Genomic DNA, 227,906 nt, shown 5'->3' on the forward strand with positions numbered 1-227,906 from the left:
CGCAGAATGCTTTAGTCCGGTTTCTTTTTTGAGCGTGCAGAAGCTTTGGTTTTTGCTGTCGCCTTTTTCGGCTTTGTACGGCGTTTGGGCACTGCTTTGGATGCAGCCTCGCTCAGTTTAAGCGCCTGAACTACCCACTCTTCTCGAGTTACGCGGCCTGCAAAGCCAATATTACGCTCAATCCAGCCAGCTTCCTCAACGTTCCATTGTGCAATCTGCGAATAATGAAAAACACCCAGCGCCTGAAGCTTCCCTTCAATCGCCTTACCAATACCGTTGATTGCGGTGAGATCGTCCTGCTTACCGCGCAAAGGTGCCTCTAATAATTGAGGCCGATCAGCTTCAACTTCGACAATAGCTACTTCATCAATTGCGATTTCTTCAACCGAATTTGACTCAGCTGGAAGTTCTGCGTTCACATCCTCAGGCAAATTAGCCTGCTCGACTTGCTCTTCTCTGGCCTCCACTGGCTTGGCTTTTGTTTCAACAAGCAGTTCGGTCTTAGCCGGCGCCACGGTCTCAGGCTTCTCGTCAATTGCAGGCATTGAAAGTGCTGCCGTGACGAGCGTGTCTTCTCTGACTTTGTCAGTCGCTCTTTTGCCTTTTGCAAGACGCCCCAAAATGCAGCCAATTACAAAAGCAACGGCAACCAGAATCGCCAGTTGTATGATTAAAATCGGCATTAAGGTTTCCTCTTACTCTACGCATCTTCCCGTAGCATGAGCCATAACCGCTCATAAAACACCATGAAATCGAACTGCGATGGCTTATTTCGAAGCGGTTAACCACCCGACTGCCAGACCAATCACGCCTGCCAAAAGCAGCACTGGCCAAAACATTTCCGCTAGATAAAGCATTTAAAATCCGCCTGCCAAACGATGCGAAGCACCTTGTGAATATTAACAGGAAAGGCACCCAAGCCACCGCTGTCAATCAGAGAACGCGAAGAAACGGGGGATGACAGTTTTTTAAACGCAAATCACCATCAGGACTTTGTAATCTCTTCATGTGCCAAAGCTATGCCAAACGGTAATGGCGCCCGAAGTTTGGCATTCAAAGCTTCAAGTGCCTGGTCATCTTTTGCCTTTCCTCTCACCGAAAGTGAGGCTTCAGAAATCTCAATTTCTGCGTCGGTTAGCCCCCTCGCAAGATCAATTGCAAAAAGAACCCGCTGTTCAAATTCTGGTTGCGCACCACGGGCAAGCGCCATTTGGTCATCGACCAAGATACCTGTACCCAGTGCTTCCGCTGAACTCATAATCGGTTCACGCATGGCGTTATCTGGAATAAAGCCCGACAATACGACCCCTTCCCCGGTTAGACTCAGCTTGAAAACATAGGGAGTGACTGCTGCAAGCACTGTGGTCAGATCAGAAAAATCACCGACACCACGAAGCTGCCCTACGGCCTGAACTGCTGCCTTTTGGGCTTCAGGATCAGGCGCCACGCCTTTGAGAACCACGTCACGGCCATCGACATCGAAACCTGCCCAGACATAAGGCGACAGCGCCAGCGCTGTTCGTTCGCTGATATCGGCCTCAACCCGATCCACACCGAACCACAGCGCAAGCGAAGTGAGCGCTGCAGTCCATGTCAAAGCCGGCCAAAACCATTTCAGCATAAATTCATATCTCCGATGCTGCGTGGCGTATACGAAAGCCCGCAAAAACTGATCTTCGCAAAACTACAAGAGCGACGCCGGATTTTCAAACCGCAGACGACAAAAAACCCGGCAGCAAGGCTGCCGGGTTTTTCTCAAACCAATCCGTAAGGATTAGAACGAACGCTGGAAGCGGACCATACCCTGCCAAGCGTCGTCACCCTTGAGCGGCGAATACTTGTTGTCCCACTTGGTGTAGGAAACTTCTGGAGTGATGGTGAAGCCTGGAACCAGTTCGTAAGCTACGTTTGCAGTTGCTGCGAACGTCTTAGCATCTTCGTAAGCGAGCTGAAGATTGAAGGTAGCCTTGTCGGTTGCCTTGAACTTCGCGCCGCCCCAAACAGCCCAATCGCCGCCCCAGGTGCCGTAGAAGCTGTCGATTACGCGAATGCCAACGAAGCTACCGTCTGCACGGTATCCACCGACATAAGTGTCGTCGTTCGACTTATAGCCGCCCATTACCCATACGGAGAACTGATCAGTTACGTTTACGTCGAGGCGAACCTTACCAGCCCACTCTTCGTTAACTGCATCGTAAGCTGCAACACCAACGATCGAACCCCAGCCCTGAGCGTACTTCAGGCCACCAACAACATGTGGTGTATAATCGTCGATAACTACGTCAACGTCTGAGTCGCCATTGCCACCCTGTTCAAGAGCGATGATAGCCGAGAAACCATTGCCGCCTGTGAAGGTGTAGCTGATTGCGTTGGTGCGGTAGCCACCAGCAAGAATTACGTCGTCGTTGATGACGTCGCCGAGGTAACCAGGGAAGGTTACGAATGCGGATTCATCAAGACCAACGCGGAGACCGCCGAGCTGAATGTAGCCATAACGAAGAGTGCCGGTTGAGCTTGAATCTTCGCCGTTTGTATACTGGAAACGTGTTTCAGCATAAGTCTTCAGTGTACCGAGTTCGGTTTCCGAAGCGGTTGAGAAGCGAAGCGAGAAACGTGTCAGATAGTCGTATGTGTCACGATTCTGATTCTTGATACCAAAAGCGGTCCCATCTTCATTGAAACCAACGCCACCGCGAGCATAAACATTGTCGCCGCCCTTGATGTCTGCACGAACGTAGCCGTGGATACGCAGGCAGGTTTCGGTGCCTGGAATGTAGAAGTAGCCAGCGCCGTAAGCATCGCAAACGCGGACGTATTCAACTGCTTCTGGCTCTGGAGCGACGATTGCGTCTGCTGCCTGAGCGCCGGAAGCTGCAACGAGAGCTGCAGCGGAGCCGAGGAGAAGGCTCTTGATGTTCATTTCTGACCTCCAGTCAAAGTTAAAAATGGGTCTGGGCATTCTGATTTGGCTGAAGGACAACCTGTCCCCATCCCCTGATGAAAAAGTCGCCCCGAAGCGCTCCTTCTTCTGGATGTGAAGATACTCGCCAACTTTTTCGATTCAACACCGAATGTGCGCAACCGGCATTTATGGGGACTCTATGAGCGACCTCTGTTGCAGAAAAGACACGAAATCGCCCAGCTTCGTTTAAGAAATTAATGTTTTATTTATATAAGTGAATATGCATTAACCGGTGTTAACGATTGAAATCACATATTTTTTCGCCCGCATAAAAGATCTCTAGCGAATCTTTCCCGTTTTGAACTCATAGCGCCGGCTGAAGGTTCTACGCTCCGAATCTATCGATTTGCCTATCGTTACGAACCCTCAACTCATCGTAACACTATTTACAAATCTAATGCGCGAGCGGCGAGAAAATGGCTGTATTTATGGAATGATATACGGTTTGTGCAAAATTTTGCTGTAAAAACGACTATTCCTCATTCAATTCGCTTGAAATCATGAGACGTTCCAGCTATCTCGCCTCTACCGGAGAGGTGGCCGAGAGGTCGAAGGCGCTCCCCTGCTAAGGGAGTAGACCCGCAAGGGTCTCGTGGGTTCGAATCCCATCCTCTCCTCCATTACAAATCACCCCAGAAAAACGTGTGCCTGGCCGCTTCCGAGGCTCCGATCCGCTTTTTACAGCGTCATTTCGTTTTTTTATTTTGAGGGATTTTTTAGGCCTCCAAATCGTTCGATCTATTAACGCATTGGAATAACTCGAGATTTCGACCTTCCTTCGATTCTTGACTGGAGGTCAGAAATGAACATCAAGAGCCTTCTCCTCGGCTCCGCTGCAGCTCTCGTTGCAGCTTCCGGCGCTCAGGCAGCAGACGCAATCGTCGCTCCAGAGCCAGAAGCAGTTGAATACGTCCGCGTTTGCGATGCTTACGGCGCTGGCTACTTCTACATTCCAGGCACCGAAACCTGCCTGCGCATCCACGGCTATGTTCGTGCGGACATCAAGGGCGGCGATGACGTGTATTATCGTGGCGCCGGCGTATCCGCAGTTGAAGGCGGCGGCTTCAAGTTTACAGACAAGGGTAAAGATCGCGATACCTACAGCTTCCTATCGCGCTTCACACTGCGTACGTCGACCGCTTCGGAAACCGAACTCGGTACACTGAAAACCTACACAGAAACCCGCTTTAACTATCAAAATGGTGGGGATTCCGGCACTTCGCTTAACTTCGCCTACATTCAGCTTGGCGGTTTCCGCGTTGGCCTCGATGAGTCTGCATTCCTCACCTTCCCAGGTTATCTCGGCGACGTCATCAACGACGACGTGATTTCTGCTGGTGGTTACCGCACCAATGCAATCAGCTACACCTTCACAGGCGGCAATGGCTTTTCGGCTATCATCGCTCTTGAACAGGGTAACAGGGATGATGCCTTCCTCGACTACGGTATCATTGATGATTACACGCCAAATGTCGTTGGTGGCCTGAAATATGCTCAGGGCTGGGGTTCGATCGCCGGTGTTGCAGCTTATGACGCACGTAACGAAGAATGGGCTGGTAAAGTTCGCCTCGACGTAAACGTAACGGACCAGTTCTCCGTATGGGTACAGGGCGGCTACAAGTCGAACAATGACATCTACGCTCACTACGATGCTAACGGCGACATTGTGATTGATGGCGGCAGCTCGACCTATCGTGGCGTTCGTCTCACCAACAGCTTCTACGGCACATGGGGCGGCGATTGGGCTGTCTGGGGTGGTGCGAAGTTCCAGGCAACCGACAAGGCTACCTTCAACGTTCAGCTTGCTTACGAAGATGCTAAGACGTTCGCAGCAACTGCAAACGTAGCTTACCAGCTGGTACCAGGCTTCACGATTACCCCGGAAGTTTCCTATACCAAGTGGGACGACAAGAAGTCGGTTCTTAAGGGTCAGGACGCTTGGCAGGGCATGGTCCGCTTCCAGCGTTCATTCTAATAACGATGTGACTTACTACCTGACGCCGATGGGGAACCGCGGCGTCAGTTCCATTCTAACTGCTCAAGAACGTAACCGACAAGCTTATGTGAAATGGGGATTTCGCATAGGTGTTACTGAGTAGAGACGAGAACAACAATTGAGGGGGCAAAGCGGTCTTTCAGAGGATCATAATATGTCTCCACATAAAATTAGCTCACTTATCTTGTGTTTGTGTAATTATTTAATTATGTCTGTTTCCCATAAAAAATATGGGGGCATACTATGATCGTCGTTGGGGGAGCGAAGGTCGATAGTGGTGATGTTTACGCGCCAATAATCGATTATAATCTCGAATATACATCCAGCAGAAGCCAGAAACATCGAATTGTCGAAAGATTCACACTGGCCGAATTGGCGGGTAAGTATATTAATATACTCTGGGATGATGGTTCGCACAAGTATAATGTGAAGTCTTTTCTCGGTGAGATCGATGAAATCTTGAAAGGCATACGTTTTTCTGGATTTGATCAGGAAATGCTCGACTCTGTCATTGGTACGCTTCGCGAGCGCGGTAACAGCAATGCAACCATCAATCGTAAGATGGCTGCATTAAGCAAGCTGCTGCGAAAGGCGCACAAAATGGGGGACATATACAATCTGCCGGAATTTATCCGACAGAAAGAACGAGCAGGACGCATTCGCTTCCTAGAATACGAAGAAGAGAAACGCCTATTCGCTGCAATTAAAACACGCTGTGTGGATAGCTATCGCCTTTCAGTGTTCCTAGTCGACACGGGTTGTCGTCTTGGAGAAGCTATCGGCTTGACTTGGAATGACATTCAAGAACATCGGACGACCTTTTGGTTAACCAAATCAAATAGAAGCCGTACAGTCCCTCTTACAAAACGAGCGAAAAAGGCGACCGACATAGCGCATGAGCGGCTGAAGGGCCCCTTTTCTATGCTCAATCAGGTTCGCTTCCGCCAGATTTGGAATGAAGCCAAACTTGAAGTGGGGCTTGGCACGGATGACCAGGTTGTCCCGCATATTCTGCGTCATACATGTGCGTCGCGTCTGGTGCGCGGCGGAATCGATATAAGACGCGTTCAAATGTGGCTGGGTCACCAAACTTTGCAGATGACTATGCGTTACGCTCATCTTGCGACACATGATCTAGATTCCTGCGTGAAGGTGCTCGAAATTCGCTGATGGAAAGCGCCTCAATGCGACTGTCGCGCCTTGCATTATGCGCTATGCGCACATCCTAAGGTTGAATTCAACTTTCGCGATCTCAGTCGTATCATAACAACAGAACACAGCCGGGTTCTTGCTATCCGCAACCGGCCAAAGTGCGAGTGAAATCGTAGTAGATATTTGAATGTAATGGCTTTCACTGCATTCAAATATGTCTGGCGTATAAATAGTAATATGCGACGTATTATTGGCCAGTGGCCCGTCGAAACTAGCGCAAATCGCTATGTCTACACTATTTTTTATCCGATTTGGACGCACAGCTTGCCGGTTGATCGCTTAAATGGCACAACATTGCCACTTCACCCTATCAGATCTAGTTGACCGGAAGCATAATGACATCGCCTCGTTTCACACCACTCGTGGAAACCCTGCCCTCCACTGTCCCATTTGTCGGCCCTGAAACACTTGAACTTCAGCGCGGAAGATCTTTCAGTGCGCGTATTGGTGCAAACGAGAGCAGTTTCGGGCCGGCACCTTCTGTCATTGAAGCGATGAAACAGGAAGCCTCCGAGGTCTGGAAATATGGTGATCCAGAAAACTATGCTTTGCGCCATGCAATTGCAGCACATCACGGTGTAACACCCGAAAACATTATGCCAGGAGCAGGCGTGGACGCTCTCTTAGGCTTAGTCGTTCGTCAGTATGTGCAGCAGGGTGACAAGGTAATCAATTCACTCGGCGGATACCCGACATTCAACTATCACGTTGCCGGTTTTGGCGGCACTCTGATTACGGTTCCTTACAATCAAGATAGACCAGATCTCGATGCCCTGATTGAAAAGGCGCGACAAGAAAAACCAGCGTTGCTCTATATCGCCAACCCAGACAACCCAATGGGTACGTGGCATGAAGGCTCGGATATTCAATCCTTCATTGAACGGATACCGGAAACCACGATGCTAATTCTCGATGAGGCCTATTGTGAAACAGGCCCTGTTTCTGCGTTTCCACCGTTTGAACTGGATCGACCAAACATTCTTCGTATGCGCACCTTCTCAAAGGCCTACGGACTTGCTGGCATTCGCGTGGGGTACGTTGTGGGCAACAAGAATGCTATCAGCGCCTTCAATAAAGTCCGTGATCATTTTGCGGTTAACCGAATTGCACAAGCAGCCGCTATCGCCGCTCTAAAGGATCAGGATTATCTACACGACGTTGTTGGTAAAATTCATGCTGGTCGTGAGCGCATTGCAAAGATCGCTGTTAAACACGGACTGAAGCCTATTCCTTCAGCCACTAACTTCGTGACTATTGATTGTGGCAATGACGGTTCATTTGCAACCGCTATTCTCAATGGCCTCATTGAGCGAGACATCTTCGTCCGTAAGCCCGGCGCACCTGTTCTAGATCGCTGTATACGGGTAAGCGTTGGCACTAGTGAGCAATTAGATTTGTTCGAAGAAGCATTTCCTGCTGCACTCTTCGATGCGCAAAAAGGCTTTTAATTAACTATCTAAATACGCATTTTGCATAATTGCGGAGAAAAATATGCCAAGCCAACTGATTACCAAGACACGCAATCCGGTATTTGGAACACTTGCTGGAGTTTGCGGAGCGTTGGCGATTGCCGCCTATGCGGGAGCAGCGCATGGTGGTGAAAATCACCTCAGTGCCATTGCACCACTCTTGCTTGGTCATGCCCCCGCTCTACTGGTCCTGTCATTGATTGTTCCGAATAGTCGCCTCGCAATGATTGGGGGGAGCATTCTCATTGCCGGGCTCGCACTCTTTTGCGGCGACCTTTTCATGCGTGACATGACAGGCAACAGGCTGTTCCCAATGGCAGCCCCAACAGGCGGAAGTCTCATGATTTTGGGCTGGCTTGTGGTGGGTATCAGCAGCTGGTTCAAACGAAGCTGATATCGATTACGTATCTGACAATCAAAAAAAGGCCTTGCACGTTGCAAGGCCTTTTTCTCTAAAACGGTGTAAGTTCAAACCGACTTATGAGCCGTCCCAGATTTAAATTTATGAATTGCCCTTCAAGCGAGCGTTGCAGAGGCTGTAATAACCGCCGCCCTTCTGCACCCACTTGAGCCCCCCAAGAGCATTCGCATCTTTCGCAGCGTGGTACTGTTCAAGGCAGGTGTGCATACGAGCCTTACCTGGCGACTCACTGGAGAATTTGGCAGATACAGCGGATGGAAATTTCACTCCCTTCGGCGCGGCCGTGGTTGGGGCGGCAGGCTCCGAATTACCGTCGGTACTCAGCGCAACTGCATCGGCGCCCGGTCCACATTCAGCTTTACGGAAATCATTCCATTTTGCGCCACCATCGGTACCCGCATCTTTGGCGGCCTGATATTTCGCACTGCACTGCTTCATCGTCAAACCCTTGGCGCTATCATCATTCGATGCAGCGGCCTTCTTTGCTGGCGCAGCAGCTTTCGTTGCGGGAGCGGCAACCGGGGCAGCGGCAGCATCATCGCCACACTGAGTCTTGCGGAAGTCGTTCCACTTGACATCGCCAAGTGTCCCTGCGTCTTTTGCCGCTTGATACTTTGTGCTGCATTCCTTCATCGTCAGCGCATTTGCCGGTGATGAAAAGGCAAAAGCAGATGCACCCAAGATAATGGCAGTGCCTGCCATGGCTGTGATGGTACGAATAGACATCTCGTCGCTCCCTGTCGGATACGGGCGTTAATCTGAGTTAGTTCAAATCGCATTGCCAGCTTCTTGGTGTATGGCTTTGCGATCAATTCTGAGCAACTTTTATGCTCAAGCCTTCATAACCCTTCGAGCTTCATGGCTCATTCAAAATTACTGTCAGCAAGTTGACTATCAATTAGTTGCTTAATATTACCTCTGCCTACAATACAAAAATTCTAACCGTCATTCTTTAGTCGTTACATAAATTTGCATGACATGAAGTAAATATACAGTATCTCCATGGTCTTGTCTCAGAATTATTGCAACACAGTTAAAATCCGGAGCTTGCCCAGATGGTAAAAAGGATCATGATCATTGGGGGCGCAGGTTCAGGAAAGTCCACCCTCGCCCGTTCGCTTGGCGCAATCACCGCATTACCTGTTGTTCATATCGACACCATTTATTGGCTACCCAATTGGACAATGCGCTCGCGCGACGAAATCGGCCTTCTGAGCAATGAGATTGCGGATCGCGATGAATGGATATTTGAAGGAAATCACAGCGAAACAATGGCGTATCGCGCATCGCGCGCCGAAATGCTTATTTTTCTGGATATCTCTACCCCGCGACGCCTTTGGCGAATCTTAAGCAGAACACTTCGGCATTATGGCAAATCCCGTCCTGATATGGCGGAGGGGTGTACCGAGCGTTTTGATTGGGAATTCCTGAAATTTGCGGCAAATTATCGGAAAAATGGACGTATTAGAGCAAAATCCTTTCTGGAAAATGCTCCTTCGCACCTGAAAAAGCATCATCTACGCAGTCCGAAAGATGTGGAACGATTTCTTGCCGAGACTCGCAACGAAATAATCCGAAAAGATAAACGGTCAAAGTTGAGCTAAAATAAAAATGCGCCGCTCAAAATAACAATATTGCTAGCAGTGCCGTAGGGCCTTTGCGATGCTATATTTGTGAAGTCTCCCAAGACTTGGCGCTGGCGCGTGGCAAACTATCCATCGATCAGCGAGAATATGCGCACACTGAAATGACGGAACTTTGCTCCGGCCTTTTGGGTAATCTTGTCCGGATTTCCGGTTTTCGCAGCTCTGGAGTTAAAAGTGGCCGATATCGCAGATAGCGCCTCCCAACTTGTCGACGTGCGCAGTACACTCGGTTTTGATCGTCATCGTCTTTATGAAGACGCAATCGCCATGCTGATTGGCACTTCATTAATTGCCTTGGGTATCACGCTTTATAGCCAAGCGACGCTTATGACGGGCAGTACGGCGGGCATCGCCCTTCTGATACACTATGCCACCGGCATTGGATTTGGCCTGCTTTATTTCGTAATCAACCTGCCATTCTACTTTTTTGCTGCAAAGCGGATGGGCTGGCCATTTACGATCAGAACATTCATTGCTGTCGCGCTTCTATCTCTCTTTGCCAAAATCATCCCTTTGTCTGTTGATTTCAGCTCAATCAACCCGCTCTTTGCAGCCCTCATGGGCGGTACACTTATGGGAATGGGCGTTCTAGCACTTTTCCGCCATCGCTCCGGGGTGGGCGGCGTCAATATTCTGGCGCTCTATTTGCAGGATGCCCATGGTATTCGGGCCGGTTGGTTCCAGCTTGCACTTGACAGTGCTATCATGTTGGGATCGCTATTTTTCATCCCGTGGGAAAACATGCTTCTCTCCCTGGTGGGCGCGATTGCGATGAATGTGATCATAGCAATCAATCACAAACCGGGGCGTTATCTCGGGATCAGCTAAACAAAAGCCGCCTCATTGGGCGGCTTTTTGATTTCTGCATTCGATAGGTCAGTGCGAAGTCATCCATTCGCGTGCGCCACGCAGTGCTGCTGCCAGCTCACTCTTGCTCATGGTGGCTGCAACCTGATTACGCATACGTTCGGCTTTCTCGTTGCCACGGATCGCCGCGATGTTGAGCCACTTATGCGCTTCCACGACATCAATTTCGCAATCGCGACCAATGGCGTATTTCAAACCCATCTCCAGCAGGATGCGATCCTGAGAAACTGCCTTATAATGGTGTGTACCGCTTTGAAACTGCGTCATTTTTCTTGTCCCTGTTAAATCCCGAGAACCGTCCGCTCTTTGTTTCCGTGACTGGCTTTCACCGTCCCGGAACCGTCGGATCTGTCGTTCCGTTCATGGTCTTCAAGATAAGCGACAGAGTTAAAATGCGCGTTAAACCAGATGCTTAACAACGCAACAACGAAATCCCAACAAGGAGTAAATTTGGGATTTCGTTAAACATCCAAGCTTCGTGAATTGCAGCGTTTTTCCGAAATGGCTGCTTTTTTATTCACTCCGTCTGGAAACCAGATGATAACCATGGCGTCGATTGGCTTTGTTGAGAGAGTGATTATCTACGAATTTTCCATCGCCAATTATCCCTCTTCCGCTTTGATGAAAACTCGATTACGTTTACGTTTGCGTAAGTTTTCTGCAGAGCTGCAAATTGTGAGCTTTGCGGCATTTTGGGAGGAATGCATGATCCGCACTTTTATTATGGGAATGACCGCTGCTGTGGCGCTGACGGCAGGTTTGGCCGCACCAGCGTTTGCTGAAGAAGCAATTGTCGGTTCCTGGAAACGTTCGAACGGTACGATTATCAGCTACGCGGCTTGCGGTGGCGGCAAATATTGCGGCACGGTGCAAACCGGCGAATATAAGGGTAAGTCGATTGGCACAATGTCTGGCAAGGATGGCAGCTACAAAGGTGAAGTCAACAAGCTAGACGAAGGCAAGACATACACAGGCAAGGCCAGTGTCAAGGGAAACACTCTTTCACTTTCGGGCTGCGTCATGGGTGGTCTGATCTGCAAGAGTGAAAGCCTTTCTCGGCAGTAAACAGATAAAATAAAAGGCGACTTCTCAGCCGCCTTTCTTTCAAGCATTTCTGGCCAAAACGATTTAACGCGCCTTTTGGCCAAACAGTATTTTCTGCGCTTCCTTGTCATTTGCTAGGTTAGACTTTTCGCGCTCTTCCTTGCCTACCCCAAGGCCACGCTGCACGGCAGGTCGTGCATTCATGGTTTCATACCAGCGCTTGAGGTTCGGGAAATCCTCCAGTTGCTGATCGAAATTCTTGTACGCATTGATCCAGCCGATGCTGGCCATATCAGCGATAGAATATTCGCCCGCGATATAGTCTTTACCTTCAAGCTGACGATTGAGAACACCATAAAGACGGTTGACCTCATTGGTGTAGCGGTCGATGCCATATTGCACCTTTTCCGGCGCATAATTGCGAAAGTGTCCGGCCTGACCCGACATGGGCCCAAGTCCGCCCATTTGCCACATCAGCCATTCGTCAACAATGACACGCTTGCGTTCATCGGTCGGATAAAACTTTCCGAACTTGCGCCCGAGATACTGAAGAATCGCGCCTGATTCAAAAACCGATATCGGCTCGCCACCTGGTCCTTCCGGATCAATGATAGCAGGCATACGGTTATTGGGTGCGATTTTAAGAAAGTCGGGCTGGAACTGATCACCCTTGCCAATGTTAACATATTTGACTTCGTAAGGAACACCCAGTTCCTCCAGCATGATGCTGATCTTGAAGCCATTAGGGGTAGGCCAATAGTAAAGCTCAATGGGTTTTGTCTGCTCAGCCATGGGTATCTGTCTCCCGCTTTCTTGGCTTTGTCCAAATTTCCGATGCGCGTTAAGATAATCGCCGTGCAGCTCGGTACAAGTGCGAACCGATCAAGTTAATGAAACATCAATATTTTTGAACCCCGGATGAATGCAGCTCTCAGGAGCGGTTCAGGTGACGTCGTTAAATTCAATCATCATAGAAATATTTTGAAGCTGGGGGAATTATGCTGGTTAGGCGCGTTACAATTGTTTGTCTGATGATTATGGGTCTCGCAATCATCGCCAGCCTTTTTGTTGATCGTAAATATTATGTTTATCGTGATCAACCGGTCGTCTCGCCCATCACAGTAATGCACCTCCAGCATGCGGACGGAGACCAGTGGCTATGATCTCGCGTTGCCGTATTTCAGCAGCAATTGCTCTTCGTGTGCTGCTTTTCACTGCCGTCTTCACTGGTCCCGCCGCGACCTTCGCTTACACCCAAATCGGACAGAAAGCGCATATGAGCGGCATCGGTCTGGTCCTGTATGTAGGCCTACAACGCGCTGCATAAACAAGGACATGCGTGTGTCGCAGAGTTTGGTATACTGAGCCATGACACAGCGAATCGATCAACCATTCCTATCAGAGATTAAAACGCCTCCTTTTATGGAGCCGGAAGTTTTCACCGATGCAAGCGCGGCAGTTGCCGCGCTACGCAAACTTTATGATCGCAATACCGCGTTTCTCCGCGCTGCGTTTGAGCAGCTCGCAAAAGGAGAGGTGCGCCCTCAGCGCTATCGTGCTTTTTACCCCGAAATTTGTCTGTCTACATCAAGCTTCGCTCATGTAGATACACGTCTGGCCTTTGGTCACGTGACCATGCCTGGAGACTACACGGCTACGATTACCAGACCGGATCTGTTCGATCATTACCTCAACGAGCAAATCCGCCTGCTGATGCGCAATCATGGCGTTGCCGTTACGGTTCGCGAATCAGCCACGCCGATACCGATTCACTTTGCTTTTATGGAAGGCACCTATGTCGAGGCATCGGTTGCCAATGCCTTCACACACCCGATGCGCGATCTGTTCGATGTGCCGGATTTGGCTGCAACCGACGACAAAATCGTCAACGCCGACTTCGATCCTATTCCCGGTGAACCAATGCCGCTGGCCCCATTCACTGCACAACGCGTTGACTATTCTCTACACAGGCTGGCACATTACACCGCAACCAGCCCCAAGCATTTTCAAAACTTTGTTCTGTTCACAAACTATCAGTTCTATATGGACGAATTCTGCGCTTATGCGCGTAAACTGATGGCAGACGGCGGTGGCGGCTACGATAGTTTCGTGGAGCCGGGCAACGCGATAACGCGTGCGGGCGAAACTGCGCCAAGTAGCGGTATACCGCTTCAGCGCATGCCACAGATGCCGGCTTATCACCTGCGACGCAGCGATCATTCGGGCATCACAATGGTCAATATCGGTGTTGGTCCATCCAATGCAAAAACTATTACTGACCATATCGCGGTGCTCCGCCCACATGCTTGGGTAATGCTGGGCCATTGTGCCGGCCTGCGTAACAGTCAAGAACTTGGCGATTACGTGCTTGCTCATGCTTATATGCGTGAAGACCACGTTCTTGATGACGATCTTCCTGTTTGGGTGCCCTTGCCTGCGCTTGCCGAAATTCAGGTGGCGCTTGAAGAAGCAGTCGAAGAAATCACCGGCCTTGAAGGCTATGACCTCAAGCGCATCATGCGAACAGGAACAGTCGCGACCATTGACAACCGCAATTGGGAACTCCGCGACCAGCGCGGCCCGGTTCAGCGGCTTTCGCAAGCGCGTGCCGTCGCACTCGACATGGAATCGGCCACGATTGCTGCCAATGGCTTCCGCTTCCGCGTGCCATACGGCACGTTGCTCTGTGTTTCGGATAAACCTCTTCATGGGGAACTTAAACTGCCTGGTATGGCTACAGAGTTCTACAAGCGGCAAGTGGCACAACATCTGCAAATCGGTATTCGTGCGATGGAAAAAATCGCAGCCATGCCTGATGAGCGACTGCATTCACGCAAGCTCCGCAGCTTCTTTGAGACGGCTTTCCAATAATTAAAAGCAGTAGAGCAATAGCTAGTCAGGGCAGTATGTGTTTTGAAAACATACTGCCCTTTTCGACCTCCCCTATTCCATCATCGCGCCGCAATCAGCGGCTAGGTGCGTATCATGTCAAAACGCCGCGAAAACCTTTCATTACTCCTATTGATAACCGCTGTTCTGGTGTCGGCGCCTCTTGTGCTTGGTTTTCTCGGATCAGCGCATCCAATGTTCGATTCATTCGCGCATTTTCGACCACATCTCGCGATTCTGATGGGTTTGCTGGCACTGCCGCTCTTGTTCACAACGATGCGGCGCGAAGGTGCCATGATCCTTTTGTTTGCGATCCTCGCTTTCAGCACGACGCTCGGTGCCGCACGTAATCTTCTCGACGGATCATCTTCTGCACAGGCCAATGTGCCGACAACCGGCGCACGTTATAGTCTGGTGCAGATCAATCTACGCTATAACAACCCTGAGCCAAAACGCGTTTTGCAGATGATTGCGCAGGAAAAGCCTGACGTTATCGCCTATCAGGAAGCGGGCGCCGATTGGGCAATGTGGATCGATATTCTGAAGGGCACTTATCCTTACCATTTTGAATGCCGCAAAGACGGAAGCAATATGGGCGTTGGTATTCTGTCCCGCCGTCCATTCAGTGAAGGTAGCGCGCAGCTGTGCCTTGGCGATGATCGCCTTGCCATGACTTCCATCGATTTTAGTGGCACAAGCGTCAATGTTGCAGCATATCATGCGATACTTCCATGGCCCTTTGGTCAAGCAGCAGTCATTGATGCATTGGTGCCGGAATTGCAGAAATTCAGCGGCCCTACGATCATCACTGGTGATTTCAACGCGACACCATGGAGCAATGCAGTCCATCGCATTGAGAAAGCCTCGGCCACCAAGGCAATGACTGGCATTGGCGGGACATGGATCTTGCAAAGTCTTCCGATAAAACTGGCGCCCTATATCGGCCTACCCATCGATCAGGTTCTCGTAAACCGCGAGATCGAAGCACCGGTTGCATCCACGCGCGAGGGCGTGGGCTCAGATCACTTGCCTATAAGGCTTGAATTCTCGGTTCCTATGCCGTTACGACCAGACACTAACGAGCCGGAAACTCAATCGGTAATGCTCTCATTTTAAAGTGTGAGAGCGACCTTTATGCGCCCAATGAGGCGCCCGTCGTTCCAATAAAAAAGGCGGTTTAAACCGCCTTTTTTATTATATATTCCTGTAAACATTACATGTTTACATAAACTGGTCCTTCGCCGCCTTGTGGCGGAACCCAGTTAATGTTCTGGTTCGGGTCCTTGATGTCGCAGGTCTTGCAATGCACGCAGTTCTGCGCGTTGATCACAAAGCGAACATCTTTGGCCTGTGGATCAGCCGCCGAATTGCCGTCAGTATCCACCCATTCGTAAACGCCTGCCGGGCAATAGCGCGTCGATGGTCCTGCAAACACATCATGTTCGGAAGTCTGCTGAAGCTTCATGTCAGCCACCTGCAGATGCACGGGCTCGTTCTCGTCATGGTTGGTGTTTGAAAGAAACACGGACGAAAGACGATCAAACGTCAGCACACCATCCGGCTTTGGATAATCGATCTTCTTGTGCTTTGCTGCCGGCTCCAGGCTTTGCGCATCGGTCTTGCCATGCTTCAGCGTACCAAAAAATGAGAAACCAAACAGCTGATTGGTCCACATATCAAGACCGCCGAGAGCAACACCAACAACCGTGCCGAACTTCGACCAGAGCGGCTTCACATTTCGGACCTTCTTGAGATCCTTGCCGATGGCGCTATTACGCCAGCTGTTTTCGATTTCAATCGGTTCATCGTTCGCACGTCCTGCAGCCAATGCTTCCGCAATCTTGTCGGCAGCAAGAATGCCCGACAGAACAGCGTTGTGACTGCCCTTAATGCGCGGGACGTTGACGAAGCCAGCCGAACAGCCGATCAGCGCACCACCCGGGAAGGACAGTTTTGGCACTGACTGGAAGCCTCCTTCGGTAATCGCACGCGCGCCATAAGAAAGACGCTTGCCGCCTTCGAATGTATCGCGGATCGCCGGATGCGTCTTGAACCGCTGGAACTCTTCAAACGGTGACAAGTACGGGTTCTTGTAGTTGAGATGCATTACGAACCCAACCGCAACCATATTGTCTTCAAGATGATACAGGAACGAGCCGCCGCCGGTCTTCATATCAAGCGGCCAGCCAAATGAATGCTGTACCAGGCCCGGTTTATGCTTGGACGGATCGACCTGCCATAGTTCCTTGAGGCCGATACCAAACTTGGCTGGTTCACGACCTTCATCAAGCTTGAACTTCGCGATGAGTTCCTTGGCAAGCGAACCGCGCGCACCTTCACCGATCAGCACATATTTGCCGAGCAGCGCCATGCCGCGCGTGTAGTTTGGACCATGCGAGCCATCGCGTTCGACGCCCATATCACCGGTAGCAACACCAATTACAGTGCCTTCATCATTATAAAGCACTTCTGTTGCAGCGAACCCCGGATAGATTTCAACGCCAAGTTCTTCAGCCTTAGTGCCAAGCCAACGGCAGACATTGCCGAGCGACACAATGTAATTTCCGTGATTGTTCATCAGCGGTGGCATTGCGAAATTTGGAAGACGCACTGAACCCGCAGGACCAAGCAGCAGGAAATGATCGGCGGTCACAGGGGTCTTGAACGGATGCCCCTCTTCCTCGCGCCAGCCCGGCAGAAGCTGATCGATACCGCTTGGATCAACAACGGCGCCCGACAGAATATGCGCGCCAACTTCCCCGCCCTTTTCAAGAACGACGACTGAAAGCTCCGGGTTTATTTGTTTGAATCGGATAGCCGCGGCAAGGCCAGCAGGGCCTGCGCCGACAATCACAACATCAAATTCCATGCTTTCGCGTTCGGGAAGCTCCTGGCTCGCGATTGCTGGGGCTTCAGACATTCTAGGCCTCCGTCTGGTGTAACTTCATCACTCCCTAATACAGCGGGCGTAATGCATCTAATTGTTTTTACTCATGATCCCATCGCGAACGACGATAAACCGCTTTAACGCAAATAGGCTTTCCCCATTGGTCTTACCCTCTCGCAGAGTTAAAGACTGTCGCATATGCGTCCAATTGTCCAAAATAGCTGCAATACAGGCCTTCATAATATTTACCTTAACGTAAACGTCAAATATTAAATAACTGTTTTGGCGATTATGGGATATTGTGACGCAACGTGGTTTCGCAGCTCCGAAGCAGGCCTCGCGTTCAAGAGAGATGCTTTAATCCACTCTATGAACCGGAAATATGCACAGTGCTCTTGCATTCAACTCCAAAATTCGCCACCTCAGTTTGTGAGGTATAAATATATGATCGATGACCGGGAAACGCTGGATATGGAAGGCCTGCTCCGCTTTTACGCGGAAGCGGGCGTTGACCTGCCGCTTTCCGATACGCCAATCGATCGGTTTGCAGAACCGCAGCGCCAGCCGCTACGTTCAGCTGCCGCAACGCAAGAAAACAGAGCCTCCGCGCAAGCGGAGAATCCGCGCACTCAGCAACAGCAGCCGCGTCAGGCCGCGACGCCTTCGCCGACCAGCCGTCCTGTTCAGGCGGCAGCTGACGTTCCGGACAATGCGCAAATTGCACTGGCGCGTGAAGCCGCTTTGCAAGCTTCAACGCTTGATGAGCTACATGAAAAGCTTGCAGCCTTTGATGGCTGTAATCTTAAATTCACGGCCAAAAATCTTTGTTTTGCAGATGGTGACCCGTCGTCAGACATCATGTTTGTGGGTGAAGCACCGGGGCGTGATGAGGACATTGAAGGCCTGCCATTCGTCGGCAAGTCCGGGCAGCTTCTCAATCGGATGATTGAGGCTATCGGTCTCAAGCGCGAAAGTGTCTATATCGCCAATACTATTCCTTGGCGCCCGCCGGGCAATCGTACGCCTACGCCGGTTGAAACAGAACTTTGCCGCCCATTTATCGAGCGGCAAATAGAACTCGCTGCCCCCAAAATTCTTGTCGCCCTCGGCGGCCCTGCAGGCAAAGCTTTGACAGGTGCGACGGAAGGCATTTTGCGGTTACGCGGCAATTGGAAAATACACCGTACGCCGTCAGGCATCGAAATACCGGTCATGCCAACCCTGCATCCGGCCTATCTCTTGCGTACGCCTGCCCAGAAGCGGTTTGCATGGCGTGATTTTCTTGCTGTCAAAATGAAGCTTGCGGAACTGACTGAATGATCCTCCCAGACTTGCAAGTATCAGACAGCGAATTGTCACTAACATGCCGCAAACATACATTATTCCGCCGCGTGCATTATATCTGAACTCACCAAACGTTTCTTAAACCTAGTGCATCGGGGAGATTTTCATGGCTGGCCAGCTTCTGCCTATAGCTGCCTTGCTTGCAAGCACATTTCTTATGCTGCTGGCTGGTGGTCTTGCGGGCATTCTCCTGCCAATACGAGGAGGAATTGAAGGCTGGTCAACGACCACAATTGGCTGGATGGGAACGACTTATGCGCTCGCTTTCACCATCGGCTGCATCGTTATTCCTCATCTGGTTCGACGGGTCGGGCATGTCCGCGTATTCTCGGCACTGCTCACACTTCTATCCATCGCGCTGCTGCTTCATTCGCTGATTGTGAACCCATATGCATGGATGATTTTTCGCGGTATTGCAGGCTTTTCACTCGCCGGCTCTTATATGATTATTGAAAGCTGGCTGAATGAACGCGTGACGAACGAAACACGTGGGCGGGTCTTTTCCATCTATATGATCATAACCATGCTCGGCCTGATGTGTGGCCAGTATATTTTGCCATTTGGCGATGCCACAACTCAGGCGCTATTCATCATTTGCGCTATAATTTACGCCAGCGCTTTGTTGCCAACCGCTCTCTCCAGTGCCCAATCCCCCAACCCGCTCACACAGGTTACCCTGGACCTGAAAGGTCTTTATCGCCGCTCACCAGCCGCTGCAGTAGGTTCACTCATTGCAGGTATCGTGGCCGGGACGTGGAGCTTCCTTGCTGCGATCTATGGCGGCATGAACGGGCTTTCGACGTTCGGTATTGCAACTATGCTCGCCTGCGCCATGATCGGTGGCGTGATTTTCCAATATCCTCTTGGACGAGCTTCGGACGTCGTTGATCGCCGCTACGTGATGGTTTTGGCTGGCGCTATCGGCTTTGCCATTTCACTGATCATGTTGATCGTTCACCCCTCCTCGCCTTATGCGCTTTACACGATGATGTTCCTCTTTGGCTCCGTCATCTATCCGATTTATAGTCTTAACGTAGCCCATGCGAATGATTATGCGGACGCAAGCGAATTCGTGAAGGTTTCAAGCGGCCTGCTTATCATTTATGGCGCAGGAAGCGTGATCGGCCCAGCTCTATCCGGTCCACTTATGGATATTATGGGCGCCTCCGGCTTCTTTGTTACGATGGCTGTCGCTTATGCAATCTATGGCCTGCATGCTTTCTGGCGTATTCGCCGTTTCGAGCGACCAGCCGTCAGCGATCAAAAAACAGAGTTCAAAATCTACACACCAGACGGTCAGCCAACGCCTGAAACCATGCAATTGGACCCTCGTTCGGAATGAGATACTTCTCAGACCCCACAATTCACTGCGCTTGTTGAGGTGTGTTCGCTTTATGAGGCGCAATAGCCAGTTTTTGTTCGCGATAGATAATATAGCTACCGGCCCCTATGACGATCACGCTACCTAACAACATCTCAAATGTCGGGACATCGCCAAAAAAGAAAAAGCCGATGCCAAGACCCAGTAGCATTGATGTATATTCAAAAGGCGCGATGGTACTCATAGGTGCATGACGATAGCATTCTGTCAGCAGAATTTGCGCGACCCCACCTGCAATACCTGCACCAACCAGCATTGCGAACTGTATCCCGGTTGGCATTACCCAACCAAACGGAATACTAAAAAGAGAAATGACAGTTGCAGAGATCGAGAAATAAATAACAACGGTCGATGTTTTTTCAGTCTGAACAAGACGACGCACCAACATCATTGCGAAAGCAGCAAGAATTGCCCCACCAAGTGCCGCGAGCGCACCCATCGCCTCATTATGGCCCACCTGGCCTTCTGCGAACAATGTCATGCGTGGCCATATGATGATCAACACGCCAATGAGACCAATTACTACAGCGCTCCAGCGATACATTCGTACAACTTCGTGCAAGATGACGGCACCCAGCACCACTGCAATCAACGGAGATGCATAGTTTATAGCGATTGCTTCGGGCAGTGGTAGCTTGGTCAACGCGTAAAAACTCAGCGTCATTGCTCCAACCCCCACCATCCCGCGCCAGAAATGGCTAAAACCGTGCCGCGTTTGAAGAATGCCTGCCAATTGTCCACGAATGGCAAAGTAAACGAGGATTGCGAGCACTGCAAAAAAGGAGCGAAAGAAGATCAATTGGCCAAGAGGAATACCATCTGACGCCTTGAGCAACGTCGACATGCAGACAAAAACTGCAACGGAAGCAACTTTGAGGCTGATTCCCAATATTGGATTATTCTGAAGCAGATCAGGTTCGGCTGTTTCGCTTGTCTGAGCGTTTGCCGAAGCTGCGTCCGGGAGGGGCTTCACAACGCAGTTCCTTAAAAACGGGGGATGTGGGGGGCAAGGCGAGCAATTATATATATTGCGCCATCCATAGGCTTGTTCGCGCTAAAGCGCCAGATGTGCAAAGAACGGCGCTTAAAAAATATTGAGCAACGTTGCTTTTCTTGTCGTTTGCTAAAAAGCCGGATACGACTCTTGCATCGAAGTGATCACAAAGAAGAATTTCGCAATGCGTACTGAAACCGGCCAGACATTCCGTCTAGAAAATTATCGCCCGACACCTTACGCGATTCCTGAAACGAAACTCGAATTCACACTTGAGCCCGAGAAAACCATCGTTCGCGCCGAGCTGACTATTGAGCGTCGCGCCGGAACGGCTGCCGGAACGCCGCTTGTTCTGGATGGTGACGAACTGAAATTCGTCAGTATCAGCGTGGATGGAAAGGCGCTGAATGATAACAGCTACTCCGTGACGCCGGATAAGCTCGAAATCACCGATCTTCCCGAGACTGAGCGTTTTACGCTTGAAATCGTCACCGAGGTTAACCCGACCACGAACCGGCAGCTTTCCGGGCTTTATCGTTCAAGTGATGTCTATTGCACGCAATGCGAGGCAGAAGGTTTTCGACGCATCACCTATTATTATGACCGTCCGGACGTTCTCTCAGTTTATACTGTGCGTATTGATGCCGAAAAAGCAGCCGCCCCGATATTACTGGCGAATGGCAACCCCGTAGACCACGGTGCTGTTGCGGGAAATAACGCCAGACATTTTGCCGTTTGGCACGACCCGCACCCCAAGCCCTCTTATTTGTTTGCCCTTGTAGCTGGTTCGCTTGATGTGCTGAAAGACCATTTCACGACACAATCAGGCCGCTCCGTTGATCTCGCCATTTATGTGGAGCAAGGCAAAAAAGATCGCGCTCTTTACGCTATGGACGCGTTGAAGCGTTCCATGCGTTGGGATGAGGAAAAGTTTGGCCGCGAATATGACCTTGATGTCTTCAATATCGTTGCCGTCTCGGACTTCAACATGGGGGCTATGGAAAACAAGGGCCTCAATGTCTTTAATGACAAATATGTGCTGGCCGACCCGGAAACAGCAACAGATGTTGATTACGCTGGCATAGAAGCCGTCATCGCGCATGAATACTTCCACAACTGGACCGGCAACCGCATAACTTGCCGCGACTGGTTCCAGCTATGTCTCAAGGAAGGCCTGACGGTTTACCGTGACCATGAATTTTCGGCCGACCAACGCTCACGCCCGGTAAAACGCATTGCAGAAGTGAAAATACTCAAAGCACAGCAGTTCCCGGAGGATAGCGGTCCTCTTTCACATCCGGTGCGACCGCGTGAATATAGCGAGATCAACAATTTCTATACGGCAACTGTTTATGAAAAAGGCTCTGAAGTCGTGCGCATGATCCGCACGATCATCGGCCCGGAGCTTTTCCGTAAAGGCATGGATCTCTATTTCGAACGCCATGATGGCGATGCCGCAACCATTGAAGACTTTATCAAAGTTTTTGCCGATGTCTCTGGCCAGGACTTCTCGCAATTTGCGCTATGGTATGATCAGTCGGGCACACCAAAGGTTGAAGCGAGCTTTGATTTTGATGCCGCAAAAGAAACTTACACCATCAGTCTCACACAATCACTCGCCCCTACTCCCGGTCAGCCGCTAAAAAAGCCGATGCATATCCCGATCGCCTTTGGTCTGTTGGGATCGGATGGCAAAGATATTCAACCATCCTCTGTCAACGGTGGCGATGTGCAGGACGGCGTTATTCATCTGCATCGTGCGTCAGAAACAATCACGTTTCATGGAATAAAGGAACGCCCGGTCCCATCGCTGCTGCGAGGTTTCTCCGCACCTATCAATTTGGTCTTGCCACTTAGCACGCAAGACCGAGCCTTCCTCGCTCTCAACGACAGCGATCCGGTTGCCCGCTGGCAGGCTCTGACCGGCATCTTCACGCAAACCTTGCTTGAAGGCGCCAAACGAGTACGTGGAGGCTACCAGCCAGAGACTGATACCAAAATTATCGAACTAGCCGGACGCATTGCCTCTGACGAGACGCTTGATGCCGCCTTCCGTGCGCTGTGTCTTACCCTGCCAAGTGAAAGCGACATCGCCCGTGAGATGGGCGAGAATGTTGACCCGGATGCAATCTTTGCAAGCCGCGACCACCTGGTCAATGCAATTGGCTCCACATATGCGAAAGACTTCGCATCACTTTACACGCGTCTGGAACAGCAGGAGCCATTCTCTCCTGATGCGCTCTCTGCGGGTAAGCGTGCGTTGCGGAATGTGCTGCTCGATTATCTTAGCCGTTACGAGAATAGCCCGGCGCGTGCTGCGCAGCAGTTCGCCGACGGTGACAACATGACCGAACGGGCAGCCGCCTTGAGCGTGCTGGTGCATCGCTTCGGCGATAGCGACGAAGCTCAAAGGGCGCTTGCATCGTTTGAAACACGCTTTGGTAATGATGGTTTGGTGATGGACAAATGGTTCATCGTGCAGGCAACCCGACCGGGAGATAAAACCCTTGAAGCGGTTCGCGCTCTGACGAAACACAAGCTGCATTCATTTGATAATCCGAACCGCGTACGCGCATTGATCGGTGCATTCTCGGCAAGCAATCCAACAGGCTTCAACCGGAAGGATGGTGCGGCTTACAGTTTCTTTGCCGATATCATTCTGGCAATAGACCCAGAAAATCCGCAACTCGCAGCGCGCCTTCTCACAGCATTGCGGTCGTGGCGTTCGCTGGAAGACACCCGTCGTGAACATGTTCGTGCAGCCCTCGCCCGCATTGCAGGAACGCAGAAGTTGTCAACTGATCTTCGGGACATCGTCGACAGAACGCTCGTTTGATTCGCGAATCAGCTCAATGATTCGCCTTTTCATCAAATCCTGCCTTAGTTCAGGCCGGATTTGATCGTTCCCTTAATATTCAGGCAAAGCAGCATAAAACCTGAAAAGGCTTATGGCTTTTATGAGTCTTTTCAGGATGTTAGATAAGCGCGCTCGTAAACCGATTCCGCTTAAGATATTGAGATTGAACAGAAAATCTGAACACTGGAATTGTGTTTTTTACATCTCGTTAACGAATTCGCTGGACAGCACGAATCACTTTTGATTCAGTAGCTTTATTCGGAGACGGCGTATTCCGAAAAATTTCGAGTAGAAATTTCAGTTCACACAGTTCCGGGCGGACAGCGCTTCTTGCGTATTCTAGAACTGTTTTGATACATCAGAGGGGCCTGTAGATGGCGAGCACCGACGCGTATAACGCGACGGCGGAGAATAATCGTGACTCCGGCGGCAAGAGAAAGAAAGGCAGGCTTTCAGGTCACGCCAAACTTCTCGCAGGCCCTGCATATGGAAAATTTATGGCCGTTGAACCTGCTCTGCGCCGTCTTGTTCCTGCTCTTATTATTATTTTTCTGATTATACTTGGTGTGGCGCGTGTTTTCTCAATGCTTTCCTGGCGTGAAGACATTGAGCTTCAGCACAAAGCAGCTCTCTCTGCCGCAACGGCCAATCTGGCGCAAATGATTGAACGTGCTGCCAATGGCATGCAGGCTGGCGTACAAATGTCGCCCAAAGATCTCGACGATACGATTGCCGAATTTCGTTCCCGCGGGCTTTCCTCCAGCGGAATGACCGTCGCTCTCGTTAATGACGACTCGGTCATAATCACCGCATCCGGGCCTTCGACAGACATTGTCGGAAAAAGAGCTGACGATGTTTTCAGTGACATTCAACCTCTCTTCATGTTTGCAGAGCGTGCAGGCGTTCTGACAATCGTGATGAATGGCGAAGTTGCTTTTGGAACGGTTTCAAAACCGATTACGGTTCCTTACGCGATCATTGCAGCTGAACCGGAAAAAACAATATTTGCAGAATGGAAACGTGCAGTATCGCTGAATGTAACACTCTTCGCCGGCACGACTGGCGTGATGTTTGCCATTCTCTATGCCTATTTTAGTCAGGCAGCGCGCGCTCGTGAAGCCGACGATCTCTCGGGCCAAATCCAGCGCCGTATTGATATGGCTCTGGCGCGTGGACGTGGCGGTCTTTGGGACTGGGATATGGCACGCGGGCGCATATACTGGTCGCGATCGATGTATGAAATGCTGGGCTACGAAGCGCAGGATGCTGTTCTCGCTTTTGGCGATGTATCGGCCATCATCAATCCAGAAGACGGTGATCTCTATTCCATTGCGGAGCAGGCTGCGGCCGGCGATATTTCGCATGTGGACCGTGTTTTCCGTATGCGTCACGCTGACGGCTCATGGGTATGGATGCGCGTTCGTGCCGAGATCGCCGCCGAAAACGAGCTACATCTTGTCGGCATAGCTTTTGACGTCAGCGAACAACATCGCTTTGCACAGCAGACGGCAGAGGCTGACATGCGCATACGCGAGGCTATTGAAAATATTTCCGAGGCCTTCGTACTCTGGGATGCCAATAATCGTCTGGTCATGGCGAACTCCAAGTTCAGTGAATATGCAGGTCTTCCAGTCTGGACATTGAAACCCGGCGTACCGCGCAATGAAGTTGATGCGCATACGCGGCCTTTCAGCTTCGAACGTCGCATGGCGAATGAGCATAATCGCGCAGGCGGTCAGACCTTTGAACGCCAGTTGAGCGATGGCCGCTGGCTTCAGGTCAACGAACGCCGCACCCAGGACGGTGGTCTCGTTTCCATTGCGACCGATATCACCCAGATCAAGCAGCATCAGGAACGTCTCGTCGATAGCGAACGGCGCCTGATGGCAACCATTCACGACCTTTCAATTGCGCGGAAAGGCGAACGCGACCGCGTGCGTGAGCTTTCAGAACTGGCGCGTAAATATGGTCAGGAAAAAGAGCGTGCAGAAGCTGCAAACCGCTCAAAATCCGAATTCCTCGCTAACATGTCCCACGAGTTGCGAACGCCGCTCAATGCAATCATCGGCTTCTCGGAAATGATTCAGGCTGGCACATTCGGCCCGCTCGGATCGGATCGTTATGAGGAGTATATCAACGATATCCATACGAGCGGTAACTTCCTGCTCAACGTTATCAATGACATTCTCGATATGTCGAAGATTGAAGCCGGTCATTTCTCACTAGATCGCGAGGAAATTGATCTCTGTCCGTTGATCAAAGAAACCGTACGCATGATTTCGTTACAAGCCGATGAGAAGAACATCACGGTTGAAACCCGGATAGAAGACAATATGCAACTCAACGCTGACCGTCGTGCGGTTAAGCAGGTGCTGATCAACCTTCTGTCCAATGCGGTGAAATTTACTTCTTATAATGGCCATATCACCGTGCGCGCACGCAAAACCGGATCAGCCCTGTTCATGACTATTCAGGATACAGGCGTCGGCATTCCAAAGTCTGCACTCAAGAAAATCGGCCAGCCCTTTGAGCAGGTGGAAAATCAGTTCACCAAAACGCATAGCGGTTCAGGCCTTGGCCTCGCGATCACACGCTCACTCGCTGAATTGCATGGCGGCTGGTTGCGCATCCGTTCTACGGAAGGCGTTGGAACCATTGTTGCAGTCTGCATTCCAGACCGCAAACAGTGGTCTGCGACTAATCCCGGCACAGCAATTCACGCAGCTTGATTATCCGATAAGCCGTTCGAAGCTTGCCCGAACATTTGCAGCCAGTTCGTCAACATGGTGTTCGACACGAGCGATGTCCGGTAGTTCGGCCGCGCGGCACAGAAGATCGACCATTCCCGGAATAAACTCTTCGCGTGCTGCGTCACTTCCCAGACATAGCCGAATGGTCTGGCTTAGATTGGTATAAAAGCGATGCGCTTGAACGAGATCATCGATCGTCTTCGGGTCAGCGAATGATGGATCAAGGCTCGCCAGCACGTCCTCTGTTGCCAAGGGGCGTGGGTGCTTTGTCACTTTTCCAATCAAAACAGCAAACTGTGCAATGAACTCCAGATCGACAATACCTCCGGGCTTCAGCTTGAAATCCCAATCGTCACGTGGTGGCTTTTGTTCGTAAATAAGATCGCGCATTTCACGAACATCTTTGGCAATTTTCTGTGTATCAGCCCTGCTCGACAAAACATCATCAATTTCATCCTTGATGAAATCAATGAAATCCGCGTCGCCATGAATTGGGCGCGCGCGTGTGAGTGCCATATGCTCCCATGTCCATGCCTCACTGCGCTGATATTTGCCAAAGGACTCAATATGGGTCGCAACCGGACCTTTATTGCCAGATGGACGCAATCGCATATCAACTTCATAAAGCACACCCTCAGCGGTTGGCGCAGACAAGGCTGCAATCAAACGCTGTGTCAGCCGAATATAATATTGCGAAGGAGCCAAAGGCTTTTCACCATCCGACTCGTCTGCATCCTTGTCATGGTCATAAAGCAGGATCAGATCGACGTCAGAACCGGCGGTCAGCTCTCGGCTGCCAAGTTTGCCCATGGCAAGCAATGCGACTTTAGCGCCCTTCACCTTTCCATGGCGGCGTTGCAGTTCAGATTCAACGGCTTCAAATGCCTTGCCGACCATCAGTTCGGCCAGATCAGAAAAGGCGCGTCCCGCCCGCACGCCATCAATGGCGCCGGTGAGCAAACGAACACCAATCAGGAAACGATGCTCGGCGGCGAAAATCCTCAGGCGATCGAGTACCTCCTCGTAATCACTTGCTGATCCGAGAAATACGCGCAGCCGTTCTTCGAGATAATTGCGCGTCGGCATTTCAGAAAAAATTGCCGGGTCGAGAAGCCCATCAAAGACATGCGGATTGCGTGTTATGACCTCAGCCAGCCGGGGGGCAGCACTCATAATCATCACAAGAAGATTGAGAAGACGAGGATTTGACTGCAACAGGCTGAAAAGCTGAATGCCCGACGGCAGCCCTTGCAGGAAGCTATCAAACCGCAAAAGCGATTCATCGGCGCGTTTTGTTGCCGCAAAAGCTTGTAAAAGGGCTGGCGTCAGTTCGGTAAGACGCTCACGCGCTTCAGCGGATTGCGTGGCCCGATAACGGCCAAAATGCCATGTACGGATAACACGACATATGTCACTGGGCCGTTCGTAGCCCATAGAAGCCAGCGTTTCCAATGTGTCCGGATCATCCACGTCACCGGTGAAAACCAGATTGCCGCTGGATGAGCCAAGTTCGGGTGCCTGCTCAAAAAGTGCAGCATAATGCTTTTCCACGACTTTGAGCGCCGATAAAAATACGTCAGAAAACTTTGCCGGATCGCTATAACCCATCATATGCGCGACACGGGCAAATCCTTCATCATCTTCGGGAAGAATATGAGTCTGCTCGTCGGCAATCATCTGGATACGATGTTCTACGTCACGCAGAAAATAATATTCCTTGGCGAGTGCATCACGCGCCTTTTCCGTAATCCAGCCTCGCTCGGCCAGTCTTCCCAACATCGGAACGGTCTGGTTGCCGCGCAGTTCAGGGAAGCGTCCCCCTGCAATCAATTGCTGCGTTTGCACAAAAAACTCGATCTCGCGAATACCTCCGCGGCCAAGTTTTACATTATGCCCACGTACGGCGATATCGCCGTGGCCTTTATGTGCGTGTATCTGGCGCTTGATCGAATGAACGTCAGCAATAGCTGCATAATCGAGATATTTGCGCCAGACATAAGGGGCCAGTTCTGCCAGAACCTGCAAGCCGGCTTCACGATCACCCGCCACCGGACGCGCCTTGATCATTGCAGCACGTTCCCAGTTCTGACCACGCCCTTCATAATAATGAAGGGCGGCTCCAACGGGTATTGCCAACGGCGTTGACCCCGGATCAGGGCGCAAACGCAGATCAACGCGAAAGACATATCCGTCAGCGGTGCGATCCTGCAAAATACGGACCAGGCGGCGTGTCAGCCGCGAAAACGTGTCAACACATTCATAAGGATCAATAATCGCCGGGCGCTCTGAATCAATGAAAACAATCAGATCAATATCGGAAGAATAGTTCAGCTCACGGGCACCAAACTTGCCCATGCCAAGCACGATCCAGCCACTTTCCTTTTCAGGATTGTCCCGGTCCACAAGTTTGAGCTTGCCAGCGCTATCTGCTTCGCGAAGAAGAAAGCGGATCGCAGCACCAGTGCACGCTTCCGCAAGATCAGTCAGCCAGCCAGTCGTTGCCTCTGTGTTGAAAATCTGTGCCAGATCGCAAAGCGCAATCAGCACATGCGCCGCACGCTTTCGCTCACGCAAACCGGTCATCAGAGTGGCTTCGCTAACGCCATCTTCTGTGCCGGAATTTGAAATTTCCGCAAGCACTTCTGCCAGCGCTTCTTCAGGCGCTTTGGACGCAAGCTTGTCAAGGATGCGCGGCTGCCGGATCAACGATTCACGGATAAATGGCGAAAGATCTAGAACTGCCGACAGAAACTTCTGCGCTTTATCGTTGCGCAAAAGCTCGACAACAGTTTTGGCTTCTTCGTCCTGCGCCCGTTCGTTAAGATCAGCCAGATAAGAACGTGCTCTCTCGGGATCAAGTGGCGTCAGACCACAAAGGTTTCGATCAAAGAAGAGTGCCTTTGCGTCGCCAGCTGCCATGATCCCCTCAGCATTCAATATTCAGAACTAACCGTCTTTCGGCAAGGGAAACTCTAATACGGCCCGTAAGCCCGGCCCATTGTCTTCCAGACGCAGAGCGCCACCGTGCAATTTCATGACAGCCTTGGCAAGACTTAAACCAAGCCCTGATCCCGGCTGTGTACGGCTTTCTTCAAGACGGACAAAACGCTCCGTTGCCTGATCGCGTTTATCTTCCGGAATACCCGGACCATTATCGGCAACAACAATGCGGACCCATTGCGGATCACGCTCCATTGTCAGCGTTACGACAGCGGAGTTTTCACCACTCAGCGCATATTTGATCGCATTGTCCACGAGGTTCGAAACCGTCTGCCCCACCAACTCACGATTAATGCGCAGAGGCACATCGTCCAGCATACCAAGCGTAAGCTGAACACCTGAATCTTCCGCAACGGGCTCGTACATTTCAGCCACATCGCGAACGATTGGAGCCACAGGCATATCATCAAGGTTCTCTGACGAATAACCTGCTTCGAGACGAGAAATCATCAGGATCGCACTGAATGTACGGATCAACTGATCGGATTCGCCAATAATATCCTCGAGCGCCGCACGATATTCCGGCCCAGCTTTCTTCCCAGACAGAGCTTCTTCAGCACGATTGCGCAGACGCGTAAGCGGTGTCTTGAGATCATGGGCAATATTATCGGAAACCTGTTTCAGGCCCTCGTTCAACTCGAGAATGCGCCCAAGCATAACATTCAGATTGCCAGACAAGCGGTCGAACTCGTCACCTGAACCATTGACAGGCAGTCGCCCGGTGAGATCACCGTCCATAATGCGCTGCGATGCACGCGACATGTCATCAATACGCTTGAGTGCCCGGCGGCCAACAAAAAACCAGATCAGAAGGGCACCAGCCCCCATAATACCAAGTGCCAGCATCAGCGAACTGCGAACAAGATCGCGGAAGCGTTCAGGTTCGCCAAGATCACGACCAACCAGCAGGCGCATACCATTGGGCAACGCAATCACCACAGCAATCGCGCGGTGCTCGGTTTCTGTTCCTTGTTCGCCATAGCGCCGGTACTTGAACGCCCGTTCAACGATCCCGTCAGTATCAAGCACGCCCGGTTCCACGCCCTCGACATTGCCTGACAAAATACGCCCGGAAGGATCGGCAACGAGATAAAGATATGCACCCGGCTGCCGCGAACGATAATCAATCGTCCGAACAAGCTGGGGGATACCACCACGCGCATAGGCTTTGCCAATGCTTGCAACTTCCTCGCCCAGCGCTTCCTGTGTCTGACTGTTGATCATTGAAGCCGAAAGATTGGTCATATAGAAGACCAGAGCCACTGCCCCAACAGCAAACAAAAGAAGGTAGAGCGCAGAAAGGCGCGCAGCCGTGGTGCGCATGAGCGCAGAAAAACGGCTCATCCTTCCACCTTGGCATCAACGGCAGAGGCTTTTGTACGCGCAGCTTTGAGCATATAACCAGCGCCGCGAACGGTATGCAGAAGCGGGCCGTCAAAGCCCTTTTCAATCTTTGAGCGCAATCTCGAAATATGCACGTCGATCACATTTGTCTGCGGATCAAAATGATAATCCCAAACGTTTTCGAGCAACATCGTGCGCGTGACAACCTGGCCCGCATGACGCATCAGATATTCGAGAAGACGAAATTCGCGCGGCTGTAGTGTTATGTCCACATTCTGTCTGCGTGCCGTGTGCGCCAGACGGTCCAGTTCCAGATCACCGACACGATAAATCGTGTCGGCTTCGCGTGGGCTTGAGCGACGTTGTAAAACTTCCACACGCGCCAGCAATTCAGAAAATGCATAGGGCTTGGTAAGATAATCATCGCCACCAGCGCGCAAGCCGGTCACACGATCATCCACTTCTCCAAGGGCAGAAAGGATAAGAACCGGAGTTTTCATGCCTTTGGCACGCAAGCCTGCGACCACTGAAAGTCCGTCACGCTTCGGTAACATGCGATCAACGACAAGAACATCATAATTGCCATTTTCCGCAAGTGCGTAACCAGTCTCACCGTCGCCCGCAATATCCGCAGAGTGGCCGGCCTCGCTAAAGGCCTTCTCAAGATAACGGGCCGCTTCGCGGTCATCTTCAATAACGAGAATTTTCATGGCTCTATCCCAAAACAGGCGACGACGGTTGCAAAAACAATAGGTTGTCAGGCAAAATGAAGCAATGGCAGACGGGTTATCCGCCTGCCATTATGTTTTGATAGGTTAATCAATCAAAAGCTCCAAGCTTATTCCTGATCGATTGGCAACGCTACAAAGCGGCTCTGATCATCGTTCTGAAGCTGCAACAACACAGCCTTACGACCAGCCTTGGAAGCTTCTGCTATCGCCTTATCGATGTCTTTTGCGCTGTTAACGACCTGATTGTTAACGCTCACGATGGTTTCGCCGGTACGGATACCACGATCAGCCGCATCGCTGTCAGGATCGACATTGGTGATGACAACGCCATCACCATCTTCTGACGGTGTGACAGTCAGGCCGTAAGAGTCGAGGGTTTCACCCTGCCCTGTATCACCAGAACCGGGCTTGCCGGTATCGGCCTTGCCCTGATCCTGTGGCATCGCACCGATCTTGATATCGATCTCTTCGGCCTTGCCCTTGCGCCATACAGTTAAAGCAGCCTTTTCGCCCGGCACAATATTGGCAATCTTTCGAGCCAGATCGCGGGGATCCTGTACAGTCTCACCATTCACGGCGGTGATCACATCACCAGCCTTGATGCCAGCCTTTACAGCAGGCCCATCAGCCTGCGGTGAAGAGACCAGTGCACCCTTTTCTTCAGCGAGACCCAGCGAAGCTGCTATATCCTTATTAACTGGCTGAATCTGAACACCAATCCAACCACGCTCGACCGAACCCTTCTTGATCAGCTGATCAACAACCTGCTTCGCTGTTGACGCAGGAATTGCGAAAGCGATACCAACACTGCCGCCGGAAGGCGAGAAGATTGCGGTATTGATGCCGATCACTTCACCCGCCTGGTCGAAAGTTGGACCACCGGAATTTCCTTTGTTAACGGCAGCATCGATCTGGATGAAGTCATCATATAGACTTGCGCCAATGTCACGACCGCGTGCCGAAACAATGCCGGAAGTTACAGTACCACCGAGACCAAAGGGGTTACCGACCGCAACAACCCAGTCGCCAACGCGGATCTTATTGTCATCGCCAAATTTCACATAGGTGAATTTCTTTTTCGGCTCATCAACCTTAAGGACAGCAAGGTCAGTGCGGGGATCCGTACCAATCAGCTTTGCGTCGATTTCTGTGCCGTCATCAAGAACAACACTATAAGCATCACCATCGGAAACGACGTGATTATTGGTTACAAGGTAGCCGTCTTCGGAGATGAAGAAGCCAGATCCCTGTGCAAATGGACGTTCATGGCCAGGGCGAGCCTTTGGACCTTTACCTGGACGACGGCCTTCAGGACGCGCATCACCGCGTGGCTCCATGCCAAAGTCACGGAAGAAACGCTTCAGAGGATGACCATCTGGCAACTGGTCAAAGCCCGGAGGGGTTTGCATCTGCTGACCACGGCTATCGGCTTCCTGTACATCTTTCTTGACGCGAACACTGACAACTGCCGGGCGCACTTTCTCAACGAGGTCTGCAAAGCCAGCCTGCTGAGGTGCATTCACGCTCACCGCATCGGCACGCGCATTTTCCATAACACCCATCGGGCCGGTTGCGACAAACGCACCAGCCAATGCTGCCGACAGCGCAATTGCTGCAACACCTTTGCGATACTTGGAAGTAATGATCTTCGACATCTGGCTCTCCTTACAAGAAGCAATCCGGGGTTGGCCCTCTTGGGTGGCACCTACCCTGTTAATCCGTTATGGTCGTAAGATAGTCAGCGCTACCTTACCGCTCAATTTCCGGAAAATGAAAGTTTTGTAAGGTTTGAAAGCCCGTCAAATTATTATTTATCGTCGAGAAGACGGGAAAGCTCGGCTTTTTCGCTATCAGACAGCGGCTTTTGCACGTCTGGAACCGCATTTCTCCTGCGGAAGGCAATCATCAAGGCAATGCCACCAAACAATAAAATGGCAACCGGGAAACCCCAGAGAATTGCCGTTTGCGCATTGAAACGTGGTTTCAGCAGGACAAACTCGCCATAGCGGTCGACCACGAAATCGACGACTTGCTTATCAGAATCGCCAGATGTCAGACGTTCGCGCACCAGAAGACGCAAATCACGTGCAAGTTCGGCATTGGAATCGTCGATCGATTCGTTCTGGCAAACCATACAACGCAGCTCAGCCGAGATTTGCCTAGCGCGCTTTTCCAGTTGCGGATCAGAAAGTATTTCGTCTGGATTAACCGCAAAAGCGGCTGACATGTGAAATGCCAGCAAAAGCGTCAGTAAAGCTGCAATTAATCTTTTTCCGATCTTCATATGGTCACCCCTGCCTCTTTCGAAGAGGGCTTACGCGCCTTCGATGGAGCACCAACACGCAAACGACGATCCGCAAGCGAAAAGATTGCGCCAATCATCATAACCAGTGCACCATACCAGATCAGTGTTACATGCGGCTTCCACCAAACGCGAACAACGATCGAGCCATCGCCCGGCTCGTCCCCCAAAGCCACATAAACCTGACTGAACCACAGTGTTTTGATGCCGGATTCCGTCGTTGGCATCTGCCGAGCGGGGAAAAACCGCTTCGACGGCTCAATCAATCCCATCTCGCGACCCGAAGAATCGATCAGTGTGAACGTTCCGCGATTTTCAGTGAAATTCGATCCGGTCAGTGGACGCAAACCATCAAATCGCAACGAATAATCCGCTGCCTTTGTGGTTTCACCGGGGCGCATGACCAGAACATTTTCTGTTCCAAAGGTGGTCACACTGACAATGCCAAGCAGCGTCAGACCAAGACCGATATGCGCCAGCGCAGTCCCGAAAACCGAACGCGGAAGGCCTTTGAAACGGGAGACCGCTTTGAACGCCGAAACCTTGCCAATGCCCGCCTTAAGCCACAGATCAGTGAGGCTTCCGACAATTAGCCACACGGCGAGGCCAACGCCCATAGCAGCGAGAACCGAATGAGAATTGCTCTGCCACAGAACGATACCCACTGTAATGAGAGCAAAAGCAAAAGCCACCATCAGCCTTTGTGCAACACCATAAAGATCACCCCGTTTCCATGCCAGCAATGGCCCGAACGGAACCGCGAAAAGCAGCGGAATCATCAGTGGCCCAAATGTCATGTTGAAGAATGGCGCACCAACAGAAATTTTCTCTCCGGTCAGAACTTCCAGCAACAGTGGATAAAGCGTGCCAATGAGAACGGTTGCAGCGGCTGTTGTAAGGAAGAGATTGTTGAAGACCAGTGCACCTTCACGCGAGATTGGCTGAAAGAGCCCACCCGATGAGAGGCTTTGCACGCGCAACGCAAACAGCGACAGCGACCCACCGATAAAGATTGCGAGAATGGCAAGAATAAACAGTCCACGGCCCGGGTCAGTCGCAAAACTGTGCACCGACGTCAGCACACCGGAACGCACAAGGAAAGTGCCGAGCAGCGACAACGAGAAGGTCAGAATCGCCAGTAGCACTGTCCAGATTTTAAGCGCTGAGCGCTTTTCCATGACAATAGCGGAATGAAGCAAGGCCGTACCAACCAGCCAGGGCATGAAGGACGCATTTTCAACCGGATCCCAGAACCACCAGCCGCCCCACCCGAGTTCGTAATAGGCCCAATAAGACCCCATGGCGATGCCACCAGTGAGAAACATCCATGCAACCAGCGCCCAAGGACGAACCCAACGCGCCCATGCGGCGTCGAGACGACCTTCGATCAAAGCGGCCACAGCGAACGAGAAACAGACTGAAAAGCCCACATAGCCGAGATAGAGCAGCGGCGGATGGATTGCGAGACCAATGTCCTGCAGGATGGGATTGAGATCACCGCCTTCAATCGGGGCGGGAACAATGCGCGTGAAGGGATTGGAGGTAAAAATGATAAAGGCAAGAAATGCAGTACCGATCCAGCCCTGAACGCCAAGTACGTTCGCCCGCAGGGTTTCCGGGAGATTTCCGGAAAAGGCTGCAACAAGGGCGCTGAAGAAACTCAGAATAAGCACCCAAAGTAGCATCGAGCCTTCGTGATTACCCCACACGCCGGTGATCTTATAGAGCATCGGCTTTTGCGAGTGTGAATTCTCGACAACATTCAGCACCGAAAAATCCGACACAATGTAAGCAAAGGTCAGGACTGCAAAAGAAAAAGCAATCAGGGCGAATACCGCAAGAGCTGTAGGAACAGCAACGCCCATCAGTTGCATGTCTCGGCGTTGAGCGCCCACAACAGGTACGACCGACTGAACCACCGACAAAGCAAGCGCCAGGACAAGCGCAAAATGACCAATCTCAATACTCATAGACGCTTCCAGTTCCCATTATTGACCTTCCCAAACGCCCTTCTTTTTCAGGCTGTCTGCCAGGTCTTTCGGAACGTAATTTTCGTCATGCTTGGCAAGAACACTGTCCGCGCGAAAAATACCATCCGGCTCAAAGCGGCCTTCCGCAACAACGCCCTGTCCTTCTCTGAAAAGATCAGGGACAATGCCTTCAAAAACGACTTTGACGGTCTTGATCGTGTCAGTGACTGTGAAACGCAGCTCACTGCCCTCTCGCACAACCGAGCCTTCTTCGACAAGACCACCAAGCCGGAAACGTGCGCCAGATGAGATTTCCTGTTCAGTCAGATCGGCTGGCGTTCGGAAAAAACGGATATCCTGACTGAAAGCCATGAGCATAAGGCCAACCGCAATCGCCAGCACCACCAGAGCACCGCCAATCAGCATCAGTCGCTTGCGCTTTCTGCGGCTAACTGTACGAGCCAAATTGCCCACTGGCTTGATGTTGCGTTCATTGCCTTGTGCAGTCGCACTCATTGTGTTGCGCTCCCTGCTTCCAACCCAAGTCCTGCGGCAAAGCTTTCAAGCTGAGCCCGCTTTTCGCCATCCATTGCCGCGGCACCGCGCTTCAGCGCGTCAAGAGCAGCATCGCGGCGATCAAGGATCATATATGAGCGGACGAGACGCTTCCAGCCGTCGAGATTATCGCCATTTTTGCGAAGCGTTTCATCAAGGCGCTGGACCATGCCTTCAACCATAGCTCTACGGTCTTCCGCACTCATTGAGGCCGCAGCATCGACGTCTTCCGAAGTCGGCCCCTTCACCGACGGCTGCGATTGAATACTTTCACCCTTAATGCGTGCAATCGTTTGCTCGACCTGTGCACGCCAGGGAGCATCTGCGGGCGCTTTATCCAGGAGGGTCTCAAGGCGATTTATGGCACCGGCTGAATTACCATCCTGCAATTCACCCTGCGCAAGATAATACTGGGGGCGAATGTCGTTGGGGTTGAGTGCGGTTGCCTTATTGAAGAGAACTTCAGCCTCCGCAGTGACCGGACCACCGGATACAGCAACCAGGGCTTCACCAAGGCCAAGAACGCGCTGAAAATTTTCACCTTCCAGCCGAATTGCTGAACGATAGGCATTAACCGCGTCATTGCCGCGTCCGAAGCGCAGATAAATCGGTGCCAGAACATCCCAGCCGCGGGCATCATTTGGATTTTGTGCCAGATGCGCTTCAGCGCGCGCGACCAGTTCATCAACTGAGCTATTTTGCGGGCTATCTGCCAACCTTGCAGCCAAAGGCATGGATGAAATATCAGGAGAACCCAAAATTGGATAAATACCCCAGGCAATCAAAGGCACCGCCAAAACCGAAGCGAAGGCCAATAGTCGTCCAGAGCGCACCTGTCTGGAAATAGTGTTTGCTTCAGAGTTACTTCTCTCGGCACTCAGAATGCGTCGGGAAATTTCAATGCGCGCCTGCTCTGCACTTGGCGCATCAATCATACCGCGCGCTGCGTCTGTCTCAACCTCGCGCAGTTGATCACGATAGACTTCAAGATCATTTTTTTCAGGGGGCAAAAATTCCTGCTTGTTCCGTGTCAGCGGCAACAAAACAATCATAGTAGCTGCAAAAGTCAGCAGTGCGGCAATCAACCAGAATTCCATGGCTGAGACTTAATCCCAGCAGGCATAAAAACCAACTCGAACGGCGTTGATTCCGGCTGACTAGGGCAATTCGCCGCAAAGCAGTAATCATCAAATACAAGTTTTCAAGTATGAGAATGCATATCGAGAACACCCGCAATGCACTGCATGCATAACTGCATATGACGACTCACATGCTTTCCAAACCTTTATGTCAACGGCGTCCAACTTCCATCCGCATTACGGCAAGCCGTCCCGCGAACACTATGGGGTGCCCCCCCGATAACGAAGCTGTGTGTATACTGACGGCAATTTTGCGAACCGACCTGATAAGGTTGTGCAGCGGTGACATCGCCCGATGAAGAGCCGCTTCCACTCCAGGAAACGGCCTTTCCGGCAGGCGAGTATTCGAGCGCGCGATATTCTGATTCCAATGCATTCTTGCGATCGGCAGCGCTCAGCTGATTTGCAGAACTGCCGAGCAAGCCGTTGCCCAAGGGGGCAAGCAAATTCGGCTGCGTCGGTTGCGATGAAGTGAGCCCGCCAATAGAAGCCAGTCGAGATCCCGTTCCTCCCCCGGACGTAGCACAAGCGGAAAGTGCAAACGCCAAACAAACGACAACCGCCGGAACAGAAAACCTTGATACCATCATAACAATCGGGCCTTCGTAAAAAATGAGCATACTAACTATCGTAGGAAGCAGCTATTATTCTAACCTTCTAGTTCACACTCTGGCAAACACAACCATCAATCTTCAGTCAACGGCAAGACAACACGCACCTGAAGACCACCCAGGTTGCTTTTACCCAGATCGAGTGCGCCGCCATATTCCCTTACCGTGTCCTGAACGATAGCCAATCCAAGACCTGTGCCTGGCTTGGTTTCGTCCACTCGGTTGCCGCGCTTCAATGCAGCTTCAATCTTGTCAGAGGCAAGGCCCGGACCATCATCCTCGATAATAATTTCAAACTGCCGCTGCGCGGTTGCTACCGGTCGCAAGCTGATTTTCACGCGCTTACGACCCCATTTGCCGGCATTTTCGACCAGATTGCCGACGATTTCTTCGAGGTCTTCCTTTTCACCGGCAAAAACAGCTTCGGGTAACAAATTATCGAATGTCACACTGAAAGAAGGATTGAGTTTGGCAGTCACACGCTGCATTCGTTCCAGTACAGGCGTAACCGGAGTTCGGAAGACCACGCTATCTCGTTGAGCTGCAATACGCGCGCGCTGCAAATAGTGCTGTATCTGCACCTGCATGGATTCACTCTGTTCCTGAACAATGCGCCCCTGATCGCCGCCAATTGCGCGCGCCTCGTTCGTTAGCACAGAAAGAGGCGTCTTGAGCGAATGTGCAAGATTGCCGACCTGTGTTCGCGAGCGTTCAACGATGCGGCGGTTATTTTCGATCAGAGCATTCAGTTCGATAGCGAGAGGCGCGATCTCTATCGGAAGCGCGGTGTCGAGCTTCGGCGAACGCCCCTCTCTAATGTCGGCAAGCGCACGGCGAACTTTATCCAGTGGACGCAAACCAAAAAGGATCACCGCGGCATTGATAAGCACACTTCCAATGCCGAATATTGCGAGATAAAGCGACAGCTTGCCACGGAAATCCGCAATCTCGCTCATGACTTCACTGAGATTGCCCATAACCCGAAAGCGCGCAACACGGTTTTCGTTGTCGAGAACGACTTCCGTTTCCACGATATAAAGCTCTTCGCCATTCAGTCCGGGCAAAGTGTAGCTTCGCATGAAGGAACTGTCGAAAGGTGCCTGCGATATCGGCATTTCCGGTACGACACGACCCACCGACGACAGCGACTGCAGCTTACCATTGATATTCGATGACACAGGGTCAACAGCCCAATACCAGCCAGACAGCGGACTGGAATAGCGCAACTCGCCCAGTTCAGGGCGTCCCTGCAGCGTGCCATCCGGCGATATACTGACAGCACCGACAAGGCTGAAAAGATGCGCGGTCAGAAGCCGTTCAAAATTATTGCGCGCAGCATCGCCATAAAGCGTACTGATTAATGTTGCGACAACAACAAGTGCCAAAATGACCCAGAGCGTCGAAAGGGTTACGACGCGAATCGCAAGGGAACGCAAAGGAGGGAAAATGCGAAGAAGCTTCAGTTCTCGCGCCCTTTCATTTCCGGCGGTTCTTCAGAGCGAATGCGATAACCCATGCCGCGCACGGTTTCGATCAGATCGACGCCCATCTTCTTGCGTAGACGACCGACAAAGACTTCAATCGTATTGGAATCTCGATCAAAATCCTGATCGTAAAGATGCTCGACCAGTTCGGTACGCGATATAACCTCATCCCTGTGATGCATAAGATAAGAAAGAAGTCGGTATTCATGGGATGTGAGTTTAAGCACCACACCGTCGATGCTGGCTTTTGAGGTTTTCGTGTCCAAATGAAGAGGTCCGCAAACCAGTTCAGAAGATGCGTGCCCTGCCGCACGTCGGATCAACGAACGCAAACGTGCAAGCACTTCCTCTATATGAAAAGGCTTGGCGACATAATCGTCAGCACCAGCATCAATGCCGGCGACCTTATCGCTCCAGCGATCGCGTGCAGTCAACATCAGGACAGGCATTGTGCGGCCGTCACGGCGCCAACGCTCGACAACACTGATGCCATCCATCTGCGGCAGGCCAATATCCAGGATCACAGCATCATAAGGTTCAGTATCGCCGAGATGATGACCTTCCTCGCCATCGAACGCACTATCTACGACATAGCCTGCGCTCGTCATAGCATCCGAAAGCTGCCGGTTGAGATCTTTATCGTCTTCAACGATCAGAATACGCAAACCATAACCCTCTGCTTTTATGTGTAGTAAATGGCTTACTGTGCAGGTACAGCCACTTCAACGCGGCGTGGGCGTTCACCATCACGCCCGGGAACCAGCACTACAACCACACACATGGCACGACCATTTTGCGTCGTCGGCGTCGATTTCGCCAATTGACCACCCTGCGAGGCAGCCACCTGTTCACCCACAGCCGCACAATCCGCAGCGGCAGCAAGCAGAAGATTAGACTTCTGTGGCGTCGCAATTGGCAGGGCACCGGCGTTCACCGGCAACAGACCAATGCTAACGGCCAGAAGCGCGAAGATTTTGAGAGCAGGGTTCTGTTTCATCATGCCCCTTATATAGCGCCTGTCAGCTGAACGATGCATGAACAATACACTCCGCCGAATGACGCAAAGGAAATTAAGCCCATAAAATAGCAAAAGTTCTGAAACCAGGTCCGTTACTATTTAAACCATTGTTTTTACGCATAATATTATCCGGACTATCCGTCAACAATCCGGTATCAGGCGCATTTTATAACTCTGCTATCACGGATTATAAAATTATGAAATGCGTGAAGTTGCCCGTATTCGCCCAAAAACGGCGATAAGCCCCGCAATTGCGGTAGCGAGTTGCAGTAACACATCAGTGAGCGCGCCTTGATCAATCGTTTCGCTCACCAGACCGAAAGCACCTGCCAACGAAAGAAACAACGCCACGAGCCCAGCCCAAACCGTGCGGGAAAGATACCAGACTTTATCTTCAGTCACGAGATTTCCTTTTATGTTAAAAATTGCTCTGGATTACGATTGAAGCAAAATCACCTGCGCCTATTCTCGCGCCAAGCATTGCAACCCGAATCTCGAAACTATTCGTTCCAGCCTCGGCAAGTCGCTCATCACTCGGGTATATCCACGATGTCGTCAGCACCTCAGCAGTTTTGAGCTTTGCCCCAGCTTGCCAAACTTCCACCAGATAGTTTTCACTGTCCTCGCCAAGCGGAATATCGCTACCCAACCAGCTATCGGCATCGATACGCCCGCGTCTGATCCAGCAAAGCGACAAATCGCCATTGGACAGCTTCTCAGCCCTTAGATGGACTGGGCTCAAAGGCCTCAATGCCTGAATTCCGCCTATTGCTTTGACAGTATCAAAGTACTCATCAGAGAACGATTTGCCCGCCGCGCCAATGCGCCAGTGGAGTTCCAAACCAATTTCAGATGTTTGCAAACCGATGCCTTGAACGCCACCATCCAGCAGGATAAAAGCTCTACCTGCCGGCTTTTCATTGGCGCTAGCGAATTCTGTGCCAAGCTGCCCACGCAAAAGTCGACGCAGCCGCCAGTGGTTCTGGCCGATTTCTTCAGCCTCGAGAAACTGCAGAACTTCCCAATCCCCGTCAGAGGACTGCACGAGTGCTGTATTGGCGCCATTGAGGATTTGTGGGAGCGGTTTGGATGCCAACTCGCCAGAATACAGCAGCAGTTCCAGCATTTGACCATCAATCAGTCGTCCGCTTGCTCCACCGGGCAACGGAGCTGTCAGTTCACCCATCACTGCGCGTTCCCCAATCAGGCTGCGCTCGACAAAGCCCTGATCGGATGGTGAAGCATAAGTCGCAACGCCACGCCACGGCTTCGCATGGCAGGCAATACGAAACTGACCAGCCGGATCTTCTGCACCTGGCCAAAGCGGCAGATCGATGAGCTGAAAAATCGGCTTCATATCGGAAACAGGTGTTCCCGGTGTGAGCTGCGGCGTTTCCCCTCTATCAGCAAAAACCACATTAGGTGCCAGAGCCACAGCCTTGACCACCCGCACCTCTCCGTCTTCCAGAGATGATACGACATAGTCGCGCCCACCACCAAGCATATCGAGCCGAACACGGTCACCGACATGAAGAGCGGCCTCAGACCAAGGCAGGGAAAAGCTTGCTGTCCGCCGTTCGGCATAACGGCGCGCCATCCAAGCTTCGGCGAGTGCCGTCGCCTGTCCTGCTTCCATCGACCCGGCAAGACTAAAGCTTTCCGTACCTTGGCCCGTATCACGGCGAACCGATGCTCCTATCACCTGAAAATCACGCAACGGATCGTTGCAATAGAACTCAGCTATAGAGGGTAAATCGCCGTGATCCTCGAGAATTGCGGTCATCGCTTCGCCATCGGTCGGCTCAACAAGCGTGGCCGCCACATCAAGCACAGGAGCCGCACGGTCAATACTTCGGAACTTGAATTGCCCCGCCTGTTCAAAACCATGCACGCCAAACACATTCATCAGTGGCTCCAGCACACCGCGAGCCGTGCTTGGTTCTGAAATCACAAAGCCTGCCAGATGCCCGTCCGCACCTGTACAATCCGCTTCCGGCAAACCAAAATCTGCGAGGATCGCTGCAATAAGCTCATCGAGTGCAACACCGCTCATGCGGCCATTGAGCCAATGTCCCAACCGCCAGTTTGGTGTGTCTCCCCATATATCGGCTTTCAGTGGAAATTCCGGAAACGGTCTTGTATCCCATGACCAGAGATAGACACGGTCCATGTCGAGCATCGCTCCGCCATAGATGGAGGAGACTGGGTTCTTATTCGGCCAGTAGTCATAATGCGCACGCAGAAAGCGATCCATCGCAATATCGGAACGCGCCCCATTCGAAAAATAGGGGGTCGCGTTTTCCGACGATTTCGGATCAGGAAACACATTCGGCTGATTTGGCCCTTTATCGACCGCCGGGCATCCCAGTTCGGTGAACCATATGGGCTTTGATTGTGGAGCCCATGCCGTTGGCGTGAGAGCCTCGGCGCCATTGATGCGATTATAGTGCGGATTGCTCCACCATGAGCGAATGTCTTTGTATCGATAGATCCATGGCTTGCCCGCAAGCCCATCGGTGATTGGCGTGCGCACGCGCTGTTCCCGGTCTTCACTATTAGCATAATACCAGTCGAAGCCTTCACCCGCTTCGATGCTATTGCTCAGACCATCGAGATCGTAGGCACCTTCAAAACCATCGGGATTGCCACCATCAAGGTCGCTGTCTCGCCAGTCAGCGAGCGGCATGTAATTGTCGATACCAACGGCATTGATGGCCGGATGCCCCCATAACGGGTCGAGATTGAAGAAGAGATCACCAGTACCATCCTGCGTCTGATAGCCGAAATATTCCGTCCAGTCCGCGCCATAACTGATGTGGCAGGTTGCCCCAAGCTTCGTGCGCATTTCGGCTGCAAGCGTGCAGAGATGGGTTACGAACGGAAAACTTTCTCGGCTTTCGCGGATGCTGGTGAGACCTCGCAATTCGGAACCTAGCAGAAAGGCATCGACCCCGCCCGCCTGCACCGCGAGGTTGGCACAATGATTCAGAAAGCGTCTGTAACCCCATGTTCCGTTGACAAAAGCCGTAACCTGATTGGCCGCTTCCAGCGTCTTGTCCGGCGTTCCGGAGATACCAATAGCAGGACTACACGTTATGCGTCCACGCCACGGATAAACGGATTGTCCCACACCACCGTAAGGCGACGGCAACGAGTTATCGGCGGGAACGTCCATCATGATGAAAGGATATAGTGTTACCTTCAGACCACGCGCCTTGGCATCGCGGATTGCATCGATCACACTCTTGTCGGATGGCGTACCCCCATAGGCAGCCCCCTCGCCGCTCCGCGAAATCAGGTGGGCTCCGTTACGCGTAACACTCTCAACTTTCCATGTCTGGCTTGATGACAAAGCGCTCTTATGTGTAACGCCCGGCCTTATCTGGCAATATCCTGCGCGCAAGTCGTCGCCGAACCACGGCAGGACGATCGCCACATGCTGCAATTGAGGGCAAAGCGCCTGCAGCTCATCCATGGCTACAGTCCAATCACTGCGACCGCGTTTTGCATTACGGTTAAGCGAGCGGCTTTCACCCGCTATCGGTCGATCCTTAACCGGAGTTGGCGAAAGACCAAACTCCGTTGAACCGGGGATGAGGGCAACAGCACGGACATCTCGCGCAAGCTTTCCGACGGGACGTATAACTTCGAACTGAAACTGCGGCAGGCGATTTCCGTAAGCATCGAGAGGAATACGTTCAAATACGATATAGGCCGTTCCGCGATAGGCGGGAGCATTACCTGTGCCCTGCTTTGCTTCAATAAGCGGGTCCGGTTGCTGCGTATCCGTCCCATGATAAACGCGCATTTCAATCTCGGTAAGATCAAGCTCCTGTCCGTCGGCCCAGACACGGCGAATGCCCGCAATTTCACCCTCGGCAACAGCATAGGCTGCATTGCCAAAATAGCTGTAAGAGGTCACTTTCGGACCACCCTTGCCACCTTGGCGTTCGGTGGTTTTCTTTTCCTCAAAGCGCGTGGCCCATATCAGCGTGCCGGAAAGTCTTGCTGTACCGTAGACGAAAGGCAAAGCCGCCCCTTCTTCGGCTGTGGCAACACGACCGCTGTTGAGCCTTGCCCCTTCCATATGGCGGGTGGAGTTGATGATAGCCGTATCGATGGCATAGCCACCCATTGCGCCAAGCCCGGCGCCGATGGCAGCACCGACAGGGCCAAAAATGCCACCGACGGCAGCACCCACAGCCTGCAGAACGACAGTCGCCATTGCCTAACCTTTTGTCTCCGGGAAAATGAAAATTCCTGCTATGCGTTTTCGCCATTGCGGCACCAGTGCGGAAGCCATCACCCGATGCCCCTCATAGGCATGGATGAAACGGTTCTCACGGGCCATTATGCCGAGGTGCTTCGCCGCTACATCGGATCGCCAGCGAAACACGATAAGGTCACCCGGCTGTGGATCAGTACCGTCGCGGCACTGCATGTGGCGCGATGCGGCTTCAAGCAGGGGATCGCCATGAGCGGCCTCCGCCCAGTCCGGCGCATAAACACCGGGACTTTCCGGCTCAGCACCATAGACCGTGCGCCAGATGCCGCGTACGAGACCCAGGCAATCGCAGCTGATATCGCGTGCAGAAGCGCCGTGACGATAAGGCGTTCCTATCCAGCTTTCGGCTTCTGCCAGAACTCTGTGTGCAACAATCATGGAACCAGCGCGCTCCCGTCATACTCATTGTCGGAGTTGACATAGGCAAAGGCGGCATCGTTGCCCGGCAGGTGCGGGAAGCCACGAAAATTTTTGCCATTGGCAAACTTTGCCTTGCAGGTGGCGAAGCTCTTGTCGCAGCCTGCCACCAGTCGAAAAACGTCCCCCAGTTTTGCATCCAGAACCGGCGGTTCTATAAGATAAAGACGATTGCCATGATGTGCGAGGACTCGCACCGCGCCATTCTGATTATTTCCGCTTGTCCATGTAAGGTGCCCGTGTGCAAACCAGCCACTGGCAAAATCATCGAGTCCCTTGACATTGAGAATTGCACCATCGGCGCTTACAACAGAACCAACGACGAAAAAACGCGGGTCGTCGATGTTCACACCGCAACGCATATCGCCCAGCACCGCATCGCATTGACGTAGAACACGCCGCCCACAGACGGCATCAAAAGCCGCAGCAGCACCTTTCAGTTCCATCACAAAACGGCCACCTGAGCGCGTGATTGCCCCGACTGTCCAGCGCCGCAGAAGCATGTGCTGGTCGGGCGCATTCCAATTGGCGAGATAGCTTTCGATCACGGCATTATCAAAGCGTCCTTGTTCGATGTCGGAGTCGCTGATGCGTGTCGAGGACAATACACCTTCGACATCGCCACCCGCGATGGAAAGACCAAGCGTTGTTGTCGCTTCACTGCTGTTGAGACCCGTCAATGGCTCGCAGGAAATACCTTCCAGAACCAGTGTCAGGTCGTGGTCCGTAAAACCCATGACGACCTGATCGCAGCGTTTAATAAGCCATGCAAAGCAATGGCTTGTCACCTCACCCTTCAAATGTGATTCAAGTTCCGGCGGGACAGGGATCATGCCTTGACCTCGATAATGGGAATGGATGGGATTTCGCCCGCCTGAAAGGAAGCAATGCTGGCTGTCAGACGATCTGTATCGAAGCGAACTGGCACATCGAACAGAAAACCAGCCGTTACCTGTGCGCCATAAGCGGGCACATAGTCCGGGGTAAAAGATACAATTCCCGTCGCATGGCCGATTGTGAAAGCCTCACCCTCATCGAGCTTCACGCCGTCAACACCAATCTGCACCGAATCCACAACGACACGCGTAATCGGGCGGCTATATGCTTCGTAGTGTTTGACAAGCTGGAATGTGGCTGTTGTGCCATCGCCTGTTCCGATCACCTGATCAGTAAAGGATGGTGCGAAACTGCCCGAAGCCGAAGAAAAGTCGAACGGATCGCGGAAGCGAAAACTATGAAGAGATCCGCGTCTTGCTTCGAAAAAAGCGAGCACGGATCTCAGATCATCCAGCGACCGCAGACCGGTTCCCGCATCGAAATGTCTGCGTGAATGCGCCCATCGGGCATTGCGCTTTTCCATGCCTGATGTGAGCGTGACGATTTCATTGCGCCATTCCGCCCCGCTCGTCGCACCGAATGAAACGCCAAGCGGAAAGCGTACATCGTGAAAGGCTTCCATCTCACATTCTCCGTGCGCCGCGGCGCACAGCACCCGCAAGCATGGTTGACAGCTGTGCTTCGGATTTGCGGAAGGAAGATACGTCGGGCGATGTCATGTTGAACACGACCTGCACGGGTTTGGAGCCACTGCCCCCGGTGGCGACGCCCAGCCTGCCATCAGCACCGCGCGCAAGCGGCAGGATCGCTTCCGCGCCCGCCTCACCCGTAAGGCCCAGTGAACCATTCCCCATACCAAAATAAGTGGGGCTTGAAACCACTCCGCCCTTGGCAAAAGGCATGATGCCGCGAATGCTGCCCATCACACCCGACATCAGCGATGAGCCGAGGCTTTGCAGTGGCTGAAGTCCCGCGGAAAGCGCAGAACCGGCCAGACTACTGGCAAGGCCGCGCAGCACATCATCAAGCCCCTTGCCGGAAACGATTGCACTTTTCAGCGCTGTCGTCAGACTTGAGCCGAAGCTTGACGAACGTTTTTCAAGGTCGGTCAGAGCGCGATCGAAGGCGCTCGTATCCGCCTCGACGGAAACGGTTACGTTTTCATCTGTCATGTTACATTACCTGTCGGGAAAGGCGTGCATCAGCGCGTCGAGTATCGCACGCGAAGGAGCATTCATGCTCTGCGAAACGGGTCCGAGAACGGCGCCAAGTTCGCGTGGGGTCATGGCCCAGAAGTCTTTTGAGGAAAGCCGCAGCAAACCAAAACCTGCACGCATCACCTCTTCCCAGGGAAAAGGCTGACGTGAAGGAACTGATTCAACTGCGGCACTCAAGGGTTTGAAGAAGAAACGCTTTCTTCCGTTCCGAAGGTCGCGGTCAGCAACGCGGAAACGATGCGGGCATAGCCGCTGGCACCACCGTCTGCGCGCATCTCCGCTACATCTTCAAGAGGCACGTCATGTCCGCCGCCATGCAGGCCGGCACAGATGATGCGCTGCATATCGAAGGCAGAAAGTTTCCCACCCGAAAATCGGGCAATCAAGTCAGAAAGATTATCTGCTGCAAAAGCAGATTCAAGTTGTGCCAGCGCACCCAGCGTCAGGCAAAGTGTCCAGTCGCGGCCATCGAGTTTCGCTGCAACCTCACCACGATGGCGATTGACCATCATATCGCGTCTCCAAAGGCGATCAGCCCTGCAGATTCAAGCGCAACTTCAAACGTCACTTCCGCATCGTGATTGCCACTATATTCAAGGGCCACAATTTGGAAGGGACCGGTGATGGTGCCGAAATCGGGCAGGACGATCTGCCAGTTGCGAATCTCGCCGGCAAAGAAGACACTACGGACGAGCGCATCCGATATTGCATCCTTGAATATCCCCGATCCACTGACCGAAGCACGTTGAACTCCGCTTCCGGCCAATAATTGCCGCCAACGACCGGCCGCATCCGCATCTGTCACATCGACGGTCTCGGCATTGAATGCAATGCGTTTGGTGCGCAGGCCTGCACAGGTTTCAAACTGGTCTGTGCCATGCGCAATTTTCAGCAAGATGTCCTTGCCGCGTTGAGCTGCCATAATGGATTCCTTATCTAGCTTACTGGTTCGGTCACAGCGCGATAGCGCATGGTGCCGAGGTAGCTGCCGAACCCGTCTGTGTTACGGGCCAAAACTTCAGTCAGCATGAGATTGACAACGCGGTGACCATTGAGATCGAGCGGTTCTTCATCAAGCTTCGTCGCGATGCGTCCGGCAATTTCAAGCACGCGTTTGCGACCCGCTTCACGCGCCCATATCTGGATATTTATAAAATGTTCGCCGCCTGGCTCACTAGCAGTGCTCCAGTCCTTTGTTAAAGTCTCGCCCAGAGTGATGTAAGGATATGGTGTTTTGAATGGAACATGATCATAAACATGTTCTCCACCAAGCGTTTCAATAAGTTCTTCATCATTCTTCAAGGCGTCATAAAGTGCTTTCTGCAATGCTGCCGCGCTGTTTTTCATTTGTATCCCCGCTTGATTCTTCAACGCTGCTCCGGGCGATCTGTCGCCCCGTTGCAATATCTTCCTTCAAAGCGATCTGCTTAAAACGCAGCGCGCGAATAAGGCCTTCAAAGGTTAATTTCATCGTGATATTCAACGCCCTACCTCAACTGCCAAACAAGTCAGGTAGCGTTTGCTTTCATCGGGATCGTAAACCGAACGCAGGGTGAAGATGCGTTCGCCTTTGCGAAAACGCTTATCGGACGTAATATCCTCGCGGTAACGCACATAAATGCGGTGCGTAAGCTCTGGAAAAGGACGAACTTGTCCACTCGGGGTACTTGATATCGGCTCTATTTTTCCCCATAGCGTTGCCACCTCGGACCAAATTTCTTTGTACCCACCCATGCCATCAGCAACAGACTGCATAGCATCCAAAGCCAACTCTGTTGAGAACTGGCTTGGGTCAATCAATAGAACTTTATTCACAGAGAAATATTCCTCCAGCTGCCGACCATCTGGCCGACCATTGCGGGCAATACCGCTTTAGCATCATCAAGTGCCGCACGGTTTTCATAGAGATGAGCGGTCAAACTAAGTATGGCCAGCTTGAGTGCGTCCGGTACTTCAACGCCGGTTTCCCCAAACCCTGCAATGAAGTCGACCTCGAGGCCACAGAACGTCTGCGCATCAGGATATTGCGCCATATAAACACGCTGCGGACGACGGCCATGCTGAAGCATGAACTCTTCCGGTTCCATGCTGATGGCATTACCATCAGGACGATATGCGATCACGGCGGTTACAGCTTTTACCGGATACTTGAAAAGGGCGAGACGACCGGATCGCGGCCAACGGTCGACACGCAAGCGCCAAGTCTGATCAATCAGTGCAAGCCCCGTCTCAGCTTCGACAAGCTCCCGCGCTGTCTTAATGATACGGCGCAGAATATCATCTTCACTATCGGTTGAAATTCTCAAAAATGCGCGTGCGTCAGCAATCGTCACCGGCTCCAGCGCCGGCGGCGTGACAAGAAACATTGTCATGTATTTTCCCCTTAAAATAACTCTCAAATCAGACAGTTACGCATGGCACCCCAGAAAGAGATTCAACGCGTTTGCAAATTGAAACTAGCTGCCAAAACCGGCAGGTAGATCAACACTGAATTATCAGGCTGCGAACTTCAGAAGCTTGATTGCATCGAAGTCCTGCACACCGCCGCCGACCCGCTTGGTGGTGTAGAAGAGTACATATGGCTTGGCGGAATATGGATCACGCAACACACGTACGCCGATGCGATCCACCACCAGATAGCCACGTTCGAAATCGCCAAAGGCTATCGGCGTTCCGTCAGCAGCAATATCCGGCATATGCTCGGCCTCGACCAGACCAAAGCCCATCAGCGACGCCTTTTCACCAACAGCCGCTGGCGGCTGCCAAAGATAATTGCCGTCCGCATCTTTGAGCTTGCGCAACACGCTCTGCGTCTTGCGGTTCATCACGAAATTTGCGTTCTGGCGATAACCGGCCTTCAGCGCATAGATAAGTTCAATCAGCTTGTCGGATGGATCGGATGCTGGCAGTGCACCGTCAACCCCAGTCGCTATGTGGCCGATCTTGCCCCACTCCCAGCTTGCATCATCAACGGTGCTGTAGCTCAGGAAGCCCATCGGCTTGTTGAGGCCATTGCCAGTGATGAAGGCAGCGCCTTCCTGTTCGGCAAAGGCTGCTTCCACTTCTTCGGCAATCCACTGTTCAACGTTGACAGCTGCATCGTCAAGCAATGACGAAGTGGCGGCTGGCATGGCATAGATTTCCATTGTCGGGAACTGCAACTCTGCCAGTTTTGCCGAAGCGGTCTGTGGACGTGCATCGGTTTCACCAACCCAGCCTGTTGCCGGACCACTCACCGAGAATGGCTTTTTCAGCACCGCACCAGACACCTGACGCACACTGGAAATGCCGCGGATAGGTGACAGCACAGCCAGACGACGACCGATTTCGCTTTCTAGCTCCGCAGGCACCAGATAACCACCATCCGGACCAGAGGCATAAGAATGTGCCTTCTGCTCAATGCCACGCATCGCCTGCTCGTCACCACGGCGCACATAACCATCAAAGGCCTGCTTATGCTCGGTATCAACAACCGCATTGCCCTTACCAAGCTGTGGGCGCGCATTTTTCAATACATACTGATCAAGTGCGTGTTTTTGTTCGTCGAGTGAGCGGTTGATACGGTCAACCTTTTCGCGCAGCAGCACATCAACATCGGCGCTCTTCTCAACCTTTTTCAGACGCTCATCATTGGCTTCACGAAACGCCGAGAAAGCCGTCATGAATTCGTCGAATGCTTCCGACACATCGCTATTATTCCCAAGCGCCTTCGTTTCCACGCTCTTTGTTTCGAGCGGGATTGCATGATTTTTTTCCATTTTTTATCCTGATTAATTAAGAGTCATCATCTTGCAAGCAGCGCGAATACGCTGCGCAAGTGCCTTGTCATCTGCCCGGAAAGCGTCCCGCCCGTCCCGGCCCTGTAACGCTGCAAGTGCAGAATAGCCTTTGGCTATAACCATACGTGCAGCAGAACGGCTCAGCCCCGCATCCCGCGTGAGCCAACGTTCAAATTCTCTGACTGTCGGCAAATCTACCTTCAGATTATCGATGCGTGCCTGCGGCAGCATGGGAAACGTGACCACCGAGATTTCCCAGAGATCCGCTTCGATTATGTGTCGTAAGCCGGTCCGTGCATCTTTGCGCGCTTTGACGGTGCGGAAGCCAATGGACAAGCCATCCAGCCCACCAGCGCGCATCAGTTCCAGCGCCTCGCGTGCCCGTGCCACACCTTTGGCCAGTCTTCCTTCGACATAAAGACCGCGTGCATCTTCGCGAATATCAGTCCAGACCCCAATTGGTTCGGCTGCATCATGCTGCCAGAGCATACGTACACCGGATGATTTGCGAGACAAAAGCGACTTCGCAAAAGCGCCTTTTTCGATCATGTCATTGCCGAGGTCAGCCAAACCAAACACGCTTGCATATCCGCAAAAGCTGCCGTCGATTTCAACATCATCAAGCGCAAGCGATGCGCGCTTGGTTTCAAGTTTTATCATTCCTGCTCCTTTGCGAATCTGGAAGACCGGGAAGCTGCGCATGTTTCATGCGCTCGGCAAATCGTTTGAGAATACCAAGCACTGACCAGGCAGCGAGGCTTGCACCAGTTGCCCCCATCAACATGAGTTCAGCTCGGCCAAGCAACGGTTCGAGGCTCAGCGTTTCAGCAATTTTCACACCTGCGGCGCCGCCAAAAATCATTCCGCAGATAATACCAACGGCAAAACGAATGGCTGCCTCCCGCTTGCCATTGGGCAGCATGTAAGCAAGTGAAACTGCAGACCCGGCGACAGCTCCCACAATCTTTGCGAACCAAACAAATGCTGTCTCAGACGACATAACGGTTTCGCTCAGATTGCTCATGAAACTGTCCTCTTCTGACGCGGCTGATAACCAACCGCATCGCGTTTTTCGTCATCGCTCAGGAACGAAGCCTCCGACACGCGACGCCAGAGCGACTCCCGCTCCAGCGACAGACCTTCGATGCGGTCAGTATCGTGCTCAAGTCTGAGATCATCGCCAAACAAAGGACCGAGCCAGCAGCCAAAAGCCTTGGCGGTGCGGTTGATGAGCGGCAGCACGGTCAGGCGGTAAAAGGCACGATTGGCCTCGGCATAATTGGCATAAGTGTTATCGCCCGGAATGCCGAGCAGCATCGGTGGCACACCAAATGCCAGAGCGATATCGCGCGCGGCCCCGTTTTTAGCTTCGATGAAGTCCATATCTTGTGGACTGTAACCCATAGCTTTCCAGTCCAGCCCGCCTTCAAGAAGCAGTGGCCGCCCAGCGCCAGAGGCGCCGGTGTACCCCTCCTCAAGCTCGGTTTTGAGGCGATCAAACTGCTCTTCAGTCAGGTTGCCACCGTCTTTCGGTGCATAGACCAACGCACCGGAAGGCCGTGCAGAATTATCAAGCAGAGCCTTATTCCATGCACCCGCTGCATTGTGCAGATCAAGCGCCATGAGAGCAGCCTCAAGCGGCGGAAAGCCATAATGGTCATCCAGCGGATGAAATAATTTGAGATGCAGTCCACAACACCCTGCCCCGGCAAGTGAAACCATGCGGCTCGTATTGGCTGAACGATAGACGAGCGATTGGGGCCAGCCATCGCTTGATGTTTCCAGCGTCACCCTTTCAGGGCGCAAAAGATGCAACTCACTTCGGCCGCTTGGCAGATCGACACGCTCCACATAAGCATTGCCCGAAATCAGCAAATGTCCATAAAGTCGTTCGAAGAAACTGCTACCATCAAGGCCGGATTGCGGTATCGCTATGAGGTCGAGCAGCGGATGCGTTTCATGTTCGGTTGTGCCTTCATAAAGCAGCCATGGCACATTGCTGGCTGCTTCGGCGATCAGACGGACACAGCGGTGCGCGACCGGATTGCGCATGAAGCCCTCACGGGCAAGCGACGTATAATCGCGCGCAATCCACGATGGCCCACGCTCCATATGCAAGGCCACAAAACCATGTGCGCTCTTTTTCTCTCGCCCCGCATCAGAATACGAGGGCGCATTCGCGGCAGCTTTGCGCCACGGCCAGTTCCACGCCATAGATCGGCTCTCCAACTATATTGAGTATTATCCGAAACGTCGGATACGCGGCTTTCGGTCAGCACCCAGCATCAGTTCGGTTAGCGCCCAGACCAGCGCGTCAAGGCGATCCGGTGAACGCCCGCTGGAAAGACCTTCCGGCGCAAAATCGCACATCTCGTCTTCCAATGCCGCAAAGCGTCCAGCATGGCGAACACGCCCCTGTTCATAAAGGGCTGCGACAGGCTCGGCACGTAACCACTTGCCGCGCGAAGCACGCCGCATCAGAACCGGTACAGTTGCATCTTCCGCCGCAAGTACGGCGGCAACCATTTCGCCCCCCTGATTAACCTCAGCCAGAACCGCATCCGCCTCGAAAGAATGATAAAGCGCAATTGCCCGCCGCGCCCATTGATGCGGCTTCGCCATGTTCACGCTTTCATCAGCCAACACATGCGCAAAGCCATTTTCATCCAGTCCCGCCACGACAATGCCGCAGGCATCCGACGACTTTCCCGAAGAAGCAGGCGGGTCGACAGCCACCAGAATGCGGATAAGTTCAGGTGCACCATCCTCAAAACACTGTTCTATCCGCTCACGTGACCACAAGGCGCCTGCGCGTTCTTCGATCAGTTCGCCTTCAAGTTCCTGTCGTCCCAGCCGCGTTCCGGCATAACGCTGGTTGATCGTCTCCATAAAACCATTCGCCAGATTTTCAGCATTCTCGGATGTGCGCATATGCGTCATCGAAACAGATGCATCGCTTATTAACGCTTTTAAGAGTGGCACCGCACGCGGTGTTGTCGTTACAACCTGACGCGGAAAATCACCCAGACGCAGGCCAAATTGCAGCATGTCCCATGTGGCTTGCGGATTTTTCCATTTCGCCAACTCGTCACACCATGCTGCATCAAATTGCGGACCGCGCAAGCCATCCGGATCTTCGGACGAATAAAGCGATGCCACCGCACCGTTATCCCAAAGAAGCCGCCTGCGCGTTGCCTCATAGCGCGGACGCGACAGTCGGGAGACCGACAATATGCCGGAAGGACCATCCACCATCACCTCACGCGCATCGGCAAAAGTTTCGCCAACCAGCGCGATATGCCCACAAGATCGCGCCGCCAAGGGCGGCAATCCCAGCGCCATGCCCGATACCCATTCGGCCCCGGCCCGCGTTTTCCCCGAACCACGCCCACCCAGAATAAGCCAGGTTCGCCAGCCGCCAGACGGTGGCAATTGTGCATCACGCGCCTTGAGCAGCCATTCGCTGTCCACGGCCATTATCTGACTGTGCGTCAAGTCCGCGCTCCAAGAATTCCTGCGCGCGCCTTTTTGCAAGTTCGTCGATTCTCCTGTCTATGCGTATCAGCGCCTGCCTGACTTCGGCGAGACTTGCGACAGAAGCCCCGATATCGGTCTCAGAGATTTCCGTTTCGCTTACAAGCTCGTTGACGGTTTTCACAGCCTTGGCCAGCGCCATCAAAGCTTCGGCTTTACCCTTGTCCGGCAATTCCTCGGCATCGATTAACTTGTTCAGCTCAGTCTGCAACCTTTGCAGAGCGGTGTCGGTAGCAGAGGGTTTGATAAGATTTTTCTCGTCAAGACCAACTCCCTTTAGCCAATGAAGATACTGTTTTTCCGTACATCCCATCACCTGTGCGATTTCCGCCACGGCCACGTCGTGTTTCATTTGCAGGCGAAAAGCCAGCCTGACCTGCGCCTCGCGGCGCTCGTCATTTTTTCGCGTTTTCAAGCGCATATCCGCTTAATTTACCCTTCTTCACGCAAAACCCCGAAAGCAAGAAGCTTCCGGGGTTTTGCAAAATTGATGAAAGGCGGGGGTTTTAAGCCTTCACCAGTGCCAGTCACACTTTTCTGACTCTATCTAATTACTAGCAAAGCACCGTTACACCGTCAAGGACTATTTTCCTATCACTGATTATTTTCCTGATATTTTTCTAGACGATGTTTACTAATTAACGTGAGTTATAGCTTATTAAGGTGATATAATTGACGGGTAAGTTTCGCTCGTCTCACAACTTTAACGGCTATAAAGTAGAGTTCATGCGTAAAAGAGCCGATGAAGATAATGACAAGAAAAAGCGTAAGCCCTTTCGGGTTTCGCGGCTCATCGGTCTTGACGCCTGGATTGACTCCGGCCTTTATAATCTGCGTTTTCATGTACGCGAATGGTGGGAAAACATCACCATCTTCTCCCGCCGTTTCCGCGTGCGCGGGTTCCGTCGCCTCGTCGTCGAGATTCTCGATGAAGGCTTTACGCTCGGCGTAATCGGTTCTGTTGTCATGCTAGCGCTTGCGCTTCCGGCGTTTGAGGAAACCAAAAAGGACTGGCGTGCGCAGGATAATTATGCCGTCACATTCCTCGACCGTTACGGTAACGAAATCGGTCAGCGCGGTATCCTTCACCGGCAGGCTGTGCCGATTGATGAACTGCCCGATCACGTCCTCAAGGCGGTGCTTGGCACCGAAGACCGCCGCTTTTTCGATCATTACGGCATCGATTTCTGGGGGCTCAGCCGTGCGCTGAGCCAGAACTTGCGCGCCAACGGCGTGGTGCAGGGCGGCTCCACGCTCACACAACAACTCGCCAAAAACCTGTTTCTTTCCAATGAACGTACGATCGAACGCAAGATCAAGGAAGCTTTCCTGGCTATCTGGCTTGAAAGCAATCTGAGCAAGAAAGAGATACTCCAGCTTTATCTCGACCGTGCCTATATGGGCGGCGGCACATTTGGCATCGCGGCAGCATCCGAGTTTTATTTTGGTAAAAACATCAAGGATGTGAGTCTCGCCGAAGCTGCCATGCTGGCAGGCCTGTTCAAGGCGCCGGCAAAGTTCGCACCCCACGTCAATCTTCCTGCCGCCCGCGCTCGCGCAAATGTCGTTCTTTCGAATATGGTCGAAAGCGGTTTCATGAGCGACGGACAGGTTGCCGTTGCACGCCGCAATCCTGCGAACATCATTGACCGCGCGAAGAGCGAAAGCCCCGACTATTTCCTCGACTGGGCCTTTGAAGAGGTGAAGAAGATCACGGGGAATGTGCCGCAACACACATTGACCGTCCGCACCACGCTCGACCGCAACATCCAGAAGGCCGCAGAAGAATCCCTCGAGTTTTATCTTCGCCAGAATGGAAAAGAGTATAACGTTTCCGAAGCGGCAACCGTTGTCATTGCCAATGATGGTTCCGTGCGTGCACTGGTGGGCGGTCGCGATTACGGCGAAAGCCAGTTTAACCGTGCAACGAAAGCACTTCGGCAAGCCGGATCATCTTTTAAACCTTATGTCTATGCAGCCGCTATGGAGAAAGGCCTGACGCCGAATACCATCGTGTCAGATGCCCCTATCAGCTGGGGCAACTGGTCACCACGCAATTATGGCCGCAGCTTTGCCGGTCGCGTGGACCTGACAACCGCTCTCGTGCGCTCGTTGAACTCCGTGCCGGTTCGGCTTGCGCGTGATCATCTGACGACCGCCCCAATCGTGGCTCTCACCAAGGCGATGGGTGTAGAATCACCCATTTCCTCCCATAAGACCATGGTGCTTGGCACATCTGAAATGACCGTGATGGATCAGGCGACAGGCTTCAACGTCTTCCCGAATGGTGGGATGGCTGGCAATCGTCATGCCTTCACGCAGATCATCTCTTCGGAAGGCAAAGTGATCTGGGATTTTTCCCGTGATGCGCCCAAACCACATCGGGCACTGTCTGAGAAAGCGGCCTTCGAGATGAATTCGATGCTGGTGCAGGTGCCTGAGCGCGGCACAGCACGACGCGCAGCATTGCCCATGACCCGCGTGGGAGGCAAGACCGGCACGACGCAGAATTATCGCGACGCCTGGTTTGTCGGATTTACCGGCAATTTCACCGCCGCCGTCTGGTTCGGCAATGATAATTTCACACCGATGAAAGATCTGACCGGTGGTGTGCTGCCTGCCATGGCCTGGCAGCGAATGATGAATTACGCCCATCAGAATATAGAGTTGAGGCCGATACCAGGCATAACGCCGGCTTTCCCAGCCCCGGCTAAGCCCGCCGAGCCAAAGCTCGCTGCGACCGGCAAGCCGGAAGAGACTATGTCAGCACCACCGCGCGTTCTCTCTCCTGTTGCAACGAAAACGCTCAAAGAGCTGAACGACGCTTTCCGCAAGGCGCCACCCGTTCCTGCGCTGCCAGCGCGCACTAAAGTATCGGTGCTTTGAGACCAGAATGCTGAAAACATTATTCAAAGTCGTTGTAGTACTCACAATCGCGCTGGGCGGCGGCATTTGGGCGACAAATTACGTTCTGGATCACTTTGAGGGTTTCGGCGAATTGCAATTAGGCGTCTGGAGCGCCTATCCCGCTGCCGGCACAATCGATGCCGACCCCTATTCAAAAGCGCGTGCAGCGCGCAAAGCCTATCTCTCGCTTGGCACAGCCGAGGGGCTTCCCTTCTATGCACGCAAAGACAGCAATGGCCACGAATTACGGCGGGGCTGCAGCTATAGCCTGAGCGGCTTCACGCCTTCTGCGCGGTTCTGGACCCTCTATCCGGCAAGTACAAATCTTCAACCAATAACGCCACGCGGTGGTTTGCAACCAGCAATCCACTCGCGCGAAATGCTTTACGCACATGATGGGAGTGTTAAAGTCACGATCAGCCAGAATGCAAGCCCAGATAACTGGCTTCCGGTTGAAGGTGCGGGCAATTTCGTACTCGTTTTGACGCTTTACGATACGCCCGCCGCAAGCTCTTCCGGTCTGGTTGATCTTGCAATGCCGCGCATTGTACCGCTCTCAAACACGGAGGCTTGCCGTGGCTAAAATCCTGCGCGTGCTTCTGCTTGGTATGATTGGGGCACTAATCGTGCATATTGCAGTTTTGCTGCTGGTCCCATTTTATTCGAGCAAAAATGCGTGGTCACATCTCGAATCACTTGGCGACGCCTATCGTTTCCATCTGCTAACAGAAGAATCGGGCCTTATCGGAGATCAAGATCCATTGATGCAGCAAGCAGCATGTCGGTTCGATCTTACCGACGGCCCTGTTCATATCAAGGCAGAGGGTAATCCGCCTTTCTGGTCGCTCTCTATCTACACACCCAATGGCGATAATCTCTATAGCCTGAATGACAATGCATCCGCCGATCGTCAACTTGACCTGATCATTGCTGATTCAATCGGCATCGCCGCACTTCGTGCGGAAGGCGTGCCGAATGATGGTCGTTCGATCATCATCGAACAGGATATGAGTGAAGGTGCAATTGTGCTGCGCAGCTTCATTCCTGATGCAAGCTGGCGACAACAGGTTCAAAACTTCTTAAATCAAGCAAGCTGTAAGACCTACGACGAGGGTTAACACACTGCAAAACGGTCTCTTTTCCACTCACGGTTAATGAGTTGCTAAGGCTTGGCAATTATTATCCGGTTTGCCGACATGCGGCAGGCCGCGTTGATAGTTTTAGCCTACCGGAGTACCTTGCGTGACAAATGATCAGTTCCGCGCCCTGGAAGAGATTTCAGGCAACCGGAACCAGTCAAAATCGAGAGCTGATGGCAGCAAAGCAGATGACCTTCTGGCCGCTGCAATAGCTGCGTTTGCCTCGCTGACACGCCCTGGAAGGCAAGATGCCCATCAGCTTGAAGACCTGGCATTTCCGCTTCTCGAGCGCGCAACCATGCGCGGCAAACGACAAGCAGCCAATGCAATTGCACAAATTGAAGATGCGCCGCGGCGTCTGGTCCTTGCTCTGGCAAATGAACCTGTCGAGATTTCTGCTCCAGTTCTGTTGCGTTCGGCCACTTTAAAGCCGCAAGACCTTCTCGATATTATCAGCAAAAATGGCCTCACACATGCCCGTGCTGTCGCACGCAGGCAGTCAGGTGATCCTTTGCTCAAAGGTGTCTTGCGAAGCTTTAACGATGCTGTGATCGATCGTCTGCTTGCTTTGCAAGAAAACCTTGCTGGCATTGAGACTGGTAAGGCAATGGCCCCATCCGAAGTATATGAAGATGGGAATTCGGCCGAAGATCATCTCCCGCAGCCATCCTTTTTCAGCCCGGGCATACTCGCTACACCGGAGCACCTGATTGATACAGCGCTTCTGATCGATGATCAGATTTTCCGTACGGCTCTCGCTGATTCGCTCGATGTCTCTTTTGATCGCGCTGATCAAATCATCGGAAAATGGCCCGGCTCACACCTGCCTATAGCCTTGCGTGCACTCGGAATGTCGGCATCAGAATGCTTCATGATTATGTCGGCAATTCTTGGCCCTGTCGCGGCTGATCGAGATGGGTTGCGCGAATTCATTCAGCTCTATCGGTCCATTGACCAGGAAAAAGCCACCATGCTGGTTCGTCGCTGGAAAGCGGAGGATATGTCGAAGGCATTGCGCAGCAAATTGCGCGAGATGGCAACGGCTACTGATGACAAGCCGCAATCCTCACGCTCCAGCCTATAAATCGTCGTTGGAAACGGAAAAAAGACCCGTCGCGTCAACAACGTCTTCCAGCTCAATCAGCCAGAGATCTGGGTCAAAGCGCGTTTCGCGCTCCATGCGCTCACGCACCTTGTCGTCATCGACACCATGCAGAACACGCAGGAATATGCGCTCGCCATCATTGTCTTCTTCATAGGACGTTTGAGGTGCTGGAGAGTAAAGATCACAAGTACCAAGCCGTGAGCTGATCTTGATGAAAATTGCGCCCGCTTCCTTTGAGCCACGCCGAGCGAGATATGCAAATCCGCCCTCGCCTTGCACTTTGCGGATCAGTGCAGAAACCCAGAAATCCGATGTCAGACGCATGGCTTACCCTGTATTAGCTGATCAGCCCAATTTCGCGCATTTTTGAAATCAGCGCGGCATCAACTTCGCCAGTCACGGGCAGTTTAAACAGTTTCTGAAACTCGCGAATGGCATCTTGGGTCGATTTTCCCGGAACCCCGTCAACACTCACCATCTCATTGCCAAACGCTTTGAGGCCAGCCTGCACACGGATGATATCCTGCGAAGAAATCTTGGCCTGAGACTGAACAGCGGCCAATTCAACGGGCTGCTTCTTCGGCTGAGGCGATTTGTTTTCCAAAGATGCGCGATCAGGCGCACGCTTTGCAGTCGATTCAACCTTCAAAACCGCCGGCTGAGGTCGTGGGGTCGGCACGGCCATATCGATAAATTTGGCGACATCATCTTCTTTGGGTGACTCGACTGCGCTTTGTGGAGCGGGCACTCCTACTTTTTTCTGTAATGCCTGCCAGCGCTCAATCGCCTCACGCGTCTGCGGACCTGTAAATCCGTCTACCGTACCCTGATAGATACCGAGCGTCAGCAAGCGTTGTTGCAGGCGGGCAATTTCAACATCGGCATTGGGAGCAAGCGCCGGCAGCATTTCATCAATCGAGCCGGTCACTTGCAAACGATCTGGCGATAGCTCGGCTGGTTCTGTCTGGGTCTGGGACAAAGCTTCAGCAGGCTTCGCGTTCGCAGTTTCTTCCTGTTTGGGTGCCGGAGCAGTTCCGGGCAGATATGCACGTGGCGTAGCCTTAAAGACAAAATCAGTGCGGGTTTTGAAGAAGACCGCATTATGCGCCTCTGGCTGATACCAGAGTGCATTGGCCGACACAAAGCCCATCACCACGGCAAAGGCAGTCCCGCCGCCAGTCAGCACAGGATTACGCACGATAAAGTTGCCGGCAAAAATCGCCAGCGCAGAAGCCGAACTGAAAAACACCTGAAGCAGGCGACGACCCAGACTAGGCCGTTTTGCGGGCTTGCGCGTCGATCCGCTTCTGGCTTTGTTCATGGGTTTCGTCTTGGTGCCACTCATTGTTCCGTTCTCCCTGGTGACGGTGCATGTCAATGACCGTGCCAAGTTTCTGTTGGTTTTCTTCTCCCAAAGAATCCTGATCAGACAGTTTTTGCGGGCCTGCAACCGGCAGATGAACAGTCACAACCGTTCCTTTGCCGACACAGCTTTTGATACTCATCGCTCCCTGATGGAGCTCTACCAATCCCCTGACCACCGAAAGGCCAAGGCCAGTTCCCTCTTGCGTGCGCGTATATTGATTGTCGGCCCGCACGAATGGCGATCCGATGCGCTGCATATCTTCAGGCTCGATGCCGATTCCAGTATCGGCAACAATGATTTCGAGCTGCGGTCGCCCATCAATGACAACACGCGATGCATCAATCGTGACGCAGCCACCGCGTTCGGTGAATTTTACCGCATTCGCCGCCAGATTAAGCAAAATCTGCTGAACCGCGCGGCGATCCGCAACCACATCACCGGTGTTTGCATTCACACGATGACAGAAAGCGAGACCCTTCTTTTCAGCCTGTGGGAGCATGACAGAAGCGCACAAATCAGCTGCGTCGCGGAAAGCAAAACTTTGCGGCTCAATGCGATAGGTTCCTGTCTCAAGCCTAGAATTATCGAGTACAGAGTTCACAAGCTCCAGCAGATAGTTCCCAGACTTATGAATAAGACCCGCATATTCACGTTGCTTTTCATTCTGCAACGGGCAACCCATCTCGTGTGAGAGCATATCTGAGAAGCCGATAATCGAATTGAGCGGTGTGCGCAGTTCATGGCTGACGGTGGCCAACAAGCGACCCTTGCCAATACGCTCTGCTTCAAGTTGGGCTTTCAACGCATTGATTTCTTCAACAAGCCGATGTTCACCCTCAAGCGAACGGCCAACCAGCGTGATTATGCCATTCGCCGCTTCTCCTTGCATACGGAATGACAGGAATACAGGATTGCCATCTTCAAGCGTGCGAAGGCGTACATCGGCAGGATGCGCTTTGCGACCGGAGCGCAGATCAGCAAGCAATGAAACATATTGCACCCGGTCAGCGACGTGTACACGATCAATGAGTGCAACGCCTTCAAGCATATTAGGTTTAACGCCGAGACATGCCGCAGATGCCGTTCCGATTTCTGAAACGATGCCTTCAGTATCGAGCGTTATCAGCAAATCGCCGGCTGCAACAACTGGCTTTTGTATAGCTTGCGGCGTCGAAATCACCACCGTTCGCACAGACGAACTGCGTGCGATCAGGCTTGTGACATAGAGGAGTGAAAGTATCAGCGACACAGGCGATATAATCGCAACCGAAAAACCGGTAACAGCCATAATAACAGCCGCTGCAGCAGCTCCTGAGAGCACGGCAAGCGGCTTACGGCTTACGAACCAAGCTTCAAGTGGAAGGGCCGCTGCCATAATGACGAGCATAATGCTGCTGCTGGTAAGCGCGGCGATTGCTGCAAGCCCAGCGCCATAAACGACAAAATTAACAGTTCCAAGGATCGCAGCTTTTACGCCCATCAGGCTGAGTGCGCAAAATATCATAGCGACGCCGGCAAAACTTGCTGCAAGCACGCAGAGCGTAGAAAAATCATTTGCAGCGCCCGAGCCATAGACAGCCGCAAAAAGCAGGACAGGCAAAAGCATGAACGAGCCGACGATGCGAATCGCCGGTGCATCTGAACGATCAGTCCAGCGCTGGCAAAAACGTTCATAAAAACGCGCAAGCGCCTGCATCTTCGTGCCTGCGTTCTTCGCTGCGTTCAAAAGAATGGCGCTCAACTTGCCTTACTCACTCAACACTCACTCGGCACATCCATCAGGGATTGGCCTGTTGATGGCAGAATGCAGATGAGGCTTTAAAGAAACGATAAAACGAGGCCACCACGAGCAGATTGATGCAAAATCTGACAGTCTGAAGGCAGAGTTTTCCCACTATGGTAAACAGAAGGTGGATAAAGGTGTGACTCTGCCAGGTACTTGCCCGCCACAATGGTTTTTGGATCTTTGATTCTGACGGTTACGGAATCTTTTCAAATTTCGTGAAGAATATTTTTGCCAATCCCGGCCATAACTTTGAAGAGCAATGATCCGTTTTCTCATAAAATCCGCAATATGGTTGTCGTTGGCATTTATGATAATGCCGCACTTTTTTCCTGCGGATGAAGAAAATGCACACGCCCCAAAGCAGCTCGATTCCACGTCAAACGCGAATCCGAACTCGGTTGATGAAATGTTTTCCAATGGAAAAACGGCGCTGGAACTCGGCAAATTCTGCGTTAATAATCCATCTCTTTGCGAGAATGGCGCATCTTTTCTATCCAGCACTGCAAGCCGCGCGATGGAACGCAGCGGCAATGTGCTCGACTATCTGAGCGATCGTTTCGGCAAAAAGCCGCCAAACGCCGCACCAGCCACAGCACAGTCCACAGTAAAACAGGAAGCTGCCAGCCAACCAAACCATTCTTTTATCTCGAAAATTCCCACCCCCACTCCGCGTGCCGAAGGACTTCGCGCACGGGACGGTTTGGTGACAGGTGCAATTCCCACTCAAAACTGACGGTTTGGGGTGACGTTGGCGCGGTTTGTCCTTATATAAATAAAGATACGAACACCCAATTTGAGCAGATAACATGACCACGACAATCGATAACATCGTTTCCGACTTCGAATTTCTCGACGATTGGGAAGATCGCTATCGCTATGTAATTGATCTTGGGAAAGAATTGCCTGCTTACCCCGATGATGCGCGCGATGCCGCACACAAGGTGCAGGGCTGTGTCAGTCAGGTTTGGCTCAAGACCATTCCGCATGAGGGAGCTGATCCGGTTATTGATTTTTTGGGTGATTCTGATGCGCATATCGTGCGCGGTCTGGTTGCCATTGTTCTTGCTTTTTATTCGGGGCGCAAAGCTTCCGAAATTGTTGCATCCGACCCAGAAGCAGTTCTCAAGAAACTCGGACTGGACGAGCATCTCACGCCGCAGCGTTCTAATGGTCTGCGCTCTATGGTCGCTCGTATCCGCCGTGATGCAGAGGCGCTCAAAGTTTCAGCTTAAAAGCTTTTCCACGGCAAGTGCAGCGGCAAGCAATTTCCTGTCAGCCCCGTTACGCGCAGTAAGCATCAGGCCAACTGGCATTCCTGGGACAGGAACCGGCAGCGTAATACTGCAAAGATCGAATTGATTGGCAATTTGCGTATTGCGCAAGAGCAGCCCTTCGACCCGATCATACTCGTCCTCATCTTTGCTCACCGAAGCAATGGCCGGCGCAACAATTGGTGTGGTTGGTGTCATCAAGAAATCAACATCAGCAAGTCGTCGATCCATTTCGGCAATCAGACGCTGCCGCGCCTGCATAAGCCTCTGGTAATCACTTTCAGAAACACTCAGACGTTTTGCGAGGGTATGTTTTACACGATCATCAACATTCGCATCCGGATCTTTCAGCCAGCTATCCGCATGAATACGGCTTGCCTCAATACCCGCAATAGAACCAATGGAAGTGGCCTTCTGTAGTTCAAGAATGAGATCATTCAACTCAAACGAAACGATCCGCGCACCCGCATCTTCAAACAGAGCAAGGCTTCGTTTAAAAGCATCATGAACGTCTGGCTCTATATCGGCCAGCAGCATGCCCTCCGGTAGCCCGATCTTTAGTCCGTCCAAACCGACGGGTTCTGGCAAGACCGGCTCCTCCCCCGCCATGACCGCATCCGCCATAACACAATCCGCAACAGTTCTGGCTATTGGTCCTATCGAATCAAGCGACGGCGCCAATGGAACAGCTCCATCAAGAGGAATACGCTTCGCGGTGGGCTTAAAACCAACCAATCCGTTTAATGCGGCAGGAATACGAATCGAGCCGCCCGTGTCAGAACCGATAGCAATTTCACTCGTGCCTTCAGCGACCGACACCGCAGCACCTGAGGACGAACCGCCTGGCACGCATTGCGGATCGATTGCATTCGCAAGAACTGGATAATGCGGATTTAACCCAACTGCCGTAAAAGCAAATTCAGTCATATGTGTTTTGCCGATGATGACGGAACCTGCAGCCCGCAGTCGTTTAACTACTGTGGCGTCTTCACTCGCATCCGAAGTCGTGTTTAACACAACAGAACCTGCGAGCGTGGGCTCACCCTTGACGTCGAAAAGGTCCTTGATTGAAACAATCCGTCCATCAAGCGGGCCAATAGGCCGTTGATCATTGCGGCGCATATCAGAAGCATCGGCCTCAGCTCGCGCGATTTGCGCATAAACTTTCATAAACACAGTCTCATGTGCTGTGCGCTTATCCAGTTCAGCTAAAACGCGTTCGAGGTTCTGTCTGCTATTGTTCATCATCGCTACAATGTCTCAATGTGGTGCTATACAAACAACTCCGTGGATGAATAAGATCACCTTGTGCGGTGAACTCTAATTTGCACCATCAATTCCTTCCAGGGTGAGCAGCAGGGCGATAATCACCAGTTCCCCAATGAAGTACGGGTGAAACACCACTTTCACTCCTACGTGGTGGATTAAAATGCCGGTGCAGCATTGCTAGGGCAGTCTTTAATAACATCTTGCCTGAGCGTACAGGCCATTGTCGCTCTCGTTCAACCAGTTCAAGCCCTTTGAGAAAGCAGCACACATCAATAAGAACACCGCTGAGTTCGGGCCCGACTGCTTCAAGTGCGCGCTCAACCCTTATACGACTTGCCAGCGCAATATCAGTTAGTTCTGCCATGCCGCACGCTCCATAATGACCAGAATTGCCTGCAGGCACATCCCATCGCGCTGAAATAGAAGGCATCATTGAGCCTCGTGTAAAATCAGAACGCAATCTTTCACCAGCCCGAAATTCATCTTCTGTGATAAAGCTCTCTCCATCAGAATTACGCAGACGATAAAGCTTCGCCAAAGGAGATTCCGATGGGTTTATTTCAATCTTTTCACCGTGTGGTAGTTCTAAAGTCTCAGTTTTAGGATGCAAATTCTTTGATTGCGACAGCGTTCTTCGGCGCTTTTTCCCTTGATTTGCAAGTGCCAGGCTCTGATTTTCACAAACCAGAACTCCAATTCTCTGCATTTCATCAATTTCAGCACGCGTAACAGCGATACTGCCCTGCTCGCCAACGAGCAACACATGCGTATCGCGCACTGAATCCTGAACTTCACAACTGCCGTACTTCAAAAAGCGGATGATGCGTAATTCAGAAGTGGAGCGCCCTTCCCTCATGCTGCTATCCTCCAAGCCGGAAATCCCGAATTTACAAATTTTTCAAGTGTCGAAACGACCGCATCGTACTCTTCGTCTTCGCGACGGTCTTCCACCAGGTGGCAGGCATACATGACTGTTGTCCGCTCTCGGCAAAAGCCGACAGCCACCTCGCTCATCACCATGCTGAAAGAAGTATGCGCAAGATACATTCCTAACTGCCGAATGTGCGCCACCTCTTTCCTTCCCCTCAATGGCGAGCGTAGTTCTGCGCTGCTGACAGCAAAATATACCGACAGAAAATCAATCAACGCATCACATATTTCAACGCTTCTTTCCCGACGTTTTCGCTCCAACACAAGACTCGGATTATCGGGTTTTAAAGTTCGCCCGTGACGCGCCGCGATTATCTTCAAAGCCTCAAGGGCTTCTGCCCGGGTATGGATGATATCCGAAAATTTCAAAGACATTCATCTTTCCTCACCGTTATAGGAATATCTTCTTATACTGAGGAATATGCAAGTGGGGATAAGTTTATTAAATAAACAGAGATTCAAGATATCCACGGCTTTTTGTAAAAATAGGAATATTATCCCCATCAAGTAAAACCAAGCCATCTTGTCGGCAGGAAAATGATCAACCGACGAAAGGCGCCAAGGTGGAAACAGCACTTTCAAAAGCCCGCAAAGAGTTTTTAGCCTTTAAAGCAGACCAGCAGACGTGTTCAATGCAACGTGTAGCATTGCAGATCATCGCCGGTGTCGACATGAATCAACTGCTAAACGCATCTACGGAAGAAAAGAAAAGTGCGTGCGGGAGATTGAACCGGCTTATCGAACGAGAACGTTTACGCGGTGTCAATGGACACTGGAGCTATGACCTCAATAGGCATATAGCACTCAAACAAGCCCTCGACAGGCTCACCGCCAAAGTGGCTGGAACACAAGAAAAATCGCAATTCTTATGACAATAAAGTATCACAAAAATGGCCCGAACCAAAAGGTTCGGACCATTTTAAATTTTACCTCGACCAATAATTCCAGTCGAAATAATATCAGAAATTTATGCGTCCTTGGGCTTACGGCCCAGACCCATTTTCTTTGCTAAACGCGAGCGTGCCGCAGCGTAATTTGGAGCAACCATCGGGTAGTTAGGATCCAGATCCCACTTTTCACGATACTGTTCAGGAGTCATGCTGTAATGGGTCATAAGATGGCGCTTCAGCGACTTGAACTTCTTGCCGTCTTCGAGACAAATAATATAGTCGTCGTGTACCGACTTCTTTGGATTTACAGCAGGTTTTGGCTTTTCGACAACGACGGGTGCTTCTTCACGGGCAACATGGCTCTTAAACGCTGAATGCACTTCCGAAATAAGAAGAGGCAACTCGCTTGCACGGATAGAATTATTTCCAACGTACGCGGCAACAACGTCTGCAGTCAGACTAAGAAGAAGCTCTGCGTTATCGTCGTAAATTTCAGGGGTTTCCATTATTTTTCCTTTTTGATTTGCTCTTTAAGTCTTGCAAACGGCGCCTTTTAAAAAGTGGATACCGCCCACTCGAATTCGTTAGCCCTGCCCAATCTGTTTGGCGTCGCAAATAACAACGAATAGTGTCATTTGCAATAGAATTGTCAAAACATATTACATCAGAACGCCTCAACTCTTCTTGACGAAACAAATAGAATGTTTCCAAATCAATGTTCTGCGTATAAACAGGACTGACCGAGCACAAAGCGTTCGATCCCCATTTCAATAACGTATTCAAAAATTTAACAGAAAAAGTAGATTTTGCATAAGACTTCTTTAATACGCAAGCCACGATTAAGCAATATTTTTCTTCATCAAGTCTTTTCATTCAAGCTTAAATAAACACAATTTGCTGTCTGCAACTATGACCAGCGAGTCTGGCAGCAAAGTGGCGGACATCAAATATATTTCATCCAAATAATCTCGCATTTCATATTTTGTACAACTATATATAACCTAACATTCAAAGCAGATAGAGAAGCCAGTGCAGACAATATCGAGTGTTTATAGAACGACTTACACCCTCTAGCGCTATCTCACCGACTTCTGATTCATACTGCAAGGCTCCATAGGCAGGAGAGAAACATGTCCAACTCTACCAATCAAACCCGCAAGCTGAAGGTTGTTAAGACCGACGCTGAATGGCGCGAACAGCTTACGCCGATCCAGTATCAGATCACGCGCCAACACGGCACAGAACGTGCTTTTTCAAGCCCGAATTTCGACAGTTCCTTACACGGAACCTATCGTTGTGTTTGCTGTGACCGACCACTCTACAAATCGGAAGCGAAATATGAGTCCGGCACCGGCTGGCCGAGCTTTTACCAGCCAATCGAGCCAGATGCCGTATCAGCATTTGAAGATCATTCTTACGGCATGAACCGTACTGAAATCCGCTGTTCGGATTGTGACGCGCATCTGGGGCACGTCTTTCCAGACGGCCCTCCGCCAACCGGCCTGCGCTATTGCATGAACGGCAATGCCTTGATCTTCGATCAGGATTAATTCTTGCGTTTCACAGTCCGGACCGTCAACACGGTTCGGATTGATTTCATTTGCCTTTTACTGGATTTTACATGCCGCACGATACCTATTTTCCTCAGCCACCAAAAGCACCAAAGCACGCCCTGAGCGACACACGCCACGGAATCACCCGTACCGATGATTATGCCTGGCTTCGCGCTGACAACTGGCAGGAAGTCTTCAAAGACCCGTCTGTCCTGGCGTCCGAAATTCGCGAACATCTGGAGGCGGAAAATGCCTATCAGACCGCTTTGATGCAGGACACCGATGCGCTTCAGAAGCAGCTTTTTGCCGAGATGCGGGGTCGCATCAAGGAAGACGATTCATCGATTCCGTCTAAGGATGGCCCCTATGCTTACGGCATGTCCTTCCGTACCGGCGGCGAGCAGCCTTACTTCATTCGAACACCACGCGACGGCGGCGATGAAACCATTCTGCTCGACGGCGACAAGGAAGCCGAAGACAAAGCCTATTTCCGCCTCGCATCTGCCGATCATTCACCTGATCACAATCGCTTGATCTGGGGCTATGACGACAAGGGATCTGAGTTTTACAAGCTCAGGATACGTGACCTCGAAAGCATGTCGGATCTCGAAGATATTCTGACAGATACCAATGGCAGCGGAAGCTGGGATGCTGGCAGCAACGGCTTTTTCTATACTTTGCTGGATGAAAATCACCGGCCGTCCAAGGTTTTCTACCATGAGATCGGCACGGTGCAGGCGCAGGACAGGCTGATCTTTGAAGAAAAGGATGCCGGTTTCTTCCTTGGCGTTGGCGGCTCGGCACTCGATGACTTTATCTTCATCGATATTCATGATCACGAGACTTCTGAATGCTGGTTGTTGCCGGCCAATGATCCATCTGCAAAACCGCAGCTGATCATGGCTCGTAAAACAGGCGTCGAATACGATATCGCGCCTGGCGGCGATGAATTCTTCATTCTGACCAATGTTGATGGCGCCAAAGATTTCAAGATCATGCGCGCACCGGCATCGGCACCGCAGCCTGAAAACTGGGAAGAGCTGGTTCCTGAAGTACCGGGCCGCCTGATCCTGTCGCATTCCGCCTATAAGCGGCATCTGGTCTGGATGGAGCGTGACAATGGCCTGCCGCGCATCGTTATCCGTGATCGCGAAACCGGCGAGCAACACGCCATCGCATTCGACGAAGAAGCCTATTCGCTCGGCCTGCATGGCAGCGCGGAATATGATACGGATGTTATTCGTTTCTCCTATTCTTCCATGACCACCCCTGAGCAGCTGTTCGATTACAACATGCGCACGCGTGAACGCGCACTGCTCAAAACGCAGGAAGTCCCATCAGGCCATAATATTGCTGATTACGTTACACGGCGCGTTCTCGCTCCGGCTGCGGATGGTGAACTCGTGCCCGTTTCGCTGATCTATCATAAGGATACAAAGCTCGACGGCTCGGCCCCTTGCCTGCTTTATGGCTATGGTTCCTACGGCATCACCATTCCGGCAAGCTTCAGCACCTCGCGCCTGTCGCTCGTGGATCGCGGATTTGTCTATGCCATCGCCCATATTCGTGGCGGCAAGGACAAGGGCTTTGCCTGGTACGAGAACGGCAAACGTGAACAGAAGACCAACACGTTTACGGATTTCATCGCAGCAGCAAAACACCTCGTAACGCAAGGTTTCACCAACCATGATCGCATTGTTGCTCATGGCGGTTCGGCAGGCGGTATGCTGATGGGCGCTATCGCCAATATGGCGCCGGAAGCCTTTGGCGGCATAATCGCGGAAGTACCGTTTGTCGATGTTCTCAACACCATGCTCGATGATACGCTGCCGCTGACACCGCCTGAATGGCCGGAATGGGGCAATCCAATCACTTCAGAAGCGGATTATCGCAATATAGCGTCCTATTCGCCTTACGATAATGTCAGGGCACAAGCCTATCCGCGAATTCTGGCAGTGGCTGGTCTGACCGACCCGCGCGTTACCTATTGGGAGCCCGCCAAGTGGGTTGCAAAACTGCGTGAGCTTAAAACAGACAATCATCCGGTTCTTTTCCGCATTAATATGGATGCAGGACATGCCGGTGCCTCGGGTCGTTTCTCCCGACTGGAAGAAGTCGCCTACACCTATGCTTTTGCGCTAAAGGCAGTCGGTAAAGCTTAATGCTCAGCAGAAGCATATTGAAAAAACTCCCGGCAATTCATTTGCCGGGAGTTTTTATTGGGCTTATATTGTTCAGAGAAACAGACTTGGAGATCAGTTCATGCATCGCGCATTTTTGACTGCTCTTGTCGCTTTGCCTCTAGCAACAGCACCCATTTCAGCAAATATGACTTCGGCGCATGCGCAAGTCCGCAAAAACGTCAGCGAATTTGCGGGTCAACGTTGCAATACGCCGCCACGCGGTAGCGGAGTCATTGTCGGGCAGTTCAGCGGTGTGGACGATTCACCATTTGTCAGCGGTGGCGATGGGCTGGTGCCGATTGATCGCTTTCGCTGCTTCAAGACAATGGCTGAGTGTAAAGGTTGGCTCTACACGATGCAGAGCAAATACACCAATGCGGGTGCGGCAACAGTTGTTCGCTGCACGAAGCGCTAATTAGCGGCTGGACGGATAGCCGTTTGAATGCGCCGGAATAGCCTTCAGATAGGCAGCAATCGCGTCGCGATCGGCATCTGTCAGATGCGCCATATTGGCAACGACATCGGCCATTGATCCGCCGAGTGAGTCAAAATCCGGCGTGAAACCACTTTGCAGCGCATAGGCAATATCGTTCTCGCTCCAGCCACCAATACCGCCCTCACCAGCGGTAATATTGGGTACAACGCCCTTGCGACCATCGCTGCCCGTCTCGGGCGACAGAGCGCCCGCCATCCATTGCTTGTCATCAAGGCCGCCAATGATAGTGCGCGGCGTATGGCACTCGCCACAATGACCGAGCGCTTCCGTCAGATATTGGCCGCGCTTTACCTGATCGGATGTATTAGCCAGTTCAACGACCGGCTTATCGGAAAGATAAAGCTGCTTCCAAAGCCCCAATCCACGGCGGATGTTAAACGGGAAGCTGAGCTTATGGGGTGGCGCCACATTATCCGACGCAGGCAGGGTTTTCATATAGGCGAAAAGGTCTGCAACATCCTGAGGCTGCATTTTTGCATAGGACGTATAAGGGAAAGACGGGTAAAGGTGCTCCCCTGCCCGTCCCACACCTTTCAGCATTGCATTTGCAAAGTCGTACAGGGTCCAGTTACCGATACCTTGCACTGACGGAGAAATATTGGGCGCTACGAATATACCAAAATCCGAAACCAGTTCATGCCCTCCGGCCAACACCTTGCGCCCATCGCCAGACGTTCCGGGAGCCGCATGGCAGGAGGCGCAGCCTCCTGCCCAAAACACTTGCTCACCCTTTGCCGCATCACCCGGTTGCAAGGATGCAATCACCGACTGATCCACCGACTGAGGCGTTGTCAGCACCCAGAAACTGGCGGCTACAATGATGATCAAAGCGCCTGCGGCATATGCGAGTTTTCGGATCATGTATTGGATCAGTTTTTCTTTACGCGATAGGCCTGGTGGCAGGAACCGCAATTAGCTGCGACCTGCTGAAAGGCTGGCTTCAAAGCATCAAGATCAGCAGGCTTGGCTGCAAGCGCTGCTGCTGCGTCCGAGCGGAATTTTTCGACGTGCTTGACGAAGTCTTCCTTGTTTTCCCAAATCTTTGGCGAAGCTTCCGTGTCGCCTTGATCTGAACCCGCAGGGAACAAGGTATCAACGTCGAACTTTTTTGCGTCCGCATCAATCTTTTCAAGGGCTGCCAGAGCGGTTGCCGCATCGAAAGGCTTATCACCCTTCACCATTGGCGCAAGCTGGCCGACAGAACGCCCCATATCCTTCATAATTGCCTGACGATCTGCAATCGCATCGGCATGAGCCATACCGGAAGTCAAAAGAGCCACTGAACTCACGGCGAGAAAGAATGAACGCATGCGATCCTCCGCATCTGAAAATTTTGCAAAAAAGTTCCTAGCTAAAAATATCCAATACATTTTTAGCCTTTGCAACAAACGCACCAAATAAAATGGGGAAATAAAAAGTAAAACAGTCGACTTTATATCGATTATTACAGTTTATTCACGACAACGTGAAAAACTTGATCAAAATACTATTTTTTAAGTGAATACAGAATCAAAAAGCATGGGCACTTAAAATCGAATTACTTGATTTTTATATTCATCTTTTTATTCCATTGATGCACATTGGGCTTTCTACGCAAAGAAAAACCCCGCTTTCGCGGGGTTCTTGCAGATAACAATGAAACGGCAATTATGCCTTTTCGTAAAGCTCCAGAACGTAATCCCAGTTCACAAGGCTATCAACGAAAGCTTCAAGGTACTTCGGACGTGCGTTGCGGTAATCGATGTAGTAGGAATGTTCCCATACGTCGACGCCGAGGATAGGCGTTGCGCCGTGAACCAGCGGGCTTTCACCGTTTGCAGTCTTCGAGATTTCGAGCTTGCCGTCTTTAACCGACAGCCATGCCCAGCCCGAACCGAACTGACCAGCGCCAGCTGCGATGAAGTCTTCACGGAACTTGTCGTAGCCGCCAAGATCGGATTCAATTGCCTTTTCAAGAGCGCCCGGAAGCTTCTTGCCGCCGCCGTCTTTCTTCATCCAGTTCCAGAAATGGAGATGGTTGTAGTGCTGACCGGCATTGTTGAAGAGCGCCTGATTCTTTCCGAAGCTTTCCTTGACGATTTCTTCGAGGCTCTTGCCTTCAAGGCCTGAACCTTCGAGCAGCTTGTTACCATTGGTAACATAAGCCTGATGGTGTTTGTCATGGTGGAATTCGAGGGTTTCGCGCGACATGAACGGAGCAAGTGCGTCATAATCGTACGGAAGGGCGGGCAGTTCAAAGGCCATTGGAACTCTCCTCTTGTCTTTCAGCCTGCAATAGGCAGCTACTTGGGGGCAGTGCGAACACGTGCCCGGAAACTTGCGTGCGCAACCTACATAGGCCGCAACGCTGCATGCGGCAATGGCGCATTTTCTAAATTCACCGGCCAAATCAATGAATTTTTATTGAAATTGCACGAGGATAGGGTTCATTTTATTTTTTTGAGACCGATGTACGAACGGAGAAAATCGTTGCCACACAGTTCCTATGTTTTCGACGCGTATGGTACATTGTTCGATGTGCATTCCGCCGTGCGTAGGCATGAAGATAAAGCGGGGCCAGATGGTGCGGCTTTTTCGCTGCTCTGGCGTACCAAGCAGCTCGAATATTCGTGGACGCTTAGCCTGATGGGCGAATATCGCGACTTCTGGAAACTCACGGAAGAAGCGCTTGATTTTGCCTTTGCACGTTATCCATCCGTCGATCCGGCACTTCGCAACGATTTGCTTGACGCTTACTGGAAGCTGGACTGTTATCCGGAAGTGCCTGCGGCGCTCAAAAGCCTGAAAAGCCGAGGGGCGCGTTTAGCTATTCTTTCCAACGGTTCACCCGCCATGCTTGACGCCGCAGTCAAATCCTCTGCGCTTGATGTCCTGCTGGATGATGTCATCTCCGCCGATAGTGTCCAGCGTTACAAGACGTCCCCGTCAGTCTATGAACTCATCACGATGCAATGGCGGCTTTATCCGTCGGCGATTTCATTTCAATCTTCCAATCGCTGGGATGTGGCCGGAGCTGCGCGATTCGGAATGCGCGCGGTCTGGATCAACCGATCCAATCAACCGGATGAGTATAAGCAGTATCCTCCAGAGCTCATACTACCGAGTCTTCAGTTACTGGATTAAATATCACTAAAACGTGAATATGCGTTTGTGATCTGCAACCTCTTGGTATTGCTAAAATTGTGTCGCAGCGGCAACACGATACCTGCTGCAGCGCCGCAGCCATGTTTAGGCCATAATGTGAACGGCGGCTGGCCACATTTATAAGGCGTTTTGCCCGCAACGAAACGCGCTCAACACCGTTATAGCCGCACAATTTGCGTCTATCACAACAAGTTGGTCGCACTTCTTTAACCCTAACCGGTGTATCTAAAAATCCTCCCGCCACGAAAATGGTTTTCATATGCAAACGACCCTTACCCGCCGTTCCTTTTTGACGGCCATGACAGCAACAGCGGCGGCCGGCCTCGCCGGTTGTGCTCAGTTGGGGCAGAATGTTCCAATCGTCGATGTTGATGCCAATGGCAACCCAATCAACAGGACGCCGCAAGCCAGTGTTGATTCTTCCTATGGAAGCTGGGCATCCATGTATGCAGCCGTTGAAGACAATGGCTACCAGCTCCCTGCTATACCGATCCAGAAGATGGACAAGCGCTATCTGCGTCAGGTTGTTCAGGATCCGACAGGCGAAATGCCAGGGACGATCGTTGTCGATACGACCAATCGCTTCCTCTATCTCGTACTCGGCAACGGTCAGGCAATGCGCTATGGCGTCGGTATCGGTCGCGATGGCTTTGCATGGTCAGGTCGCGCAGTCATTCAGTACAAGCGCGAATGGCCGCGCTGGACGCCACCGGATGAAATGGTTGCGCGTCAGCCAGAACTCGAACCATACAGCTCGCGCAATGGCGGTATGGCTCCGGGTCTGAAGAACCCGCTCGGCGCCCGCGCTCTTTACATCTTCAAGGATGGCAAGGACACGATCTACCGTCTTCATGGCAATCCTGAATGGTGGTCAATCGGTAAGGCCGTTTCCTCTGGCTGCGTTCGTCTGCTCAATCAGGACATCATCGATCTTTATAATCGTGTTCCGCCAAAATCGCCTATTCTGGTCATGTAATCCCGAATTTGCGAGATACATTAAAAAAGCCCCGGTTTTCCGGGGCTTTTTTCGTTTCTGGCTCAAATTCTATCAACGTTTGAAGCTGCCCAGGATGCCGCGTACAAGCGCCCTTCCCAGTGACGTACTGACAGAACGAACCACCGATTTCATAGCCGTTTCTGCAACTGTCTGACGGCCTGATCGGCGACCCGTTCCAAGCGCAGTTCCCAAAAGATCGCCAAGAATACCGCCGCCCTGACCGGACACTTCTTCTTTCTCGCTCTGCTTTGCATCTGCAGAGGCCTGCGCTTTGCGCGCCAGCATTTCAAATGCAGAATCCCTGTCCACAGCCTGATCATACTGACCGGCAACCGGGCTTGCTGCAATAATTCTCGCACGCGCTTCCGGTGACAGAGGTCCAATCTGAGACGAAGGCGGACGGATCAATGTACGCTGCACCATCGAAGGCACGCCCTTAGCCTGCAGGGTAGAGACCAGCGCTTCACCCGTCGAAAGATTGGTGATCGCTTCAAATGTCTTGAAATCGGGGTTCGGACGAAATGTATCGGCAGCCGTCTTCACTGCGTTTGTTTCGCGTGGCGTATAAGCGCGAAGCGCATGCTGCACGCGATTACCGAGTTGAGCGAGCACTGTTTCAGGCACATCAAGCGGGTTCTGCGTCACAAAATAAACGCCCACGCCCTTGGAACGGATCAGACGAACCACCTGCTCGACGCGATCAACCAACGCCTTCGGTGCCTCGTCAAACAACAAATGCGCTTCATCAAAGAAGAAGACCAGACGTGGCTTATCCGGGTCGCCCACTTCGGGAAGCTCTTCAAACAGCTCTGACATCAGCCACAGCAGAAATGTCGAATAAAGACGCGGGCTCATCATCAGCTTGTCAGCGGCAAGCACGCTGATCACGCCCCGACCATCGGTCGTCGTGCGCATCAAATCGGCAATACGAAGCGCCGGCTCGCCAAAAAACTTGGTGCCACCCTGTTGATCGAGCACGAGCAGCGAACGCTGTATGGCGCCGACCGATGCTTTGTTGACGTTGCCATATTTTGCTGAAAGCTCGGCAGAACGTTCCGCCATTTCCGCGAGAATAGCCTGCAAGTCTTTCAGATCAAGCAGCAGCAGGCCTTCTTCATCGGCAAGACGGAAGGCAACATTGAGCACCCCTTCCTGCGCATCGGTCAGATTCATCAGACGCGAGAGCAGCAAGGGGCCCATTTCAGAGATGGTTGCACGGACCGGATGTCCCTTTTCACCGAAAATATCCCAGAAGATAACCGGAGAAGCACGCAGTTCATAAGGTGACAGTTCAACTTCTTCAGCGCGTTTCGTAAGGTTTTCGCTAGCCACACCGGGGGCGGCAATACCCGACAGATCGCCTTTGATGTCTGCACAAAAAACGGGAACACCGGCAGCAGAAAAGCTCTCGGCAAGAACCTGCAAGGTGACGGTTTTACCCGTACCCGTGGCACCTGTAACAAGGCCATGCCTGTTACCATATTTCAGGGCCAGGTATTCTGGCTGCTGATAGGAATCATCTGGTTTGCGGCTTGCACCAAGAAAAATGGCATCATCAGCAGTCATCAGGCAGGTCGCTCCATAAAAAATATGCTTGCACAAGACTATACAGGCACCGTTGTCCTGCAACAACGGTTAAGCCATATTTCTGGTTCGATGTTTAATTTCATACAGTGCCTGTCTCAAAACTTACCTGTTACGTGCACAGACCACTTGCAAAGTTCGAACCACAATGCATATTACGTAAACGTAAGTTTTTGGGAGACTCTCTATGGATGAACTGATTGCGCGCATCACCTCAAATGTCGGCATAGATGCCGCCACGGCTGAAAAGTCTGTCGGTCTGATTCTGGCTTTTCTGCAAAAGGAAGGCCCCGCAGATAAGGTGCAGCAGCTGATTGCAGCATTTCCGGGTGCAGAAGAGGCTATCTCACAGGTTAAGGGCGGTGGTTTTCTGTCAGGTCTGATGGGCGGCGTGATGGGCCTCGGCTCGCAATTGATGAGTGCAGGTCTTGGCATGGGCGAAATCTCGGGCGTTGCCAAGGAAACGATCCGCTTTGCCAAGGAAAAAGCTGGTGACGAACCAGTCGATGCTGTCATCGGCTCAATTCCCGGCCTTGGTCAGTTCGTCTAAACTTTAACAGCTCAGTAAAAAAGCCCCGATTTTCGGGGCTTTTTCTATTGTTCTTTAATCAGGGTCGCGCCAACATGCTGCGCGCGTCCTGCGCCCCAGCCATTGAAGGCTGCACCCGCCCCCAGAAGTGCAAAGAAAATGCCGCAGGCTGCGAAGCTGCCTGTCGCGCTATGGATCACGCCCACAATCAACGGCCCTATAGCTGCAAGCGTGTATCCGACACATTGCGCCATTCCCGAAAGATGCGCCGCCGTATGAGAATCGGGTGAACGCAGGACGATAACCATCATTGCAGCAGCAATCAGCCCGCCCTGCCCGATGCCCTGGATCGTTGCAAGAACCCAGAAACTCCATTGTGGCAGATAGAGAAAACCGATGAGTGGCAAGGCAGCACTCATGCAAAGGATGACATTCAAAAGGCTCTGGTTCTTTTGACGCGTAGCAATCGACGGAACCGCCAGACAGGTTATAACCTGCGCCATAATCGAGAAGGAAACGAGGCCACCGGCAGCCGTCGCAGTCAGCCCCCGTTCCCGCAAGATCGGTGCAAGCCATCCAAAAACGATATAAGCCGTTGATGATTGCAGTCCCATGAACAGCGTAACCTGCCACGCAAGCCTGTCTTTCCAGAGACCTTTTACCTTAAACCCGGAATGCGACACATTATGCTTTGCACGCAGTGCCTGTGGCAGCCAGAGCGCCAGAACGAGTGCCGCCGGTACTGCCCAGAAGGCCAGAGCCAAGCTCCATGAGCCGCCAAGGATGTGTTCAATCGGGATTGTGAAACCCGCCGCAGCAGCAGCGCCACCGCACAGGGCCATTGTGTAGAGCCCTGTCATAATGGCCGCAGTTTTGGGAAAGTCGCGTTTGACGACGCCCGGTAACAGCACATTACCCGTCGCAATGGCCGCTCCTGCCAGTGCCGCACCCAGATAAAGCGTTGCAGAACTGCCAATACCACGCAGAGCCGTGCCAATGGTGAGTACAATAAGCACAAACAATAAAACCCGCTCAGCACCAAACCGCTGCGCAAGACGTGGTGCAAAAGGTGCAAAGAGCCCAAGGCAAACAACAGGCAGGGTTGTGAGAATTCCTGCGCCCACACCGGACATTCCAGTCGCTTCAATAATTTCGGGAAGCAAAACCGAAACACTCGAGAAAACAGGACGGAGATTTGCGGCGATCAGAACAAGACTCAGTCCAAGAAGTATGCGAAGGGCGCCGCTTTGCTTTTCCGGCTCAGGCGGTGGCGGCACGCTATCAACTTCAGCATCGACCAGCGGGACGTCTGCCGCAGGAGTTGTGTGGCTCATAACGCCTGCACCTTTCATCTCGACCTTATTGTAGAAGAAGGGGTGTACTACATCGTACGGCTGGCGCAAGTGCTTAAACATTGTGATAAAAGGCGTTTAAAAGCCGTTTGCCGCATTCCGTTAACATTTTTGACGCAAGGTGGCTGATGAAATCTCAGACTTTGCAATCGGGTGCCGCATGATCAATCTTTACTGCCTTAACGGAGATCATCTCGAACGGGTCGAGGTAGAGCCGGGAACGCCATTACCCGATAACGTCATCTGGATTGACCTCCTCGCACCCGGCGTCAACGAGGATCACATCGTCGAAGCGTGGACAGGCATCTCGATCCCAACCCGCGAAGATATGACGGAAATTGAAGAATCGAGCCGTTTTTACATGGAAAACGGTGCGCAATACCTGACTGTCTCGATCCTTCACGCCGTCGATCTCGATCATCGGGAGCTGGCCCCTGTGACCTTCATTATTTATGGCCAACGCCTCGTGACAGTGCGTTATGCCAACCCCAAATCTGTGAGCATCTATATCACACGTGCGACGAAGCCCGGAAATGGCTTAATCCCCGTTAAGTGTTCGGGCCTCTCCATCATGCTCGGCATAATTGAGGCAACCACCAATCGTCTGGCAGATATTCTGGAAGGTGTTGCAGGCAAAATCGATGCAGCCTCGCACTCGATCTATCGCCGCCAGCCCAAGGCGCGTCCTATGACGACTGAGGACTTCCGGCATATTCTCACGCAGATCGGTGGACAGGGTACGTTTCTATCGCGAATGCGGGAAAGTCTGGCAGGCGTCAGCCGAATGCTGGTTTATCTCTCCGCAATCAACAGCCCGGTTGCGACCAAAAAAGACACGCGTTCATGGATCAAATCGTTGGAACGTGATGCGCAGTCACTGGTTGCCTATGTGGACTTTCTGTCCAACAAGGTCACATTCCTGCTTGATACGATTGTGGGACTGATTTCAGTCGAGCAAAACGCGATCATCAAGATTTTCTCGGTCGCAGCCGTGGGCTTCATGCCACCAACGCTCGTCGCCTCCATCTATGGCATGAACTTCTCATTCATGCCGGAGCTGAACTCGCCATGGGGCTATCCAATGGCGCTTGGCCTGATGGTGGCCTCTGCCCTGCTGCCGCTGTTCTATTTCCGCAGGAAAGGGTGGCTGTAAATTAAACCGACGCTGCCACAATCTCCCAGTCTTTGCCATTGATTTTCAGCACGTCGCCCACCGGCTTGCCGAAAAGCATGATCGCTACAGGCGAAACGTGGGAAATCTTGCCATTGGCAGGGTCCGCCTCGTCTTCGCCAACAATGGTCCAGACCCGCGTACCGCCATCATCAAGGTTTTCGAGTTCAACCGTCATGCCAAAACGAACAACCTCGCTCCCGGGTTCGGGCACGGATAGCTCTGCGGTTTCACGACGCGAAGTCCAGTAGCGCAAATCACGCGACAAACGGGCAATTGCCGAGCGCTCGCCTGCAACATTTGCTTCCGCCAGTTCGCGGTGAAGCCGTGCAAGCTCGTCGTCAATCATCTTCAAGCCGTTGGGCGTAACGAGATTGCGGTGCGGACTGATAGGACGCTCACCGAGATCGGTGGGAGCGTCATCCTGTTCTTTGGTGAAAGCTCTGCTCATTATCTGAATGTATGCAGAGCATTCAAACCCCGCAAGCCCACAATGTGGATACAAGTTTAACGGGACAAAATTCCACATTTCAGTGCCATTCGGGTTTTTATTGATTGATCAGTCAATCAAAGCTAAAATACACATCCAAAGCCCTCAACCCGGATGACGATTATGCCCAAGATCGGGATGGAACCCTTAAGGCGGCGCGAACTGATCGATGCTGCCATCCGCACTATCGGCCAGCGTGGTTCGTTGGACGTCACTGTCGCGCAGATCGCCCATGAAGCAGGCGTATCGCCCGCGCTTGCACATCATTATTTCGGCGGCAAGGACAAGCTGATCCTTGCCACCATGCGCCATTTACTGCGCGAGCTGGGCCGCGATTTAAACGCCGCCGTGAAGCTTGTAGAAACCCCGCATGAGCGCATTGCGGCTATCATCGCGGTCAACTTTTCCGCGTCGCAGTTTGCGCCGGAAACGATTGCAGCCTGGCTGACCTTCTATGTTCATGCGCAGCAGTCGGAAGACACCAAGCGGCTTTTGCGCATCTATGCGCGCCGTCTGCATTCAAACTTCGTGTACGCACTGGAACAACTGACCAGCCACGAGCGCGCTAACCGTATTGCAGAAGGCGCAGGTGCGCTGATCGATGGGCTTTATATCCGCCACGCCCTTGGTGCCGATGCGCCAAATGCGGCATCGGCGATTGCCCTTGTTGAAGACTACATCGCTGTTCAGCTTTCCGCGGAGAAATAACATGGAAGCGGATTTTGTCATTATCGGCTCCGGTTCTGCCGGTTCAGCTATGGCCTACCGGCTGTCGGAAGATGGCAGACATTCAGTTATCGTCATTGAATTTGGTGGCCCTGACATCGGCCCACTGATCCAGATGCCAGCTGCGCTTTCCTTCCCCATGAACATGGAAACTTATGACTGGGGCTTTTCCACGGAACCTGAACCGCATATTGGCGGGCGCAGTCTGGTTACACCGCGCGGCAAGGTCGTCGGCGGATCCTCCTCTATCAATGGGATGGTTTATGTGCGCGGGCACGCACGCGATTATGACCACTGGTCGGACAGCGGCGCGCGCGGCTGGTCCTATGCCGATGTATTGCCCTACTTCAAGCGGATGGAAAACTCCCACGGTGGACAGGAAGGCTGGCGCGGCACCAATGGTCCGCTTCATGTTCAGCGCGGTCGTCGCGACAACCCACTGTTCAAGGCCTTCGTCGATGCCGGACATCAGGCAGGCTTCGAGGTCACCGACGATTATAACGGCGAGAAGCAGGAAGGCTTTGGCCCGATGGAGCAGACGATCCATAATGGACGTCGCTGGTCTGCTGCCAATGCCTATCTGAAACCTGCCCTTAAGCGACCAAATGTAAAGCTTGTCAAAGGCTTAGCACGAAAAATCGTGATGGAAGGAAAGCGTGCGGTCGGAGTTGAAATCGAAGCGGGACGCAGCTTCTCGACCATCCGCGCACGCCGCGAAGTCATCATTGCCGCATCATCCATCAACTCACCAAAGCTGCTTATGCTTTCAGGCATTGGCCCCGCTGCGCAGCTTAAAGAGCATGGCATAGAAGTCGTGGCCGATCGCCCCGGCGTTGGGCAAAATCTGCAGGATCATCTGGAAGTCTACATCCAGCAGGAATGCACACAGCCGATCACACTCTATTCCAAACTCAACCTGTTTTCCAAAGCCAGAATCGGCGCGGAATGGCTGTTTTTCAAAACCGGCGACGGCGCGACAAATCATTTCGAATCCGCAGCCTTCGTGCGCTCGAAAGCGGGCGTGGAATATCCGGATATCCAGTACCACTTCCTACCGGTCGCAATCCGCTATGACGGCAAGGCCGCAGCGCAATCGCACGGATTTCAGGCGCATGTCGGACCGATGCGATCCAAGTCTCGCGGCAGTGTTACCCTGCGCTCCGCCAATCCACGTGAAAAGCCTGTCATAAAGTTCAATTACATGTCGCATGAGGATGACTGGGCCGATTTCCGCCATTGTGTGCGGCTGACACGCGAAATCTTTGGGCAGGAAGCATTTTCCCCTTACCGCGGCGCGGAAATCCAGCCGGGTGCACATATTCGGTCGGATGATGAAATCGACGATTTCCTTCGTGAACATGTGGAAAGTGCATTCCACCCTTGCGGAACTTGCAAAATGGGATCAGTTGACGATCTAATGGCAGTGGTTGATCCAGAATGCCGTGTTATCGGCGTTGAAGCATTGCGGGTCGCGGATTCGTCGATTTTCCCACGTATCACAAATGGCAATCTCAACGGCCCATCGATTATGACCGGCGAAAAGGCATCGGATCATATTCTGGGACGCACGCCGCTGGCCCGATCCAACCAGGAACCATGGATCAACCCACGCTGGGAAGTATCTGATCGCTAATGAAACTCGAGGAGAATATAATGAAAGCCCAACCCAAAGCCTCGCATTTCATCGGCGGTGCATTCGTTGAAGACAAAGCTGGCAAGCCCCTTCCCGTTATCTATCCCGCAACAGGTGAGGAAATCGCCAAGCTTTATTCGGCCACCCCAAATGTCATCGAGAATGCCTACGCTGCGGCATTGAAAGCGCAGGGTGAATGGGCAGCGCTCAAGCCGGTCGAACGCGGTCGCATTCTGCGCCGCACCGCCGAAATTCTGCGTGAAAAAAACAAGAAACTCTCCAAACTGGAGACGCTCGACACCGGCAAGGCCATTCAGGAAACCTTGGTGGCAGATGCTGCATCAGCAGCCGATGCGCTTGAGTTTTTCGGCGGTATCATCTCCGGGTTTAACGGTGAATTCGTGGAGCTCGGCGGGTCGTTTGCTTATACACGCCGCGAAGCACTCGGTATTTGCGTTGGTATTGGTGCATGGAACTATCCGATCCAGATAGCGGCGTGGAAATCCGCGCCTGCACTGGCTATGGGCAATGCTTTCATCTTCAAGCCCTCCGAAAACACCCCTCTTTCGGCGCTTGCACTGGCCGAGGCCTACAAAGAGGCTGGGCTTCCAGATGGGCTGTTCAACGTTGTGCAAGGGTTTGGCGATGTTGGTGCTGCACTCGTCAATCACCGCATGACAGCGAAGGTTTCGCTCACAGGGTCGGTGCCAACCGGCAAGCGCATCATGTCGCAGGCTGGCGAACATTTGAAACATGTCACGATGGAGCTTGGCGGCAAATCCCCGATCATCGTTTTTGATGATGCCGATATCGACAGTGCCATTGGCGGCGCCATGCTCGGCAACTTCTATTCGACCGGTCAGGTCTGCTCCAACGGCACGCGCGTCTTTGTTCACAAGGCTATTCGCGAAACATTTGTTGAGCGTCTGGTTGAGCGCACGAAAAAAATCCGCATAGGTGATCCGCTTGATGAGGCAACCCAGATGGGGCCGCTCGTCAACAATGCGCAACGCGAAAAGGTTCTGTCCTATATCGAAAAGGGCAAGAAGGAAGGCGCGAAGCTTGTGTACGGCGGCGGAATTCCGAAGCTGCGTGGTTTCGACAAAGGCAGTTTCATCGAGCCAACAGTCTTTACCGAGGTAACCGACAACATGACAATTGCCCGCGAAGAAATCTTCGGCCCGGTCATGAGTATTCTGGAGTTCTCGGACGAGGATGAAGTGATTGCCCGTGCCAACGATACCGAGTTCGGTCTGGCTGCAGGTGTTTTCACCGCCGACATCGCACGGGGCCATCGCGTTATCGGACAAATCAAGGCAGGAACCTGCTGGATCAATGCCTATAACCTGACCCCGGTTGAAGTACCCTTCGGCGGATATAAACAGTCTGGTATCGGTCGCGAAAACGGGATTGCAGCGCTGACGCATTACAGCCAGATCAAGACCGTCTATGTGGAAATGGGTAAGGTCGACTGCCCTTATTAAACAGCCTGCACCATAGCCAAACTTAACGATTCCAGCCCGGCAACATCAAATATGCCGGGCTTTGAATTGGGTTATAATAAATTATATTACTAAATTACATATCATTAATAAATATAGTTTTAATAAACATAACTAATAAATGATATTTGAATAATAAAATAAATATTAACGGAAAAATTAATATTTATATTTTCATTGGCGATATTATTCGTAACATTGACTATCAATATGATTCCAAGCTTAGCCAGAGCTATTTAACACAATGACATTATCAGACTGCGATATTTCTGAACTGCAGGACGAATTGTTTCTATCAACAGATCTGATGGATTCTACAACGCGCGAAGCGTTATGGCGTGATGCAATCCAATTATTTTATCATGATAAATCCGCAGTAGACGAAAGAGCCGCAGGCGCATTTAATACGCCTCAATCACACGTTATCGATACACTACTAATCGGCACATCGTCTTTCAATGAACAAAAGAGCGAACGAACTGCGAGCTCTGTCGCACAAGGAGGCTTTAATCACTATGTTCTGCACGTAATAATTGCGGGAACTATACATGGTGACTTTAACGGAAGCGATGTATTTGCAAAGCCGGGCGATATATTAATATTCGACCTGTCTCAAATCGTATCAAGCAAAAATGAAGCTGGCACGAGAATAACTGTTATAATCCCTCGCCATGAACTTGAAAAATTGATTGGATGGCGGGAACTTCACGGTACAGTGCTCAAAGCCGAAAATGCGACCACTAAACTGATTTTTGATTATCTAAGCGGACTAAAAAATATAACAGAAAAACTTTCTCCTACAGAGCAGCTTGCCGTCAAAAATGCATTATTACTACTCGTGGCCTCCAGTATAAATACACTGGATAACGGTAATAAAATTGGCGCAACTGGTTTAGCGATGCGGAGTAGGATCCTGGGCTACATAGATGATCATATTTCAAGTCCTCACTTGAGCCCGAGTTCGATACAAAATCGCTTTCGGGTGTCTCGATCACATCTTTACAGAGCTTTTGAAGCTGAAGGCGGCGTTGCAAAAATCATCCGAGACAAAAGGTTGGATCACGCTTACCGAATAATAACCGACAACAAAGGCAAGGCAATTTCGCTCAAGGAGATTGCTTATCTTTGCGGCTTCAACACTGGCACTCAATTTGCAAAAGCCTTCAAAGCGCGTTTTGATGTGGCACCAAAAGACGTAAAAGATCTGACCACGGATTCCATAATGTCTCGCAGTGACGCGCTCACCCTTCATGGCAGACTCGCATTACGCGCACCACTCGTCGGTTCACCGAGCAAGAACAAAAATAAGAGCGGTCTATCCGCGGTGGCCAAGCCGCTCCCGGCAAAGAGAAGCTCACGTTAAAACGAGAAAAAACCTAACGTGAGTTGAGCTTAAATCGCCTTGCTGATCAGGATTTTAAGTGATCACGGAACCTGTCCGCACACTACGCCAAGCTGCTCCGTCCGAATAGGCCACCTGTGCGCCGCCTGTGGCGTTACTCACAAAGACAATGGCACCTGCCCCATGCTGGGACGGCGATGGCAAAGTGGCAACAGCATAAGCGGCCGGGCGTATAGGACCATCGACATGCAACCGGGTTTCCGGCCAGATCTGACCGACAGCCACATTGCCGGTTGTGCGATCAACCTTCATTGCTTCACGCCAGTTTCCACTCTCGTCACCAACTTTAATGCTGAAATTATTGTCGCCGTTCAGGCCCATCTCTGCATGTCCGGTCCAGCCGGATTGAAAGAGAAGGCTCGCCGTATATCCGGCATCTTGTTTGTTGATCTTGAGCTGATGCCCGGCACCGGCATTGTTAAAGAGGCTTGCTTCAGAAGAAATAGCGAAACGGTTGATCGCATCAGCCGCCGTCTGAATGCCCAACATGGCAAGTGAAAGACTATCTGGTACGGAACCTGTCATCTGCCATTCTACACCGTTGAAAACAAATAGCTTGGCTTCGTCTTCGACGTAGGCCAGCCAGCCCTTTGCTATGGTGGCAAATGACCATCCCCCATCAATGAAGAAAGCAATCAGACCCTCTTTTCCGGCCCACCGGCCGGTAGCAGGTTCGGCAACAATGTAGCGATCACCTGCGGCGGGTGTTTCCGGCGCGCCTGTTTGCGTTCTGGATTTTACACTCAGATGCACAACTGCGTCGAGAAAACGCAAAGCCTCATTGTGTGTGACGTGCTTCTGCGCCTGACTGGGCATGATGTAGGGAAGTTTGAGATTGGGTGTCTGGTCCATAGATCGCTCCTCGCTATGATAATGCGAGGAGCTTAACTGCAATTATGCTGGTGGGGATAAGTCAGCTGCCGCGATAGGTCGAATAGGACCAAGGGCTCACCAGCAACGGCACATGATAATTGCCGTCCTCCTCTGCAATCGCAAACCGGATCGGAATCAGATCAAGGAACGGCGGATTGGCGACATCGGCGCCTCGCCCTTCGAAATATTCTGCAACATGAAACTGAAGCTCATAGGTGCCTGCCTGCATTTCACTGCCGCTGAGCAATGGTTCGTCAGTGCGACCGTCAAGATTGGTAACTGTACGCTTGATCAGCTCGGTTTTTCCCAAAGCGCCGAGCCGATAAAGTTCAATCCGCATCGCTGCGGCTGGACCACCATGTGCTGTGTCGAGAACATGTGTTGATAGCCTGCCCATGGTTCACCTCAGATTTGTGTTCTACAGCGCCGATCTGATTGAATCAGATCCGCGCTGTAAAGGTTTATTTTTAACGCGCATCTTTTCCGAAAACCATTTTACACTTTTCGGGATGCGCTATAATCGCCGGAATAGTCTCAATGCGATAAGTGACATCCGGCAGGAAATATTCCTCCAGATTATTCTCACTTCCCGCACGGTCAACAATAAGAAAATCCGACGTCTGCTCCAGAGCCACAAGCGGATGGTGCCAGACATTGCGCCAGTAATTGACGCCCTGATCCCCGCGCGCCAGAAACGCTCTCAGCTTGCCGGGTATACCATCTGCATCTTCTGCGACGACGACAAGAAACGGCCTGTCGTTCAGCGGTACAAAAGCCTGCGAACCAAAGGGATGCCGTTCAAGCATGACGATATCGACGGGGGCCGTGAAGGACTGACCTCTAAAAATATTGATGAGCACACGGGCGTCGGTACCTGCTGCTTCAACATTGGCCAGATCGTGGAAGCGCTCCGTCGTGCCATTGTTAATAAGGCGACGTTCGGCACCTTCAACCTCTATGACATCCCCAAATGGCGCAAAAGCCGCTTTTGTCAGCGGCTCAACCTCGAGCACTTCAAATTTCACACTGTCCTCCCCACGAACCTGACTTCTTGAAGTGTAACAAAGCTTTGCCGCCGGCGAATTGTCAATCGCGAAGCAGTTTCAACAAACACATGAAAAAGGCCGGGATCGTCGCCCGGCCTATCCAAATTATCAAAGACTTGCGCTATTTATCGCTTGAGAAGCGACATGATTGCGGGAACCCCACAGGCAGCAAGTGCGAGCTTGACGAGATCACCAATGATGAACACGCCAAAGCCGAATGCGATGGCTTTTTCCAAACCAAACAGATAGGCCATCCAAACTGCTCCCATCACAAGGATGACAACTTCGGCAGCAAGCATCACACCACCGAGCGCAAATGGCTTGTGCGCCAATCCCTTATCGGCAGCACGACCAACCATCCAGGCTGCAATGGGATAGGACAACAGATAGCCCCCCGTCGGACCAACCATGTAAGCGAGGCCAAGCCCCTTTTCCGGCGTTCCGGTGAAAACCGGCAAGCCGAGTGCACCTTCAAGCAAGTAGAGGGCTACCGTGGCAACTGCCAGGCGCGAGCCGTAAAACGCAGAGATCGCAAACAGCGCTGCTGTCTGCATCGTTACGTTGACGTAGAGAAGATCAACTTTGATATTGGCGGAAATAGTGAGAACAGCGGTACCGATAAGTGCCAGCAAAACAAACCGGAAAGCACGCGCCAATTGCCCGGTTTGCAAGTGGCCGGCAGGAAGAGAAGCAACGGCAACCCTTGATTTGTTTCTCTGACGCATGTTCATCGCACTCCTTATATCGACCCAATATGGGCGCCGTGAGTACCGTTCCACCAGATTATCATTTGAAACCGCACTATATTCGTCCTAAGCCGCTTAATCAATAAAACCAAAGGAGAATGGGTTCGTCTATGGCGCTTGATTTTGACGGCAGCTTTGCCCCTCAATATGGGAGTCCGGTTGCCCTGAATAAAGGCCTGCTGCGGCTGACCGCGAATAACCCCAGCGCTTTTACCTTTCATGGCACCAATAGTTACATTATAGGCACCGATACACTGGCGGTCATCGATCCCGGGCCGGAAGATGAAGCGCATTATCAGGCGCTGCTTGCGGCAATTGCCGGGCGCTCAGTTAGTCATATCTTCGTAAGTCACACGCATCGCGACCACTCGCCTCTCGCAAAGCGATTGAAGCAACAGACCGGCGCGCTTGTTGTCGCCGAAGGTCCGCATCGCCCGGCCCGGCCCTATCATAGTGGGGAGATCAATATGCTCGAAGCGAGTGCCGATACCGATTTTACGCCCGATCTGGCCCTCGCCGATGGTGCGAAAATCGATGGCGATGGCTGGAGCCTTCGCGGCATACACACACCCGGACACGCCGCCAATCATATGGCTTTTGGCCTTGAAGGCACCGGCATTCTTTTTTCAGCCGATCATGTGATGGCATGGGCCACATCCATCGTCGCACCGCCCGATGGATCGATGAGCGATTACATGACTTCGCTTGAAAAGCTGTTGGAGCGCGATGATCGTATCTATCTCCCCGGTCATGGTGGAGCCGTCACCAAGCCAGCTGCATTTGTGCGTGGTTTGCGCGCACATCGGAAAATGCGAGAGCGCGCGATATTGGAGCGGATCGTGCAAGGCGACCGCTCTATTCCCGACATGGTCAAGGCTATCTACCGCGATACAGACCCGCGCCTGCATGGTGCTGCAGCACTCTCGGTTCTCGCCCACCTTGAAGATCTTGTCGGGCGCGGTGAAATCGTTACGGACGGCGACCCATCGCTTAACGGCATTTATCAGCCGCGGTGATCACTCCACGTCAGCGGGAGCTTTGTTCACTTCGCTCTCAAGCGCAGACAGGAACTGGGTGATAAAGGCGGCATTCAGGCCCATATCCCGATTGCCGTAACGCGACACGGACCGCATATCGACATAAGTCGTCTCACCTTCATCAAGCAGGCGGATAACCACATCACTTTTCAAACCAAGAATGGTGCTGTGTGCAGTTGCAACAAAGCGTGTCGCGTTCTGCGCCGGCAGCGGCGTGTCACGGCTGATCTCTTTCCAACCAAATGCTTTCAACGTATTTTCAACGCCTTGTGCCACCCGGTCGGGTGCGGCTTCATAACGGCGCCCCATCACATCGGGGTAAGCTGACATCTGGCTGAGCATATCAGTGCGAACCTCAGCAGACAGCGAATTCATACGCGCAAGCCGTGCAGGCATGGTCGAGGGAAACTGCGGGGGCGTCTCAAAATCAGTTGTCAGATCATAGAGTGGAGGTGAACCATACCAGAGCGAAGCGACAAAACAGAGCGGCAGCAGAACGGCACATGCGAGAAAGCTCGCCCAGAATGAGCGCGCACCGCCTTTATCACCATTCACCCAGAGATTGCGAAACCCTTTTGCTGCACAAAGCAGTGCTAAAATCGCGAATATCCCGCCTGCTGCTGCAATCACAACAAAATCGGGTGTCTCGATTTTACCAAACCTGTGCAGAATAAAGCCAAGCGTTGACAGGACAGCCGCAAAAACGCCAAACCGCAATGCCCATATTGCGGAGCGCGACTGTCGGCGCTGATAGCGAAGTTTTCTCATGCGGGGTCCCAACTGCCTTTAAAGCGCAATCATGCATAACAGAGACTGGCAGAGCACAAAAGAAAAAGCCTCGACACACTCTGGCAATTTAACCAGCTATGAAAAAACAACGGGAAAAATAGAGTGAAATCAATATAAAAGCTATTGCAGCAACTTCTAACGAAGGGCATGATCACGTATATGGGGGCTTTTTTCGGATTCGTCGGAGAGGACGACATGGATCGAACCCTTCATAATGGCCAAATGCCAGCAACGCCCGCTACCGCTGAAGCGGAGCAGGATGTCATGACGCTGGAAGCAGTCGAGCTTGAATTTGCGCTTGGTGCCATTGACGTTCTCATCGAAGGATTTGACACAGCTCTTTCCAAGGCAGCGGAGCGTGTGGGCGGCGAAGTTCTTTTCAACATGCCAGCGCTGGACACCACCGAGGCACAACGTATCGGTGCAATTGCCATTGCCGGACAGCCGCAAGATCAGGTCGTCTTCGTTACGCTTGGTCATGACGGCACAACACTTTCAGTCGCTCCGCCAACCGGCAACAATGCTCTGTTTGAAAGCCTTGGCCGCAATTATGCAGCCGTGATGAAAAGCCTGACACCGAACGGCAAGACCACCAACGGAACCTAGGACCGCTTCGATTTTGATTAAGTCGTTGGAAATGCTCTATCCCATTTTTTAAAGCGTGATTTAATCCGAAGATCGGATTTCCCTTTTCAGGGTGCACTCTAAAGCACTATTTCTCGACCTGCGGCTTTGCAGTTGTGGCTGGTGCGACTGCATGAAGATTGTGTGCTGGCACCGGGTTGAGCGTCATCATCGTCTCAACATCACGTAGCTTCACGAATTTCATGCCTTTTGCCTGAAGTGCAAGAATGCCTTTGGCGACGCCTTCACCCGCCGAACGTGTCGGTTGGTTGATATGCGAAATGATGACATCGCCATCACGTGCCGCTGAAATGCGTCGGGCCACGACAGGAGCAAGCAGGGATGCGCCTTGATCCCCATTGAGAGAATATCCGCCGATTTTATAACCCATACTTTCCGCGAGCTTCACGGCGTCAGTCGAATAGCGGGCCGTGGCATCCCGATACCATTGCGGCTTGGATGCCCCCGATTTTGCAATCGCATCGGCGCCACCATCTATTTCAGAGCGAACCGCATCGAGCGACCCAGCTGTCTTGATATTATACATTGTCGGCATATTGGTAATGGCTGGCACATGCATATTGCCATGGTTCTCAATGTCGAAAAGATCAGGGTGAGCCCTCATCACCGCAAAAGCTTCGGCGTTCTGCCTCAACCAGCGCGCGGTGACAAAAATTGTCGCCGGAATGCGGTTCTCTACCAATACATCAAGAATACGGTGATCCGTTTTCCCCATGCATGCATCAAGCGTCAGCGCGACCTGTGGCGAAGCAGGACCACCTTTGGCGATGCGCAATTGCGGTTCAACAATGCTGATTTTCTCGTGCTTCTCCGCTTGTGGCAGCGCGTCATAGGCGCTGGCCACAGTGCTGAAGCAAACAAGCGCGGCCCCCGCCGCTAATAACTGACGAAACATAGCTGCCCCGATAAATTAAAGTTCCGGCTTTGAAATTTACAGCTTACAGCGCCAGAACCAAAGCCGAATTATGGCAATGATTTAGAGCCGCGATCTGATTAAATCAGATCGCGGCTCTAAACTTTCGTTTCCGGCGTATCTTATCCTAAACCGGCTTTACACTTTTCAGGATGCTTTACTATTTCGGGCTGCGGCTTGGGCTGCCGCCAGGCGTGCAATCGGCACACGGAACGGCGAACAAGACACGTAATCAAGACCTGTTTGCTCGCAGAAACTGATTGATGCCGGATCGCCACCATGTTCGCCACAAATACCCAGCTTGAGCGTGTCGCGTGTTTTACGTCCACGCTCGGCGGCGATCTGGATCAGCTCACCCACGCCATCGAAATCCAGTGAAACGAACGGGTCCTGTTCGATTACACCACGGCTCTGGTAGGTCGAAAGAAACGGCGCTGCATCATCACGCGAAATGCCAAAAGTGGTCTGCGTGAGGTCGTTGGTTCCAAAAGAGAAAAACTCCGCCGTTTCAGCAATTTCAGCAGCCCGAAGAGCCGCACGCGGCAGTTCTATCATCGTGCCGACCATATAGTCGATCTGAACGCCGGACTCGCCGATCACTTCCTTTGCCACCGCATCAATGCGCGCTTTCACAAAATCAAGTTCAGCCTTGAGGCCGACCAGCGGCACCATGACTTCCGGCACCACAGGCTCACCGGTCTTCTTGCCCGCTTCAACGGCAGCTTCAAAGATCGCGCGTGCCTGCATTTCGGCAATTTCTGGATAGGACACTGCCAGACGGCAACCACGATGGCCGAGCATCGGATTGAACTCATGCAGGCTATCGGCGCGCTCACGCAGTCTATCCGCGTCGACGCCCATGGCGCTTGCCACTTCCGCCACTTCTTCATCGGTGCGCGGCAGGAACTCGTGCAACGGCGGATCAAGCAAACGGATCGTGACCGGCAAGCCCTTCATGATCTCGAACAGCTCGACAAAATCCGAGCGTTGCATCGGCAGAAGCTTTGCCAAGGCGGCGCGGCGACCATCCTCCTTGTCAGCAAGGATCATTTCGCGCATCGCGATAATGCGTTCGCCTTCAAAGAACATATGCTCGGTGCGGCAAAGGCCGATGCCTTCTGCCCCGAACGAGCGTGCTGTACGGGCATCCGCAGGCGTTTCGGCATTGGCACGCACCTTCATGCGGCGGGTCTTGTCTGCCCATTCCATGAGTTTGCCGAAATCGCCCGACAGTTCGGGCTGCAGCATGGCCACCTTGCCTTTCAACACTTGCCCATTGCCGCCATCAATAGTGATCACATCACCTTTTTTGAAGCTTTGGCCGGCAGCCAGCATGATACCGTTGCGATAATCGACGCGAAGTGATCCCGCGCCCGAAACGCAGGGCTTGCCCATACCGCGTGCTACAACTGCCGCGTGACTGGTCATGCCGCCGCGCGTGGTGAGAATACCTTCAGCCGCATGCATACCATGAATGTCTTCAGGGCTTGTCTCAACACGCACCAGAATGACATTGCGGCCTTCAGCCTTGGCCTTTTCCGCATCCTCGGACGAGAACACGATTTCGCCCGTCGCAGCGCCAGGAGAAGCGGGCAGGCCCTGCCCGATGACTATGCGCTCGGCTCGCGGGTCGATGGTCGGATGCAGAAGCTGGTCGAGTGCTGCCGGATCAATACGCAGCACGGCTTCCTCTTCTGTAATCAGTCCTTCTGCGGCCATTTCAACAGCCATTTTAAGTGCTGCTTTTGCCGTGCGCTTGCCGGATCGGGTTTGCAGCATCCAGAGCTTGCCGCGTTCGATGGTGAATTCCAAGTCCTGCATATCGCGATAATGCTGTTCAAGCAGATCTGCCACTTTCAGAAACTCGGCAAAGGCCTCCGGCATGACCTTTTCAAGCGAAGGCTTGTCAGAGCCCGCTGCTATACGCGCCTCTTCGGTTATGTTCTGCGGTGTCCGAATGCCTGCCACCACATCCTCACCCTGCGCATTGACCAGAAACTCGCCATAGAGCTTCTTTTCGCCAGTCGATGGGTTGCGGGTGAAGGCAACGCCGGTCGCAGACGTTTCGCCCATATTGCCGAACACCATGGCCTGAACATTCACCGCCGTACCCCATTGGGCCGGGATGTTATGCAGACGACGATAGGTGATGGCGCGTGCGTTCATCCAGCTTGAGAAAACGGCACTGATCGCGCCCCAAAGCTGCTCGCGCGGGTCTTGCGGGAAAGGCTCGCCAAGCTCTTCCTCGACCTTCGCCTTGTAGAGCGCGATCACATCTTTCCAGTCGGAAGCGCTGAGTGCCGTGTCAACATCAACACCAAGGTCAGCTTTCTTGTCTTCAAGGATTTCTTCAAAAAATCCGTGATCAACACCCAAAACGACGTCTGAATACATCTGGATGAAGCGGCGATAGCTGTCATAAGCGAAACGCTCGTCGCCAGCTTCACGCGCAATTGCCTGAACGGTCTCATCATTGAGACCAAGGTTCAGAACCGTATCCATCATGCCCGGCATAGATGCACGCGCACCCGATCGCACCGATACGAGCAATGGCTTATCCGCACCGCCGAACACGCGCCCTGTCAAACCAGCAACATGATCAAGTGCATTCTGCACCTGCTGATCAAGCTCATCGGGATAAGCCCGCTCATGATCATAATAGGACGTGCACACTTCTGTCGTGATTGTAAAACCGGGCGGCACGGGCAAACCGAGGCTGCTCATTTCAGCCAGATTCGCGCCTTTACCGCCGAGAAGGTTACGATCGCTCGCAGCACCCTCTGCTTTGCCATCACCGAATGCGTACACCCACTTTGCCATGCTGGCCTCCCTTGCGCAGGTAACGGTCCGCAATCTCTGTGCTTTTCCACAGAACTGCAGAAACTATCCCCGTGCTTATGCGATCAAGTCGTTGTCTGCCAATCAAAAAAGACAAAGCGCCGTAATAGAATCGATTAGAAAACAATAAAGCTGATCCGTCGATTGACTCTGACCATGGATTGGTTCAAAAATAAGAACAAAAATAGAACATTTGGAGTTGATTATGCGTATCACCGGCAAGCTTGATTATCTTGAAATGCCAGCAGGCAATGGATCACTGGATTCGACCAAGAGTTTCTATGCGCGGGCTTTTGGCTGGTCGTTCGTTGATTATGGCCCGACCTATTCCGCCTTCGCAGAGGGTCTGGATGGCGGTTTTGACGCCGATCCGAACGCAACGCGCAAGCCTTTGCCCGTCCTTTATTCTGCCCATCTTGAGGAAACCTTGAAAGCTGTAACAGAAGCAGGTGGAACCGTTGTGAAGCCGATTTTTGCTTTTCCCGGTGGGCGTCGTTTTCACTTCACCGACCCTGCTGGCAATGAGCTTGCTGTCTGGAGTGAAAAGTAACAGCTCATGGTCTCTGGTTGACAGCAGCGACCATATGGAAATGATGCAGCGCATCTTATTCGTTCAAACTAGAATCCGGTGACATGCGCTTCATTCTCCCAGCCGTTCTGCTCTCCCTCGCTACAACGTCCGCTTTTGCCCTTACAGAAGCACCAGCAGCAGACAACGCACCACTCAGCCAGTGTGAAAAATTTCTTGATGGAATGAGCCTTCTCACACCGGACAATGATTATGCAGTAAGAGATATTCCCGATGGTTGTATTGTCTCGAACAGCATGTACCAAACCGGCAGCATAATGGGCTGGACCGTCGAACGCGTAATCGTCGAACTGGATCACCTGCAAGACTTTCTGTCCGAATCACCCGATTTCAGTAAAGCAGCACCCACATGGGGACGCATTGCAATTGATGGCGTTCGCATGAGACTGCAAAGCGGCAATAAAGTCTCAGATTACATCACTTCAATTCAACAATGGCCTATGGATTTTGCGGCGTTTTACCGTTTCAATCCAAAAAGTGGTTATCTGCACATTCAGAATGCTGAAATCAACAGCATCAAGTTAGGTAAGGCTTCAGTTTCGGCAGAAATCAACCTGCCGGTTGATGCATCCATAACGAGCCTTACAGCTAATCCGACCGCCACGCTTTCAAGTCTACGGATACGACTGGACAATCAGGGACTATGGGAGAGCCTTGTTCTGCCCGTTCTTGCCAATTACGCTGCATTGCCATCTGAAACCGGCGAGGAAGATCCGGAAACCGATATTGCGCGTCTGCGTGATATTGTTCGTAAATCTGTCGAGGCCATGCCTGACAGCCAGATTGATACGAAATCCCGAAAAGCACTTCTGAATTTTATTCAGGATATGCCATATCCGGCCGGGTTCTTTACATTGGACTTGCATTTTGACAAGCCAATGCCGATCGGCCTTAATGATATGGAGCCAAGCAAGATTGCAGAACACGCCCTCGCTGCCGCAAAAATGAGCGTAACTTATAGAGCACGCTGATCAGAGGTCACGCAAATTGAGAGCATTGCCGGGGACGCTTCGTTTTTGGAAATGCTCCATCTCTTCATTTTAAACGCATCTTACAAAATAAAGCAGTATCAACCATCATGTCCACGTCCCTGTCATCTCTTGAGACTGCCGCTAAATATCTGTCGCAATCAGACAAAGACCAATTCTTCAAAATCAAGCGTGAAATGGAAGCATCAGGTGCATCCAAAGCAAGCATTGAAGAACGTCTTCACGCATTTATCTGGCAAGTCATTGAAGCCGATGATGATGACGAATACGAAAGCGGCGATGAAGAGTGATACTTTTACAAAGCAATCGGAATGCGTTTTGGTCTGATTAGATCCAATCGTCGCTCTAAATCATTGTTTTGACGCATATCTATATCTGATCGATGCCGGATCAAAAATCTGCCCGCTCAACTGATTTCCCCGCCTGGGAGTATTTCATACTTTTCGGGATAGCTCTAATATCAACTTGCTTCGCGCAACTGCTCTGCGGTTTGCAGATCAACCGAAACCAGCTGGCTCACACCCTGTTCACCCATAGTCACGCCGAACAGCCGGTTCATACGCGCCATGGTGATCGGATTATGGGTGATGACCACAAAACGGGTTTCGGTTGAAGCCGCCATTTCATCCATCAGATTGCAATACCGCTCGACATTATGATCATCGAGCGGCGCGTCCACTTCGTCCAGCACGCAAATGGGCGCCGGATTGGTCAGGAACACGGCAAAGATAAGTGCCATGGCAGTCAATGCCTGTTCACCGCCTGAAAGCAGCGTCATGGTCTGCGGTTTCTTGCCGGGTGGGCGTGCCAGAATTTCCAGACCCGCATCCAGTGGATCGTCGCTCTCAATGAGCTGCAACTCTGCAGTACCGCCACCAAAAAGATGCGTGAACAGGCGCTGGAATTGCGCATTTACAACGTCAAATGCAGCCAGCAGACGTTCTCGCCCCTCACGATTGAGGCTCTGGATCGCCTGCCGCAGTTTTTTGATCGCTTCAATAACGTCTTCGCGCTCGGAAATGATCGCCTCAAGACGCGCAGACAATTCCTGACTTTCCTCTTCCGCGCGCAGGTTGACTGCACCAAGACGCTCACGTTCTATGCGCAAACGCTCAAGCTGGCGTTCAAGCTGATCCGGGTCGGGCATACGGTCTTCAGGCTTCAGGCCTGTATGACGGATTGCTTCATGTGGCGCGCAATTGAGCGCATCAACAATACGTGCTTCGGTATCCTTGCGACGTTCCTCGGCAGCAGTCAGGCGCTCTTCAGCACGCGCCCGCTGTTCGCGGCTGGTCGCAAGTTGCTGGATGGCAAGGGTCGCCGCCTTGTCGAGCTCTGCCTGTGCAGCCTCTGCTTCTGCAAGAATGTCGGCAGCATGCTTGCGCCGCTCATCAGCTTCCGAAAGCTCATTAAGCAATGCACGGCGGCGGCTTTCGATCTCTTCCGGTGCTTCGGCCAGCGCTTCTGCTTCATCGGCGGTTTCTGCGCGACGATCATTGAGTGCTGCAATCTGCTGCGCGGCATTTTCCGCGCGCGACGCCCAATTACGGCGCTCAAGCCCGATCATCGCCAGACGTCTTACTCGATTGTCTGCCTCACGACGCTGGCCTTCATAGGCAGCGCGAGCTTCAGCAAGCTGCACGCGATCAGCTTGCACTTCCGCGCTCATGGCCGAATGGCGTTCACCGATGGCGTCCATATCCGGCATTTCATTGAGACGGTCTTCGGCCTCCATAACGCGGATCTGTGCTTCCTCAAGATTTTCTTCCAGGCGTGCCTTCGCTTCTTCGAGACCGGCGCGCTTAGTCGCCAGTTGCCCGGCAGCCCGCTCAACAGCGGCCAATGCCTCGCGCGCATCATCAAGCTTACGCTGATTGGCACGCCAGGCATCGCGGGCTACGCGCTCCTGTTCAACCGCTTCGCGAACAGCCATTTCAAAACGCTGTACAGCCTGCTGCGCATCCTGTACGCGGATTTCAGCACGGATTGCTTCCTGCTCAAGTTCCGTCAGACGGTTTTTTTGCGCAAGCCGCTGGGCAGCCGGTGTCGGGGCATCAGCGCTTGCCGTATAGCCATCCCAGCGCCAAAGCGCGCCGGCCGCACTGACAAGCCGTTGACCCGGACGCAGGGAAGTCTGCAAAAGCGGGCCATCATTGTCTGAAACCACACCGACCTGCGCCAGCCTGCGATGCAACTGTTGTGGACCTTCCACGAATTGAGCAAGCGGCACGCTGCCTTCAGGCAGTGCCGGATCGGTTTCAGCCGCCGGATTATATGCCCAGAAAACCGGTGCCTTGACGTCAATTGCTGCATCAAGATCTTCGCCAAGGGCGGCACCAAGAGCGATTTCATACCCCTTTCTGACCTTCAACTCTTCAACAATCGGGGGAAACTGCCCTGTTTCACCCGCATTGAGAATGCGCGCCAATGTTTGCGCTTCGGTCTCGATGCGATTGAGCTCGGTGCGCGCTTCGCTGAGCGGCTGGCGACCCGCAGCTTCCTGTTCACGCGCAGTACCCACCAGCTCTTCCGCCGCAATTACGGCGTCTTCGGACGCTGCCAGCGCTTCGGTTGCGGCCTCAACGGGAATACGCTTTTCAGCCGGATCAAATAAACCGCCGATCTGCTCAGTGACCGCCGCAATATCGCGCTCAATTGTTTCCATCTGGTTTGCCAGACGGTCACGGCGGCTTTGCGTTTCCTGCAAGCCCCGCTCGATCTGCGTGCGTTCGGCAACAGCCTCTGCGCGTTCTGCCGTCACGCGAGCCAGTGCATTTTCGCTATCCTGCAAGCGAATTTCGGCTTCTTGAAAAATCGCACGCAATTCTTCGTCGCGTTCGCCAGACGCTTCATTGGAGGCGATCAGCTCCTGCTCTTCTTCGTCCAGCCGTGCCAGAATATCGGCATTCTCGCGCACCATCTTCTCTTCGCGCGCAATATCAGCCGTCAGCTGTTCGAGACGTTTCATAAGCTCGGCGCGGCGGGCACGAACACGACCGTCTTCTTCGTCGAGCTGCGTGCGTGCGATAGAAAGGCGCTGCAAAGCGGCGGCGGCTTTTGCTTCTGCTTCGCGCATTTCAGGAAGCTTTTGTGCGCCTACGGCTTGATCACGCGCAGCCTTCATCTGTGCCTGAGCCATGTCGCCGACCACAGAAGTTGCCTGTGCCAGTGCACTTTGTGCTTCGCCTTCCTGCACCTTGGCCTGCGACCAGCGCAGATGCAAAAGCGCTGCTTCAGCGCGGCGAATATCCGCAGACAAAGCTTTAAAGCGATTAGCCTGACGCGCCTGCCGTTTCAGGCTTTCAATCTGGCTACCAAGTTCACCAACAACATCTTCGAGACGCTCGAGATTGCCTTCGGCAGCACGAAGGCGCAGTTCGGCCTCGTGGCGACGGGTATGCAAGCCCGAAATACCGGCAGCTTCTTCCAAAAGCGCACGGCGCGCCTGTGGCTTGGCCTGAATAAGTTCACCAATTCGGCCCTGCCCCACCATGGATGGCGAGCGAGCGCCCGTCGATTGATCGGCAAAGAGCAGTTGTACATCCTTGGCACGCGCTTCTTTACCATTGATACGGTAAACGGAACCCGCTTCGCGCTCGATCCGGCGCGAAACCTGCAGCTCGTCATGATCATTATAAGCGGCGGGTGCTGTGCGGTCGGAATTATCGAGGAAAAGGGTTACTTCCGCCGTATTGCGTGCAGGCCGCGTGGCGGAGCCGGAGAAGATTACATCATCCATGCCGGAAGCGCGCATATTCTTGTATGAGTTTTCACCCATAACCCAACGCAGAGCTTCAACGAGATTGGACTTGCCGCAGCCATTGGGGCCAACGACGCCCGTCAGTCCGCCCTCGATGACGAACTCCATCGGCTCGACAAAGGATTTGAAACCAACAAGACGCAGCTTGGAGAAGCGCATCAGCGAGCACTCCCCGAAACTGTTTCAATGCGGCGATTATGCGAAAAACCGGCTTCCACTTTCTCGCCCGACGCTTGGGTATAAACACAAAAAGCGGACGCAACGAAGCGTCCGCTTTTCTTGCCGAAAGGCGACTTAGAGCAGCTTGTCAATGATTGCCGACATTTCGTCAACCGAAAGGGCTCCAGCGTATTTCTGTCCATTGATGAAGAAAGTTGGCGTGGCGTTCACACCAAATTCCTGCGATCCGCGTTCCATCGTTGCTCTCACATCATCGAGAACCTGCTGGTTCGTCAAGCAAGCCTTGAACGACTCCTGTGTAAAACCTGCAAGTTTTGCGATCTGAAGCAGCGCAGCTTCGCCATCAGCGGCACCAGCCCACTGTTGCTGCTGCTTGAAGAACACTTCAATCATTGGGAAATAACGATCTTCCGGTGCGCAACGCGCCAGCATAAAGGCAGCAGTCGCACGCGGATCGAATGGGAATTCGCGGAAGATCAGCTTTGCTTTACCGGTATCGATGTATTTCTCTTTGATGGTTGGTAATGTGTTGACCGCAAAATCAGCGCAATGCGAACAGGTCAGCGATGCATATTCCACGATCGTAACAGGCGCGTCGGCCTTGCCATAAACCATGTCCTTGAGTTTGCCGGCTTCTGCAACCTTGGCTGCATCGACGCTGGCTTCGGCGCTGCGGGACTGTGCGCTCGCATTGCCAGCAAAAGCCAGTCCTGCGGCTGCTGCGCCAGCAAGAGAAATAACATGTCTGCGGTTAAGCGTTGCAGGCATACGAATCATCCAGTCCTGTTTCAATGTTGACGTTTAAAAGCAATTTAGGGTGACAGATGATTAATCACCAGCCCTCCCTTGTTCAAATGAAGTTCAACAACAGCCTTGAATCATATTTATGGCAAATCATTTCATTTCTTTGTAGCGCGTTTTTCTGCGAGTATATTTTTGCCTAGCCGGGCGAGCGCTGCACGTAGCGCATCGTCCTCAATTCCGTCAGTAGCCTTATCGATACGGCGCTCTTCGGAAGGTGCAAGAGGAGCCAATCGTTTTGGCTTGCGCCTGAAATCAAGTGCTGGCGGCTTTTGCTCGATTTTAATGCGGGCAACAGCGGAAAAACCTAAGAAACCATTGACGCGGCTTATGATTTCACCCGTCTCATGCTGGATTTGCAAAGCGGCGAAGCCTTCACAAGCAATGACAAGCGTTGCAGGTGTAAAAGGATCATCCTGACTGATCCGTCTTGGCCACAAAATGCGCAGAGGTCGTGAAGATGCACCCACTACCGGTCCAACAATATCTTCCCAAGATTGCAGCAGTGAGAGATTTATACCCGCGCGCTTCTGCAACATCGGGTCCATGAGGCCAGATGTCATATCTGCCAGCGGCCGGAAGCCCCTTTTTGCTTTCTGTTCGCTCATCGCGTCCCATTATAGCCGCGAAACCACTCAACAAACAAAGGAATACCTTCATCGAGTGTGGTTTTAGGACTGAAACCGAGATCACGCGCCGCAAGTGCAATATCGGCATAGGTACGCGGAACGTCGGCAGCGGACATCGGCTCAAGTTTACGGATCGCTTGCTTGCCACATGCTTTTTCAATTGCCGAGATGAAATCGTTGAGCATGACCGGGCGATTATTACCGAGGTTATAGACAGGCGCGGTTTGTTCAGGCTGTTCGATGATCCGTTTTACGGCACCCAAAACGCCACTCACAATGTCATCAACAAATGTGAAGTCTCGCTGCATCTGACCATTGTTATAAACGCGGATCGGCTCGTCCTTAAGGATCGCCGAAGTGAACAACCATGGCGCCATGTCTGGCCGTCCAAATGGACCATAAACCGTAAAAAAGCGTAAACCGGTCGAGTGCAGGCCGTGAACATGCTTGTAAGATACGGCGAGAAGCTCTCCTGAGCGCTTTGTGGCAGCATAGACCGAGACCGGGCGGTCAACAGCGTCACTTTCAGAAAACGGGATTTTTTCGTTTGCGCCATAAACCGATGACGAGCTGGCATAAACCACAGGCGGACGTTTTTCGAGCTTCAACGCCGCTTCAAAGACAGTAACCTGTCCCATGACATTGGCCGAAACATAGGCTGCGGGGTTTTCGATTGAATAACGAACACCCGCCTGTGCCGCCAAGTGTACGATTACATCAACATCACCATCAATGCCGATTGCCGTATTAAAAGCTTCCGCGTCGGAAATATCAGCTTGCGCAAAGCGGAAATTATCACGCGCATTCAGCTTGGCAAGGCGCGTTTCCTTGAGATCAACCTGATAATAATCATTGAGATTATCAATACCGACGACCTGCCAGCCTTCATCCAGAAGGCGCACTGCTGTGTGAAAGCCGATGAAGCCAGCAGCCCCTGTCACGATTGCTTTCATGGATGTCATTTCCTGCAAATATAGTTTGTTAAACCAGCGCGGCGGAAAGCCATAACGCGCCGTGAGGCTGCTGCATTTAGCGCTGCAATGAAGAACATAGCCGACGCAATCGTTACCTCATGTAAAAGCGGGTTATGCAACATACCGTAACTGCCACAGACCACTGCAAAATAGATCAATGCGCGCCGCATAGCCCAGCTGTCGGCGGTCCGCCAGAGATAAATGAATATCGCAATAAAGGCTGCAAACATGAAGAAGAGGCCGATGATACCGTCATTCAGCAATTCGTCGAGCACCGTGTTATGAACATGGCGAAATCCCGTAAGCATTGGCGCCTGTTCACCAGACGCCTGCCTGACAATATCCATCTTTGAATAAGAACCTACGCCCGCGACCGGATGCTGTTTAATAACATTAACGGCATTCGTCCACATAACCTCACGGATATCTGCGGAGATTTTGTCTTGCCATTTGGAACTGTCGCCGGTGTCGTAATATTCGACCATGCCTGCAAAGCGCTTTGAAATAGCATCGCCAACCGGACCGACAATGACAAGTGCCGCAACGGCTGTAACAAGTGCTGCATAGATCGCTCCCTGCTGCTTCAGGCTATAGCGTCGCAGAAACAAAATAATCTCAATCGCAGCAAAAGTTGGTAAGACAACGATAACTGCTCGGGTTTCAGATGCGAGCACGGCAGCCAGTCCCAGGACGAGCCAATGTGGCCCATTTGAAAGATACCTCGGAGCTTTAGAGATCGGAATTCCTGCGGAAATTGCTGAAACGCCTGCGACGAAGGCAAATACTGCCTCATTGCCACCGACGCCGATGCGCCCACCTTGTTCGAACAACAGATAAATTACCGCCAGTACAGCCATAACAATTCCGGCCCGCGATCCAAGAACATAAGATCGTAAAGGATCACGGATCAGAACCATGCCTGCGCTAGCAAACGCAAAAACAGTTATCAGGAGTGTGTATCCGATTTGACGATTGTCTGAAAAAGGCTCGCCGCGATAAATAATGAGGCCGAGCGACCATGCTGCGTAGAGGAGAATAAAAATATAAAACTTCTTCGCGAACAGTCTCGTCGTATTATGACGCGCTGCTGCGAGATAAATACCTAAACAAGAAAATACAAACAGTAAGACCGGGCCCAGTCCAAGCCGAATGGGCATAGCAGCAGAGGCTACAGTCAGAGCCCAATGATCAACTTTTCGTCGAACCAGGAATGACTTTTTAAAAAAACTCATCCCCCGCCTCTTTCAAGCGTTTTACTTTTAAGGCGTAGGCGATTCTCTTCATATAGTCGGTTGCCCGGAAGAAGAGTGTAGTAATCCTTTTATAGGGCGGCAAGCGCGTTTTGGCGTAGGTCCCTCGTCCTTCTGCAATTGTTGAAACTGCAACATCAGAAAACTCAACGGGCGGAATATTGGTTGTGAACAGCTCATAACCCCCATCCCAACCGCGTTCCATAGCGACATCATAAGGAAGCGACATTGGCTTTATCGCAGCAAGCAGTTTTCTGGCGCCATCCTTGGTCAAAAGATACGCGGCGGAACTGCCCAATGGCCCGTGCAGACTACGCCCAATTGAAAATCGCCCAATAACTGCGCCGAAACTACGAAAAGCAGCCATACGATGATTAATGAGCTTGATGACGTCCCAGCCCTGCAACTTTATCGCACCGTTGATAAATGGCAGAAAATCCGATGTAAACCGCACATCATCTTCAACGATGACCGCATAGGGTTCCGCCGCAGCAATAATCGCCTCCAGAGCTTTAATATGGCTGAAATAACAGCCAATTTCAGCAGGCAATACGATTTTGCCGTGACGCCTCCGAAAGCTGGCCTCGTCAAGATTGGCAAGCTCATGCTCTTTTAGCAATTTACCTTCAACCGCTTCAACGCGACGTAATTCGATACCGAACTGTTCAGCGCTGGCCTTCAGAGCTTCCCAACGCTGAAAAGATCGAGCAAGATTGATCACATAAACTGGAACCGAATTACTCAAACGCAAATTCTCTTCAAAATACTTTTGCCCCATATCGTCTAAAGCCTAATTATCATAAAGTGCCGCACACAATGCACTTTGTTTTTATACCCATTCTAAAAATACGGCGTTAATCAGGAATTACAGATTCTTTCTATAGGTCAAATTATATAACGCCCATGCTCAACGCGCATAAATCTCATAAAACAACAGCTATTTTGAACTGGTATGATCGCCACCATCGTATACTGCCCTGGCGTGTCACTCCAACAGAACACGCACGCGGAATTAAAATCGACCCTTATCGGGTTTGGCTATCAGAAGTGATGCTGCAACAAACGACCGTTGAAGCGGTCAAAACCTATTTCACTAAATTCGTTGCCTTCTGGCCTGATGTCAACTCGATGGCAAAAGCAAGTGAAGATGATGTCCTGCGTGCATGGGCCGGGTTGGGTTATTACTCTCGCGCCCGCAATCTCAAGAAATGTGCCGATCTTATCGCTGCCAACTATAATGGGAAATTCCCAACGACTGCAGCTGAATTAAAGCTGCTGCCCGGTGTAGGCGATTATACCTCGGCCGCGATTGCTGCCATTGCCTTCGGAGAGCCTGCGGCTGTGGTTGACGGCAATGTCGAACGCGTTGTCTCCCGCCTCTATGCCATTCACACCCCTCTCCCCGCCGCAAAAACGCAAATACGCATTTTGATGGGCAAACTCACACCGCACGACAGGCCCGGAGACTTTGCGCAGGCCGTCATGGATTTGGGAGCAACAATCTGCACGCCGCGACGCCCGGCTTGCGCGATATGTCCGCTCAATGATGACTGCCAGGCTCTTGCACATCACGATCCCGAAACATTCCCGGTGAAAGCACCGAAAGCAGCAAAGCCTGTACGAACGGGGGCAGCATTTATCGCGATTGCAGATGATGGCTCGGTGCTGCTACGCAAACGGAAAGGCGAAGGTCTGCTGGCTGGCATGAGCGAAGTCCCCGGTAGCGCATGGACGGCACGCATCGACGGGGATACGACAATCAATGCCGCCCCCTTCCCCGACAACTGGTTGCCAGCTGGTGCCATCACCCATGTATTCACGCATTTTGAATTGCGTCTGTCTGTCTATTCAGCCAGTGATATTGCTAAACGCAATGATATGGACGGCTGGTGGTCCGCCCCTTCCGAACTTGAGGGCGAAGCACTTCCTACTGTTATGAAAAAGGCCATCGCTGCCGCCATTCCAGATGCTTTCAAAAAGGGAAGGAAAAAGCTTTGATCACTCCTGTCAAACATGTCGTGTTCGATATTGGAAAAGTGCTTCTGCATTACGATCCAGAGCTCGCTTATCTGGACACCATCCCGGACGCTCACGAACGGAAGTGGTTTCTGGAAAATATTTGCACCAGCGCATGGAATATAGAGCAGGATCGCGGGCGTAGCTGGCAGGATGCAGAAGAGCTTCTGATTCGCGATCACCCGGAACGCAGCGAACAAATTAAAACATTCAGACGAAACTGGAGCCTGATGATTCCTTATGCTTATGAGGACAGCGTTGCAATTCTACGCGGTTTGATTGCACAAGGTCATGATGTGACCATGCTCACAAATTTTGCTTCGGATACGCTGCCCGAAGCACAGAGCCGCTTCCCGTTCCTGAAAGAAAGTCGTGGTGTTACTGTTTCAGGAGATATTCGCCGGCTGAAGCCGGAACGCGAAATTTATGAGCACCATGTAGAAACCTTTAATCTCGATCCGGCTGCGACCCTGTTTATCGACGACAGTATTGCCAATGTTGAAGGTGCCAAAGCAGCCGGATGGCAGGCCATACATTTTACAGGCGCAGCGAAGCTTGGCGATGACTTGCGGCGCCTCGGTCTTTCTTTCTGACATTAAGCAAAATGCCGATGCAAAAAGCCCTCGGAGCAGAATGCTTCGAGGGCTTTTTTATCAGACTTTGTTGGAGGTCGTCCGATTGTAGTTTCTTGGGCTTTATGCGCCGACTGCGGCCATCTCGTCGCGGATGACTTTGCGCAGCTCATCAATTGGCTTTAGTACACCCGCTTCTTCATAGTGCCAGAAAGTCCAGCCATTGCAGGCATCAAAGCCCTGCACCTTTGCACCGATGCGATGAATGGAACCGGCTTCGCCGTTAGCGGTCAGCGTACCGTCTGCACGCACAATTGCCGCATAGCGGCGACGCGCATCCGACAATACGGTCCCCGGACGCAGGAGACCTGCTTCCATGATCGAAGTGAAAGCCACGCGCGGCTCTGCACGCTTGCCAGTCATCACAGTCAATTCTGCTTTGCCGAGAGGTTCGACTGAAGCAATGCGTGCAGTTGCAGCATCGATATAGTCCTGTTCGCGTTCAATGCCGACGAAATGGCGGCCAAGACGCTTTGCAACAGCCCCCGTCGTGCCTGAACCAAAAAACGGATCAAGGATTACATCACCCGGTTTGCTTGACGACATGAGAATGCGGGCAAGCAACGCCTCAGGCTTCTGTGTCGGATGCACCTTGTCACCATTTTCGTCTTTCAGGCGCTCTGAACCGGTGCAAATCGGAAACAGCCAGTCGGAGCGCATCTGCACATCATCATTTGCTGCTTTCATGGCATCATAATTGAACGTGTACCCCTTGCTCTTGGCATCACGCGAAGCCCAGATCAGCGTTTCATGCGCGTTCTGGAAGCGGCGGCCGCGGAAGTTTGGCATAGGATTGGTTTTGCGCCAGATCACGTCATTGAGCAGCCAGAAGCCAATATCCTGAAGCTGTGAGCCAACGCGGAAAATGTTGTGATAGGAGCCAATGACCCAGATGGTGCCATTTGGCTTCAGCACGCGACGGCAAGCCATCAGCCACGCACGGGTGAAAGCATCATAGGCCTGAAAGCTTTCAAATTGATCCCAGTGATCGTCAACAGCGCTGACCATGGTCTGGTCCGGGCGGTGCAAATCACCACCCAGCTGCAGATTGTACGGAGGATCAGCAAAAATGACGTCCACCGAATGATCAGGAAGACGCTCTAACGCGGCAACGCAATCACCCTTGATGATAGAGTCGAGCCAGGCGGTACGTGGGGCCTCATTAGGCAACTCATGTGCAAGACGTACTAGGGACATGGGATACTCGATTACCTGTGAACGCTAAAAACTTGCCCTTATGGTTACTGAACAGGGTAAATATGCGGTTAACGCCAAGTAATTGAAATCGTAAACCTTTTCTTAATTTTCCACGAAAAGCCCGGGTTTCCGGTGCTTTCAGTGCCACCCAACGTTCCGCAGTTTTCTTCCAGCCATATTAAAGCCGTCAACGAATTGCAGTTCACGAGTGAAATCCGGTGCAATGCCTAAGGCTTGGTTATTCGTTTTTGCCTATGATCGCACCGAAACTGATTTGCTTTTTTGATGTGCGGACCATGAATATCAACGAGTTGCGTCATAACCGGTATTTGCGCGTTCTTTTTGTACCGTTCCGAATGCGTGCCCTTGTACGCGGCAGCGAAATAGGGCTTGCCGTCGCAGGCGCGCTTATCGGGATTATCTCGGCGCTGGCAGTTGCAGCTATTGATGGCATTTCACAATGGATGCATCATGCGCTGTTCGATCTGGCCGATGGAGAAAGACTAAGCTCAGCCTCGCAGCTAAATCCGACAGCTTATCTTGCTCCCATTGCTGGCGGCATTCTCATGGGCATCGTGATATGGGTGCTGGCACGCTGGCGCAAAAAGCCGATCGTTGACCCTATCGAAGCAAATGCGCTGCATGGCGGCCATCTGTCACTGACCGACAGTTTCATCCTTGTCGGACAAAATCTTATTGCAAATGGCTTTGGCGCCTCGGTCGGGCTGGAGGCAGCCTATACGCAGCTTTCGAGTGGCTTCGCTTCTCGCATAGGACGCATACTCAAACTGCGTCGTGCCGATCTGCGGACGCTTGTAGGCTGTGGAGCTGCGGCAGCAATTGCGAGCGCTTTCAATGCACCGCTTACCGGAGCATTTTACGCATTTGAGTTGATTATTGGCGTCTATTCAATTGCGACGCTGGCCCCGGTGGTTGTCGCTGCAATTGTTGGAATGCTTGTAACGCAAGCTATTGGTGGCGCGCCGCTGGTTATTCACGTAGGACAACTTGATGGCATTGCCGCGCGCGATTATCTGCCTGCACTTGTGCTCGGCTTTGTTACCGCCGGCATCGCGATTTTGATCATGCGTGGCGTCACAACCGTTGAACGAGTTGCACGCAAGAGTGCGGTGCCAACTGTATTTGCGCCCGCGATTGGCGGCGCAGTTGTCGGCATGATAGCCTTTGTTTCTCCGCAGGTTCTCGCGTCAGGCCACGGTGCGCTGCATCTCGATCTGAATGCCAGCCTTACAATCCCCGTCCTGCTCTTGCTGATTTTCAGCAAATCGCTGGCCTCGGCTGTCTCTATTGGCTCCGGTTTTCGCGGTGGTCTGTTCTTTGCATCGCTGTTTCTAGGCGCGCTTACGGGCAAGCTATTTGCCATCCTGACCGGCTATGTCCTGCCATTAACGCTGGAACCAGAAGCCTATGCCGTTATTGGGATGAGTTCGATGGCAGTCGCGATCATTGGCGGCCCCCTAACGATGACCTTCCTCGCGCTGGAGCTTACCGCAGATTTCCCTCTTGCAATGCTAGTTCTGGGCGCTGTCGTCTCATCATCGCTCATGGTAAGAAAGACATTCGGCTACTCGTTTGCAACTTGGCGGTTCCATCTGCGCGGTGAAGCTATCCGATCAGCCCATGATATTGGCTGGGTTCGCAATCTCACTGTCAATCGTATGATGCGTCATGACGTCAAGACCGTGCAAATCGACACGGACATCGAAACATTCCGTCATGATTTCCCACTTGGCTCCACCCAACGCGTTATAGCAGTGGATAGCGAGGGCCATTATGTCGGCATGATACCGGTGCCGGAGGCCTATTCGGAAAGCTTCGATAAGACCGATGAAAAGCGCAGTATTCGCGAGTTGCTGCGCTATCAGGATGAGTTCCTGCTGCCACAGATGAACGCGAAAGAAGCCGTTGTGCGCTTTGATCGCGCGGAAGCAGAAGCACTTGCCGTTGTCGACAATGCGCAAGACCGTAAAGTTCTGGGGCTTTTGAGTGAAGCGCACACGTTACGCCGCTACAGCGAAGAGCTTGACCGGCGCAGACGTGAGGTTTCCGGCGAGGTATAAGTTAATTGGACGTATCAGTCGTGGGTTCAGTTCCGCGGTTTTCCGGCGTCACGCTGTAATAATATGGCGTTGCAAGAATAAACGCAAAAACAACGGCAATAGCTAGAATGAACAGCACAACAGATTTTCGCATCAGTTTCTCCTTCTATGAAAGAAGAAACGGCTTCGCATCGACATCGTTCCCGGAAAAGCCGATAACGATTTCGCGGAAGTTTGACCTGTGGGTCATAAAGTTGTAGCTCATCGACAATGTTTTGTGGGTGATCTTACCCCATTTTCTCCCGAGTAAAGGCTTTTGACATGGCAGCTCCAGCCCTGATTATTTTTGATTGTGATGGCGTTCTGGTGGACTCAGAAATTATCGCAGCGGAAGTCGATGCCGCTCTTCTGACAGAAGCGGGATACCCGATTGAAGCCGCAGAAGTGGGAGAGCGTTTCGCAGGCCTGACATGGCAGGATATCCTTCTGACTGTTGAGCGCGAAGCGGGCATTCCTATTTCCGCCTCGCTTTTGGACAAGGCGGAAAAGCTGCTCGATGAACGCTTGAAAAATGAAGTACAGGTTATTGAAGACATCGTCGAAGTCGTTTCGGCACTGAAACTGCCAAAATGCATCTGCTCTAACTCGACCAGCGCACGCCTTGAAATCATGCTCAAGCGCGTTGAGCTTTATGACTTGTTTGCACCAAATATCTTCTCAGCACGCGAAGTTGGTAGCAAAAAGCCGAAACCTGCACCGGATGTCTTCCTGCATGCAGCAAAGCAATTCGGTGTCGATCCGGCAGACGTGATTGTAATTGAGGATTCAGCGCACGGCATTCAGGCAGCGCGCGCTGCCGGAATGCGCGTCATCGGTTTTACGGGTGGAGCGCATACTTATCCGGGCCACGCCGACAAGCTGACAGATGCTGGTGCTGAAACCGTCATCCATCGCCATAAGGACTTGCCCAGCGTGATCGAAGCTCTTTCAATCTGGACGGATGCCTGAACGGGTCCGATCCCTTCCAGACAAGTTGTGTTGCGCGCCTGAACGGGCGCGCAACGCTTCATCACGCAGCACTTCGCTTGCTTTTGCTTTTTACCTGAGCATTCAGCGTGGCGAGCAGTTCTTCTGACTCACGCTCACTCAAGCCGATCATCAGCCTGTCACCGATTGATGCAGGCTCATCGGTCGTTACGTCAAAAATCGCCCAAGTCTCCGTGGGTTCAAGAACGCGTTCGTATTTTGGCTTCATGGCCCTAAGCTCAGAACAGGCAAAAATGCCGCTCTGCCCCTGTTATCTCGTTGCTTGTTTGCGAGATAACAAGCCTCCGTATTTTGGACCTGGCTATCTCATGCACTGTTTTTCTAATCTAAATTTCTTGCAATTCACTTCCATCAATCCCTTTTTTTTAAATAAAGCATTGGAGATTACTTCTATAGTTAAATTTCTATTTCCAAAATCAGAGCATCGATTACCTATTTCGGATTTGTCGCACCCTTTGCGCGCCTGCGCTTTTTATTTGAAAAACCGACAAGAGAATGAACCGACTTTGCGTCAATCGGCTTACCAAATAGCCAGCCCTGTCCGAAAAGATTGCTGCAGATATCGCGTAGATACCGAGCCTGCGCTTCAGTCTCAATGCCTTCAATCACAATTCCCAGCCCGTGCTGGTGAGCCATCGCGATAATTTGCGGAACGATCGAAACGGCCCCTGCCTCATCGCCGACGTTTCGCGTAAACGCCTTGTCAATTTTGATGGCATCGACTTGCAATTCACCAAGATAAGCAAGGCTGGAATAGCCCGTACCAAAATCGTCTATATAGACTTTGTGCCCTTTCTCACGCAAAAGCTTGATGCCCTCGCTGGCCTTGGCGAAGTCGACTGCTGTTCGCTCCGTCAGTTCGAGCCCGATCTGTTGAGGTTTAATTTTTGCATCAGACAGCCGAGCTTCGAGCGTTTGCAGAAAGTTCGGGCTTTGTAGATCACCAGCGGTGATATTGACGTTAATGTAGAGAGAATGCTGCTGTCGAAGTAGATCACCCATTTCTTCAACAACATGATCGAGTACATAGGCTGTTATCAAGTGGCCAATGCCAGCAGTCTCGGCGCGTGCAACAAACAGATCAGGCGGAACGAAATCGCCTTTGGTAATTTCCCATCGGATAAGCGCTTCGAATCCAATGATTTTCTCATTACCAAGACTGACGATAGGTTGATAAACAAGCGTTAGCTCATTTGCTTGTAGGGCTTTCTTAAGTAATGAGGTCAATGAACGGTCTCGGTTGCGATAGTAGGTCCAGCCAATCGCAACACCACCACCGACGAGCAAGCCCAAGCTTGTAAATACAAATGGCAACAACTCGTCTGTATAATTAGACCAGCTTTCAGACGTGGCGATGGCAATGCAGACTCCCGTTTCATCGTCACATGCCTTTTGCCCTAAAACACCATCCGTTATGCCAACAGATTGCATGCTTTTCGTTGGAACAAAGCTGTTCTGGATATTTTCAGGAAAAGTAGAAGGGTTACTGTAAAGCTTGGCAAACTGTGTGTGATCAGCGTTCGTCATGAAAACTGCGAAATCATATTGCGGAACGTGCACAGCGTCGAAGGCCAATGCACTTAAAACAAGATTACCAGAATTTTTACCAAAAATCGGACCATGACTGCCCGATGTTATAAGTTCTCTGTCCTGATAAACATACTCACCGTCTTTAAGGAGCACATCTTCCTTACTTCTGGGTTTTGACGTAACGACATCGTTCAACAATGTAGAACATTGCAGCATATCGTTTTTAAGACGACCAATGTCTTTGACATGATATCCCGCAAAAAGCAGCTCACGCATATAGCGTTTATCATCTGCCGAACACAGGGCGTAGGGAGATTGATTGACCTTATCCAGGGTCTCCTTGGCCGAAACCACAATGCGATTAGCCTGGGTCATGAGCACCGTCATATAGGCGTCCATGTCTTTCTCTTCATCGTAAAGGCGAAACTGATCCCCAGCCCATTTTCCTGTAATGGCGCCAAGTAATAACATTATACAAATTACATAGGGTACAGGCGAAAAAAATACGCTGCGTTTTAACCCCATCAAAACCGCCTTAATTAAAATCGACTAAAACCAAAAAATATCACTCATCATAAAGATGAACATTAATTCGAAAAAATCGACAATGTAAACGGAATAATCTGTTTTTTTATAATAACTATAGAAATCTATGAATACACAAAAAGCAAATTTATATTGTGCGAAGTTCATAAAAAAGCGGCCAGAGATCAATTCAAAAGCCGCTTTCAAGATGCAATATTTCGCAACCCATTACTTTGTATTGTATGGGCCTTCATCGAACCCGACGAAAATCTGCACGCTGCGTGCGCTTTCAGTCGGGATTGAAATTCCCTTGTCGTTAAATACAAATTGCGTTGCTCCACCGCCATTGCTGACGTTGACAGTCTGCTTGTGGAGCTTGGAATAGATTACGCTTCCACCCTGAACAACAGCAACGCGGATCGGCATCGTGATAGTGCCACTCTTATATTTGGGGCCAGGCACGACTTTACCGGCTGCAGCAACATCAAGGGTAATCGTACCGCCGCCATGCTGGCAATCACGCGTCGTATCTGTCAGTGATGCCTGATAAATCACACGACTCGCATCTTTATCACCACCCTTTTCGTAGGTGCTGAAATAAGCTGTACCTTCACGAAGCGAGACACTTGGGCAAAAAGCCATAAGGTCGGACGCCTTGACACGTGGTTGTCCACCATCTGCCGCATTCTGTGTGCCACTGGTGGTACAGCCTGCAAGAGCTGTGAGCAAAACCGTTGCAACGACTGGAAACAATGATGAACGATTCTGTGATGCTTTATGCATAAACCAGACTTCCCTGCATTGATCGACTGTTCTATACCACTACGCGGTGCATAGCGTGAGGGTGTTTTCCCGTTTTTTATCCCTAAGAGCAACCCCATCCATCAAAAGATGCATTAATTCTTGCGGCTTTTTTAGGGAAGCTTTATTGCATTCTCGGCTAAAAATCTGCTTCTACCCGAAATGAAGGCCTTTGAGATGAAATATATCAGCACACGCGGCGAAGCCCCAGTTCTGGGATTCAGCGATGCTTTGCTCGCCGGACTTGCCCGTGATGGCGGCCTCTATCTCCCGCAGGAATATCCACAATTCACCGCTGCCCAGATCCGGAACCTTCGGGGAAAATCCTATGTGGATATCGCACTGGCTGTACTGACGCCCTTCGTCAATGACGAAATTCCGCAGGCAGACTTTGAGCGTATGGTGCGCGAAGCTTACGGATCCTTCCGTCACGATGCAGTTTGCCCACTGGTTCAGACGGGCTCGAATGAGTATGTGCTTGAGCTTTTCCATGGCCCGACGCTGGCGTTCAAAGATGTCGCCATGCAGCTTCTGGCACGAATGATGGACTATGTTCTGGCACAGCGCGGCGAACGCGCGACGATTGTGGGCGCCACCTCCGGTGACACGGGCGGCGCAGCTATTGAAGCTTTTGGTGGCCGCGAAAATACCGATATTTTCATCCTGTTCCCGAACGGTCGTGTTTCGCCTGTTCAGCAGCGTCAGATGACCAGCTCGGGCTTCTCGAATGTTCATGCTCTTTCCATCGAAGGCAATTTCGATGACTGCCAGAATCTGGTGAAGGGCATGTTCAACGATCTCGCATTCCGCGATAGCATTTCATTGTCAGGCGTGAATTCGATCAACTGGGGACGCATCATGTCTCAGGTTGTTTATTACTTCACGGCGGCACTAAGCCTTGGCGCACCTGATCGTGCAGTCTCGTTCACCGTTCCAACTGGTAACTTTGGTGACATTTTTGCAGGCTATGTAGCCAAGAAGATGGGACTGCCAATTGATCAGCTCATCATAGCGACAAATGATAACGACATTCTGGCTCGCACACTGGAAAGTGGCGCCTATGAAATGCGTGGCGTGGAGCAAACAACATCACCGTCGATGGACATCCAGATTTCATCGAACTTTGAACGTTTGTTATTTGAAGCCCATGATCGTGATGCAAGCGCGGTGCGGGGTTTAATGGACAGCATGAAGCAATCGGGTGGTTTTACCATCTCCGAAAAGCCGCTTTCCACCATTCGCGGTGAGTTCGCAGCGGGCCGCGCAACTGTGAAAGAAACGGCCGCAACCATCAAGTCGGTTCTGGATACGGATGGCTACCTTCTGGACCCACATTCCGCGATCGCTGTTAAGGTCGCTCGCGAAAAAGTGTCCGGCAATGCGCCAATGGTTGTTCTCGCAACCGCACATCCGGCCAAATTCCCTGATGCAGTCAAGGCTGCAAGTGGCGTGACGCCAGAGCTGCCGGCATGGCTTTCGGACCTGATGGACCGAAAAGAAAATTTCACAGTTCTTCACAACGACCTGAAAATCGTGGAAGATTACCTTCGCCGTCATTCTCGGGCGTAAGTTTAAATCTTGCTCAGGAATTAAGAACGGGAACCCGAACGGGATTATGGGAGCATTTTGCATATGGGTGTTGAAGTAACGCGTCTTTCCAATGGCTTGACCATTGTTACAGATAACATGGCGCATGTGGAAAGCGTCGCGTTGGGTATCTGGGTAAAAGCGGGCGCAAGAAACGAAGCCCCAAACCGCCATGGCATTGCTCACCTGCTGGAACATATGGCCTTCAAGGGCACTGAAAAACGCTCTGCCTGGCAGATTGCCTCTGACATTGAAAATGTCGGTGGTGAAATCAACGCGGCCACGAGTGTCGAAACAACGTCCTATTATGCGCGTGTGCTGCGCAACGATATGCCTTTGGCAATCGATATTCTCGCCGACATTCTGACCGCATCCAAGTTCGATGAAGCCGAGCTTGAGCGTGAAAAGCAGGTCATTATGCAAGAAATCGGCGCGGCACACGATACGCCTGATGATATTGTGTTTGACCGTTTCACCGAAGCGGCCTATCGCCATCAGCCTATCGGACGTGCGATTTTAGGCGAGCCTGAAACCGTCATGTCGTTCACTTCAGCTGACCTTCGTCAATATATGGACGAACAATATAGTGCCGACCGTATGGTCGTGACGGCTGCTGGTGGCATTGACCATGATGAATTCGTGAAGGAAGTGGAAAAGCGTTTGGGCGGTTTCCGCGCCCATAATACGGCGCCAACCCTTGATCTTGCGACCTATGTCGGCGGCGATTTCCGCGAAGATCGCGAATTGATGGATGCACAAGTGCTGATCGGCTTTGAAGGCCGCGCCTATCATGTCAGAGACTTCTATGCCTCGCAGCTTCTATCGATGATCCTCGGCGGCGGGATGTCCTCACGCCTTTTTCAGGAAGTGCGCGAAAAACGCGGTCTGTGCTATTCAGTCTATGCGTTTCATTGGGGTTTTTCAGATACCGGTCTGTTCGGAATTCATGCCGCAACTGGCAAAGACGAGCTGGTCGAGTTGCTTCCGGTGATTATTCAGGAGCTGCATAAAGCAGCAGAGTCCATCGATATAGAGGAAGTCAATCGTGCGCGTGCGCAATATAGTGCGAGCCTTTTGATGTCGCAGGAAAGTGCTGCAAGCCGTGCCGGTCAAATCGCACGTCAATTTCTTCTCTATGGTCGCCCTGTTGCGAACAGCGAGCTGATGGAGCGCCTATCCTTGATCACGCCACAACGATTGAGCGATCTGGCAGGACGTATGTTCCTTGACAGCAAGCCGACAATTGCAGGCGTGGGCCCTATTGGACGTCTCATGAGCTTTGAAGGGCTGACAGATGCTCTTTCCACCAGTACGCATAGCAGGAAAATTGCCGTTTAGCGGATCAAGGAACAGGCTTTAGTTTATCGGAGAATTCATGCAACATTGTTGGATATTCTCCAAGTAGCCTTTTCTCTTCCGCTAACAACACGAGAACCAACATGATCGGCCTGCCATTCCGGCGCAGCAATCCGACACTTCTTCGCGGCAAGCGCGTTTATTTGCGCGAGCCGTTGCCGAGTGATTTTGCGGCCTGGGCCAATGTCAGAGAGCAAAGCCGGGCGTTCCTCACTCCGTGGGAACCAACCTGGGCCGATGATGATCTAACAAAAAGCGCCTTCCGTCATCGATTGCGCCGTGTGCAGGAAGAGATATCCGATGGTACCGGCTATCCTTTTTTTATTTTTGACAGCAAGGATAATCGGCTTCTCGGCGGAATAACGCTGGGCAATATTCGGCGCGGTGTCGGACAAAACGGCATGATCGGCTATTGGAGCAGCGTATCGTCTGCTGGCAAAGGCTATATGACTGAAGCCTTATCTTTGGTTATACCCTTTGCATTCAATGAACTGAGGTTGCACAGAATTGAAGCTGCCTGTATTCCCCATAATATTCGTTCCATACGGCTTCTCGAAAAAGCCGGATTTCAGAGAGAAGGACTGTTGCGCTCTTATCTCAAGATCAATGGCTTTTGGCAGGACCACCTGTTGTTTGCCCTGATAGAAAGCGATTTACGCATGATCAATGGCAAGGTTGAATACTCGTGAATGGTTTAAAAAACAGGTTTTTTGCAACTTTTCTTCGCTGTCTAGCGCTAGTCGTCATTGTGACCTGTTCGGCAATCCCTTCTCAGGCCGTTGAACCCATAAAAATATCCAAGGAAGATACCGCTCTCGATCTTTCGCGCGCTGTTGAGCTGCTGCGCAATCAAGGTGAGAGTGTTCAGGTTTCGACTGCACCGGGGGCCGACGGAATCGTTCGCCGCATTGAGGTTCAGGCTGATCCAAACTCCAATGCCTCCGGCGACTGGGCAGCATTTTCCATTGCCAATCCGACCGATCAACAAATTGACCGGCTGATTGTCGCTCCGCATTTCCGCCTCGTGGGGTCAGGTGTCATCTGGCCTGATCTTGGTTCCTCGCGCATTTCATCGATCACGCCCAGTGAGGGCTTTACGCTGGACCGACAGCCAAGCCAAGATGCAGATGTTTTCAGCATCACCCTTAATCCTGGCACCGTAATCACCTTCGTTGCCCAGCTTTCATCACATAATCTTCCTCAGCTTTATCTATGGGAACCTGAAGCTTATAAGGACGCCGTCAACTCTTACACGCTTTACCGCGGTATTCTGCTCGGCATTTCCGGCCTTTTGGCACTGTTCCTGACCATTCTTTTTGTTGTGAAAGGCACATCGCTCTTTCCGGCAACGGCGGCGCTCGCATGGGCGGTTCTTGCTTATATCTGCGTGGATTTCGGCTTTTGGAATAAGCTCATGGAAATCACGCCCGGAAATGAGCAGGTCTGGCGCGCTGGTACCGAAGTCGCCCTCGCCGCCTCTTTGGTGATTTTCCTGTTCACCTATCTGAACCTCAATCGCTGGCATGATCATTTCAGTTATGGCGCGGTCACATGGGTGCTCGGACTTTTAGCGCTTGCCGGCGTGGCTGTTTTTGATCCGCCCGTAGCCTCCGGCATAGCGCGTATGTCGCTGGCATTAACAGTCATATCGGGAATCTTCATCATCGGCTACTTAACGATCAAAGGCTACGACCGAGCGGTGATGCTCATTCCAGCCTGGCTGTTGACGCTGATATGGCTGCTCGGCGCATGGATGACGGTATCGGGCCAGCTCGATAATGACATCATCCAGCCAGCCCTTGGCGGCGGTCTGGTACTGATTGTCCTGCTTATCGGCTTTACTGTGATGCAGCATGCCTTCTCAGGCGGCGCGCTGCAACAAGGATTGCTTTCGGATATGGAACGTCAGGCGCTTGCTGTCATTGGTGCAGGCGACATCGTGTGGGACTGGGATGTACCACGTGATCGTGTTGTCACCACACCTGACATTGCAAATTATCTTGGCAATACGGCAAGTTCGCTGCAAGGTCCTGTGCGCAACTGGTTGCCTGCCATGCATGCCGATGACCGCGACCGCTTCCGCTCGACGCTCGATGCCATTCTGGAAAACCGGCGTGGCCGTATCGGGCAGATTTTCCGGCTGCGCGCCAATGACGGCCATTATCACTGGTATGCGCTACGCGCCCGCCCCGTCATCGGCTCCAATGGCGAGATTGTTCGTTGTGTGGGGACTCTGATCAATGTTACCGAGCAGAAAAAAGCCGAAGAGCGCCTGCTTCATGATGCGGTTCATGACAATCTGACAGGCCTGCCCAATCGCGAGCTGTTTCTTGATCGTCTCAGCAATCTTATGAACATGGCCCGTGGTGAAAGCAATCTGCACCCGACCGTGTTCATTATTGATATCGACCGTTTCAAACAGGTCAATGACAGTCTTGGCATGTCGGCAGGTGATACGATTCTGCTCACCATCTCCCGCCGCCTGTCACGCCTGATGAAGCCGCAAGATACACTTTCCCGCCTGTCGTCGGATCAGTTTGGTTTATTGCTTGCATCTGAAAGCGATCCAGGACGCATAGCGGCTTTTGCCGAAGCTTTGCGCCAGGCTGTTCGCTCGCCCATTGCCTATGCAAAGCGCGAGATCGTGCTGACAGCTTCTATCGGTCTGATTACATGGACAAAGACTGCTGCTTCAGCGGAAGACTTTGTCAAAGATGCGGAACTTGCAATGCATCAGGCCAAACGCTTCGGTGGCGACCGTATCGAACCATTCCGTCCTGCTTTCCGCGCTATCGGCAGCGACAAGCTACAGCTTGAATCCGATCTTCGCCGTGCGCTTGAACGCGATGAGATCAGTCTGGTCTATCAGCCGATCGTGCGTCTGGATGAAGGGACGATTGCAGGTTTTGAAGCCCTGATGCGTTGGGAGCATCCACGCCGTGGCGCCATTTCTCCATCTGAGTTCATTCCGATTGCAGAAAGCTCCGGCCTTATTGTGCAACTTGGACTGTTCGCCATTCAGCGGGCGGCTGAAGACCTCTATGCGTGGCAAGAACAGTTTCCGAAGCTAAACCTGTTTGTTTCGGTCAACCTATCAAGCACGCAGTTGATCCGGCAGGACCTCATCAATGATGTTCGTTCGGTTCTTTCACGTATTCATCTCACTCCCGGCAGCCTGAAGTTGGAACTGACGGAATCTGTGCTGATGGAAAACCCGGAACAGTCCGCTCATGTGCTCGCTCGTCTGAAAACCATGGGTGTCGGCCTATCACTTGATGATTTTGGCACCGGCTATTCATCATTGGCATATCTGACACGCTTCCCGTTCGATATCATCAAGATCGACCGCTCTTTCGTTAAGGGTGATCAGCCGCAGAAAACAACGCTTTTGCGCTCCATCGTCAGCATGGCGCATGATCTTGGTCTGGCAGTTGTGACAGAGGGTGTCGATAACGAAAATGATGCCTTGCAACTGCGTCAAATGGGTTGCGAATACGTTCAAAGCTTCATGTTTGGTGAACCGGCCAGCCGCGATGACGCGACACGTATTGTGCGAGAACAACAGGACGCTGCGGCGGCTTAACTCTTAAAAATGTTCTTCAGGCGTGACCGGCTTCGGAAACGAGCCGTGTCATGTCAATGCCCATACGCACCATCAGACGCTCATATTTTCCCGTAATATCACTGTCGAAGAGCATATCCATAGGTGCAGGACACGCAAGCCAGCCATTTTCTGCGAATTCCATATCAAGTTGCCCCGGCGCCCAGCCTGAATAGCCCAGAGTCAACAAAGCCTGCGATGGTCCATTTCCACTATAGATCGCATGCAGAATATCAACTGTCGCCGTCAAACAAATATTTTCGGTAACTGGCATGGTCGAGTCGGCCATATAGTCATCACTATGCAGAACGAATCCACGCGTGCGATCCACTGGCCCGCCATTGCGTACCATAATCTGTTGCGCGCGTTTGGGCAGCATTACCAAGTCTTCACCTTCAATGATACCAAGCTGACGCAGGAGATCAGGAAAACCCAGCGGCTGAAGCTGATTGATGATGAAGCCCATGGCACCTTCCTCAGAATGTGCACAAATGTAGATAACAGCGCGGGCAAAACGCTCGTCATTCATGCCGGGCATGGCAAGCAGGAACTGCCCGTTTAAGAACCCCTGCTCCTGATTTGGCTTTCTGAGAATGGTCATAAAGATCAAGGTAGCAAGACTGCGTCAAATGACAATGAAAATTGCACGAAGTTTTTTGGCGTGGTAAATGCCGCTTGATTTCAGAAAGGATAATGTAGAAATATTGCCCGCAAGAAATCTAATTATTAACAGAGATTTATAGCTTCGATGCAGATTTATATAATACTGTCTTTAGCCCTTATTTTCATAGTTTACTCTCTATATGCACAGTCAAAATTGTCTCCTCTAATTGATTTCATCAGACAGAGCTCAACAATGACAAAGACCATCGGTGATGTGTCTGATCTTTATTATATTTTCACCATGCCGCGAGGCAATTATCGGTTTGCCCTGTTCCTTTGGCACAACGCAATCCCACCACAGGAAATCGCCGACAATTTTGATGATTTTGCACAATTGCGTGTTGTCTCCAACATCGCTTTGCTCATGCATATCGCTTTGGGTTCAATGATCTTTATGATGGTGATTTTCAATCTCATGGTAAAAATCTGAACCAAAATATGCCAGCATGAACTGAGCCTTGATAGGACCATCTTTTTCAAGCAATCTTACTTTATGAGATCACTTGCTTTCGTTACTCTTCCGCTGCTGCTTTGCGCCGTCATGGACGCCCAGGCAGCTACATCCGACTGGATAGAAACGCCCGGCGGAAAAGTGCGCATTGTTCTTGAAGATAAGAAGTCTGGCACGAGCCAGCGCGGCGCATTGCAGATCAATCTCAATCCGGGATGGAAAACCTATTGGCGGAATCCGGGCGATGCAGGCGTGCCGCCGCAGATCAATATTGAAAGCAATGCCGCTGCACATATCGATTACCCGGCTCCCGTCTATTTTGGGGCGGGCGATGAGGGCGGCATTGGTTACAAGCAGCCTGTGTCGTTGCCTCTGACATTCACAGCCAAGCCGGGAGAAGACCGCCTGAAAGGTCACGTTTTTCTCGGTGTTTGTGACAAAATCTGCATCCCGGTGCAGGCGGAGTTTGACTTCCCGTTGAACGAGGCTGAAGACCAATCACCGCAGGCTGTCGCGACGCGCACAATTATCGAAACAGCCTTTGACCGCCTACCCGCACCGGCATCCTCAGATTTCGGTGTGAAAAGCGCAAAACGGAGAGAGAACAAAGCTATTTTCGAACTTGCACTCCCGGACACCACAGCACCTGCCCAATTGTTTGTTGGAAGTGAGCAGCTTAATCTTTCCGAACCAAAGCCTGAAGGGCAGTCGCATTTCACGGCAATGCTTCACGGTGAAGCCAAAGAAGACACGCTCATTGACTATACGCTTGTGCAGAATGGTAAAGCGGTTTCCGGGCAGATCCAGCTTGATTAGCTTTGGCAATTCGGAAATTGAATTTGTGAAAATCGTCGTTATCGGCTTAAGTGTGATTGCCATGCTTCGAGCAAAGGCAGAAGAAGTTCAGCCATTCATACAGGTGAGCCGTGACGGCAGAAGCTTACCTTCAGGAGAAAAAAATGACGATCAAAGTTGGTGACAAGCTCCCCGCAGCAACCTTCAAGGTAAAGACTGCGGATGGCGTTAAAGAAGTAACGACTGACGAAGTCTTCGCAGGCAAAAAAGTTGTTCTTTTCGCAGTTCCCGGCGCTTTCACACCGACCTGCAACCTCAATCACCTGCCAGGTTATCTTGAAAATCGCGACACAATTCTTTCCAAGGGTGTGGATGAGATCGTTGTTGTATCAGTCAACGATCCTTTCGTCATGGGCGCGTGGGCACAGAGCACCGGCGGCGAAGGCAAGATCACGTTTCTTGCTGATGGCTCGGCTATCTTTACGAAAGAAATTGGTCTTGAGCTTGATGCGACTGCGGGCGGCCTCGGTATTCGTTCAAAGCGCTACTCGGCAATCGTTGAAGACGGTGTTGTCAAAACCCTCAACATTGAGGAACAGGCTGGGCAAGCTGTCACCTCAGGCGCTGCAACGCTGATCGAACAGCTCTAATCTAACGCATGTCCCGAAAGGCATTTTACGCTTTTCGGGATATTCTTCATGATGGGCCCTGCTTTTTCGGCAGGGCGCGCATTTCTCGTGTCAGCCACTTTTCAAGGGCGAGCGAATCGGGTTGACCGGCTCTGTGTGGCGCGATCCACAGCAGCATCCGGCGCGGCCCCGGGCAAAAGCCGAAAGGCGCAACGAGACGACCTGATGCGATGTGCTCAGCAACGAGCATATGCGGAACCACAGCAACGCCCAATCCACACAGCACAGCCTGAATCAGCAAATAGAAATGATGAAATGTGGACTTCGGCTCCGGAACCGGAAAGTCTGCCCGAGCTGCTTTCTGCCAATCCGCAAAAGCCTCCAGCCTTGTATGCGTGGCAAGCACTGAGACCTGTGCGAAATCGCTCGGATCATTCAAGGGGCATTCTGCCAAATATGATGGCGCGCAAACAAGACCAATCTCCTCGCGTCCCATATCGCGGATAACGGCGTCCGCAGGTGGCTCGATGACGCTGGAACGGATCGCTATACCGATCTTGTCACGCATAAAATCAATTCGGTCATAGTTCATATTGAACTGCAACTCGATATTCGGGTGACTATCGTGGAATCGCCCAATTCGCGGAATGATCCACTCCATCATAATGGACGAGGAGCAGGAAAGTGTCAGCGGGCCCGGCTTTACACGCTCGATACTACCCTCGATGATTGAAAATGCGCTGGCCAATCCTTCAGCCAGCCGGGCACCTTCGGGTGTCGGATCACTCAATCGCGCATTGCGTGTAAGCAACAATACACCAAGTGAATCCTCCAAAGATCTTATCTGACGACTAACCGCTCCATGCGTTACGCATAACTCCTCGGCAGCTCTTGTCATCGAGCGATGACGTGCAACAGCCTCAAAAGCCTTGAGTGCATTCAAGGAAGGAAGTGGTCGCATGGGAACCCTCGTTAGCATCTGAGCATACCTGTGAGATTATATCACAATCGGCTGATATTAAATCGCTTGCGGCGGCATGTCGCAATCTTTAGCTATCTGCCTATTTAAAAGCGCAGTTGCCGACGGAATCAGCAATATCTTTTGATATTCATGCCTTCAAGCTCCTTCGCTTCTTTTAATGTGCAAGCAGGGAGGAACTGCAATGCAGCAAAAATCTCACGAAATGACGCCCGCTGAAAAGTCGGCCATATCGAAAATTTCGATCCGGCTGGTTCCATTCATCGCGCTGATGTTCTTCATCAACTTCCTGGATCGTACCGCAATTTCCTTTGCGGGTCCGAACGGGATGACAACCGACCTCGCGCTGACTGCTGCGCAGTTCGGTTTTGCAGCCGGTATCTTCTTTGTCGGCTACATCATTCTTGAAGTGCCAAGCAATCTTGCGTTGCATAAATTTGGCGCGCGCAAATGGCTTGCCCGCATCATGGTGACATGGGGTATCGTGGCGCTGCTGTTCACATGGGTTTCCAGCTCTACTGAACTCTACATTCTGCGCTTCCTGCTTGGTATTGCTGAAGCCGGCTTCTTCCCTGGCGCCATCCTGTTCCTGTCGATGTGGGTGCCGTCACGCCATCGCAACAAGATTCTGGCACTGTTTTACCTTGCGCAGCCTTTGACTATCGTCATTGGCGCACCAATCGCCGCAACGCTGATCGACATGCACGGCGCATTTGGTCTTGAAGGCTGGCGCATCATGTTCTTTGGCGTCGCTGTTCCGGCGATTTTGGTTGGTATCATCACCTATTTCTATCTGCCAGACACGCCAAACGATGCCAAATGGCTCAATAAGGAGGAACGTGACTGGCTTAACGGCGCCTTGGCACAGGAAGAAAAGATCAAGGAAAGCGCACATGGCCGCATGACGGGTCTTGCACTTTTCGACAAGCGCGTATGGCTTCTGTCGATAGTGTATTTCGGGCTGGTCTATGGTCTTTATGCGCTCGCTTTCTTCTTGCCATCAATCATCAATGGCTTCGAACAGGAATTCAACACGAAGTTTAACGTGTATGATAAGGGTCTGATTACCGCCATTCCTTACCTGCCTGCAGCTATCGCTCTGTATTTCTGGAGCCGCGATGCAGCAAAGCGCGGTGTACGCCCCTGGCATATCGGCATTCCGGCACTTGTTGGCGCTTTCGCCATTCCAGCAGCCCTTTTCATGCCATCGCCGGCCACAACGATCCTGATGATCACGATCACCGCCTGCGCGATCTTCTCGGCCCTGCCTAACTTCTGGGCTATTCCATCCCGCTTCCTGAGCGGTCCGGCAGCAGCGGCGGGCATCGCACTCATCAATACAATCGGCAACATTGCGGGCTTTGCAGCCCCCTATATTACCGGCCTCGTAAAAGATGCTACCGGCCTGTATGAAATGCCGATGTTCATCGTGGGGGGCGTGCTGCTCGTGTCGTCCGTGCTGGCATTCTCGCTTGCCGGAAGACTGAAGGATCCTTCGGAAATCGTCTTGAAGAAGTAATCTCATCAAAAAAAGCCGCGCTGAATTTCAGCGCGGCTTTTTCATGTCCGTCGATCGGAAGATAATTACTTAACCTGAAGTGACTTGTGACCGTTGTACTTGAATGGTTCCATACCGGCACGGGCAAGTTCATCAGCGCGTTCATTCTCGGGGTGACCCGCATGGCCTTTGATCCAGTGCCATGTCACCTTATGCGGCTTTCGCGCCTCATCCAGTGCCTGCCAGAGCTCGGCGTTCTTCACCGGCTTCTTGGCTGCGGTTTTCCAGCCGTTGCGTTTCCAGCCCTCAATCCAGCCGGAAATACCATCACGCACATAAACGCTATCGGTATATAAATCGACTTCGCATGGCTCTTTCAGCGCGGACAGTGCCGAAATCGCAGCCATAAGCTCCATGCGATTGTTGGTGGTGTCGGCTTCGCCGCCTTTCAACTCTTTTACATGGCCGTTCCAACGGACGATAGCACCCCAACCACCCGGGCCTGGATTTCCGGAACATGCGCCATCGGTGAAAGCTTCGATATGCTTCACGCGTCAGCCCCGTTCAATTCAAGGCCATATTCGCTTGCCGACCTGACCTGGCGGTGAAAACGCATGCGGCGCACATATTCCATCGGGTCTTTTTTCATAACAAAGCTGCCGTCTGGTACGGTCAGCCAGTCATAAAGACGGGTCAACATGAAACGAACAGCAGCACCGCGTGCCAACACAGGCAGCGCATCGATTTCCGCGGCGGAAAGTGGGCGAACCGAATTGTAGCCGCGCAACAGTGCAGCTCCCTTCGTCAGATTGAAGGAAAAGTCTTTCTCAAAGCACCATGCATTCAGACACACCGCCACATCATAGGCGAGAATATCGGTGCAGGCGAAATAGAAGTCGATGAAACCTGACAGACGATCGCCCAAGAAAAACACGTTATCCTGAAAAAGGTCGGCATGAATGACGCCCTCCGGCAGTCCTGATGGCCAATTCTTTTCGAGATAATCGAGATCACGTTCAGCTTCTGAAACCAGCCCCGGCTCAACACCGTCAGCGCGCTCTTTCGACAGGTTCCACAATGGACGCCAATCGGGCAACGTTAGACCATTGCGGCGGCGCATATCGAAATCTTCGCCAGCCAGATGCATTTCGGCGAGCCCCCGACCAACCTCTTCGCAATGGGCAACAGTCGGCTTGCGCATCCACATACCTTCAAGGAAGGTCACGATTGCCGCCGGACGTCCTGCGAGTTCTCCGATCATCGCACCATCACGGCGCACAACCGGCTGGGGGCATTCCAGACCACGTTTGGCAAGATGCTGCATCAAATTGAGGAAAAATGGCAGATCTTCACGGTTCACGCGCTTCTCGTAAAGCGTGAGAATAAAAGACCCTGTCGTCGTGTGCAGGAGATAGTTGGTGTTCTCGACACCTTCCGCAATGCCTTTATAAGAAGTCAGAGCACCGATGTCATATTGCTCAAGAAAAGCACCCAGCTCGATTTCATTAATGTCTGTATAGACGGCCATGCCGCTTATTTCCCCATATTCACCATGCGCATCTCATCCCAAAGCCGCTACACACTCTTTGGGATGCGCTTGTTTCTATCGCGCATCTTATCCGAAAACCGCTACACACTTTTCGGGATGCGCTTGTTTCTATCGCGCATCTTATTCGAAAACCGCTACACACTTTTCGGGATGCGCTCTAATTTAGGTATCCCGACCACCCGGTTTTCGCCGTTGACGAATGCCATATCCCGAACGGTCAATTCCACATCGCGGATTTCACGATTCACAAGGAAGTTTTCGGTTTCAACGGTTGTTTCCGCCAGTTCGATCCTCACATCGAACCGTGCCTTGAAAGCATCCATGATTTCATCGACGATGATTTCAGGCGCAGAAGCTCCGGCAGAAAGTCCGACAACAGAAATATCGCCCACCTTGTCCCACTCAATATCCGATGCCCGCTGAACCAGCATCGATACGCCAGCACCAGCCTTTTCCGCCACTTCAACAAGGCGCTTGGAATTTGAGGAGTTCGGCGCACCGACGATCAGGAACAGATCACAACCGGGGGCGGCATGGCGCACGGCTTCCTGTCGGTTTGTCGTGGCATAGCAGATCGATTCTGCGGCCGGTGCCGTCAGATTTGGAAAACGCTGTTGCAGCTCAACGATGATACCGGCTGTATCATCCACCGAAAGCGTGGTCTGGGTCACAAAACCCAAATTGTCCGGGTCAGAAAATTCAATAGCCCGGGCATCTTCTACCGTCTCGATGAGCGTGACTGTCCCTTCCGGCAACTGCCCCATTGTGCCAATCACTTCAGGGTGGCCGGAATGCCCGATCAAAATGACGTGCCGGCCAAGACGTTGATGACGCATCGCCTGTTTATGCACTTTGGAAACCAGTGGGCATGTCGCATCAAGATAGAAGAGGTTCTTGGCTTCTGCATCCGCGGGCACGGATTTCGGCACCCCATGTGCAGAGAAAACCACGGGCTGATCGCGATGCTCTGCAGGAATTTCATCGAGCTCTTCGACGAAAATCGCACCGCGAGACTGCAAACCCTCAACGACGTAGCGATTATGAACAATCTCATGGCGCACGTAGACCGGCGCCCCGTATTTCTTCAAAGCCAGCACGACGATCTGGATAGCCCGGTCAACACCAGCGCAAAAACCACGCGGGCCGCAAAGGCGGATTTCCAGAGGGGGACGGTTATCGATCATATAGCGTGCTCGCAGAGTTCGGCGTGAGGCGCAATTTATATAAAGCCGGAGTTGGGCTTCAAAGTGGCCCGTGTCAAGTCTTCGTAGCCTTTCGATACCGCCAGAACCACGCCACGACAACCCCTAACAGGGCCAAAGCGAGACCATACCACGTCACAGCATATTGAAGATGATTGTTTGGAAAATCGATAATCGTGATCCCGCCGATCGGCAGGCCGCCAAAATTCGGCGTATTATCAGCGTCGATAAAGAAAGGCACCGCTTCATCTAACGACGGAATATCCGCGCTTTCGGCCATGGCAGACCAGTCTTTCCAATAGAAAATATTTTTATCCGTATCATTATCCGGCAGGAAATAGCTCGGTTTGCTGTGCAGCGGATCACGTGCCAAACCGTTTATTGTCACTGGTCCATCGAGTTGACCATCAAGACGCGTTTGCTGGTCTTTTTTCTCGTATGGCACAAAACCACGATTAATCAGTATGAAGCGGCCGTCTTCCAGCATCAAAGGCGTATAGACGTTAAAGCCCGGCTGCCCCTGATAGGTAGCCAGAAAATGCCGCTCTCCCTGGTGCATGAAAGTGCCTGAAACGGTTACAGGACGATATTCGACTGTCCCCTCGTCATGATAGATTTTCTCCATCTCTGCCAAGGGTAATGGCGTTTCATGCACACGCTGTTGCGTCGATGCCAGCAGCGCTTCTTTCCAATGAAGCCGCTCGACCTGCCACGTTCCCAAACCCAGCAGAATGATGAACGCAACAAGAGATGCGACCAGCACGCCCCATGGAAACCGTTGCGGCTTTTTTGCCTCGTTCATTCGCCATCATCCAGACGGCCCTGTGCCGCTTTGTTTCGATATTGCAGGTTAATCAAAATACCCTTGATGCTGCGCATGGCAACAAGGCTTAAGATAATCGCCAATGGCACCCACAGCAGGAAATGCAACCAGAGGGGTGGCCCGTAATTGACCTCGAGCCAAAGAGCGGCACCGACGACAATAAATCCTATAATCAGAATGACAAAAGCTGCCGGACCATCGCCTGAATCGGCAAATGTATAATCGAGACCACAGACGCTGCAACGCGGTGCGACGGTGAGAAATCCCTTAAACAGCTTCCCCTCACCGCAGCGTGGGCAATGTCCCATCACCCCGCTCTTTATGGGATCGACAGGCTGATACAGATTATGGTCTGGCATGAAATCCTCCCAAACAAAAAGAATGAGGGACAGCCGAGTTTCCAAGGCTGCCCCTCATTCCGCTCAAATCGCTGATTAGCCGCCGTGCATTGGCGCGCCCCAGCTGCCCCAAACATAAATAGCGCAGAACAGGAACAGCCAAACCACGTCCACGAAGTGCCAGTACCAGGCCGCCGCTTCAAAACCAAAATGGCGCTCCGGCGTGAAATCACCCTTCATGGCTCTGAACAAGATCACCAGCAGGAAGATCGTGCCCACGATGACATGGAAGCCATGAAAACCGGTAGCCATGAAGAAGGTTGACCCATAAATCGAGTCTTTGAACTCGAAAGGCGCATGCGCATATTCAAAGAACTGCACGAAGGAGAACAAAATACCCAGCGCTACCGTCAGGATCAGGCCGATGATCATTCCCGTACGATCTTTATGCAGCAGCGCATGGTGCGCCCATGTTAGCGTCGTGCCGGATAACAGCAGGATGACTGTGTTGTAGAGTGGCAAATGCAGTGGGTCGAGAACTTCAAGACCCTTTGGAGGCCACTGACCGCCGGTGAACTCAGCACGCAGAACCTGATGGACTTCATTCGGGAACAGGCTGACGTCAAAGAACGCCCAGAACCATGCCGCAAAGAACATGACTTCGGAGGCAATGAACATAATCATGCCATAGCGAAGATGCAGCGCGACCACGCGGGTATGATGACCTTCGCGGCCTTCGCGGATTGCGTCTGACCACCATGCATACATGCAGTAAAGAACAATTGCGAGGCCGATAAAGAAGAGCCAAGGCGTTGCCAGATTTAAGCCGAAGAAAGGAAGATCGCCCGCATTGATGTATCGCATCCAAGCAATACCGCCAATGGCCAAAACAAATGCGCCAACCGAACTCAGAAACGGCCAGGGACTGGGTGCAAGAATGTGATAATCGTGATTCTTCTCGTGAACGTTCGCCATGTCTCTCCCCATGCGACCCGTGAGGGCCCTCTCTCATGCATTCCAGCCTGTCCGCCTATGGCGCGATCAGGCAGTTCCCTTCTCCACACAACATAAAGCCGTGCTACTTGTTTGTCTTTGCGGCATTATGTGCCGCAAACATTCTATCTTGTCAGCTTCCGCTATTGCCAGTCGGAGCCACTTTTGCATTTGCAACAGGCTTCGGCTTATCAATCGGGAAGAATGTATAGGACAAGGTAATTGTCTTCACATCCTTCAGATCAGGGTCGTTGACGATCTCAGGATCAACGAAAAAAACAACCGGCATTTCCATGCTTTCACCCGGCTGCAGCGTCGTATCGGTAAAGCAGAAACACTCAACTTTGTTGAAATAGGCACCTGCCCTGCCCGGCGCCACATTGAAGCTTGCGCGTCCGTATGTCGTTTCATCAAACAGATTACGCGCATCATATTTGACCATTTTTGTCTCACCAATGCGAACAGTTACTTCGCGCTGCGCTGGCTTGAAATCCCAAGGCAAGGCATTCGACGTATTGGCATCAAAACGCACTTTGACTGTCCGGTCGAGGACCGTATCCGAATATTGCTCGACACGCTGCGTTGTACCACCATAGCCAGTGACCTGACAAAAAATACGATAAAGTGGGACAGAAGCGTAGGCCGCACCAATCATGCAGACGAAAAAAGAAACACAGGCAATCGCTATCGTCCGGTTGGACCGGTTCAGTTTCTTCTGCTTTTCGTCACTCTCATGCTGTTGAACCATTTTCTCCTCCCGAAAACGAATAACAGTCGATCAGTCAGGGTCGATCAAATCGACCTTGCAAAAATATTGGCGCCGAGTTTGGCGACCGTGCCGATATAAACAAGCACCACGAATAACAGCAGCGCAATCGCCAGACCAATCGAGCGATTGCGCTGCGCTTTTTTCTGCGAAGGCGTCGGAACAATCAGTTCCAGTTTTTCTGTAGGCAGGTTCTGCCCCGTCTTTTCTGTCACGACGCTCTCCATTCTGTCTCCTCAGAGAATACCAAAGCCATTCAGCAACTTTATCGCCAGAGCTTCAAAGAGCAGAACGGCAAAAATCACTGAAAGATAGATCAACGAGAAGCGAAACAGTTTCCGCGCTGCGAGAAGCATCTGCGTTTCGCTATCCGCCATCCACATGCGCAATGTGTAATAAACAAAGGCCAATCCAAGCAGTGTCGAGATCACGCCATAGGTGACACCTGCAAAGCCCATAAGATAGGGCAGCACACCCACCGGCGCCATGATAACCGCGTAGAACATCGCCTGACGGCGCGTGGACAATTCACCCTTAACATTCGGCATCATCGGGATGCGCGCGGCCTCATAATCACTTCTCGAAAACAGTGACAGCGCCCAGAAGTGTGGCGGTGTCCAAAGGAAGATGATCATAAACAGGACCACACTGTCCCAAGTCACTTCGCCCGTCGCCGAAGCCCAGCCGATCATCGGGGGGAAAGCCCCGGCAGCGCCACCAATAACGATGTTTTGCGGCGTGGAACGCTTGAGCCACATCGAATAAATCACGGCATAGAAAAATATGGTGAACGCCAGCAAAGCGGCGGACAGCCAGTTGACCATCAGCCCCAGTGTCAGCACAGAGAAAGCCGAAAGCGTGAGGCCAAAAGCGAGAACCTGGTTGGGGGCAATCAGCCCTGCCGGGATCGGACGCTTTTTCGTGCGCTTCATGATCGCGTCAATATCAGCGTCATACCACATATTGAGGGCGCCTGATGCGCCAGCACCAACCGCAATACAAAGAATGCTGATCGCAGCAAGAACCGGATTCATATGACCGGGTGCAAGCACAAGACCGACAAGACCAGTAAACACCACAAGCGACATGACGCGAGGTTTCAACAGGACGAGATAATCCCGTGCAGTCGCCTCTGAAAGAGCGAATGCATCCTCGGAAACTGCGTTTTTTTCCACCAGAGACATTAACTTTAACAACCTCAAACTCACCGGGCCAATGCTGTGCCCGGCCCTGAGCACACATCAGCAATCCAAAACGACTTTACCTCCCGGAGATGCATTCTTCCTATCGAAAGCGTCGTTCTTGAACGTCAGCCGATGACAGACGGAAATGAATGCCGCCTGCACATAACATAGTTTTGTCTGAGGGCGAACCCCTTTCGGGTTCTCGCCCTCAGCACTTTTACTTTATGCGCGGAAGCTGTTCCCACTGGTGGTAAGGCGGCGGCGATGAAAGCTGCCATTCCAGTGTTGTCGCGCCCGGCCCCCATGGATTTGCACCCGCTTCCCGCTTCTTCGCAAATGCCTCGAAGACATTGTAGAGGAAGATCAGAACAGCGAATCCTGAAATGTAGGAACCGTAAGACGACACCATGTTCCAGCCCGCATAGGCATCAGGATAGTCGATGTAACGACGCGGCATTCCGGCAAGTCCAAGGAAGTGCTGCGGGAAGAAGACGAGATTGACGCCGACAAATGTGACCCAGAAATGGAGTTTAGCGGTAAATTCGTCATACATATAACCGCTCATCTTCGGGAACCAGTAATACCAGCCTGCGAAGATTGCGAACACAGCACCCAGTGAAAGCACGTAATGGAAGTGGGCAACCACGTAATAGGTGTCATGCAGCGCACGGTCGAGACCGGCATTGGCGAGCTGCACACCCGTCACGCCACCAACGGTGAACAGGAAGATGAAGCCGATAGCCCAGAGCATCGGCGCACGGAAAGTGATCGAGCCACCCCACATGGTAGCAATCCATGAGAAAATCTTGATGCCCGTTGGCACCGCAATCACCATCGTTGCGAACACGAAGTAGCGCTGCGTATCAAGCGACAGCCCCACCGTATACATATGGTGCGCCCAGACGACAAAGCCGACCACGCCAATTGCGACCATCGCATATGCCATGCCGAGATAACCGAATACCGGCTTGCGCGAGAAAGTTGAAATGATGTGACTGACGATACCAAAGCCCGGCAGGATCAGAATGTAAACTTCCGGGTGACCGAAGAACCAGAACAGATGCTGGTAGAGAATTGGATCACCACCACCTTCCGGCGCGAAGAATGATGTACCGAAGTTACGGTCAGTGAGCAGCATCGTGATGCCGCCTGCCAGAACAGGAAGCGACAGAAGCAGCAGGAATGCAGTGACCAGAACCGACCACGCAAAAAGCGGCATCTTATGAAGCGTCATGCCCGGAGCACGCATATTCAGGATCGTGGTGATGAAGTTGATCGCACCGAGAATGGACGACACGCCGGCAATATGCAGCGCAAGAATCGCAAAGTCGATTGCCGGCCCAGGCTGACCACTGGTCGAAAGCGGCGGATAAAGCGTCCAGCCGCCGCCAACGCCCCAAGTGCCGGGTGAAGCAGGCATAAACAGCGAAATCAACAGCAGAAGCAGTGCCGGTGGCAGCAGCCAGAACGAGATATTGTTCATGCGCGGAAACGCCATGTCCGGCGCGCCGATCATCAACGGGATCATCCAGTTGGCATAACCGCCGATAAGCGCTGGCATGACCATGAAGAAGATCATGATCAGCGCGTGCATCGAGGTGAACACATTGAACATGTGCTTTCCGGCATCAAGTGCCGCATCCCCTTCAACGCCATAAACCATTGCCGCCAGACCGTGGAAAATCTGGATGCCCGGTTCCTGCAATTCAGCGCGCATCGCAATAGACAATGCGCCGCCGATGATACCGGCAATGATTGCAAAGATCAGATACAGTGTACCGATATCTTTGTGATTGGTAGAATAAACCCAGCGCACCCAGCCTTTTGGCTTGTGATCGTCATGCGCATCATGGGCTCCATGCTCGTGAGCTGCTGTGCCAGCCATGGAATTCGCTCCCGTCTTTCAACAGTGTTGCGTACAGGGCTTCTAAAAGCTCGCCGCAGCTACCTTGTCATTTGTATTGCTTTCAAGCTCAGACCTGAGCGCCTTGTTTGCATCCTGCAAATTTGTCGCTGCTGCGCTCAGCCATGTATTGTACTGCTCGTCAGTGACGACACGCACGGCAATAGGCATATAAGCGTGATCTTTACCACAAAGCTCGGAACACTGGCCGTAATAAAGGCCTTCCTTGTCTGCCTTGAACCAGGCCTCATTGATGCGGCCCGGAATGGCATCCATTTTCACACCAAAAGCCGGAATGGTCCAGGAATGGATCACGTCAGCGGCAGTCACAAGCAGCCGAACAGTCGTCCCGACCGGAACCACCACTTCATTATCGACCGCCAGCAAACGAGGGTAGACAGCCAGATCTTCTTTTCCTTCAGCGGCGCGATCCGCAGCTTTGAGAAGCAGCGAATCAAAGCTTACCGGGTTTTCTGTCTGATACTCATAGCCCCAATACCACTGGTATCCGGTCGCTTTAACGGTCAGTGTCGGATCCTGCGGCGAATATTGCGCAGTCAAAAGCTGAAACGACGGAACCGCCAGAAACAGCAAGATAATCACGGGACCGACGGTCCAGATGACTTCAATCGCCGTATTGTGACTGGTTTTGGATGGCTCAGGATTTGCGCTGGCGCGGAATTTCACCACACACCAGATCAATAGCGCCAGAACCAGTAACGTGATCGGCACGATGAACCAGAGCGTATAACGCTCAAACCAATGAATCTGCTCGGCGATCCCCGTCGCAGCACTTTGAAATGTCATTTCCCACGGACGTGGCTGATCCGCCAGAGCGGCACCACTTGTCCACAGCAAAGCGGAAGCACCAACGACGGCACCCCTCGTTGTGGCAACAATTTTATCCACCAGAACTCTCTCCCTTTTTGCCCTTTCGAGCTGGACGCCGGACGTACAGACGGCCGTATCCCCCGTCAGCGTTCAAACCACACCTTAACGCACACCGCAAGGAAGGCGAATATGTTCCTGTGCGGCATTTTTGCGCGTGAGTCTGCGTCAGAGCTTCGCATCCCAAAGCCAGTACCGAAGCGCCAGAAAGCCAATACAAGCCTGCGAAAACTTGGGAAAACCCGGAATGTCACATAATGAAGCCATGATTTAGAATAAGGTTTCCTTTAACGTGCCGCATGATAATGGATGCAACTGCCGTGGAACGCATCGCAGATGCGATGCTGGCAAAGCCTTTTCGATCATGGTGCGGGAGCGACAATAGCTTTTCACCGCGTGTTTGAGAGGATAACGTCCCGGTGATTCGATCTGGAGATTTCATGATTTTCCGCCCATCCACCCGCCGCCCGGTCTTTCAGCGCCTTGCAATCCTTGCAACGGGTGCAGCTTTGATACTTTCGGCTGCAACATTGCCGTCCGCTGCACAGCAAGCGCCAGCCCAGCTTCCCGCACCAACAGCACAGCAGGAACCGGCACAATCGCCTTCGACGCCACAGCAGAGCGGCACACTCAAGTCGCAACACGGCCCATGGGCGATTCTCTGCGACACTCCAGCGGGTGCCAAAACTGAGCAATGCGCACTCATTCAGAATGTGGTTGCCGCCAAACGCCCAGAACTCGGCCTTTCGGTCGTGGTCCTGAAGACCGCAGACAACAAGGCCCGTATCCTACGCGTTCTCGCGCCCCTGGGCGTGCTGCTGCCAAATGGCCTTGGACTGAACGTTGACGGCAAAGATATCGGGCGCGCTTACTTCGTACGTTGCTTTGAAGATGGCTGCTATGCGGAAGTCATCCTGGAAGACGAACTGCTCAATACATTCCGCAATGGCAAATCTGCAACCTTCATCGTCTTCCAGACACCGGAAGAAGGCGTCGGCATTCCCGTAGATTTGACCGCATTTGGTGAAGGCTTCGACGCCCTGCCTTGATAAGATTCTGGTGCTGACGGGCTGCAAACCGCGTCCCGCTGCGCTTCCGGTGCTCATGTGCCTTTAAGTACACTGCGCTCCGGTTCTCGCGACACACGGTTTTGGTCTTGTCATCACCACAATCGCGACAGTTGTTAATCTGATGGTTGTTCTCAACGGATTTAGCGCTTACATCCTGTGGCAAACACATGCCGCAGGATTATTTTTATGAAGAGCCTGATCGATAGCTTCGACGTAACGCGTGACGATATTGAACGTCTTGTCTCACAAAGCCTCAAGGGCAGTGACGATGGCGAGCTTTTCTTAGAATATCGAGAGGCGGAAGCACTTGTTTTCGACAACGGACGCTTGAAGACCGGTTCCTTCAATCAGGATCAGGGCTTTGGCCTGCGTGCCGTTGCCGGTGAAGCTATCGGCTATGCCCATGCAGGTGATCTGTCGGTAGCCGCCCTCAAACGTGCATCAGAAGCCGTATCCGCAACATTGAGCGGTCATAGTGGGAGCTATTCAGCGGCACCCGCCGGCACCAATCACCATCTTTACACCGACGAGAACCCAATCGGCTCGCCAACTTTCGATGCCAAGGTTCAGCTTCTGCAAAAGATCGACGCATACCTGCGCGCCAAGGATCCGAAAGTTCGTCAGGTCTCCGTCTCGATTGCAGGCTCCTGGCAGCAGGTGGAAATTCTGCGTGCCGATGGCCATTTCGTGCGCGATATCCGCCCAATGGTGCGGCTGAGTGTTTCGGTCGTTGCAGGGAACGGCGATCGTCAGGAATCCGGTTCGCATACGCTTGGCGGACGTAAGGGATTCGGCGACTTCATTACCACCGAAAGCTGGCAGAGCGTTGCCGATGAAGCACTGCGTCAGGCACTGGTTAATCTTGAGGCAATCCCTGCCCCTGCCGGCACTTATGATATTGTGCTTGGCAATGGCTGGCCGGGCGTGATGTTGCATGAAGCGGTCGGTCATGGTCTTGAAGGTGACTTCAACCGCAAGAAAACGTCTGCCTTTGCTGGCCTGCTTGGTCAACAGGTGGCTTCAAAGGGCGTGACAGTGGTTGATGACGGCACGATCTCCGAGCGTCGCGGCTCGCTGACCATCGATGATGAAGGCACACCGACCAATCGTACCGTGCTGATCGAGGATGGCAAGCTCGTCAATTACATGCAGGATCGTCAAAATGCCCGCCTGATGGGCATGGAAGCCACCGGCAATGGCCGCCGTGAATCCTACGCACACGCACCGATGCCGCGCATGACCAACACCTATATGCTTTCCGGTGACAAGACGCCGGAAGAGATCATCGCTTCCATGAAGAAGGGAATTTACGCGGTTTCCTTCGGCGGCGGTCAGGTCGACATCACCTCGGGCAAATTCGTGTTCGGCTGTACGGAAGCCTATATGATCGAAGACGGCAAGATCGGCGCGCCAATCAAGGGTGCCATGCTGATCGGCAATGGACCGGATGCGATGAAGCGCATTTCGATGATCGGTAACGATATGAAACTCGATACCGGCTCCGGAAATTGCGGCAAAGGCGGACAATGGGTGCCGGTTGGTGTCGGCCAGCCGCACTTACGCATGGATCAGGTGACTGTCGGCGGCACCGCCGTGTAAATCCCGCATATGCAGCTGATCGATAAATATCTGCCTGAATATGGCTTCAGCGAAGTACATGGCTGCGATGTCAGTGCTTCGCCGGAAGTGGTGTTGCAGGCAGCAATGAACTATCGCCCTGAGACCGACGCCTTTTTCCGCAGCATGATTGCCTTACGTGAAGTGCCGATGCGCGCCCTTGCACGATTGCGCGGGCGGACAAGCACTGTTGCTGCTCCCTTTGGTCTGCATGAGTTCACGCTACTTGAGCATCGGCCCGGCGAAGCTTTGGTCTATGGGCTTATCGGACAGTTCTGGAAGGCGGATTTCGGCCTGCAAAAAATGGAAAGCTCGGACAATTATCTGGCCTTTCGGATGCCGGGCGTTGCAAAACTTGCGCTGGCCTTCACCGTGACAAAACAGGGAAGCAAAACCCGCCTTGTCACCGAAACGCGTGTTTTCTGCCCGGATCGCGCAAGTCATCTGCGCTTCACACCTTACTGGTATCTGATCCGTCCTGTCAGCGGTATGATCCGCAACCGCATCCTCAATTCGATCAGAAAAGCGAGTGAAACAATTCCTGCCCCTTCTGGAGCACCTTTATGAATATCATCGCCCATGTCGAGATTCCGGTCAGAAAGCTTGAACGTGCTATCGTTTTTTATAGCGAGGTCTTTGGCATAAAATTTGGCGACGTGGCCGAAATCCACGGCAACCGCATGGCTTATTTTCCGTTTGAGGAAGGCAAGGATGGCGCAAGCGGGGCTTTAGCGGAAGGTGAAGTCTATGTACCGTCCGTCAATGGCGCAATTGTTTATCTCAGCGTCGTTGATCTTGACCAGACAATTTCGAAAGCAACAGCACGCGGAAGCAAAGTTCTGTTTCCGAAAACTGCGATCGGTGAAAATTCATTTGTGGCAGAAATAACGGATAGTGAAGGTAACCGTATTGCAATTCAGTCCTTATAGAGTGCAAACTTTATCGAATTACTGGACTGGAGGAGGATATGCCTGAAACACCCTACGACTGGAGCGGAAAGCAGCCTGAAAAGAATTCCCGGCAAAAGCGTATGATGGTGATAGCTGCGGCGACCATGATAGCGTTGCTCTTTATGCTGGCCGTGGTGGATGCAATCCTTATTCTGATCGACTGATGCTGCCGGTCTATGAAATCGACTGCACCGGCATAAAATCTCCTGACGAACTCTGGCAACGTTATCTTGATATCGTACCCGTTCGCGACCCGGAATCTTTTGGCTATACGCTCGACTCCTTCTGGGATGGCGTGCAATGGGGTGGTCCCGGCTGGCCGGGCGAATGCGAACTGGTGTTCCGAAATGTCGAAGCCCTGAGCGAACTCAAGACGCTCGGTGGCAAGCCATTTCTGAAAGCATTCCGGCAATTGGCAGCTGATACGGATCGGGTGAAGATAAGAATGATGTAAGAGAATAAAAACCCTTTAACAATCAAACCTCGCTCTATGGTATATCAAAAATCAACTGCCAATTAGTATCAGGATCGAATTCTACTCCACTGTCATTTTCGGTCCACCAAGCACCAAAAAAATCTTCGACATGTCCTTCTGTCATAGTATGGAGTATGTTGGATGGGCATGGATGATTTCTCGTTAAGTAGTTAAGTCTATAGCAATCTTCCGGATCAAAGAAGCTTCTTCCCTCCAGTTCGATAGATGATAATTGATCAGAAAACTCTGGAAGAAAAACAAAACTACTAGTGTCTGAATTTTTCTGTACCGAACGCTCCAGAAGCTCAGAATTAACCTGACAAGCCTCTGCGAGTAGTTTTGCTTCTTTAACTATATCGGGAATCTCTATTAAAGAAAAATCTCCAGAAGAAGGTGACCTATAAGAAATAAGTTCCCTATTGGCTTTCAAATCCAATATTAGGTTTTTAAGGCCATTTGAATGCGTTGGATTGAATTGAGCCATGTGATTACACGAAAACTCTATCGCTTTATTATGTGAAATGCGAATGATCTCTCCACTATCCCACTCAATATGAGGCGATGTATATACGATACCTCTTAACAAACATAATATGGAGTAATACTCGAGATATGGTACAACCACACGGAGATTTCGAACCTTAGCATATTCTAAAGCCTGAAGTTGTAAAGTCGCCATCATAATCATTTTTGTAGATAAATATATCCTACATATCCACTCTGAGTTTCTTTCTTTGCTCCAAGATTTTGTCAGTTTTGAAAAATTCCTAGAAATACCATTTAAACCCTTATTAGTTATTTTCTCATCGCAAAAATCCGGAAATATTTTATAATTATAATACCATTCACGATCTGCAAATTCATATTTTTCCGCCAATTCTTTTGCTACCAGTATGGAATTCATCTTGAACCATAAAAAAATCTAACCGGACGACTATCGAAATAATAGCCAAATTTTACTTATGCAATCAAGCACTCAGCCCACCCGCGACTGTAATCACAGTTCCGGTTACAAATCCTGATTTGTCAGATGCCAGCCAAAGCGCTGTATGTGCAATGTCTTCCGGTTCGGCGATACGACCCATTGGGGTCATCGCGGCGATTTTTGCAGGACGATCAGGATTGCCGCTCAATGCATGAATGGACGTGTTTGTCGTGCCAACGCGTATGGCATTGACGCGGATACCTTCGGAAGCCAATTCCTTGCCAGCGCCGATTGAAATGGTTTCAACGGCCCCTTTCGATGCAGCGTAATGCACATACTCACCGGGGCTTCCGAGAACCGCTGCTACCGACGAAATATTGATGATCGTGCCGCCGACGCCGCCATGCGCCGTAGACATGCGGCGTGTAGCCTCCTGGATACAATAAAGCAGCCCAAAGACATTTGTTTTAAAGGTCTGCTCGAGTGCTTCTGCTTCAAGCCCCTCTATCCGCGTGGCTTGCCCAATCACACCTGCATTGTTGATGAGGCATTGCGGCGCGCCAAGCTCCCCGTCACAGGTAGTAAATAAATCCGCGACATCTTCCCGGTTTGCCACATCACTGCGCACAGCTATTGCTTTCGTACCAAAGCTTTCACACGCCTTAACGGTTGCGAAGGCTGCGTCTACATCGTTCACATAGCTTATGCAGACGTTATAGCCTTCTTGCGCAAAGAGAACTGCGATAGCAGCGCCAATGCCTCTGCCGCCTCCCGTAACCACAACAACTGGTTTCACGCAACGCCCTCCCCGCGCTTTGAAATGCGTCAGATTTCTGGATTTTCCTCCAGAAGACCTTCGACGAATTCAAAGAGACCCGGACGGCGATCACGGCGCAGGCGCTCTGCAATGATGATGCCCTTAATGCCCGCATACGAACGCTGAAGGTCTTCATTGACGACGATATAATCGTATTTCGCCCATTTCTGAATTTCAAAACGCGCATTCTGCAAACGGGTTTCGATGACATCTGCGGTGTCTTCCGCGCGGCGGTTGAGACGATTCTGCAATTCGCGCATGGTTGGCGGCAAGATGAAGATCGACACGACATCCGCAGGCATTTTGGCTTGCAACTGCTCAGCACCCTGCCAGTCGATATCGAACAGCATATCTTTGCCATCGGCCAGCGCTTCTTCGGCCGTCTGGCGCAGCGTGCCATAAAAATTGCCGTGCACTTCCGCCCATTCGATCAGCTCGTCATTGTCGCGACGGCGCTCAAACTCGCGTTTGGTGATGAAATGGTAATGAACACCTTCAATTTCACTTGGTCGGCGTTCACGGGTGGTTACGGAAACAGAAAGCGAAAGGTTCATATCCGTATCGCTGAGCAATTGCCGGGCGATTGTGGATTTTCCAGCGCCGGATGGTGATGAAATCACCACCATGAGGCCGCGGCGTGCAATGCCATTTTCGACCGAAGATATGGCCATTTTCCGTTACTCCAGATTCTGTACCTGTTCGCGAAACTGATCGACCACTGCTTTCAGCTCAAGGCCGATTGCCGTGATCGACGCTGCATTCGACTTCGAGCACAGCGTATTGGCTTCGCGATTAAATTCCTGCGAAAGAAAGTCAAGCTTGCGTCCGATTGGGCCACCATCAGCAAGCAGCTTGCGGGCTGATGCCACATGGGTCTCCAGCCGATCCAGCTCTTCCTGAATATCCGCCTTGGTCGCAAGAAATGCTGCTTCCTGATAAAGCCGCGCCTCATCGAGATCACGTCCGGTTTCCATCAGAAGTGCGACCTGGCTGCCAAGCCTCGCGCGAATAGCATCGATGCTGCGCGATGGATCGTTGCGCGCTTCCAGCGTCAGATGCTCAATCGTATCGACGTGGCTGGACAAAATAGCGAAAAGCGACTGCCCTTCATGCGTACGGGCTTCTGAAATCGCCTTTAATGCACCTTCAAAGGCTGCAACAACTGCGGCCTCAAGGCCGGCACGAGCATTGTCGTCTTCGCCCAGTTGCGCCTGATCGATGATACCGCGCAGCGAAAGAATACCGTCAACGCTTGCAGGCGCCAAACCATGACGGGCCTGTAGCTCAGCCCCCAGTTTCAGCACTTCATCAAGCATCGCCTGATTAATGGCAAAACCACCCTGTACCTCTGTGCGTTCGACGCTAAGACTGGCTTGAAAGTTTCCGCGCGAGAAATAGCGCGCCTGAAGCGAGCGTATCGCGTGCTCCGCGCCTTCCAAACCCTGCGGCAGGCGCAAGCGCAAATCAAGTCCCTTACCGTTGACCGAGCGGACTTCCCACACGATACGCGCTTCATTATTTGCAGCACCGTACTGTATCGCATGGCGCGCAAACCCTGTCATACTCTGGAGCGCCATATTCTTATCCTTCAAGCGAAATAAAACCGCCCATCACTGGGCGGTGTTTTGCTGCTGTGCCTGGTTCTTTTGCTGTTCAACAGCACGCCATTTGCGCACATTGGCATTGTGTTCAGCCAACGTCTTGGCAAAAACGTGCCCGCCAGTGCCATCAGCAACGAAATAGAGGTCTTCAGTATCAAGCGGATTGGCAACGGCTTCGAGCGCTGCGCGACCCGGGTTGGCAATCGGTGTCGGCGGCAGGCCGTTAATCACATAGGTGTTGTATGGCGTTGGCTTCTCAATGTCCGACTTGAAAATCGGGCGGTCCGAAGGCTTACCCGCACCGCCGAACAAACCATAGATAATGGTCGGATCAGACTGAATACGCATACCCTTGTTCAGGCGATTGACGAAAACCGAAGCCACATGCGGACGCTCCGATGCAATGCCTGTTTCTTTCTCGACGATCGAAGCAAGCGTCACGAATTCGTTCTTGTCCTTGACCGGCAGATCAGGACGGCGCTTTGCCCATGTTTCGTCAATCAACTTCTGCTGCGAAGTCACCATACGATTGATGATTTCTTCGCGCGTCGTGCCGCGTGTGAAATTGAGCGTATCAGTAAACAACCCGCCTTCAGCAGGCATTTCCTTTGGCATGTCGCCGACAAGAATAGGGTCGGAAGAAATACGGTCGAATACCTGCTTAACGGTCAGACCTTCGGGGATCGTCAACGGATACATGATCGACTTGCCGCTGATGAGAATATTCATCACATCGCGCATGGTTGCGCCAGCTGGGATCGCATATTCGCCAGCCTTCAGATCGTTCTCATGGCCATAGGCGCGCATACCATAGCGGAAAATACGTGCATCGCTGACAATCTCGCGATTTTCGAGGCTGTTGGAAACTTCCGAGACGCCAGCACCACGTTTCACAAGGAAAGTTGTTTCCGCAGTCAATGGACCTGCCGAGTCAAATTGGAGCTTGCCGAAATAGAACAGCGCCGAAGCACCCAGCAAAATCAGCACGATCAACGACAGCATGAAGTTCATGAAGACGACAATCTGGCTGCGGGCATGACGCGAACGCTTGCGCGGCGGCGGCGTGCCCGGCTCCGGACGCAACACTTCTGAGGCGGATTTTGGCACAAAAGGCTTGGCAGATACGGCTTGTTCCGGCACCGCAGACGATGGTGTGTTATCCTGCGGCGGCTGTTGGACGGAATTGCTTCCCGCCTTTTCCTCTGACGTCACTCGACTACCTCGTCTTTAGAGCACGTTCCGATCTGACTTTTTTCAAATCGCCGTATCTAAACTCTTTTGATCTGCTCAGCGTGAAACGGCATTCAAATCAATTGCCAAATGAATTGCAATGCACAGAGCAACACTAAACATAATTGGCAATTTTAAACATGACATTGGGTCATATTTTGACAAAAACGCGGAGAAATCCCCGCGTTTTTTAAACAAGCTCAATTTTCAACGCCCGATATTTTACGAATAACGGCGCAAAATCAGCGAAGCGTTGGTGCCACCAAAGCCGAACGAGTTTGACAAGGCCACATCAATCTTGCGTTCGCGTGCTTTGTGCGGAACCAGATCAATCTTCGTCTCGACCGCAGGATTGTCCAGATTAAGCGTTGGAGGAGCCACATTGTCGCGAATTGCAAGCGTCGAGAAGATTGCTTCTGCAGCGCCAGCAGCACCAAGCAGATGGCCGATTGCGGATTTTGTCGAAGACATGGAAATCTTCGAGGCCGCGTCACCGACGACACGTTCAACTGCGCCCAATTCGATTGTATCAGCCATGGTCGAAGTGCCATGTGCATTGATGTAGTCGATCTGGTCAGGCGTAATGTCCGCACGCTTCAGCGCGGCAACCATGCAGCGCTCTGCGCCTTCGCCGCTCTCAGTTGGAGCTGTGATGTGGTAAGCATCGCCCGACAGGCCATAGCCCACGACTTCAGCATAAATCTTTGCACCGCGTGCAAGAGCATGCTCCAGCTCTTCAAGAACCACGACGCCGGCACCCTCACCCATAACGAAACCATCACGGTCTTCGTCGTAAGGACGGGACGCTGCGGTTGGGTCATCGTTGCGCTTGGTGGACAACGCCTTGCAAGCAGCAAAACCTGCCAGCGAAATGCGACTGACCGGCGATTCCGTACCACCGGCAACCATAACATCCGCATCACCAAAAGCGATCAGACGTGCAGCATCACCAATGGCATGCGTGCCAGTTGCGCAGGCAGTGACAACCGAATGGTTCGGCCCGCGAAGCCCGTGCTTGATCGAGACGTGGCCGGAAGCCAGATTGATCAGACGGCCAGGAATAAAGAAAGGCGAAATGCGGCGGGGGCCTTTGTCGCGCAGCGTGTAGCCAGCTTCAACAATGCCTTCGATGCCGCCAATGCCGGAACCAATCAGAACGCCGGTGCGCACCTGATCTTCATCGCTTGTCGGATGCCAGTTGGCATCATCCAGTGCCTGATCGGCAGCGCCGACCGCATAGACGATGAACGGATCAACCTTGCGCTGTTCCTTAGGCTCCATATGGAGGTCGGGATTGAAGGTGCCATTTGTGCCGTCGCCAACAGGAATGCGGCAGGCGATCTGGCAGGCCAGATCATCAACTTCAAATTCCGTGATGCGGCGAGCACCGCTTTCACCGGCAATAAGACGCTTCCAGGTCTCTTCGACACCGCTTGCAAGCGGAGACACCAGACCAAGACCGGTGATGACGACACGCCTCATATTCACCCCTTAAATTTGATAGGTTGCTTTGGAGCTATCCCGCAGGCGAAAGCGCCTCATACGGTCGATGCTCAATCTCGTTACCGGACTGCCATATGCAGATGGCTATGTCGCCAAACCGATAATAATCGTCCAATGCCCTCAAACAAAAGACAAGCAGGGCCGGGATTCAAAAGAATCCCAGCCCTTGTAGCTCAGATTAGGCAGAAGCCTTATCGATGAACTTCACAGCGTCGCCGACCGTGAGGATCGTTTCTGCAGCGTCGTCAGGAATTTCAACGCCGAATTCTTCTTCGAAAGCCATAACCAGCTCGACGGTGTCGAGGCTGTCTGCACCAAGATCATCAATGAAGCTTGCGCCTTCGGTGACCTTGTCTGCATCTACACCCAGATGCTCAACAACGATTTTCTTGACGCGCTCTGCGGTATCGCTCATGTCGGAACCTCGACCTGTTGTTAACTTGCTCTGCCTTGGTTAGCGGCATGCATGATTGTAATCAAGTTATAAGATGCCTGCCAAGTTTCGAGTTTAATCGCCTGACAGCCATCCTGTGGATATTCCTTGCGGAACAGGATAACGGCATTCCGCGAACGAAACGCCGAAACTCTCGTCGGGCGCATTACCATGCTTCTCGAGCAAGGCAAAGCGCATTTTGGTTTCCACCACCCGACTTTAAGACTTTTTATACCGTATAATTCTGATTTAAGCGCTGTGAAAGAGCGTTTAAATCATTGCCATGCCGCCATTGATGTGCAGCGTCTGGCCCGTAACATAAGCAGCTTCATCACTGGCAAGGTAAACCACAGCAGCAGCAATCTCGCTGCCAACACCCATGCGCTTCATTGGAATGTTGCTCATGATTGCATCTTTCTGCTTCTCATTGAGCTTGTCGGTCATGGCCGATTCGATGAAGCCCGGAGCAATGCAATTCACCGTAACATTCCGGCTTGCAATTTCCTGCGCCAGCGACTTGGAGAAGCCGATCAGACCCGCCTTGGAAGCGCAGTAATTGGCCTGTCCTGGATTGCCAGTCACCCCAACAATCGATGTAATGTTGATGATACGACCCTTGCGGCGGCGCATCATCGGATGGGTCAGCTCACGCGTCAGGTTGAATACAGATGTCAGATTGACATTGAGCACCGCATCCCAGTCTTCGTCGCTCATGCGCACAAAAAGACCATCGCGGGTAATGCCAGCATTGTTGACGAGAATGTCGATACCGCCCATCTCTTCCTCGGCCTTCTGGCCGAGCGCCTTGACGGCTTCACGATCAGACAGATTGGCCGGGAAAATGAATGTGCGTTCGCCAAGTTCAGCAGCCAGTTCTTTGAGTTTTTCTTCGCGGGTGCCATGCAAGCCAACGATGGCGCCCTGCGCATGAAGAGCGCGAGCAATCGCTTCACCCAAACCACCGGTCGCCCCGGTTACGAGAGCCTTGCGGCCAGTCAGATCAAACATTCCAGATCCTTCAGCTATTCAATGCAGCGAGCGCCGCAGCTATTTCTTCGGCCGAACCAACAGTAACACCGGTCACATCCTTTGAGATACGACGCGCAAGCCCGGTCAAGACCTTGCCCGATCCTACTTCATAAAGTGTTGTCACGCCATTGGCGGCAAACCATTCAACAGTCTCGCGCCAGCGCACCTGACCCGTGACCTGCTCAACCAGAAGATCAGCAATTTCATTGGCATCCGTCACAGGCGCTGCACGCACATTGGCAATCAGCGGCACAACCGGATTATGCTTATCAACCTGAGCCAGCGCTTCACGCATTGCGTCAGCGGCGGGAGCCATCAGTGTCGAATGAAACGGTGCAGAGACAGGCAGCATGATTGCACGCTTGGCACCTTTTTCGGAGGCAAGCGAAGCGGCCAATTCTACCGCAGCCTTTGAGCCGGAAATGACAAGCTGACCACCGCCATTATCGTTAGCGATCTGAACCGAGCCCGAGGCTTTAGCTTCCGCACAGATGGATTCAACATCGCCGTGCTCAAGCCCGATAATAGCGGCCATAGCGCCTGCACCAACCGGAACAGCCTTTTGCATGGCATTGCCGCGAATGCGCAGAAGACGCGCAGTATCGGCCAGCGAGAAAGTTCCGGCAGCGCAAAGTGCCGAATATTCGCCGAGCGAATGACCGGCCACATAAGCAACCTTGTCTTTCAAAGAGAAGCCTTGTGCTTCCATGACACGCAGTGCAGCAATAGAAACAGCCATCAGAGCCGGCTGCGCATTGGCTGTCAGCGTCAGAACGTCTTCTGGACCTTCAAACATGGTTGCGGAGAGCTTTTCGCCCAGCGCTGCGTCCACTTCCTCGAAAACAGCGCGTGCTTCAGCGAACTGTTCTGCCAAAGCCTTGCCCATGCCGACTGCCTGGCTGCCCTGTCCGGGAAAGGTAAATGCTACCGCCATGAATGCCTCTTTTATATAACAATTTCACGCGATGTGCCCCAGCATGGGTTGAAAAGTCAAGTATTTGTGGATTTTTGAGGGTCTCAACGCTTGCAAATCCGGGGAAAAGCACGTAATGAGCGCCCGTTCGTTGCTGGCATTAGCTGGGGGCTGAACGGAGGATCGTGCAAAAAGATACAAGTAAATGCTTACTTATGTTGTTTTGCTCGTTGCGGCCTAAAGTGCTTCAATCTCCCGTGTCTCCGCTCTCGATTGTCTTTACCCAAGCGTCCTTTCTTCCCGGTTCTCCGGTTCTAAGAGAAGTCGCAGAGGCTTAGCCGTTAGTGCCAGCGTGATGCAACAGAAGAAAGGCAAAGCCAATGGCTCTTTATGAACATGTGCTTCTTGCCCGCCAGGACATTTCCCAGCAGCAGGTCGACGCACTCGTCGAACAGTACAAGGGTGTCCTCGAAGCTAATGGCGGCAAGGTTGGTAAGGTAGAAAACTGGGGTCTTCGTCCCCTCACCTATCGTATCAAGAAGAATCGCAAGGCCTATTACACGCTCGTAAACATTGACGCACCAGCAGCAGCTGTTGCTGAAATGGAACGCCAGATGCGCATCAACGAAGACGTTCTTCGTTTCATGACCATTCGCGTTGAAGAACACGAAGAAGGCCAGTCGGCTATGCTTTCGCGCCGCGACGATCGTCGTGAACGCGATGGTGACGACCGTGGCCCACGTCGTCCACGCGAAGGCGGTTTTGACCGTGGTGATCGTGGTGATCGCGGCCCACGTCGCCCACGTGACAACGAAGCTGGCGAAGGAGCATAATCATGGTTGATATCAATCAGATCCCAACCCGTCGTCCTTTCCATCGTCGTCGCAAGACCTGCCCATTCACAGGTCCAAATGCGCCTAAGATCGACTACAAGGACATCAAGCTCCTGCAGCGTTACATTTCGGAACGCGGCAAGATCGTTCCTTCCCGTATTACGGCTGTCAGCCAGAAGAAGCAGCGCGAACTCGCTCAGGCGATCAAGCGTGCACGTTTCCTCGGCCTGCTGCCTTACGTTGTAAAGTAAGACTTTTTGGGAGGCGATTCTTCGCCTCCCATGTTTCTTCCCGGATACGATGGGCGTAACCGGAGCACTCAAAATCCCAAGTTGGGGCTATCGCGTGGAAACGCCGCCTCTAACTGCAAAACCGGGAAAGCCGGAGCAGGACAGCGAATTTATGAAATTCAATGGAACCATCATTGGAGTCGGCATATTGGCGGGGCTTGCCTCGGCATTGATGTCGTCTGGCGTCATCGCCCAGTCGGGCATGGCGGTGGTTCTCTATTTCCTGACACCATTGCCGATTTTTGTAGCCGCTCTTGGCTGGGGTTCGAGCGCGGGGCTTATCGCTGCTGCTTGCGCCACCATTGCAATCGGTGTCGTCGCAACTCCGATGGCAGCGGTTCTTATGGCGCTGACAAGTTATGCGCCTGCTGCAATCGGCGCCTATCTTTCCGGTCTTGCCCGTCCGGCCTCCGAGCTTGGCGGACCGAAGGATATCATGGTCTGGTATCCGCTGTCGGACATCGTTTTCCGCCTGGCACTGATGGTTGCCGCAAGTTTCATTATCATTGGCTTCATCGTGGGTTTCGGACCAGAAATGGCTCGTGAACTTGCCAATACGCTGATCGACAGTCTTGCCGCAGCCGATCCGCAATTTACCGCCAGCGATGAAATGCGCCAGAGTGTCAGCGCCCTCCTGATTGTAGCGCTGCCTGCGATCCAGCCTGCAACCTGTCTCGCTATTCTGGTCGGCAATCTTTATCTCGCTCTGCGTCTCACAGCCCTTTCAGGTCGTTTGCGCCGCCCGCGTGATGACTGGCCCGCAACAATGCGTATGCCGCGTCCGGCGCTTCTGGTTTTTGCCGTTGCTCTCGCTATTGCATTTTTGCCCGGCGCAGCCGGGCTCATAGCGGCAGTGGTTGTTGGCGCATTGAGCTTTGGTTTCATGATTGCCGGCCTTGCGACTTTCCATCAGCGCACTCGTGGCAAGCCTTGGCGTCCGGTTGCGCTCTGGCTGGTTTACATTGCGATTATTCTCTTCGCATTCGTGCTTTTCGTCTTCATGGTTTTTGGACTTTTCGATACATCGCGCGGGGCGCCAATCTCGAAAATTCCAAATACTGACAAACAATAAATTCAAATTTCAATCTCGAAAGGAAACTCAAATGGACGTTATTCTTCTGGAACGCATCGCTCGCCTCGGTCAGATGGGCGACACTGTAAAGGTCAAGGACGGCTTTGCCCGTAACTTCCTTCTGCCACAGGGCAAGGCTCTTCGCGCCAACGAAGCCAACCGCAAGAAGTTCGAAGGCCAGCGTGCACAGCTCGAAGCTCAGAACCTTGAACGCAAGAACGAAGCTGAAGCAGTTGCTGAAAAGCTCAACGGCGAATCCTTCATCGTTGTTCGCTCGGCTGGTGAAACCGGCCAGCTCTACGGTTCGGTTTCGACTCGCGATATCGCTGAAATCGTCACTGAAAACGGCTTTAACCTGCACCGCAATCAGGTTGAACTGAAGCAGCCTATCAAGGCAATCGGCATCCATGAAATCGTTATTTCCCTGCATCCTGAAGTGGAAGTTACGGTTTCTGTAAACATCGCTCGTTCGACTGAAGAAGCCGAACGTCAGGCAAAGGGTGAAGACCTGACTTCGATCGAAGCAATCTACGGCATCGAAGAAGCTCCACTTTCTGAAGAAATCTTCGACGAAGACGAAGAAGGTGAAGATCAGGCTTAATGAGCCTTTACTTACCTCGGATGCCTTCTCATATTGCGGGCATTCCCATGGTGGTAAACTTTAAATGAAGATGCCCGGCGGCTTCCGTCGGGCATTTACTCTTTTCAGATCAGAAATTTCGCCTATTCTTCACATTAGTGTTGGATTGAAGAGGGTGCTGACGGAAACGTTCGCGTTTGCTCAGGCGAGAGCCTTAGGCCAATTGACCGAGGGGAATTGCCTGAAATCTGATGACAGCGCGGCTTTAATTTAGGCAACAGGCCGCCTGCCATGCAACCGCACGGGCGTTGCACTTGCTTCAAGTCTCTAAAAAGGGGATGGGGCTGATGCATAGAATGCTGCGTACTGTTCTTTCGCATATGATCAAAATCGGCGACCTCACAGTCACTGATTCTGGCGGGAGTATTTTTCATTATGGAGATAAGACCGGCGAAGGCGTTCATATACGCTTCAATACGCTTCATGCTGAACGTGCCGTAGCACTCGACCCGGAGCTCAAGCTTGCTGAATGCTTCATGGATGGTGAGATCGATTTTCTGGAAGGTGACATTTATACACTTTTGAAAATCGTCTTCGAGAATACCGGACCAACAGCTGCGACCGAACCTTGGATGAAAGCCGCTGGTAAGGTCCGCGTGTTGTTTCGCCGCTTCCAGCAGATGAATAATCTGGCTCGGTCATCGAGCAACGTCAAAAGCCATTATGATCTTTCAGGGGCGCTCTACGACCTGTTTCTTGATCCCGACAAGCAATATTCCTGCGCCTATTTCGAAACCCCCAATGCATCGCTCGCCGAGGCACAGCTCGCGAAGAAACGTCATATAGCAGCGAAACTCCTCATCAAAGAGGGCGATGATGTACTGGATATCGGTTGCGGCTGGGGCGGGATGGGGCTTTATCTGGCCCGTTATCTCAAGGCCAACGTCACAGGCGTTACGCTCTCTGAAGAACAACACGCCATTGCGAATAAACGTGCCGTCGAAGAAGGGCTTGCGGACCGCGCAAATTTCCAACTGACTGATTATCGCAATATTGATGATCAGTTTGACCGGCTTGTTTCAGTCGGTATGTTTGAACATGTGGGCGTTGGTCACTTTGCAGAGTATTTTCAGCACGCTGCACGCCTTTTGAAGCCGGACGGGGTCTTCCTTCTTCATGCGATCGGCCGCGCCGACGGTCCGGGTGCAACCAATCCATTCATCCGCAAATATATTTTCCCCGGTGGCTATATCCCTGCCCTCTCTGAAGTGCTTCCGCATATCGAGAAGGCCGGGCTCTATGTGACTGACATTGAAATTCTGCGGCTTCATTATGCAGAAACACTCAAGGAATGGCGGCTTGCCTTCATGGCCCGGCGTGAGGAAGCCAAGGCACTCTATGACGAACGCTTCTGCCGGATGTGGGAGTTTTATCTGGCAGCATCTGAAAGTGCCTTCCGCTGGCAGAACATGATGGTCTTCCACATCCAGATTGCGCACAAGCAGGACGCTGTGCCGCTTACACGCAATTATATTGAGGCTGAGGAAAAGCGTTTAAAGCGGCTCGACAGTGCGCCAAAAGGCGCAAACAGCGAAATATCGGCTTCAAAAAAGAAGGCCGAGGCCTGAATTAATTCGTCAAATCCGAGTGTAAAAGGTTGAAGCATGAACTGTGGACACCTGTGAATCATGGTATAGTTTCACTCCTCCAGCAGGAATCACCTTGAGACCGTGTTGCGTTTAACGTCTCATCAGGTTTGGTTGGAACGATCAGGAACAGGATATCAGATCTATGGCGGAAGCGGCGGTACGCAAACTCGACGATGCGCGCGATCAAAAAGACGCGCTTTATCGTGAAGCGCCCCACAATATTGAAGCAGAGCAAGCGCTTTTGGGTGCTATTCTCATCAACAATGACGCCTTTTATCGCGTTTCAGACTTTCTGAAACCAACGCATTTCTTTGAGCCTTTGCATCGCCGGATCTATGAGATCGCAACCGATCTCATCCGCGTCGGCAAAATGGCCAACCCGGTAACGATGAAGACCTTCCTGCCCAATGAGGGCAAGATCGGCGACCTGACTGTATTCCAGTATGTTGCACGTCTTGCAACGGAAGCCGTGACCATCATCAATGCCGAAGACTATGGCCGCGCGATCTATGATCTAGCAACGCGACGGGCCTTGATCGGCATTGGCGAAGATATGGTCAATATCGCCTATGACGCGCCAGTTGATAATGCTCCACAAGAACAGATCGAAGACGCCGAGCGCCGTCTGTTCGAACTTGCAGAAACGGGCCGCTATGACGGCGGTTTTCAGGCCTTCAAGGATGCAGTCACAACAGCTGTTGACATGGCCAATGCCGCTTTCATGCGCGACGGCCATTTGTCGGGTGTATCCACGGGCATTCATACGCTTGATAGCAAGATGGGCGGTTTGCAGCCTTCCGACCTGATCATCCTTGCGGGTCGTCCGGGTATGGGCAAGACTTCGCTTGCGACCAACATCGCGTTTAACATCGCCAATGCCTATGAAGCCGAGCAGCAGGCCGATGGCACGATGAAGGCCAAAAATGGCGGCGTTGTCGGTTTCTTCTCGCTTGAAATGTCGGCGGAGCAGCTCGCAACCCGTATCATTTCCGAGCAGACGGAAGTGTCTTCCTCGAAAATCCGTCGCGGCGACATCACTGAAACAGATTTCGAGAAGCTGGTGGCCTGCTCACAGGTGATGCAGAAGATTCCGCTTTATATCGATCAGACCGGTGGCATCTCCATTGCACAGCTCGCAGCTCGCGCACGTCGTCTGAAACGCCAGCGCGGCCTTGACGTTCTGGTGATCGACTACGTTCAGCTGATGACCGGTTCGTCCAAGGCATCGGCACAGAACCGCGTGCAGGAAATCACTGAAATCACCACAGGACTGAAGGCGCTTGGCAAGGAGCTCAATGTTCCGATCATCGCATTGTCGCAGCTCTCGCGTCAGGTGGAAAGCCGTGATGACAAGCGCCCACAACTCTCCGATCTTCGTGAATCGGGTTCGATCGAGCAGGACGCCGACGTGGTTCTTTTCGTGTTCCGTGAAGAATATTACGTCAAGAATCTCGAACCACGCGACGAGTTTGATCCGAAATATGAAGAGTGGAAGCAGCATTTTGAAAAAGTGCGTGGCACCGCCGACGTTATCATTGCCAAGCAGCGTCACGGACCGACTGGCACCGTAAAGCTCGCCTTCCAGTCCGAATTCACACGATTTGCAGATTTGGCCGAAGGTTCCTATCTGCCGGAGCAGTATGAATAGTTTTCCCTATCTCAGCGGGCATGCCTGATGGCTAAAGCACGCGTTCAGTTCATCTGCCAGAATTGCGGTGCAGTTCACACGCGCTGGGCGGGTAAGTGCGACTCCTGCGGCGAGTGGAATACACTCGTCGAAGAAGGCACCAACAGCGGCATCGGGTCTGGCCCCGGCTCCATGCTTTCCAAGCGTAAGGGCCGCGCTGTTGCTCTCACTTCACTTTCAGGCGAAATCGAAGATGCGCCGCGCATCATTTCCGGCATCAGCGAACTTGATCGCGTTACCGGCGGTGGCTTCGTGCGTGGTTCTGCCATCCTGATTGGCGGCGATCCCGGCATCGGCAAGTCAACGCTTCTGACACAGGCAGCAGCAGCGCTTGCCAATCGCGGGCACCGCATCGTCTATGTATCAGGCGAAGAAGCCGTCGCGCAGATACGTCTTCGGGCGCAACGTCTTGGTGTGGCATCTTCTTCCGTGGAACTGGCCGCTGAAACCAATGTCGAAGATATTCTTGCGACCGTTTCCGATGGCAAGCGGCCCGATCTCGTCATCATTGATTCGATCCAGACACTCTGGACGGATATGGCAGATTCTGCCCCGGGAACAGTCACCCAAGTGCGCTCATCCGCTCAGGCAATGATCCGCTATGCCAAGCAGACGGGTGCTGCCGTTGTTCTTGTTGGCCACGTTACCAAAGAAGGCCAGATTGCTGGCCCGCGCGTCGTTGAACATATGGTCGATGGCGTTCTCTATTTTGAGGGCGAAGGCGGGCATCAGTATCGCATCCTTCGCACGGTCAAAAACCGTTTCGGACCGACCGACGAAATCGGTGTGTTTGAAATGTCGGATGGCGGATTACGCGAAGTCTCCAACCCATCTGAGCTGTTTCTGGGCGAGCGAAATGCGAAATCGCCGGGTGCTGCTGTTTTTGCGGGGATGGAAGGAACACGCCCGGTTCTGGTGGAAATACAAGCTCTCGTCTCCCCTTCTTCGCTCGGCACACCGCGCCGCGCTGTTGTTGGTTGGGATGGAAGCCGCCTTGCGATGATCCTGGCCGTTCTCGAATCACATTGTGGTGTGCGCTTTGGCCAGCATGATGTCTACCTCAATGTTGCTGGGGGTTATCGGATCAGTGAGCCTGCGGCTGACATCGCAGTGGCTGCGGCGCTTGTTTCGTCCATTGCAGGTATTGCCCTGCCCGCAGATAGTGTTTATTTCGGCGAAATCAGCCTTTCTGGTGCTGTTCGTGCGGTTTCTCATGCAGTACAGAGACTGAAGGAAGCTGAAAAGCTCGGTTTCAGGCAGGCAGTCGTTCCCGGTGGAAGCAGCGATCTGTGGAAAGATCGCAACTTCGGCCTCATGGAAACGACGGCACTCCCTGATCTGGTCGCGCGTATCGCTGCATCAGGCCCGGGTAAAAAATAGCATTCATCTGCAATCATGAGATTGCAGACCATTGAATTTAATGAGACTTAGCAGCGGAAGATTTCGTCAACTTTCCAATGTTATACTCAATCAGGTTTGACTGCCCCGCAGGTGAAAAACGCTGCGCATAAATAAGGACAGCCCAGAATGCCGGTTACGCTACTTGATGGAATTCTACTCGGAATAACGTTGGTTTCGGCCGTACTTGCTATGGTTCGCGGTTTCTCACGCGAAGTGCTTTCACTGGTTTCATGGGCAGCGGCCGCCGCCGCAGCCTATCTCTTTTACCAGCCGGTGCTGCCCTATTTGCAGCCATACATAAACAACGAGACGATCGCCAAAATCGCAGCCGCCGGCGCAGTTTTTCTGGTGGTACTGATCGTTGTTTCGCTGATCACGATGAAGATCGCTGACTTCATCATCGATAGCCGTATCGGTGCACTTGATCGCACGCTCGGCTTCCTGTTTGGTGCGGCACGTGGTGTTCTGCTTGTTGTCGTAGCAATGCTGTTCTTCAACTGGCTGGTGCCTGCAGACCAACCTGCATGGGTCACAAATGCGAAGTCCAAGCCGATGCTCGACTCCTTTGGCCAGCAGCTCGTTGAACTTCTCCCAGCTGATCCAGAAGCCGCCATCAAACAGTTCAAACCGGGTCAGGGTACACAGACACCAGCCGGAACAACGACCGAGCAGCCCGTACCGGACGACACACCGGCTGCAAACTGATCTTGAACCACCATTTTTGAAACCGGTATGCGCAACGCTGCCGGTTTCATCTGTTTTTAGCCAAAGTCCTATCCTATATCAGCGGCTCAAACGCACATCATGCAAGGGATCGCTTTTAAAATGAGGTCTTTTGCTGTAAATGTTGCTTTTAATAACCGCAATCGAAAGGTCTTGCGGACCATGTCCCAACAATCGCATGACGAAACTTCCTTTATGCTGGACGATGACACGTTGCATGAAGAGTGTGGTGTATTTGGTATTCTCGGCCATGAGGACGCAGCAGCGCTGACAGCGTTTGGTCTGCATGCGTTACAGCCCCGTGGACAAGAAGCCGCCGGTATCGTTTCCTATCACAACCGCCGCTTCCATTCGGAACGCCATATGGGACTGGTGGGCGATCACTTTACGGAAGCGTCAACACTCAACCGGCTACCCGGCGACCGTGCCATCGGGCATGTTCGCTATTCCACAACCGGCGAAACGATCCTGCGTAATGTGCAGCCGCTTTTCGCAGAGCTGGAAGTTGGTGGCATCGCGATTGCTCACAACGGTAACTTCACCAATGGCATTACACTGCGCAAGCAGCTGATTGCATCTGGCGCAATCTTTCAGGCAACCTCGGACACCGAAGTTGTCCTGCACATGATTGCCCGTTCGCGTCAGGCTTCGTCGAGTGATCGCTTTGTTGATGCGATCCGTCAGGTTGAAGGCGGATATGCCATGCTGGCACTGACCCGCACCAAGCTCATTGCTGCGCGCGATCCGGTCGGTATTCGCCCACTCGTCATGGGTGATCTGGACGGCAAGCCGATCTTCTGTTCGGAAACCTGCGCTCTCGATATTATCGGCGCGAAATATGTTCGCGACGTCGAGAACGGCGAAGTCATCATCTGCGAGATACAGAAAGATGGCTCCATTACCACTGATTGCATCAAGGCTGAAAATCCCCAGCCGGAACGGCTCTGCCTGTTCGAATATGTCTATTTTGCGCGTCCTGACTCTGTCGTGGGCGGACGCAGTGTTTATGTTTCGCGCAAGAACATGGGCATGGAACTGGCGAAGGAATCGCCAATCGAGGCCGACGTTGTTGTGCCGGTGCCGGACGGCGGCACACCTGCGGCGCTCGGCTTCGCACAGGCAAGCGGCATTCCGTTTGAATATGGCATCATCCGCAATCACTATGTCGGCCGTACCTTCATTGAGCCAACCCAGCAGATCCGCGCGCTTGGCGTGAAGCTCAAGCATTCTGCCAATCGTGCGATGATCGAAGGCAAGCGCGTCGTTCTGGTGGATGATTCCATTGTGCGTGGCACCACTTCGGTCAAGATCGTTCAGATGATCCGTGATGCAGGCGCCAAGGAAGTCCATATTCGCGTCGCGAGCCCGATGATTTTTCACCCGGATTTCTACGGTATCGACACGCCAGATGGCGATAAACTGCTGGCAAACCAGTATGATAGTCTGGAAGCGATGTGCCGCTATATCGGTGCGGATTCGCTTGAGTTTCTCACCATCGACGGACTTTACAAGGCCGTTGGCGGTGAGCCACGTGATCCGAAGGCCCCGGCCTTCACCGATCACTATTTTACGGGTGAATATCCGACCCGACTTCTCGATCAGGAAGGCGAAAGCAACGTCCACACCTTGTCGCTTCTCGCCTCCAACGGGTGATCGACTGTCTTCATGCAGGCGGCTCGCGAGGCCGCCTGTTTTTATTTATTAGACCAAACTGGGGGTAAAATGAGTATCGACCTTACTGGCCGGGTGGCTTTGGTAACGGGCGCTTCACGCGGAATTGGATATTTTCTTTCGCTCGAACTGGCAAAGCGCGGCGCACATGTGATTGCAGTCGCACGCACTGTTGGCGGTCTGGAAGAACTCGACGACGATATTCGCAAGAATGGTGGAAGCACGACGCTTGTGCCACTCGACATCACTGACATGGAGGCGATTGATCGCCTCGGTGGTTCCATTCATGAGCGCTGGGGCAAACTCGACGTTCTGGTCGCGAATGCAGGTATTCTAGGTACGATTTCCCCCATCGGCCATGTTGAAGCCAAAGTTTTCGAACAGGTCATGAATGTGAACGTCAAAAGCGTATGGCGCCTGATCCGCTCCACAGATCCGCTGTTGCGCGCATCGGATGCGGGACGTGCGATTCTGCTTTCTTCAGGTGTTGCGCATAGCTGCCGCGCTTTCTGGGCGCCTTATGCGGCTTCAAAAGCCGCGGTCGAAGTGATGGGGCGCAGCTGGGCCGAAGAAACAAAGCAGATGAAGCTGAAAGTCAATCTGGTCAATCCGGGGGCAACCCGCACGGCAATGCGTGCGAAAGCTATGCCAGGTGAAGATCCTGAAACCCTGCCCACACCACAGTCGGTTGCTGAAAAGATCGTCAAGCTCGCCGATCCGGCCCTTGAGGTAACGGGTAAGCTGTTTGATGTTCGTCAGGACCGGTTCCTCGATTATCATATGCCTTCTTGATTTTTTCGATCCGGCCTTGCGCGAAGCCAAGGCCGGACTTATCCTTTCTAAATATTCCGCTCCTGCCGACCTTTCCGGCCCATTTTAAAGCGGACCTTCCCCCCTTCACCAGACAAGACCGCTCCTTCGCGCGCTTATGCACGCGCACACTCCCATTTTACTGGAGGACCAATGTCTCACGACTATCAGCGCTTCATCATTATCAGTGGCGGACCCGGATCAGGCAAAAGCACACTCGTCGACGCTCTCGAGAAGCAAGGCTTTGCACGCAGTGTTGAGGCAGGCCGTGCCATTATTCAACAGCAGGTAAAGATCGGCGGAAACGCCCTGCCATGGGCCGATCGCGCCTTGTTTGCGGAGCTAATGCTTTCATGGGAGATGCGCTCTTACGATCTTGCCGGCAACAACGAAGGACCGGTGTTCTTTGATCGAGGCGTGCCTGATGTTATAGGCTATCTCACACTTTGTGGATTGCCGGTGCCTGAACATATTCTCCAAGCAGTCCACACGATTCAATATAATAGAACGGTGTTTCTTGCTCCGCCATGGGCAGAGATTTTTGGTCAGGACACTGAGCGCAAGCAGGACTTCGATGAAGCGAAACGCACATTTGAAGCGATGGAGCAGACATATCAGCAGCTTGGATATGAAATCGCGCTCCTGCCGAAATCAACGGTTCAGGAGCGCGCAAATTTTATTCTCCAAAACTTACCGTCAGGCTTCTTCTGACGACTCGCCTGGGAAAACAGCATTGCGGTCTGCGGCTTCGCGACGATTCCATGCCACCAAGCTGAGTGGCAAAAAGGCCAAATAGGCCAGTGCCGTCAGCGTCAGCGTGTACCATGTGAAGCTCATCAGGAAGGCCACATAAATAACCACGAGCAAAATCAATGGCATCACAAAATCGCGGCGAATGAGGCTTCCCGCAGATTTGCCATTGTAGACCGGCAGGCGGCTAACAAGCAAAAACGCAATAGCTACCGTAAATATTGCAACTGCGAAGGCCAGTCCCCTTGTCGGCGTAAGACCAAGGAAACCCAAATAGACGGGCAACAATACCAGCATGGCACCCGCCGGTGCGGGAACGCCGATAAAGTAGTTACTCTGCCATGGCGGGCGGTTTGGGTCTTCCAGCATCACATTGAAGCGCGCCAAGCGCAGGCAGCAGGCGATGGCATAGAGAAGCGCCGCAATCCAGCCAAACGAGCGCGCCTGGTCGAGCACGTAGACATACAGCACCAGTGCGGGAGCAACGCCGAAGTTTACGATATCAGCGAGAGAATCCATCTGCTCGCCAAACTTTGACGAACCTTTCATCATGCGCGCAACACGGCCGTCGACACCATCGAGAAATGCTGCAACGAGCACCATCGCGACTGCGAGTTCGAAACGGTGCTCAAACGCCAAACGAATGCCAGTCAGCCCCGCACATATGGCAAGAACAGTGATGACATTCGGAACAACAATGCGCAGTGGAATCTGCGATAGTCTTGGGCCGCGTGATGAATCCGCGCGGCCATTCGGCTCAAAGGGTGGGAATGGTGTTTCCATCAGCTCAGGCGATCCGCACCACAGGTTCTGCGCGTTCGCTGCCAAACTCTGCAAGAACGGTCTCACCGGCCACAGCCGTTTGCCCCACAGCAACGCGAACCGAAGCCCCGGCTGGCAGATAGACATCAACGCGCGAACCGAAGCGGATTAGCCCGAAGCGTTCACCGACAGAGAGATTATCGCTTTCGCGCGACCAGCAAACAATGCGGCGTGCAACCAGACCCGCAATCTGCACAACACCGATCTTGCCATTTGCGCTGTCAATCAACACTGAATTGCGTTCATTATCAGTGCTGGCCTTATCAAGTTCCGCGTTGAGGAACTTACCCGGACGGTGGAAAATCTTTTCGATCTTACCCCGCACAGGCGCACGGTTGATGTGAACCGAAAATACGTTCATGAACACGGAAACCCGCATCAGCGGCTCTGCACCAAGGTCCAGTTCTGCGGGCGGCACAGCAAGGCCGACGAATGAAACCTTGCCATCGGCCGGGCTGATCACGAGATCATCGGCAATCGGCGTCACGCGTTCAGGGTCACGGTAGAAATAGATGCACCAGATGGTCAGCACCAGACCGACCCAGAACAACGGCTCCCACAGCCAGCCCAGAATGAGCGAAACGACGAAAAACGCCGCGATAAACGGATAGCCTTCACGATGGATCGGCACGAAAGTGTTGCGAATAGTATCAGACAGGCTCATCGGTTTTCCTTTAAGTTTGCCCGTTTTTACCCCATCCTGTCCGAAATCCAAATTGATTTCGCAAATTATTCACGGCTGTCAGGGCGCGTGATCCCATCGCGCCTTATGGTCAGTAATTTGTATAGCGCGCGAAAATGATAAAGAGCGCAAAGAGGATCACCATGGAGATCACAAAAACACAGGCGATCTTATAGACGCTCCACACCAGCCACAGCGAAAATCTGATCATTTGCCCCCCTTATGAAAATACTGGCTTTTCGACTCGTCCGTAAAAACGCGCGCAACGAAATTTGCTGTCCACTCACCTGTAATTTCGTAAGGCGTCCCACCCAACTCAAATTCCATTCCGATAAAGTTTTCCATGTCCAAAGGATATTTCAAGTCATCTGTGAATTAGAATGTACTTTCGCCACTAATTAAAAGCACAGCACTTTACATTTTTACCTCCCCGTTAAAGCGGCAATTATACTTTTCACCGGGATGGCCAGTAACAGGCCGTTCTTTCCATGAGAATAATTTGCCGTCATTGGCAGCATGTTCGCTGCGCACGCGACCATCACGCTTTGTACGCCAAATATAATGTGTGGTGCTCTGCTCCTCAGCACCAACATTCGCTTTGTGTGACACTGCTTGATGATAACGAGTCAGATACCGAAGAAACTTTTCTTCGGTGTGTGAAGCATCCATAATTTCGTTCCAAACACGAGGAACATTGCCATGTTTGATGTAGTGACTGAAAGCTTGCCGACGGCTTAATTCATTCAACCGCTGTCTGCTCTTATCGATCTTCGATAAATGTGTGTTCATGAGCCCTCTCAAATTACAATTCCTGAGAGGGTAACGGCGATAGATCCTAAGGGGATAACTTATTCAAAAATTTGTTTCTATCAGGCTCGAAAGTTGTATTTCATCAGCGTGAACGACAACGGCGCTTTTCAAACCATTCAAGATTTTTCAAATTGGGATTATCGAAATTGCGTCGATCACAACGTGGCACCCGGCGATCTCTGTTCGTCACATATAGAAAATTTGGAGACACCCAGTCTTTGTAATAACCATTGCAGTCATCGTTCAATGATCCCGAGGGATCGACCTTCCTCCGGGCTTCATGGTCGGAAAGCGGAATAAGTCTGTTCGTTTCCCCATCGATCAATTTGAGAACACCAGAGCTACGAACCTTAATATAGCGGTCATTAAAGCACATGCTTGAAATTCGAGTTGCAAGACGCGTTTTACCGTCAGATGCATAGAGGTTACTCTGACTCTGTCGTATTGAACCGTAAAATTCACGTTTCACGATCATGCCATTGGGCAAGATAAAACTGTCGGTCAAATAGACAGCGAGCAAAAACAAAATGCGCAAGCTGAGGATAGTTACAATCGTAACGCATAAAAATTCGTAGACCTTCCAAGTCCACCATAGCGTCTTTTTCCAAAATGTTTTTTGACAAAATATCTTTAGCATTGTCAGCCCCCGCCGGGACTGACAATGCCTGAATACTCGACTTCTGCAAAGAGGAATGAACTCACTCCGCGGCAGGTGCGCCGCGTGTGACAACGCCCATATCATCGCTTTCGCGGACCTGACGCAGACGTTCCTCCGCCTCATCCGCTTCACGCTGGCGGCTCCACATCGAAGCATAGAGACCATTCTGCATCAGCAGATCGCGATGCGTGCCACGCTCGGCGATCAGACCATCTTTCAGCACAATGATTTCATCTGCACCGATGACGGTGGAAAGGCGGTGTGCGATCACCAGCGTCGTGCGGCCCCGGCTGACAATATCAAGTGCCGACTGGATTTCCTGTTCTGTCGCGGTATCAAGCGCCGATGTCGCCTCATCAAGGATCAGGATCGGCGGCGCTTTCAGGATCGTGCGGGCAATGGCTACGCGCTGCTTTTCGCCACCGGAAAGCTTGAGACCACGCTCGCCGACCATCGCCTGATAACCTTCTGGCAGATGCTTGATGAAGCCGGAAATCTGCGCCATTTCGGCAGCTTTTTCGACTTCACTGTCGGTCGCATCAGTACGGCCATAACGGATATTATAGGCAATCGTATCGTTAAACAGCACCGTGTCCTGCGGGACCATACCGATCACCTTGCGCAAGCTTTCCTGCGTGACATCGCGCACGTCCTGCCCGTCAATCGTGACAGAACCCGACTGCACATCATAAAAGCGGAACAAAAGCCGCGAGATGGTGGATTTACCTGCGCCCGACGGACCCACAATCGCCACCGTCTTGCCCGCAGGCACTTCAAAGCTCACGCCTTTCAGGATTGGACGATTGGCATCGTAGGCAAAATGCACATCGTTGAAGCGGATCGCACCCTTATCGACATGGAGTGGCGCAGCATTTGGCTTATCCTGCACTTCCTGCTGAACATCGAGAAGGTCAAACATCTGCTCGATATCAGTGAGGCCCTGACGGATCTCGCGATAGATGAAGCCGATGAAATTGAGCGGAATAGAAAGCTGCATCAGCATGGCATTGATGAAGACAAAGTCACCGAGCGACTGCGTACCAGCCTGCACTTCACGTGCGGACATGACCATAACAATCGCCATACCCACGCCGAAGATCACCGCCTGACCAAAGTTCAGCCAGCCGAGCGAGGTCCATGTCTTGGTAGCCGCGTCTTCATAGCGTGCCATCGACGCGTCGAAGCGTTTGGCTTCCATGGTCTCATTGCCGAAATATTTAACCGTCTCAAAGTTGAGCAGCGAGTCGATCGCCTTGGTGTTGGCATCGGTGTCTGAGTCATTCATTTCTCGGCGAATATTAATGCGCCAGTCGCTCGCCTTGATCGTGAACCACGTATAGGCGATGACCGTCAAAGCCACGACGAGCAGATAGGAAAAGCCGTAGGCAAAGGCAAAAATTACTGCCGTCAGCGCGAATTCCAGAATAGTTGGCAATGTATTGAGGATTGTGAAACGGACGATCGTTTCGATACCCTTGGTACCGCGTTCAATTACGCGCGAAAGACCTCCCGTGCGCCGCTCAAGATGGAAGCGCAGTGAAAGCTGGTGCATATGCACAAAGGTCTTATAGGCAAGTTGGCGCACCGCATATTGGCCCACACTGGCAAACAGTGCATCGCGCAGCTGATTGAGGCCCGCCTGAATAATCTTGGCCGCATTATAGGCCAGCACCAGCATGACTGCGCCAGTGAGAATGAGCGGAATGTAACCCGGCGCATCCAATTGACCGTTGAGCGCATTCGTCACCCATTTAAAGAAGTAGGGAACGAGGATCAGTACAATCTTGGAAATCACCAGGTAGAACGTCGCCCAAACCACGCGCATGCGCAGATCGGGGCGCTCAGACGGCCACATATAGGGCCAGAGATTTCGCAAAGTCTTGAGCGTTTCGCCGGAGTCGGCAGAAACAGTTTTGGGGGAACTCATGGGGCTTCTTTCAGATCAGACAATTTTTTCGCAACAGCCATTATTGAAGGCTGCGAGATGCGAACGAATAAGGGACAGTTGCTGCCAGTTGACGCTATAGCGCGAAGTCTGACGGTCGGGCCGGTAGTCGATAAGGCCAGCCTGAACGAGAACTTTGAGATGCTGCGACACAGTGGATTGAGCGAGATCGAGACGACCGACAATGTCTTTGCAGCAGCACGCATCTTCGAGGATCAGCTGCCGGAGAATGTGAATGCGAACAGGGTGACCGAGCGCTGCGTAAATACGCGCCGCAAGGTCATCATCTACGCCCGGCAAAACAGTGGACATCATTTCCAAGGATATTTTCATCGTAAATCGACGATATACGATTACACCGGAAATCGCAATATTACGCAGCGCCCTTTCTAAAGGACACTGCGTTCACGAAATGAAAATGGTGCGTTGCTATCAGTTTGCGGAATCTTGCAGGCGGCGTTGCACTTCATCATCGCCAAGCGGCTGCTGCGGCATAACAAAAACCTGCCCAGGCAGGATCAGATCAGGATTACGAATCTGGTCGCGATTGGCGAGATAGATCGTAGTATAACGCAAACCATTGCCATAAGTGCGCTTGGAAATCGTCCAGAGATTGTCACCTTTGCGGATAATCACCGAGCCATCCACCTTCTGCAAAGGTGTCCCGCCTTCAGCATCCTGTGCACTTGCAGTCTGCGCGCCCGACCCCGTTGCAACTGCCGAAACATTATCGCCAGCTTCGCGACGGAAAGGGACACGTGCAGTAGCAATCACACGGCCTGAGCGATCCAGAAGATCAGCACGGATGATATAATCTCCAACGGCCAGCGGTTTCTGACTTTGTACCAGAAAACGGCCTTCCGGCGACACAGGACTTGCGCCAAGCAATGTATCATTGGCATTGACGACAACGCTGTTGCCATCTTTATGGCCTTTTGCGTTGCCTGCCACAAACACGGTGTTGCCCTCAATTTCAACAGCCTCAATCGCTATAGGTGCATCGGAGGCCGGCTTAACCTCTTGTGTCGCGCTGGTTGATGGTGCATCAGACGAAGCAGCCGCTTGTTCAACAGGCGCTTGCGGTGTGGTGATCAGGCGGCTGGCTTGTCCTGGCTCTTCAACAAGTGCGAGCACCTGTCCGTGGCTATTGTCAGGTACAGACACAATTGCTGTCTGCGCAGAGGTTGCAACATTGCCGCCCTCACCGCCCGCGCGCAGTACAAGCTGATGATCGCCCGGCGAAAGCGGCTGATCAAGAACAATCGCAAAATCGCCATTCTCACCGGCTTTGGCTGTGCCAAGAACTTTTGAGCCGGATATAATCTCAACGGCGGCATTCGCCGCAGCCTGACCGGCAATCACGACAGAACCATCGGCTTCAACACGCAGAATATCGAAGACGGGTGTTTTTGCAGGCGGAGATACCTGCTGCCCCTGTCCAATGTCAGGCTGTGTGGTGGCTTGTTGCAGCTCAACCTCAGCGGTCTTTTCCGGTTGCTGCGATGCCGCAGGCGCCTCAGCTTCAACTGGCTTAGACGCGCTACTGGTTTCAGGTGCCTTTGCGGTTATGTCCGAACCGGGAGCAACGCCCTGACTTTTAAGCGAATTCCAATAATATGCGCCGCCGCCTAGAAGGAGGAGGAGCACGATGCCGATAATTCCATATCTGTTATTTTGCATTTCGGCCCGAAACCCATATGAGTACATTAACGAATGGGTTTATCGCTTTTTTCAACACCTCACAAGAAGTTGAGCCGAACTGCGCTTTATGGAGTGGAAGGAATCATTCTTCCGTGCAGCTTATTGGCTTTTCCTGATCGGGATCATCCATCAAATTATAGAGGTCGGCGCCGTCACCCTTGCTCCACCAGATATAAACGCCGCCCGCATATTTGGCACCGGAACCTGCAAGAACATTGGCCGCAATCACGGTGTTGTTTTCCATTTCAAGCTGCACAAGCGAATTCTCGCCTGCGTTATAATAGGTGGCCGAAATATTCTGATCGCCGCATTTGTAGAGAACAGAGTTTTCCGTCACTTCAACATCATCCGGCAGAGGGATGGTAATGTCTCCAGCCATTGCTCCAGATACTGCCCCTGATGCTATAAGCGAAAGGCCTGCCAACAAAGCCCAATTCTTCATTCCACCGACTCCCTGTCAAAGTTTTACCTCCCCAGAGTTATAGCTATCACCTTAAAAGTCCAGCCGAAGCTTGACGCTCAAACGCCAAAGGCGCACAAGAAATCATGTCTGAGATTCGATCCATTTGTGTTTATTGCGGCTCTTCAACGGGCCTGAACCCCATCTATCGTGAAGCGGGCCTGACGCTCGGTCGTTCGCTTGCCGAACATGGCATCCGCCTTGTCTATGGCGGCGGCACGCGCGGCATTATGGGCGCTGTCGCGCAAGGCGTGATGGAAGCTGGCGGCGAAGTCACCGGCATCATTCCGACCTTTCTGCTCGACAAGGAAGCAAGCCTTGAAAAAGCGCAGGAGCTGACCGAATTGATCGTGGTTGGCGACATGCACGAGCGCAAACATCTTATGTTCCAGAAGTCTGACGCTTTCGTCACACTTCCCGGCGGCATTGGCACGGTTGAAGAAATCGTGGAAATGATGACGTGGGCGCAGCTTGGCAAGCACCGCAAGCCTATGGTCTTCGCCAATATCAACAATTTCTGGCAGCCGATGCTCACTTTGCTTGAGCATATGACAAACGAAGGCTTCCTGCACACCGCCCATCAGGTGAAGCCGCTGGTGATTGATCAGGCGAAAGACATCGTGCCTGCAATCCTCGCTGCCAATGGCCGCGCACATGAAGGCGATCCAAAGATCATCGAAAAGATGTAATCACCGCACTGAACCATTATGCATGATTGAACAACAAGGGCGGAGCGATCCGCCCTTAACTACATCCGGGAGGGCTTGATGAAGACCATTGGACTGATCGGCGGTATGAGTTGGGAAAGCTCGCAGGAATATTATCGGATCATCAACCGGGAAGTGCGTGCGCGGCTTGGTGGCACGCATTCTGCCAAAAGCCTGATGTGGTCGATGGATTTTGCAGAAATCGAACATCTCCAGCACCAGGGCAAATGGGATGAGCTGACGACGCTGATGATTGAAGCCGCGCAAAACCTTGAAAAAGGCGGCGCGGACTTCATCCTGATCTGCACCAATACCATGCATAAAATGGCGACTGATATTGAAAGCGCCACGTCAATTCCGCTCGTGCATATTGCTGATCCGACAGCAGAAAAGATCGAGGCCGCTGGTTTCTCAACAGTCGGACTGCTCGGCACCGCCTTCACGATGGAACAGGATTTTTATAAAGGCCGTCTGAGTTCCAAATATGGGCTGCAAGTTCTCACGCCTGACGATGCCGATCGTAAAACCGTCCATGACATCATCTATCAGGAGCTTGTGGTTGGCAAAGTAAGCGATGAATCGCGCGAAAAATACCGCGCTGTCATCACGCGTCTGGTCGAGCGCGGAGCGGAAGCCGTTATCCTCGGTTGTACGGAAATCATGTTGCTGATCGGCCCGCAGGACAGTCCGGTACCAGTGTTTGACACAACACGTTTACATGCGGAGGCGGCAGTTGATTGGGCGTTGAGATAAGCAAAAGGGCGGAATTTCCGCCCTTTTTTATCAGCCCGCGATCTTTGCGTTCACTCCTTTTAATGCAGTTTCACGCTCTACGCTGCTCAGTTCAAGACGCTCGAAATTCTCATCAAGCAGGACCGGCAAAGATGCCTGCGGATGGATGGCTACAATGCCATAAGTTTCGTCTTCTGCTTCGACATAACGCATAAACGGTGCTTCATTTTTCGAGAACCGCGAAACGATGTTCTTTTTCTTATGCGTCGCATCAAGTGGGTTATAAGTGACATTCGTTGCGCCCAGATGCTTCTTGCTGGCCGTAATTTTCGCCCATGCAAAGCGCAAAGCAGCAGTCGACTTCATCGCCGATGCGCTGCCCATGATCCGGATGAAGCGAACCAGAAACAAAACGGCCATGGCGAGCATGATTGCAAACAGGCCGAGATCAAACGCCAGACGGTTCCAGAATTCGTCTATAGCAAGTGTCAGCGTAACATTTTCGGGATCGGAACGCTGCATCACAACATCTGTTTCGTAATCACCGCTCGACAGGCTTACAAACGAGAATTCAACCGGCTTAACGCGGCGCTCACCATCATAGTCATAAACAATAACCGCCTTACAATTCACGGTCATCTTCTTCGAGCGGCACTGCCCGTCATTTACAGAAGCATCTTCCAGAACAACCGGATCGTTCATAATCAGATGATCTTTGTAGAGACCCGGGAACCATGCAACGGCAACGCCAATACTTGCAAAAATGAAGACGATGCTGAGAAACGGATAGAGCAACCGATGGGCTAATCCGTGTTTTTTGATTTTAATTGCGCGGGAAGGTAGAATGCCGTTCAAATCCGGCAATGTCGTTTTATCAGTCATTTTTTATCGTCTATCGCAGGGCGCTGTTCACGATTGGGAGGAAGAACCGCGCCGGTGATACGTCTTGCAGCCTATGGGCCTTATTGAAACAAAACGCGATATGGACATGGCACAAAGCCATGAAATGAAAAAAACTGAATGGATAATCTTTATCGATTCAGTCCTCTATCTTTTAGCAATGTCGAATTTTACCGCAACATTGCGTGGGCAGATGAGCCTCAAAAACAGCGGCCAGTCAGTAACAATTACAGACATCACGACTCCGAATGTGAGGCGGGAGGCCGCTTTATTTCTTCACCAGTGTCGCTACCGCTTCAACATGGGGCGACCATAGGAACTGGTCGATCGGCGTGACGCGGGTGATGCGATAGCCGCCCTTCACCAGAATGGCGAGATCTCGCGCCAGCGTCACCGGGTTGCACGAAACCGCCACAACCTTCTCCACCTTGGATTTAGCCAGCTCCAGTGCCTGTTCTTCTGCGCCCGCACGCGGTGGATCAAACACAACGGCATTGTAAGGCAGCAATTCCTTCGGCATTAACGGGCGACGGAACAGATCACGGCGTTCAACGGTTACGGGCTTCAAGCCCTGCACATGGCGGATACCGCGATCAAGCGCTGCCAGTGCCGGCGCATCGTTTTCAATGGCATGGACCGCGCTCTTTTCTGCAATTCGCAGTGCGAATGTACCGACACCACAAAACAGATCCGCAACACGCTTGGCTTTGCCAAGATGTGCTTCAACCAGCGACACCATTGCTTCTTCGGCTTCAGCCGTTGCCTGAAGGAAGCAGCCCGGCGGGACCGGAACAGCTACCTTGCCGAAATGAATAATCGGCTTTTTCGGCTCAACGATAATTTCGCCTTCATGCGACAGGCGAGCAAAGCCCTTTTTCATCACAAGCGCGGTCAGTGCACGGCGCTGATCGTCGGTGAGCTTGCCACAGCCGCTTGCCGCCAGATCAAGCCCGGAGGCCGTAACCGTTGCCGCCAGTTTGAACGGCTTGGAACCGGGCGCTATCAGTGCCCCCACTTCGCGCAGATCATCGAGCCGCATAATGATTTCAGGAACTGTCACCGCACATTCGACAATATCGATAATTTCGTGGCTTTGATGACGGTTGAAGCCAAGCAATACACCTTTTTCCGTCTTGCGTGCAGCAAAGACGGCGCGGCGGCGCGATTGCGGCTTGCAAGCAACCAGCGCATCCACTTGCACCTCAAGACCCCTGCCCTTGAGTGCAGAGACCACAAGTTCGCGCTTCCATGCGCGATAAGGTTCATCCTGCCAATGCTGTAAAGCGCAGCCGCCGCAATCTTCAAAATGCTGGCAAGATGGGTCCTGCCGTTCATCAGAAGTTTCAAGCAGCGCAATCACCGCAGCACGGTTTTTGTCACGCGCCACATTGGCCACTTCGCCAGGCAGAGTGAAAGGCACAAAAAGTTGGCCATCAGGAAGATTAGCAACGCCATCGCCGCCCGCACCCATCGAGCGGATTGTTACCTGGGTCGTCATTGGTCTTTCTTTCCTGCCAAGAGATACTCACGGTTGCCATAGCCCCCCTCGATGGGGGACGGGCAAAGGCCGAGCGCACGCCAACCGGGCTGCGTCTCAAGCCATGATTTCAATTCTTCCGCAATGCGTTCGCCGTCTTTCGGGTCACGCAGAATACCGCCTTTGCCAATGGCTTCGCGCCCGGCTTCAAACTGCGGCTTTACGAGAAGCGCGCAGATAGCATCTTTTTGCGCCAAGGCCAATGCCGGGGGCAGAGCGAGTTTCAATGAAATGAAACTCACATCCGAAACAACGCAACCAATATTGCGGCCATCAAGGTGTATGGTATCGAGCGCACGCGCATTCACCCCTTCCTTGTTGGTCACGCGCGGATCGTTTCGCAAAGTCGCGTGCAACTGGTCATGGCCGACATCGATTGCAATGACATGGCTTGCGCCACGCTCCAACAGCACCTGTGTAAAACCGCCGGTCGATGCGCCAATATCAAGCGCGGTCACGCCCTTCACATCGAGACTGAAATGATCAAGTGCGGCGATCAGCTTAAGTGCTGCGCGCGAAACATAGGCGCTTGCGGGATCGTCAACGCTTAGTTCTGCTGTGCGAAGAACATTCTGCCCCGGCTTGGTGACGGGTTTGCCGTCAACCTTCACCGTGCCGCGCTGGATTGCATCCCGTGCACGCGAACGCGTGGCGAACAGTCCGCGATCAACCAGCAACTGATCCAGACGCGGGCGGTTATCCGTCAATGGTTCACTCATCAATCAGGCGCGGAATGGTGTCGCGATTTCTTCACGGCCCAATGCCGCAAAGACAGTGTGCACAATACCAGCACGGTCCAGACCGGCATTGGCATACATAACTTCCGGCTTGGCGTGGTCCTGATAGATATCCGGCAAGGTCAGCACACGTACCTTGAGACCGCGATCCAGAAGACCGTCGGTCGCAAGGAATTGCAGGACATGGGCGGCAAAGCCACCAGCCGCACCTTCTTCAATGGTGAGGAGCACTTCATGCTCACGCGCCAGACGGCGGATCAGATCATGATCGAGCGGCTTGGCAAAACGTGCATCGGCAACCGTTGTGGAAAGACCTGCCGCAGCAAGCTCATCAGCAGCGCTCAGGCATTCCTGCAAACGCGTGCCGAAGGAGAGAAGTGCCACTTTGGTACCTTCCCGCACGATACGGCCCTTGCCGATTTCAAGAACCGATCCCCGTTCAGGCAATTCGACGCCGACACCATCACCACGCGGATAGCGGAAGGAAATCGGGCCTTCATCATAGTCCGCAGCGGTGCGCACCATATGACGCAGTTCAGCTTCATCGGATGCCGCCATCACCACAAAGCCGGGCAGCGCTGCAAGGAAGCCGGTATCGAACGAACCGGCATGGGTTGGACCATCGGCCCCCACCAGACCAGCGCGGTCGATGGGAAAACGCACAGGCAGATTCTGGATCGACACGTCATGCACGACCTGATCATAGCCGCGCTGAAGGAAAGTCGAATAGATCGCACAGAAAGGCTTATAGCCTTCGGAGGCCAGACCAGCGGCAAAAGTGACAGCGTGCTGTTCGGCAATACCGACATCGAATGTACGCTTTGGGAAGACTTCACCAAAAAGATCAAGACCTGTGCCGGTTGGCATCGCAGCCGTCACTGCAACGATCTTGTCGTCGTACCGTGCTTCTTCAATCAGGCTTGTGCCGAAAATCTTGGTGTAGCTCGGCGCATTTGCTGGCGGCTTCGCCTGCTTGCCGGTGATGACGTCGAACTTGTTGACGCCGTGATATTTATCGGCGGCGGCTTCGGCAGGCGCATAACCCTTGCCCTTCTGCGTTACCACATGGAGCAGAACCGGACCTTCCTGCGTGTCGCGCACGTTTTTGAGGACCGGCAGCAGATGGTCGAGGTTATGACCGTCAATCGGGCCGACATAATAGAAGCCCAGTTCCTCAAAGAGGGTGCCTCCCGTGAAAAAAGCACGGGTGAATTCTTCCGATTTGCGGGCTTTATCCTGCAAGAACTTTGGCAGCTTCTTGGCCACCTGCTTGGCTGCTTCACGCACGCTGCGGTAGGTTTTTCCTGACACAAGCCGCGCCAGATAAGCGCTCATGGCACCCGTGGGCGGCGCAATCGACATATCATTATCATTAAGAATAACGATCAGCCGTGCATCGAGCGCACCGGCATTGTTCATCGCCTCATAGGCCATACCGGCTGACATGGAGCCATCGCCGATAACCGCGATCACATTGCGTTTTTCGCCAGAAAGATCGCTCGCCACAGCCATGCCAAGACCCGCCGAAATCGAGGTCGAGGAATGCGCCGCGCCAAACGGATCATATTCGCTTTCAGCACGCTTGGTGAAACCGGACAGACCGTTTTCCTGACGTAACGTGCGGATACGGTCACGGCGCCCGGTCAGGATTTTGTGCGGATAGGCCTGATGGCCCACATCCCAGATGATACGGTCATGTGGCGTATCAAAAACATGATGCAGCGCGATGGTCAGTTCCACCACACCAAGTCCCGCTCCAAGATGCCCGCCAGTGGTGGAGACCGCGTCTACCAGTTCGGCGCGCAATTCTTCAGCCAGCTTCGGCAAATCCTGTTCCGGCAATGCGCGAAGAGCTTCCGGCGTCGGAGCCTTGTCGAGCAGCGGGGTTATGGGTCGGGACATTAAAACAACCTGTTTCTGGTTCGATTTGGGTTTGTCGGTATAGCAGCGTCCTAAGCAGATCAAGCGGACCAAAGATCACATTGTGCCCCGCGAGGCATGTTGTCCTATGAGCGCTTATTCTGGCAAAGGTATGAATTCTTCCTCGTCGCCCGGAACAATATCGAAGCGACCCGTACGCCATTCTTCCTTAGCCTGTTCAATACGTTCTTTGGAAGACGAAACGAAATTCCACCAGACGTAACGTTTTGAACCGAGCGCCGCGCCGCCAAACAGCATGAAATGCGCGCCGTCAGGTCCAGCATGCACCACAATATCGTCACCCGGGCGGAATGCCAGCAAGCGATCAGGCGGGAACACTTCACCACCAATGCCAACATTGCCACGCAGCGTATAAATCGCGCGCTCTTCCGTTGTTGGCGGGATATGGAACCGGCCACCGGGCAACACGTCAATATCGGCATAAAGTGTTTCTGCGTGCTGGATCACCGGCGAAGAAACGCCATGCATAGAGCCGATGATCAAGCGTCCCTTAAATTCGCGGTCTTCCATCAACGGCAAATCAGGGGAATTTGTGTGATAGAAATCCGGATCGATTTCTTCAAATTGCTCTGGCAGCGCCAGCCATGTCTGCACACCGGAAATTGACAAGGGACCGTTGCGCTCTTCTTCAGGAGATCGCTCTGAATGCACGATGCCACGGCCAGCCGTCATGAGGTTTACGTCCCCCGGACGGATCACCATTTCAGTGCCAAGACTGTCGCGATGCCGGATATGGCCATCAAAAAGATAGGTCACGGTAGACAGGCCAATATGTGGATGCGGGCGGACGTCAAGCGCATCGCCATCCTTCAATACTGCCGGCCCCATCCGATCGAAGAAGATGAATGGTCCCACCAAACGCCTGCGCACAGTGGGCAAAGCACGGCGTACTTCAAGCCCGCCAATATCGCTCGTACGCGGAATGACCAGCGTTTCGATCGCGTCTACGGACGTCTTGTCGCCAAGAACCGGGTCAGGACAGGGGAAAAAACTCATTGAGCAACCACCAAATAAAACGCACCAGCAAACGGCTTGCCGGTGCGCGATATGTTTAAAAATACAGCCCTCTCAGCGATTGTGCAACAGGCGCGACAATTCGTTCGTGTCTGGCACCTGTCCATTGGTCGTCAGCTTGTCTACCAGACCGGGCAGTACCTGTGACAACTGATCGAGCAGTTCCTGCTGGTCGATACCCGCATGCGCTGCAATTTCGCTCAGTGTTTTACTCCCGAGCGCATCCCCGAGCTGGCCGGGCTCAATTTGATGATTGGTACCCTGCCCAACCCAGGAATCCACCTTATCGCCCAGACCTGCCTGCTTGAGCTGATCAAGAAGCCCCCCAAGGCCGCCGCCAAGCGGACCGGGAGCCGCCGGAGCGGATGCTGCACCGCCGCTGGCCAAAGTGCCTCCAAGCAAACCACCAAGACCACCCAGAATCCCGCCTAGCAAGCCGCCTCCGCTATCCGCCTGTTGTGGCGCAGATTGATCTGGAATCGAGGCAGGTTTTTCAGGCTCGTCGCTGTGGCCTTTCAGCATCTTACCGACCAAAAGCGCGCCGAGCGCTATCAGAACCGGCTTGGCAAGGCTGCCGCCGGGGATCGGCGAGTTCTTGGAATTGTCGTCATAACTTCCCATCACACGATACTCCCTGTTGGTCGCTGTGGTTTTCTCACACACGATAAGTTAAGGTGAAATAAGTTTTCACCTTTGACAAGCATTATAACTTGCCAAAGACAAACTATTGTGAAAATTTTCTAAATGCTTGATGCTTAATCTTATTTTCGTGATCGGAGATATTAGATGTCTGTTATAAGCTGGATTATCCTAGGGCTGATTGCCGGCTTCATCGGCAGTAAAATCGTCAATAAAAGCGGCCAGGGGGTGTTCTTCGACATTGCATTAGGCATTGTCGGGGCCATCGTTGGCGGCGTTCTTTCTTCGGCTGTTTTTGGTCGCGGCGTCACAGGTGCTTTCGATCCGATAAGCCTGATTATTGCTATTATCGGATCGATCATTGTCCTGTGGGCCTATCACAAGATCACAGGCAAGCGTTCCATCGGCTAAAAAACACCCTATAATATTATAGGCTCCGGCACGCACCGGAGCCTTTTTATTACTTTATTCAAGAAAGCGTCGACAGCGGATGGGTTTCATCGATCATTACATCGCAGCTTATGGCGCCTTTGCGATATTTGTTATCGTGTATTTTGAATCGTTTGGTGCGCCGCTTCCCGGTGAAAGTGCCCTGATCGCATGTTCTTTGCTTGCTCTACACGGCACTTTGCACATTGAGCATGTACTGATTGCCGTCTTTATCGGTGCAGTCCTTGGAGACTGTACCGGCTACATCATCGGGCGTTATGGCGGTCGTGCATTGATCTTGAAATATGGTCATCGCGTTAAACTCACGCCGGAACGGCTGGAACATTTTGAAAAAATGTTTGAAACAAAGGGCATCTATGTTGTTGCGACAGCACGCTTTGTCGTGTTGCTACGCCAATTAAACGGCATCATTGCCGGGTCTATGAAAATGCCACCTCTGCATTTTATGGCCGCCAATATTGTCGGTGCCGCGGGCTGGACATTGGTGTGGGGGCTCGGTCCCTATATGCTCAGCGGCGCACTTGCGCCTTATGCTGCGCATCTCAAACATATACTCCATTAGGAACTGACAGACTAATTTCCTCAGAATTTAATTCTGTAGCGCATTAACAACAGTCAATACCTAAATACTATACTTTTTTTATTTCCTCTAAGCAGTGTTGCATAATCATTAAAACCTCACTGATCTGACAACTAATTGGTATTGTTTGTTTTTTTACTACCTTTATAAGCGCTTCCATCACACCTCACTTACGGAGACAATTATGAGGGTTAAGCATTTTCTCTGCGCTTCAGCTGCAGTATTTTCGTTCGCCTCCGCTGCACAGGCTGCTGATGCGATTGTTGCACCAGAGCCGGAAGCCGTAGAGTATGTTCGCGTTTGCGATGCCTACGGCGCGGGTTACTTCTACATTCCAGGCACTGAAACCTGCCTTCGCATCCATGGTTACATTCGTTACGACATCACGGGCGGTGATGACGTTTACGCAAAGACCCTGGCTAAGCGCGAGCGCGACACCTACGACATGACGTCGCGTTTTGAGCTTAGCTTGTCCACTGCAAGCGAAACTGATCTGGGCACGCTCAAGACCTATGCCGATGCCCGTTTTGACTGGAACAATGGCGTGAGCGGTGCGAGCGGTGAGCTTCGCTATGCCTATATCCAGCTTGGCGGTCTTCGTCTTGGTCTTGATGAATCGGCATTTGTGACCTTCACCGGCTACCTTGGAGACGTCATCAATGACGACGTTATTCTGGCTGGTGGCACCCGTACCAACGCCATCAGCTACACCTTCAAGGGCGGCAACGGCTTCTCGGCCATCATCGCTCTGGAACAGGGTCAGGCTGCAAACAGCGACTTTAACAAGTCTGTTCTGATTGACGACTACATGCCATATGTTGTTGGTGGCTTGAAGCTCGCTCAGGATTGGGGTTCAATCGCCGGTGTTGCAGCTTACGACGCCCTCAATGAAGAGTGGATGGGTAAGGTTCGCCTCGACGTCAACGTCACCGACCAGCTCTCGGTCTGGGCGCAGGGCGCTTACAAGTCGAACGACGATCACTACATTGCTGGCGTTCGTCAGATTGACAGCTTCTATGGCACCTGGGGTGGTGATTGGGCTGTATGGGGTGGCGCGAAGTACAAGATCAACAAGAAGGCCGCCTTCAACATTCAGGCCGCTTACGAAGAAGCTGGTCGTTTTGCAGGTACGATGAATGTCGCCTATACGCTCGTACCGGGCTTCACTGTAACGCCAGAAATCTCCTATACCAAGTGGAATGATGATCGTTCCGTACTCAAGGGCAAGGATGCCATACAGGGTATGGTGCGCTTCCAGCGCTCGTTCTGATCCTGATCATCCGACAAGATTGCGGTCACTGCGATCTTAAGACCTCCAGTCAGGTCGCAGGGACGCAAACAGATAGCGGCTCACAAAGAGCCGTTATTATTCTCATGGGCTTGTTGGATGAGCTTATTCAGCGTCGAGCGGCTCAGTGCTCGCTGGCTGACCATCGCGGCCAACACGGATTTTCTCGACCTTGTCTTCCGCAGATTTGAGCAGCGTATCGCAATGCTTCTTCAAGGCTTCGCCGCGCTCATAAATACGGATTGACTCTTCCAGCGGCACATCGCCCCGCTCAAGATCATCGACGATCTTCTCAAGCTGCTTCAAGGCATCCTCGAAGCTCATAACTGCAATGTCGGCGTTGGACGGTTCGGTTACCATGGTTTATCCTTTCAACAGCCGCGTAATATGAGAAGACGCGGACTGCGACAAGCCCTCAAGATCATATCCACCTTCAAGTACGCTCACCAGCCGGTGATTGCAGAACCGTTCAGCGCGTTCCATAAGCTTACCCGTTGCCCAGTCGAAATCCGCTTCATCGAGATTAATCTCGGAAAGGGGATCGCGAAAATGTGCATCGAAACCAGCGGAAATAAGAATCAAATCCGGCTGGAAGTCATCCAAAGCAGGCAGGACGCGACTATTCAATGCCTCACGAAATTCTCGGCTGCCGGTATTGGGCGAAAGTGGTGCATTGACGATATTGCCGACACCCACCTCATCTTTCCGGCCTGTGCCGGGAAAAAGCGGAAACTGGTGTGTCGAGCAGAACAGAACGCTCGGGTCATCCTTGAAAATATCCTGCGTGCCATTGCCGTGATGTACGTCCCAATCGACAATCGCTATACGCTCCGCACCGTGATTGCGCTGCGCGTGACGTGCTGCGATCGCAACATTGTTAAACAGGCAAAAGCCCATGGGGGTTGCAAGCTCGGCATGATGACCGGGTGGGCGTGAAGCCACAAAAACATTATCCGCCAGCCCTGAAAACACATCATCAACCGCAGCGGTGGCGGCACCAACTGCCAGCAGTGCTGCCTCCCAGCTTTTGGGGCTTACATAGGTATCAACACCGAGCTTGTTGATCGGCTGCGGCGCTTCCTCATCATCAATAGCGTCAGGAATTTGACGGCGGATTTCATCGATATAGCTCTCAGGATGCACAAGCAGTATGGCATCTTCCGACGCCATCTCAGCCTTTACCCGATCAAGACGGTAAAAATCTGGTCCTTCGAGTTCGCTCATCAGCGCGCGAATGCGGTCGGGCCGCTCGGGATGTCCGGGCGGCACGATATGGTCTAGATAGGTAGGATGCCAGTAAAGCCGAGTTGTCATTGTGCTCCTGTAGCATCTTTAGCCGACAGCACAGTGTCAGATGATTTCCGTACGCACAATATCGATACCGAAGCCGTCAAGACCAACATAGTGTCGCTCACGCGATGCCAGCAGCACGATCGATGTAATGCCGAGATCCTTGAGTATCTGTGCACCAAGACCGATCTGCCGCCATTCTTCCTCGCGCGCAACAGCTTCTGCATGGGCTTCGTGTTCGCCAAGCAGAGCTTCGCGCGCACGCGCATCACGGTGATCGGCACGAACGCCGACAGAACCTTCACGCAGATAAACAAGAACGCCGCGGCCTTCCTTGCTCATGCGCTTCATGATCTCGTCGAGGTTGTTGCCGCCTTTACCGAAAACATCGCTCAGCACATCTTCACGGTGCAGGCGAACAGGTACATTTTCGCCAGCCCGAATATCACCAAATACAACAGCTACATGCTGCATCGGCTCCCATGGCAATTCGTAGGTATAGGCATGAGCGGGACCGGCGCAGGTGTCTATATTTGCGTCGCCAATACGCTTGACCAGCGTTTCCTTGCGCTGACGATAGGCAATGAGGTCGGCCACGGTTACGCGATGCAGCGCGTGCTTTTCAGCAAACGCCGTCACATCAGGGCCACGCATGACCGTACCGTCATCATTGATCAGTTCGCAGATCACACCAATCGGCGGCAGGTTTGCGAGCTTGCAAAGATCAACAGCCGCTTCTGTGTGACCGGAGCGCATCAGCACGCCGCCTTCACGCGCAATCAGCGGGAAAATATGGCCAGGACGCACGAAATCCGAAGCACCGGCGTTGGGGTTTGCGAGATTGCGCACTGTGAGCGTGCGATCTTCAGCCGAAATGCCGGTCGTGGTGCCGTGGCGGTAATCAACAGTGACGGTGAAAGCCGTTGTGTGAGCGGACTCATTTTCTGCCACCATTGGCGCCAGATTAAGACGCTTGGCTTCGTCCCGCGTCATTGGCGTGCAGACGATGCCAGATGTGTACCGAACGATGAAGGCCATTTTTTCCGGCGTGCAGTGAACGGCGGCAACGATAAGATCGCCTTCGTTCTCACGTCCGTCATCATCCATCACGACAACAATTTCGCCACGCTCGAAAGCGCGCAGCGCATCAACGACCTGTTTCTGATTATAGCTCATTTCAGCCTCAATGGTTGTACCACAGCTTCAGTGTCTTGCTTTCACGCATGTTGCGGAAACCGGTTTCCCCTTTTCCGCGACATGCTCAGAACCGGCCCTTGGTCCCTGAAACCACCTCTGAATGTTTTAAATCCGACCCGTCTGTCCACGATGGCGCAGATAATGATCGGCAATTGCACAAGCGACCATCGCTTCGCCAATCGGCACAGCGCGGATACCCACGCAAGGATCATGCCGCCCCTTGGTCATAACATCCACTTCCTTGCCGTCCTTATCAATGGACTTGCGCGGTGTCAGGATCGACGATGTGGGCTTGACTGCAAAGCGCGCCACCACAGGCGCACCGGTTGCAATCCCACCCAGAACGCCGCCTGCCTGATTGGACAGGAACATCGGCTGACCGTCATTGCCAATGCGCATTTCGTCGGCATTTTCTTCACCAGTCAGGCGAGCAGCTTCAAAGCCATTGCCAATTTCAACGCCCTTCACAGCGTTGATTGACATGAGATAGCTTGCAATATCCTGATCGAGCTTGCCATAGATTGGCGCACCAATACCCGCAGGCACACCTTCGGCCACGACTTCAATAATCGCGCCAATGGAAGAGCCATTCTTACGGATGCCATCCAGATAGTCCGCAAAAACTTCAACGGAACCGGCGTCTGGCGTAAAGAATGGATTGTTATCGACTTCATTCCAGTCCCAGCGCGCGCGCTCAATGTCATGGACACCCATCGAGACAAGCGCACCACGCACCTGCAGACCGGGGACAACTTTGCGCGCAATGGCACCAGCCGCTACACGTGCCGCGGTTTCACGCGCCGAAGAACGCCCACCTCCGCGATAATCGCGAATGCCATATTTGACGTCATAGGCATAATCGGCGTGGCCCGGGCGATATTGCTTGGCAATATCACCGTAGTCCTTGGAGCGCTGATCGGTGTTTTCGATCATCATGGAAATCGGCGTGCCAGTGGTGGTCATGGTGACGCCATCATCACCCAGAAGCACACCTGACAACACACGAACCTGATCTGGCTCACGGCGCTGGGTGGTGTATTTCGACTGGCCGGGCTTGCGCTTGTCGAGATAAGACTGAATTTCGGCTTCGGTAAAGGTGATACCCGGAGGGCAGCCGTCCACAACGCAACCAAGCGCAATTCCGTGGCTTTCACCCCAGGTTGTTACGCGGAACAGATGACCGAAACTGTTATGAGACATGAGCTAAGCCTGATTACGGGGCGCCTTTTCCGGCAAGATATGGGGCGGTTTTATTGGCCTTTTGAGCAACGGTCAAATTATTGCTGGAGATAGTCACTTCGCGCCCGCAAAAATCCATCAGATCATCCACATAACGCATTCTTTTTGACACATTCCATCGGCTAAAATACGCCCACAATCAAGTTGCGCCCTTCAGTTTCAACCCATACAGTTGATGCAACGTTCAAGGGAACAATCGCGGAAAATGCAATTCGTGTCGAATCAGTCAGCCGACGACCCGGCACCCAGAAGGAGGATGACACCCATGCAATACATCGTGGGACTGCTCTTCATCATTGCCTCGCTCTTTTCGACAGTCGCCATGGCCGATGATGTTGAAGGAAAGATCACCGGCATCAACCAGGATAAGGAAACAATTACACTGGATGATGGCAAGACCTACAAATTGCCTGGCGAGTTTGATTATTCGGCCATCACCAAGGGCATGAAGGTGATCATTCTCTATGATGAAGCCGACAACACCCGCTTTGTAACCGACATTCAGGAGGCCCCTTGAGTATCAAGTCACTGCGAGAACTTCGCCCGTGTCGTATTGGCGGACAAAATCGACACGGGCTCCGTTCCAGTGATAGCTATAATGCCGCCCCTGAACAGGAATCGTTATAACATTTGGCCAAAAAATCCCGATGCAAAGTCCGCCGCGCATCCGCACACTCGGCCAGAGAAGTCCATGGCTTCCCGCCCCACGCAACTCTCTTCCCTCGATATGTGACGCCGTATAGTCAACCGGATCAAGCACACCGGGTACTTTGCTCACATCGTCCAGCTCTTGCTTGATGCTTCCAATCAGCACCCGAAAATCCGACGTCCAACCCGGTTCTTCATCAGTTGCACGCATGAATTTTTCATGATGATGGATGGTTTCGGCCACGGCCACAGCTTCGCGATCAGCGGCATAATAAATACCGTAACTGCCGTCACTGAAGCGCCCCGGACGGGTGGTTGAGCAATGCACGAAAGGTGCCATCACGTAGGTTGCGCCTTGCCCGGAAACCCGCCGCTCAGCCGGCACCTTGCCAAGATCGCCGATCTCGAAGCGAATGCGCGGGTTTGTCTTTTCCTCGACCGAAGCTAGTGCCTCCCAGTCACGCGGGTCCGCAATATCTTCAAACAAGTCGATCGGAGGATGGATGGAGCGGATGATGCGAAACGTCTGCGACCAGTGAACATATCTTTTCTGAGCCAGTCCGCTCACCATGCGCCACGCTCCGCGTTCAGCCATTCGCGCAGCGCTGCAAGATCAGAGATTTCACCGCGCAACATGAGATCCAAAGCCGACAATCCGCCGAATGAAGCGTTTGGCTTTCTGATCCATGCATAGCCCCGCGCAGGATCACGGAACATATAGCGCAAACCTTTGTGAATGCCCATCAGATGCGCCATGCGCATCCGTAAATCACGGTCGATCCGGCCTATACTCCCGTCTTTCCAGCGTGCCCATGTGCGCGGCGACATCTCGCCTAACAATGTGCAGGCTTCCGTATCGGAGAGCTTCCATGCCTTCAATAAGTTGACGGTGGTGCGAGCCAGCGCGCCGGCTTCTTCATCGGTAATGACCTTCGACAGATTGCCCGCAGGCGTTATGCTGATGGGATGAAGTTCCATGGCGCACCCTTCTTGTGGCAGAAAGATATCATATTTTTGCCAATTGGCAAATCTAGCGTCATGTTCATGTCGATTCTGGACTTTCCAGGGCGAGTCTGGTTCTTTGCATTAGAGGCTTGAGCAGGGAGAAATCTGGCTTGCCTGCGTTTATTTCCGGGGGAAGTCTCAGATGGATGATCCGATCAAGCTGCTCGACAGACCAGGCAATCGCTGGGCGCAAGCACGCTATGTGTTCTTTGCAGCTTTAACCGGAATCTTCACCGGAACAGTCGGATCTTATTTTCATTTGATTATCGACACCCTGATGACATGGCCCCAGAGGCTCGGTGAATATTTCGTCGGAAACAATCTCATTGTGGCCGCAGCGATCATCACCATGTGCTGCACGGTGCTGTCGGTTTTTGTCGTGCGACGCGTGGCGCCGGAAGCGGGTGGCAGCGGCGTTCAGGAAATCGAAGGTGCGATGGAAGGATTGCGTGAAGTCCGCTGGAAGCGTGTACTGCCTGTCAAATTTCTGATGGGTATTACCTCGATCTCCTCCGGGCTGGTGCTTGGGCGCGAAGGTCCAACGATCCATATCGGTGCATCGCTGGGTGCGGCCGTTACAGATTTTTTCAAAGTCAGCGAGACAGAAAGGCGTGGTATACTTGCCGCCGGTGCAGCCGCGGGTCTCGCCTGCGCTTTTAATGCACCACTCGCAGGCGTTCTGTTCATCATTGAAGAAACGCACAAGCAGTTTCCCTATACATTCCGCACCTATATGGGTGTTATTGCAGCCGCTCTGCTTGCTACGGTCATGACCCAGATTATCGGCGGCACCGCTCCTGATTTATCGATGCCGGACGTTAAAGCATCGCTGGAATATCTGCCCGCTTTCGTCGTGCTCGGCTGCGCGCTCGGTTTCATCGGTGTGGCGCTCAATGGCGGCATCATGTGGGCGGTCAATTTTGCCGCCCGTATGCAGCAACGCGTGCCATATCTTTATCCGGCTCTCATTGGTCTTTGCATTGGGGCGCTGTTCATTGTGCTGCCCTATTCTGTTACCGGCGGTGAGCATATCATCATGGAACTTGCCCATCAGAAAACCGCACTCGTCCTTTTGCTTCTTCTGGCTTGTGCGCGCTTTTTCACGATGATTGGCAGCTATTCTAGCGGTGTTCCGGGTGGGATTTTTGCGCCCATGCTGACACTTGCAACCTGTGTCGGCCTTGCTTTTTCAGGCCTGTTGGAACTGGCTCTGCCGAGTACAATAGATGCCGCGCCTCTGGCTTTTGCGATTGCCGCAATGGGCGGACTGTTCACCGCATCCGTGCGTGCGCCTGTGGTGGGAGTTGTTCTGACGCTAGAGTTGACTGCAGCCTATGGCATGACAATGCCGCTGATTGCTACCTGTCTCACGGCCAACCTCGTGGCCCAATGGATTGGCGGCAAGCCTATCTACGAGCAACTCCTCGACCGCACATTGGCACAGGCTGGCATCAAGCCAAAAGACAGGCCAGCAGAATCACAGACCGGATTGGCTTGAAGAAAAGGACTGAGCCAACTCACACCCACTCAAGCTTGCCGCTTTCGAACTTCAGGATCTTATCTTGGGGGATAGAAAGGTGGGCCGCATCGTGGCCATCCATATCACCATAAAGGTAGAATAGCGTACGAATGCAGCCGCCATGCGTCACGCAGACGGTTGGCCATTCAACAGCTTCTACCCAGCGGCCGATACGCTGAGAAAGGCGCATATAGCTTTCGGCTGTCTCACCAGGCGGTATGAAATTCCATTTGTCTTTGGCACGCGCTTCAAGAAGGTCTTCGCGTTCTTTGGCAATGTCTTCCATCATGAAGCCCTGCCAATCGCCGAAATTCACTTCCATCAATTGCGGGTCAGTGCGGAAATCATAAGGATCAAGGCCCATGCGCAGACGAATGCGCTCCATGGTTTCACGCGTGCGTCGCAGAGGGCTTGCAACAAAATCGTAACCGGCGCCATCCCCGATCAGCGACTTCAGCATATCGCCATTGCGGTCTGCCTGCGTACGACCATGGGCATTGATATCAATATCCAACTGCCCCTGAATGCGCTGCGCTACATTCCAGTCCGTCTCACCGTGACGCGAAAAGTAGATTATTTCCCGTGCCAAAACCCTGCCTCTTTTTGCCAACAGTCATAGTTTTGATAACCCCTTCCATGGCGGAAGGATAAAGAAAAATCCCGAAAAGTCGGTCAACTTTTCGGGATTTCAGAATGCTCAACTCAGTCTTTGACGACTGAAATATCCGGCGCGTCAACCGCCTTCATGCCGATGACATGATAGCCGCTGTCAGCATGATGGACTTCACCTGTCACCGAGCGCGACAGATCGGAAAGGAAGTAAAGGCCGACATCGCCCACTTCATCAATCGTGACCGTGCGGCGCAGAGGTGCATTATATTCGTTCCACTTGAGAATATAGCGGAAGTCACCAATGCCAGATGCGGCCAGCGTCTTGATCGGGCCAGCCGAAATCGCATTGACGCGAATGTTCTGCGGTCCAAGATCAACAGCGAGATATTTCACGCTTGCTTCAAGAGCTGCCTTTGCAACGCCCATGACGTTGTAATTCGGCATAACTTTTTCAGCACCATAATAGGTCAGCGTCAGAATTGAACCACCGTCATTCATCAGCTTTTCCGCACGACGCGAAATCGCAGTCAGCGAATAAACCGAAATCAGCATGGTGTTCTGGAAATTGGCCTCTGACGTGTCAACGTAACGACCGGTCAGTTCATCCTTATCGGAGAAACCAATCGCGTGAACAACGAAGTCAAGCTTGCCCCACTTCTTTTCCAGCGCTTCAAAAACGGCATCAATGCTCGCACCGTCAGCAACATCGCAATGGCCCGCAATGAAAGCATCCAGTTCTTCAGCCAGCGGTTCGACACGCTTCTTCAGCGCATCACCCTGATAGGTGAATGCAAGTTCAGCACCAGCTTCACGAGCAGCCTTGGCAATGCCCCAGGCGATAGAACGGTTGTTGGCTACGCCCAGAATCAATCCGCGCTTGCCCTGCAACAAACCTGACTTTGCGGTCATTAAGGGTCCTCATAGAATATAAACAACTAGATGCCCTATCGCACAGCCTTGCGAAGGCTTCAAGCAATTGCGCATAAAAAGCCGGGTATTATAGAATGTAAATGACGGAACGCCGTTAAGTGCAGCGATCCGGTTACAGTTGAGCAGAACTAAACTTATTTAGAGTCAGGACCGAGTATTTAATAGAAATAGCGCCTGAAATGACCAGATATGCAGGGGAAGACGCGAAGAACGGGATTGTTTCCCGTCTCAGCGTCTTCACAAACCAGATCGCCTGATCATTTCGGTGTCCGGAGGATGCGCCCCGTCTGCTCGGCTACTTTGTCAAAAAGGCTCGAAAATGCACCACATTTCCTGCGCTTTTTTTCATCGTATCCAAACGGATGATCTCATACCATTTCCGTCAAATTAGGGGGCCTGAGCCTAGCCGCCTCTGCGTTTCTTGAGAAACTCTTCCAGCTCTTTATCGCCACCTTCGGGCAGCATAATGCGGACATGGACGTAAAGATCGCCGTGGCCACCGGCCTTGAGCGGTAGCCCCTTACCCTTCAGACGCAGCACCTTGTCGGAACTCGACCATGCAGGCACTTTGACCGCGATACGGCCGTTCAGCGTTTCCACTTCCGCTTTGCCGCCAAGGGCAGCATCTGCGAGATCGACCGGCAAGTCGACATGTACATCGCGCCCCTCCAGACGGAAGCGCGCGCTCGGCTTGAAATGGATCGTTACCAGTGCGTCCCCGGGCGTACCACCAATGACGTGCTCACCTTGACCTTTAAGCCTGATCGTTTGACCGTCTTCAACAAACTGCGGCAGCTTGATTTTCAGATGCTTGCCATTTGGAAAAACAGCTTCAACCTTGTCAGCTCCGGCTGCCTGCTCGAGTGTGATATTGATCGAAGCAGCCAAATCGCTGCCTTTCACCGGGCCACGCTGACGTGCTCCACCGCGACCGCCGCCAAAGGCTCCACCGAATATATCGTTGAGAATATCTTCCGCACCACCGAAACCGCCCTGCTGGCCACCGCCACGCTGACGAAAGCCCGCAAATGGATCAGCACCGCCACCGAAACCGGCATGACCGTCAAAGCCGCCCTGCCCGCCAAAGCCCTGAAAGACCGGCTTGCCTTCGGCATCGATTTCTCCACGATCAAACTGGCCGCGCTTGTCCTTGTCACCGACAATTTCATAGGCCTGATTGATTTCTGAAAAGCGCTCCTGTGCCTTGGGATCATCCTTGTTCTGGTCGGGATGATATTTTTTAGCCAGCTTGCGAAAAGCCGACTTTATTTCTTCGGGCTTCGCCGTTTTGGCGACGCCCAACACGCTATAGGGATCGCGCATATAGTCCTCATCGGGAAAATGACTGAATAATCAGTCGTTAGACTCACTTTGCCGTAATATGAGTACTAAGCTTGAAAACTTCCAGACTTATAGCAGAGAGAATGCAAAAAAGCGCCAAGGACATCCCGAAAAGTGTGAAACGGCTTTCGGGAGGTTGATAAAACCAGGTTCTGGAACCGTTAATATTCTGAGCTGCAATTTGATTCAGTCAGATCAAAACGCGCTCTAAAGCGGCGCGAATGAAGTTAACGTCCACTCGCCGCCGCGCTGCATGCAGGTTTCACCACGATAGATGGAGACACCATCAAAAGCTTCCCGCGATGTTTCGAACTGGCGACAAAGCGTGTCGTTGGATTTGGTTTCGGCAATCGTTGTGATTGCACCCTGACTACCCGTATCCGGATTGGCCCAAGGCACGGGCTTTTTACCCCATTGCGTGAAGTTGAGCGCTGATACGATGCTCTTGATCGTGGACTGATCGGAGCGCTTGCCATTGTCAGTTTCGTCTTTTTCGACTGACTTGATCGAACCAGTGATTGTCGAGGAATCAGGAACCGCCTTGTCGATACTCACCCCGCCCATCGCACAACCTGCGAGAGAAACCATGACGGCAGCAAACGCCACACGGCGGATCACAGCCATGCTTCGATTAAAGTTCACATCATGTTTTACGCGGCGAGCAAGTCCAGCGGCCAACGGTCTTCCCTTAAATACACCCTAAAGATGTAATGAATATGCGGGATATGGAGTTAACAAGTCGTTCGCAGGCAAGGTAAACAAATCGCTATCAAAGAACAACGAAGAAAATCCTCGCACCTGACCAAAGCCATGGACAAAATGCGCGATATGAACGAAGTTTGCGCTCAACAATTCCGACTGACGTTTGAAATAGCAGAAAATGACAGAAATCAGCGACGACTTCACCCAGAGTTCCGAACCATTCAAGCTCTTTGCAGAATGGCTGAATGACGCCACCAAAAGCGAAGTGAACGACCCGAATGCCGTTGCACTCGCCACAGTTGACCCGGACGGTCTGCCAAATGTGCGGATGGTTCTGCTCAAGGATTTCGACGAACACGGCTTCGTTTTCTACACAAATTATGAAAGCACGAAGGGACGGGAAGTTCTTTCTGCCGAAAAAGCTGCAATGTGCTTTCACTGGAAATCGCTGCGCCGTCAGGTGCGCGTGCGCGGCCCCGTCGAAAAGGTGAGTGCAGAGGAAGCGGATGCCTATTATGCATCGCGTCCTCGTGGCAGCCGCATTGGAGCATGGGCTTCCAAGCAATCCCGCCCGCTCGAAAGCCGCTTTGCACTGGAAAAAGCCGTTGCCGAATACACCGCCCGTTACGCGATTGGTGAAATTCCTCGCCCGGCACACTGGTCAGGCTTTCGCATCCGCCCGGTTTCCATTGAATTCTGGCATGATCGCCCTTTCCGCCTGCATGACCGCGTGTTGTTTACCCGCGACACACCGGAAGGTGACTGGCACAAGGATCGTCTTTATCCGTAAAATAAAAAGGCCGCTGAAATCAGCGGCCTTTTTATTTTTAGACCATTGGCTTTAACGCCACCCACAGGCTGCCCAACACAAGTCCGAGGAAAATCAGCCATCCGACAGTATTGTTCGACTTGAAAAGGCGCAGGCACTGATCGGGATTATCAATGTCGAGCACGATGATCTGTCGATAGAGATGCACACCCGCAGCCAGCAGCCCTGCAAGCGCAGGCATTGGCACCTGAGCGACGGCAAAGGCCGCAGCAAAGAAACCAATTGCGCCCCCATAAAGCACCAGCAGCGCCGTCTTTGTGTGTTTTCCGAACAAGCGCGCCGTTGATCCAACGCCGACCAGCGCGTCGTCTTCCTTGTCCTGATGGGCATAGATCGTGTCATAGCCGATCGTCCAAAGGATAGCGCCGATATAAAGCAGTACAGGCGAGAGTGCGAGCGCCCCTTCAACTGCCGCCCATCCCATCAGCGCACCCCATGAGAAGGCAAGGCCAAGCACTAGCTGCGGCAGATTGGTGATGCGCTTCATGAAAGGATAGGCCGCGACGATCAGAAGTGAAGCAATACCCAGTCCAACTGTAAACCAGTTGAATTGCAGCACAACCGCCAGCCCGACAAGAGCCTGGAAGACAATAAATATCTTCGCCTGTTTGCGGGTCACCTGACCAGAAGGCAGAGGGCGTGAACGTGTGCGGTCCACTTTGTCGTCAATGTCCTGATCGGCAAGATCATTATAGGTGCAACCCGCACCACGCATTGCAACGGCACCCACGAAAAACAAAACCAGATGCCAGATCGATGGCACCACCGACCAAATATCATCGCCCGGTTGCGCACCGGCACCTGCCACCAGCGCCACGGACCAGAAGCATGGCCACAACAGAAGCTGCCACCCAATGGGACGGTCCCAGCGGGCAAGTTGCGCATAAGGCCAGACTGATGGCGGTAAAACACGATAAACCCAATGGCCGGAGGGCGCATCTTTCACTCGTCCGCGCACATCACGCGACTGGACACCCGAATTCGGTTCACCATTGGGTTTTGACTGCTGCATAATTGCCTGCCTTTTAAAACTTATGACGGCTCTATCCGCTTTTTATTCAAAAATTGCGGCACTGCCCTTGCCCGCGCGCACGTTGAGCAATAGAGAGCCGAAGTCAGTAACCACTTACTTATCTCACGCGCAGGGAGCAAGGCATGAAAGTTCTGTTGATCGGTTCCGGTGGCCGCGAACACGCATTGGCATGGAAGCTCGCCGCTTCGAAAAAGCTGACAAAACTTTATTGCGCGCCCGGCAATCCCGGCATTGCCGAATATGCAGAACTTGTGTCCCTTGATATCACCGATCATGCGGCTGTCATTGCTTTTGCCAAACAGAACGCAATCGATCTCGTCGTTGTTGGTCCGGAAGCTCCACTCGTCGCAGGCCTTGCTGACGATCTCGAGGCCGAGAACATCCGCGTCTTTGGCCCATCCAAGCTGGCTTCCCAGCTCGAGGGCTCAAAAGGTTTCACCAAAGATCTCTGCGCACGCTTCGGCATTCCAACCGGTGCCTATGGCCGTTTCAACAATGCCCCGAAAGCCAAGGCCTATGTGCGTGAAGTCGGCGCTCCGATCGTCGTCAAGGCCGACGGACTTGCCGCAGGCAAAGGCGTGGTCGTAGCTATGACGCTTGCCGAAGCACTGGATGCCGTTGATGCCTGTTTTGAAGGTGCTTTCGGTTCTGCCGGTGCGGAAGTCGTCGTTGAAGAATTTCTTGAAGGCGAAGAAGCAAGCTTTTTCTGCATCTGTGATGGCAAAACAGCGCTGCCACTTGGTTCTGCTCAGGACCACAAGCGCGTTGGCGATGGCGACACCGGCCCGAACACCGGCGGCATGGGGGCTTACGCACCTGCTCCGGTGATGACGCCTGAAATCGTCGAACGCACCATGCGTGAGCTGATCGAACCAACAATGCGTGGCATGGCGGAAATCGGTGCGCCTTTTTCGGGCGTGCTGTTCCTCGGCCTGATGATCGGCAAGGACGGCCCGAAGCTCATTGAATACAACACCCGCTTTGGCGATCCCGAATGTCAGGTGCTGATGATGCGCCTTGAAAGTGATCTGCTTGATCTCATCAACGCCGCTGTTGATGGTAAGCTTGATCAAGTCACACTGGAATGGAAAGACCAGCCGGCGCTCACCGTTGTCATGGCGGCAGAAGGCTATCCCGCCAATGTGAAAAAAGGCAGCATCATTCGTGGTCTGGAAAAACTCGAAAACATTGACGGGCTCAAAGTTTTCCACGCCGGGACAGCAGAAAAAGACAGTAACCTTATTGCCAATGGTGGCCGCGTTCTCAATGTGACGGCTATTGCGCCAACAGTAGTGGAAGCCCAGAGCAAAGCCTATGATGCGGTGAAGCAAGTCAATTGGCCGGAAGGTTTTTATCGCTCCGACATCGGGTGGCGTGCGGTAGAACGTGAACACTCAGACCAATAAGGCCGCGACTTTTACCGGTTAAGCAATATGGACGCGATTGCGTCCGGCCTTTTTCGCATCATAGAGCGCCGCATCTGCGCGGCGCATCGTTTCATAAAGACTTTCGTCGTCAACCTGTTCAGCCACGCCAAAACTGGCAGTTGGGCCCCAATGCGGTGATTTTTCTTCAAAGCGCAGCTCACTCAATGCTTCGCGCAAGTTTTGCGCCAGCTTTTCCGCCGATGCCATATCAGCGTCGGGAATAAACACGACGAACTCCTCACCGCCCATGCGTGCAGCAACAGCCGCTTTCGGCAATTGTGTTCTGAGCAGTTTGCCAAAAGCCGCGATCACCCGGTCGCCACCATCATGACCATAGGTGTCGTTGACGCGCTTGAAAAAATCCAGATCGCTCATAATCACCGAGTAGCGAATGCGCGCGCCCTTACGCGCCAATACGCGCGAGACGTGTCTATCAAAGCCACGCCGGTTATAAATTTGTGAAAGCTCATCCACCTCGGACTGTTCACTTGCCTCTCCGAGCATGTGCGAGACTGTGCTAAGCAATAAAAGCAAGCCGCGCGCCACCTGCACAAAGACACCAACGGCCAACGACACAATCACGTGCAACGTATTAACCTGGTCTTCGGGCCGCATATCTGAACCCGGCCAGGCAATCAGGAAAGCTTTCGAAAAATAATGAATGCAGCTGAAAGCGGCGAGCGCCAGCATCAGCTTGTCCACCAGCCGCGGCATACCTGAACGATAAATCACCCGGACCATCAGCAATTGGGCCAAGCAAAGCGGAAGCTGGTAAAGAAAACGATGCAGAAGCGATGTGCGTGGGAGTTCATAGGTCAGCAAATTGCAGATGATCGCCGCAACAAAAAAGCCACCAAGAAGCCGCCAGTCCACGTTCTGACGATAAATGCACTGCAATCCAACGATGACAGCCAAAAACGCTGCCATTAAAAGAGCAAAAGCAACCAGAACCAGAAGGCGCGGATTTTCTGCAAGTGGGATCCAGTAGCCAAAAATCGCCACAAGCGCTCCAGCTACAGAGGCCACCGTGAACCACCGCGGCGCCGCATAATTGCGTTCCTGTATCGACACGAACGCGAATGTCAAAATGAAAACGCACGACACCGTAAGATTGACTGTCAGAAAATACGGAACGAGCGTCATATATCAGCGCCTCTCAACATGCTTACTGTCTAAATGAATTCGAAGAATATTTCATTAATAACAATGAATTTCTTTACAGCGAAATCAGACCCCTCACGGAGTTTAGACATAGGCATAATTTGATAATGCTTTCTATTACGATACTCAGCGTTATTTTTATCGCAAAAATCTGTACTTATGATAGCGTTTTTCTTAATTTTAGAAAAGCGCCTTGTAAAAGCCCTGAATGCCACCTATATGTGGCGCATCGATTTTGTTTTCGAATGTTGCGGCGTGCTTTTCGCCACCCGGTACTTCTTTCAAATTCGTGAAATTCGGCAATGGGCTTTGGTCCATTATATATCAACCGTGCGATTTGAAAGGAATTCAACATGGCAAACGGAACAGTAAAATTCTTTAATTCAACCAAAGGCTTCGGCTTTATTCAGCCTGATGACGGCGGCGTTGACGTGTTTGTTCACATCTCGGCTGTTGAACGTTCGGGCCTCAGCACACTCAACGAAGGCCAGAAGGTCAGCTTTGAAGTTGTTGCAGACCGTCGTTCGGGCAAGAATGCAGCAGAAAACCTGCGTGCGCTCTAATAACTGTTCAAGCTGAGTTTTTGAAAACTCTGCTTCAATAGTTGCGCTAAGAAATTTGTCTCCAGTCTTTGACCACGGATGTACTGGCACTGATTGTTGAGACTTATGAAGGTCGGGTCCATGCCCGGCCTTTTTATTTATCCATTTAAGAGACAAAGCAGCCAAGCCATCATGCACACAAAGCAGGATGTGGCGGATGCAAAAAGGCATGTCTTCGCCGGATCGCTTTGAATGTGGTCAAGGCGGAGAATAGACAAACTGATAGAGCATCAAACATCAAATAAGTTCTTCATCTAAATATTGACGTTTACGTAATAAGCCGATAGCTCTTAATCATACCCAGCCACAAGGCTGAACGAGTTGCCGCCATTCAACGGCAGTTCAACACCTTTTGAGGAAAAGGTTCAGGAGGAAAAATGTATCGCGCACCAGTTTCCGAAATTTCTCATACGCTGTTGAAGGTTGCAGGCCTTGAGAAAGCAATCGAAGATAACCGTTTTCCTGAAGAGCTTTCGGCCGATCTCGTCGAAGCCATTCTCGAAGAAGCAGGAAAATTTGCTTCCGAACGCGTCGAGCCACTGCGCATTTCTGGCGACCGGCACGGTGCGAGTGTGAAGGATGGCGTTGTCACGACTGCGCCGGGCTGGAAAGAGCTTTATACCGACTGGATTGCAGGTGGCTGGAACTCGCTCACCGGGACACCGGAATATGGTGGCCAAGGCTTGCCGACCATGATGTCGGTTGCGGTCAGTGAAATGTGGAACTCCGGCACGCTGGCTTTTGCCATTGCTCCCACGCTCACTATGGGCGCAGTCGAAGCACTGGAAAAACACGCCTCCAAAGAACTCAAAGATATTTACCTTGAAAAGCTCATCTCCGGCGAATGGATGGGCACAATGAACCTGACTGAGCCGCAGGCCGGATCAGATGTTGGCGCTTTAGGTACACGGGCAGAGCGCAACGATGATGGCTCCTATAGAATCTTTGGCCAGAAAATTTTTATTACCTATGGCGAACACGACCTCACGGATAATATCGTGCATCTCGTGCTGGCGCGCCTGCCCGATGCCCCTGCCGGAACCAAAGGCATATCGCTGTTTCTCGTACCCAAATTCCTCGTCAATGCGGATGGTTCCCTCGACCGCCGCAATGATGTTTTCTGCTCCGGCCTTGAGCACAAGATGGGTATTCACGCCTCCCCCACCTGCACAATGATTTATGGTGACGGCTTTGTAAAAGGCGAAGAAGCAGGCGCCGTGGGCTATTTGATTGGCGAAGAAAATCGTGGCCTCGCCTGCATGTTCACCATGATGAACAATGCGCGTCTGCTGGTTGGCATTCAGGGCGTTGGCGTTGCAGAAGCCGCTTATCAGCAGGCTTTGAATTACGCCAGGGAACGCAAACAGGGGCGGGCCATCGGCGCCGATCCAAAGGCTGGCATGAGTCCGATCATTGAGCATCCCGATGTGCAACGTATGCTGCTTACCATGAAAGCGCTCACACAGGTTGCCCGCTCCATCACCTATTCCTGTGCACACGCGATTGACATGAGCCACGCGACGGATGGTATAGAGGCGCAATTCTGGTCGGATCGGGCTGGACTTCTCACACCTTTGGCCAAGAGTTTCGCTACCGATGTCGGCGTCGATGTTGCCTCGCTTGGTGTGCAAATCCACGGTGGCATGGGCTTTATCGAGGAAACCGGTGCAGCACAATTGCTTCGCGATGCCAGAATTACCCCAATTTATGAAGGCACCAACGGCATTCAGGCGATTGACCTTGTTATGCGCAAGCTGCCTTTGGACAATGGTAAACATATCAAAGGTTTCTTCGCCGAATTGCAGGACGATGCCGATAAAGCCACGACCTCGAACCGGCCAGAGCTGGGCGAAACAGGTTCCCTCCTGTCGGCTGCAATCAATAAAGCCCGTGAAGCAACAGACTGGTTGCAAAAGGCAGCAAGTGAAGGCCGCACAGAAGAAGCACTCGCTGGGGCAACACCTTATCAGCGCCTGCTCTCACTGACCGCTGGTGGTGGCTATCTGGCACGTGCCGCACTTAACAGTGACGATGCCGGACGTGCAGCACTTTGCCGATTCTATGCCGAAAATATGCTTTCGGAAGTATCTTCATTAAAAGACACGGTTGTTACCGGCGCATCCAGTCTTGCGGCTGCAAAACTGGCCTTGGAGGCTTGATTATGGGTAAGCATATTCTGATCGAGCGCAGAGGTGCAGTGCAAATTATCCGCCTTAACCGCCCTGATAAAAAGAACGCGATTACCCGCGCCATGTACGCCACGATGGCAAAAGCCCTCGTTGACGGCGACGCGGACGACGGCGTGCGTGTTCATGTGTTTCTGGGTGTGCCGGGAGCATTTTCATCCGGCAATGATATGCAGGATTTCATGGCGGCTGCATCCGGTGGCAGTCTCGGCAATGACATTCTCGATTTTCTTGGTGCGCTCTCAAGCGCAAAGAAGCCGATTATCTCCGGCGTCGATGGCCTCGCCATTGGTATTGGCACGACAATCCACCTGCATTGCGATCTGACTTTTGCGACCAGTCATGCACTGTTCCGCACGCCGTTTGTTGATCTAGGCCTTGTGCCGGAAGCAGCATCCAGCCTGCTTGCACCGCCGCTTATGGGGCATCAGAAAGCATTCGCTCTTCTGGCGTTAGGTCATGGATTTGATGCACAAGCCGCCCTTGAGGCGGGCATAGTCTATAAGCTTGTTGAAAATGGCCAGCTGGAAACAGAGGTTTTAAAGGCGGCGGACGAAATCGCCTCCAAACCTCCACAGGCCATACAAATTGCCCGCAGCCTGATGCGGCTTCCCGCTGAACCCGTTTCAGAGAGGATCGCGCGGGAAGCAAAGCATTTTGCCGAGCGCCTGACTTCGAACGAAGCACGCGAAGCTGTCACGGCCTTTCTCAGCCGTAAAAAATGAGGCAGGGATTACCCTGCCTTTTTTCCTGTCGTTGGATTACTCGGCAATCGATCCCGAATTTCAGTCAGGCGATTGAAAACATTAAATTGCAAAATAACGACTTCACAAATCACGCGCCATAAGAGGCAACTTAGAAACCAAACAAAAATTACACCCAGAATTGTCAATGCATCGCCGTAAGATGTGTGCGTTGTCATTATAGCAATCAAAGCCAACAATAATAAAACAACCATACCCATCCAGTAAATAAACTTCACAATATACGGTGAAATTAATTTATCGAAGTTAAATATATTCATACATCCATCCATATTCTATAATATATTTTTATATATTCACAACTTATTATAGTTTTTTATCTTCGTTAAAATCAAATAATTTCGATAATATTTCAAAAAAATACCCGGATGGAATTACCATCCGGGTGGCTTTGTTGGAGGTCAGCCAAGTTGGTTGCCTCAGCTTCGGAGCTTTAAATATCTGAAAAGGTCCTTCATCTTTCCAGACGGCCGCCGAGTGAAGCGTTATTCTTTAGATAGTATAGAAATTCGACAAGACCGTGTTCACACGCGAATGTGATATTTTCTTAATTGCGAGCAATAATCTCACGGCCTTCAATCACCATGCGAACACCCAGCGAGCCGGTCTTGCGACGCGCAAGGAAGCGTGGACGACGGCGGCGTGGTTCCTGCCCCTGACGGCGGGCCTGTGGCTCAGACGTGCGAACCGGGCCGGTGCTTTCATAAAGCGGACGTGCAACGCCATCCTCTTCAACCAGCATCATTGGCAGGTTGAAGGTTGCAGCCCATGCGCGCCAGTCAGCCGCAACGTCAGTCAGATCATGGGCGACCAGCAGCGGCACGGAAAGCTGCGGATCTTCATGCATCAGTTCCAGCGTGACAGTGATTTCGCCAAACTCGTCTTCGACTGCCCGGGCTGTCACACCGGCGAAAGCGTTGATCGGCAGTGCAATCGACATTGGCAAACCGCTCGATGGCAGGATCTGGCGGACAACCGCGCCACGCTCGCTGATGGTGAAGGTTACATCTGCGTCACAATCTTCTGCGGGGTAGGTTACGACCTGTGGCAAGTGAAACGGATCCAAACGAAGTTCCTGACCTGCCCATTCCGGCTTCTTAAGTCCGCTGCTCATCATTTTCGACGCCTCTTAGTATCTCTGCCTGTTATATTGAGAGCCAGTTATTCCAGCTTCTCTTTGTGAGCGATGTTCGCTCTTGTTGATTTGGAGAATAGGCGATGAATATTACCGGGGCGCTTAACGCGTTAGGTTAACTTTTCCCTGCTTTTTCATTTGGTTACTGCTTTACAACCAGGTGTAAGAACTCGGTAATGCTTGCTAATTTTCGTTTACATAAATGAAAAGGCGGACAGTTGCCTGCCCGCCTCGATTTCGTCATATTTGCTGAAATTACAGCACTTTACCCGGGTTCATGATGCCATTCGGGTCGAATGATTTCTTAATATGGCGCATCAGTTCAAGCGCTACATCCTGCTTGAAGAAGGCAAGTTCTTCGCGCTTCAACACGCCGATACCATGCTCTGCCGAGATAGATCCGGTATAAGAAGCAACAATTGTATGAATGCGGTGATTAAGGTCGTGCCAGCGATCAAGGAAAGCCTGCTTGTCCGCACCGACCGGCTGCGACACATTATAATGCAGATTTCCGTCGCCGATGTGTCCAAAGCAAACAATACGCGAACCGGGAATCATTTCGAGCGTTGCTGCATTGGCCTCATGAATGAATTCCGGGATTTTCGCGACAGGAACCGAAATGTCGTGCTTGATCGAGCCACCTTCCGGCTTCTGCGCCCAGGACATTTCCTCGCGCATTTTCCAGAACATCTGTGCCTGCGCAACGCTCTCGGCAATGGCGGCATCCTGAATGATGTCGTTCTCAAACGCTTCCGTCAGGATTGTTTCAAGCGTCGTACGCGCATCGTCTTCTGAACGGCTCGATGAAATATCGACGAGCGCATACCAGTCGTGCGGGCTTTCAAGGGGATCACGCACACCATCGACATGGGCAATCGTAAACTCAACACCAACACGCGGCATCAGTTCAAAGCCGGTGAGCGACGGGCCTGCATGTTCGGTCGCAAGCTGAAACAGGCGCAGCACATCTTCCGGGCTGCGCAGACCGGCATAGGCCACGCCCTTGCCCTTTGGCTGCGGGTAAATCTTCAAAACGGCGGCAGTAATAACACCAAGCGTACCTTCGGAACCAATGAAGAGGTCCTTCAGATCGTAGCCGGTATTGTCTTTCTTCACGTAGCGAAGGTCGTTGAGAATCTCACCGCTTGGCAAAACCACTTCAAGACCGAGGCAAAGCTCACGCATATTGCCATAGGCAAGAACTGCCGTGCCGCCAGCGTTAGAACCCAGATTGCCACCAATCTGGCAGGAGCCTTCGGCACCCAGCGACAGCGGGAACAGGCGCCCGACTTTTTGTGCTTCATCCTGAAGGTTTTTCAGGATCACACCCGCTTCCACCGTTACCAGATTGCCAACCGGATCAACCGAGCGCACCTTGTTCATACGGCCAAGCGACAATACGATCGTGGTGTTGCTCTGATCCGGCGTCTGACCACCGACAAGACCTGTATTGCCGCCCTGCGGCACGACCGGGGTCTTGGTTTCGTTGGCGAGTTTCAGGATGTCTGAGACTTCCTGCGTTGAGGACGGGCGCAGAACCAGCGGCGAACGGCCCTGATAGAGGTCGCGCTGTTCAATCATGAAGGGCGCAATGTCTTCCGGCGCAGTCAGTGCATTCTTTTCGCCAACAATGGCTGCAAATCGTTCGATCAGGGCGGTGTCGAGCATGTGCTTCTCTTAATTGTTTGGGGAACTAGCGCGGGGCCGCCGCGCGTTTAAGACGATCATTAATGGCCTCACCAAGACCATCAAAAGGAATGGGTTCAACAGCGATGGTACGTGCGCCGCTTAAATCAAGCTTGCGCATGAAATCAAACAGATTGCTGGCCGCTTCGCGCAGATCACCTGTCGAACTGAGATTGAGCAAAGCGACCGCCTTATCGGCGTCGGCCGAGCGTTCAGGCCCAAATGCCAACAACGCCTCGCTCTCCTTAACGCTTGCAGCATCAAGCCGCACGGCAGCGTTCGGGGCATAGTGCGATTCCATCATGCCCGGTGCCTGAATGGCAGCTTTATGTTCGGCGCGTTCGAGTTTTACACCAAGAACGGCTTCAATCTCCTCAGCAGCCAGACCGCCGGGGCGCAGTAGACGCACACGTTGGCCTTCAACCTTAAGAATAGTCGATTCGACACCCACGCCACACGGACCGGCATCGAGGATCATGTCGATTTTGTCGCCCAAATCATCAGCCACCGCTTTCGCAGATGTGGGACTGATGCGGCCGGAAGTATTGGCGCTCGGTGCTGCAACTGGACTGTCGAGATTCTTTATAACATCACGTACTTTTCCGGTTGGCATACGGATAGCAAGTGTCTGAAGTCCCGCTGTCACCAGCGGATGAATGGGGCGCTTTGTATCCTGTTTGGCTTTCAACGGCAGGACGAGTGTCAACGGTCCCGGCCAAAAAGCCTCCGCGAGTTTGCGGGAGATCGGATCGAAAGTCACATAGCGCTCCGCCATGGCGATGCTGTCAACATGCGCGATGAGCGGATTGAACTGCGGGCGACCCTTGGCGGCGAAAATGCCGGCCACGCCTTCGCCATGCGCTGCATCCGCAGCAAGACCATAAACTGTCTCGGTCGGAATCGCGACAAGGCCGCCACGGGTGAGCACTGCCACCGCACGCGAAACAGCATTGTCATCGAAGTCCAGAATATCGGCCAAGGTCATTCTCCTGCCGCTTTAGCTACACAAAGCCTTGCTTTTGAGCAAGTGTATCTCAAAGGCAGTTAATGCAAGATCGGAATGAGTTATGAAAAAGGCCGCCTAAGAGGCGACCTTCTTATTTTATCCGGCGATTTTCGAGAAATCGGCCACCTTGCTGGTGGCAGTGCGGATTTGTTCAAGCAGTGCAAGGCGATTGGCGCGGACCTTTTCGTCCTCGTCATTGACCAGCACCTTCTCGAAGAACGTATCCACCGGACCGCGCAGCTTGGCGAGTGCCAGCATCGCACCACCGAAATCTTCGCGGGCAATGGCTTCTTCGGCTTCCTGAGCTGCGAGGTTCACCGCCGCATAAAGCGCCTTTTCCTCGTCAAGTTTCAGCAGAGCCGCATCGACGGTGCTTGCGACCTTAGTGCCCTTCTTCTCTTCCGCAGCCAGAATATTGGCAGCGCGCTTAGTGCCAGCCAGTAGGTTCTTGCCGTCTTCTTCATTGATGAAGACGATAAGCGCTTCAAGGCGACGGGCAACCAGCAGAAGATTATCGGCATCAGAAGTCAGAACTGCGTCAATCGCGTCATGACGTGCACCATCTTCCTTCAGGTGAACCTTGAAACGATCATGCAAGAAGGACAACAGGTCAGCCAGCAGCGGTTCGGCTTTGGCTTCCACTTCCGCGCGTGTCTTTGTTTCAAGATTGCGTAAGGCGTTATCAACGTCCTGTTCACCATCCACATCGCCAGACTTTTCAGCAGCTAGTTTTGCTTCAAACTCGCGCAATTGACGCTGAACCTGACTTTCCTTGAGCGACGCATAGGCCGAACGCAGGAGTGGCGAGAGCGGGAACTTCCAATCTTGTGACAGCACTAGACGGATCACGCCAAGGGCTGCACGGCGCAGAGCAAACGGGTCTTTTGAGCCGGTCGGCTTTTCGTCAATTGCCCAGAAACCGACCAGCGTATCGAGCTTGTCAGCTAGAGCAACAGCCACTGAAACCGGGTTCTTCGGCACAAAGTCAGACGGGCCTTGCGGCTTGTAATGCTCTTCGAGAGCGGCTGCGACAGATTCATCTTCGCTTTGAAGAAGCGCATATTTGCGGCCCATTGCGCCCTGAAGTTCAGGGAATTCGCCGACAACTTCCGTGGTCAGATCGGCCTTAGCCAGAACTGCCGCACGCGCTGCAAGCTTTGGATCGGCACCGACCAGCGGCGCAATTTCAGCCGCCAATTCGCGGATACGTTCGACGCGCGCGCCTTGCGTGCCAAGCTTGGCGTGGAAGGTCACATTCAGCGCATCAAGACGCGCCATACGCTGATCGAGCGGCTTCTTGAGATCAAGGCCGAACTTTTCACCGGATGCTGCGAGCTTATCGAGGTCCGGCAGATCATGTTGATCGGTCTGCCAGAAATAGAGCGCATCGGACAGGCGTGCACGCACGACCTTGCCGTTGCCGTAAGCGATTTCCGTGCCGCCATCGCGTGCCGCAATGTTCGACACCAGAATGAACTTGTTCGACAGTGCTTCCGTTTCGCCCTGCTTGCGGGTGACAAAGCATTTCTGGTTTACGCGGATGGTCAGCTGAATGACTTCCGGCGGAATCGCCAGAAACTCTTCTTCGAACTCGCCCATCAGCACCACAGGCCATTCGACAAGGCCGGATACTTCTTCAAGAAGCCCTGCATCCTCGACCAGTTCCAGACCGGAGGCGAAGGCAAGATTATGCGCGTCCTGCGAGATGATTTCCTTGCGGCGCTCCGCATCAAGCACCACGAAAGCCTTTTCGAGCTTTTCAACATAATCATCAAAACGCCGCACCTTGATCGCCTGACCATCGCTTAAGAAACGATGCCCATAGGTGACATTGCCCGATTTGATGCCGTCAACTTCAAACTCGACGACAACCGTTTCTTCTGTTTCAGGGCCAAACGTGCAGAGGATCGATTGCAGCGGACGCACCCAGCGAAGCGCACCCGGTTTTGACGAGGCCGCACCCCAGCGCATCGACTTTGGCCAAGGGAAATTGCGGATCGTCTGCGGCACGAGTTCCGCGATGATTTCTTCCGCGGCGCGGCCCGGCTTGGTCAGATGAGCAACATAGAAATCGCCCTTTTTGGGGTCGGAGTGCACATGCGCCTGGGAAACATCGGTCAGGCCTGCCTTGCGCAAAAAGCCTGCAATGGCCTGCTCAGGAGCTGTAACAGATGGACCTTTCACGTCTTCGTGCACGTCTTTCGAGCGCACGGTCAGGCCGCGAATATCGAGCGTCAGGCGGCGCGGCGTCCAATAGGCAGTGGCTGCTTCATAGATCAGACCGGCTTCCACCAGACCATCAGTGATCATCTTCTTGAAATCACCCGCAGCCTTGCGCTGCATACGGGCAGGAATCTCTTCCGAGAAAAGTTCGAGCAACAAATCAGGCATATTACTCGCCCTCACGCTTGAGATTAAAACCACCGGCATCCGTCAACAAAAACGCTTCGCCGCACTGACGCGCGAGATTGCGAACGCGCAGAATATAGCTCTGGCGTTCCGTGACCGAGATCACGCCGCGCGCATCCATCAGATTGAAGACGTGCGATGCCTTGATGCACTGGTCATAGGCCGGGAACACGCACTTGTGTACATTCCCTGTCGTGCCTGCGGCACTCCCCGCCTCTTGTGGTGCACCTGCCTTCAAAATCGCTTCGCATTCACGCTCTGCATCGATAAAATGCTGATGCAGGATTTCTGTATTCGCCATTTCGAAATTGTAGCGGGAATATTCCTGCTCGGCCTGCAAGAAGACATCACCATAGGTGACTTTTTCATCGCCTTCGAGACCATTGAAGTTGAGGTCATAGACATTGTCCACGCCCTGCACATACATGGCGAGGCGTTCAAGACCATAGGTCAGCTCACCTGCAACCGGCGAGCATTCAATGCCGCAAACCTGCTGAAAATAAGTGAACTGCGACACTTCCATGCCGTCGCACCAGCATTCCCAACCAAGGCCCCACGCGCCAAGCGTCGGGCTTTCCCAGTCGTCTTCCACAAAGCGCACGTCATGCAGCGTCGGATCAAGGCCGATAGCGCGCAACGAACCAAGATAGAGATCCTGAAGGTTTGGCGGCGATGGCTTAATGATTACCTGATACTGGTAATAATGCTGCAAGCGGTTTGGATTTTCACCATAGCGACCATCCTTCGGGCGGCGCGATGGCTGCACATAGGCAGCTTTCCACGGCTTCGGCCCAAGCGAACGCAATGTCGTTGCCGGGTGGAACGTACCCGCCCCCACTTCCATGTCGTAAGGCTGCAAAATAGCGCAACCATGTTCCGCCCAATAGTTATGGAGCGTCAGGATGAGACCCTGAAAGGAACGGGTGGGGTGCATATGTGCTGGCAACGTACTGGACACGGGGTCAGGCCTTGTTATTGAAATGATTGGCTCGGTCTAATTTGTCAGCCTGCCACGGTCAAGCATGACATTTGATCGCTGAATAGCGCTATGTCGGCATATACAAATAGAAAACCCGGAAATCGATCAAATTTCCGGGCTTTAAATTTATTCTGTTTTGCTTTCAGGCGCCTGTGTCTGCTCTGGCTTCTTATCCTGAACCCGAGCCTCCGAAGGGTTCGGGTCAGGAGCGAGACCATTTTTCAGCTTTTCCTCGATCTTGACCAGCTCTTCCGGTTCTGGCTTGCCTGCAATGGCATGGTTCCACTGGAATGTCGCTTCCAGCTGACGGCCAGTGCGCCAATAGGCATCGCCAAGGTGGTCATTGATCGTTGGGTCTTCCGGGCGAAGTTTCACAGCCTTTTCAAGCTCGACAACAGCCTCTGGATAACGGCCAAGTTTATAATAAGCCCAACCCAGTGAGTCGACGATATAGCCATCCTGTGGACGCAACTCGACAGCCTGCTTGATCATGTTCAAAGCTTCTTCGAGATTTTCACCCCGATCAACCCATGAATATCCAAGATAATTCAGCACCTGCGGCTGGTTGGGGAAAAGCTCCAGCGCCTTTCTGAAGTTCGGCTCGGCCTGATCCCATTCTTTCAGTCGCTCATGCGCAATGCCGCGCTGATAGAAAACCGGCCAATCCTTACGCTCCGGCTTCTCAATTTGCTGCACGGCTACATCATAGATTTTTGCAGCATCCGCGAAATTCTTGCCCTGCGCATACACACCGCCAAGGGCAAGATAGGTGCGCAAATCAGTCTTGTCGCGTTTTAACAAAGTCTTGAGCTGCGTGATCGCATCGCCGGTCTTCTCGTTTTCGGCAAGGTTCAATGCGCGCTGCATTTCGGCATCGCGCCGGTAAGGCGACCACTCCGGCACACGGCCATAATATTCAACAGCCTTATCCGGCTGACGCAGCTTGGCTGAAATATCGCCCAGTTGATAAAGCGTTGCATCGTTATCAGGGCGAAGCGGCAGCGACATTTGCAGATACAGCTTGGCAAAAGCTTCCGCACCGCCACGGTTGATCGCCGTGCCAAGCGTATAAAGCACTTCGCCAACACCCTGCTGCGCATTATTCACCAGACGTCGATGTCTCTGACCGTCTTCGAGTTTTTCACGCAATGCGGTAATCGTAATACGGCCATTCAAAAGCTCTTCTGCATCCTTCAGCAGCTTGATCGCCCCTGCCCTGTCGCCACGACGCAGCAAGAACGAGGCATAGGACATAATGATACGTTCATACGTATCTGGAGCAGCACTTCCACCAGCGCGATCGTCAACCGCCTGCTGATAATACTTACGCGCGTCCTGTCTCAGCCCCGCCACATCTGCGATCATCGCCGCATTATAGGTCCGGAACAGATTATACCACTCCGGTCCTTTGATATTGAGCACATCATTGAGTGCTTCTTGCGCGTTTCCCTGTCCAACCTTGACCCAGGCCTTCATCAGGCTGGTCGCCAACACATCCATATCCGACTGCACCGAAAGCATCAGCAGTGGTTCGGTCTTGCGATATTGCTTTTTAGAAATCGCATCTATCGCCAAAGCGACGCGGGCAAAGCGTTCAATCTCCGGCTGGTCTTTTAATTCTGTGGCAATCGGCAATGCTTCTTTGAAGCGGCCTTCCGTCAAAAGCGCCAACAGCAAATTTTGCTTGATGAGATCATTGCCGGGATCAAAAGCCATGGCCTGCCGATAAAAATCGACAGCCGCAGAAATATTGTTATCGGATTCAGCGGTGAGCGCAGCGAGATAAGCGCCTGCAAACGAACCGGCACGAACTTGTGGGGCCGGATCTATGCTTGTTTTGGCCATTGCCGCATTGAACGGCATTGCTGCGCCAGCCAAGGCCAGAAGAAGCAATCCGTAAAGCGGACGACGTTTAGATCCCTGCCGCATAAAGCCCAGTCCTCTTTCCGATTCCGTATAAACCCTCTGTCCAGAGGCACGGCAAGCATGGCCTTTTTGGGGTCCAAGCGCAAGAAAAGCATCCGTGAAGGATGCTTTTCTCCTCATTCTTTATCCGCATGTCGTCAACCCTAAACCGGTTCCCACTTTCGGGCGACATGCTTTCAAAAGCATCCGTGAAGGGTGCTTTTCTTTAAATTAAACAACGGCGTTAGTTTACCCGGCTGATGCAGAAGTCGATAACTTCGATCAGCGCATCCTTTTCAGCGGATGCCGGCAACGGTGCCAAGGCATTGCGGGCAATCTCACCGAAGTCACGCGCGCGCTGAACCGTCTCCGCAATCGCACCATGCTTTGTCATAAAGCCTATGGCTTTTTCCAGCGACGTATCGTCACTTGCGCCTTCTTCAATCGCGTGCTTCCAGAAAGCGCGTTCTTCGGCATTGCCTCGACGATAGCTAAGGATCACCGGCAGCGTAATTTTACCTTCACGGAAATCATCACCAGTGTTCTTGCCAAGATCAGCAGCCGAACCACCATAATCAAGCGCATCGTCAACAAGCTGGAATGCGAGGCCAAGATTAAGCCCGTAATCGCGAAGGGCAGCACGATCAGACGGATTTGCATCAGCAATGATCGGACCAACTTCGGCAGCAGCAGAGAACAACGCGGCGGTCTTGGCCTTGATAACGGCCAGATACTCTTCTTCTGAAGTTTCCATGTTCTTGGCGGCGGCAAGCTGCATCACTTCGCCTTCAGCGATCACCGACGCAGATGTTGCAAGAACATCAAGGGCGTCTAGCGAACCAACATCAACCATCATCTTGAACGCCTGGCCAAGCAGGAAATCACCGACCAGAACGCTCGCCTGGTTGCCCCAGATCATGCGCGCCGTGCTTTTGCCGCGGCGCAGATCACTTTCATCGACGACATCGTCATGCAGAAGTGTTGCGGTATGCATGAACTCGACGGACGTCGCGAGACGGACATGACCGTCGCCCTCATAACCAAACATGCGGGCGGTCGCGAGCGTCATCATCGGGCGGAGGCGCTTGCCACCCGAAGAAATGAGATGGTTCGCCACTTCCGGGATCATCTCGACATCGGAGCCTGCACGGGACAGGATCATCTGGTTGACACGACCCATGTCTGCCTTCGTCAGGTCGATCAGAGGCTGAACCGATCCTTCCCGCTTCTCTTTCCCGTCAAGATTCAAAACCACACCCAATGTCGTTACTCCTAGCTGCCGACCACACTATTTGTGCAGAACAGAATGCTTAAGACGTCTATAAGCCCCCACAACGCCCTAGCTTTTTACTCAGAGCCTGTTCACCATTGAAGGAAGCAGTTGTCAATGCGGTCTATTGATTACACATTGTTGAAATGATCGAACTTATGCGCACAAATGATTCCGTCCTGTTGTCCGTTGCCGAGACTCTCATGAAAGAGGCGGGCATCATTTACTTCATTGCCGACACGAATATGAGTATTCTCGAAGGTTCGCTCGGCATTATACCAAGGCGTTTTCTTGTTGAAGAAGATCGACTGGACGAAGCCAGACGCTATCTGATTGACGCTGGCCTGGAACATGAACTCAAAAAACATGACGAATAATGGCGCCAATCGGATGCAGGATACCGTGGAAGAAACATTGGATGTGTTTCATCGCGGTGCCTTTCATCTCGTACAGCCTGCGATGAAAGGCCATCGCTCCGGTGTAGATGCGATGATTCTTGCAAGCAGCGTGCCCGACGGCTTCTCAGGTCGTCTTGCAGATCTTGGCAGTGGCGCGGGTGCTGCCGGTCTGGCTGTTGCCGCGCGTTGTAAAGAAGCACGTGTAACACTTATCGAGCGTTCCGGCTTTATGCTCAATTTCGCGCATAAAAGCGTGAACCATCCTCTGAATGCTGATCTGCGTGAGCGCACCGAAATTCTGGAAGCAGACGTTTCATTGACGGGCAAAGCGCGGGCCAGTGCCGGGCTGATCGATAACATCTTCGATTACGTCATCATGAACCCGCCGTTCAACGAGGCGAGTGATCGCTCGACACCCGATCCCGTCAAGGCTGAAGCGCATGTCATGCCCGAAGGCATGTTCGACCAATGGCTGCGCACGGCATCAGCCATTTTGCGGCCCGGTGGCGGCGTTTCGGTCATCGCGCGCCCTGCTTCACTCGCCCCCATTCTGCAGGCGCTCGAGCGTCGTTTCGGTGGATTGAAGATCATTCCGATCCTGCCCCGCCCCGATGCAGCGGCTATCCGCATCGTGATTACGGGCATCCGTGGCAGTCGTGCAGGGCTTTCGCTTATGCCGCCATTGATCCTGCATGGCGATCAGGGCAATGATTTCACCGCACGCGCGACTGCCATTAATAATGGCCAGACGTCGCTGCTTTAGGCTCAGCACCGATTAACAGTATAATTTTTGCTTCATGCGCCCCCAGCGCAAGTTCAACAATAAACAGCATATTCTGGAAGACGATAGACATGCTTCTGATCATCGGAACCATTCGCTTGCCCGCTGAAAAGCTTAATGCAGCGCGGCCTGCCATGCAGAAGATGATTGAAGCAAGCCGTACTGAAGATGGTTGTATCGAATATACCTATTCTCAAGATATACTTGAGCCAAACCTTATTCATGTAAAGGAGCTTTGGCGGGATCGGGTTTCACTGGACAAACACTTCGTATCTGACCACATAGGGAAGTGGCGTTCTGAATGGCCAAAACTTGGCATCACAGACCGCAATCTCGTGCTCTACGATGTAGACGCCCCGAAATTAACCTGAAAAGAAAAACAATGACCTCCAGCCCGCAGCCCGCCCGCCCCGTCTCCATCATGCGCCGTTTTCTGGACAGCGAATCTGCCGGCGGCATTGTACTGATGGGCGCTGCGGCGCTTGCACTCATCGTTGCAAACTCACCTTTTTCCGAAGCCTATTTTGAGGCCCTGCATTTTTATATTGGTCCACTCAGTCTTTCGCACTGGATCAATGATGCATTAATGGCTGTCTTCTTCCTGCTGGTTGGGCTGGAGATAAAACGGGAGTTTCTCGACGGTCAGTTAGCGAGCTGGCCCAATCGCATTCTGCCGGGCATTGCTGCCGCTGGTGGTGTCATCGTGCCTGCACTGATTTTTGTCGCCTTCAATTATGGCGACCCGGAAAAAGTGCGCGGCTGGGCTGTCCCGTCAGCCACTGACATTGCTTTTGCGCTTGGTGTTTTATCGCTGCTCGGATCTCGCGTCCCCTCAAGTCTCAAAGTCTTTCTGGCAACGCTTGCCATTCTCGACGATCTGGCAGCCGTGGTGATCATTGCGATCTTCTATACCGCCGAAATTTCCTTGCCTTATCTCGGCGCGGCCTTTGCAACCGCGGCGGTTCTGTTCATCATGAACCGTCTTGGCATATCCCGCTTGCTGCCTTATCTCATTGGCGCGGCAATTCTATGGTTTTTAGTATTCAATTCCGGCGTGCATGCCACCGTCGCAGGCGTTGTTGCCGCGCTTATGATCCCGCTTAAACCCGCCAAAGCGAAACCGGATGATATGAGTTCTCCCCTTCATACGCTGGAACATGCGCTGGCCAAGCCGGTTGCCTTCTTCATCGTACCCGTGTTTGGCTTCGCCAATGCCGGTATTTCCTTTAGCGGCATGACAGCTTCGATCATCTTCGACACATTGCCGCTTGGCATTATGCTCGGCCTTTTCGTCGGCAAGCAGATCGGCGTTTTTGGTGCCGCATGGTTGGCGATCAAAGCGGGGCTTGCGCAAAAGCCGATGGGCGCAAGCTGGGCACAGCTTTATGGCGTCGCGATCCTCTGCGGTATCGGTTTCACCATGAGCATCTTCATCGGGCTTCTGTCCTATCCGTCGGAATTGTTGCAGGCCGAGACAAAAATTGGCGTCCTTACCGGTTCAGCCCTGTCCGCAATATGCGGCTACACCCTGTTACGCATGCTCGCAAAGTCAAAAAAATAAAGAATATTCAATGCCCGGAGCGAAATTCCGGGCATTTCTCTTTGTGTTTACACATTTGCTTCCTACATTCGCTCCAATGTGATTTTTTCAAGTTGGAGTTTAATTTGTCCGGGTTTTTGTGCCGCTTCATTCCGCGTCGTTTTCGCAAAAAAGAAATTGAAATTCCTGTCGTGCGCCTGCACGGCGCCATCATGAGCGGTGGCACTTCGCTGCGCCCGTCGCTGTCGATCGCAAGTGCTTCCGGTGTCCTCGAGAAGGCCTTTACCGACAAGGAAACGCCTGCGGTGGCTATTTCGATCAATTCGCCTGGCGGTTCGCCGGTGCAATCGCGCCTGATTTATCGCCGGATTCGCGATCTTGCTGACGAACATCAGAAGCGTGTTTTCGTGTTCGTTGAAGATGCTGCTGCATCGGGTGGCTATATGATCGCGCTGGCCGGTGATGAAATTATCGCCGATCCTTCTTCGATTGTTGGTTCTATCGGCGTTGTTTCGGCCTCGTTCGGTTTCCCGGAACTTCTCAAAAAAATCGGAGTCGAACGCCGCGTTTATACCGCAGGGCAGAACAAAGCGACGCTTGATCCATTCCAACCTGAAAAAGAAGCCGATATCGAACGGCTCAAATCGCTTCAACTTGAAATTCATGCGACTTTTATCGACATGGTGAAAGAGCGCCGCGGCAGCAAACTCGCCGATAACGAAGATCTCTTCACCGGCCTGTTCTGGACAGGAACAAAAGGAAAGGAATTGGGTCTGGTTGATGGTCTTGGCGACATGCGCAGCTTCCTGCGCAAGACCTATGGCGACAAGGTAAAATTGAAGCTCATCGAACCCAAACGCGGGTTTCTGGGACGTAAAGCACCGGGCGTCGAAATTGCGCTTGGAGGTCTCGATCCTGCTGCTATTGCCGCCAATCTCGGCGATGGTTTGTTATCGGTTGCCGAAGAAAAAGCACTCTGGGCGCGATACGGGCTTTGAAATTCATGGTTTGACCATGATATAATGCATAAACAGGTAGATCAGTGTCGCGCTGTCTACATAGAATTCATCTGCAATATCCCGAATGCCTTTCGGGATATTACAAAAGCCTGGAGCGCCATGCATGCGTTAGAACGCATAAGGTCGCTCTAATTAGTTGAAACACGCATCGTGCTTTCCAAAAATCGATCACGATTTTTGGCCGATGCTAAAGGATTAGAGGCCATGCCCCAGCTTATCTTTTTGCTGCTGATACTCGCTGCCGCCTGGTACGGCTACCGCTCGTTTAAGCGCGAAGCGGTACGTGTGACCCAGCGCGTGCGCCGCGCAGAAAAAGAGGCACAGAACCGTGCGCATGGCACTCTGGTTCAGGATCCCAAGACCGGCGAATATTACGTCAAAAAAGACTGATATTGATTTGCCTTTGAATGCATCATCCTGCTGAGGCTGCCACTCTGGTTCGTCCGTCTGTTCATCGTGTGGCACCAGCCAAGATCAATCTCGCGCTGCATGTGACAGGGCGCAGGGACGACGGCTATCATTTACTCGATATGCTGGTCGTGTTCGCCGATTACGGCGATCAAATCAAAGTTGAAATAGCCGGCCAAGACAATTTCACCATCGGCGGACGCTTTGCAGACGGAATACCGCTTGATAGCGGCAATCTGGTCATCAGAGCGCGGGATGCATTACGATCGCATACAGGGCGGAAGCTTGCGCCCGTTTCCATTCACCTTGAGAAGAATTTGCCCGTCGCATCAGGCATTGGTGGCGGTTCAAGTGATGCTGCAGCAACGCTTCTCGCACTCAACGAAATATGGCAGCTGGATCTCGACCTCGACACATTGGCTGAACTCGGTCTCAGGCTTGGCGCAGATCTTCCCATGTGCCTGCATGGTGCTGCCCTTGGTGCGCCGCTTGTTGCGCGTGGCATCGGTGAAGAACTGACTGCAATACCCAAAATACCATCTCTGCCGCTGCTTCTGGTCAATGATGGAACGGCCATTGGCACGCCCGACGTCTTCCGTGTGTTGACAAAGCGTGACAATGCAAAGCTCCCAATCCCCGTCAGCGGCAATATCGAAAGCATCTGCAAATATCTTGCTACCACCCGCAACGACCTCCTGTCCGCAGCTTTAGGGCTGGCGCCGCAAATCAACGATAAGCTTGAGTTGCTGCGCAGCCACGGTGCGCTTTTCGCGCAAATGTCCGGATCCGGTGCAACCTGCTTTGCCATCTTCAAAGATCAAAAAAGCGCCGATACCGCCGCCTCTCATATTTTGATGCAAAAGCCTGACTGGTTTGTAATTTCAAGCCATACCAAGTCCGTCATGCGCTAACGCAAACCGTGGCACCCCGCTTGATACTGTTCACATATACTTGAATTAAAAATCCGAAATGGGAGATATTTCTCGTTTCAGCCCTTCACTGTTCACCTTTATGTATACAATCTGTGAACCAAATGGCGGCTAGGCGCAGCCCATCGAAAGGCCTATTTCTTGGTCATCGAAACGACGAACACATCGCCGCTTCACACAACCAAGGAGATAGAAAATGAAAAAGTTTGTTCTTGCTACTGTTGCCGTTGTTCTTAGCGCCGGTGCTGCTTTCGCTGAAAACCCAAATGTTGGCACACCTGCCGATCTTTATGCAAATGACCGCACGCCCGTTGCAGCCCAGCAGGTTGATCACACCGCGACTGCTTCGATCGGTCAGTCTTCGCTCATGGACGGCTCGGCTCATCGTTTCGGTGATGCTTCCCCATCGAGCTTCCAGAACTAAGCTTGACTTAGTGAACAATCCTGCCTGACGGATTACTCCGAACGGCACTCCCAGTTATCTCCCCGGTGGATGGCAGAAGTGCCACCCCGGTGCCCCGGAAGCACTGATGCCATCCAAAGGGCGATGAAGAAGGAATAGAAAAATGAAAAAGTTTGCTCTTGCTGCTGTTGCCGTTGCTCTTAGCGCTGGTGCTGCATTCGCTGAAAATCCAAATGTTGGCACACCTGCCGATCTTTATGCAAATGATCGCACGCCCGTTGCAACGCAGCAGGTCGACAAAACCGCGACTGCTTCCATCGGTCAGAAGACCTATCAGGACGGTTCGGCTCATCGCTTTGGTGACGCATCACCTTCAAGCTTTCAGAACTAATATCGGCAACAGCCGGTAGAATACAAAAAGGCGAAGCCACTCAGGCTCCGCCTTTTGTTGTTTCTGGTGGCAAAATCTTCTGCGACAGACGCACAGGTTTGAGCTGCTTTATAGCAACAGCTGGAATACCACTATCCCGGATCAAAGGCCTGATTGCCGACACCGGTGCCAAAAGCCCCGCATCAAGCGACGGTTTCACACCCAAGAGCTTGCCAATAAGGCCAGTCTCCTGTGGCAATGAAAAGCGCGCGGGTGCTTGGCCTCCTTCCATATGCCGCCGAACGGCATCTTCCCAACCGTCTTGCAGGATAGCCCCGGGTTTTAAAATCAGAAGCCACTCCGTTCGAAGGTCATCGAATGCCTTTGGCAAGTCGACATTTTCGTAAAAGGCGCAACCTGCCCCCTCGGCCATCAGCCGCGTATCGTCATGCGACCCCTGATCCACGACAATCACGCGACGCAATAGCCCATCGACAACGGCAGGTACCAATCCGGCTAATGTATGCGCCAGCGCCTTTTCAGAGTTTTTTGTGAAGAGCAAAACGGAAAGCATTATTATCCATATCATGTTTCGCTGGCTTCTTAAGCTCAGGACTCAAATATTCAGTTCCACTATCTATATTAATGATAAGCCAAAAATATCGTATGAAATCGGCAGGCAAAATGGTTTAGTCGTTTTCGTTACAAACCCATTTTGTGGAGTGAGCGGATGAGGGTAGCTCTTACATCGATTGTTCTGGCAACGGCCATGCTTGCAGCACCCGTTGCACAGGCAGCGAATGCCATAGCGACAACCAATCTTAATGTCCGCACCGGGCCCGGTACGAATTATCCGGTTCTTGGTGCCATCCCGAACGGTGCGGGAATTGATGTCCTTGGCTGCACGACCGGCTATAACTGGTGTCAGGTCGATTATGGTGGCCGCCTCGGATGGGCTTCATCGAACTATCTTGCCTTTTCACAAGGCTCAGCCAGAAATTCCAGTAATTTCGGAACTGCCGCAGTTGCGATCGGCATCCCGTTGATTGCCGCGGCAATTCTCAGCTCTAACAAACATGGCTGGCATCGCCCTCCTCCGCCACCGCCACCACATTGGAACAATCGGCCACATCGCCCCGGAAAACCTCCGGCAACACATCGTCCGAGACGTCCTGACAGGCCAAATGCAAACCGCCCTGGTCGCCCAGGGGATCATGGAAGGCCACCAGCAGTGCGTCCGGGTGGTCCCGGCGGTCCGGGCAAACCCGGTCACAATCAGGGACGGCCACCAAAGCATCAGCCGCGTTACTAACTGACAAACCTTGACAAGGGCACCGGCGCTTTTCATCGCGCCGGTGTTTTAAAATGCATCATTGCCCGAACGCCGACCCATACGCTTCTGGAGAAGCTCAAAAATAACGGCTCAATATTTTGTGTTCTTGCTTTGTTCTATTCTCTGCGATAGAATGAATCACGAAAACGAAAGAGTCGGTTATGGAAATCATCCAGCAGGCAGATCAGGCAGCATTCGGAGCAGGACGCGCAGATCACGCCAATGCGCTGGTCAGTGAAGCTGGCCTGCGTATTGATCACTCCCGCAGGCGCGGGCGTGGCGCTGGCATCAATCCGACCGGGCGATTTGAACCGACAACCCGTCATGAATTTGACGATGGTTGGGAAACGCTTGAAGACTTGCCTGCCTTCAAGACGGATGTTCAGGTGGAAAAGCCGCGCACGATTATCACACGCAACGATTCTCCCGACATCAGCTTTGACCGCTCCATTAATCCCTATCGGGGTTGCGAGCACGGCTGCATCTATTGCTTTGCCCGTCCGACACACAGCTATATGGGGCTTTCGGCTGGCCTTGATTTTGAGGCAAAGCTTTTTGCCAAGCCAGACGCACCGCGCCTGCTTGAACGCGAGCTCGCCAAGCCCGGTTATCAGCCAAAGACCATCGCTATCGGCACCAACACAGACCCCTATCAGCCAATCGAGAAAAAGTGGCGCATCATGCGCGAAATTCTCGAGGTTCTGGAAGCAGCCAATCATCCGGTTGGTATTGTCACCAAATCTGCTCTGGTTGTGCGCGACATCGATATTTTAAGCCGCATGGCCGAAAAAGGTCTGGCCAAGGTCGCACTTTCCGTCACAACTGTAGACGCAAATCTGGCACGAACAATGGAACCGCGTGCGTCAACGCCGACACTACGCTTACAAGCCATTCGCAAACTCACCGAAGCGGGCATTCCAACCAGTGTTATGATGGGACCGATCATTCCCGGCATCAATGATCACGAGATTGAGCGCATTCTTGATGCGGCTTACGCACAAGGCGCGCGCGAAGCTGGCTATGTTCTGTTACGCCTGCCACTTGAAGTGGCACCTTTGTTCAAAGACTGGCTGCTGCGCAATTATCCTGATCGTTATCGTCATGTGATGTCGCTTGTGCGCTCCATGCGCGACGGGAAGGATTACGATGCCGAATGGGGGAAACGCATGCGTGGCACTGGTCCCTATGCATGGCAGATTGGCCGCCGTTTTGAGATTGCTGCGCGCAATCTTGGTTTTAACTCAAAACGCGTTCCTTTGCGAAATGATCTGTTTGAGCCGATTGAAAAGGGTGGAAAGCAGTTATCGCTTTTTTGATTGATCGCTCCTCTGAGCGGCAATGATGCAGGTCCTGCAAAGGCGGCATCAGCTAGTGTGTTTGGTCGGCTCCTATTCTGTAGGGGCTAACAGTTGTGAATATATCCCCCGTCTGATTTTTTCGGGCGGTAGGCCCCTGCTTTTACGCCACCATCCTCGGCAGGGACCTTGCGGAGAATCAGAAGCAGTGCGAACATTGCCGCCCAATGAAACGCTTGAATTCTGATTCTCCGCTCCTCTTTGAGATACCGCTTGCTCCCGACTTTTCGGAAGAAGAGAAATATCTGGCGCGCGGGCTCAAACATATAGCAGGCATTGATGAAGCTGGCCGTGGTCCCCTCGCCGGTCCTGTCGTGGCGGCGACGGTTGTGCTTGATCCCGATGATCTGCCTGAAGGGCTTGATGATTCAAAGCGGCTTAAAGCTGCAAAGCGTGAAGCGCTTTACGAAGTCATTCTTGCAAAAGCTGTGAGTGTTTCCGTTGCAAGCCTCAGTGCACGCAGCATCGATTTGAGCGACATTCGTAAAGCTGCGCTTGAAGCCATGCGGCGGTCGTTTCTGGGCCTGACACTCAGTCCCGATCATGCGTTGATTGACGGGCGCGATGTCCCGGCCGGCTTGTCATGCCCTGGCTCGGCATTGGTGAAAGGTGATCAGCGTTCGATATCCATAGCAGCTGCCTCTATCGTCGCCAAAGTCACGCGAGATCGTATGATGGCTCGCAGCGGAGCTGTCCACGCTTCCTATGGCTTTGAAGTGCATGCGGGCTATGGAACAGCCAAACACCGAGCAGCCATCGAAGCAATAGGGCCGGTTGCTGGGATCCATCGCTACACATTTGCGCCGATTAAAGGCCGCTTTTCGCCCAGCTAATGCAGCTTCTTATAGCGCACTTAAGCCGCTCGTGTTCGTCAGCGTTCGTTTTTAACAAACACGCTAAATGCATCCTTGGCGGCCATGAGATATTCATACCTGTAGGCAAGGCCACATAGACTGCCATTTGCATAATAACTTCGAAAATTCATCGGAAGGCAGTCATCCGTTGTCTTCTCAGGGAGTGCCCGCTGCGTTTCAAGAAACCTAAAATTGCTACAATACTCTCCTGTACAACATTCCAAAAACCTCGGTTAAAGATGTGCCATCCCAAGATTGAAGCTTAAATATTCAAATCTTCCGGCAAAAACAAAAACGCCGCCCTTTTGAGGCGGCGTTTTCAAAACTCTAAAAGGACTGGACTTAGTTCAGGTTGGTCTTAACCTGACCGAGCGCATCCTTGAACAGAGTGCCTGCAACTTTGGTGTCAACCTTGTCGGCGACGATCTTGCCAGCAGCAGCGATAGCCAAATCAACAGCTGAAGCACGGACCGCGTTGATTGCGTCGGTTTCTGCAGTTGCAATCTTCTGCTCAGCAAGCTTGTTGCGGCGAACGACATATTCTTCGGTCGCGCGCTTGGCATCTTCGAGAAGAGCCTTTGCTTCGCGTTCAGCAGCGGCGACAATGTCACCAGCCTCTTTTTCCGCTTCCTTGCGCTTGCGATGATATTCAGCAAGAAGCTGCTGGGCTTCTTCGCGCAGGGTGCGAGCTTCTTCAAGTTCCTTCTTGATGTTTTCAGCACGCTCATCCAGTGAGCGACCGATCATGCCAGGAACCTTCAGGTAAACAATCAGTGCTATGAAGAGAATAAGCGCAACAAGCGCCCAAAATGTTGAATCCATTTTCGTCTCCTCAGGCGTTTGCGGTTTTGACTGCTGCGGTCACGTCGGCCTTGTCGGCCTTGGTTCCCAGAAGCTGCTCAACAATCGCAGACGTGGTTTCTTCAGCGATCGTACCGACATCGCTCATGGCCTTCGCCTTGATCGCTGCGATACGTTCTTCAGCTTCGGCCAGCTTGCCTTCGAGTGCAGCTTCAGCAGCGGCACGTTCAGCATTCGCTTCGCCCTTGCCTTTTTCGCGGGCAGCTTCGGCGATCGAAGCAGCCTTGGTGCGGGCAGCGGCCAGTTCCTGCTCATAAGCAGCAATGGCGTTGTCAGCATCCTGCTTGAGGCGGGCGGCCTGCTCGAGATCCTGTGCAATACGGTCACGACGGTTTTCGATCACGCCACCAATGCGCGGGAGAACCACGCGCGACAGGAACAGATAGAAAAGACCGAAAGTGATCGCCAGCCACAGAAGCTGCGATGCGTAATGGGTGGAATCGAACGGCGGGAATACGCCGCTGCCGTGTCCGGCATCGTGCGCGACCCCGGTTTCGGTGTGCACAGCATCGGCTGCGCCGTGCTCGCCAGCAGCTGGTGCCGGTTGCGATTCGGTGGCGGTTTGGGCAAACGCCGTGGACACGAACATCCAGATTTCCCCTTTAATCCAGCATATTCTTAGCGGAAAGAATTTCCGGTTCTAAACATGCTCACTCAGACTTCATATGCAAAGGCCAGCCGCGCTGCATTTCAAGATACAGATCGCGGCAGGCCAGTTTCTTGCAACTGTTTATTAAACAGCGAAGAGGAGCAGAAGCGCGATGAGCAGCGAGAAGATGCCCAGAGCTTCCGTCACTGCGAAACCGAATACCAGACGGCCGAACTGGCTGTCAGCAGCGGATGGGTTACGCAGAGCGCCCGAGAGATAGCTACCGAAAATGTTGCCGAGGCCGAGAGCCGTACCGGCCATACCGAAACAGGCGAGACCGGCGCCGATGTACTTTGCTGCTTCCGCTTCCATGTTAAAGCTCCTTCTGGATTGCAAATTAGTGCGGATTTCTGTTCTGGCGGAAACCCGCCGGCGAGAACCTCAAAGCGCATTACTTACAGTTTTGATGCAAAGCGCTTTAAATCTTTTCATAACGCATGTTGTTGTCGGAAAACCGGTAAACCACTTTTCCGCAACATGCTTTTAGTGACCCGGATGTACTGCGTCGTTGATGTACATGCAGGTGAGAACCGTGAAGACGTAGGCCTGGAGGAATGCAACCAGGAACTCAAGCGCGGTGATCGCGACCGTCATGATCAGAGGCAGGATAGCGCCGCCAACACCCAGTGCACCAAGCGAGCTCAGCGAGACAACGAAGCCTGCGAAAACCTTGAGTGTGATGTGACCTGCCAGCATGTTCGCAAAGAGACGAACAGAGAGGCTGATTGGGCGCGAAAGGAAGGAAATGATTTCAATGGCGACAACCAGAGGCACAATAATACCTGGAACGCCGCTTGGCACGAACAGCTTCAAAAAGCCCAGACCATGCTTGTAGAAACCATAAATGATGACCGTACCGATAACCAGCAAAGCCAGCGCAAAGGTTACGATGATCTGACTTGTTACAGTGTAGAAATAAGGGAACAGACCAATGAAGTTTGCAACCAGCACGAACATAAACAGCGAGAAGACAAAGGGGAAGAACTTCATACCCTTTGAACCAGCCGAATCTCGCAGGCTAGACGCCACAAATTCGTAGGCCATTTCCGAAACCGACTGCAAGCGACTTGGGATCAGTCCGCGGCTCGAAGACGTAAAATAGAGAAAGCCGGATGCAAGCACGACAGTCGCGACCATAAAGGCCGAAACATTGGTAAACGACAGGTCTACACCACCGATGTCGATCGGGATCAACCGGGATACCTGGAACTGATGGATCGGATCGTTGGCCAACTTAACCTCGTCTGTCGTTCCTGCCCTAAGGCGTTTCAGTCTCGGGCAAAGCGCCCACTTTTCTCACATGTCTATACGCGAACATTTTCGTGATGTCCGCGAAGACTTATTCCTTATCGCTCTTTTCCACGCTAGACTTAATGTTGCCTTGATCAGCAACATAACCTGCGGAACGGAGCACATTGAGGGTGCCAGCACCAAAGCCCAGAAGGAGAAAGATGATCAACCCCCACGGCGATGTACCTGCGTAGCGATCAAGAGCCCAACCGATCACCGCACCGACCACAATTCCAGCGATGAATTCACTGGAGAGTTTCATGGCCTGTGCGACGGAACTGGATGTCTCCGATCGCTCATCCTCGGAAGCTGGCGGCTTGAGTAAACCTTTTTTGGCCAGTTCGGCCTCAAGGCGATTCAAACGCTGATCCAACCCCCCGGAAACAGTTTCACTGCCTGCATTCTTGCTTGTGCCGGATAGCTTTCCCGGTTCAGTGCCGCTCGTCATTGGCAGCTCCTTTTTGCAAGAAACGCGGACGTTAAAAGCCCATTTCCAAGTTGCGCGCAACATATTGACACACCGCCCGCTAGTCAAGGCAGTCAAGCGGTTGCTCCAGAAGGTTTTTTCTATTGGAAATACAATAAGTTAGCTATTAGTGCGACTCATTTTCCGCTCAAAGCCGATTATCCCGCAGCAATTCGGCTCAAAAATTGGAATCGAATTGAGCGGTGGTCAGCCCATAGATTCATCATTGTGCTCGCGTTTCAAGCGAGCATTCGGACAAATAAATGTGTCCGAAATTGATATCATCTGACAGAAACTTGATCAGCTCCAGCCGCCGCCATAAGTACGGTAAAACACATGAAGTCCGATCTTTGTCATCTTCTTCATGGTCGGCGCCCAGAAAGGGCTGACATAAGTCGCGTGATAATGCGTGGATGAGCCAACTTCCGGCAGCCATATCTGACCAGCGGTGACGGTCTTCGCAACCTGCTGCGCCATACGCCATTGTGGAATCTCGGTTACCCGGTGCTTCTGCCCGTCACAGGCAAATGAGAACTGACATGCGTTAAGCCAGTTCTGATTCTGATAAACAACGCCACAGATGGTTCCTGGATAGGCGGGGTTACGCACACGGTTGAGCACGACCTGTGCAACAGCCACCTGGCCTTTTACGCTCTCACCACGCGCTTCGTAATATACCGCTTCCGCAAGACACTTCTGCTCTTTGGTGCCAAATGATTCTGCTGGCAAAGGCGTTGCAGCCCAGGCATGGTCCTGATCACTGATCGGCGGCACGAAGCGGCCGCTATCTGCTTCAGGCGTCAAGATGCTCTCAAAGGGAGAGGTTTTGCCATAGTCCGGCTTGGAAGGCGCATAGCCCAACGCGAGAACGTCGGGCTGATCATTGTTGATGAGCTTTGCCAGTTGCACGGGCAGATTCGGTTTGGGTTTGGGTGGTTTGACCGCGTGAAATGCCATCGCGATCTCGACCTCCTTGCCCTCGACACTGGACTTGGAGAAGGCCATGCGCGCGTCAATCTTTTCACGAGGCGCGGTGATCATGCTGATCTTCTCAAACATGCTGCCTGCATTGAAAGATCGTGCCGGCGCCTTCGGCTTCACAGAAACAAGGCGGTTGGTCTTATCGGAGCGATTGATCCGGTTTTCATCGGGATTGGGATCGTCGACCCCTAGCTTTGCGGTCTTCTTGCCGCCAGAAAGGGCAACACGACCAATACCCGGAACTTCAATACCGCCGCTGGAAATGCTGCCAGTCACTGTCGTTGCATCCACAAAAGGCATTTCTGCCTGATGCAGCGAACCGACGGGAGCCTTCGCGACAAAAGCAGTCCAGCGATGACCGGCCACGTCAGCCGCTGGCACAAGGCTGGCCATATCCTGAAAGGCGATTGCGTTTGAGTTGAACAGGTAGGTAATGGCGGCCAGAATGAGCGGCACCAGGCGATGTGGCTTATGAACAACCTGACGCGGTTTCGCGCGTACAGCGTAATAGCGACCATCCTCGGGGCAATAACCCGTAACCGGATAGTGCCATACCGGTTCGGCAGCGGCCTTTGACCGGCCAAACAACGCTTGTATGGAACCAAAACGCACCGCTAACTCCACTCGCAACAATTACTTAACTATAGCGAATAATGGAGTATTAACCTTGATGGAACGTTAACGAGACTTTGTTTACTCTTTGAAAAGATTGATTAATTTTGAATTAATACTAATTCCGGAGGTTTGTTTTCATTTGCTTTTTTAGCTCCATCAATGGCAAATGTACAAACGCCGTGTTGAATGTGGCGAACAAAATATTTGGGCTGTTTGGTATGATCCGCACAAAGATCGGCAAGGCATTAACCGCATGGTTCATGACCCTCCCCTTTACGACTTCATATGTTTACGCTGAAAATGCGCCGCGAACCGTCATTCTTGCTGATACGCCCAAGATCACACGCTGGGCCACGATTCATCAGAAGCCTGATCCCGCATACAGCGATCCTTATTATCATCTGGAAGCATTCGAGCATAAGAAAGGTGATAAGCCTTGGACGTTCGAACGGCTCACATATCATATGGTGATTACGCCGGAGGCGCTGAAAAACAGCCGTAATGATAAAAAGGCCAAGACCTATGCTTATAAGGATGTCGAGTTCTGGATCACCTATAAGTATTGGCGTGACAATCCCGATAGTCGCCACGAAACGCCGGTTTGTAAAACAAGCATTACGGACTGCCTTGAACAGGCCACAGAGCGAAATTAAGCGGGCAACATGATCAAGAAAACCCTCTTCGCCATCGTCGTCATTGCTGTTGCTCTGTTTGGCTATACAAAAGTCATGGCGCGTATCGGTTCGGGTGAGCCGCCACAGCCCGTTCCCACCGAACAACAAGCTGATGCCATTCAGGTCAATAAAGGCGAGCGCCGATTGACCCTGCTTCGCGATGGCGTCGTGATTGGCACATATCGCATTGCGCTTGGTGGTAATGGCGATGGCGGACACAAGACGCGCGAAGGCGATCAAAAAACACCGGAAGGCGCTTACATCATCGACTGGCGCAACCCGCGCTCAATGGCACATTTGAGCCTGCATGTTTCCTATCCGAATGCAGCAGACCAGAGTGCCGCCGATACGGCCGGTCATTCGCCCGGCGGAAATATCATGATCCACGGCCTGCCCAACGGCTGGGGTTGGCTGGCACCCGTGCATCATCTCTGGGACTGGACAGATGGCTGCATCGGCGTGACCAATGCTGAAATGCGCGAAATCTGGTCGAAAGTGCCGAACGCCACGCCAATCAGTATCCTACCTTAAAAAAATCGTGCTAAACTCGCCAAGACATTTGGTCATGGAGGGGATTTCATGTCTGGGACGGTTAAAACTGCTTTGGTTTTTGGCCTGTTGCTGAGTGTAACAATCGGGTCAGCAAACTCTGCCGTCACAAAGTCGGCTTGCAGTGGAGTGACAACAACGATCACCAAACAGCAAAAAGCGGATTATGCGGCGCTGATTGCCACGAGCCTTGGCAAAAAAGTCAAATCTGCGTCGGTCAAAATCAATTCATTCATGCAGTACGAGAATTGGGCTATCGTCTACGCAGACGTACCGGTCGCTGATCCCGGCTACTTCTTTTTCGACCTTTCATCGAAGACTCCAAAATATAAGGATGTTTGGGGCGGCATAGCTGATGAAAGTGAAATTCCAGATATCGTAAAATGGGCCAAGGGCATTGGTGCCAACGAAAAAATCGCAGATTGTTTCGCGAGAACGGTGGCCGATTCTTGAGTTGAAACTCAACTGGATCACACTGGTCGCTTAACCGTCCATCGTTCAATGTCTGCACTCTGGCCAATCAGGGCCAGGCCATTGGCAATCGAATCAAACTGGTTCGAACTTGTGACCATCGCATCCGGAAAACGCTTCTCGAAAGCGGTACGGATCGCAGGCACAAAGGAGGTGCCGCCAGTCAGAAATACGCGGTCGATGCCATCGAAAGTCAGCCCGGCATTTTCCACCGCTTGCTCGACAGACTGCTCGATATTCGCAACATCTTCGGCAATCCAGTTATCAAAATCATTGCGGGTAATATCAGCCCTGATTTCGAAATCATCCGCCTTAAAATGAAGCTCGGAAATTCTTTCCGATGACAAACGCACTTTAAGATTGGAGACGGCGCGATAGATCTCATAACCATAATCGTTCTCGATCAAGTTGATGAAATGTTCCAACGGTTCAGGATCGACAGCGTTTTTGGCGAGATCGGTCAGCGCACGAATGGTTGCCGGGGAGTTCATCAGGAATAACGTGTTCCAGCGAGCGAAGTTCGCATAATAATGTCGTGGTATCGGCAAGCGCTTGCCGAAGGACTTATATTCCCCATTCTTGCCAAGCAGCGGCGACACCGCATTGTCGATGATACGATAATCGAATGTATCGCCAGCAATCCCGAGACCTGTCTGACTGAGAGGCGTGAAACTCAAGCCATTCGCGCCCACATCAAATCGCACAATAGAAAAGTCGCTCGTGCCACCACCAAAGTCCGCAACCAGAACCGTTGATTGAGTTTTCAGTTCCTGCGCATAGAAATATGCCGCTGCCACCGGCTCGTAGACATAATGAATATCTGTGAAGCCAAAAGCGCGGAAAGCTTTTTCATAACGCTGCATGGCAAGCTCTTCATCCGGGGTTGCCCCTGCAAAGATAACGGGTCGTCCAATGACAACCCGATTACCCTTTGGAGGCAGACGATCACCAAGACGCGCTGCAACGGATTGGAGAAACGTCTCCAGAATATCTTCAAACTTGAAACGCTTGCCGAACACCGGTGTGTCGGTGAAGGACTTTTGAGCCGCAAATGTCTTGAAAGATTGCAGCATACGGGTTGAATGCGGCGCGTTGACGAATGCATCCATTGCCCAAGGTCCGCTTTCCGACATGCGTTCGCCGGTTTCGCGATCTTGCCAGAAGCATAGAATTGAGCGATAGCCGGTAATATCCACACCATCCTTTGGCACGCTTAACACTGCTGTCGAACCATCACGTGAGGCCAACGACAGAACAGTGTTTGTCGTACCAAAGTCGATGCCCATCGTGACACCGCTGAACTGGCTCTCGCTAACTGTCGTCATAATCTGCCTCTGGGAATGGGGGATTTCAGGAGGCGGCGAAGTAGCAGACCGATTAGAGTTTCTCAAGGCACGAAAGTAGAATAAGAGGCACGCAGAATTCTATACCAGATAATATGAAGGAGCTCCCCATGTGCCGCATGGAAAATGCAACCGCAGTCGTAACCGGTGCTGCGCGTGGTCTGGGTGCAGCACTTGCATTTTCGCTGGCCAAGGCCGGGTGCGATGTGGTGATTTGCGGCCGCAGCCGGGAAGCACTGGAAATCACCGCGCAGAATATCGCAGAGCTTACCGGACGAAAGGTCGAAACGGTGCAGGTCGATCTTGCCGATAATGCAAGCGTTGCGACTGCGATCGACACCATTGCGAAAAAGCATGCGGCAATCGACATTCTGATCAACAATGGCGCAATGTGGCTTGAAGACCGACAGGAAGACTATTCAGAGGCGGAAGTTGCAGGCGTCATCAATGCTGCCGTCACCGGAACATTTCTGTTCACACAAGGGTTGCTGCCGCTTCTCAACGCATCGGTGCGACCCGATATTGTCACCATCGGCTCGATCAGTGGTCTACCGAATGCAGCTTTACAGACGGTTTCTCTGCCGTTCTATGCAGCAAAACGCGCACAGGCTGCACTTGCTGACGGCCTGCGGCAAAAGCTTGCTGGAACGCCCGTGCGCTCCATCGTCGTTCATCCGCCTTATCTTGAAGATGCATCGCCGCTGGACGACAACTGGGAAGCTTCCGCCCATCGACAAAAGGGGGAAGCGGCTACCAGTCGCGATATTGTCGAATCGGTCTTGTTCGCATTGACACGCCCGCGTCATGTCACCTTGTCGATCACAGTCGATGCTGATGAAGGCGGTTTGTTTGGCTAACCAAGCTATGCACTTAAAGAGAAAGCCCGGTTTCATAACCGGGCTTTTACTTATTTCTTCTTTTTTGCGCGACCTGCGAACGGATTGTCCGATGTCGTCAGCGACAGGCGGATCGGCACGCCGGGCATTTCAAATGTTTCACGCAGACCGTTGATCAGATAACGCACATAAGACTGTGGCATTGCGTCTGGGCGCGAGCAGGAAACGACAAAGCCCGGAGGACGGGTTTTCACCTGCGTCATATATTTGACCTTCAGGCGACGACCCGAAACAGCCGGTGGCGGCTGATGCGCAATCACGCCAGCAAGCCAGCGATTGAGACGACCTGTCGAGATACGGCGGTTCCAGATCTCATGGGTTTTGACAAGGTTTTCCATCAGCTTGTCGAGCCCCTGACCGCGCTCACCGGAGATCGGCACAGCGCGGATGCCACGCACCTGCGGTAGAAGACGTGCCGTCTTTTCATGAAGATCGGCCAGAACCATCTGACGGTCTTCGATCAAATCCCATTTGTTAAACGCGATGATCGGCGCACGGCCCTCGCGGATAATCAGATCGGCAATCTGCAAATCCTGCTTTTCAAACGGGATTGTTGCGTCGAGAACGATGATCACCACTTCAGCAAAGCGAATGGCGCGCAGGCCATCGGCAACCGATAGCTTCTCAAGCTTTTCCTGAACGCGCGATTTGCGGCGCAGACCAGCAGTGTCGAACAACTTGATCTTGCGACCACGCCATTCCCAATCAACGGAAATCGAATCGCGGGTGATACCGGCTTCGGGACCTGTGAGCAGACGGTCTTCACCGAGCATCGTATTGATCATTGTCGACTTGCCCGCATTGGGACGCCCGACGATGGCAATACGCAGCGGCTTCGACGCATCATAAGCCGGAATTTCTTCTTCATCCGGGTCTTCGATATCGTCGCCGATCAATTCGCCAACAGCCTTTGGTGTAAAGACCTCGTCGGCTTCTTCCTCTTCGCGCTCATCCGCAAAGACGCGCTCTTCGCCCAAGAGTTCGACGATCGCATCGCGAAGGTCAGGCATGCCTTGACCATGTTCCGCAGAAATCGGGCAAGGCTCGCCAAGGCCAAGCTGGAAAGCGTCATAAAGGCCCGACTGAGCGCCACGCGCTTCCGACTTGTTGGCAACCAGCACGACCGGACGGTTCGAGCGACGGACAACTTCCGCAAATGTTGCATCTGTCGGCGTAATGCCAGCTTTCGCATCGACCACAAACAGGATCGCATCGGCTTCCTGAATAGCGGCCTCGGTCTGTGCGCGCATACGCGCTTCCAGACTGTCATTGACAGCTTCTTCAAGACCAGCCGTGTCGATAACCTGAAACTTCAGATCATAAAGCTTTGCATCATGGATGCGCCGGTCGCGCGTAACGCCCGGCAAGTCATCGACCAGCGCCAGCTTGCGGCCGACGAGGCGATTGAAAAGTGTGGACTTGCCGACATTGGGACGCCCGACGATGGCGAGAGTGAAACCCATAGGTTCGTATTACTCCGAAGAAAAGCGCGCTTAAAGCGTTTCGCGCTATATTAGTATTGTAAACGCTTTAAGCATTAACATTTTTTGCTTGTCGTTATCGGAAAACCGGTTCCCACTTTTCCGCTTTAAGCATTAACCCTGCTGAGCCTCTGGCACAGTGATGCCAGCCCCACGCATAAGATCAAGCATTGTATTGGCGCGCTGGCGGATATTCGCCGGGGCCAGTGTATCATTGGCAATCTGTTGATAAAGCTTGACAGCATCATCAAAACGCTCTGCTTTCCAGGCAGCAAGACCGAGGGTCTCGCGCGCACTGGAGCGCATTGGATTGCCATCTGCCGAAAGCGTTTCAACACGCTTTGCAACATCATCATAAGAACCGGAATCAACGAGCAGATAAGCTGCACGCAGACGCGCTATGTCACGCATAGGTGCCGGAATTGCATTGTCGGCAGCAACCGCGTCAAAGGCCGCTACAGCCGCGGCAACATCGCCTTTCGCAGCCAGAACGGAGGCAGAGCGCAGACGTGCCAGAACCGGATAAGAACCATAACCGGTCTTTTCAAGATCATCGAGAGCGGCAATGGCTTCATCATTCTTGCCGGCGGCGGCAAGATCAAGCGCTGCGAGGAACTTGTCACCCGAAGCCGACGCTTTGCTTTCAGCCCAGTGCTGATAACCAACCCAACCCGCCGTACCGATAACGATTGCAACAGCCGCACCGATCACAATGGGGCCGAAGTTTTTCCAAACCTGTTTCGCCCGTTCCGAACGGAGTTCCTCGTTTACCTCGCGGATGAAACTGTCGTCTGCCATGGACCTGCCACTCTGAGTGAAGCGCAATTTATAAGCTGCGCTCTTAAAACCGTTGATCTTAAATTCTATGTTCTGGCGCTTTTAATCGGAATTCGCGCCATATGTAAGACCCGAGAGCGAAATAAGCTGCACCTTACCCGAACAATCTGTATTTGTGTCCGAGCTTTGCCTTATTCAACAGCTAAAGCGTGTCGGGCTTCATCGTATCCACTGCGCTCACTTTAGCTCTTTTGTTTTATGCATGTTGTCATCGTAAAACCGGCTCCCGCTTTTCCATGACATGCTTTAACAGGCAACCTTTCCCCCAAACCAGCGTTCACCCATTCATGCGTATGTTTTCTTCCGTCCTTGCCATTGCAACCTCGCTTAATCTAGTCGCATCTGCTGCTCAGGCTGAAACGCCCAGGCCGCAATATGTGTTGATTTCGTTTGATGGTGCGCATGATAACAAACTCTGGACCCGCTCGCGGGAACTGGCGAAGAACAACAACGCGCATTTCACTTACTTCCTGTCCTGCGTTTTTCTGATGGAAAAGAAAGATCGGCGCGACTACGAGCCGCCGCACAAACGCGCGGGGGCATCCAATGTCGGCTTTGCACTAAGCCATGATGAAGTCGTGACACGCCTCGACAATATCTGGCAGGCGCATCTGGAAGGCAATGAAATCGCCAGCCATGGCTGCGGCCATTTTGACGGCACCGACTGGACGACTGCCGACTGGGACAAGGAAATCAAGGAATTCCGCCGCATCACTGCCGATGCCTACAAGAATAACGGCATTGCGGGCGAACCAGAAGGCTGGCAGGAAATGGCACAAAACGGCATTAATGGCTTCCGTGCCCCCTATCTTGCCGCATCCAAACCTGTGCAGGACGCCTTGAAAGCCAATGGTTTCCGCTATCAGGCGTCATCCATTACACGTGGGCCGGAAGCGCCAAAGATCGATGGCTCATTTGCATCTTTCGGACTGCCGCTTATTCCTGAAGGTCCCTCACAGCGGCCCATTGTTGGCATGGATTACAACCTTTATGTCCGCCATTCCAGGGGCAAGGAAGCTCCGGCACAGGCGGCTCAATTTGAAGAGCGCACTTATAAAACGTTTCGTGCAGCTTTCGACAAACAATATGATGGTGAACGTATTCCTCTCCAGCTCGGCTTTCATTTTGTACTGATGAATGACGGCGCTTACTGGCGCGCCATGGAGCGGCTTGTTTCAGAGGTCTGCAACAAACCAGACGTCAAATGCACGACCTATAATGATTATCTCAACACGATCGAGGCTGCGGGAAGCGACGCCACCCAGAAACGATCGTAATCTCCGAATACCCACCGCCTACTCACGATTGTGTTTCCGCTACGTCGCCAACGGGTATTAGTCATACTTTATAAGGGCTTCAAAACCATTCAAGCGCTTGTAAATTGAAAGAAGCTCAATAATCGTTCCCCATGATTTAATGAGATACTGGGTAGAAGATCGCACACTATCCAATGCACT

At 52.4% G+C, this 227,906-nt stretch carries 234 protein-coding genes and 1 tRNA gene (1 of these 235 only partly in view); 97 read left to right on the forward strand and 138 right to left on the reverse strand.

Annotation, left to right across the window (positions count from 1 at the left end; all coding sequences use genetic code 11):
* Positions 1-11 precede the first annotated feature (11 nt).
* The 3 genes from H5024_RS09275 to H5024_RS09285 all read right to left on the reverse strand — a co-directional run bounded on the left by H5024_RS09275 (position 12) and on the right by H5024_RS09285 (position 2,920).
* Entirely contained in the window at positions 12-683 is a 672-nt protein-coding gene (locus H5024_RS09275; RefSeq protein WP_187545695.1) for an endonuclease, read from the reverse strand.
* A gap of 302 nt (positions 684-985) precedes the next feature.
* A complete protein-coding gene (locus H5024_RS09280) occupies positions 986-1,621 on the reverse strand; it encodes a BON domain-containing protein (RefSeq protein WP_187545697.1) in 636 nt (211 codons plus the stop codon).
* Positions 1,622-1,774: 153 nt separating this feature from the next.
* The gene (locus tag H5024_RS09285) at positions 1,775-2,920 is read right to left on the reverse strand and encodes a porin (RefSeq protein ID WP_187545700.1); all 1,146 of its coding nucleotides are present in this window, start codon (positions 2,918-2,920) and stop codon (positions 1,775-1,777) included.
* A 572-nt stretch (positions 2,921-3,492) separates the two neighbouring features.
* On the opposite strand from H5024_RS09285, the gene H5024_RS09290 reads away from it, so the two are divergent.
* The 5 genes from H5024_RS09290 (at position 3,493) to H5024_RS09310 (ending at position 8,033) form a co-directional block, all read left to right on the forward strand.
* A tRNA-Ser gene (locus tag H5024_RS09290) sits at positions 3,493-3,582 on the forward strand.
* Positions 3,583-3,764: 182 nt separating this feature from the next.
* Positions 3,765-4,937: a porin gene (locus tag H5024_RS09295; RefSeq protein ID WP_187545703.1), complete on the forward strand. Its 1,173-nt coding sequence runs from the start codon at positions 3,765-3,767 to the stop codon at positions 4,935-4,937.
* 264 nt (positions 4,938-5,201) lie between these two features.
* Complete coding sequence (locus H5024_RS09300) at positions 5,202-6,128, forward strand: site-specific integrase (protein WP_187545705.1); 927 nt, start codon at positions 5,202-5,204, stop codon at positions 6,126-6,128.
* Positions 6,129-6,505: 377 nt separating this feature from the next.
* Positions 6,506-7,618, forward strand: coding sequence for a pyridoxal phosphate-dependent aminotransferase (locus H5024_RS09305; protein ID WP_187545707.1), 1,113 nt, complete (start codon positions 6,506-6,508; stop codon positions 7,616-7,618).
* Between the two features lie 43 nt (positions 7,619-7,661).
* Positions 7,662-8,033: a DUF423 domain-containing protein gene (locus H5024_RS09310; RefSeq protein WP_187545710.1), complete on the forward strand. Its 372-nt coding sequence runs from the start codon at positions 7,662-7,664 to the stop codon at positions 8,031-8,033.
* Between the two features lie 108 nt (positions 8,034-8,141).
* Here H5024_RS09310 and H5024_RS09315 read toward each other — a convergent pair whose 3' ends face one another.
* Positions 8,142-8,786: an antifreeze protein gene (locus H5024_RS09315; protein ID WP_187545712.1), complete on the reverse strand. Its 645-nt coding sequence runs from the start codon at positions 8,784-8,786 to the stop codon at positions 8,142-8,144.
* 329 nt (positions 8,787-9,115) lie between these two features.
* On the opposite strand from H5024_RS09315, the gene H5024_RS09320 reads away from it, so the two are divergent.
* The gene (locus H5024_RS09320) at positions 9,116-9,664 is read left to right on the forward strand and encodes a DNA topology modulation protein FlaR (protein ID WP_187545715.1); all 549 of its coding nucleotides are present in this window, start codon (positions 9,116-9,118) and stop codon (positions 9,662-9,664) included.
* 216 nt (positions 9,665-9,880) lie between these two features.
* Positions 9,881-10,534: a YitT family protein gene (locus H5024_RS09325; protein WP_187545717.1), complete on the forward strand. Its 654-nt coding sequence runs from the start codon at positions 9,881-9,883 to the stop codon at positions 10,532-10,534.
* Between the two features lie 48 nt (positions 10,535-10,582).
* Here the strand turns inward: H5024_RS09325 and H5024_RS09330 are convergent, their stop codons facing one another.
* Complete coding sequence (locus H5024_RS09330; protein WP_187545720.1) at positions 10,583-10,840, reverse strand: sel1 repeat family protein; 258 nt, start codon at positions 10,838-10,840, stop codon at positions 10,583-10,585.
* A gap of 438 nt (positions 10,841-11,278) precedes the next feature.
* On the opposite strand from H5024_RS09330, the gene H5024_RS09335 reads away from it, so the two are divergent.
* The gene (locus H5024_RS09335) at positions 11,279-11,638 is read left to right on the forward strand and encodes a DUF2147 domain-containing protein (protein ID WP_187545722.1); all 360 of its coding nucleotides are present in this window, start codon (positions 11,279-11,281) and stop codon (positions 11,636-11,638) included.
* A 63-nt stretch (positions 11,639-11,701) separates the two neighbouring features.
* On the opposite strand, the gene H5024_RS09340 is transcribed toward H5024_RS09335, so the two are convergent.
* Entirely contained in the window at positions 11,702-12,409 is a 708-nt protein-coding gene (locus H5024_RS09340) for a glutathione binding-like protein (protein ID WP_187545724.1), read from the reverse strand.
* Positions 12,410-12,776: 367 nt separating this feature from the next.
* On the opposite strand from H5024_RS09340, the gene H5024_RS09345 reads away from it, so the two are divergent.
* The 3 genes from H5024_RS09345 (at position 12,777) to H5024_RS09355 (ending at position 15,622) form a co-directional block, all read left to right on the forward strand.
* Positions 12,777-12,944, forward strand: coding sequence for a hypothetical protein (locus tag H5024_RS09345; RefSeq protein WP_210309612.1), 168 nt, complete (start codon positions 12,777-12,779; stop codon positions 12,942-12,944).
* A gap of 41 nt (positions 12,945-12,985) precedes the next feature.
* Entirely contained in the window at positions 12,986-14,488 is a 1,503-nt protein-coding gene (locus H5024_RS09350; RefSeq protein WP_187545726.1) for an AMP nucleosidase, read from the forward strand.
* Positions 14,489-14,602: 114 nt separating this feature from the next.
* Positions 14,603-15,622: an endonuclease/exonuclease/phosphatase family protein gene (locus H5024_RS09355; RefSeq protein WP_187545728.1), complete on the forward strand. Its 1,020-nt coding sequence runs from the start codon at positions 14,603-14,605 to the stop codon at positions 15,620-15,622.
* A gap of 97 nt (positions 15,623-15,719) precedes the next feature.
* On the opposite strand, the gene H5024_RS09360 is transcribed toward H5024_RS09355, so the two are convergent.
* Positions 15,720-17,426: an electron transfer flavoprotein-ubiquinone oxidoreductase gene (locus tag H5024_RS09360; protein WP_187545729.1), complete on the reverse strand. Its 1,707-nt coding sequence runs from the start codon at positions 17,424-17,426 to the stop codon at positions 15,720-15,722.
* Positions 17,427-17,837: 411 nt separating this feature from the next.
* Between H5024_RS09360 and H5024_RS09365 the strand changes: the two genes are divergently transcribed.
* Positions 17,838-18,713 (forward strand): uracil-DNA glycosylase, encoded by an 876-nt coding sequence (locus tag H5024_RS09365; RefSeq protein WP_187545730.1) that lies wholly within the window; start codon positions 17,838-17,840, stop codon positions 18,711-18,713.
* Between the two features lie 130 nt (positions 18,714-18,843).
* Complete coding sequence (locus H5024_RS09370) at positions 18,844-20,079, forward strand: MFS transporter (protein WP_187545731.1); 1,236 nt, start codon at positions 18,844-18,846, stop codon at positions 20,077-20,079.
* 22 nt (positions 20,080-20,101) lie between these two features.
* Here the strand turns inward: H5024_RS09370 and H5024_RS09375 are convergent, their stop codons facing one another.
* On the reverse strand, positions 20,102-21,028 hold the full coding sequence (locus H5024_RS09375) for a DMT family transporter (protein WP_210309673.1): 927 nt from the start codon (positions 21,026-21,028) through the stop codon (positions 20,102-20,104).
* A 268-nt stretch (positions 21,029-21,296) separates the two neighbouring features.
* On the opposite strand from H5024_RS09375, the gene pepN reads away from it, so the two are divergent.
* Both pepN and H5024_RS09385 read left to right on the forward strand, forming a co-directional pair.
* A complete protein-coding gene (gene pepN, locus H5024_RS09380) occupies positions 21,297-23,948 on the forward strand; it encodes an aminopeptidase N (RefSeq protein ID WP_187545736.1) in 2,652 nt (883 codons plus the stop codon).
* Positions 23,949-24,343: 395 nt separating this feature from the next.
* Entirely contained in the window at positions 24,344-26,698 is a 2,355-nt protein-coding gene (locus H5024_RS09385) for an ATP-binding protein (protein ID WP_187545738.1), read from the forward strand.
* Here H5024_RS09385 and H5024_RS09390 read toward each other — a convergent pair whose 3' ends face one another.
* The 31 genes from H5024_RS09390 to H5024_RS21245 form a co-directional block, all read right to left on the reverse strand.
* Positions 26,699-29,638 carry a bifunctional [glutamine synthetase] adenylyltransferase/[glutamine synthetase]-adenylyl-L-tyrosine phosphorylase gene (locus H5024_RS09390; protein WP_187545741.1) on the reverse strand — a complete coding sequence of 980 codons (2,940 nt, stop codon included), beginning with the start codon at positions 29,636-29,638 and terminating at the stop codon, positions 26,699-26,701.
* 27 nt (positions 29,639-29,665) lie between these two features.
* Positions 29,666-31,063: a HAMP domain-containing sensor histidine kinase gene (locus tag H5024_RS09395; protein WP_187545744.1), complete on the reverse strand. Its 1,398-nt coding sequence runs from the start codon at positions 31,061-31,063 to the stop codon at positions 29,666-29,668.
* Positions 31,060-31,773, reverse strand: a complete 714-nt coding sequence (locus H5024_RS09400) for a response regulator transcription factor (protein ID WP_187545747.1) — start codon at positions 31,771-31,773, stop codon at positions 31,060-31,062. The genes H5024_RS09395 and H5024_RS09400 overlap by 4 nt, the downstream gene beginning before the upstream one ends.
* A gap of 128 nt (positions 31,774-31,901) precedes the next feature.
* Positions 31,902-33,449, reverse strand: a complete 1,548-nt coding sequence (locus tag H5024_RS09405) for a Do family serine endopeptidase (RefSeq protein WP_187545749.1) — start codon at positions 33,447-33,449, stop codon at positions 31,902-31,904.
* A gap of 152 nt (positions 33,450-33,601) precedes the next feature.
* Positions 33,602-34,078 carry a cytochrome c-type biogenesis protein gene (locus tag H5024_RS09410; RefSeq protein WP_187545752.1) on the reverse strand — a complete coding sequence of 159 codons (477 nt, stop codon included), beginning with the start codon at positions 34,076-34,078 and terminating at the stop codon, positions 33,602-33,604.
* The gene (locus tag H5024_RS09415; RefSeq protein ID WP_187545754.1) at positions 34,075-36,066 is read right to left on the reverse strand and encodes a heme lyase CcmF/NrfE family subunit; all 1,992 of its coding nucleotides are present in this window, start codon (positions 36,064-36,066) and stop codon (positions 34,075-34,077) included. Before H5024_RS09415 ends, H5024_RS09410 begins: the two co-directional genes overlap by 4 nt.
* Before the next feature lie 18 nt (positions 36,067-36,084).
* Positions 36,085-36,582 (reverse strand): cytochrome c maturation protein CcmE, encoded by a 498-nt coding sequence (gene ccmE / locus H5024_RS09420; RefSeq protein WP_187545757.1) that lies wholly within the window; start codon positions 36,580-36,582, stop codon positions 36,085-36,087.
* Complete coding sequence (ccmI, locus tag H5024_RS09425) at positions 36,579-37,718, reverse strand: c-type cytochrome biogenesis protein CcmI (protein ID WP_187545759.1); 1,140 nt, start codon at positions 37,716-37,718, stop codon at positions 36,579-36,581. Before ccmI ends, ccmE begins: the two co-directional genes overlap by 4 nt.
* A 188-nt stretch (positions 37,719-37,906) precedes the next feature.
* Positions 37,907-38,380, reverse strand: a complete 474-nt coding sequence (locus H5024_RS09430; protein ID WP_187545762.1) for a hypothetical protein — start codon at positions 38,378-38,380, stop codon at positions 37,907-37,909.
* Between the two features lie 65 nt (positions 38,381-38,445).
* Entirely contained in the window at positions 38,446-39,756 is a 1,311-nt protein-coding gene (locus tag H5024_RS09435; RefSeq protein ID WP_187546737.1) for an ATP-binding protein, read from the reverse strand.
* Between the two features lie 74 nt (positions 39,757-39,830).
* On the reverse strand, positions 39,831-40,520 hold the full coding sequence (locus tag H5024_RS09440; RefSeq protein ID WP_187545764.1) for a response regulator transcription factor: 690 nt from the start codon (positions 40,518-40,520) through the stop codon (positions 39,831-39,833).
* A 35-nt stretch (positions 40,521-40,555) separates the two neighbouring features.
* Positions 40,556-40,852 (reverse strand): hypothetical protein, encoded by a 297-nt coding sequence (locus H5024_RS09445; protein ID WP_187546740.1) that lies wholly within the window; start codon positions 40,850-40,852, stop codon positions 40,556-40,558.
* A 216-nt stretch (positions 40,853-41,068) separates the two neighbouring features.
* On the reverse strand, positions 41,069-41,275 hold the full coding sequence (locus tag H5024_RS09450; RefSeq protein ID WP_187545767.1) for a hypothetical protein: 207 nt from the start codon (positions 41,273-41,275) through the stop codon (positions 41,069-41,071).
* Positions 41,276-41,291: 16 nt separating this feature from the next.
* Positions 41,292-45,098: a glycoside hydrolase/phage tail family protein gene (locus H5024_RS09455; protein ID WP_187545770.1), complete on the reverse strand. Its 3,807-nt coding sequence runs from the start codon at positions 45,096-45,098 to the stop codon at positions 41,292-41,294.
* 3 nt (positions 45,099-45,101) lie between these two features.
* Positions 45,102-45,536, reverse strand: a complete 435-nt coding sequence (locus tag H5024_RS09460; protein WP_187545772.1) for an NlpC/P60 family protein — start codon at positions 45,534-45,536, stop codon at positions 45,102-45,104.
* Positions 45,533-46,408 (reverse strand): DUF2163 domain-containing protein, encoded by an 876-nt coding sequence (locus H5024_RS09465; protein ID WP_187545774.1) that lies wholly within the window; start codon positions 46,406-46,408, stop codon positions 45,533-45,535. The genes H5024_RS09460 and H5024_RS09465 overlap by 4 nt, the downstream gene beginning before the upstream one ends.
* A complete protein-coding gene (locus H5024_RS09470; protein ID WP_187545777.1) occupies positions 46,405-47,034 on the reverse strand; it encodes a DUF2460 domain-containing protein in 630 nt (209 codons plus the stop codon). The genes H5024_RS09465 and H5024_RS09470 overlap by 4 nt, the downstream gene beginning before the upstream one ends.
* A gap of 1 nt (position 47,035) precedes the next feature.
* Positions 47,036-47,584: a phage tail tape measure protein gene (locus tag H5024_RS09475; RefSeq protein ID WP_187545779.1), complete on the reverse strand. Its 549-nt coding sequence runs from the start codon at positions 47,582-47,584 to the stop codon at positions 47,036-47,038.
* Between the two features lie 6 nt (positions 47,585-47,590).
* Positions 47,591-47,806: a rcc01693 family protein gene (locus H5024_RS09480; protein WP_187545781.1), complete on the reverse strand. Its 216-nt coding sequence runs from the start codon at positions 47,804-47,806 to the stop codon at positions 47,591-47,593.
* Entirely contained in the window at positions 47,803-48,141 is a 339-nt protein-coding gene (locus H5024_RS09485) for a gene transfer agent family protein (protein ID WP_187545783.1), read from the reverse strand. Before H5024_RS09485 ends, H5024_RS09480 begins: the two co-directional genes overlap by 4 nt.
* Positions 48,138-48,551, reverse strand: coding sequence for a phage major tail protein, TP901-1 family (locus H5024_RS09490; RefSeq protein ID WP_187545785.1), 414 nt, complete (start codon positions 48,549-48,551; stop codon positions 48,138-48,140). The genes H5024_RS09485 and H5024_RS09490 overlap by 4 nt, the downstream gene beginning before the upstream one ends.
* Positions 48,552-48,565: 14 nt before the next feature.
* Positions 48,566-48,976, reverse strand: coding sequence for a DUF3168 domain-containing protein (locus H5024_RS09495; RefSeq protein WP_187545787.1), 411 nt, complete (start codon positions 48,974-48,976; stop codon positions 48,566-48,568).
* On the reverse strand, positions 48,936-49,112 hold the full coding sequence (locus H5024_RS09500; protein WP_187545790.1) for a hypothetical protein: 177 nt from the start codon (positions 49,110-49,112) through the stop codon (positions 48,936-48,938). The genes H5024_RS09495 and H5024_RS09500 overlap by 41 nt, the downstream gene beginning before the upstream one ends.
* Positions 49,109-49,444 (reverse strand): phage head closure protein, encoded by a 336-nt coding sequence (locus H5024_RS09505; RefSeq protein WP_187545792.1) that lies wholly within the window; start codon positions 49,442-49,444, stop codon positions 49,109-49,111. Before H5024_RS09505 ends, H5024_RS09500 begins: the two co-directional genes overlap by 4 nt.
* Complete coding sequence (locus H5024_RS09510) at positions 49,441-50,001, reverse strand: head-tail connector protein (RefSeq protein ID WP_187545794.1); 561 nt, start codon at positions 49,999-50,001, stop codon at positions 49,441-49,443. The genes H5024_RS09505 and H5024_RS09510 overlap by 4 nt, the downstream gene beginning before the upstream one ends.
* A 123-nt stretch (positions 50,002-50,124) precedes the next feature.
* Positions 50,125-51,387 carry a phage major capsid protein gene (locus tag H5024_RS09515; protein ID WP_187545796.1) on the reverse strand — a complete coding sequence of 421 codons (1,263 nt, stop codon included), beginning with the start codon at positions 51,385-51,387 and terminating at the stop codon, positions 50,125-50,127.
* A 12-nt stretch (positions 51,388-51,399) separates the two neighbouring features.
* On the reverse strand, positions 51,400-52,068 hold the full coding sequence (locus tag H5024_RS09520; RefSeq protein WP_187545798.1) for an HK97 family phage prohead protease: 669 nt from the start codon (positions 52,066-52,068) through the stop codon (positions 51,400-51,402).
* The gene (locus H5024_RS09525; RefSeq protein ID WP_187545800.1) at positions 52,055-52,432 is read right to left on the reverse strand and encodes a DUF6107 family protein; all 378 of its coding nucleotides are present in this window, start codon (positions 52,430-52,432) and stop codon (positions 52,055-52,057) included. Before H5024_RS09525 ends, H5024_RS09520 begins: the two co-directional genes overlap by 14 nt.
* Positions 52,429-53,622, reverse strand: coding sequence for a phage portal protein (locus H5024_RS09530; protein WP_187545802.1), 1,194 nt, complete (start codon positions 53,620-53,622; stop codon positions 52,429-52,431). Before H5024_RS09530 ends, H5024_RS09525 begins: the two co-directional genes overlap by 4 nt.
* Before the next feature lie 27 nt (positions 53,623-53,649).
* On the reverse strand, positions 53,650-54,885 hold the full coding sequence (locus tag H5024_RS09535; RefSeq protein ID WP_187546742.1) for a terminase family protein: 1,236 nt from the start codon (positions 54,883-54,885) through the stop codon (positions 53,650-53,652).
* On the reverse strand, positions 54,848-55,363 hold the full coding sequence (locus tag H5024_RS21245) for a hypothetical protein (protein WP_247875225.1): 516 nt from the start codon (positions 55,361-55,363) through the stop codon (positions 54,848-54,850). Before H5024_RS21245 ends, H5024_RS09535 begins: the two co-directional genes overlap by 38 nt.
* Positions 55,364-55,668: 305 nt before the next feature.
* On the opposite strand from H5024_RS21245, the gene H5024_RS09545 reads away from it, so the two are divergent.
* The 4 genes from H5024_RS09545 to H5024_RS09560 all read left to right on the forward strand — a co-directional run bounded on the left by H5024_RS09545 (position 55,669) and on the right by H5024_RS09560 (position 60,072).
* On the forward strand, positions 55,669-57,828 hold the full coding sequence (locus H5024_RS09545; protein WP_187545804.1) for a penicillin-binding protein 1A: 2,160 nt from the start codon (positions 55,669-55,671) through the stop codon (positions 57,826-57,828).
* A gap of 7 nt (positions 57,829-57,835) precedes the next feature.
* Positions 57,836-58,432, forward strand: a complete 597-nt coding sequence (locus tag H5024_RS09550) for a DUF1214 domain-containing protein (RefSeq protein ID WP_187545806.1) — start codon at positions 57,836-57,838, stop codon at positions 58,430-58,432.
* On the forward strand, positions 58,425-58,967 hold the full coding sequence (locus H5024_RS09555; protein WP_187545808.1) for a hypothetical protein: 543 nt from the start codon (positions 58,425-58,427) through the stop codon (positions 58,965-58,967). The genes H5024_RS09550 and H5024_RS09555 overlap by 8 nt, the downstream gene beginning before the upstream one ends.
* 124 nt (positions 58,968-59,091) lie before the next feature.
* Positions 59,092-60,072, forward strand: a complete 981-nt coding sequence (locus tag H5024_RS09560; RefSeq protein WP_187545810.1) for a DUF2336 domain-containing protein — start codon at positions 59,092-59,094, stop codon at positions 60,070-60,072.
* Here the strand turns inward: H5024_RS09560 and H5024_RS09565 are convergent.
* From H5024_RS09565 to H5024_RS09575, 3 genes are read right to left on the reverse strand one after another with little or no spacing between them, the layout of a single operon-like run.
* Positions 60,067-60,417: a DUF1491 family protein gene (locus H5024_RS09565; protein WP_187545812.1), complete on the reverse strand. Its 351-nt coding sequence runs from the start codon at positions 60,415-60,417 to the stop codon at positions 60,067-60,069. The genes H5024_RS09560 and H5024_RS09565 overlap by 6 nt on opposite strands.
* A 13-nt stretch (positions 60,418-60,430) precedes the next feature.
* Complete coding sequence (locus tag H5024_RS09570; protein ID WP_187545814.1) at positions 60,431-61,438, reverse strand: peptidoglycan-binding domain-containing protein; 1,008 nt, start codon at positions 61,436-61,438, stop codon at positions 60,431-60,433.
* Positions 61,365-63,155 (reverse strand): HAMP domain-containing sensor histidine kinase, encoded by a 1,791-nt coding sequence (locus H5024_RS09575; protein ID WP_187546746.1) that lies wholly within the window; start codon positions 63,153-63,155, stop codon positions 61,365-61,367. Before H5024_RS09575 ends, H5024_RS09570 begins: the two co-directional genes overlap by 74 nt.
* A gap of 349 nt (positions 63,156-63,504) precedes the next feature.
* Here H5024_RS09575 and H5024_RS09580 point away from each other — a divergent pair, with 349 nt between their 5' ends.
* Entirely contained in the window at positions 63,505-63,978 is a 474-nt protein-coding gene (locus H5024_RS09580; protein ID WP_187545816.1) for a hypothetical protein, read from the forward strand.
* Between the two features lie 73 nt (positions 63,979-64,051).
* Positions 64,052-64,477 carry a SufE family protein gene (locus tag H5024_RS09585; RefSeq protein WP_187545819.1) on the forward strand — a complete coding sequence of 142 codons (426 nt, stop codon included), beginning with the start codon at positions 64,052-64,054 and terminating at the stop codon, positions 64,475-64,477.
* Here H5024_RS09585 and H5024_RS09590 read toward each other — a convergent pair.
* From H5024_RS09590 to H5024_RS09600, 3 genes are all read right to left on the reverse strand, one after another.
* Positions 64,469-65,761 carry an amidase gene (locus H5024_RS09590; RefSeq protein ID WP_187546748.1) on the reverse strand — a complete coding sequence of 431 codons (1,293 nt, stop codon included), beginning with the start codon at positions 65,759-65,761 and terminating at the stop codon, positions 64,469-64,471. The genes H5024_RS09585 and H5024_RS09590 overlap by 9 nt on opposite strands.
* A gap of 88 nt (positions 65,762-65,849) precedes the next feature.
* Complete coding sequence (locus tag H5024_RS09595) at positions 65,850-66,641, reverse strand: DUF6456 domain-containing protein (protein ID WP_187545821.1); 792 nt, start codon at positions 66,639-66,641, stop codon at positions 65,850-65,852.
* On the reverse strand, positions 66,638-67,084 hold the full coding sequence (locus H5024_RS09600) for a helix-turn-helix domain-containing protein (protein ID WP_187546750.1): 447 nt from the start codon (positions 67,082-67,084) through the stop codon (positions 66,638-66,640). The genes H5024_RS09595 and H5024_RS09600 overlap by 4 nt, the downstream gene beginning before the upstream one ends.
* Positions 67,085-67,347: 263 nt before the next feature.
* Between H5024_RS09600 and H5024_RS09605 the strand changes: the two genes are divergently transcribed.
* Complete coding sequence (locus H5024_RS09605) at positions 67,348-67,587, forward strand: cytoplasmic protein (protein ID WP_210309678.1); 240 nt, start codon at positions 67,348-67,350, stop codon at positions 67,585-67,587.
* A gap of 95 nt (positions 67,588-67,682) precedes the next feature.
* Here H5024_RS09605 and H5024_RS09610 read toward each other — a convergent pair whose 3' ends face one another.
* Entirely contained in the window at positions 67,683-68,111 is a 429-nt protein-coding gene (locus H5024_RS09610) for a MucR family transcriptional regulator (RefSeq protein WP_187545825.1), read from the reverse strand.
* A 624-nt stretch (positions 68,112-68,735) separates the two neighbouring features.
* On the opposite strand from H5024_RS09610, the gene msrB reads away from it, so the two are divergent.
* The 3 genes from msrB to H5024_RS09625 all read left to right on the forward strand — a co-directional run bounded on the left by msrB (position 68,736) and on the right by H5024_RS09625 (position 71,756).
* Entirely contained in the window at positions 68,736-69,155 is a 420-nt protein-coding gene (msrB, locus tag H5024_RS09615; protein WP_187545828.1) for a peptide-methionine (R)-S-oxide reductase MsrB, read from the forward strand.
* Between the two features lie 71 nt (positions 69,156-69,226).
* Positions 69,227-71,320 (forward strand): S9 family peptidase, encoded by a 2,094-nt coding sequence (locus tag H5024_RS09620; protein WP_187545830.1) that lies wholly within the window; start codon positions 69,227-69,229, stop codon positions 71,318-71,320.
* Between the two features lie 100 nt (positions 71,321-71,420).
* On the forward strand, positions 71,421-71,756 hold the full coding sequence (locus H5024_RS09625) for a hypothetical protein (protein WP_337961953.1): 336 nt from the start codon (positions 71,421-71,423) through the stop codon (positions 71,754-71,756).
* Here H5024_RS09625 and H5024_RS09630 read toward each other — a convergent pair whose 3' ends face one another.
* The 3 genes from H5024_RS09630 to H5024_RS09640 all read right to left on the reverse strand — a co-directional run bounded on the left by H5024_RS09630 (position 71,757) and on the right by H5024_RS09640 (position 74,081).
* A complete protein-coding gene (locus H5024_RS09630; protein WP_187545833.1) occupies positions 71,757-72,698 on the reverse strand; it encodes a cytochrome c in 942 nt (313 codons plus the stop codon).
* A gap of 8 nt (positions 72,699-72,706) precedes the next feature.
* Positions 72,707-73,147, reverse strand: coding sequence for a cytochrome c (locus H5024_RS09635; protein ID WP_187545836.1), 441 nt, complete (start codon positions 73,145-73,147; stop codon positions 72,707-72,709).
* Positions 73,148-73,484: 337 nt separating this feature from the next.
* Positions 73,485-74,081 (reverse strand): superoxide dismutase, encoded by a 597-nt coding sequence (locus tag H5024_RS09640; RefSeq protein WP_187545838.1) that lies wholly within the window; start codon positions 74,079-74,081, stop codon positions 73,485-73,487.
* A gap of 225 nt (positions 74,082-74,306) precedes the next feature.
* Between H5024_RS09640 and H5024_RS09645 the strand changes: the two genes are divergently transcribed.
* Positions 74,307-74,960 carry a haloacid dehalogenase type II gene (locus H5024_RS09645; RefSeq protein WP_187545840.1) on the forward strand — a complete coding sequence of 218 codons (654 nt, stop codon included), beginning with the start codon at positions 74,307-74,309 and terminating at the stop codon, positions 74,958-74,960.
* A 280-nt stretch (positions 74,961-75,240) separates the two neighbouring features.
* Positions 75,241-75,957 (forward strand): L,D-transpeptidase, encoded by a 717-nt coding sequence (locus H5024_RS09650; protein WP_187545843.1) that lies wholly within the window; start codon positions 75,241-75,243, stop codon positions 75,955-75,957.
* A 72-nt stretch (positions 75,958-76,029) separates the two neighbouring features.
* On the opposite strand, the gene H5024_RS09655 is transcribed toward H5024_RS09650, so the two are convergent.
* Positions 76,030-77,544 carry a helicase HerA-like C-terminal domain-containing protein gene (locus tag H5024_RS09655; protein WP_187545845.1) on the reverse strand — a complete coding sequence of 505 codons (1,515 nt, stop codon included), beginning with the start codon at positions 77,542-77,544 and terminating at the stop codon, positions 76,030-76,032.
* A gap of 205 nt (positions 77,545-77,749) precedes the next feature.
* Between H5024_RS09655 and H5024_RS09660 the strand changes: the two genes are divergently transcribed.
* Positions 77,750-78,112, forward strand: a complete 363-nt coding sequence (locus tag H5024_RS09660) for a DUF2267 domain-containing protein (RefSeq protein ID WP_187545848.1) — start codon at positions 77,750-77,752, stop codon at positions 78,110-78,112.
* A 44-nt stretch (positions 78,113-78,156) separates the two neighbouring features.
* On the opposite strand, the gene H5024_RS09665 is transcribed toward H5024_RS09660, so the two are convergent.
* Positions 78,157-79,425, reverse strand: a complete 1,269-nt coding sequence (locus H5024_RS09665; RefSeq protein ID WP_247875226.1) for a CynX/NimT family MFS transporter — start codon at positions 79,423-79,425, stop codon at positions 78,157-78,159.
* A 178-nt stretch (positions 79,426-79,603) separates the two neighbouring features.
* Between H5024_RS09665 and H5024_RS09670 the strand changes: the two genes are divergently transcribed.
* Entirely contained in the window at positions 79,604-80,596 is a 993-nt protein-coding gene (locus tag H5024_RS09670) for a magnesium transporter CorA family protein (protein WP_187545853.1), read from the forward strand.
* A gap of 1 nt (position 80,597) precedes the next feature.
* Here H5024_RS09670 and H5024_RS09675 read toward each other — a convergent pair whose 3' ends face one another.
* Positions 80,598-81,065, reverse strand: coding sequence for a GreA/GreB family elongation factor (locus H5024_RS09675; protein WP_187545855.1), 468 nt, complete (start codon positions 81,063-81,065; stop codon positions 80,598-80,600).
* A gap of 162 nt (positions 81,066-81,227) precedes the next feature.
* Here H5024_RS09675 and betI point away from each other — a divergent pair, with 162 nt between their 5' ends.
* The 4 genes from betI (at position 81,228) to H5024_RS09695 (ending at position 86,328) form a co-directional block, all read left to right on the forward strand.
* Positions 81,228-81,812 (forward strand): transcriptional regulator BetI, encoded by a 585-nt coding sequence (gene betI, locus H5024_RS09680; protein WP_187545857.1) that lies wholly within the window; start codon positions 81,228-81,230, stop codon positions 81,810-81,812.
* Between the two features lies 1 nt (position 81,813).
* Positions 81,814-83,463, forward strand: a complete 1,650-nt coding sequence (gene betA, locus H5024_RS09685; protein WP_187545860.1) for a choline dehydrogenase — start codon at positions 81,814-81,816, stop codon at positions 83,461-83,463.
* Between the two features lie 20 nt (positions 83,464-83,483).
* On the forward strand, positions 83,484-84,947 hold the full coding sequence (gene betB / locus H5024_RS09690) for a betaine-aldehyde dehydrogenase (RefSeq protein ID WP_187545863.1): 1,464 nt from the start codon (positions 83,484-83,486) through the stop codon (positions 84,945-84,947).
* A gap of 262 nt (positions 84,948-85,209) precedes the next feature.
* On the forward strand, positions 85,210-86,328 hold the full coding sequence (locus H5024_RS09695) for a helix-turn-helix domain-containing protein (protein ID WP_187545865.1): 1,119 nt from the start codon (positions 85,210-85,212) through the stop codon (positions 86,326-86,328).
* Between the two features lie 54 nt (positions 86,329-86,382).
* On the opposite strand, the gene H5024_RS09700 is transcribed toward H5024_RS09695, so the two are convergent.
* From H5024_RS09700 to H5024_RS09715, 4 genes are all read right to left on the reverse strand, one after another.
* Positions 86,383-87,219, reverse strand: coding sequence for a DUF2793 domain-containing protein (locus H5024_RS09700; protein WP_187545868.1), 837 nt, complete (start codon positions 87,217-87,219; stop codon positions 86,383-86,385).
* Between the two features lie 61 nt (positions 87,220-87,280).
* Positions 87,281-87,637 carry a hydroxyisourate hydrolase gene (gene uraH, locus H5024_RS09705; RefSeq protein WP_187545871.1) on the reverse strand — a complete coding sequence of 119 codons (357 nt, stop codon included), beginning with the start codon at positions 87,635-87,637 and terminating at the stop codon, positions 87,281-87,283.
* Between the two features lie 70 nt (positions 87,638-87,707).
* The gene (locus tag H5024_RS09710; protein ID WP_187545874.1) at positions 87,708-88,265 is read right to left on the reverse strand and encodes an ureidoglycolate lyase; all 558 of its coding nucleotides are present in this window, start codon (positions 88,263-88,265) and stop codon (positions 87,708-87,710) included.
* A 146-nt stretch (positions 88,266-88,411) separates the two neighbouring features.
* Positions 88,412-89,011 carry a biotin transporter BioY gene (locus H5024_RS09715; protein WP_187545876.1) on the reverse strand — a complete coding sequence of 200 codons (600 nt, stop codon included), beginning with the start codon at positions 89,009-89,011 and terminating at the stop codon, positions 88,412-88,414.
* A gap of 131 nt (positions 89,012-89,142) precedes the next feature.
* Between H5024_RS09715 and H5024_RS09720 the strand changes: the two genes are divergently transcribed.
* Complete coding sequence (locus H5024_RS09720) at positions 89,143-90,048, forward strand: MBL fold metallo-hydrolase (protein WP_187546752.1); 906 nt, start codon at positions 89,143-89,145, stop codon at positions 90,046-90,048.
* Here the strand turns inward: H5024_RS09720 and H5024_RS09725 are convergent, their stop codons facing one another.
* Positions 90,049-90,837 (reverse strand): DUF1499 domain-containing protein, encoded by a 789-nt coding sequence (locus H5024_RS09725; protein WP_187545878.1) that lies wholly within the window; start codon positions 90,835-90,837, stop codon positions 90,049-90,051.
* Positions 90,838-91,053: 216 nt separating this feature from the next.
* On the opposite strand from H5024_RS09725, the gene H5024_RS09730 reads away from it, so the two are divergent.
* Entirely contained in the window at positions 91,054-91,464 is a 411-nt protein-coding gene (locus tag H5024_RS09730) for a hypothetical protein (RefSeq protein WP_187545880.1), read from the forward strand.
* Between the two features lie 106 nt (positions 91,465-91,570).
* Here H5024_RS09730 and H5024_RS09735 read toward each other — a convergent pair whose 3' ends face one another.
* Entirely contained in the window at positions 91,571-92,398 is an 828-nt protein-coding gene (locus tag H5024_RS09735) for a polysaccharide deacetylase family protein (RefSeq protein ID WP_187545882.1), read from the reverse strand.
* Positions 92,399-92,563: 165 nt separating this feature from the next.
* A complete protein-coding gene (gene ppdK, locus H5024_RS09740; protein WP_187545885.1) occupies positions 92,564-95,236 on the reverse strand; it encodes a pyruvate, phosphate dikinase in 2,673 nt (890 codons plus the stop codon).
* Positions 95,237-95,459: 223 nt separating this feature from the next.
* Here ppdK and H5024_RS09745 point away from each other — a divergent pair, with 223 nt between their 5' ends.
* The 3 genes from H5024_RS09745 (at position 95,460) to H5024_RS09755 (ending at position 97,122) form a co-directional block, all read left to right on the forward strand.
* Positions 95,460-95,804, forward strand: a complete 345-nt coding sequence (locus tag H5024_RS09745; RefSeq protein WP_187545887.1) for a VOC family protein — start codon at positions 95,460-95,462, stop codon at positions 95,802-95,804.
* Between the two features lie 83 nt (positions 95,805-95,887).
* Complete coding sequence (locus tag H5024_RS09750; protein WP_187545889.1) at positions 95,888-96,814, forward strand: hypothetical protein; 927 nt, start codon at positions 95,888-95,890, stop codon at positions 96,812-96,814.
* 107 nt (positions 96,815-96,921) lie between these two features.
* Entirely contained in the window at positions 96,922-97,122 is a 201-nt protein-coding gene (locus tag H5024_RS09755) for a hypothetical protein (RefSeq protein WP_187545891.1), read from the forward strand.
* Between the two features lie 170 nt (positions 97,123-97,292).
* Here the strand turns inward: H5024_RS09755 and H5024_RS09760 are convergent, their stop codons facing one another.
* The 6 genes from H5024_RS09760 to H5024_RS09785 all read right to left on the reverse strand — a co-directional run bounded on the left by H5024_RS09760 (position 97,293) and on the right by H5024_RS09785 (position 105,204).
* Positions 97,293-100,751: a chromosome segregation SMC family protein gene (locus tag H5024_RS09760; RefSeq protein WP_187545894.1), complete on the reverse strand. Its 3,459-nt coding sequence runs from the start codon at positions 100,749-100,751 to the stop codon at positions 97,293-97,295.
* A 135-nt stretch (positions 100,752-100,886) separates the two neighbouring features.
* Entirely contained in the window at positions 100,887-101,540 is a 654-nt protein-coding gene (locus H5024_RS09765; RefSeq protein ID WP_187545896.1) for a DsbA family protein, read from the reverse strand.
* A 131-nt stretch (positions 101,541-101,671) separates the two neighbouring features.
* Positions 101,672-102,181: a DUF721 domain-containing protein gene (locus tag H5024_RS09770; RefSeq protein ID WP_187545898.1), complete on the reverse strand. Its 510-nt coding sequence runs from the start codon at positions 102,179-102,181 to the stop codon at positions 101,672-101,674.
* Positions 102,178-103,155, reverse strand: coding sequence for an SDR family NAD(P)-dependent oxidoreductase (locus H5024_RS09775; protein ID WP_187545901.1), 978 nt, complete (start codon positions 103,153-103,155; stop codon positions 102,178-102,180). The genes H5024_RS09770 and H5024_RS09775 overlap by 4 nt, the downstream gene beginning before the upstream one ends.
* A 5-nt stretch (positions 103,156-103,160) precedes the next feature.
* Positions 103,161-104,408 carry an O-antigen ligase family protein gene (locus tag H5024_RS09780; RefSeq protein WP_187545903.1) on the reverse strand — a complete coding sequence of 416 codons (1,248 nt, stop codon included), beginning with the start codon at positions 104,406-104,408 and terminating at the stop codon, positions 103,161-103,163.
* Positions 104,395-105,204: a glycosyltransferase family 25 protein gene (locus tag H5024_RS09785; protein ID WP_247875227.1), complete on the reverse strand. Its 810-nt coding sequence runs from the start codon at positions 105,202-105,204 to the stop codon at positions 104,395-104,397. The genes H5024_RS09780 and H5024_RS09785 overlap by 14 nt, the downstream gene beginning before the upstream one ends.
* 125 nt (positions 105,205-105,329) lie before the next feature.
* Between H5024_RS09785 and mutY the strand changes: the two genes are divergently transcribed.
* Both mutY and H5024_RS09795 read left to right on the forward strand, forming a co-directional pair.
* On the forward strand, positions 105,330-106,424 hold the full coding sequence (mutY, locus tag H5024_RS09790) for an A/G-specific adenine glycosylase (protein WP_187545906.1): 1,095 nt from the start codon (positions 105,330-105,332) through the stop codon (positions 106,422-106,424).
* Positions 106,421-107,035 carry an HAD family phosphatase gene (locus tag H5024_RS09795; RefSeq protein WP_187545908.1) on the forward strand — a complete coding sequence of 205 codons (615 nt, stop codon included), beginning with the start codon at positions 106,421-106,423 and terminating at the stop codon, positions 107,033-107,035. Before mutY ends, H5024_RS09795 begins: the two co-directional genes overlap by 4 nt.
* A gap of 102 nt (positions 107,036-107,137) precedes the next feature.
* Here the strand turns inward: H5024_RS09795 and H5024_RS09800 are convergent, their stop codons facing one another.
* A complete protein-coding gene (locus H5024_RS09800) occupies positions 107,138-108,271 on the reverse strand; it encodes a site-specific DNA-methyltransferase (RefSeq protein WP_187545910.1) in 1,134 nt (377 codons plus the stop codon).
* A 296-nt stretch (positions 108,272-108,567) separates the two neighbouring features.
* On the opposite strand from H5024_RS09800, the gene H5024_RS09805 reads away from it, so the two are divergent.
* Positions 108,568-110,352: a chloride channel protein gene (locus H5024_RS09805; protein WP_187545913.1), complete on the forward strand. Its 1,785-nt coding sequence runs from the start codon at positions 108,568-108,570 to the stop codon at positions 110,350-110,352.
* 1 nt (position 110,353) lies between these two features.
* Here H5024_RS09805 and H5024_RS21505 read toward each other — a convergent pair whose 3' ends face one another.
* Positions 110,354-110,485, reverse strand: coding sequence for a hypothetical protein (locus H5024_RS21505; RefSeq protein WP_282186036.1), 132 nt, complete (start codon positions 110,483-110,485; stop codon positions 110,354-110,356).
* Positions 110,486-110,652: 167 nt separating this feature from the next.
* Here H5024_RS21505 and H5024_RS09810 point away from each other — a divergent pair, with 167 nt between their 5' ends.
* The gene (locus H5024_RS09810) at positions 110,653-111,339 is read left to right on the forward strand and encodes an HAD family phosphatase (protein WP_187545915.1); all 687 of its coding nucleotides are present in this window, start codon (positions 110,653-110,655) and stop codon (positions 111,337-111,339) included.
* A gap of 61 nt (positions 111,340-111,400) precedes the next feature.
* Here the strand turns inward: H5024_RS09810 and H5024_RS09815 are convergent, their stop codons facing one another.
* From H5024_RS09815 to H5024_RS09825, 3 genes are all read right to left on the reverse strand, one after another.
* Positions 111,401-111,586, reverse strand: coding sequence for a hypothetical protein (locus H5024_RS09815; RefSeq protein ID WP_187545917.1), 186 nt, complete (start codon positions 111,584-111,586; stop codon positions 111,401-111,403).
* Between the two features lie 224 nt (positions 111,587-111,810).
* On the reverse strand, positions 111,811-113,433 hold the full coding sequence (locus H5024_RS09820; RefSeq protein WP_187545920.1) for an EAL domain-containing protein: 1,623 nt from the start codon (positions 113,431-113,433) through the stop codon (positions 111,811-111,813).
* Between the two features lie 228 nt (positions 113,434-113,661).
* Positions 113,662-114,216 carry a hypothetical protein gene (locus H5024_RS09825; protein ID WP_187545922.1) on the reverse strand — a complete coding sequence of 185 codons (555 nt, stop codon included), beginning with the start codon at positions 114,214-114,216 and terminating at the stop codon, positions 113,662-113,664.
* A gap of 195 nt (positions 114,217-114,411) precedes the next feature.
* Between H5024_RS09825 and thrC the strand changes: the two genes are divergently transcribed.
* The 4 genes from thrC (at position 114,412) to H5024_RS09845 (ending at position 120,760) form a co-directional block, all read left to right on the forward strand.
* Positions 114,412-115,803, forward strand: coding sequence for a threonine synthase (thrC, locus tag H5024_RS09830; protein ID WP_187545924.1), 1,392 nt, complete (start codon positions 114,412-114,414; stop codon positions 115,801-115,803).
* A gap of 63 nt (positions 115,804-115,866) precedes the next feature.
* Positions 115,867-117,159 (forward strand): pitrilysin family protein, encoded by a 1,293-nt coding sequence (locus H5024_RS09835; protein ID WP_187545927.1) that lies wholly within the window; start codon positions 115,867-115,869, stop codon positions 117,157-117,159.
* A 101-nt stretch (positions 117,160-117,260) separates the two neighbouring features.
* A complete protein-coding gene (locus H5024_RS09840) occupies positions 117,261-117,866 on the forward strand; it encodes a GNAT family protein (RefSeq protein WP_187545929.1) in 606 nt (201 codons plus the stop codon).
* Positions 117,863-120,760, forward strand: a complete 2,898-nt coding sequence (locus H5024_RS09845) for a sensor domain-containing phosphodiesterase (RefSeq protein ID WP_187545931.1) — start codon at positions 117,863-117,865, stop codon at positions 120,758-120,760. The genes H5024_RS09840 and H5024_RS09845 overlap by 4 nt, the downstream gene beginning before the upstream one ends.
* A gap of 16 nt (positions 120,761-120,776) precedes the next feature.
* Here H5024_RS09845 and H5024_RS09850 read toward each other — a convergent pair whose 3' ends face one another.
* Positions 120,777-121,379 (reverse strand): YqgE/AlgH family protein, encoded by a 603-nt coding sequence (locus H5024_RS09850; protein WP_187545933.1) that lies wholly within the window; start codon positions 121,377-121,379, stop codon positions 120,777-120,779.
* 255 nt (positions 121,380-121,634) lie between these two features.
* On the opposite strand from H5024_RS09850, the gene H5024_RS09855 reads away from it, so the two are divergent.
* From H5024_RS09855 to H5024_RS09870, 4 genes are all read left to right on the forward strand, one after another.
* The gene (locus tag H5024_RS09855; protein ID WP_187545936.1) at positions 121,635-121,871 is read left to right on the forward strand and encodes a hypothetical protein; all 237 of its coding nucleotides are present in this window, start codon (positions 121,635-121,637) and stop codon (positions 121,869-121,871) included.
* Between the two features lie 63 nt (positions 121,872-121,934).
* Positions 121,935-122,708 carry a protein-disulfide reductase DsbD domain-containing protein gene (locus tag H5024_RS09860; RefSeq protein WP_187545938.1) on the forward strand — a complete coding sequence of 258 codons (774 nt, stop codon included), beginning with the start codon at positions 121,935-121,937 and terminating at the stop codon, positions 122,706-122,708.
* Positions 122,701-122,871, forward strand: a complete 171-nt coding sequence (locus tag H5024_RS09865) for a hypothetical protein (RefSeq protein ID WP_187545941.1) — start codon at positions 122,701-122,703, stop codon at positions 122,869-122,871. The genes H5024_RS09860 and H5024_RS09865 overlap by 8 nt, the downstream gene beginning before the upstream one ends.
* On the forward strand, positions 122,852-123,337 hold the full coding sequence (locus H5024_RS09870) for a peroxiredoxin (RefSeq protein WP_187545943.1): 486 nt from the start codon (positions 122,852-122,854) through the stop codon (positions 123,335-123,337). The genes H5024_RS09865 and H5024_RS09870 overlap by 20 nt, the downstream gene beginning before the upstream one ends.
* A gap of 46 nt (positions 123,338-123,383) precedes the next feature.
* Here the strand turns inward: H5024_RS09870 and H5024_RS09875 are convergent, their stop codons facing one another.
* Positions 123,384-124,277 carry a LysR substrate-binding domain-containing protein gene (locus H5024_RS09875; protein WP_187545946.1) on the reverse strand — a complete coding sequence of 298 codons (894 nt, stop codon included), beginning with the start codon at positions 124,275-124,277 and terminating at the stop codon, positions 123,384-123,386.
* A gap of 202 nt (positions 124,278-124,479) precedes the next feature.
* Between H5024_RS09875 and H5024_RS09880 the strand changes: the two genes are divergently transcribed.
* The gene (locus tag H5024_RS09880; RefSeq protein ID WP_187545948.1) at positions 124,480-125,814 is read left to right on the forward strand and encodes an MFS transporter; all 1,335 of its coding nucleotides are present in this window, start codon (positions 124,480-124,482) and stop codon (positions 125,812-125,814) included.
* Positions 125,815-125,879: 65 nt separating this feature from the next.
* On the opposite strand, the gene rnhA is transcribed toward H5024_RS09880, so the two are convergent.
* From rnhA to coxB, 11 genes are all read right to left on the reverse strand, one after another.
* On the reverse strand, positions 125,880-126,344 hold the full coding sequence (gene rnhA, locus H5024_RS09885; RefSeq protein ID WP_187545951.1) for a ribonuclease HI: 465 nt from the start codon (positions 126,342-126,344) through the stop codon (positions 125,880-125,882).
* Positions 126,341-127,321 carry a homoserine kinase gene (locus H5024_RS09890; RefSeq protein WP_187545953.1) on the reverse strand — a complete coding sequence of 327 codons (981 nt, stop codon included), beginning with the start codon at positions 127,319-127,321 and terminating at the stop codon, positions 126,341-126,343. The genes rnhA and H5024_RS09890 overlap by 4 nt, the downstream gene beginning before the upstream one ends.
* 155 nt (positions 127,322-127,476) lie before the next feature.
* Positions 127,477-128,526: a 4-hydroxy-3-methylbut-2-enyl diphosphate reductase gene (gene ispH / locus H5024_RS09895; RefSeq protein WP_187545955.1), complete on the reverse strand. Its 1,050-nt coding sequence runs from the start codon at positions 128,524-128,526 to the stop codon at positions 127,477-127,479.
* 73 nt (positions 128,527-128,599) lie between these two features.
* Positions 128,600-129,346 (reverse strand): SURF1 family protein, encoded by a 747-nt coding sequence (locus H5024_RS09900; RefSeq protein ID WP_187545958.1) that lies wholly within the window; start codon positions 129,344-129,346, stop codon positions 128,600-128,602.
* On the reverse strand, positions 129,343-129,726 hold the full coding sequence (locus H5024_RS09905; RefSeq protein ID WP_187545961.1) for a DUF983 domain-containing protein: 384 nt from the start codon (positions 129,724-129,726) through the stop codon (positions 129,343-129,345). The genes H5024_RS09900 and H5024_RS09905 overlap by 4 nt, the downstream gene beginning before the upstream one ends.
* Before the next feature lie 75 nt (positions 129,727-129,801).
* Entirely contained in the window at positions 129,802-130,680 is an 879-nt protein-coding gene (locus H5024_RS09910) for a cytochrome c oxidase subunit 3 (RefSeq protein ID WP_187545963.1), read from the reverse strand.
* A 151-nt stretch (positions 130,681-130,831) separates the two neighbouring features.
* Positions 130,832-131,446, reverse strand: coding sequence for a cytochrome c oxidase assembly protein (locus tag H5024_RS09915; protein WP_187545966.1), 615 nt, complete (start codon positions 131,444-131,446; stop codon positions 130,832-130,834).
* Positions 131,447-131,490: 44 nt separating this feature from the next.
* Entirely contained in the window at positions 131,491-131,691 is a 201-nt protein-coding gene (locus H5024_RS09920) for a hypothetical protein (protein WP_187545969.1), read from the reverse strand.
* A 9-nt stretch (positions 131,692-131,700) separates the two neighbouring features.
* Complete coding sequence (gene cyoE / locus H5024_RS09925) at positions 131,701-132,648, reverse strand: heme o synthase (RefSeq protein ID WP_187545971.1); 948 nt, start codon at positions 132,646-132,648, stop codon at positions 131,701-131,703.
* Between the two features lie 217 nt (positions 132,649-132,865).
* On the reverse strand, positions 132,866-134,533 hold the full coding sequence (ctaD, locus tag H5024_RS09930) for a cytochrome c oxidase subunit I (protein ID WP_187545973.1): 1,668 nt from the start codon (positions 134,531-134,533) through the stop codon (positions 132,866-132,868).
* A gap of 42 nt (positions 134,534-134,575) precedes the next feature.
* On the reverse strand, positions 134,576-135,460 hold the full coding sequence (coxB, locus tag H5024_RS09935; protein ID WP_187545975.1) for a cytochrome c oxidase subunit II: 885 nt from the start codon (positions 135,458-135,460) through the stop codon (positions 134,576-134,578).
* 419 nt (positions 135,461-135,879) lie between these two features.
* On the opposite strand from coxB, the gene H5024_RS09940 reads away from it, so the two are divergent.
* The 6 genes from H5024_RS09940 (at position 135,880) to H5024_RS09965 (ending at position 139,530) form a co-directional block, all read left to right on the forward strand.
* Positions 135,880-136,488 carry an invasion associated locus B family protein gene (locus H5024_RS09940; RefSeq protein ID WP_187545977.1) on the forward strand — a complete coding sequence of 203 codons (609 nt, stop codon included), beginning with the start codon at positions 135,880-135,882 and terminating at the stop codon, positions 136,486-136,488.
* A 207-nt stretch (positions 136,489-136,695) separates the two neighbouring features.
* Positions 136,696-138,108 carry a metalloprotease TldD gene (gene tldD, locus H5024_RS09945; protein WP_187545979.1) on the forward strand — a complete coding sequence of 471 codons (1,413 nt, stop codon included), beginning with the start codon at positions 136,696-136,698 and terminating at the stop codon, positions 138,106-138,108.
* 9 nt (positions 138,109-138,117) lie between these two features.
* Positions 138,118-138,693, forward strand: a complete 576-nt coding sequence (locus H5024_RS09950) for a hypothetical protein (RefSeq protein WP_187545982.1) — start codon at positions 138,118-138,120, stop codon at positions 138,691-138,693.
* A complete protein-coding gene (locus H5024_RS09955; protein WP_187545984.1) occupies positions 138,690-139,055 on the forward strand; it encodes a VOC family protein in 366 nt (121 codons plus the stop codon). The genes H5024_RS09950 and H5024_RS09955 overlap by 4 nt, the downstream gene beginning before the upstream one ends.
* A 38-nt stretch (positions 139,056-139,093) precedes the next feature.
* Complete coding sequence (locus tag H5024_RS09960) at positions 139,094-139,240, forward strand: hypothetical protein (RefSeq protein ID WP_187545986.1); 147 nt, start codon at positions 139,094-139,096, stop codon at positions 139,238-139,240.
* Positions 139,240-139,530, forward strand: a complete 291-nt coding sequence (locus H5024_RS09965; protein WP_187545989.1) for a hypothetical protein — start codon at positions 139,240-139,242, stop codon at positions 139,528-139,530. Before H5024_RS09960 ends, H5024_RS09965 begins: the two co-directional genes overlap by 1 nt.
* A 34-nt stretch (positions 139,531-139,564) precedes the next feature.
* On the opposite strand, the gene H5024_RS09970 is transcribed toward H5024_RS09965, so the two are convergent.
* The 9 genes from H5024_RS09970 to fabD form a co-directional block, all read right to left on the reverse strand.
* The gene (locus tag H5024_RS09970; protein WP_187545991.1) at positions 139,565-140,455 is read right to left on the reverse strand and encodes a hypothetical protein; all 891 of its coding nucleotides are present in this window, start codon (positions 140,453-140,455) and stop codon (positions 139,565-139,567) included.
* 64 nt (positions 140,456-140,519) lie between these two features.
* Positions 140,520-141,272, reverse strand: coding sequence for an SDR family oxidoreductase (locus tag H5024_RS09975; RefSeq protein ID WP_187545994.1), 753 nt, complete (start codon positions 141,270-141,272; stop codon positions 140,520-140,522).
* A 29-nt stretch (positions 141,273-141,301) separates the two neighbouring features.
* The gene (gene gmk / locus H5024_RS09980; protein WP_187545996.1) at positions 141,302-141,964 is read right to left on the reverse strand and encodes a guanylate kinase; all 663 of its coding nucleotides are present in this window, start codon (positions 141,962-141,964) and stop codon (positions 141,302-141,304) included.
* A gap of 6 nt (positions 141,965-141,970) precedes the next feature.
* Positions 141,971-142,870 carry a YicC/YloC family endoribonuclease gene (locus H5024_RS09985; protein WP_187545998.1) on the reverse strand — a complete coding sequence of 300 codons (900 nt, stop codon included), beginning with the start codon at positions 142,868-142,870 and terminating at the stop codon, positions 141,971-141,973.
* Positions 142,871-142,903: 33 nt separating this feature from the next.
* Positions 142,904-144,106 (reverse strand): endolytic transglycosylase MltG, encoded by a 1,203-nt coding sequence (gene mltG / locus H5024_RS09990; RefSeq protein WP_187546000.1) that lies wholly within the window; start codon positions 144,104-144,106, stop codon positions 142,904-142,906.
* Between the two features lie 240 nt (positions 144,107-144,346).
* Positions 144,347-145,606, reverse strand: coding sequence for a beta-ketoacyl-ACP synthase II (gene fabF, locus H5024_RS09995; protein WP_187546003.1), 1,260 nt, complete (start codon positions 145,604-145,606; stop codon positions 144,347-144,349).
* Between the two features lie 199 nt (positions 145,607-145,805).
* Complete coding sequence (locus H5024_RS10000; protein ID WP_002963616.1) at positions 145,806-146,042, reverse strand: acyl carrier protein; 237 nt, start codon at positions 146,040-146,042, stop codon at positions 145,806-145,808.
* Between the two features lie 288 nt (positions 146,043-146,330).
* Entirely contained in the window at positions 146,331-147,068 is a 738-nt protein-coding gene (gene fabG, locus H5024_RS10005; protein WP_187546005.1) for a 3-oxoacyl-[acyl-carrier-protein] reductase, read from the reverse strand.
* A gap of 10 nt (positions 147,069-147,078) precedes the next feature.
* Complete coding sequence (gene fabD, locus H5024_RS10010; RefSeq protein WP_187546008.1) at positions 147,079-148,023, reverse strand: ACP S-malonyltransferase; 945 nt, start codon at positions 148,021-148,023, stop codon at positions 147,079-147,081.
* Positions 148,024-148,382: 359 nt separating this feature from the next.
* On the opposite strand from fabD, the gene rpsF reads away from it, so the two are divergent.
* From rpsF to H5024_RS10065, 11 genes are all read left to right on the forward strand, one after another.
* Positions 148,383-148,835, forward strand: a complete 453-nt coding sequence (gene rpsF, locus H5024_RS10015) for a 30S ribosomal protein S6 (RefSeq protein WP_187546010.1) — start codon at positions 148,383-148,385, stop codon at positions 148,833-148,835.
* A 2-nt stretch (positions 148,836-148,837) separates the two neighbouring features.
* The gene (gene rpsR / locus H5024_RS10020; RefSeq protein ID WP_187546012.1) at positions 148,838-149,086 is read left to right on the forward strand and encodes a 30S ribosomal protein S18; all 249 of its coding nucleotides are present in this window, start codon (positions 148,838-148,840) and stop codon (positions 149,084-149,086) included.
* Between the two features lie 151 nt (positions 149,087-149,237).
* Positions 149,238-150,197: a DUF2232 domain-containing protein gene (locus H5024_RS10025; protein ID WP_187546757.1), complete on the forward strand. Its 960-nt coding sequence runs from the start codon at positions 149,238-149,240 to the stop codon at positions 150,195-150,197.
* Positions 150,198-150,228: 31 nt separating this feature from the next.
* Positions 150,229-150,798 (forward strand): 50S ribosomal protein L9, encoded by a 570-nt coding sequence (gene rplI / locus H5024_RS10030; protein WP_187546014.1) that lies wholly within the window; start codon positions 150,229-150,231, stop codon positions 150,796-150,798.
* Between the two features lie 326 nt (positions 150,799-151,124).
* Entirely contained in the window at positions 151,125-152,405 is a 1,281-nt protein-coding gene (locus H5024_RS10035; protein WP_187546016.1) for a cyclopropane-fatty-acyl-phospholipid synthase family protein, read from the forward strand.
* A 163-nt stretch (positions 152,406-152,568) separates the two neighbouring features.
* The gene (locus H5024_RS10040; protein WP_187546018.1) at positions 152,569-154,074 is read left to right on the forward strand and encodes a replicative DNA helicase; all 1,506 of its coding nucleotides are present in this window, start codon (positions 152,569-152,571) and stop codon (positions 154,072-154,074) included.
* Positions 154,075-154,101: 27 nt separating this feature from the next.
* On the forward strand, positions 154,102-155,493 hold the full coding sequence (gene radA / locus H5024_RS10045; RefSeq protein WP_187546020.1) for a DNA repair protein RadA: 1,392 nt from the start codon (positions 154,102-154,104) through the stop codon (positions 155,491-155,493).
* 147 nt (positions 155,494-155,640) lie between these two features.
* Positions 155,641-156,219 (forward strand): CvpA family protein, encoded by a 579-nt coding sequence (locus H5024_RS10050; protein ID WP_187546023.1) that lies wholly within the window; start codon positions 155,641-155,643, stop codon positions 156,217-156,219.
* Between the two features lie 180 nt (positions 156,220-156,399).
* Positions 156,400-157,890: an amidophosphoribosyltransferase gene (purF, locus tag H5024_RS10055; protein ID WP_187546025.1), complete on the forward strand. Its 1,491-nt coding sequence runs from the start codon at positions 156,400-156,402 to the stop codon at positions 157,888-157,890.
* 69 nt (positions 157,891-157,959) lie between these two features.
* On the forward strand, positions 157,960-158,700 hold the full coding sequence (locus H5024_RS10060) for an SDR family NAD(P)-dependent oxidoreductase (RefSeq protein WP_187546028.1): 741 nt from the start codon (positions 157,960-157,962) through the stop codon (positions 158,698-158,700).
* Between the two features lie 171 nt (positions 158,701-158,871).
* The gene (locus tag H5024_RS10065) at positions 158,872-159,429 is read left to right on the forward strand and encodes an AAA family ATPase (protein ID WP_187546030.1); all 558 of its coding nucleotides are present in this window, start codon (positions 158,872-158,874) and stop codon (positions 159,427-159,429) included.
* Here the strand turns inward: H5024_RS10065 and pssA are convergent.
* The 8 genes from pssA to H5024_RS10105 all read right to left on the reverse strand — a co-directional run bounded on the left by pssA (position 159,415) and on the right by H5024_RS10105 (position 166,528).
* Positions 159,415-160,251 carry a CDP-diacylglycerol--serine O-phosphatidyltransferase gene (gene pssA, locus H5024_RS10070; RefSeq protein WP_187546759.1) on the reverse strand — a complete coding sequence of 279 codons (837 nt, stop codon included), beginning with the start codon at positions 160,249-160,251 and terminating at the stop codon, positions 159,415-159,417. The two genes, H5024_RS10065 and pssA, sit on opposite strands and share 15 nt — an antisense overlap.
* A 4-nt stretch (positions 160,252-160,255) precedes the next feature.
* Entirely contained in the window at positions 160,256-160,954 is a 699-nt protein-coding gene (locus tag H5024_RS10075) for a phosphatidylserine decarboxylase (protein WP_187546033.1), read from the reverse strand.
* Positions 160,955-161,386: 432 nt separating this feature from the next.
* Positions 161,387-161,761, reverse strand: a complete 375-nt coding sequence (locus H5024_RS10080) for a phage minor head protein (protein ID WP_187546035.1) — start codon at positions 161,759-161,761, stop codon at positions 161,387-161,389.
* Between the two features lie 103 nt (positions 161,762-161,864).
* Positions 161,865-162,419 (reverse strand): hypothetical protein, encoded by a 555-nt coding sequence (locus H5024_RS10085; RefSeq protein ID WP_187546038.1) that lies wholly within the window; start codon positions 162,417-162,419, stop codon positions 161,865-161,867.
* A 61-nt stretch (positions 162,420-162,480) separates the two neighbouring features.
* Complete coding sequence (locus H5024_RS10090; protein WP_187546040.1) at positions 162,481-164,367, reverse strand: ABC transporter ATP-binding protein/permease; 1,887 nt, start codon at positions 164,365-164,367, stop codon at positions 162,481-162,483.
* 15 nt (positions 164,368-164,382) lie between these two features.
* The gene (locus tag H5024_RS10095; protein WP_247875228.1) at positions 164,383-164,700 is read right to left on the reverse strand and encodes a metalloregulator ArsR/SmtB family transcription factor; all 318 of its coding nucleotides are present in this window, start codon (positions 164,698-164,700) and stop codon (positions 164,383-164,385) included.
* 117 nt (positions 164,701-164,817) lie between these two features.
* The gene (locus H5024_RS10100; protein WP_187546044.1) at positions 164,818-166,065 is read right to left on the reverse strand and encodes an Ig-like domain-containing protein; all 1,248 of its coding nucleotides are present in this window, start codon (positions 166,063-166,065) and stop codon (positions 164,818-164,820) included.
* 103 nt (positions 166,066-166,168) lie between these two features.
* Complete coding sequence (locus tag H5024_RS10105) at positions 166,169-166,528, reverse strand: MliC family protein (RefSeq protein ID WP_187546047.1); 360 nt, start codon at positions 166,526-166,528, stop codon at positions 166,169-166,171.
* Positions 166,529-166,632: 104 nt separating this feature from the next.
* Here H5024_RS10105 and H5024_RS10110 point away from each other — a divergent pair, with 104 nt between their 5' ends.
* Both H5024_RS10110 and H5024_RS10115 read left to right on the forward strand, forming a co-directional pair.
* A complete protein-coding gene (locus tag H5024_RS10110) occupies positions 166,633-167,235 on the forward strand; it encodes a TIGR00730 family Rossman fold protein (protein WP_187546049.1) in 603 nt (200 codons plus the stop codon).
* A gap of 78 nt (positions 167,236-167,313) precedes the next feature.
* Positions 167,314-168,006, forward strand: coding sequence for an aspartate/glutamate racemase family protein (locus tag H5024_RS10115; RefSeq protein WP_187546052.1), 693 nt, complete (start codon positions 167,314-167,316; stop codon positions 168,004-168,006).
* Between the two features lie 30 nt (positions 168,007-168,036).
* Here the strand turns inward: H5024_RS10115 and H5024_RS10120 are convergent, their stop codons facing one another.
* The 6 genes from H5024_RS10120 to H5024_RS10145 form a co-directional block, all read right to left on the reverse strand.
* Positions 168,037-168,867, reverse strand: a complete 831-nt coding sequence (locus H5024_RS10120) for a hypothetical protein (protein ID WP_187546054.1) — start codon at positions 168,865-168,867, stop codon at positions 168,037-168,039.
* Positions 168,868-169,153: 286 nt separating this feature from the next.
* A complete protein-coding gene (locus H5024_RS10125) occupies positions 169,154-170,383 on the reverse strand; it encodes a class I SAM-dependent RNA methyltransferase (protein WP_187546056.1) in 1,230 nt (409 codons plus the stop codon).
* Positions 170,380-171,141 (reverse strand): TlyA family RNA methyltransferase, encoded by a 762-nt coding sequence (locus H5024_RS10130; RefSeq protein ID WP_187546058.1) that lies wholly within the window; start codon positions 171,139-171,141, stop codon positions 170,380-170,382. Before H5024_RS10130 ends, H5024_RS10125 begins: the two co-directional genes overlap by 4 nt.
* Positions 171,142-171,144: 3 nt before the next feature.
* On the reverse strand, positions 171,145-173,061 hold the full coding sequence (gene dxs / locus H5024_RS10135; RefSeq protein ID WP_187546059.1) for a 1-deoxy-D-xylulose-5-phosphate synthase: 1,917 nt from the start codon (positions 173,059-173,061) through the stop codon (positions 171,145-171,147).
* A gap of 114 nt (positions 173,062-173,175) precedes the next feature.
* Positions 173,176-174,096: a pirin family protein gene (locus H5024_RS10140; protein ID WP_187546061.1), complete on the reverse strand. Its 921-nt coding sequence runs from the start codon at positions 174,094-174,096 to the stop codon at positions 173,176-173,178.
* Between the two features lie 72 nt (positions 174,097-174,168).
* Positions 174,169-174,735, reverse strand: coding sequence for a YidB family protein (locus H5024_RS10145; RefSeq protein ID WP_187546063.1), 567 nt, complete (start codon positions 174,733-174,735; stop codon positions 174,169-174,171).
* 165 nt (positions 174,736-174,900) lie between these two features.
* On the opposite strand from H5024_RS10145, the gene H5024_RS10150 reads away from it, so the two are divergent.
* From H5024_RS10150 to H5024_RS10160, 3 genes are all read left to right on the forward strand, one after another.
* Complete coding sequence (locus H5024_RS10150; protein WP_187546065.1) at positions 174,901-175,164, forward strand: GlsB/YeaQ/YmgE family stress response membrane protein; 264 nt, start codon at positions 174,901-174,903, stop codon at positions 175,162-175,164.
* Between the two features lie 79 nt (positions 175,165-175,243).
* Entirely contained in the window at positions 175,244-175,765 is a 522-nt protein-coding gene (locus tag H5024_RS10155; protein ID WP_187546068.1) for a DedA family protein, read from the forward strand.
* A gap of 202 nt (positions 175,766-175,967) precedes the next feature.
* On the forward strand, positions 175,968-177,053 hold the full coding sequence (locus H5024_RS10160; protein WP_187546070.1) for a porin: 1,086 nt from the start codon (positions 175,968-175,970) through the stop codon (positions 177,051-177,053).
* 123 nt (positions 177,054-177,176) lie between these two features.
* Here the strand turns inward: H5024_RS10160 and H5024_RS10165 are convergent, their stop codons facing one another.
* The 4 genes from H5024_RS10165 to aroC all read right to left on the reverse strand — a co-directional run bounded on the left by H5024_RS10165 (position 177,177) and on the right by aroC (position 180,758).
* Positions 177,177-177,431, reverse strand: a complete 255-nt coding sequence (locus tag H5024_RS10165) for an exodeoxyribonuclease VII small subunit (RefSeq protein WP_187546072.1) — start codon at positions 177,429-177,431, stop codon at positions 177,177-177,179.
* A 3-nt stretch (positions 177,432-177,434) separates the two neighbouring features.
* Positions 177,435-178,385, reverse strand: coding sequence for a histone deacetylase family protein (locus H5024_RS10170; protein WP_187546074.1), 951 nt, complete (start codon positions 178,383-178,385; stop codon positions 177,435-177,437).
* A 36-nt stretch (positions 178,386-178,421) separates the two neighbouring features.
* Positions 178,422-179,537 carry a 3,4-dihydroxy-2-butanone-4-phosphate synthase gene (gene ribB / locus H5024_RS10175; protein WP_187546077.1) on the reverse strand — a complete coding sequence of 372 codons (1,116 nt, stop codon included), beginning with the start codon at positions 179,535-179,537 and terminating at the stop codon, positions 178,422-178,424.
* Between the two features lie 126 nt (positions 179,538-179,663).
* Positions 179,664-180,758, reverse strand: a complete 1,095-nt coding sequence (gene aroC, locus H5024_RS10180) for a chorismate synthase (protein WP_187546079.1) — start codon at positions 180,756-180,758, stop codon at positions 179,664-179,666.
* 304 nt (positions 180,759-181,062) lie between these two features.
* Between aroC and H5024_RS10185 the strand changes: the two genes are divergently transcribed.
* Positions 181,063-181,314, forward strand: coding sequence for a DUF1344 domain-containing protein (locus H5024_RS10185; RefSeq protein WP_187546081.1), 252 nt, complete (start codon positions 181,063-181,065; stop codon positions 181,312-181,314).
* Between the two features lie 3 nt (positions 181,315-181,317).
* On the opposite strand, the gene H5024_RS10190 is transcribed toward H5024_RS10185, so the two are convergent.
* Positions 181,318-182,016, reverse strand: a complete 699-nt coding sequence (locus H5024_RS10190; RefSeq protein ID WP_187546762.1) for an RES family NAD+ phosphorylase — start codon at positions 182,014-182,016, stop codon at positions 181,318-181,320.
* Positions 182,010-182,423 carry an MbcA/ParS/Xre antitoxin family protein gene (locus H5024_RS10195; protein WP_187546083.1) on the reverse strand — a complete coding sequence of 138 codons (414 nt, stop codon included), beginning with the start codon at positions 182,421-182,423 and terminating at the stop codon, positions 182,010-182,012. Before H5024_RS10195 ends, H5024_RS10190 begins: the two co-directional genes overlap by 7 nt.
* Before the next feature lie 169 nt (positions 182,424-182,592).
* On the opposite strand from H5024_RS10195, the gene clcA reads away from it, so the two are divergent.
* The gene (gene clcA, locus H5024_RS10200) at positions 182,593-183,948 is read left to right on the forward strand and encodes a H(+)/Cl(-) exchange transporter ClcA (RefSeq protein ID WP_187546085.1); all 1,356 of its coding nucleotides are present in this window, start codon (positions 182,593-182,595) and stop codon (positions 183,946-183,948) included.
* 19 nt (positions 183,949-183,967) lie between these two features.
* Here clcA and H5024_RS10205 read toward each other — a convergent pair whose 3' ends face one another.
* The 4 genes from H5024_RS10205 to H5024_RS10220 form a co-directional block, all read right to left on the reverse strand.
* Positions 183,968-184,558 (reverse strand): histidine phosphatase family protein, encoded by a 591-nt coding sequence (locus tag H5024_RS10205; protein ID WP_187546088.1) that lies wholly within the window; start codon positions 184,556-184,558, stop codon positions 183,968-183,970.
* A gap of 113 nt (positions 184,559-184,671) precedes the next feature.
* A complete protein-coding gene (gene fabI, locus H5024_RS10210; protein ID WP_140904233.1) occupies positions 184,672-185,490 on the reverse strand; it encodes an enoyl-ACP reductase FabI in 819 nt (272 codons plus the stop codon).
* A 423-nt stretch (positions 185,491-185,913) separates the two neighbouring features.
* Entirely contained in the window at positions 185,914-186,834 is a 921-nt protein-coding gene (locus H5024_RS10215; protein WP_187546091.1) for a DnaJ C-terminal domain-containing protein, read from the reverse strand.
* Between the two features lie 225 nt (positions 186,835-187,059).
* Entirely contained in the window at positions 187,060-187,476 is a 417-nt protein-coding gene (locus H5024_RS10220) for an RT0821/Lpp0805 family surface protein (RefSeq protein WP_247875265.1), read from the reverse strand.
* A 256-nt stretch (positions 187,477-187,732) separates the two neighbouring features.
* Between H5024_RS10220 and pdxH the strand changes: the two genes are divergently transcribed.
* Positions 187,733-188,344, forward strand: a complete 612-nt coding sequence (gene pdxH, locus H5024_RS10225; RefSeq protein ID WP_187546094.1) for a pyridoxamine 5'-phosphate oxidase — start codon at positions 187,733-187,735, stop codon at positions 188,342-188,344.
* Positions 188,345-188,381: 37 nt separating this feature from the next.
* On the opposite strand, the gene ubiA is transcribed toward pdxH, so the two are convergent.
* A complete protein-coding gene (gene ubiA / locus H5024_RS10230; protein WP_187546096.1) occupies positions 188,382-189,395 on the reverse strand; it encodes a 4-hydroxybenzoate octaprenyltransferase in 1,014 nt (337 codons plus the stop codon).
* A 143-nt stretch (positions 189,396-189,538) separates the two neighbouring features.
* Between ubiA and purD the strand changes: the two genes are divergently transcribed.
* Positions 189,539-190,822, forward strand: a complete 1,284-nt coding sequence (purD, locus tag H5024_RS10235) for a phosphoribosylamine--glycine ligase (RefSeq protein WP_187546098.1) — start codon at positions 189,539-189,541, stop codon at positions 190,820-190,822.
* 18 nt (positions 190,823-190,840) lie between these two features.
* Here the strand turns inward: purD and H5024_RS10240 are convergent, their stop codons facing one another.
* Positions 190,841-191,986, reverse strand: coding sequence for a GGDEF domain-containing protein (locus H5024_RS10240; RefSeq protein ID WP_187546101.1), 1,146 nt, complete (start codon positions 191,984-191,986; stop codon positions 190,841-190,843).
* Between the two features lie 198 nt (positions 191,987-192,184).
* Positions 192,185-192,322: a hypothetical protein gene (locus tag H5024_RS10245; RefSeq protein ID WP_187546103.1), complete on the reverse strand. Its 138-nt coding sequence runs from the start codon at positions 192,320-192,322 to the stop codon at positions 192,185-192,187.
* Positions 192,323-192,357: 35 nt separating this feature from the next.
* Here H5024_RS10245 and H5024_RS10250 point away from each other — a divergent pair, with 35 nt between their 5' ends.
* From H5024_RS10250 to H5024_RS10260, 3 genes are all read left to right on the forward strand, one after another.
* Positions 192,358-192,567 (forward strand): cold-shock protein, encoded by a 210-nt coding sequence (locus H5024_RS10250; RefSeq protein WP_187546106.1) that lies wholly within the window; start codon positions 192,358-192,360, stop codon positions 192,565-192,567.
* A 416-nt stretch (positions 192,568-192,983) separates the two neighbouring features.
* Entirely contained in the window at positions 192,984-194,765 is a 1,782-nt protein-coding gene (locus H5024_RS10255) for an acyl-CoA dehydrogenase (RefSeq protein ID WP_187546108.1), read from the forward strand.
* 2 nt (positions 194,766-194,767) lie between these two features.
* Entirely contained in the window at positions 194,768-195,517 is a 750-nt protein-coding gene (locus H5024_RS10260) for a crotonase/enoyl-CoA hydratase family protein (RefSeq protein WP_187546111.1), read from the forward strand.
* An 8-nt stretch (positions 195,518-195,525) separates the two neighbouring features.
* On the opposite strand, the gene H5024_RS10265 is transcribed toward H5024_RS10260, so the two are convergent.
* The 8 genes from H5024_RS10265 to H5024_RS10300 all read right to left on the reverse strand — a co-directional run bounded on the left by H5024_RS10265 (position 195,526) and on the right by H5024_RS10300 (position 205,937).
* Positions 195,526-195,816 (reverse strand): DUF4282 domain-containing protein, encoded by a 291-nt coding sequence (locus H5024_RS10265; protein ID WP_187546113.1) that lies wholly within the window; start codon positions 195,814-195,816, stop codon positions 195,526-195,528.
* Between the two features lie 287 nt (positions 195,817-196,103).
* On the reverse strand, positions 196,104-196,673 hold the full coding sequence (locus H5024_RS10270; RefSeq protein ID WP_187546116.1) for a DUF6101 family protein: 570 nt from the start codon (positions 196,671-196,673) through the stop codon (positions 196,104-196,106).
* A gap of 273 nt (positions 196,674-196,946) precedes the next feature.
* Complete coding sequence (locus tag H5024_RS10275) at positions 196,947-198,359, reverse strand: FAD-binding oxidoreductase (protein WP_187546119.1); 1,413 nt, start codon at positions 198,357-198,359, stop codon at positions 196,947-196,949.
* Positions 198,360-198,384: 25 nt separating this feature from the next.
* A complete protein-coding gene (locus tag H5024_RS10280) occupies positions 198,385-199,356 on the reverse strand; it encodes an L-threonylcarbamoyladenylate synthase (protein WP_187546121.1) in 972 nt (323 codons plus the stop codon).
* Positions 199,357-199,479: 123 nt separating this feature from the next.
* Positions 199,480-201,774, reverse strand: coding sequence for a glycine--tRNA ligase subunit beta (gene glyS / locus H5024_RS10285; protein WP_187546124.1), 2,295 nt, complete (start codon positions 201,772-201,774; stop codon positions 199,480-199,482).
* A 1-nt stretch (position 201,775) separates the two neighbouring features.
* Positions 201,776-202,726, reverse strand: a complete 951-nt coding sequence (locus tag H5024_RS10290) for a glycine--tRNA ligase subunit alpha (protein WP_187546766.1) — start codon at positions 202,724-202,726, stop codon at positions 201,776-201,778.
* Between the two features lie 171 nt (positions 202,727-202,897).
* Complete coding sequence (locus tag H5024_RS10295) at positions 202,898-204,700, reverse strand: tetratricopeptide repeat protein (RefSeq protein ID WP_187546126.1); 1,803 nt, start codon at positions 204,698-204,700, stop codon at positions 202,898-202,900.
* 220 nt (positions 204,701-204,920) lie between these two features.
* The gene (locus H5024_RS10300; RefSeq protein ID WP_187546129.1) at positions 204,921-205,937 is read right to left on the reverse strand and encodes a polyprenyl synthetase family protein; all 1,017 of its coding nucleotides are present in this window, start codon (positions 205,935-205,937) and stop codon (positions 204,921-204,923) included.
* Between the two features lie 155 nt (positions 205,938-206,092).
* Between H5024_RS10300 and H5024_RS10305 the strand changes: the two genes are divergently transcribed.
* The 9 genes from H5024_RS10305 (at position 206,093) to H5024_RS10345 (ending at position 211,815) form a co-directional block, all read left to right on the forward strand.
* Positions 206,093-206,323, forward strand: coding sequence for a DUF2007 domain-containing protein (locus H5024_RS10305; protein ID WP_187546131.1), 231 nt, complete (start codon positions 206,093-206,095; stop codon positions 206,321-206,323).
* The gene (locus H5024_RS10310; RefSeq protein ID WP_247875229.1) at positions 206,313-207,107 is read left to right on the forward strand and encodes a methyltransferase; all 795 of its coding nucleotides are present in this window, start codon (positions 206,313-206,315) and stop codon (positions 207,105-207,107) included. The genes H5024_RS10305 and H5024_RS10310 overlap by 11 nt, the downstream gene beginning before the upstream one ends.
* An 89-nt stretch (positions 207,108-207,196) precedes the next feature.
* Complete coding sequence (locus tag H5024_RS10315) at positions 207,197-207,496, forward strand: putative quinol monooxygenase (protein ID WP_187546134.1); 300 nt, start codon at positions 207,197-207,199, stop codon at positions 207,494-207,496.
* An 11-nt stretch (positions 207,497-207,507) separates the two neighbouring features.
* Positions 207,508-208,686, forward strand: coding sequence for a Na+/H+ antiporter NhaA (nhaA, locus tag H5024_RS10320; protein ID WP_187546137.1), 1,179 nt, complete (start codon positions 207,508-207,510; stop codon positions 208,684-208,686).
* A gap of 104 nt (positions 208,687-208,790) precedes the next feature.
* The gene (locus H5024_RS10325; protein ID WP_187546139.1) at positions 208,791-209,663 is read left to right on the forward strand and encodes a S49 family peptidase; all 873 of its coding nucleotides are present in this window, start codon (positions 208,791-208,793) and stop codon (positions 209,661-209,663) included.
* A 225-nt stretch (positions 209,664-209,888) separates the two neighbouring features.
* On the forward strand, positions 209,889-210,074 hold the full coding sequence (locus tag H5024_RS10330) for a hypothetical protein (protein WP_007873680.1): 186 nt from the start codon (positions 209,889-209,891) through the stop codon (positions 210,072-210,074).
* Positions 210,075-210,091: 17 nt separating this feature from the next.
* The gene (locus tag H5024_RS10335) at positions 210,092-211,003 is read left to right on the forward strand and encodes a 4-(cytidine 5'-diphospho)-2-C-methyl-D-erythritol kinase (protein WP_187546142.1); all 912 of its coding nucleotides are present in this window, start codon (positions 210,092-210,094) and stop codon (positions 211,001-211,003) included.
* 214 nt (positions 211,004-211,217) lie between these two features.
* Positions 211,218-211,445 (forward strand): hypothetical protein, encoded by a 228-nt coding sequence (locus tag H5024_RS10340; RefSeq protein ID WP_187546145.1) that lies wholly within the window; start codon positions 211,218-211,220, stop codon positions 211,443-211,445.
* A 142-nt stretch (positions 211,446-211,587) separates the two neighbouring features.
* Positions 211,588-211,815 carry a hypothetical protein gene (locus tag H5024_RS10345; protein WP_187546147.1) on the forward strand — a complete coding sequence of 76 codons (228 nt, stop codon included), beginning with the start codon at positions 211,588-211,590 and terminating at the stop codon, positions 211,813-211,815.
* A gap of 40 nt (positions 211,816-211,855) precedes the next feature.
* On the opposite strand, the gene H5024_RS10350 is transcribed toward H5024_RS10345, so the two are convergent.
* On the reverse strand, positions 211,856-212,368 hold the full coding sequence (locus tag H5024_RS10350; protein ID WP_187546149.1) for a glycosyl transferase: 513 nt from the start codon (positions 212,366-212,368) through the stop codon (positions 211,856-211,858).
* 156 nt (positions 212,369-212,524) lie between these two features.
* On the opposite strand from H5024_RS10350, the gene H5024_RS10355 reads away from it, so the two are divergent.
* The 3 genes from H5024_RS10355 (at position 212,525) to H5024_RS10365 (ending at position 215,315) form a co-directional block, all read left to right on the forward strand.
* The gene (locus H5024_RS10355) at positions 212,525-213,106 is read left to right on the forward strand and encodes an SH3 domain-containing protein (RefSeq protein WP_187546151.1); all 582 of its coding nucleotides are present in this window, start codon (positions 212,525-212,527) and stop codon (positions 213,104-213,106) included.
* A 182-nt stretch (positions 213,107-213,288) separates the two neighbouring features.
* Positions 213,289-214,443: a PA0069 family radical SAM protein gene (locus H5024_RS10360; RefSeq protein WP_187546153.1), complete on the forward strand. Its 1,155-nt coding sequence runs from the start codon at positions 213,289-213,291 to the stop codon at positions 214,441-214,443.
* Positions 214,444-214,649: 206 nt separating this feature from the next.
* A complete protein-coding gene (locus H5024_RS10365) occupies positions 214,650-215,315 on the forward strand; it encodes a ribonuclease HII (protein WP_187546156.1) in 666 nt (221 codons plus the stop codon).
* Between the two features lie 363 nt (positions 215,316-215,678).
* Here H5024_RS10365 and H5024_RS10370 read toward each other — a convergent pair whose 3' ends face one another.
* The 6 genes from H5024_RS10370 to H5024_RS10395 form a co-directional block, all read right to left on the reverse strand.
* Positions 215,679-216,158 carry a F0F1 ATP synthase subunit B gene (locus tag H5024_RS10370; RefSeq protein WP_187546158.1) on the reverse strand — a complete coding sequence of 160 codons (480 nt, stop codon included), beginning with the start codon at positions 216,156-216,158 and terminating at the stop codon, positions 215,679-215,681.
* Between the two features lie 10 nt (positions 216,159-216,168).
* Entirely contained in the window at positions 216,169-216,786 is a 618-nt protein-coding gene (locus H5024_RS10375; protein WP_187546160.1) for a F0F1 ATP synthase subunit B, read from the reverse strand.
* Between the two features lie 144 nt (positions 216,787-216,930).
* Complete coding sequence (locus H5024_RS10380) at positions 216,931-217,158, reverse strand: F0F1 ATP synthase subunit C (RefSeq protein ID WP_007632966.1); 228 nt, start codon at positions 217,156-217,158, stop codon at positions 216,931-216,933.
* Between the two features lie 171 nt (positions 217,159-217,329).
* Positions 217,330-218,079 carry a F0F1 ATP synthase subunit A gene (locus H5024_RS10385; protein WP_187546163.1) on the reverse strand — a complete coding sequence of 250 codons (750 nt, stop codon included), beginning with the start codon at positions 218,077-218,079 and terminating at the stop codon, positions 217,330-217,332.
* A 106-nt stretch (positions 218,080-218,185) separates the two neighbouring features.
* On the reverse strand, positions 218,186-218,584 hold the full coding sequence (locus tag H5024_RS10390) for an AtpZ/AtpI family protein (RefSeq protein WP_187546165.1): 399 nt from the start codon (positions 218,582-218,584) through the stop codon (positions 218,186-218,188).
* Positions 218,585-218,902: 318 nt separating this feature from the next.
* Positions 218,903-220,195: a cell wall hydrolase gene (locus H5024_RS10395; protein WP_187546168.1), complete on the reverse strand. Its 1,293-nt coding sequence runs from the start codon at positions 220,193-220,195 to the stop codon at positions 218,903-218,905.
* Positions 220,196-220,416: 221 nt separating this feature from the next.
* Here H5024_RS10395 and H5024_RS10400 point away from each other — a divergent pair, with 221 nt between their 5' ends.
* Genes H5024_RS10400 through H5024_RS10410 form a run of 3 tightly spaced genes read left to right on the forward strand, consistent with a single transcriptional unit; the run spans position 220,417 to position 221,874 of the window.
* Positions 220,417-220,851 (forward strand): DUF5086 family protein, encoded by a 435-nt coding sequence (locus H5024_RS10400; protein WP_247875230.1) that lies wholly within the window; start codon positions 220,417-220,419, stop codon positions 220,849-220,851.
* A gap of 9 nt (positions 220,852-220,860) precedes the next feature.
* On the forward strand, positions 220,861-221,403 hold the full coding sequence (locus H5024_RS10405) for a L,D-transpeptidase family protein (protein ID WP_187546170.1): 543 nt from the start codon (positions 220,861-220,863) through the stop codon (positions 221,401-221,403).
* A 48-nt stretch (positions 221,404-221,451) separates the two neighbouring features.
* A complete protein-coding gene (locus H5024_RS10410; RefSeq protein ID WP_187546173.1) occupies positions 221,452-221,874 on the forward strand; it encodes a hypothetical protein in 423 nt (140 codons plus the stop codon).
* Positions 221,875-221,891: 17 nt separating this feature from the next.
* On the opposite strand, the gene H5024_RS10415 is transcribed toward H5024_RS10410, so the two are convergent.
* Positions 221,892-223,217, reverse strand: a complete 1,326-nt coding sequence (locus tag H5024_RS10415) for an Hsp70 family protein (protein ID WP_187546175.1) — start codon at positions 223,215-223,217, stop codon at positions 221,892-221,894.
* A 128-nt stretch (positions 223,218-223,345) separates the two neighbouring features.
* Here H5024_RS10415 and H5024_RS10420 point away from each other — a divergent pair, with 128 nt between their 5' ends.
* A complete protein-coding gene (locus H5024_RS10420; protein WP_187546177.1) occupies positions 223,346-224,092 on the forward strand; it encodes an SDR family NAD(P)-dependent oxidoreductase in 747 nt (248 codons plus the stop codon).
* Positions 224,093-224,142: 50 nt separating this feature from the next.
* On the opposite strand, the gene der is transcribed toward H5024_RS10420, so the two are convergent.
* Both der and H5024_RS10430 read right to left on the reverse strand, forming a co-directional pair.
* Complete coding sequence (gene der / locus H5024_RS10425) at positions 224,143-225,594, reverse strand: ribosome biogenesis GTPase Der (protein ID WP_187546179.1); 1,452 nt, start codon at positions 225,592-225,594, stop codon at positions 224,143-224,145.
* A gap of 132 nt (positions 225,595-225,726) precedes the next feature.
* Positions 225,727-226,410: a tetratricopeptide repeat protein gene (locus tag H5024_RS10430; protein WP_187546181.1), complete on the reverse strand. Its 684-nt coding sequence runs from the start codon at positions 226,408-226,410 to the stop codon at positions 225,727-225,729.
* A gap of 326 nt (positions 226,411-226,736) precedes the next feature.
* Here H5024_RS10430 and H5024_RS10435 point away from each other — a divergent pair, with 326 nt between their 5' ends.
* A complete protein-coding gene (locus tag H5024_RS10435; protein WP_187546183.1) occupies positions 226,737-227,726 on the forward strand; it encodes a polysaccharide deacetylase in 990 nt (329 codons plus the stop codon).
* A 57-nt stretch (positions 227,727-227,783) separates the two neighbouring features.
* Here H5024_RS10435 and sbmA read toward each other — a convergent pair whose 3' ends face one another.
* Positions 227,784-227,906 carry the 3' portion of a peptide antibiotic transporter SbmA gene (sbmA, locus tag H5024_RS10440; RefSeq protein ID WP_187546185.1) on the reverse strand. The gene runs 1,080 nt beyond the window's last position, so only the last 123 of its 1,203 coding nucleotides appear in the window; its start codon lies beyond the right edge, outside the window — the gene reads right to left on this strand; its stop codon occupies positions 227,784-227,786.

The sequence above is a fragment of the Ochrobactrum sp. Marseille-Q0166 genome (assembly GCF_014397025.1).
Classification (GTDB): domain Bacteria; phylum Pseudomonadota; class Alphaproteobacteria; order Rhizobiales; family Rhizobiaceae; genus Brucella.

Bases quoted from the DNA above. Each gene is read 5' to 3' on its own strand.
- H5024_RS09275 (WP_187545695.1), bottom strand. From the start codon at position 683: ATGCCGATTTTAATCATACAACTGGCGATTCTGGTTGCCGTTGCTTTT.
- H5024_RS09280 (WP_187545697.1), bottom strand. From the start codon at position 1,621: ATGCTGAAATGGTTTTGGCCGGCTTTGACATGGACTGCAGCGCTCACT.
- H5024_RS09285 (WP_187545700.1), bottom strand. From the start codon at position 2,920: ATGAACATCAAGAGCCTTCTCCTCGGCTCCGCTGCAGCTCTCGTTGCA.
- H5024_RS09295 (WP_187545703.1), top strand. From the start codon at position 3,765: ATGAACATCAAGAGCCTTCTCCTCGGCTCCGCTGCAGCTCTCGTTGCA.
- H5024_RS09300 (WP_187545705.1), top strand. From the start codon at position 5,202: ATGATCGTCGTTGGGGGAGCGAAGGTCGATAGTGGTGATGTTTACGCG.
- H5024_RS09305 (WP_187545707.1), top strand. From the start codon at position 6,506: ATGACATCGCCTCGTTTCACACCACTCGTGGAAACCCTGCCCTCCACT.
- H5024_RS09310 (WP_187545710.1), top strand. From the start codon at position 7,662: ATGCCAAGCCAACTGATTACCAAGACACGCAATCCGGTATTTGGAACA.
- H5024_RS09315 (WP_187545712.1), bottom strand. From the start codon at position 8,786: ATGTCTATTCGTACCATCACAGCCATGGCAGGCACTGCCATTATCTTG.
- H5024_RS09320 (WP_187545715.1), top strand. From the start codon at position 9,116: ATGGTAAAAAGGATCATGATCATTGGGGGCGCAGGTTCAGGAAAGTCC.
- H5024_RS09330 (WP_187545720.1), bottom strand. From the start codon at position 10,840: ATGACGCAGTTTCAAAGCGGTACACACCATTATAAGGCAGTTTCTCAG.
- H5024_RS09335 (WP_187545722.1), top strand. From the start codon at position 11,279: ATGATCCGCACTTTTATTATGGGAATGACCGCTGCTGTGGCGCTGACG.
- H5024_RS09340 (WP_187545724.1), bottom strand. From the start codon at position 12,409: ATGGCTGAGCAGACAAAACCCATTGAGCTTTACTATTGGCCTACCCCT.
- H5024_RS09345 (WP_210309612.1), top strand. From the start codon at position 12,777: ATGATCTCGCGTTGCCGTATTTCAGCAGCAATTGCTCTTCGTGTGCTG.
- H5024_RS09350 (WP_187545726.1), top strand. From the start codon at position 12,986: ATGACACAGCGAATCGATCAACCATTCCTATCAGAGATTAAAACGCCT.
- H5024_RS09355 (WP_187545728.1), top strand. From the start codon at position 14,603: ATGTCAAAACGCCGCGAAAACCTTTCATTACTCCTATTGATAACCGCT.
- H5024_RS09360 (WP_187545729.1), bottom strand. From the start codon at position 17,426: ATGTCTGAAGCCCCAGCAATCGCGAGCCAGGAGCTTCCCGAACGCGAA.
- H5024_RS09365 (WP_187545730.1), top strand. From the start codon at position 17,838: ATGATCGATGACCGGGAAACGCTGGATATGGAAGGCCTGCTCCGCTTT.
- H5024_RS09370 (WP_187545731.1), top strand. From the start codon at position 18,844: ATGGCTGGCCAGCTTCTGCCTATAGCTGCCTTGCTTGCAAGCACATTT.
- pepN (WP_187545736.1), top strand. From the start codon at position 21,297: ATGCGTACTGAAACCGGCCAGACATTCCGTCTAGAAAATTATCGCCCG.
- H5024_RS09385 (WP_187545738.1), top strand. From the start codon at position 24,344: ATGGCGAGCACCGACGCGTATAACGCGACGGCGGAGAATAATCGTGAC.
- H5024_RS09390 (WP_187545741.1), bottom strand. From the start codon at position 29,638: ATGGCAGCTGGCGACGCAAAGGCACTCTTCTTTGATCGAAACCTTTGT.
- H5024_RS09395 (WP_187545744.1), bottom strand. From the start codon at position 31,063: ATGAGCCGTTTTTCTGCGCTCATGCGCACCACGGCTGCGCGCCTTTCT.
- H5024_RS09400 (WP_187545747.1), bottom strand. From the start codon at position 31,773: ATGAAAATTCTCGTTATTGAAGATGACCGCGAAGCGGCCCGTTATCTT.
- H5024_RS09405 (WP_187545749.1), bottom strand. From the start codon at position 33,449: ATGTCGAAGATCATTACTTCCAAGTATCGCAAAGGTGTTGCAGCAATT.
- H5024_RS09410 (WP_187545752.1), bottom strand. From the start codon at position 34,078: ATGAAGATCGGAAAAAGATTAATTGCAGCTTTACTGACGCTTTTGCTG.
- H5024_RS09415 (WP_187545754.1), bottom strand. From the start codon at position 36,066: ATGAGTATTGAGATTGGTCATTTTGCGCTTGTCCTGGCGCTTGCTTTG.
- ccmE (WP_187545757.1), bottom strand. From the start codon at position 36,582: ATGAGTGCGACTGCACAAGGCAATGAACGCAACATCAAGCCAGTGGGC.
- ccmI (WP_187545759.1), bottom strand. From the start codon at position 37,718: ATGGAATTCTGGTTGATTGCCGCACTGCTGACTTTTGCAGCTACTATG.
- H5024_RS09430 (WP_187545762.1), bottom strand. From the start codon at position 38,380: ATGCTCATTTTTTACGAAGGCCCGATTGTTATGATGGTATCAAGGTTT.
- H5024_RS09445 (WP_187546740.1), bottom strand. From the start codon at position 40,852: ATGAAACAGAACCCTGCTCTCAAAATCTTCGCGCTTCTGGCCGTTAGC.
- H5024_RS09455 (WP_187545770.1), bottom strand. From the start codon at position 45,098: ATGGCGACTGTCGTTCTGCAGGCTGTGGGTGCTGCCGTCGGTGGCATT.
- H5024_RS09460 (WP_187545772.1), bottom strand. From the start codon at position 45,536: ATGATTGTTGCACACAGAGTTCTGGCAGAAGCCGAAAGCTGGATAGGA.
- H5024_RS09465 (WP_187545774.1), bottom strand. From the start codon at position 46,408: ATGATCCCTGTCCCGCCGGAACTTGAATCACATTTGAAGGGTGAGGTG.
- H5024_RS09470 (WP_187545777.1), bottom strand. From the start codon at position 47,034: ATGGAAGCCTTTCACGATGTACGCTTTCCGCTTGGCGTTTCATTCGGT.
- H5024_RS09475 (WP_187545779.1), bottom strand. From the start codon at position 47,584: ATGACAGATGAAAACGTAACCGTTTCCGTCGAGGCGGATACGAGCGCC.
- H5024_RS09485 (WP_187545783.1), bottom strand. From the start codon at position 48,141: ATGATGGTCAATCGCCATCGTGGTGAGGTTGCAGCGAAACTCGATGGC.
- H5024_RS09490 (WP_187545785.1), bottom strand. From the start codon at position 48,551: ATGGCAGCTCAACGCGGCAAGGACATCTTGCTGAAAATTGCGCATGGC.
- H5024_RS09495 (WP_187545787.1), bottom strand. From the start codon at position 48,976: ATGAAAAACAGCGCGGCAGCATTGCAGAAAGCACTTTATGACGCCTTG.
- H5024_RS09510 (WP_187545794.1), bottom strand. From the start codon at position 50,001: ATGACAATGTTTCTTGTCACGCCGCCGGCGCTGGAGCCGGTGACGATT.
- H5024_RS09515 (WP_187545796.1), bottom strand. From the start codon at position 51,387: ATGGAAAAAAATCATGCAATCCCGCTCGAAACAAAGAGCGTGGAAACG.
- H5024_RS09520 (WP_187545798.1), bottom strand. From the start codon at position 52,068: ATGATAAAACTTGAAACCAAGCGCGCATCGCTTGCGCTTGATGATGTT.
- H5024_RS09525 (WP_187545800.1), bottom strand. From the start codon at position 52,432: ATGAGCAATCTGAGCGAAACCGTTATGTCGTCTGAGACAGCATTTGTT.
- H5024_RS09530 (WP_187545802.1), bottom strand. From the start codon at position 53,622: ATGGCGTGGAACTGGCCGTGGCGCAAAGCTGCCGCGAATGCGCCCTCG.
- H5024_RS09535 (WP_187546742.1), bottom strand. From the start codon at position 54,885: ATGGCCGTGGACAGCGAATGGCTGCTCAAGGCGCGTGATGCACAATTG.
- H5024_RS21245 (WP_247875225.1), bottom strand. From the start codon at position 55,363: ATGCGCTTGAAAACGCGAAAAAATGACGAGCGCCGCGAGGCGCAGGTC.
- H5024_RS09545 (WP_187545804.1), top strand. From the start codon at position 55,669: ATGCGTAAAAGAGCCGATGAAGATAATGACAAGAAAAAGCGTAAGCCC.
- H5024_RS09550 (WP_187545806.1), top strand. From the start codon at position 57,836: ATGCTGAAAACATTATTCAAAGTCGTTGTAGTACTCACAATCGCGCTG.
- H5024_RS09565 (WP_187545812.1), bottom strand. From the start codon at position 60,417: ATGCGTCTGACATCGGATTTCTGGGTTTCTGCACTGATCCGCAAAGTG.
- H5024_RS09570 (WP_187545814.1), bottom strand. From the start codon at position 61,438: ATGAGTGGCACCAAGACGAAACCCATGAACAAAGCCAGAAGCGGATCG.
- H5024_RS09575 (WP_187546746.1), bottom strand. From the start codon at position 63,155: ATGCAGGCGCTTGCGCGTTTTTATGAACGTTTTTGCCAGCGCTGGACT.
- H5024_RS09580 (WP_187545816.1), top strand. From the start codon at position 63,505: ATGATCCGTTTTCTCATAAAATCCGCAATATGGTTGTCGTTGGCATTT.
- H5024_RS09585 (WP_187545819.1), top strand. From the start codon at position 64,052: ATGACCACGACAATCGATAACATCGTTTCCGACTTCGAATTTCTCGAC.
- H5024_RS09590 (WP_187546748.1), bottom strand. From the start codon at position 65,761: ATGAACAATAGCAGACAGAACCTCGAACGCGTTTTAGCTGAACTGGAT.
- H5024_RS09595 (WP_187545821.1), bottom strand. From the start codon at position 66,641: ATGAGGGAAGGGCGCTCCACTTCTGAATTACGCATCATCCGCTTTTTG.
- H5024_RS09605 (WP_210309678.1), top strand. From the start codon at position 67,348: ATGCAACGTGTAGCATTGCAGATCATCGCCGGTGTCGACATGAATCAA.
- H5024_RS09610 (WP_187545825.1), bottom strand. From the start codon at position 68,111: ATGGAAACCCCTGAAATTTACGACGATAACGCAGAGCTTCTTCTTAGT.
- msrB (WP_187545828.1), top strand. From the start codon at position 68,736: ATGTCCAACTCTACCAATCAAACCCGCAAGCTGAAGGTTGTTAAGACC.
- H5024_RS09620 (WP_187545830.1), top strand. From the start codon at position 69,227: ATGCCGCACGATACCTATTTTCCTCAGCCACCAAAAGCACCAAAGCAC.
- H5024_RS09625 (WP_337961953.1), top strand. From the start codon at position 71,421: ATGCATCGCGCATTTTTGACTGCTCTTGTCGCTTTGCCTCTAGCAACA.
- H5024_RS09630 (WP_187545833.1), bottom strand. From the start codon at position 72,698: ATGATCCGAAAACTCGCATATGCCGCAGGCGCTTTGATCATCATTGTA.
- H5024_RS09635 (WP_187545836.1), bottom strand. From the start codon at position 73,147: ATGCGTTCATTCTTTCTCGCCGTGAGTTCAGTGGCTCTTTTGACTTCC.
- H5024_RS09640 (WP_187545838.1), bottom strand. From the start codon at position 74,081: ATGGCCTTTGAACTGCCCGCCCTTCCGTACGATTATGACGCACTTGCT.
- H5024_RS09650 (WP_187545843.1), top strand. From the start codon at position 75,241: ATGCAAACGACCCTTACCCGCCGTTCCTTTTTGACGGCCATGACAGCA.
- H5024_RS09655 (WP_187545845.1), bottom strand. From the start codon at position 77,544: ATGACTGCTGATGATGCCATTTTTCTTGGTGCAAGCCGCAAACCAGAT.
- H5024_RS09660 (WP_187545848.1), top strand. From the start codon at position 77,750: ATGGATGAACTGATTGCGCGCATCACCTCAAATGTCGGCATAGATGCC.
- H5024_RS09665 (WP_247875226.1), bottom strand. From the start codon at position 79,425: ATGAGCCACACAACTCCTGCGGCAGACGTCCCGCTGGTCGATGCTGAA.
- H5024_RS09670 (WP_187545853.1), top strand. From the start codon at position 79,604: ATGATCAATCTTTACTGCCTTAACGGAGATCATCTCGAACGGGTCGAG.
- H5024_RS09675 (WP_187545855.1), bottom strand. From the start codon at position 81,065: ATGAGCAGAGCTTTCACCAAAGAACAGGATGACGCTCCCACCGATCTC.
- betI (WP_187545857.1), top strand. From the start codon at position 81,228: ATGCCCAAGATCGGGATGGAACCCTTAAGGCGGCGCGAACTGATCGAT.
- betA (WP_187545860.1), top strand. From the start codon at position 81,814: ATGGAAGCGGATTTTGTCATTATCGGCTCCGGTTCTGCCGGTTCAGCT.
- betB (WP_187545863.1), top strand. From the start codon at position 83,484: ATGAAAGCCCAACCCAAAGCCTCGCATTTCATCGGCGGTGCATTCGTT.
- H5024_RS09695 (WP_187545865.1), top strand. From the start codon at position 85,210: ATGACATTATCAGACTGCGATATTTCTGAACTGCAGGACGAATTGTTT.
- H5024_RS09700 (WP_187545868.1), bottom strand. From the start codon at position 87,219: ATGGACCAGACACCCAATCTCAAACTTCCCTACATCATGCCCAGTCAG.
- uraH (WP_187545871.1), bottom strand. From the start codon at position 87,637: ATGGGCAGGCTATCAACACATGTTCTCGACACAGCACATGGTGGTCCA.
- H5024_RS09715 (WP_187545876.1), bottom strand. From the start codon at position 89,011: ATGCGTCAGAGAAACAAATCAAGGGTTGCCGTTGCTTCTCTTCCTGCC.
- H5024_RS09720 (WP_187546752.1), top strand. From the start codon at position 89,143: ATGGCGCTTGATTTTGACGGCAGCTTTGCCCCTCAATATGGGAGTCCG.
- H5024_RS09725 (WP_187545878.1), bottom strand. From the start codon at position 90,837: ATGAGAAAACTTCGCTATCAGCGCCGACAGTCGCGCTCCGCAATATGG.
- H5024_RS09730 (WP_187545880.1), top strand. From the start codon at position 91,054: ATGGATCGAACCCTTCATAATGGCCAAATGCCAGCAACGCCCGCTACC.
- H5024_RS09735 (WP_187545882.1), bottom strand. From the start codon at position 92,398: ATGTTTCGTCAGTTATTAGCGGCGGGGGCCGCGCTTGTTTGCTTCAGC.
- ppdK (WP_187545885.1), bottom strand. From the start codon at position 95,236: ATGGCAAAGTGGGTGTACGCATTCGGTGATGGCAAAGCAGAGGGTGCT.
- H5024_RS09745 (WP_187545887.1), top strand. From the start codon at position 95,460: ATGCGTATCACCGGCAAGCTTGATTATCTTGAAATGCCAGCAGGCAAT.
- H5024_RS09750 (WP_187545889.1), top strand. From the start codon at position 95,888: ATGCGCTTCATTCTCCCAGCCGTTCTGCTCTCCCTCGCTACAACGTCC.
- H5024_RS09755 (WP_187545891.1), top strand. From the start codon at position 96,922: ATGTCCACGTCCCTGTCATCTCTTGAGACTGCCGCTAAATATCTGTCG.
- H5024_RS09760 (WP_187545894.1), bottom strand. From the start codon at position 100,751: ATGCGCTTCTCCAAGCTGCGTCTTGTTGGTTTCAAATCCTTTGTCGAG.
- H5024_RS09765 (WP_187545896.1), bottom strand. From the start codon at position 101,540: ATGCCTGCAACGCTTAACCGCAGACATGTTATTTCTCTTGCTGGCGCA.
- H5024_RS09770 (WP_187545898.1), bottom strand. From the start codon at position 102,181: ATGAGCGAACAGAAAGCAAAAAGGGGCTTCCGGCCGCTGGCAGATATG.
- H5024_RS09775 (WP_187545901.1), bottom strand. From the start codon at position 103,155: ATGAAAGCAATCGTGACAGGGGCTGCTGGCTTCATCGGCTTTCACACA.
- H5024_RS09780 (WP_187545903.1), bottom strand. From the start codon at position 104,408: ATGAGTTTTTTTAAAAAGTCATTCCTGGTTCGACGAAAAGTTGATCAT.
- H5024_RS09785 (WP_247875227.1), bottom strand. From the start codon at position 105,204: ATGGGGCAAAAGTATTTTGAAGAGAATTTGCGTTTGAGTAATTCGGTT.
- mutY (WP_187545906.1), top strand. From the start codon at position 105,330: ATGCTCAACGCGCATAAATCTCATAAAACAACAGCTATTTTGAACTGG.
- H5024_RS09800 (WP_187545910.1), bottom strand. From the start codon at position 108,271: ATGTCCCTAGTACGTCTTGCACATGAGTTGCCTAATGAGGCCCCACGT.
- H5024_RS09805 (WP_187545913.1), top strand. From the start codon at position 108,568: ATGAATATCAACGAGTTGCGTCATAACCGGTATTTGCGCGTTCTTTTT.
- H5024_RS21505 (WP_282186036.1), bottom strand. From the start codon at position 110,485: ATGCGAAAATCTGTTGTGCTGTTCATTCTAGCTATTGCCGTTGTTTTT.
- H5024_RS09810 (WP_187545915.1), top strand. From the start codon at position 110,653: ATGGCAGCTCCAGCCCTGATTATTTTTGATTGTGATGGCGTTCTGGTG.
- H5024_RS09815 (WP_187545917.1), bottom strand. From the start codon at position 111,586: ATGAAGCCAAAATACGAACGCGTTCTTGAACCCACGGAGACTTGGGCG.
- H5024_RS09820 (WP_187545920.1), bottom strand. From the start codon at position 113,433: ATGGGGTTAAAACGCAGCGTATTTTTTTCGCCTGTACCCTATGTAATT.
- H5024_RS09825 (WP_187545922.1), bottom strand. From the start codon at position 114,216: ATGCATAAAGCATCACAGAATCGTTCATCATTGTTTCCAGTCGTTGCA.
- thrC (WP_187545924.1), top strand. From the start codon at position 114,412: ATGAAATATATCAGCACACGCGGCGAAGCCCCAGTTCTGGGATTCAGC.
- H5024_RS09835 (WP_187545927.1), top strand. From the start codon at position 115,867: ATGGGTGTTGAAGTAACGCGTCTTTCCAATGGCTTGACCATTGTTACA.
- H5024_RS09840 (WP_187545929.1), top strand. From the start codon at position 117,261: ATGATCGGCCTGCCATTCCGGCGCAGCAATCCGACACTTCTTCGCGGC.
- H5024_RS09850 (WP_187545933.1), bottom strand. From the start codon at position 121,379: ATGACCATTCTCAGAAAGCCAAATCAGGAGCAGGGGTTCTTAAACGGG.
- H5024_RS09855 (WP_187545936.1), top strand. From the start codon at position 121,635: ATGACAAAGACCATCGGTGATGTGTCTGATCTTTATTATATTTTCACC.
- H5024_RS09860 (WP_187545938.1), top strand. From the start codon at position 121,935: ATGAGATCACTTGCTTTCGTTACTCTTCCGCTGCTGCTTTGCGCCGTC.
- H5024_RS09870 (WP_187545943.1), top strand. From the start codon at position 122,852: ATGACGATCAAAGTTGGTGACAAGCTCCCCGCAGCAACCTTCAAGGTA.
- H5024_RS09875 (WP_187545946.1), bottom strand. From the start codon at position 124,277: ATGCGACCACTTCCTTCCTTGAATGCACTCAAGGCTTTTGAGGCTGTT.
- H5024_RS09880 (WP_187545948.1), top strand. From the start codon at position 124,480: ATGCAGCAAAAATCTCACGAAATGACGCCCGCTGAAAAGTCGGCCATA.
- H5024_RS09890 (WP_187545953.1), bottom strand. From the start codon at position 127,321: ATGGCCGTCTATACAGACATTAATGAAATCGAGCTGGGTGCTTTTCTT.
- ispH (WP_187545955.1), bottom strand. From the start codon at position 128,526: ATGATCGATAACCGTCCCCCTCTGGAAATCCGCCTTTGCGGCCCGCGT.
- H5024_RS09900 (WP_187545958.1), bottom strand. From the start codon at position 129,346: ATGAACGAGGCAAAAAAGCCGCAACGGTTTCCATGGGGCGTGCTGGTC.
- H5024_RS09905 (WP_187545961.1), bottom strand. From the start codon at position 129,726: ATGCCAGACCATAATCTGTATCAGCCTGTCGATCCCATAAAGAGCGGG.
- H5024_RS09910 (WP_187545963.1), bottom strand. From the start codon at position 130,680: ATGGCGAACGTTCACGAGAAGAATCACGATTATCACATTCTTGCACCC.
- H5024_RS09915 (WP_187545966.1), bottom strand. From the start codon at position 131,446: ATGGTTCAACAGCATGAGAGTGACGAAAAGCAGAAGAAACTGAACCGG.
- H5024_RS09920 (WP_187545969.1), bottom strand. From the start codon at position 131,691: ATGGAGAGCGTCGTGACAGAAAAGACGGGGCAGAACCTGCCTACAGAA.
- cyoE (WP_187545971.1), bottom strand. From the start codon at position 132,648: ATGTCTCTGGTGGAAAAAAACGCAGTTTCCGAGGATGCATTCGCTCTT.
- ctaD (WP_187545973.1), bottom strand. From the start codon at position 134,533: ATGGCTGGCACAGCAGCTCACGAGCATGGAGCCCATGATGCGCATGAC.
- H5024_RS09940 (WP_187545977.1), top strand. From the start codon at position 135,880: ATGATTTTCCGCCCATCCACCCGCCGCCCGGTCTTTCAGCGCCTTGCA.
- tldD (WP_187545979.1), top strand. From the start codon at position 136,696: ATGAAGAGCCTGATCGATAGCTTCGACGTAACGCGTGACGATATTGAA.
- H5024_RS09950 (WP_187545982.1), top strand. From the start codon at position 138,118: ATGCAGCTGATCGATAAATATCTGCCTGAATATGGCTTCAGCGAAGTA.
- H5024_RS09955 (WP_187545984.1), top strand. From the start codon at position 138,690: ATGAATATCATCGCCCATGTCGAGATTCCGGTCAGAAAGCTTGAACGT.
- H5024_RS09960 (WP_187545986.1), top strand. From the start codon at position 139,094: ATGCCTGAAACACCCTACGACTGGAGCGGAAAGCAGCCTGAAAAGAAT.
- H5024_RS09965 (WP_187545989.1), top strand. From the start codon at position 139,240: ATGCTGCCGGTCTATGAAATCGACTGCACCGGCATAAAATCTCCTGAC.
- H5024_RS09970 (WP_187545991.1), bottom strand. From the start codon at position 140,455: ATGAATTCCATACTGGTAGCAAAAGAATTGGCGGAAAAATATGAATTT.
- gmk (WP_187545996.1), bottom strand. From the start codon at position 141,964: ATGGCCATATCTTCGGTCGAAAATGGCATTGCACGCCGCGGCCTCATG.
- H5024_RS09985 (WP_187545998.1), bottom strand. From the start codon at position 142,870: ATGGCGCTCCAGAGTATGACAGGGTTTGCGCGCCATGCGATACAGTAC.
- fabF (WP_187546003.1), bottom strand. From the start codon at position 145,606: ATGAGGCGTGTCGTCATCACCGGTCTTGGTCTGGTGTCTCCGCTTGCA.
- H5024_RS10000 (WP_002963616.1), bottom strand. From the start codon at position 146,042: ATGAGCGATACCGCAGAGCGCGTCAAGAAAATCGTTGTTGAGCATCTG.
- fabG (WP_187546005.1), bottom strand. From the start codon at position 147,068: ATGTTTGATCTGACTGGCCGCAAGGCTCTCGTAACCGGGGCGACCGGT.
- fabD (WP_187546008.1), bottom strand. From the start codon at position 148,023: ATGGCGGTAGCATTTACCTTTCCCGGACAGGGCAGCCAGGCAGTCGGC.
- rpsF (WP_187546010.1), top strand. From the start codon at position 148,383: ATGGCTCTTTATGAACATGTGCTTCTTGCCCGCCAGGACATTTCCCAG.
- rpsR (WP_187546012.1), top strand. From the start codon at position 148,838: ATGGTTGATATCAATCAGATCCCAACCCGTCGTCCTTTCCATCGTCGT.
- H5024_RS10025 (WP_187546757.1), top strand. From the start codon at position 149,238: ATGAAATTCAATGGAACCATCATTGGAGTCGGCATATTGGCGGGGCTT.
- rplI (WP_187546014.1), top strand. From the start codon at position 150,229: ATGGACGTTATTCTTCTGGAACGCATCGCTCGCCTCGGTCAGATGGGC.
- H5024_RS10035 (WP_187546016.1), top strand. From the start codon at position 151,125: ATGCATAGAATGCTGCGTACTGTTCTTTCGCATATGATCAAAATCGGC.
- H5024_RS10040 (WP_187546018.1), top strand. From the start codon at position 152,569: ATGGCGGAAGCGGCGGTACGCAAACTCGACGATGCGCGCGATCAAAAA.
- radA (WP_187546020.1), top strand. From the start codon at position 154,102: ATGGCTAAAGCACGCGTTCAGTTCATCTGCCAGAATTGCGGTGCAGTT.
- H5024_RS10050 (WP_187546023.1), top strand. From the start codon at position 155,641: ATGCCGGTTACGCTACTTGATGGAATTCTACTCGGAATAACGTTGGTT.
- purF (WP_187546025.1), top strand. From the start codon at position 156,400: ATGTCCCAACAATCGCATGACGAAACTTCCTTTATGCTGGACGATGAC.
- H5024_RS10060 (WP_187546028.1), top strand. From the start codon at position 157,960: ATGAGTATCGACCTTACTGGCCGGGTGGCTTTGGTAACGGGCGCTTCA.
- H5024_RS10065 (WP_187546030.1), top strand. From the start codon at position 158,872: ATGTCTCACGACTATCAGCGCTTCATCATTATCAGTGGCGGACCCGGA.
- pssA (WP_187546759.1), bottom strand. From the start codon at position 160,251: ATGGAAACACCATTCCCACCCTTTGAGCCGAATGGCCGCGCGGATTCA.
- H5024_RS10075 (WP_187546033.1), bottom strand. From the start codon at position 160,954: ATGAGCCTGTCTGATACTATTCGCAACACTTTCGTGCCGATCCATCGT.
- H5024_RS10080 (WP_187546035.1), bottom strand. From the start codon at position 161,761: ATGAACACACATTTATCGAAGATCGATAAGAGCAGACAGCGGTTGAAT.
- H5024_RS10085 (WP_187546038.1), bottom strand. From the start codon at position 162,419: ATGCTAAAGATATTTTGTCAAAAAACATTTTGGAAAAAGACGCTATGG.
- H5024_RS10090 (WP_187546040.1), bottom strand. From the start codon at position 164,367: ATGAGTTCCCCCAAAACTGTTTCTGCCGACTCCGGCGAAACGCTCAAG.
- H5024_RS10095 (WP_247875228.1), bottom strand. From the start codon at position 164,700: ATGATGTCCACTGTTTTGCCGGGCGTAGATGATGACCTTGCGGCGCGT.
- H5024_RS10100 (WP_187546044.1), bottom strand. From the start codon at position 166,065: ATGCAAAATAACAGATATGGAATTATCGGCATCGTGCTCCTCCTCCTT.
- H5024_RS10105 (WP_187546047.1), bottom strand. From the start codon at position 166,528: ATGAAGAATTGGGCTTTGTTGGCAGGCCTTTCGCTTATAGCATCAGGG.
- H5024_RS10110 (WP_187546049.1), top strand. From the start codon at position 166,633: ATGTCTGAGATTCGATCCATTTGTGTTTATTGCGGCTCTTCAACGGGC.
- H5024_RS10115 (WP_187546052.1), top strand. From the start codon at position 167,314: ATGAAGACCATTGGACTGATCGGCGGTATGAGTTGGGAAAGCTCGCAG.
- H5024_RS10120 (WP_187546054.1), bottom strand. From the start codon at position 168,867: ATGACTGATAAAACGACATTGCCGGATTTGAACGGCATTCTACCTTCC.
- H5024_RS10125 (WP_187546056.1), bottom strand. From the start codon at position 170,383: ATGACGACCCAGGTAACAATCCGCTCGATGGGTGCGGGCGGCGATGGC.
- H5024_RS10130 (WP_187546058.1), bottom strand. From the start codon at position 171,141: ATGAGTGAACCATTGACGGATAACCGCCCGCGTCTGGATCAGTTGCTG.
- dxs (WP_187546059.1), bottom strand. From the start codon at position 173,061: ATGTCCCGACCCATAACCCCGCTGCTCGACAAGGCTCCGACGCCGGAA.
- H5024_RS10140 (WP_187546061.1), bottom strand. From the start codon at position 174,096: ATGAGTTTTTTCCCCTGTCCTGACCCGGTTCTTGGCGACAAGACGTCC.
- H5024_RS10145 (WP_187546063.1), bottom strand. From the start codon at position 174,735: ATGGGAAGTTATGACGACAATTCCAAGAACTCGCCGATCCCCGGCGGC.
- H5024_RS10150 (WP_187546065.1), top strand. From the start codon at position 174,901: ATGTCTGTTATAAGCTGGATTATCCTAGGGCTGATTGCCGGCTTCATC.
- H5024_RS10155 (WP_187546068.1), top strand. From the start codon at position 175,244: ATGGGTTTCATCGATCATTACATCGCAGCTTATGGCGCCTTTGCGATA.
- H5024_RS10160 (WP_187546070.1), top strand. From the start codon at position 175,968: ATGAGGGTTAAGCATTTTCTCTGCGCTTCAGCTGCAGTATTTTCGTTC.
- H5024_RS10165 (WP_187546072.1), bottom strand. From the start codon at position 177,431: ATGGTAACCGAACCGTCCAACGCCGACATTGCAGTTATGAGCTTCGAG.
- H5024_RS10170 (WP_187546074.1), bottom strand. From the start codon at position 178,385: ATGACAACTCGGCTTTACTGGCATCCTACCTATCTAGACCATATCGTG.
- ribB (WP_187546077.1), bottom strand. From the start codon at position 179,537: ATGAGCTATAATCAGAAACAGGTCGTTGATGCGCTGCGCGCTTTCGAG.
- aroC (WP_187546079.1), bottom strand. From the start codon at position 180,758: ATGTCTCATAACAGTTTCGGTCATCTGTTCCGCGTAACAACCTGGGGT.
- H5024_RS10185 (WP_187546081.1), top strand. From the start codon at position 181,063: ATGCAATACATCGTGGGACTGCTCTTCATCATTGCCTCGCTCTTTTCG.
- H5024_RS10190 (WP_187546762.1), bottom strand. From the start codon at position 182,016: ATGGTGAGCGGACTGGCTCAGAAAAGATATGTTCACTGGTCGCAGACG.
- H5024_RS10195 (WP_187546083.1), bottom strand. From the start codon at position 182,423: ATGGAACTTCATCCCATCAGCATAACGCCTGCGGGCAATCTGTCGAAG.
- clcA (WP_187546085.1), top strand. From the start codon at position 182,593: ATGGATGATCCGATCAAGCTGCTCGACAGACCAGGCAATCGCTGGGCG.
- fabI (WP_140904233.1), bottom strand. From the start codon at position 185,490: ATGACCGCAAAGTCAGGTTTGTTGCAGGGCAAGCGCGGATTGATTCTG.
- H5024_RS10215 (WP_187546091.1), bottom strand. From the start codon at position 186,834: ATGCGCGATCCCTATAGCGTGTTGGGCGTCGCCAAAACGGCGAAGCCC.
- H5024_RS10220 (WP_247875265.1), bottom strand. From the start codon at position 187,476: ATGGCTGTGATCCGCCGTGTGGCGTTTGCTGCCGTCATGGTTTCTCTC.
- pdxH (WP_187546094.1), top strand. From the start codon at position 187,733: ATGACAGAAATCAGCGACGACTTCACCCAGAGTTCCGAACCATTCAAG.
- ubiA (WP_187546096.1), bottom strand. From the start codon at position 189,395: ATGCAGCAGTCAAAACCCAATGGTGAACCGAATTCGGGTGTCCAGTCG.
- purD (WP_187546098.1), top strand. From the start codon at position 189,539: ATGAAAGTTCTGTTGATCGGTTCCGGTGGCCGCGAACACGCATTGGCA.
- H5024_RS10240 (WP_187546101.1), bottom strand. From the start codon at position 191,986: ATGACGCTCGTTCCGTATTTTCTGACAGTCAATCTTACGGTGTCGTGC.
- H5024_RS10245 (WP_187546103.1), bottom strand. From the start codon at position 192,322: ATGGACCAAAGCCCATTGCCGAATTTCACGAATTTGAAAGAAGTACCG.
- H5024_RS10250 (WP_187546106.1), top strand. From the start codon at position 192,358: ATGGCAAACGGAACAGTAAAATTCTTTAATTCAACCAAAGGCTTCGGC.
- H5024_RS10255 (WP_187546108.1), top strand. From the start codon at position 192,984: ATGTATCGCGCACCAGTTTCCGAAATTTCTCATACGCTGTTGAAGGTT.
- H5024_RS10260 (WP_187546111.1), top strand. From the start codon at position 194,768: ATGGGTAAGCATATTCTGATCGAGCGCAGAGGTGCAGTGCAAATTATC.
- H5024_RS10265 (WP_187546113.1), bottom strand. From the start codon at position 195,816: ATGAATATATTTAACTTCGATAAATTAATTTCACCGTATATTGTGAAG.
- H5024_RS10270 (WP_187546116.1), bottom strand. From the start codon at position 196,673: ATGATGAGCAGCGGACTTAAGAAGCCGGAATGGGCAGGTCAGGAACTT.
- H5024_RS10275 (WP_187546119.1), bottom strand. From the start codon at position 198,359: ATGCTCGACACCGCCCTGATCGAACGATTTGCAGCCATTGTTGGCGAA.
- glyS (WP_187546124.1), bottom strand. From the start codon at position 201,774: ATGCCTGATTTGTTGCTCGAACTTTTCTCGGAAGAGATTCCTGCCCGT.
- H5024_RS10290 (WP_187546766.1), bottom strand. From the start codon at position 202,726: ATGCACCCCACCCGTTCCTTTCAGGGTCTCATCCTGACGCTCCATAAC.
- H5024_RS10295 (WP_187546126.1), bottom strand. From the start codon at position 204,700: ATGCGGCAGGGATCTAAACGTCGTCCGCTTTACGGATTGCTTCTTCTG.
- H5024_RS10305 (WP_187546131.1), top strand. From the start codon at position 206,093: ATGATCGAACTTATGCGCACAAATGATTCCGTCCTGTTGTCCGTTGCC.
- H5024_RS10310 (WP_247875229.1), top strand. From the start codon at position 206,313: ATGACGAATAATGGCGCCAATCGGATGCAGGATACCGTGGAAGAAACA.
- H5024_RS10315 (WP_187546134.1), top strand. From the start codon at position 207,197: ATGCTTCTGATCATCGGAACCATTCGCTTGCCCGCTGAAAAGCTTAAT.
- nhaA (WP_187546137.1), top strand. From the start codon at position 207,508: ATGACCTCCAGCCCGCAGCCCGCCCGCCCCGTCTCCATCATGCGCCGT.
- H5024_RS10330 (WP_007873680.1), top strand. From the start codon at position 209,889: ATGCCCCAGCTTATCTTTTTGCTGCTGATACTCGCTGCCGCCTGGTAC.
- H5024_RS10335 (WP_187546142.1), top strand. From the start codon at position 210,092: ATGCATCATCCTGCTGAGGCTGCCACTCTGGTTCGTCCGTCTGTTCAT.
- H5024_RS10340 (WP_187546145.1), top strand. From the start codon at position 211,218: ATGAAAAAGTTTGTTCTTGCTACTGTTGCCGTTGTTCTTAGCGCCGGT.
- H5024_RS10345 (WP_187546147.1), top strand. From the start codon at position 211,588: ATGAAAAAGTTTGCTCTTGCTGCTGTTGCCGTTGCTCTTAGCGCTGGT.
- H5024_RS10350 (WP_187546149.1), bottom strand. From the start codon at position 212,368: ATGCTTTCCGTTTTGCTCTTCACAAAAAACTCTGAAAAGGCGCTGGCG.
- H5024_RS10355 (WP_187546151.1), top strand. From the start codon at position 212,525: ATGAGGGTAGCTCTTACATCGATTGTTCTGGCAACGGCCATGCTTGCA.
- H5024_RS10360 (WP_187546153.1), top strand. From the start codon at position 213,289: ATGGAAATCATCCAGCAGGCAGATCAGGCAGCATTCGGAGCAGGACGC.
- H5024_RS10365 (WP_187546156.1), top strand. From the start codon at position 214,650: ATGAAACGCTTGAATTCTGATTCTCCGCTCCTCTTTGAGATACCGCTT.
- H5024_RS10370 (WP_187546158.1), bottom strand. From the start codon at position 216,158: ATGGATTCAACATTTTGGGCGCTTGTTGCGCTTATTCTCTTCATAGCA.
- H5024_RS10375 (WP_187546160.1), bottom strand. From the start codon at position 216,786: ATGTTCGTGTCCACGGCGTTTGCCCAAACCGCCACCGAATCGCAACCG.
- H5024_RS10380 (WP_007632966.1), bottom strand. From the start codon at position 217,158: ATGGAAGCGGAAGCAGCAAAGTACATCGGCGCCGGTCTCGCCTGTTTC.
- H5024_RS10390 (WP_187546165.1), bottom strand. From the start codon at position 218,584: ATGACGAGCGGCACTGAACCGGGAAAGCTATCCGGCACAAGCAAGAAT.
- H5024_RS10400 (WP_247875230.1), top strand. From the start codon at position 220,417: ATGATCCGCACAAAGATCGGCAAGGCATTAACCGCATGGTTCATGACC.
- H5024_RS10405 (WP_187546170.1), top strand. From the start codon at position 220,861: ATGATCAAGAAAACCCTCTTCGCCATCGTCGTCATTGCTGTTGCTCTG.
- H5024_RS10410 (WP_187546173.1), top strand. From the start codon at position 221,452: ATGTCTGGGACGGTTAAAACTGCTTTGGTTTTTGGCCTGTTGCTGAGT.
- H5024_RS10415 (WP_187546175.1), bottom strand. From the start codon at position 223,217: ATGACGACAGTTAGCGAGAGCCAGTTCAGCGGTGTCACGATGGGCATC.
- H5024_RS10420 (WP_187546177.1), top strand. From the start codon at position 223,346: ATGTGCCGCATGGAAAATGCAACCGCAGTCGTAACCGGTGCTGCGCGT.
- der (WP_187546179.1), bottom strand. From the start codon at position 225,594: ATGGGTTTCACTCTCGCCATCGTCGGGCGTCCCAATGTCGGCAAGTCC.
- H5024_RS10430 (WP_187546181.1), bottom strand. From the start codon at position 226,410: ATGGCAGACGACAGTTTCATCCGCGAGGTAAACGAGGAACTCCGTTCG.
- H5024_RS10435 (WP_187546183.1), top strand. From the start codon at position 226,737: ATGCGTATGTTTTCTTCCGTCCTTGCCATTGCAACCTCGCTTAATCTA.